General features: G+C 70.5%; 196 protein-coding genes, 9 tRNA genes and 8 pseudogenes (1 of these 213 running past the window's edge). 84 read left to right on the top strand and 129 right to left on the bottom strand.

Features of this window, described 5'->3' with window-relative positions:
- The 4 genes from JW613_RS05535 to JW613_RS05520 all read right to left on the bottom strand — a co-directional run.
- On the bottom strand, positions 1-298 hold the beginning of the coding sequence (locus JW613_RS05535) for a hypothetical protein (RefSeq protein WP_209209545.1). The gene continues 620 nt to the left of window position 1, outside the view; the window shows 298 of its 918 coding nt (coding positions 1-298); its start codon is at positions 296-298; its stop codon lies off the left edge, out of view.
- Positions 295-2,574 (bottom strand): hypothetical protein, encoded by a 2,280-nt coding sequence (locus JW613_RS05530; RefSeq protein ID WP_209209544.1) that lies wholly within the window; start codon positions 2,572-2,574, stop codon positions 295-297. Before JW613_RS05530 ends, JW613_RS05535 begins: the two co-directional genes overlap by 4 nt.
- Positions 2,574-3,536: a hypothetical protein gene (locus tag JW613_RS05525; RefSeq protein ID WP_209209543.1), complete on the bottom strand. Its 963-nt coding sequence runs from the start codon at positions 3,534-3,536 to the stop codon at positions 2,574-2,576. The genes JW613_RS05530 and JW613_RS05525 overlap by 1 nt, the downstream gene beginning before the upstream one ends.
- 157 nt (positions 3,537-3,693) lie before the next feature.
- Positions 3,694-4,347, bottom strand: coding sequence for a Crp/Fnr family transcriptional regulator (locus JW613_RS05520; RefSeq protein ID WP_209209542.1), 654 nt, complete (start codon positions 4,345-4,347; stop codon positions 3,694-3,696).
- Between the two features lie 906 nt (positions 4,348-5,253).
- Here JW613_RS05520 and JW613_RS05515 point away from each other — a divergent pair.
- The gene (locus JW613_RS05515; RefSeq protein ID WP_245225031.1) at positions 5,254-7,488 is read left to right on the top strand and encodes an McrB family protein; all 2,235 of its coding nucleotides are present in this window, start codon (positions 5,254-5,256) and stop codon (positions 7,486-7,488) included.
- Positions 7,489-7,501: 13 nt separating this feature from the next.
- Entirely contained in the window at positions 7,502-8,764 is a 1,263-nt protein-coding gene (locus JW613_RS05510; RefSeq protein ID WP_245225121.1) for a 5-methylcytosine restriction system specificity protein McrC, read from the top strand.
- An 851-nt stretch (positions 8,765-9,615) separates the two neighbouring features.
- Here JW613_RS05510 and JW613_RS05505 read toward each other — a convergent pair.
- Complete coding sequence (locus tag JW613_RS05505; protein ID WP_209209539.1) at positions 9,616-10,032, bottom strand: Fur family transcriptional regulator; 417 nt, start codon at positions 10,030-10,032, stop codon at positions 9,616-9,618.
- A 273-nt stretch (positions 10,033-10,305) separates the two neighbouring features.
- Between JW613_RS05505 and katG the strand changes: the two genes are divergently transcribed.
- From katG to JW613_RS05460, 9 genes are all read left to right on the top strand, one after another.
- Entirely contained in the window at positions 10,306-12,534 is a 2,229-nt protein-coding gene (gene katG / locus JW613_RS05500) for a catalase/peroxidase HPI (RefSeq protein WP_209209538.1), read from the top strand.
- A gap of 367 nt (positions 12,535-12,901) precedes the next feature.
- Entirely contained in the window at positions 12,902-13,831 is a 930-nt protein-coding gene (locus tag JW613_RS05495) for a D-alanyl-D-alanine carboxypeptidase family protein (RefSeq protein WP_209209537.1), read from the top strand.
- A 198-nt stretch (positions 13,832-14,029) separates the two neighbouring features.
- Positions 14,030-14,686, top strand: coding sequence for a class I SAM-dependent methyltransferase (locus JW613_RS05490; RefSeq protein WP_209209536.1), 657 nt, complete (start codon positions 14,030-14,032; stop codon positions 14,684-14,686).
- A 233-nt stretch (positions 14,687-14,919) separates the two neighbouring features.
- Positions 14,920-15,633 carry a response regulator gene (locus tag JW613_RS05485; RefSeq protein WP_307865797.1) on the top strand — a complete coding sequence of 238 codons (714 nt, stop codon included), beginning with the start codon at positions 14,920-14,922 and terminating at the stop codon, positions 15,631-15,633.
- Positions 15,634-15,698: 65 nt separating this feature from the next.
- Positions 15,699-16,787 carry a sensor histidine kinase gene (locus tag JW613_RS05480; RefSeq protein WP_307865796.1) on the top strand — a complete coding sequence of 363 codons (1,089 nt, stop codon included), beginning with the start codon at positions 15,699-15,701 and terminating at the stop codon, positions 16,785-16,787.
- 75 nt (positions 16,788-16,862) lie between these two features.
- A complete protein-coding gene (locus JW613_RS05475) occupies positions 16,863-17,465 on the top strand; it encodes a MarR family winged helix-turn-helix transcriptional regulator (RefSeq protein WP_307865795.1) in 603 nt (200 codons plus the stop codon).
- A complete protein-coding gene (locus tag JW613_RS05470) occupies positions 17,462-18,247 on the top strand; it encodes a class I SAM-dependent methyltransferase (protein ID WP_209209534.1) in 786 nt (261 codons plus the stop codon). The genes JW613_RS05475 and JW613_RS05470 overlap by 4 nt, the downstream gene beginning before the upstream one ends.
- A 178-nt stretch (positions 18,248-18,425) precedes the next feature.
- On the top strand, positions 18,426-19,298 hold the full coding sequence (locus JW613_RS05465; protein WP_209209533.1) for a phosphatase PAP2 family protein: 873 nt from the start codon (positions 18,426-18,428) through the stop codon (positions 19,296-19,298).
- 84 nt (positions 19,299-19,382) lie between these two features.
- Positions 19,383-21,014, top strand: coding sequence for a bifunctional phosphatase PAP2/diacylglycerol kinase family protein (locus JW613_RS05460; RefSeq protein ID WP_209209532.1), 1,632 nt, complete (start codon positions 19,383-19,385; stop codon positions 21,012-21,014).
- Positions 21,015-21,033: 19 nt separating this feature from the next.
- Here the strand turns inward: JW613_RS05460 and JW613_RS05455 are convergent, their stop codons facing one another.
- From JW613_RS05455 to JW613_RS05430, 6 genes are all read right to left on the bottom strand, one after another.
- Positions 21,034-21,777, bottom strand: coding sequence for a glycosyltransferase family A protein (locus tag JW613_RS05455; protein ID WP_209209531.1), 744 nt, complete (start codon positions 21,775-21,777; stop codon positions 21,034-21,036).
- A gap of 119 nt (positions 21,778-21,896) precedes the next feature.
- The gene (locus tag JW613_RS05450; protein WP_209209530.1) at positions 21,897-22,787 is read right to left on the bottom strand and encodes an alpha/beta fold hydrolase; all 891 of its coding nucleotides are present in this window, start codon (positions 22,785-22,787) and stop codon (positions 21,897-21,899) included.
- Positions 22,788-22,871: 84 nt separating this feature from the next.
- Positions 22,872-23,222: a hypothetical protein gene (locus JW613_RS05445; RefSeq protein WP_209209529.1), complete on the bottom strand. Its 351-nt coding sequence runs from the start codon at positions 23,220-23,222 to the stop codon at positions 22,872-22,874.
- A gap of 152 nt (positions 23,223-23,374) precedes the next feature.
- Entirely contained in the window at positions 23,375-26,074 is a 2,700-nt protein-coding gene (locus tag JW613_RS05440) for a SpoIIE family protein phosphatase (RefSeq protein WP_245225029.1), read from the bottom strand.
- A gap of 178 nt (positions 26,075-26,252) precedes the next feature.
- On the bottom strand, positions 26,253-26,786 hold the full coding sequence (locus JW613_RS05435) for a hypothetical protein (RefSeq protein WP_209209527.1): 534 nt from the start codon (positions 26,784-26,786) through the stop codon (positions 26,253-26,255).
- Between the two features lie 341 nt (positions 26,787-27,127).
- A complete protein-coding gene (locus JW613_RS05430; protein WP_209209526.1) occupies positions 27,128-27,721 on the bottom strand; it encodes a hemerythrin domain-containing protein in 594 nt (197 codons plus the stop codon).
- Between the two features lie 333 nt (positions 27,722-28,054).
- Here JW613_RS05430 and JW613_RS05425 point away from each other — a divergent pair, with 333 nt between their 5' ends.
- The 3 genes from JW613_RS05425 (at position 28,055) to JW613_RS05415 (ending at position 31,278) form a co-directional block, all read left to right on the top strand.
- Positions 28,055-29,371 carry an FUSC family protein gene (locus tag JW613_RS05425; protein WP_307865794.1) on the top strand — a complete coding sequence of 439 codons (1,317 nt, stop codon included), beginning with the start codon at positions 28,055-28,057 and terminating at the stop codon, positions 29,369-29,371.
- A 286-nt stretch (positions 29,372-29,657) separates the two neighbouring features.
- Positions 29,658-30,305, top strand: a complete 648-nt coding sequence (locus tag JW613_RS05420) for a DUF4232 domain-containing protein (RefSeq protein WP_209209525.1) — start codon at positions 29,658-29,660, stop codon at positions 30,303-30,305.
- Positions 30,306-30,453: 148 nt separating this feature from the next.
- On the top strand, positions 30,454-31,278 hold the full coding sequence (locus JW613_RS05415) for a hypothetical protein (protein ID WP_245225028.1): 825 nt from the start codon (positions 30,454-30,456) through the stop codon (positions 31,276-31,278).
- A gap of 272 nt (positions 31,279-31,550) precedes the next feature.
- On the opposite strand, the gene JW613_RS05410 is transcribed toward JW613_RS05415, so the two are convergent.
- From JW613_RS05410 to JW613_RS05400, 3 genes are read right to left on the bottom strand one after another with little or no spacing between them, the layout of a single operon-like run.
- Positions 31,551-32,459, bottom strand: a complete 909-nt coding sequence (locus JW613_RS05410; protein ID WP_209209524.1) for an alpha/beta hydrolase family protein — start codon at positions 32,457-32,459, stop codon at positions 31,551-31,553.
- Position 32,460: 1 nt separating this feature from the next.
- On the bottom strand, positions 32,461-33,192 hold the full coding sequence (locus JW613_RS05405) for an SDR family NAD(P)-dependent oxidoreductase (protein ID WP_209209523.1): 732 nt from the start codon (positions 33,190-33,192) through the stop codon (positions 32,461-32,463).
- A gap of 16 nt (positions 33,193-33,208) precedes the next feature.
- Positions 33,209-33,625 carry an ester cyclase gene (locus tag JW613_RS05400; RefSeq protein ID WP_209209522.1) on the bottom strand — a complete coding sequence of 139 codons (417 nt, stop codon included), beginning with the start codon at positions 33,623-33,625 and terminating at the stop codon, positions 33,209-33,211.
- A 71-nt stretch (positions 33,626-33,696) separates the two neighbouring features.
- On the opposite strand from JW613_RS05400, the gene JW613_RS05395 reads away from it, so the two are divergent.
- Entirely contained in the window at positions 33,697-34,566 is an 870-nt protein-coding gene (locus tag JW613_RS05395; RefSeq protein ID WP_209209521.1) for a LysR family transcriptional regulator, read from the top strand.
- A gap of 606 nt (positions 34,567-35,172) precedes the next feature.
- On the opposite strand, the gene JW613_RS05390 is transcribed toward JW613_RS05395, so the two are convergent.
- Together JW613_RS05390 and JW613_RS05385 are read right to left on the bottom strand one after the other, a co-directional pair.
- Entirely contained in the window at positions 35,173-35,424 is a 252-nt protein-coding gene (locus JW613_RS05390) for a hypothetical protein (protein WP_209209520.1), read from the bottom strand.
- A gap of 3 nt (positions 35,425-35,427) precedes the next feature.
- Entirely contained in the window at positions 35,428-36,450 is a 1,023-nt protein-coding gene (locus JW613_RS05385) for a hypothetical protein (RefSeq protein WP_209209519.1), read from the bottom strand.
- A 602-nt stretch (positions 36,451-37,052) separates the two neighbouring features.
- On the opposite strand from JW613_RS05385, the gene JW613_RS05380 reads away from it, so the two are divergent.
- Entirely contained in the window at positions 37,053-38,033 is a 981-nt protein-coding gene (locus JW613_RS05380; protein ID WP_209209518.1) for a hypothetical protein, read from the top strand.
- A 128-nt stretch (positions 38,034-38,161) separates the two neighbouring features.
- Here JW613_RS05380 and JW613_RS05375 read toward each other — a convergent pair whose 3' ends face one another.
- The 3 genes from JW613_RS05375 to JW613_RS05365 all read right to left on the bottom strand — a co-directional run bounded on the left by JW613_RS05375 (position 38,162) and on the right by JW613_RS05365 (position 44,074).
- Positions 38,162-41,533, bottom strand: coding sequence for an NACHT domain-containing protein (locus JW613_RS05375; RefSeq protein WP_209209517.1), 3,372 nt, complete (start codon positions 41,531-41,533; stop codon positions 38,162-38,164).
- Between the two features lie 1,072 nt (positions 41,534-42,605).
- Positions 42,606-43,460: a hypothetical protein gene (locus JW613_RS05370; RefSeq protein ID WP_209209516.1), complete on the bottom strand. Its 855-nt coding sequence runs from the start codon at positions 43,458-43,460 to the stop codon at positions 42,606-42,608.
- Positions 43,461-43,630: 170 nt separating this feature from the next.
- Positions 43,631-44,074: a hypothetical protein gene (locus JW613_RS05365; RefSeq protein WP_209209515.1), complete on the bottom strand. Its 444-nt coding sequence runs from the start codon at positions 44,072-44,074 to the stop codon at positions 43,631-43,633.
- A gap of 699 nt (positions 44,075-44,773) precedes the next feature.
- On the opposite strand from JW613_RS05365, the gene JW613_RS35600 reads away from it, so the two are divergent.
- Positions 44,774-45,622, top strand: coding sequence for a DUF4231 domain-containing protein (locus JW613_RS35600; protein ID WP_245225027.1), 849 nt, complete (start codon positions 44,774-44,776; stop codon positions 45,620-45,622).
- A gap of 79 nt (positions 45,623-45,701) precedes the next feature.
- On the opposite strand, the gene JW613_RS05355 is transcribed toward JW613_RS35600, so the two are convergent.
- The 3 genes from JW613_RS05355 to JW613_RS05345 all read right to left on the bottom strand — a co-directional run bounded on the left by JW613_RS05355 (position 45,702) and on the right by JW613_RS05345 (position 48,223).
- Positions 45,702-46,268: a class IV adenylate cyclase gene (locus tag JW613_RS05355; protein ID WP_209209514.1), complete on the bottom strand. Its 567-nt coding sequence runs from the start codon at positions 46,266-46,268 to the stop codon at positions 45,702-45,704.
- Between the two features lie 26 nt (positions 46,269-46,294).
- A complete protein-coding gene (locus tag JW613_RS05350) occupies positions 46,295-47,341 on the bottom strand; it encodes a radical SAM protein (protein WP_307865793.1) in 1,047 nt (348 codons plus the stop codon).
- A 381-nt stretch (positions 47,342-47,722) separates the two neighbouring features.
- Positions 47,723-48,223: an ATP-binding protein gene (locus tag JW613_RS05345; protein ID WP_245225026.1), complete on the bottom strand. Its 501-nt coding sequence runs from the start codon at positions 48,221-48,223 to the stop codon at positions 47,723-47,725.
- A 151-nt stretch (positions 48,224-48,374) separates the two neighbouring features.
- On the opposite strand from JW613_RS05345, the gene JW613_RS05340 reads away from it, so the two are divergent.
- Positions 48,375-49,694, top strand: coding sequence for an NsdA family TPR-like regulatory protein (locus JW613_RS05340; protein ID WP_209209512.1), 1,320 nt, complete (start codon positions 48,375-48,377; stop codon positions 49,692-49,694).
- Here JW613_RS05340 and JW613_RS05335 read toward each other — a convergent pair.
- From JW613_RS05335 to JW613_RS05310, 6 genes and pseudogenes are all read right to left on the bottom strand, one after another.
- On the bottom strand, positions 49,691-50,233 hold the full coding sequence (locus JW613_RS05335; RefSeq protein ID WP_209209511.1) for an NUDIX hydrolase: 543 nt from the start codon (positions 50,231-50,233) through the stop codon (positions 49,691-49,693). The two genes, JW613_RS05340 and JW613_RS05335, sit on opposite strands and share 4 nt — an antisense overlap.
- A 139-nt stretch (positions 50,234-50,372) precedes the next feature.
- The gene (locus JW613_RS05330; protein ID WP_209209510.1) at positions 50,373-52,070 is read right to left on the bottom strand and encodes a relaxase/mobilization nuclease domain-containing protein; all 1,698 of its coding nucleotides are present in this window, start codon (positions 52,068-52,070) and stop codon (positions 50,373-50,375) included.
- A complete protein-coding gene (gene mobC, locus JW613_RS05325) occupies positions 52,067-52,609 on the bottom strand; it encodes a plasmid mobilization relaxosome protein MobC (RefSeq protein ID WP_307865792.1) in 543 nt (180 codons plus the stop codon). The genes JW613_RS05330 and mobC overlap by 4 nt, the downstream gene beginning before the upstream one ends.
- A gap of 230 nt (positions 52,610-52,839) precedes the next feature.
- Complete coding sequence (locus JW613_RS05320) at positions 52,840-53,658, bottom strand: DUF2637 domain-containing protein (RefSeq protein ID WP_209209508.1); 819 nt, start codon at positions 53,656-53,658, stop codon at positions 52,840-52,842.
- A 261-nt stretch (positions 53,659-53,919) separates the two neighbouring features.
- A pseudogene (locus JW613_RS05315) lies at positions 53,920-55,025 on the bottom strand (DUF3631 domain-containing protein).
- Positions 55,026-55,480: 455 nt separating this feature from the next.
- On the bottom strand, positions 55,481-55,711 hold the full coding sequence (locus JW613_RS05310) for a hypothetical protein (protein ID WP_245225023.1): 231 nt from the start codon (positions 55,709-55,711) through the stop codon (positions 55,481-55,483).
- Positions 55,712-55,807: 96 nt separating this feature from the next.
- Between JW613_RS05310 and JW613_RS05305 the strand changes: the two genes are divergently transcribed.
- Positions 55,808-56,494 carry a transcriptional regulator gene (locus JW613_RS05305; protein ID WP_209209507.1) on the top strand — a complete coding sequence of 229 codons (687 nt, stop codon included), beginning with the start codon at positions 55,808-55,810 and terminating at the stop codon, positions 56,492-56,494.
- On the top strand, positions 56,491-58,020 hold the full coding sequence (locus JW613_RS05300; RefSeq protein WP_209209506.1) for a site-specific integrase: 1,530 nt from the start codon (positions 56,491-56,493) through the stop codon (positions 58,018-58,020). The genes JW613_RS05305 and JW613_RS05300 overlap by 4 nt, the downstream gene beginning before the upstream one ends.
- Before the next feature lie 543 nt (positions 58,021-58,563).
- On the opposite strand, the gene JW613_RS05295 is transcribed toward JW613_RS05300, so the two are convergent.
- Genes JW613_RS05295 through JW613_RS05285 form a run of 4 tightly spaced genes read right to left on the bottom strand, consistent with a single transcriptional unit; the run spans position 58,564 to position 61,966 of the window.
- Positions 58,564-59,223 (bottom strand): hypothetical protein, encoded by a 660-nt coding sequence (locus tag JW613_RS05295; RefSeq protein ID WP_209209505.1) that lies wholly within the window; start codon positions 59,221-59,223, stop codon positions 58,564-58,566.
- 57 nt (positions 59,224-59,280) lie between these two features.
- A complete protein-coding gene (locus JW613_RS35595; protein ID WP_245225022.1) occupies positions 59,281-59,538 on the bottom strand; it encodes a nucleoside phosphorylase-I family protein in 258 nt (85 codons plus the stop codon).
- Complete coding sequence (locus JW613_RS05290; protein ID WP_245225021.1) at positions 59,535-60,197, bottom strand: phosphorylase family protein; 663 nt, start codon at positions 60,195-60,197, stop codon at positions 59,535-59,537. The genes JW613_RS35595 and JW613_RS05290 overlap by 4 nt, the downstream gene beginning before the upstream one ends.
- On the bottom strand, positions 60,194-61,966 hold the full coding sequence (locus tag JW613_RS05285) for an AbeC-like domain-containing protein (protein ID WP_245225020.1): 1,773 nt from the start codon (positions 61,964-61,966) through the stop codon (positions 60,194-60,196). Before JW613_RS05285 ends, JW613_RS05290 begins: the two co-directional genes overlap by 4 nt.
- Before the next feature lie 85 nt (positions 61,967-62,051).
- On the opposite strand from JW613_RS05285, the gene JW613_RS05280 reads away from it, so the two are divergent.
- The 3 genes and pseudogenes from JW613_RS05280 to JW613_RS05275 all read left to right on the top strand — a co-directional run bounded on the left by JW613_RS05280 (position 62,052) and on the right by JW613_RS05275 (position 63,807).
- Positions 62,052-62,774 carry an NUDIX hydrolase gene (locus JW613_RS05280; protein ID WP_209209504.1) on the top strand — a complete coding sequence of 241 codons (723 nt, stop codon included), beginning with the start codon at positions 62,052-62,054 and terminating at the stop codon, positions 62,772-62,774.
- 218 nt (positions 62,775-62,992) lie between these two features.
- Positions 62,993-63,190, top strand: a pseudogene (locus JW613_RS35590) (site-specific integrase); the annotation flags it as partial.
- A 113-nt stretch (positions 63,191-63,303) separates the two neighbouring features.
- Positions 63,304-63,807: a hypothetical protein gene (locus tag JW613_RS05275; protein WP_245225019.1), complete on the top strand. Its 504-nt coding sequence runs from the start codon at positions 63,304-63,306 to the stop codon at positions 63,805-63,807.
- A gap of 170 nt (positions 63,808-63,977) precedes the next feature.
- Here JW613_RS05275 and JW613_RS05270 read toward each other — a convergent pair.
- The 4 genes from JW613_RS05270 to JW613_RS05255 all read right to left on the bottom strand — a co-directional run bounded on the left by JW613_RS05270 (position 63,978) and on the right by JW613_RS05255 (position 67,802).
- A tRNA-Lys gene (locus JW613_RS05270) sits at positions 63,978-64,050 on the bottom strand.
- A 112-nt stretch (positions 64,051-64,162) separates the two neighbouring features.
- Positions 64,163-66,286 (bottom strand): DEAD/DEAH box helicase, encoded by a 2,124-nt coding sequence (locus JW613_RS05265; RefSeq protein ID WP_209209503.1) that lies wholly within the window; start codon positions 66,284-66,286, stop codon positions 64,163-64,165.
- A 255-nt stretch (positions 66,287-66,541) separates the two neighbouring features.
- Positions 66,542-67,210, bottom strand: coding sequence for a hypothetical protein (locus JW613_RS05260; RefSeq protein WP_209209502.1), 669 nt, complete (start codon positions 67,208-67,210; stop codon positions 66,542-66,544).
- A 226-nt stretch (positions 67,211-67,436) separates the two neighbouring features.
- The gene (locus JW613_RS05255) at positions 67,437-67,802 is read right to left on the bottom strand and encodes a metallopeptidase family protein (RefSeq protein ID WP_099886667.1); all 366 of its coding nucleotides are present in this window, start codon (positions 67,800-67,802) and stop codon (positions 67,437-67,439) included.
- A 115-nt stretch (positions 67,803-67,917) separates the two neighbouring features.
- Here JW613_RS05255 and JW613_RS05250 point away from each other — a divergent pair, with 115 nt between their 5' ends.
- Together JW613_RS05250 and JW613_RS05245 are read left to right on the top strand one after the other, a co-directional pair.
- On the top strand, positions 67,918-69,498 hold the full coding sequence (locus JW613_RS05250) for a metallophosphoesterase family protein (protein WP_209209501.1): 1,581 nt from the start codon (positions 67,918-67,920) through the stop codon (positions 69,496-69,498).
- 189 nt (positions 69,499-69,687) lie between these two features.
- A tRNA-Glu gene (locus tag JW613_RS05245) sits at positions 69,688-69,760 on the top strand.
- A 234-nt stretch (positions 69,761-69,994) separates the two neighbouring features.
- On the opposite strand, the gene JW613_RS05240 is transcribed toward JW613_RS05245, so the two are convergent.
- The 3 genes from JW613_RS05240 to JW613_RS05230 form a co-directional block, all read right to left on the bottom strand.
- Positions 69,995-70,456 (bottom strand): nuclear transport factor 2 family protein, encoded by a 462-nt coding sequence (locus JW613_RS05240; protein ID WP_209209500.1) that lies wholly within the window; start codon positions 70,454-70,456, stop codon positions 69,995-69,997.
- 2 nt (positions 70,457-70,458) lie between these two features.
- Positions 70,459-72,081, bottom strand: a complete 1,623-nt coding sequence (locus JW613_RS05235) for an FAD-dependent monooxygenase (RefSeq protein ID WP_209209499.1) — start codon at positions 72,079-72,081, stop codon at positions 70,459-70,461.
- Positions 72,082-72,703: 622 nt separating this feature from the next.
- Complete coding sequence (locus JW613_RS05230; RefSeq protein ID WP_209209498.1) at positions 72,704-73,429, bottom strand: TetR/AcrR family transcriptional regulator; 726 nt, start codon at positions 73,427-73,429, stop codon at positions 72,704-72,706.
- 256 nt (positions 73,430-73,685) lie between these two features.
- Here JW613_RS05230 and JW613_RS05225 point away from each other — a divergent pair, with 256 nt between their 5' ends.
- The 5 genes from JW613_RS05225 to JW613_RS05205 all read left to right on the top strand — a co-directional run bounded on the left by JW613_RS05225 (position 73,686) and on the right by JW613_RS05205 (position 77,917).
- Entirely contained in the window at positions 73,686-74,300 is a 615-nt protein-coding gene (locus JW613_RS05225) for a DUF2867 domain-containing protein (protein ID WP_209209497.1), read from the top strand.
- A 134-nt stretch (positions 74,301-74,434) separates the two neighbouring features.
- Positions 74,435-74,509 (top strand) — tRNA-Asp (locus JW613_RS05220).
- A 65-nt stretch (positions 74,510-74,574) separates the two neighbouring features.
- A tRNA-Phe gene (locus tag JW613_RS05215) sits at positions 74,575-74,648 on the top strand.
- A gap of 330 nt (positions 74,649-74,978) precedes the next feature.
- Entirely contained in the window at positions 74,979-76,178 is a 1,200-nt protein-coding gene (locus JW613_RS05210; protein WP_209209496.1) for an AAA family ATPase, read from the top strand.
- A 65-nt stretch (positions 76,179-76,243) separates the two neighbouring features.
- Complete coding sequence (locus tag JW613_RS05205) at positions 76,244-77,917, top strand: VWA domain-containing protein (protein WP_209209495.1); 1,674 nt, start codon at positions 76,244-76,246, stop codon at positions 77,915-77,917.
- A gap of 51 nt (positions 77,918-77,968) precedes the next feature.
- Here JW613_RS05205 and JW613_RS05200 read toward each other — a convergent pair whose 3' ends face one another.
- From JW613_RS05200 to JW613_RS05175, 6 genes are all read right to left on the bottom strand, one after another.
- The gene (locus tag JW613_RS05200) at positions 77,969-79,102 is read right to left on the bottom strand and encodes an ABC transporter permease (RefSeq protein WP_209209494.1); all 1,134 of its coding nucleotides are present in this window, start codon (positions 79,100-79,102) and stop codon (positions 77,969-77,971) included.
- A 35-nt stretch (positions 79,103-79,137) separates the two neighbouring features.
- On the bottom strand, positions 79,138-80,007 hold the full coding sequence (locus tag JW613_RS05195) for a cytochrome c biogenesis CcdA family protein (protein ID WP_209209493.1): 870 nt from the start codon (positions 80,005-80,007) through the stop codon (positions 79,138-79,140).
- Between the two features lie 7 nt (positions 80,008-80,014).
- Positions 80,015-80,890 (bottom strand): DsbA family protein, encoded by an 876-nt coding sequence (locus JW613_RS05190; protein WP_209209492.1) that lies wholly within the window; start codon positions 80,888-80,890, stop codon positions 80,015-80,017.
- Positions 80,891-80,964: 74 nt separating this feature from the next.
- A complete protein-coding gene (locus JW613_RS05185) occupies positions 80,965-81,399 on the bottom strand; it encodes a hypothetical protein (RefSeq protein WP_209209491.1) in 435 nt (144 codons plus the stop codon).
- Between the two features lie 36 nt (positions 81,400-81,435).
- Positions 81,436-83,595, bottom strand: coding sequence for a tetratricopeptide repeat protein (locus tag JW613_RS05180; RefSeq protein ID WP_209209490.1), 2,160 nt, complete (start codon positions 83,593-83,595; stop codon positions 81,436-81,438).
- Between the two features lie 67 nt (positions 83,596-83,662).
- Positions 83,663-84,319, bottom strand: coding sequence for a SanA/YdcF family protein (locus tag JW613_RS05175; RefSeq protein WP_307865791.1), 657 nt, complete (start codon positions 84,317-84,319; stop codon positions 83,663-83,665).
- Positions 84,320-84,434: 115 nt separating this feature from the next.
- Between JW613_RS05175 and hrpA the strand changes: the two genes are divergently transcribed.
- The 3 genes from hrpA to JW613_RS05160 all read left to right on the top strand — a co-directional run bounded on the left by hrpA (position 84,435) and on the right by JW613_RS05160 (position 89,049).
- Positions 84,435-88,499, top strand: a complete 4,065-nt coding sequence (gene hrpA / locus JW613_RS05170) for an ATP-dependent RNA helicase HrpA (protein ID WP_209209489.1) — start codon at positions 84,435-84,437, stop codon at positions 88,497-88,499.
- An 89-nt stretch (positions 88,500-88,588) separates the two neighbouring features.
- Positions 88,589-88,663: transfer RNA gene (locus JW613_RS05165), tRNA-Asp, on the top strand.
- A gap of 230 nt (positions 88,664-88,893) precedes the next feature.
- A complete protein-coding gene (locus JW613_RS05160) occupies positions 88,894-89,049 on the top strand; it encodes a DUF6274 family protein (protein ID WP_209209488.1) in 156 nt (51 codons plus the stop codon).
- A 492-nt stretch (positions 89,050-89,541) separates the two neighbouring features.
- Here JW613_RS05160 and bldC read toward each other — a convergent pair whose 3' ends face one another.
- Positions 89,542-89,748, bottom strand: coding sequence for a developmental transcriptional regulator BldC (gene bldC, locus JW613_RS05155; protein ID WP_003949541.1), 207 nt, complete (start codon positions 89,746-89,748; stop codon positions 89,542-89,544).
- A 510-nt stretch (positions 89,749-90,258) separates the two neighbouring features.
- Complete coding sequence (locus JW613_RS05150; RefSeq protein WP_209209487.1) at positions 90,259-91,134, bottom strand: DUF8083 family protein; 876 nt, start codon at positions 91,132-91,134, stop codon at positions 90,259-90,261.
- A gap of 200 nt (positions 91,135-91,334) precedes the next feature.
- On the opposite strand from JW613_RS05150, the gene JW613_RS05145 reads away from it, so the two are divergent.
- Together JW613_RS05145 and JW613_RS05140 are read left to right on the top strand one after the other, a co-directional pair.
- Positions 91,335-92,459, top strand: a complete 1,125-nt coding sequence (locus tag JW613_RS05145; RefSeq protein ID WP_209209486.1) for a Leu/Phe/Val dehydrogenase — start codon at positions 91,335-91,337, stop codon at positions 92,457-92,459.
- 282 nt (positions 92,460-92,741) lie between these two features.
- Positions 92,742-93,002: a DUF3073 domain-containing protein gene (locus JW613_RS05140; protein ID WP_099883119.1), complete on the top strand. Its 261-nt coding sequence runs from the start codon at positions 92,742-92,744 to the stop codon at positions 93,000-93,002.
- A gap of 264 nt (positions 93,003-93,266) precedes the next feature.
- On the opposite strand, the gene purM is transcribed toward JW613_RS05140, so the two are convergent.
- The 6 genes from purM to purS form a co-directional block, all read right to left on the bottom strand.
- Entirely contained in the window at positions 93,267-94,337 is a 1,071-nt protein-coding gene (purM, locus tag JW613_RS05135) for a phosphoribosylformylglycinamidine cyclo-ligase (protein WP_099883117.1), read from the bottom strand.
- Positions 94,338-94,495: 158 nt separating this feature from the next.
- Positions 94,496-96,046 (bottom strand): amidophosphoribosyltransferase, encoded by a 1,551-nt coding sequence (gene purF / locus JW613_RS05130; protein WP_209209485.1) that lies wholly within the window; start codon positions 96,044-96,046, stop codon positions 94,496-94,498.
- 54 nt (positions 96,047-96,100) lie between these two features.
- Positions 96,101-96,931, bottom strand: coding sequence for a maleylpyruvate isomerase family mycothiol-dependent enzyme (locus JW613_RS05125; RefSeq protein WP_209209484.1), 831 nt, complete (start codon positions 96,929-96,931; stop codon positions 96,101-96,103).
- Positions 96,932-97,017: 86 nt separating this feature from the next.
- The gene (gene purL / locus JW613_RS05120) at positions 97,018-99,306 is read right to left on the bottom strand and encodes a phosphoribosylformylglycinamidine synthase subunit PurL (RefSeq protein WP_209209483.1); all 2,289 of its coding nucleotides are present in this window, start codon (positions 99,304-99,306) and stop codon (positions 97,018-97,020) included.
- Positions 99,303-99,986: a phosphoribosylformylglycinamidine synthase subunit PurQ gene (gene purQ / locus JW613_RS05115; RefSeq protein ID WP_209209482.1), complete on the bottom strand. Its 684-nt coding sequence runs from the start codon at positions 99,984-99,986 to the stop codon at positions 99,303-99,305. Before purQ ends, purL begins: the two co-directional genes overlap by 4 nt.
- Entirely contained in the window at positions 99,983-100,291 is a 309-nt protein-coding gene (purS, locus tag JW613_RS05110) for a phosphoribosylformylglycinamidine synthase subunit PurS (protein WP_099883107.1), read from the bottom strand. Before purS ends, purQ begins: the two co-directional genes overlap by 4 nt.
- Positions 100,292-100,647: 356 nt before the next feature.
- Between purS and JW613_RS05105 the strand changes: the two genes are divergently transcribed.
- The 3 genes from JW613_RS05105 to JW613_RS05095 all read left to right on the top strand — a co-directional run bounded on the left by JW613_RS05105 (position 100,648) and on the right by JW613_RS05095 (position 101,611).
- The gene (locus JW613_RS05105; protein ID WP_209209481.1) at positions 100,648-100,965 is read left to right on the top strand and encodes a histone-like nucleoid-structuring protein Lsr2; all 318 of its coding nucleotides are present in this window, start codon (positions 100,648-100,650) and stop codon (positions 100,963-100,965) included.
- Positions 100,966-101,387: 422 nt separating this feature from the next.
- Positions 101,388-101,459: transfer RNA gene (locus JW613_RS05100), tRNA-Gly, on the top strand.
- A 79-nt stretch (positions 101,460-101,538) separates the two neighbouring features.
- A tRNA-Gly gene (locus JW613_RS05095) sits at positions 101,539-101,611 on the top strand.
- A gap of 327 nt (positions 101,612-101,938) precedes the next feature.
- Here JW613_RS05095 and JW613_RS05090 read toward each other — a convergent pair.
- Positions 101,939-102,643: a hypothetical protein gene (locus JW613_RS05090; protein ID WP_209209480.1), complete on the bottom strand. Its 705-nt coding sequence runs from the start codon at positions 102,641-102,643 to the stop codon at positions 101,939-101,941.
- Between the two features lie 362 nt (positions 102,644-103,005).
- Positions 103,006-104,196, bottom strand: coding sequence for a helix-turn-helix domain-containing protein (locus JW613_RS05085; protein ID WP_209209479.1), 1,191 nt, complete (start codon positions 104,194-104,196; stop codon positions 103,006-103,008).
- A 649-nt stretch (positions 104,197-104,845) separates the two neighbouring features.
- On the opposite strand from JW613_RS05085, the gene JW613_RS37095 reads away from it, so the two are divergent.
- From JW613_RS37095 to JW613_RS05055, 6 genes are all read left to right on the top strand, one after another.
- Entirely contained in the window at positions 104,846-104,980 is a 135-nt protein-coding gene (locus JW613_RS37095; RefSeq protein WP_504739753.1) for a hypothetical protein, read from the top strand.
- Between the two features lie 150 nt (positions 104,981-105,130).
- Complete coding sequence (locus JW613_RS05075; protein ID WP_209209478.1) at positions 105,131-106,111, top strand: ABC transporter ATP-binding protein; 981 nt, start codon at positions 105,131-105,133, stop codon at positions 106,109-106,111.
- Positions 106,108-106,929 carry an ABC transporter permease gene (locus JW613_RS05070; protein ID WP_209209477.1) on the top strand — a complete coding sequence of 274 codons (822 nt, stop codon included), beginning with the start codon at positions 106,108-106,110 and terminating at the stop codon, positions 106,927-106,929. Before JW613_RS05075 ends, JW613_RS05070 begins: the two co-directional genes overlap by 4 nt.
- Positions 106,930-107,049: 120 nt before the next feature.
- Positions 107,050-108,435 (top strand): sensor histidine kinase, encoded by a 1,386-nt coding sequence (locus JW613_RS05065; RefSeq protein WP_209209476.1) that lies wholly within the window; start codon positions 107,050-107,052, stop codon positions 108,433-108,435.
- A complete protein-coding gene (locus tag JW613_RS05060) occupies positions 108,428-109,066 on the top strand; it encodes a response regulator transcription factor (protein ID WP_209209475.1) in 639 nt (212 codons plus the stop codon). Before JW613_RS05065 ends, JW613_RS05060 begins: the two co-directional genes overlap by 8 nt.
- 90 nt (positions 109,067-109,156) lie before the next feature.
- Positions 109,157-109,229 (top strand) — tRNA-Gly (locus JW613_RS05055).
- Between the two features lie 118 nt (positions 109,230-109,347).
- Here JW613_RS05055 and JW613_RS05050 read toward each other — a convergent pair.
- From JW613_RS05050 to purD, 4 genes are all read right to left on the bottom strand, one after another.
- Positions 109,348-110,280, bottom strand: a complete 933-nt coding sequence (locus JW613_RS05050) for a phosphoribosylaminoimidazolesuccinocarboxamide synthase (RefSeq protein ID WP_209209474.1) — start codon at positions 110,278-110,280, stop codon at positions 109,348-109,350.
- Positions 110,281-110,468: 188 nt separating this feature from the next.
- Positions 110,469-112,100: a N,N-dimethylformamidase beta subunit family domain-containing protein gene (locus JW613_RS05045; RefSeq protein WP_245225018.1), complete on the bottom strand. Its 1,632-nt coding sequence runs from the start codon at positions 112,098-112,100 to the stop codon at positions 110,469-110,471.
- A 131-nt stretch (positions 112,101-112,231) separates the two neighbouring features.
- A complete protein-coding gene (locus JW613_RS05040; RefSeq protein ID WP_307865790.1) occupies positions 112,232-114,244 on the bottom strand; it encodes a hypothetical protein in 2,013 nt (670 codons plus the stop codon).
- Between the two features lie 347 nt (positions 114,245-114,591).
- Positions 114,592-115,866 carry a phosphoribosylamine--glycine ligase gene (purD, locus tag JW613_RS05035; protein ID WP_209209473.1) on the bottom strand — a complete coding sequence of 425 codons (1,275 nt, stop codon included), beginning with the start codon at positions 115,864-115,866 and terminating at the stop codon, positions 114,592-114,594.
- 202 nt (positions 115,867-116,068) lie between these two features.
- On the opposite strand from purD, the gene JW613_RS05030 reads away from it, so the two are divergent.
- Positions 116,069-116,764 (top strand): SLATT domain-containing protein, encoded by a 696-nt coding sequence (locus tag JW613_RS05030; RefSeq protein WP_209209472.1) that lies wholly within the window; start codon positions 116,069-116,071, stop codon positions 116,762-116,764.
- 76 nt (positions 116,765-116,840) lie between these two features.
- On the opposite strand, the gene JW613_RS05025 is transcribed toward JW613_RS05030, so the two are convergent.
- The 5 genes from JW613_RS05025 to JW613_RS05005 form a co-directional block, all read right to left on the bottom strand.
- Positions 116,841-117,500: a putative DNA-mimic protein gene (locus JW613_RS05025; RefSeq protein WP_099883079.1), complete on the bottom strand. Its 660-nt coding sequence runs from the start codon at positions 117,498-117,500 to the stop codon at positions 116,841-116,843.
- Between the two features lie 84 nt (positions 117,501-117,584).
- A complete protein-coding gene (locus JW613_RS05020; protein WP_209209471.1) occupies positions 117,585-118,514 on the bottom strand; it encodes an alpha/beta fold hydrolase in 930 nt (309 codons plus the stop codon).
- On the bottom strand, positions 118,511-119,341 hold the full coding sequence (locus tag JW613_RS05015) for a GntR family transcriptional regulator (protein WP_209209470.1): 831 nt from the start codon (positions 119,339-119,341) through the stop codon (positions 118,511-118,513). Before JW613_RS05015 ends, JW613_RS05020 begins: the two co-directional genes overlap by 4 nt.
- Positions 119,338-120,780 carry an aspartate aminotransferase family protein gene (locus tag JW613_RS05010; protein ID WP_209209663.1) on the bottom strand — a complete coding sequence of 481 codons (1,443 nt, stop codon included), beginning with the start codon at positions 120,778-120,780 and terminating at the stop codon, positions 119,338-119,340. The genes JW613_RS05015 and JW613_RS05010 overlap by 4 nt, the downstream gene beginning before the upstream one ends.
- A gap of 224 nt (positions 120,781-121,004) precedes the next feature.
- Complete coding sequence (locus tag JW613_RS05005) at positions 121,005-121,634, bottom strand: LysE family translocator (protein ID WP_209209469.1); 630 nt, start codon at positions 121,632-121,634, stop codon at positions 121,005-121,007.
- 111 nt (positions 121,635-121,745) lie between these two features.
- Here JW613_RS05005 and JW613_RS05000 point away from each other — a divergent pair, with 111 nt between their 5' ends.
- From JW613_RS05000 to JW613_RS04990, 3 genes are all read left to right on the top strand, one after another.
- A complete protein-coding gene (locus JW613_RS05000) occupies positions 121,746-122,198 on the top strand; it encodes an Lrp/AsnC family transcriptional regulator (RefSeq protein ID WP_099883068.1) in 453 nt (150 codons plus the stop codon).
- A gap of 96 nt (positions 122,199-122,294) precedes the next feature.
- Positions 122,295-122,879: a DJ-1/PfpI family protein gene (locus JW613_RS04995; protein WP_209209468.1), complete on the top strand. Its 585-nt coding sequence runs from the start codon at positions 122,295-122,297 to the stop codon at positions 122,877-122,879.
- Positions 122,876-123,385 carry a MarR family winged helix-turn-helix transcriptional regulator gene (locus tag JW613_RS04990; protein ID WP_209209467.1) on the top strand — a complete coding sequence of 170 codons (510 nt, stop codon included), beginning with the start codon at positions 122,876-122,878 and terminating at the stop codon, positions 123,383-123,385. The genes JW613_RS04995 and JW613_RS04990 overlap by 4 nt, the downstream gene beginning before the upstream one ends.
- A 108-nt stretch (positions 123,386-123,493) precedes the next feature.
- Here the strand turns inward: JW613_RS04990 and JW613_RS04985 are convergent, their stop codons facing one another.
- The gene (locus tag JW613_RS04985) at positions 123,494-125,158 is read right to left on the bottom strand and encodes an ABC transporter permease (protein WP_209209466.1); all 1,665 of its coding nucleotides are present in this window, start codon (positions 125,156-125,158) and stop codon (positions 123,494-123,496) included.
- A complete protein-coding gene (locus tag JW613_RS04980) occupies positions 125,155-126,258 on the bottom strand; it encodes an ABC transporter ATP-binding protein (RefSeq protein WP_209209465.1) in 1,104 nt (367 codons plus the stop codon). Before JW613_RS04980 ends, JW613_RS04985 begins: the two co-directional genes overlap by 4 nt.
- Before the next feature lie 93 nt (positions 126,259-126,351).
- Between JW613_RS04980 and JW613_RS04975 the strand changes: the two genes are divergently transcribed.
- Positions 126,352-126,828 (top strand): GbsR/MarR family transcriptional regulator, encoded by a 477-nt coding sequence (locus JW613_RS04975; protein ID WP_307865789.1) that lies wholly within the window; start codon positions 126,352-126,354, stop codon positions 126,826-126,828.
- Positions 126,829-126,919: 91 nt separating this feature from the next.
- Here the strand turns inward: JW613_RS04975 and JW613_RS04970 are convergent, their stop codons facing one another.
- Positions 126,920-127,915 (bottom strand): diacylglycerol kinase catalytic domain-containing protein, encoded by a 996-nt coding sequence (locus tag JW613_RS04970; RefSeq protein WP_372447901.1) that lies wholly within the window; start codon positions 127,913-127,915, stop codon positions 126,920-126,922.
- Between the two features lie 274 nt (positions 127,916-128,189).
- On the opposite strand from JW613_RS04970, the gene JW613_RS04965 reads away from it, so the two are divergent.
- On the top strand, positions 128,190-129,473 hold the full coding sequence (locus tag JW613_RS04965; protein WP_209209464.1) for an adenylosuccinate synthase: 1,284 nt from the start codon (positions 128,190-128,192) through the stop codon (positions 129,471-129,473).
- Positions 129,474-129,579: 106 nt separating this feature from the next.
- A complete protein-coding gene (locus JW613_RS04960; protein ID WP_209209463.1) occupies positions 129,580-130,164 on the top strand; it encodes a Uma2 family endonuclease in 585 nt (194 codons plus the stop codon).
- On the opposite strand, the gene JW613_RS04955 is transcribed toward JW613_RS04960, so the two are convergent.
- Positions 130,152-130,715 (bottom strand): HXXEE domain-containing protein, encoded by a 564-nt coding sequence (locus tag JW613_RS04955; protein ID WP_209209462.1) that lies wholly within the window; start codon positions 130,713-130,715, stop codon positions 130,152-130,154. The genes JW613_RS04960 and JW613_RS04955 overlap by 13 nt on opposite strands.
- Positions 130,716-130,927: 212 nt before the next feature.
- Between JW613_RS04955 and JW613_RS04950 the strand changes: the two genes are divergently transcribed.
- Entirely contained in the window at positions 130,928-131,185 is a 258-nt protein-coding gene (locus tag JW613_RS04950; RefSeq protein ID WP_209209461.1) for a hypothetical protein, read from the top strand.
- Between the two features lie 80 nt (positions 131,186-131,265).
- Here JW613_RS04950 and JW613_RS04945 read toward each other — a convergent pair whose 3' ends face one another.
- The 5 genes from JW613_RS04945 to yczE form a co-directional block, all read right to left on the bottom strand.
- On the bottom strand, positions 131,266-131,979 hold the full coding sequence (locus tag JW613_RS04945; protein ID WP_209209460.1) for an alpha/beta hydrolase family protein: 714 nt from the start codon (positions 131,977-131,979) through the stop codon (positions 131,266-131,268).
- Positions 131,976-133,280 carry a kynureninase gene (kynU, locus tag JW613_RS04940; RefSeq protein ID WP_209209459.1) on the bottom strand — a complete coding sequence of 435 codons (1,305 nt, stop codon included), beginning with the start codon at positions 133,278-133,280 and terminating at the stop codon, positions 131,976-131,978. The genes JW613_RS04945 and kynU overlap by 4 nt, the downstream gene beginning before the upstream one ends.
- On the bottom strand, positions 133,273-134,094 hold the full coding sequence (locus tag JW613_RS04935; protein WP_209209458.1) for a tryptophan 2,3-dioxygenase family protein: 822 nt from the start codon (positions 134,092-134,094) through the stop codon (positions 133,273-133,275). Before JW613_RS04935 ends, kynU begins: the two co-directional genes overlap by 8 nt.
- A gap of 239 nt (positions 134,095-134,333) precedes the next feature.
- Entirely contained in the window at positions 134,334-134,747 is a 414-nt protein-coding gene (locus JW613_RS04930; protein WP_209209457.1) for a DUF3151 domain-containing protein, read from the bottom strand.
- 49 nt (positions 134,748-134,796) lie between these two features.
- A complete protein-coding gene (gene yczE, locus JW613_RS04925; protein WP_209209660.1) occupies positions 134,797-135,432 on the bottom strand; it encodes a membrane protein YczE in 636 nt (211 codons plus the stop codon).
- Positions 135,433-135,723: 291 nt separating this feature from the next.
- On the opposite strand from yczE, the gene JW613_RS35585 reads away from it, so the two are divergent.
- From JW613_RS35585 to JW613_RS04910, 4 genes are read left to right on the top strand one after another with little or no spacing between them, the layout of a single operon-like run.
- Positions 135,724-136,365 carry a DUF6875 domain-containing protein gene (locus tag JW613_RS35585; protein ID WP_245225017.1) on the top strand — a complete coding sequence of 214 codons (642 nt, stop codon included), beginning with the start codon at positions 135,724-135,726 and terminating at the stop codon, positions 136,363-136,365.
- Positions 136,362-137,333, top strand: coding sequence for a tryptophan 2,3-dioxygenase (locus JW613_RS35580; RefSeq protein WP_307865788.1), 972 nt, complete (start codon positions 136,362-136,364; stop codon positions 137,331-137,333). The genes JW613_RS35585 and JW613_RS35580 overlap by 4 nt, the downstream gene beginning before the upstream one ends.
- A gap of 44 nt (positions 137,334-137,377) precedes the next feature.
- Entirely contained in the window at positions 137,378-138,706 is a 1,329-nt protein-coding gene (locus JW613_RS04915; protein ID WP_209209455.1) for a kynureninase, read from the top strand.
- Positions 138,703-139,500, top strand: coding sequence for an SDR family NAD(P)-dependent oxidoreductase (locus JW613_RS04910; RefSeq protein ID WP_209209454.1), 798 nt, complete (start codon positions 138,703-138,705; stop codon positions 139,498-139,500). The genes JW613_RS04915 and JW613_RS04910 overlap by 4 nt, the downstream gene beginning before the upstream one ends.
- 32 nt (positions 139,501-139,532) lie before the next feature.
- Here JW613_RS04910 and kilB read toward each other — a convergent pair whose 3' ends face one another.
- The 7 genes from kilB to JW613_RS04875 all read right to left on the bottom strand — a co-directional run bounded on the left by kilB (position 139,533) and on the right by JW613_RS04875 (position 146,208).
- Positions 139,533-140,000 carry a plasmid transfer protein KilB gene (gene kilB, locus JW613_RS04905; protein ID WP_209209453.1) on the bottom strand — a complete coding sequence of 156 codons (468 nt, stop codon included), beginning with the start codon at positions 139,998-140,000 and terminating at the stop codon, positions 139,533-139,535.
- Between the two features lie 80 nt (positions 140,001-140,080).
- Entirely contained in the window at positions 140,081-141,112 is a 1,032-nt protein-coding gene (gene fbaA, locus JW613_RS04900) for a class II fructose-bisphosphate aldolase (RefSeq protein ID WP_209209452.1), read from the bottom strand.
- A gap of 249 nt (positions 141,113-141,361) precedes the next feature.
- Positions 141,362-141,904 carry an orotate phosphoribosyltransferase gene (locus tag JW613_RS04895; protein ID WP_099883034.1) on the bottom strand — a complete coding sequence of 181 codons (543 nt, stop codon included), beginning with the start codon at positions 141,902-141,904 and terminating at the stop codon, positions 141,362-141,364.
- Between the two features lie 44 nt (positions 141,905-141,948).
- Entirely contained in the window at positions 141,949-142,773 is an 825-nt protein-coding gene (locus JW613_RS04890; RefSeq protein ID WP_099883032.1) for an aldose epimerase family protein, read from the bottom strand.
- 131 nt (positions 142,774-142,904) lie between these two features.
- Positions 142,905-143,894, bottom strand: coding sequence for an SRPBCC family protein (locus JW613_RS04885; RefSeq protein WP_209209451.1), 990 nt, complete (start codon positions 143,892-143,894; stop codon positions 142,905-142,907).
- A gap of 92 nt (positions 143,895-143,986) precedes the next feature.
- A complete protein-coding gene (locus JW613_RS04880) occupies positions 143,987-145,483 on the bottom strand; it encodes a polyamine aminopropyltransferase (protein WP_209209450.1) in 1,497 nt (498 codons plus the stop codon).
- Between the two features lie 146 nt (positions 145,484-145,629).
- Positions 145,630-146,208 (bottom strand): DUF2617 family protein, encoded by a 579-nt coding sequence (locus tag JW613_RS04875; RefSeq protein WP_099883026.1) that lies wholly within the window; start codon positions 146,206-146,208, stop codon positions 145,630-145,632.
- Between the two features lie 642 nt (positions 146,209-146,850).
- Here JW613_RS04875 and JW613_RS04870 point away from each other — a divergent pair.
- Entirely contained in the window at positions 146,851-148,095 is a 1,245-nt protein-coding gene (locus JW613_RS04870) for a pyridoxal phosphate-dependent aminotransferase (protein WP_245225016.1), read from the top strand.
- A 241-nt stretch (positions 148,096-148,336) separates the two neighbouring features.
- On the opposite strand, the gene JW613_RS04865 is transcribed toward JW613_RS04870, so the two are convergent.
- On the bottom strand, positions 148,337-148,867 hold the full coding sequence (locus JW613_RS04865; protein ID WP_099883022.1) for a YbjN domain-containing protein: 531 nt from the start codon (positions 148,865-148,867) through the stop codon (positions 148,337-148,339).
- 113 nt (positions 148,868-148,980) lie between these two features.
- Complete coding sequence (clpB, locus tag JW613_RS04860; protein WP_209209449.1) at positions 148,981-151,620, bottom strand: ATP-dependent chaperone ClpB; 2,640 nt, start codon at positions 151,618-151,620, stop codon at positions 148,981-148,983.
- A 227-nt stretch (positions 151,621-151,847) separates the two neighbouring features.
- Here clpB and JW613_RS04855 point away from each other — a divergent pair, with 227 nt between their 5' ends.
- On the top strand, positions 151,848-152,756 hold the full coding sequence (locus tag JW613_RS04855; protein ID WP_209209448.1) for a D-alanyl-D-alanine carboxypeptidase family protein: 909 nt from the start codon (positions 151,848-151,850) through the stop codon (positions 152,754-152,756).
- A gap of 100 nt (positions 152,757-152,856) precedes the next feature.
- On the opposite strand, the gene JW613_RS04850 is transcribed toward JW613_RS04855, so the two are convergent.
- The 4 genes from JW613_RS04850 to dnaK are packed head-to-tail and all read right to left on the bottom strand — an operon-like array spanning position 152,857 to position 157,164.
- A complete protein-coding gene (locus JW613_RS04850; RefSeq protein ID WP_099883019.1) occupies positions 152,857-153,327 on the bottom strand; it encodes a heat shock protein transcriptional repressor HspR in 471 nt (156 codons plus the stop codon).
- Position 153,328: 1 nt separating this feature from the next.
- Entirely contained in the window at positions 153,329-154,519 is a 1,191-nt protein-coding gene (dnaJ, locus tag JW613_RS04845) for a molecular chaperone DnaJ (RefSeq protein WP_209209447.1), read from the bottom strand.
- A gap of 27 nt (positions 154,520-154,546) precedes the next feature.
- Complete coding sequence (gene grpE, locus JW613_RS04840) at positions 154,547-155,290, bottom strand: nucleotide exchange factor GrpE (protein WP_099883017.1); 744 nt, start codon at positions 155,288-155,290, stop codon at positions 154,547-154,549.
- The gene (gene dnaK / locus JW613_RS04835) at positions 155,287-157,164 is read right to left on the bottom strand and encodes a molecular chaperone DnaK (RefSeq protein ID WP_209209446.1); all 1,878 of its coding nucleotides are present in this window, start codon (positions 157,162-157,164) and stop codon (positions 155,287-155,289) included. The genes grpE and dnaK overlap by 4 nt, the downstream gene beginning before the upstream one ends.
- 271 nt (positions 157,165-157,435) lie before the next feature.
- Here dnaK and JW613_RS04830 point away from each other — a divergent pair, with 271 nt between their 5' ends.
- From JW613_RS04830 to JW613_RS04820, 3 genes are all read left to right on the top strand, one after another.
- Positions 157,436-159,805, top strand: coding sequence for a (Fe-S)-binding protein (locus JW613_RS04830; RefSeq protein WP_209209445.1), 2,370 nt, complete (start codon positions 157,436-157,438; stop codon positions 159,803-159,805).
- Positions 159,806-160,557: 752 nt separating this feature from the next.
- Positions 160,558-160,962, top strand: coding sequence for an ATP-binding protein (locus JW613_RS04825; protein ID WP_099883014.1), 405 nt, complete (start codon positions 160,558-160,560; stop codon positions 160,960-160,962).
- Positions 160,963-161,121: 159 nt separating this feature from the next.
- Positions 161,122-162,108 (top strand): Yip1 family protein, encoded by a 987-nt coding sequence (locus JW613_RS04820; RefSeq protein WP_209209444.1) that lies wholly within the window; start codon positions 161,122-161,124, stop codon positions 162,106-162,108.
- Positions 162,109-162,217: 109 nt separating this feature from the next.
- Here the strand turns inward: JW613_RS04820 and JW613_RS04815 are convergent, their stop codons facing one another.
- The 3 genes from JW613_RS04815 to dcd all read right to left on the bottom strand — a co-directional run bounded on the left by JW613_RS04815 (position 162,218) and on the right by dcd (position 165,163).
- Positions 162,218-163,783 carry a ricin-type beta-trefoil lectin domain protein gene (locus tag JW613_RS04815; RefSeq protein WP_245225097.1) on the bottom strand — a complete coding sequence of 522 codons (1,566 nt, stop codon included), beginning with the start codon at positions 163,781-163,783 and terminating at the stop codon, positions 162,218-162,220.
- 216 nt (positions 163,784-163,999) lie between these two features.
- The gene (locus JW613_RS04810; RefSeq protein ID WP_209209657.1) at positions 164,000-164,497 is read right to left on the bottom strand and encodes a phosphoribosyltransferase; all 498 of its coding nucleotides are present in this window, start codon (positions 164,495-164,497) and stop codon (positions 164,000-164,002) included.
- Positions 164,498-164,587: 90 nt separating this feature from the next.
- Positions 164,588-165,163, bottom strand: a complete 576-nt coding sequence (gene dcd, locus JW613_RS04805; protein WP_099883011.1) for a dCTP deaminase — start codon at positions 165,161-165,163, stop codon at positions 164,588-164,590.
- A gap of 506 nt (positions 165,164-165,669) precedes the next feature.
- On the opposite strand from dcd, the gene JW613_RS04800 reads away from it, so the two are divergent.
- Positions 165,670-165,743: transfer RNA gene (locus tag JW613_RS04800), tRNA-Gly, on the top strand.
- Positions 165,744-165,794: 51 nt separating this feature from the next.
- Here the strand turns inward: JW613_RS04800 and JW613_RS04795 are convergent.
- From JW613_RS04795 to JW613_RS04750, 10 genes and pseudogenes are all read right to left on the bottom strand, one after another.
- A pseudogene (locus JW613_RS04795) lies at positions 165,795-166,987 on the bottom strand (tyrosine-type recombinase/integrase).
- On the bottom strand, positions 166,987-167,199 hold the full coding sequence (locus JW613_RS04790; protein WP_209209443.1) for an excisionase family DNA-binding protein: 213 nt from the start codon (positions 167,197-167,199) through the stop codon (positions 166,987-166,989). The pseudogene JW613_RS04795 and the gene JW613_RS04790 overlap by 1 nt, the downstream one beginning before the upstream one ends.
- Entirely contained in the window at positions 167,196-168,506 is a 1,311-nt protein-coding gene (locus tag JW613_RS04785) for a replication initiator (protein ID WP_209209656.1), read from the bottom strand. Before JW613_RS04785 ends, JW613_RS04790 begins: the two co-directional genes overlap by 4 nt.
- A 157-nt stretch (positions 168,507-168,663) precedes the next feature.
- Entirely contained in the window at positions 168,664-168,954 is a 291-nt protein-coding gene (locus JW613_RS04780; RefSeq protein WP_209209442.1) for a hypothetical protein, read from the bottom strand.
- A gap of 14 nt (positions 168,955-168,968) precedes the next feature.
- Positions 168,969-169,163: a hypothetical protein gene (locus JW613_RS04775; protein ID WP_209209441.1), complete on the bottom strand. Its 195-nt coding sequence runs from the start codon at positions 169,161-169,163 to the stop codon at positions 168,969-168,971.
- 13 nt (positions 169,164-169,176) lie between these two features.
- Complete coding sequence (locus JW613_RS04770) at positions 169,177-169,368, bottom strand: mobile element transfer protein (RefSeq protein ID WP_069990545.1); 192 nt, start codon at positions 169,366-169,368, stop codon at positions 169,177-169,179.
- Between the two features lie 19 nt (positions 169,369-169,387).
- Positions 169,388-169,996, bottom strand: a pseudogene (locus tag JW613_RS04765) (DUF2637 domain-containing protein).
- Between the two features lie 88 nt (positions 169,997-170,084).
- Positions 170,085-171,411: pseudogene (locus JW613_RS04760) on the bottom strand (FtsK/SpoIIIE domain-containing protein).
- 2 nt (positions 171,412-171,413) lie between these two features.
- On the bottom strand, positions 171,414-171,764 hold the full coding sequence (locus JW613_RS04755) for an SCO3933 family regulatory protein (protein WP_209209440.1): 351 nt from the start codon (positions 171,762-171,764) through the stop codon (positions 171,414-171,416).
- Between the two features lie 201 nt (positions 171,765-171,965).
- The gene (locus JW613_RS04750; protein WP_209209439.1) at positions 171,966-172,754 is read right to left on the bottom strand and encodes a GntR family transcriptional regulator; all 789 of its coding nucleotides are present in this window, start codon (positions 172,752-172,754) and stop codon (positions 171,966-171,968) included.
- Positions 172,755-172,868: 114 nt separating this feature from the next.
- Between JW613_RS04750 and JW613_RS04745 the strand changes: the two genes are divergently transcribed.
- Genes JW613_RS04745 through JW613_RS04735 form a run of 3 tightly spaced genes read left to right on the top strand, consistent with a single transcriptional unit; the run spans position 172,869 to position 174,112 of the window.
- Positions 172,869-173,276, top strand: a complete 408-nt coding sequence (locus JW613_RS04745; RefSeq protein WP_209209655.1) for an NUDIX hydrolase — start codon at positions 172,869-172,871, stop codon at positions 173,274-173,276.
- A 45-nt stretch (positions 173,277-173,321) separates the two neighbouring features.
- Positions 173,322-173,795 carry an ATP-binding protein gene (locus JW613_RS04740; RefSeq protein WP_209209438.1) on the top strand — a complete coding sequence of 158 codons (474 nt, stop codon included), beginning with the start codon at positions 173,322-173,324 and terminating at the stop codon, positions 173,793-173,795.
- A complete protein-coding gene (locus JW613_RS04735; RefSeq protein WP_209209437.1) occupies positions 173,792-174,112 on the top strand; it encodes a hypothetical protein in 321 nt (106 codons plus the stop codon). Before JW613_RS04740 ends, JW613_RS04735 begins: the two co-directional genes overlap by 4 nt.
- A 601-nt stretch (positions 174,113-174,713) precedes the next feature.
- Here JW613_RS04735 and JW613_RS04730 read toward each other — a convergent pair.
- Positions 174,714-175,085 (bottom strand): hypothetical protein, encoded by a 372-nt coding sequence (locus JW613_RS04730; protein WP_209209436.1) that lies wholly within the window; start codon positions 175,083-175,085, stop codon positions 174,714-174,716.
- A gap of 217 nt (positions 175,086-175,302) precedes the next feature.
- Positions 175,303-175,695 (bottom strand): hypothetical protein, encoded by a 393-nt coding sequence (locus tag JW613_RS04725; protein WP_209209435.1) that lies wholly within the window; start codon positions 175,693-175,695, stop codon positions 175,303-175,305.
- Positions 175,696-176,073: 378 nt separating this feature from the next.
- On the opposite strand from JW613_RS04725, the gene JW613_RS04720 reads away from it, so the two are divergent.
- Entirely contained in the window at positions 176,074-177,456 is a 1,383-nt protein-coding gene (locus JW613_RS04720; RefSeq protein WP_245225014.1) for a CBS domain-containing anti-phage protein, read from the top strand.
- Between the two features lie 279 nt (positions 177,457-177,735).
- On the opposite strand, the pseudogene JW613_RS35575 reads toward JW613_RS04720, so the two are convergent.
- A pseudogene (locus JW613_RS35575) lies at positions 177,736-177,997 on the bottom strand (GntR family transcriptional regulator); the annotation flags it as partial.
- Positions 177,998-178,129: 132 nt separating this feature from the next.
- On the opposite strand from JW613_RS35575, the gene JW613_RS04715 reads away from it, so the two are divergent.
- Positions 178,130-179,719, top strand: a complete 1,590-nt coding sequence (locus JW613_RS04715) for an endonuclease NucS domain-containing protein (protein ID WP_209209433.1) — start codon at positions 178,130-178,132, stop codon at positions 179,717-179,719.
- Between the two features lie 681 nt (positions 179,720-180,400).
- On the opposite strand, the gene JW613_RS04710 is transcribed toward JW613_RS04715, so the two are convergent.
- On the bottom strand, positions 180,401-181,240 hold the full coding sequence (locus JW613_RS04710) for an NAD(P)H-binding protein (RefSeq protein ID WP_245225013.1): 840 nt from the start codon (positions 181,238-181,240) through the stop codon (positions 180,401-180,403).
- Positions 181,241-181,321: 81 nt separating this feature from the next.
- Here JW613_RS04710 and JW613_RS04705 point away from each other — a divergent pair, with 81 nt between their 5' ends.
- Both JW613_RS04705 and JW613_RS04700 read left to right on the top strand, forming a co-directional pair.
- Positions 181,322-182,257, top strand: coding sequence for an AraC family transcriptional regulator (locus JW613_RS04705; RefSeq protein WP_209209432.1), 936 nt, complete (start codon positions 181,322-181,324; stop codon positions 182,255-182,257).
- Between the two features lie 218 nt (positions 182,258-182,475).
- Positions 182,476-182,736 carry a hypothetical protein gene (locus JW613_RS04700; RefSeq protein WP_209209431.1) on the top strand — a complete coding sequence of 87 codons (261 nt, stop codon included), beginning with the start codon at positions 182,476-182,478 and terminating at the stop codon, positions 182,734-182,736.
- Positions 182,737-183,062: 326 nt separating this feature from the next.
- On the opposite strand, the gene JW613_RS04695 is transcribed toward JW613_RS04700, so the two are convergent.
- Entirely contained in the window at positions 183,063-184,283 is a 1,221-nt protein-coding gene (locus JW613_RS04695) for an FAD-dependent monooxygenase (protein ID WP_209209430.1), read from the bottom strand.
- Positions 184,280-185,677: an MFS transporter gene (locus JW613_RS04690; protein ID WP_209209429.1), complete on the bottom strand. Its 1,398-nt coding sequence runs from the start codon at positions 185,675-185,677 to the stop codon at positions 184,280-184,282. The genes JW613_RS04695 and JW613_RS04690 overlap by 4 nt, the downstream gene beginning before the upstream one ends.
- 323 nt (positions 185,678-186,000) lie before the next feature.
- On the opposite strand from JW613_RS04690, the gene JW613_RS04685 reads away from it, so the two are divergent.
- Complete coding sequence (locus JW613_RS04685) at positions 186,001-186,633, top strand: TetR/AcrR family transcriptional regulator (protein WP_209209428.1); 633 nt, start codon at positions 186,001-186,003, stop codon at positions 186,631-186,633.
- 111 nt (positions 186,634-186,744) lie between these two features.
- Here JW613_RS04685 and JW613_RS04680 read toward each other — a convergent pair whose 3' ends face one another.
- Positions 186,745-187,584 (bottom strand): hypothetical protein, encoded by an 840-nt coding sequence (locus JW613_RS04680; protein WP_209209427.1) that lies wholly within the window; start codon positions 187,582-187,584, stop codon positions 186,745-186,747.
- 361 nt (positions 187,585-187,945) lie between these two features.
- Here JW613_RS04680 and JW613_RS04675 point away from each other — a divergent pair, with 361 nt between their 5' ends.
- Both JW613_RS04675 and JW613_RS04670 read left to right on the top strand, forming a co-directional pair.
- Positions 187,946-188,749, top strand: a complete 804-nt coding sequence (locus JW613_RS04675; protein WP_209209426.1) for a hypothetical protein — start codon at positions 187,946-187,948, stop codon at positions 188,747-188,749.
- Positions 188,750-188,892: 143 nt separating this feature from the next.
- Positions 188,893-189,774 carry a DUF72 domain-containing protein gene (locus tag JW613_RS04670; RefSeq protein WP_209209425.1) on the top strand — a complete coding sequence of 294 codons (882 nt, stop codon included), beginning with the start codon at positions 188,893-188,895 and terminating at the stop codon, positions 189,772-189,774.
- A 104-nt stretch (positions 189,775-189,878) separates the two neighbouring features.
- Here JW613_RS04670 and JW613_RS04665 read toward each other — a convergent pair whose 3' ends face one another.
- Both JW613_RS04665 and JW613_RS04660 read right to left on the bottom strand, forming a co-directional pair.
- Positions 189,879-190,979 (bottom strand): hypothetical protein, encoded by a 1,101-nt coding sequence (locus tag JW613_RS04665; RefSeq protein WP_209209424.1) that lies wholly within the window; start codon positions 190,977-190,979, stop codon positions 189,879-189,881.
- A 152-nt stretch (positions 190,980-191,131) separates the two neighbouring features.
- Positions 191,132-191,923 (bottom strand): Fpg/Nei family DNA glycosylase, encoded by a 792-nt coding sequence (locus JW613_RS04660; protein ID WP_209209423.1) that lies wholly within the window; start codon positions 191,921-191,923, stop codon positions 191,132-191,134.
- Between the two features lie 198 nt (positions 191,924-192,121).
- Between JW613_RS04660 and JW613_RS04655 the strand changes: the two genes are divergently transcribed.
- From JW613_RS04655 to JW613_RS04635, 5 genes are all read left to right on the top strand, one after another.
- Positions 192,122-193,309: an NAD(P)-binding protein gene (locus JW613_RS04655; protein ID WP_209209422.1), complete on the top strand. Its 1,188-nt coding sequence runs from the start codon at positions 192,122-192,124 to the stop codon at positions 193,307-193,309.
- A gap of 276 nt (positions 193,310-193,585) precedes the next feature.
- Positions 193,586-194,170 (top strand): WXG100 family type VII secretion target, encoded by a 585-nt coding sequence (locus JW613_RS04650; protein WP_209209421.1) that lies wholly within the window; start codon positions 193,586-193,588, stop codon positions 194,168-194,170.
- Between the two features lie 13 nt (positions 194,171-194,183).
- Positions 194,184-196,589, top strand: a complete 2,406-nt coding sequence (locus tag JW613_RS04645; protein ID WP_209209420.1) for a hypothetical protein — start codon at positions 194,184-194,186, stop codon at positions 196,587-196,589.
- Positions 196,590-196,596: 7 nt separating this feature from the next.
- A complete protein-coding gene (locus JW613_RS04640; protein WP_209209419.1) occupies positions 196,597-197,220 on the top strand; it encodes a hypothetical protein in 624 nt (207 codons plus the stop codon).
- A gap of 70 nt (positions 197,221-197,290) precedes the next feature.
- Positions 197,291-197,881 carry a hypothetical protein gene (locus JW613_RS04635; protein ID WP_209209418.1) on the top strand — a complete coding sequence of 197 codons (591 nt, stop codon included), beginning with the start codon at positions 197,291-197,293 and terminating at the stop codon, positions 197,879-197,881.
- Between the two features lie 72 nt (positions 197,882-197,953).
- Here JW613_RS04635 and JW613_RS04630 read toward each other — a convergent pair whose 3' ends face one another.
- From JW613_RS04630 to JW613_RS04605, 6 genes are all read right to left on the bottom strand, one after another.
- A complete protein-coding gene (locus JW613_RS04630; RefSeq protein WP_209209417.1) occupies positions 197,954-200,053 on the bottom strand; it encodes a xanthine dehydrogenase family protein molybdopterin-binding subunit in 2,100 nt (699 codons plus the stop codon).
- Between the two features lie 55 nt (positions 200,054-200,108).
- Positions 200,109-201,116, bottom strand: a complete 1,008-nt coding sequence (locus JW613_RS04625) for an FAD binding domain-containing protein (protein ID WP_209209416.1) — start codon at positions 201,114-201,116, stop codon at positions 200,109-200,111.
- Positions 201,113-201,709 carry a (2Fe-2S)-binding protein gene (locus tag JW613_RS04620; protein WP_209209415.1) on the bottom strand — a complete coding sequence of 199 codons (597 nt, stop codon included), beginning with the start codon at positions 201,707-201,709 and terminating at the stop codon, positions 201,113-201,115. Before JW613_RS04620 ends, JW613_RS04625 begins: the two co-directional genes overlap by 4 nt.
- Before the next feature lie 84 nt (positions 201,710-201,793).
- The gene (locus JW613_RS04615) at positions 201,794-202,303 is read right to left on the bottom strand and encodes a mycothiol transferase (protein ID WP_209209414.1); all 510 of its coding nucleotides are present in this window, start codon (positions 202,301-202,303) and stop codon (positions 201,794-201,796) included.
- A gap of 118 nt (positions 202,304-202,421) precedes the next feature.
- Positions 202,422-202,589 (bottom strand): DUF5670 family protein, encoded by a 168-nt coding sequence (locus tag JW613_RS04610; protein ID WP_099882964.1) that lies wholly within the window; start codon positions 202,587-202,589, stop codon positions 202,422-202,424.
- 111 nt (positions 202,590-202,700) lie between these two features.
- A complete protein-coding gene (locus tag JW613_RS04605; RefSeq protein ID WP_245225012.1) occupies positions 202,701-203,156 on the bottom strand; it encodes a DNA-processing protein DprA in 456 nt (151 codons plus the stop codon).
- Between the two features lie 193 nt (positions 203,157-203,349).
- Between JW613_RS04605 and JW613_RS04600 the strand changes: the two genes are divergently transcribed.
- Complete coding sequence (locus JW613_RS04600; RefSeq protein ID WP_209209413.1) at positions 203,350-204,606, top strand: helix-turn-helix domain-containing protein; 1,257 nt, start codon at positions 203,350-203,352, stop codon at positions 204,604-204,606.
- 135 nt (positions 204,607-204,741) lie between these two features.
- Positions 204,742-205,146 (top strand): hypothetical protein, encoded by a 405-nt coding sequence (locus JW613_RS04595; protein WP_209209412.1) that lies wholly within the window; start codon positions 204,742-204,744, stop codon positions 205,144-205,146.
- Positions 205,147-205,349: 203 nt separating this feature from the next.
- Here the strand turns inward: JW613_RS04595 and JW613_RS04590 are convergent, their stop codons facing one another.
- Entirely contained in the window at positions 205,350-205,898 is a 549-nt protein-coding gene (locus JW613_RS04590; RefSeq protein WP_209209411.1) for a potassium channel family protein, read from the bottom strand.
- A gap of 109 nt (positions 205,899-206,007) precedes the next feature.
- Entirely contained in the window at positions 206,008-206,787 is a 780-nt protein-coding gene (locus tag JW613_RS04585; protein WP_245225011.1) for a FadR/GntR family transcriptional regulator, read from the bottom strand.
- A 229-nt stretch (positions 206,788-207,016) separates the two neighbouring features.
- Between JW613_RS04585 and JW613_RS04580 the strand changes: the two genes are divergently transcribed.
- Complete coding sequence (locus JW613_RS04580) at positions 207,017-207,529, top strand: gluconokinase (RefSeq protein WP_245225090.1); 513 nt, start codon at positions 207,017-207,019, stop codon at positions 207,527-207,529.
- Positions 207,530-207,568: 39 nt separating this feature from the next.
- The gene (locus JW613_RS04575) at positions 207,569-208,972 is read left to right on the top strand and encodes a GntT/GntP/DsdX family permease (RefSeq protein ID WP_209209410.1); all 1,404 of its coding nucleotides are present in this window, start codon (positions 207,569-207,571) and stop codon (positions 208,970-208,972) included.
- A gap of 41 nt (positions 208,973-209,013) precedes the next feature.
- Here the strand turns inward: JW613_RS04575 and JW613_RS04570 are convergent, their stop codons facing one another.
- From JW613_RS04570 to JW613_RS04530, 10 genes and pseudogenes are all read right to left on the bottom strand, one after another.
- Positions 209,014-209,658 carry a response regulator transcription factor gene (locus JW613_RS04570; protein WP_209209409.1) on the bottom strand — a complete coding sequence of 215 codons (645 nt, stop codon included), beginning with the start codon at positions 209,656-209,658 and terminating at the stop codon, positions 209,014-209,016.
- 29 nt (positions 209,659-209,687) lie between these two features.
- Positions 209,688-211,010 carry a sensor histidine kinase gene (locus JW613_RS04565; protein ID WP_209209408.1) on the bottom strand — a complete coding sequence of 441 codons (1,323 nt, stop codon included), beginning with the start codon at positions 211,008-211,010 and terminating at the stop codon, positions 209,688-209,690.
- The gene (locus JW613_RS04560; RefSeq protein WP_372447909.1) at positions 211,007-211,828 is read right to left on the bottom strand and encodes an FtsX-like permease family protein; all 822 of its coding nucleotides are present in this window, start codon (positions 211,826-211,828) and stop codon (positions 211,007-211,009) included. Before JW613_RS04560 ends, JW613_RS04565 begins: the two co-directional genes overlap by 4 nt.
- Positions 211,829-211,846: 18 nt before the next feature.
- Positions 211,847-212,179 (bottom strand): annotated as a pseudogene (locus JW613_RS36720) (FtsX-like permease family protein); the annotation flags it as partial.
- A 185-nt stretch (positions 212,180-212,364) separates the two neighbouring features.
- Positions 212,365-213,229 (bottom strand): annotated as a pseudogene (locus JW613_RS04555) (ABC transporter ATP-binding protein).
- Between the two features lie 141 nt (positions 213,230-213,370).
- Positions 213,371-214,513, bottom strand: a complete 1,143-nt coding sequence (locus tag JW613_RS04550; protein ID WP_209209406.1) for a magnesium and cobalt transport protein CorA — start codon at positions 214,511-214,513, stop codon at positions 213,371-213,373.
- Between the two features lie 145 nt (positions 214,514-214,658).
- Positions 214,659-215,648 carry a zinc-binding dehydrogenase gene (locus JW613_RS04545; protein ID WP_209209651.1) on the bottom strand — a complete coding sequence of 330 codons (990 nt, stop codon included), beginning with the start codon at positions 215,646-215,648 and terminating at the stop codon, positions 214,659-214,661.
- 153 nt (positions 215,649-215,801) lie between these two features.
- Complete coding sequence (locus JW613_RS04540; protein ID WP_099882952.1) at positions 215,802-217,142, bottom strand: NAD(P)/FAD-dependent oxidoreductase; 1,341 nt, start codon at positions 217,140-217,142, stop codon at positions 215,802-215,804.
- Positions 217,143-217,335: 193 nt separating this feature from the next.
- Positions 217,336-219,426 (bottom strand): PhoX family protein, encoded by a 2,091-nt coding sequence (locus JW613_RS04535; RefSeq protein ID WP_209209405.1) that lies wholly within the window; start codon positions 219,424-219,426, stop codon positions 217,336-217,338.
- Between the two features lie 1,016 nt (positions 219,427-220,442).
- Positions 220,443-220,715 carry a hypothetical protein gene (locus tag JW613_RS04530; protein ID WP_209209404.1) on the bottom strand — a complete coding sequence of 91 codons (273 nt, stop codon included), beginning with the start codon at positions 220,713-220,715 and terminating at the stop codon, positions 220,443-220,445.
- 396 nt (positions 220,716-221,111) lie between these two features.
- Here JW613_RS04530 and metG point away from each other — a divergent pair, with 396 nt between their 5' ends.
- Positions 221,112-222,722, top strand: coding sequence for a methionine--tRNA ligase (gene metG / locus JW613_RS04525; protein WP_209209403.1), 1,611 nt, complete (start codon positions 221,112-221,114; stop codon positions 222,720-222,722).
- Between the two features lie 56 nt (positions 222,723-222,778).
- On the opposite strand, the gene JW613_RS04520 is transcribed toward metG, so the two are convergent.
- Positions 222,779-223,366 carry a Uma2 family endonuclease gene (locus JW613_RS04520; RefSeq protein WP_209209402.1) on the bottom strand — a complete coding sequence of 196 codons (588 nt, stop codon included), beginning with the start codon at positions 223,364-223,366 and terminating at the stop codon, positions 222,779-222,781.
- 127 nt (positions 223,367-223,493) lie between these two features.
- Positions 223,494-225,272, bottom strand: coding sequence for an aspartate--tRNA ligase (gene aspS / locus JW613_RS04515; protein WP_209209650.1), 1,779 nt, complete (start codon positions 225,270-225,272; stop codon positions 223,494-223,496).
- Between the two features lie 119 nt (positions 225,273-225,391).
- Between aspS and JW613_RS04510 the strand changes: the two genes are divergently transcribed.
- The gene (locus JW613_RS04510) at positions 225,392-227,899 is read left to right on the top strand and encodes an ATP-binding SpoIIE family protein phosphatase (protein ID WP_209209401.1); all 2,508 of its coding nucleotides are present in this window, start codon (positions 225,392-225,394) and stop codon (positions 227,897-227,899) included.
- A gap of 236 nt (positions 227,900-228,135) precedes the next feature.
- Here JW613_RS04510 and JW613_RS04505 read toward each other — a convergent pair whose 3' ends face one another.
- Entirely contained in the window at positions 228,136-228,708 is a 573-nt protein-coding gene (locus JW613_RS04505; RefSeq protein WP_099882940.1) for an SseB family protein, read from the bottom strand.
- A gap of 118 nt (positions 228,709-228,826) precedes the next feature.
- On the opposite strand from JW613_RS04505, the gene JW613_RS04500 reads away from it, so the two are divergent.
- A complete protein-coding gene (locus tag JW613_RS04500) occupies positions 228,827-230,653 on the top strand; it encodes an acyl-CoA dehydrogenase (protein ID WP_209209400.1) in 1,827 nt (608 codons plus the stop codon).
- The last annotated feature ends 33 nt before the right edge of the window (positions 230,654-230,686 follow it).

The following is a 230,686-nucleotide window of genomic DNA, read 5'->3' as shown; positions in this document are numbered from 1 at the left end:
GGGGAATGCGGAGGGCGCGGTCGTTCCTGTGGTAGGCGATGTCCACGTGGAAGGCGGCTTGGTAGGCGTGACGCAGCCGGGAAGACCCAGGACCCGCTTCCACGGCGTCGGTCGGGATACCGGTATTCGGGCCCCGTTCCTGGCGTGGCGCCCCTGCCCACAGCACTTGATACGTCCCCTCGACGTCCTCGAGTACGAGCGCCCTGTCGTGCTGAGCAGACCACCGATAGCGGAGGATTTCGCGCCACGGAGCGCGCGGTGACTGTGTGAAGAGGAGGGGCATGGTGTCATCGGTCATCGCGTGGGGCTCCTCTGGTCGCTCGTAGACCTGCCGGTGCCGCTGCTCGTGTGCGTTGGTTGGCCGTTACGCCAGGCGGTCAGGGCCTGGCGTGCGATGTCCTTGCCCGCTGTGCTGTCGTTCTCGTCCCTGTCGATGCTGACGAAGAGTCGCAGTACGCCGTGTTGCATCCCGTACGACAGCGCGAACAGCAGGGCCTCCAGTGCGTCGCGGCTCTGCTCGTCCCAATCGGCCACCTGCCGCCAGGAGAGGATCGCCCGACGGGTGCGGTCGAAGTGCTCCTCCTCGTTGAGCGCCTGGTGAACCAGCCCGACAATGTGCTCGGCCGCATCCGTCCCGGCGTGCAACTGGCCGGCGCACCAGGGGATGTCCTGGAGCAGATACGTGAACGACGTCAGCGCCACCTCGCTTCGCCTGCCGTCCTCATCCGCCCACTCGGACAGCCGCCGAATTACTGCCGACTGCTGACCCGAGGTGAACAGGGCACGTAGCGCTGATGAGACTGCGCTTGTCACCGGGTGGCCTTCAGTGTCGTCCTGTCCATACATCAAGCGTCCGAGCAGTGTCAGGGCGTGGTCCGGCCTGGACACCCCGTACGCGGTGGCGCAGGTGTACGCCACCGTCGCGCGCAGCTTCCATCCTTTCGTCAGACTCCAGCGCGTCAGTCGGTAACGGATCTCACCGGCCAGCACCGGGTCCTGTGCCGCAATGGCCATCGCGGCTGCGGCCACTTGCCGTGTCCCGCGTTCCGGCGACCGCGCGAGGGCGCTGATGTGCGACAGTGCCCGCCTGCCGCCGCCCCAGCGGGCCGCCATCCCCATCACCTCACCAATGGGGCGGATAAGTTCGTTCTCGGGTCGCGCCTTTTCCAGCCAGTCGGTCATCAGCCCGGAAACCTGGCCATACTCCCGCCACACGTGTCGTAAGACCGCCTGGGAACGGCCGTGACGAATGAAACGAACGGGCTCAACGGAGTAGCCGTACCCCGACGCCGAGCGGACTTCGCGCGGCATCTGGCGAGCGCCGATGCCACGCAGCAGATCATCCATGGAGTCCCCGAAGACGAACCGTGGGTTGCTCCGAGACTCCTCTTCCTCGCGCGTCCCGGGAAGCTTGGCGTCGAGGCGCTGATCCGCCAGTTCCAGCAGCCGGTCGGCCTCCTCTTGAACGATGCGGTAGTCGAGCCCTTCAAAGACGCAGGACGCGAGGAGGAAGGCGAGAGCAGGTGGCTGATCCCTGAGCCGGTCGATCAGCTCTGGAACCTCCTGCTCCGCCAGGAAGCTCATACGTTCGAGGATCGTGACGAAGTCCGACTCTTCCAGCACGACTTCGTCGACAAGCTCAGCGACATGGGCGGGGGACAGATCCTGGCCAAGGAGTTCGCCGACCTGCTCTCGTCCCAGCGCGGTGAGGATACGGTCCCGCTGTTCTGCGTCCGGAACCCTGGCCTCGAACCGAGCCGCGAATACCTCGCGCGTCGACGGCGGTACGCAGGTGACGACGTGTCGGGGCAGTTCGCGCCTGAGCTCCCGTACGAGCCCCGGTGCGTCCGGAAGAACGATCACCATGCGGGCCTTCGCCTTCCGGAGGCGGCCGATGAGCTGGTTGACCAGCCAGCCCTTGAGGAGCTGCTGGGGCTGGGAGAGCCCATCGACCAGGTAGCCGCGTACCTCGTCGCCGTCAGGGCGCCATTCTGCGAAATCCACTGTGGCGTCGACGCCGCGCAGGATCATGCTGTCGCTGTGCCGGTGCAAGAGGTTGAGAGCCGCCGTACGACGCCCGGTCCCGGCCGTGCCCGTGAGAAGGAGCAGGCGCGAGTCGAGAGCCCGGAGGGCGTCGGAGAACCAGGACGGCTCCGCGAATCCGTCGCCCGCCGTCAGGATTTCCTCCGCGAAGAGGGGGCCATCGTGCGAGGGGCTGCGCCACCCGGCAGCAGGACCGTCTCCTTGGTTGTTCACATGCTGGCCACCTTCGACAGAGCCTAGGTTGAACAGCCCGCCCGGAGCGTACATGAAGGCCCGAGGCGGCTTTTTTCCGCTGCCATGCATACTCCGCATGTATGCGGCGAACTCCTCGTCGAGGTCACCATCCGCATCGGTGTCCGGATCCTCGGCCGTACGGCCGTACACGTCTCGCCCCGCCTGCTCGTCCTCGGCATCCTGAAGGTGATCGGCGTTCTGGGAGCCCTGCGACTCTTCCGCGCTATGCCGCCTCGGTGCCGCCGCCTCCAGTTCGGCGTTCGCACCGCCGTCCGGGGCCTCCTGTGACGCGCTCATCAACGATCCTCCCGGGAACGTCCGGTGCCGGCGTTCTTGTCGCCATGGACGGTGTCACCCTGGTTTCCGTGCACGGTCCCGGCCTTGTTTCCACCGACCTGGTCGCCACCGAAGAACCGGCCGCCACCCTCCACGTTGGTCACGGTCTGCCCGCCCTCGACCGTGCCGCTGTTGACGATGCCCCGGTCTGCCCTGAAGCGTTGGTGCGTGGCCCGATCTGCGGACCCGGACCACTCGTCGCGGTTGTCTTCGGGATCCTGGGAGGCCTGGGCCACCCCCTCGCCAAGAATCCGGGAGTCGTACAGGGTCCCCGAGGGGGCGGGCACGTACAACCACGCGCGTTGCTCGAACCGCTTTCCCTCCACGGTCGCGGGGACTTCGATGAAGTGGTCGGGGTGCCGCCCTGTGTAGCCGCTGGCCACGGCGTCCTGGTAGCAGCGGTCGGAGAGGATGGCGGCCACCTGCGTGATGTTCTCGCTCTGTGCCGAGAGAACGGCCTTGACCGGCACCGAGTCCAGCAGCCGGTGCGTGTCGTTGCGCGCTGTCCCGTTGCCGTCGAATTCGGCGCCGGAGTCGGGGAGCGGGCCGATGTGCAGGCTGGCCCTGAGGCGGATTCGGACGGTTCCCATCGAGTTGACGTTGAACTCTGAAAGCAGCTCCTGGAGCGCCTTCAGCCACGGGTGGATGATGTACGGCATGGAGGCAGGCTCGAACCCGAAGACGTAGCCGTCCCCCGTCGAATCGGGGAACCTCCTGTCATCCCAGACCTCGGACAGGTCCGCACGAGCGAAGGAACTCTTGAGGAGCTGGGGGATGACGCGACTGATCTCACCGTGCTGGATCGCCGGGTAGCCGGTGAAGTCCTTCGCATCGACCGCGAGGATTCCCCGATACGGCGGGAGGCTGCGGCTGTGCGTGTAGGGGCGTACGGCCGCAGAGGGCTCGTGTGTGGGCTCGGGCATGGACGGACCTCGTTCTCCCTGCTGGTTTCTCGCCCGGACTGGTGTACGTACGACCTCGGTGGCCGAACGTGCTGGGGGCCTTCTGATCCGAGGTTCCAGGGAACCGGCGTCTCGGTCCGCACACTCAGTGCAGTGAGAGCGTGGCGTAAGTCACGTGTCAGGGTTTCCGGGAAGCGTCCGCTAGCGCCACTCGCCGGAGAGCGGGTAGGTCGTCGATGACAATGCGCTTCCTGCTGACCTGGACATACTCCGACAGGCCAGTGAGTACCGACGACACTGTGTTACGGGAGACCCGAAGGTGTTGAGCCAAGTCGTCGCGCGTCAGAGCCAGCTCCAGTGAACAAGCCCCACATGGCACCGTCTCGCCCGCGATATCGGCCAGTCTCACCAGAGTCGCAGCCAGCCTTCCCACCAAGTCGCCTCCGGCGCGCGCTTGATCGGACTCACGCAGGCGACTGAGCGCGTATTTCACGAGGAGTGGAAATAGCTTGGATTCCGTCGCAAATCGCAGGAAAGCAGGCTTATCCACCACCCCGACGTCACACTGCGACATCGCCTCGACGCTGGCAGAGCGCACTCCATCGTCCAGAACCGCGACTTCTCCCAATAGTTCACCGGGCCCGCGAAACGCCAGCAGGGTCAGATTCCCGTCAGGCTCGTGACGCATGACCTTGGCGACTCCGCTGAGCATCGCGAGGACGTGAGTCCCGGGTTCGCCCTGGCGCAGGAGCAGGGCGCCGGCCCGGTGGCGTCGGCGGGTGGACCGGGTCAGCAGATCCGCCCATGCCTCATCCCCGATGAAGTCGCGCATTGTGTGGCCTGCTGGGTCTGACGCCCTTGGGGAAGGGTCAGCCATGGACCGACAGTAGGGGAAGAAGGTGGGCCTGTCTGGAGGACAAGACCTGCCATATGGCACTTTCCTCCACTTCTGTACTGACACAGGTAGTTCCCAACGCCGCCCCGTGAGAAGCGATCCGCCTGAAGGATCAAACGCCAAGAGATCACCTCAAAGGTGCCGCCAGATCGCAGGTGTTGACGTCTCCGCCTACCGATGGCGTGGCGACGGGTCGGAGTCGCTGATCAGGTGCTCCTGCTGGCGAACTGCGTCAGCCGTTCTGGAGGACGGGTCTGGCCCGACGATGAGTGTCGTCAACACCTGGGGACGCCCACGTACCGCGGCACCTCGACCTTCGTCATCGGACGATCGCCGACGGAGGGTGTCTGTCGGGGTTGCCCATCGACCGGCCTGGAGCGTGGGAAATCGTAGAGCAGGCGGAGGGCGACGCGTTCAGCAGTCGACGGGCTGAACTCCCGGTTGGCTTCGCCCCCTGCAGCGAAGTGGACCGCAACTCCAGCTCTCCTCTCTACTGCGGGGCAGAAACACCTCTGCTCGCCCCCTTCCAGAGCCTCGGACAAACAGTTGGGAAGCGGCCTGCCCATGTCCGTCGCGAACAGACAGCCGGCCACCGCTCGTGACCGTCGCCGTACGGGCTCAGCGGCCCGGTGAGCGGCAAGCCACGACGTCCTCAGCCCGATCCCAGCCAGGCATAGGGCGGGAGTACTCGCGGTACCTGGTGTGGGCGAACCCGCCGCCCGGTGGGACTTGGTCGGACTGGCGCTCCCAGAGTGCACCCGAAGCCGCTCCCCGTATCCGTCACGTGTACGGAAACGAGCCGACACGGAACCGGCGGGGGACGCGATGCGTAAGAATGTCCGTATGACTGAGGGTGGGGAATTCCACGATGGCCTCACGAAGCGGACCGCACGCTTCGACCGTGAGGAAGCTGGGGCGTTGGCCGACAAGGCCGAGGAGGAACGGCACCAGGTATTGGAGGACTTCCCGCTGGAAAGGTGGGACGAACTGCCGCTCACTCGATATGCACTGGGACCTGACGTTAGTGCCCTTCCGGGGCGCTCCTTCTGCCGCCTGATGGAGTACGGAACGGACACCTTCGGCAGCATCCGGGGCGGCAGCGCGGCGAAGCACATCATTTTCCAGCACCGAGAGGGTAGCTGGAGGATCGTACCGGCATCCCTGCGCGACATGGAACCGCACGAGGCATGGCTCCAAGTTCGCGGCGACTTCGTGACGGCCTTTGCCGCGGCGTCCAAGGGCGCGTACGACCACATTGACGAACTGGAATCGCTGTCTTACGGACAAGCGCTGACCACCAAGGCGCTGGCGGTCTACTTCCCCGACGAGTTCCTCCCGATCTTCTCCTCCTCTCACCTCCGCTACTTCACCTCCCTGCTGGGCGGCAGGCCACACCAGTACTCCTCGGGTGTGCGTGCCTGGCGGGCCAACCGGGAGCTCCTCGGCCTCGTACGAAGGACGCCCGCGTTCGAGGGGTGGCGTCCGCACGAGGTGATGCAGTATCTGTACGCATTCCATGATCCGCGGCCGAGTGACCGGGTGGTCTGGAAGATCGCACCCGGGGAACGTGCTGCCCTGTGGGACGACTGCCTCGAGAACCGTCGCATCCGTGTCGGGTGGGACGAGGTGGGCAGCCTCGTCGAGTTCGAGAGCGACCGGGAGCTGAAGGACGCTCTGGACAAGTATTTTCCCTACAGCACCGGCGGGAACCTACGGCTCGCCCGGCAACTGCTTGCCTTCCGCGACCTGGAACCCGGCGACCTCCTCGTCGCCAACCGGGGCAAGTCGGAAGTACTGGCGGTCGGCACCGTCATGGGCGGGTACTCCTTCGACTCCGAACTGGAGAGTCACCGGCACACCGTAGGCGTGGAGTGGGACACCTCCTTCGCCCAGCTCTTCGGCTCGCCGCGGCACGCCTGGCAGCAAACTCTCGTCAAGGTCCCCGCCACCCTTATGCGGGAGATCAGACTCGGCCGCCGAACCCTCGCACCGCCCCCCTTTGCGCCCGGACCTTCGGCGAAGGCCAAGACCGCATTCCTCCCCAGCTACTCCGACGCCACGGTTTCCGACGCCGACCTTCCCGAAGCTGTGCGTACAGTACGGGAACTCCTCAATCACAAGGGCCAAGTCGTGCTCCAAGGCCCGCCCGGCACCGGGAAGACGAGACTGGCACTCAGCGTCGCGCTCACCATGGCCGGGCGAGGCGACCTGGTCGAGGCAGCCCCAGAGCCCCGCGCGGCAGCGCTCGCCGAGCTGTCCTCGGTGCCCGAGGGAGCCAAGGCCGCCCGTCTGACCACGGTGACCTTCCACCCGTCCTACGGATACGAGGACTTCGTCGAAGGCTTCAAGCCCGACACCGCGGCCAGTGGGGCCGGGCTCCATCTGAAGCTGACGGACGGGCTGTTCTTGCGGGTATGTGAGGAGGCCAGACAGGCACCCGATACGACCTTCTTGATCATCGTGGACGAGATCAACCGCGGTGATCTGCCTCGCATCCTAGGGGAGATGATCACTCTTCTTGAGCTCGACAAGCGCGGCTCCGTCTCCGTCACTCTGCCCACAAGCGGGCGGCAGCGGACCGTCCCACCGAACGTCCGCCTCATCGGCACCATGAACTCCGCGGATCGCAGCGTGGGTCATATGGACGCCGCGATCCGGCGTCGGTTCGCTTTCGTCGACGTGCCGCCGGACCTGGATGCCCTGGACGGTGAAGTCGAAGGACTGGGCCTGGCAGAGTTTCTGGAGGGCCTGAATACCAGGCTCGAGGCGAGGTTCGGGCCGGACCATCTGATCGGGCAGGCCTTCCTCCTTTCCGGCGACCGCCCGCTCGTCACGGCAGAACAGCTGTCGCATGCTTTCCACCACGAGATCGTGCCGTCCGTCACCGCCTTCTGCCTGGGTCGTCCAGAGCTGCTGCAGAGTGTGCTCGGCACGTTGGTGGACGACGGGACCGGCAGGGTGATTCAGACCAACCCACAGGACCTGCCCAGCATCCTGGCCAAAGAATTCGTCTCCGCTGAGGCCGCAGGGAAGGAGGCCGCAGGCGACAGCACAGCGTACGCCTGGGGCGGGGAGTAGCCAGGTGACATCCATGCACGATCGGCCTGAAGTGGTGCTGACCGGCTTCACCTCCAAAACCGTCCCGCACTCCAGGCTGTCCGAAGAAGACCTGAAGAAGCTTCGGGAGCTCAAAGCGGTCTCCATCTCCGGGAACCGCCACGGCTATGCCCTCAAAGCGGGCGATACCTCCGGAGTGATCCAACTTTCCCGTGTGCGCCTGGTGCTGCAGCCCAAGCTCCCCGTCGAGGGAAGGCGACTCATCCACTGGCTCTGCTATGCCAACCGCCAACCCGAGCCGAACGAAACCCTGCGGAACTGGCCCATCGGCCGAGACGGGTACGCGGGATTGGTGCCGGCCGCGCTGCTGAACGAATGCCGCCAGTTGCTGGAGCAGGGGCTGCGCAGGGACTACGTACTCCGCCGGAGCGTTGACACCACGCTGCGGGGCCGGCTCGACGTGGAGGCGCAGGCGACTCGCTGCTACGGCGCGGTCAACCGGCTTCATCTGCAGACATTTGAATACGAGGACGGCAGCTGGGAGAACCTGGTGTGTGGAGCCGCCCTCACGGTCGCCTCACAGCGATCCACCGACCCTCGCCAGACTCAGATGCTGCTCGAAACCGCCGCACGATTCCCCACGCTCCGCCAGCCGATGGAGGCGCTGTCCCTGCTGGCAAGGGCGCAGTACACACAGCTCAACCTGCACTACCGCCCGGCGCACGCCTGGGCCCGGATGGTGCTCGGAGGTGGTGGAGTCACCGACTTGCTGAACCCCTACGGCAACGGCGCAAAGAGTCTCCTGCTCAGACTCGACAGACTCTGGGAGAACGTCGTCCAACGGATGGCAGTCGACGCGGCGACCGAGCTGGGCGGCAGGGCCGCGCGCATGGAAGAAGGCAAAATCGTCACCTCCGGAGGGATCGGGGACCGTAAGCCGCCCTTCCGTCCCGATGTGCTGATGGCTTTTCCGCCGTTGGCCGAGGGCACGGGCCAGTCACGCTTCCTCGCCGTGGACGCGAAGTACAAGGGATACGCGGAGAAGAACGTCGACTCCACCGACCGGCACCAGCTCCTCACCTACATCGTGGGATACACCGACCCGGACCATCCGGTAGCTCTGGTGGTGTACCCGTCGCCCCAAGGCGCCGTCCATCGCAACCTGCGCATCGAGGGCCCTCGTGGGCTGATGGGGATCATCAAAGTGCTGGGACTCGACACCCGCCTGGCACCGAAAGACGCCGCCGAACCATTGCGCAGGTCCATGGCTGCCTTCGCCTCCGCCAACTCGCTGTAGCTCATCGCCCCCTCAGCAGCGGTGGCCTGGTCCTCTCCGCCGCAGGTCATTTGTCTCGAATAAGGGCCCCCGGCCCCACCTGGGGACGGATGTAGCACCCGGAAGGCTGGCGTCCTCATCACCCTGCGTGAATCCGTCGCCGAAACGGGGTGGCGGAAGCGGCTCATCGGCAGGGCCTGGGCACCGCGTTCGGTCTACTTGCGGTTGAGCAGGCCCAGGGTCGAGCCCGAGACGAGGAGCAGTGTGCTGCCGTCTGTGGCCGGAGCTGCCCGGTGTCCGGCCGTCAGTGCTCGTGTTCCGGTGGTGGCACGCGGACGGGTCGGCGGCGCACGTGCAGGACATCCGAGAGCCAGGCGGTCACCGGGTCGCCCTGGTCGATGCCGAGGAAGGCGGCCTCGAACCATCTGCGGGCCGACGGGCGCCTGTGGTGTCCACGCGGAGGCCCGGCGGCTCGACGTCCGGCGCGTGAAGGGTGAGCCGTCCGTCGGGACTGATGACGGGCGGACCAACATCAGTCGGGGTCCTGGCGCTCGGTCCGGAACCCCACCGCCGCGCTGCGGCTGCCGGCGTTTCGCGCCGGGCAGAACCTGCGCGCCAAGCGGCTCATCCTCGTCGTCGGGCCGATCACCCGTGTGACACGCCTTGGTGCCCCATCGGCGACATCCCGCCGCCGTGTCGCCCGCGGTGCGGGGCGGCCAGCACGGCGCCCGACCGCTCCCGGCCGCCGGCAGCCGTCTCCGGTCGGTCACGGACGTCGGCCGGCCTCCCGGCCTGAGGTCACAGCCAAGGGTCACAGCTGCGGGGACGGGCGAATGGGGACCGGGGCCCGGAGGCCGGGCGCCGGGGCGGGGTCAGGTGGTGGTGCAGTCGGGGCACAGTCCCCGGTAGGTCACCTCGACGCCGGAGACGGTGAAACCGAACCGTTCGGAGTCGGGCAGGTCGGCCAGCGGATCACCGGTGGGGTGCACGTCGCGGATGGTGCCGCAGCGCGAGCACAGCAGATGGTGGTGGGGCCGGTGAGCATTCGGGTCGTAGCGCTTGGCCCGGTCGTCGGTGGCCACCTCCAGCACTTCGCCGAGCGAGACGAGCTCACCGAGAGCGTTGTAGACGGTGGCGCGGGAGATCTCCGGCAGCCGGGCGGTGGCGCGGGTGTACACCTCGTCCGCGGTGAGGTGGACGTGCTCGCCGTCGAGCACCTCGGCGACGACCCGGCGCTGGGCGGTCATCCGCCAGCCACGTCCGCGCAGCCGTTCCAGCAGGTCACTCATGACCACCAGCCTAACCATCGTCTGCCGAGGGAAATCCTTACGGGTCTGGCTTCCGTATTGACTTGGAATTGGTCCATCGTAGGATCGGCTCCAGCGACAGCCAAGGGGCAGGACACAGCAGGAAAACACGTGACGGTTCAGCAGTTGGCCCGCTCACAACCGCATCCGCGACCCGGTCGAGAAGGCGGCGGTCTTCACGGGAGCCTGTGCCCCGGCTGTTCCACCACCGGCATTTCCCGAGCACCGTGATCCGCCCAGTCCGGAAGGATTCCCATGACTGAGAACCACGACGCGATCGTCACAGACGAGAAGCCGGAGGAGACGGGCGGCTGCCCCGTCGCGCACGGTCGCGCCCTGCACCCCACCCAGGGTGGTGGAAACCGCCAGTGGTGGCCCGAGCGGCTCAACTTGAAGATCCTCGCCAAGAACCCCGCCGTGGCCAACCCCCTCGGTGAGGACTTCGACTACGCCGAGGCCTTCAAGTCCCTCGACCTCCAGGCCGTGAAGCGGGACATCGCGGAGGTGCTGACCACCTCGCAGGACTGGTGGCCCGCCGACTTCGGCCACTACGGCCCGCTCATGATCCGGATGGCGTGGCACAGCGCGGGCACCTACCGGATCAGCGACGGCCGCGGTGGCGCCGGTGCCGGGCAGCAGCGGTTCGCCCCCCTCAACAGCTGGCCGGACAACGGCAACCTGGACAAGGCCCGCCGGCTGCTGTGGCCGGTGAAGAAGAAGTACGGGCAGAGCCTCTCCTGGGCCGACCTGCTGATCCTCACGGGCAACGTCGCCCTGGAGTCGATGGGGCTGAAGACCTTCGGCTTCGGTGGTGGCCGCGAGGACGTCTGGGAGCCGGAGGAGGACGTCTACTGGGGTCCCGAGACCACCTGGCTCGACGACCAGCGCTACACCGGCGACCGCGAGCTGGAAAACCCCCTCGGCGCCGTCCAGATGGGCCTCATCTACGTCAACCCGGAGGGCCCGAACGGGAACCCGGACCCGCTCGCCGCGGCCCGCGACATCCGCGAGACGTTCCGCCGGATGGCGATGAACGACGAGGAGACGGTCGCCCTGATAGCCGGCGGCCACACCTTCGGCAAGACCCATGGCGCCGGCCCGGCCGACCATGTGGGCAACGACCCCGAGGCGGCCTCGATGGAGGAGCAGGGCCTCGGCTGGAAGAACAGCTTCGGCACCGGCAAGGGCCCGCACGCCATCACCTCCGGTCTGGAGGTCACCTGGACCGCCACGCCGACCCGGTGGAGCGACGGGTTCTTCAAGAACCTCTTCGAGTACGAGTACGAACTCACCCAGAGCCCGGCCGGCGCCCACCAGTGGGTGGCCAAGGACGCCCCGGAGATCGTCCCGGACGCGCACGACCCGTCGAAGAAGCACCGCCCGCAGATGCTCACCACGGACCTGGCGCTGCGCTTCGACCCGGTCTACGAGCCGATCTCCCGCCGCTTCTACGAGAACCCCGAGGAGTTCGCGGACGCGTTCGCCCGGGCCTGGTACAAGCTCACCCACCGCGACATGGGCCCCAAGTCGCTGTACCTGGGCCCGGAGGTACCCGAAGAGACCCTGCTGTGGCAGGACCCGCTGCCCGAGGCCGAGGGCGAGACCGTCGACGCCTCGGACATCGCCGCCCTCAAGGCCAAGCTCCTCGACTCGGGGCTGTCCGTCTCGCAGCTGGTCACCACCGCATGGGCGTCGGCCTCGACCTACCGCGGCAGCGACAAGCGCGGCGGCGCCAACGGTGCCCGCATCCGCCTGGAGCCGCAGCGGGGCTGGGAGGTCAACAACCCCGACGAGCTGGCGACGGTGCTGCGCACCCTGGAGGGCGTCCAGCAGGAGTTCAACTCCGGGGCCGGTGCCAAGAAGGTCTCCCTTGCCGACCTGATCGTGCTCGGCGGCTGCGCGGCGGTGGAGAAGGCGGCCAAGGACGCCGGCGTCGACATCGAGGTGCCGTTCACCCCGGGCCGGGTCGACGCGACGGAGGAGCACACCGACGCGGAGTCGTTCGCCGCGCTGGAGCCGAACGCCGACGGGTTCCGCAACTACCTCGGCAAGGAGGCCCGCCTGCCGGGCGAGTACCTGCTGCTGGACAAGGCGAACCTGCTCACGCTGAGCGCGCCCGAGACGACGGTTCTCGTCGGTGGCCTGCGCGTGCTGGGTGCCAACCACGACGGGTCGAAGCTCGGTGTCTTCACCGACACCCCGGGCAGGCTGACCAACGACTTCTTCGTCAACCTGCTCGACATGGGTACGGCGTGGAAGGCGACCTCCGAGGACCAGAACACGTTCGAGGGCCGGGACGCCGCCACCGGTGAGGTCAAGTGGACGGGCAGCCGTGCCGACCTCGTCTTCGGCTCCAACTCCGAGCTGCGTGCGCTCGCGGAGGTCTACGCCTGCGACGACGCCAAGGAGAAGTTCGTGACCGACTTCGTCGCGGCGTGGGACAAGGTGATGAACCTCGACCGGTTCGACCTCGTCCAGTCGTGAGCAGGTGATCGCGTGCGCCTGAGCCGGACGACCGCCCCGGGCAGCTGAGCCCGTACGCCGCCTCGGGCACCTGTCCGCTCAACACCGCAATAGCGGACCGACCGTGGGCCCCGACCGTTCGCCGGTCGGGGCCCACGGCGTTGTGCGCCCGCGCCGTGGGCGGATCCGCGCCGGTTCGAGCCCCGAAGCCCCTTGAACCATTCGCTCCCCGGAGCCGTGAACTTTTCGACCGGACCAGCCATCAAACACCGGTGTCCAACCCGATCACCAGGGCTGGTTACGCACACACGCCACGACCCGGGGCGCTTCCGGTGCGCCCGCAGCACCGCAGTTCCCCCCACGATGCGCAGATGCGGAGCGCTTCTCCATGACTGCAAAACTTCTGACCGTACGCAAGACCGTTGCCGCCGTCGCCGTCGGTGGCACGCTGCTCGTCGGCACCCCGCTGGTCGCCAAGGCCGTCACCTCCGGAGACCCGGCGCCCACGGTCACCGCCAAGGGCGCCACGCTGGTGGACGCCGGGAGCGGCGACTCGCTCTACGGCAAGGACGCCGACAAGCCCCGCCCGATGGCGAGCACCGCGAAGATCATGGCCGCCACCGTGGTGCTGGACACCGAGAACCTCGATCTGGACCGCAAGGTGACCGTCCGCCAGCAGTACCGCGACTACGTCACCGAGCACCACGCCAGCACCGCGGACCTGCAGACCGGCGACCGGGTCACCGTCCGCCAGCTGCTCTACGCTTCCCTGCTGCCCTCCGGCGCGGACGCCGCGTACGCCCTGGCGGACACCTTCGGTACCGGCGCCACCAGAGCCCAGCGCGTCAAGTCGTTCGTCGGCAAGATGAACGCCACGGCCCGCCGACTGCACCTGGACAAGACGACGTTCGGCACGTTCGACGGCACTCACGACGACTCCAGCACGCCCGTCGAGCTGGCGAAGCTGACCCGGCACGCCCTGCACAACGACACCTTCCGGAAGGTCGTGGGGACCGAGAAGTACAAGGGCGACGCCCCGGCTGCCAACGGCCGCACCCGCACCTACACCTGGACCAACACCAATCAGCTGCTCGGCGCGTACGACGGTGCCATCGGCATCAAGACGGGCACCACCGACGAGGCGGGCAAGTGCCTGGTCTTCGCGGCGACCCGCGACGGCAAGACCCTGGTGGGCACCGTGCTGAACAGCAAGGACCGCTACCAGGACGCCGCGAAGCTGCTCGACCACGGCTTCGGCTCCGACAGCGCGAAGAACCTCAAGATCCGCGAGCTGCCGACAGGCGCCCAGCAGGACTGACGCGAGGACCGACGCCCGGGGCCGACGCCCAGGGCCGACGCCACCGGGCTGCCATGGTGAGTGCTCCTCCCTCACTCTTCCGGTGCGCCGTCCGCCGGGTCCCTTGCCCGGATCCCGTCCCGGTGCTCGACTACGTAGCCGCGGGACGGCCGGAAGGGGCGCCGCGGCCCGCGTACCCGACGCACGCGAGGAGTGCCCGTGAACACGGACGCCACGCCGCCCACCCGGCGGGACCTGCAGCATCCGGGCTTCGCCCGCCAGTACCTGAGGATCGCCGCCGAGATGGACCGGCGCGGCGGCAGCGCTCACCGGCGGCAGCTGCTGGACGGGCTGAGCGGGCGGGTACTGGAGGTCGGCGCGGGCCAGGGGCGCAACTTCCGGTACTACCCTTCGGCGGTCACCGAACTCGTCGCCCTCGAACCGGAGGACACCCTGCGCGCCGCCGCCGGGCAGGCGGCCACCGCGGCGCCCGTGCCGGTCACGGTCGTCGCGGGGCAGGCCGGTGCGCTGCCCGCGGGGGATGGGACGCTCGACGGTGTGGTCTTCTCCCTCGTGCTGTGCAGCGTTCCCGACCCGGGCGCCGCGCTGGCGGAGGCGGCGCGGGTGCTGCGCCCGGGCGGGCAGTTGCGCTACTACGAGCACGTACGGTCACGCCGTCGGCTGGGCGGTCTGGTGCAGGACGCCATCACACCGCTGTGGGCCCGGGTGGGCGGCGGATGCCACCCCAATCGCGACACCGAGGCCGCCATCCGGTCCGCCGGTTTCACCCTGGACCGGGCCGACCGCTTCCCGTTCGCGCCCTGCGCGTTCACACCGCGCCTCGCCCATGTGATCGGCGTCGCGACCAAGGCGTGAAGGCCGCGTGGTGGCGACCGGCGTGAGCACCGCGTCGTGTCCAAGGCGTGAGCGCCGGGAGCGGATCCCCCGCCGGGCCACAGCCCACCCCGCCGACCGGCGGGGTGGCGGACACACCGATCTCCTCTGCAGGTCGCACCGGCCGCCCGCCGCCCTGCCGTAGCCTCTCCGAAGGGCGGGGAGGAGTTGGTCCGGGGAGGGAGCAGCAGGCACAGGACGCAAGGAGCGCGACGGTGATCCGGGTCGTGGTCGTGGACGACGAGGAGCTGGTGCGCTCCGGGCTGCGGCTGATCCTGGGCACGGCGCCGGACATCGAGGTGGTCGCCGACTGCGGCGGCGCCGCCGCGGTCGACACGGTGCGGGCCCACCGTCCGGACGTGCTGCTCCTGGACATCCGGATGCCGGACGTGGACGGGCTGACCGTACTGCGCGAGCTGGAGGCCCTGCCCGAGGCGCCGCGGACCGCCATGCTGACGACGTTCGACGCGGAGGAGTATCTGGGCGCCGCGCTGCACGCGGGCGCGGCGGGCTTCCTCCTCAAGGACACCGCGCCCGAACAGCTGGTGCATGCCGTGCGGGTGCTGGCGGACGGCGGGCGGGTGCTCGCCCCCGGGGTGACGCCCGCCGTGATCGGCGGCTATCTGGGCGGCAGGCCCGACGCGGACGCCAGGCACCGGGTGGCCGCCCTCACCGACCGCGAGCGGCAAGTGCTGGCCCTGGTCGGCGAAGGGCTGTCCAACAGCGGGATCGCGCGGCGGCTGCACCTCGCGCACGGCACCGTCAAGGACCACGTGAGCGCGCTGCTGGCCAAGCTGGGCGGCGTCAACCGGGTGCAGGCGGCGGTCCTCGCCGACCGGGCCGGACTGGTGGGACGGCTCTCGGGCCACTCACCGGACAGCTCTCCCGACGGCTCTCCCGACGGCTCTCCCGGCGGCACGGCGCCGTGAAGCCCCCCAACGGTCGGGCGCCCGCTCGAAGCCGGATACACGGCCTCGTCCCCCTCCTCCTTCCGGTGGCGCTCGGTCTCGCCGACGCGTTCCTGGTCAACGGCGCCCGCCCCGGCCTGGAGCTCGGGGTGTCCCTGGCGGCCGCCCTCGCCCTGCTGGTCCGGCGCCGGTGGCCGGTGGCCGTGCTCGTGGTGACGCTGCTGGGGATCTACGTCGGCTACATCTGGTTCGCTCCGCTGATCGCCCTCTACACGGTCGCCTCCCGACGCGCCGGCACCGGCTGGGCGGTGGCCGGTGCCGTGGCGCTGGCCACCGCGCACTACGTCCCCTACCCCCTCGACGGCTTCGCCCCGTCCTTCGGCCGCCAGGACGTCCTCGACGTGCTCGACTCGTGCGCCCAGGGCGCGGCGCCGGCCGTGTTCGGGCGCTGGACCCGTACCCGGCGGCAGCTGCACGAACGGGTCCAGGAGCTCACCGCGACCCGGCACCGGGAGGCGGAGCTGCTGGCCGAACGCGCCGTGACCGTCGAACGGGCCCGGCTGGCGAGGGAGATGCACGACGTGGTCGCACACCAGGTGAGCCTGATCAGCGTGCAGGCGGGTGCCCTGCGCGCGACCTGCCGCGACGACGGGTCCCGGGATCTGGCCGAGACCGTGCGCGAGCTCGCCGTCAAGACACTGACGGAGCTGCGGCACATGGTCGGCGCCCTGCGCTCCGGCAGCGGTACGGGAACCGGGACGGCCCCGCAGCCCAGGCTGGTCGACCTGCCCGTGCTGACGCGGGAGAGCGGGCTGGACGTCACATTGGACCTCGACCCGGAGCTGGAGTCGCCCGCCGCCCTGCCGGAGGCCGTCGAACGTGCCGCGTACCGCACGGTCCAGGAGGCGCTGACGAACGTGCGCAAGCACGCGCCCGGTGCCGTCGTCCGGGTCGCGGTGCGGCTGGGCGGTGCCGGTGGCGCGGGCCGGCAGCTCGCCGTGGAGGTGCGCAACGGTCCTCCCGCTGCCGCGCCGGAGCCGCAGGAGTACCCGGAGGGCGGTCACGGGCTGCTCGGTCTGCGGGAGCGTGCGCTGCTGCTCGGCGGCGCCTGCCACGCGGGGCCGACCGAGGACGACGGCTTCCTGCTGAGCGCCTCCTTCCCCACCGCCTGCTGAGACGGGCGCGGAGACCGGCGCGGAGACCGAAGCTATTTGCTTGTACAAGCAACTAGCTTCCCCTATGCTCCCGGTGTGACGAACACGGCAGGGCACGAGGAAGAGCCGCCGCCGCGCCCGGCGGACGACGACGAGGACGACCGCTGGTGCATGGCCGTACGGCTGCTGGGTCGGGTCGAACGCGAGCTGGACGAGACCCTCTCGCGCGGCCACGGACTCCCGCTGTCCGAGTACCGGGCGCTGTGCGCACTGGGCCGCGCCGACACCGAAGCCGACGCCGAATCCGAAGCCGAAGACCGGGGCGGGGTCGGGGTCGAGAAGGCGGAGGCGACGGCCCTGCGCATGGGGGAGCTGGCCGACCGGATCGGGCTCAAGGACAGCAGCGTGACGCGACTCGTCGCCCGGCTGGAGGGGCGCGGCCTGGCGGAACGGGCCGCCGCGCCCGGTGACGGGCGGGCCGTCGCCGCCCGGATCACCCTGCTGGGGCGCCAGTGGTACGCCGAGATCACCCCGACCTACCGGGCCGCCCTGGGCCGCGCGCTGGAGTCGTCGCTGTCCAACGTCTACCTCGCCGATCTGGCCGCCTGGGTGCGCACCGGAGAGTCGGCGGTGGCGGGCGCCCACCCCGCACAGCCCCCGTCCACAGCCGGACCCACAGAAGGAGACGACCGACCATGACCTCCGCAGCCGCGCACGAGGCCCGGTACCAGGCGCACTACGCCTCCCTCCTCGCCCCGCACTACACCTGGATGCTCGGTGGCGATCCGGAGGCCGCCGTGACGGCCCAGCTCGAACTGCTGCGCGGGCTGGGCCTGCCACGGAAGCAGCCGGGCGCGGGCTCCTTCGCGATGGACCTCGGCGCCGGGCCGGGCCCCGGCGCGGTCGCCCTGGCACGGCTCGGCTTCACCGACGTCGCAGCCGTCGACACCAGCGAAGAACTGCTCGACGAGCTCGTACGGCACGCCGGGAGGACCGGAGCGGCGCAGGCCGTACGTCCGGTGCACGACGACATCCGCGCCCACCTCGCCACCGTCCCCTCCCGATCCGCCGAGGCCGTGCTGTGTCTGGGCGACACCCTCCCGCATCTCCCCCACCGCGCCGACGTCCTGGCGCTGCTGGTCGAGATCTGCGATGTGCTCGCCGAGGGCGGCAGTTTCGTCGCCACCTACCGCGAGCAGCGGCACGTGGCGCGGGGCACGGACCGCTTCCTACCGGTACGCAGCACGGCGGACCGGATCCTCACCTGCTTCCTGGAGTACGTGGACGAGGACACCGTGCTCGTCCACGATCTGCTGCACACCCGTGACGGCGACGGCTGGCGCCTGGAGACCAGCGCGTACCCCAAGCTCCGTCTGACGGCCGAATGGCTGGACGAGCAGTGCGCCGCGATCGGCCTGCGGGTCCGGCACCACGAGATCGGCCCGCGCGGCATGCACGTGCTGCACGCTGTCAAACCCTGAGGGCGGCCGCCTGCCGGAGCACCCCGGCTGCTCCCCGTACGCCGGAGCGCCTGCGAGCGCCACCCGCTCGGCGGCGTCCCGCGCGCTCACCCGGTCGCCCCCGGCTCTACTTGAGCCCTGGAGGCCCACAGGTACCGGAGGGCCTTCGATCTCGCGCAGTCGCACAAGGAGCCGACCGATGAGCGGGGAGTTCCCTCTGGACCCGGCCGAATCCGCCGAATCCGCCGAGACCCCGGGGCCCTCCCACGTGCCACTGACCGACGACGCGCCCGACGCCCTCGCCCCGCGAGGGCTCCACAGGCGGTCGGCGCCGGGACCGGCACCGGTGCCGGTCCCGGTGCCGGTGCCCCCGAGGAGCGGGACGCGGCCGCGCGGCGGACCCGGCGCGCGGGTCGAGCGCTCCCGGCGGGCCCGGATGCTGCCGCTGGGGGTGGCGCTGTCGGCCGGCCTGCTGCTGTTCGCCGCCACCTCGTACGCGGTGCTCGGGGCGGGCGCGGACGTGGTGGACCGGCCGGTGCTGAGCGCGGTCGTCCGGCACCGGCAGGCCGTGCTGGACGGGCCGGTCACGTTCCTCACCCACGCCTCGGAGATTCCGCTGCTCGTCCTCGCGGTGCTGCTGGCGCTGTGGCTGTCCTGGCGGGACAGGTCCTGGCAGCCGCCGCTGCTGATCGGCGGCGCCTCCGCGCTGGCCGTCACGGCGGCGACCGTCGCCAAGGAGATCACGGACCGCACCCGGCCGCCCGCGAGGCTGTGGGAGATCTCCGAGAACGGCTACTGCTTCCCCTCCCGGCACGCGGTGACAGCCACGGCGGTGCTGCTCGTCCTGGCCTACGTCCTCGCCGCCCGGGCCGCCTCCCGCGTGGCGCGGATCGCCCTGTGGAGCGGCGCCGCGGTGCTCAGCCTGCTGGCCGGGGGCAGCCGGGTGTATCTCGGCGTGCACTGGCCCACCGACGTGATCGGCGGGCTGACGCTGGGCACGGTGGTCACCCTGCTGGTCATCTTGGTGCACAAGCTGTGGGAAGCACCCCGCCCCGGCCACCCCTCGCGGTGAGTACGGTGTGTCCCGCGCGCCACCGGGCACTCCGCCTGTGACGTTCCAAGAACGCGACGGATGCGAGGGAAGCGAGGGGCACCGATGGAGACCCACCGGGCAGGGAGCGGGAGTCCGCGCGCCGGTGCCGAGGGCGTACGCGCCGCCGTCAGCAGGACGCTCGGTGCCTGGGACCGCGCCCTGTTCCGCAGCGTCGCCCAGCGCCACTGGCCGCGCGGCGAGCGGGTGCTCCCCCGGCTGAGCCGTTCCGCCGATCACAGCAAGCTGTGGCTGGGCACGGCGGCGGCCATCGTGCTCTCCGGGGTCGGCGGGCCCCGTGCCCGGCGCGGCGCGCTGCGCGGACTGGCCTCGGTCGCGGTGGCCTCGACGGTGGTCAACACCGTCGGCAAGGGCGCGTTCGGCCGCACCCGCCCGGTGCTGGACGAGGTACCGGTGATACGCCGTCTCAAGCGGCTGCCGGTCAGCACCTCCTTCCCCTCCGGGCACTCGGCGTCGGCTGCCGCCTTCGCCACCGCGGTGACGCTGGAGTCACGCGGCTGGGGCGTGGCGGTCCTGCCCGTGGCCGCCTCGGTGGCGTTCTCCCGCGTCTACACCGGCGTCCACTACCCGAGCGATGTACTGGTGGGCGCCGCGCTCGGCACCGCGGCCGCCTTCGGGGTACGCGCGGTGCTGGACACCCGGCGCCCGGTGCCCCCGGCCCAGCCCCTGGTCGAGGCGCCGGCGCTGCCCGCCGGGCGCGGTCTGTCGGTGGTGGTCAACCCGGGCTCGGGCTCGGCGGCGTCCGCCCGCGAGATCAGCGAGGCGCTGCCCGCGGCCCGCGTCGTCCACTGGGACCCGGACGCCGGATCGCTGACCGATCTGCTCGGTGACGAGGCGCGGCGCGCGGCCCAGGAGGGCGGGGCGCTGGGGGTCTACGGCGGTGACGGCACGGTCGGCGCGGCGGCGCGTGCCGCGCTGGCGCACGGGGTGCCGCTCGCGGTGCTGCCCGGCGGCACCCACAACCACCTCGCCCTCGATCTGGGCATCAGCCGCTGCGCCGACCTGTCCGACGCGGTCGCCGCCGGACACGCCATCGCGGTGGACGTGGCCCGCTTCGCCCCGCCGCGCGGGCGGGGCCGCCAGGCGGCGGCGGAGCCGGCGACGGAGCCGCAGCCGGAGTCCGCGAAGGGCGCTTCGCCCGAACCGGGCTACTTCGTGAACACCTTCAGTCTGGGCGCGTACGGCGATCTGGTCGAGGTACGGGACCGCTGGCGCAACCGGATCGGTCCGTGGGCGGCCGGACTGGTCGCCGCGGTCCATGTGCTGCGCCACTCGCGCCCCTTCGAGGTGCGGGTGAACGGGCGGCTGCGGTCGCTGTGGCTGCTGTTCGTCGGCAACTGCTCGTACCACACGGTCGGGGGCGGGCCCGGCGGGGCGCGGCGCTTCAACCTCTCCGACGGCATGCTGGACATCCACCTCGTCCGGGCCGGCCGTTGGGCCCGCACCCGGCTGGTCGCCTCGGCCCTCGCCGGCGTACTGCACCGCTCCCCCGTGCACGCCGCCGCGCGCGGACGCCGACTGCAGCTCGCCGGGATACCGGAAGGCACCCTGTGCTCCTACGACGGCGAGACGGCACCCTCGGCGCCGACCCTGCTCATCGACAAACCCGCCACCCCGCTGACCGTCTACCGGCCCCTCCCCGGCTGGCTGAACGGAGCGGCGCTGCCGGAGGGTTGAGGGCGGCGCCGCCCACCGCTCACCCGCTCCAGGGCGGCAACGCCAACAACCCGGCCACCCGGCTGCGGACGCCGCGCACCTGGAGTCCCTCCACCGAGGAGCTACGGTTCCGCTCCGAGCGCTGGTCCGCGTGCCGGCGGTAGCGGAGAGTGGCCTGGGGGAGCAGTACGCCCGGGGTCGCGGCGGAGGCGGCCATCAACAGCGCGGTGTCCTCCATTCCTTCGGCCGCCTGCCAGCCACCGAGCAGGGTCACCAGCTCGCGGACGTACATGGCGCCCGCGGGGTGCACGGGAACGCGGTACGCCTCCTCGGTGGTGGTCCAGTGCGCGGCGAGCGTGCCGCGTTCGAGCATGCCCGGTGACAACGGGAGCGGGACCGTGCGCAGTCGGCCGTCCGGCAGCAGGTCCCTGGCCTGGCCCAGGGCGAACCCGGTGCCGGGGTGCTCGGCGAGAGCGGCGACGAGCAGACTGAGGGATTCTGGCTCCAACTCGTCGTCGGCGTCGGCGGTCTGGACGTAGCGGCCCCGCCCCCGGTGGAGGGCGAGGTTGCGGACGATCGCGGGGCCGAGGGGAGCTCCCCCGTGTGCGCCGACGCGCACCCGGGGGTCCAGCGCGGCCCCGCAACCGCTCAGCACCTCGGTGACCTCGTCCGCGTCACCGTCGATCTCGACCCACCAGGTCCAGCGGGGGTGTGTCTGCTCCCGGAGGGACTTCCACAGGTTGGGGAGGAAGGAGGCGTACGCGGCGTGCACAGCGGTGACCACATCGACATCAACCCTGTCCGCTCGCGGCGTCCGGTTCCGTATCGGGCCATCGCCGTGCATATGCCATACGATACGGGAACAGATGTACGGCAGGTGTACGAGGAAGGTCGTACAGGACCTCAGTCGGCGGCCAGCACCTCACGCAGGGTCGTGGCGAAGGCCTCCGGTTCGCCCTGCTGGCCGAACTCGCCGCCGAGGAAGCCGCCGTGGTGGCTGGGGAAGACGGTCAGCGGGATGCCGAGGCGGTCGGCGATCCGGGTCGCCGCGCGGGCCGCGAACTGCCCCTCGGACTCCTTGCCGGCCGCGACGACGAGGCGGGTGGGGGCGGCGCGGAGGGCGTCGAAGTCGGGCCGGTAGCCGGTGCAGCCGCGGATGTTCTGCCCCAGCAGCGGGTCGTCACGGTTGCCGTCGTCCTCGGTCGGCAGCCCGAAGGCGGCCGGGTCGGGCGCCTGCTGCTCGGCCCAGTCGGCCGAGAACGGGCCCGTTGCGCTGGTCAGCGCGATGAACTTGGCCATCGCCGGCCCCATTCCGCTGCGCCGGTAGGTCTCGTGGATGTCCTCGCAGGCCGCCAGGGCGTGTTCCCGGTCCGGCAACACCTGTGCGGTCGGCGGCTCATGGGCGATGAGCGTGCGCACCAGTTCGGGGCGGCCGGCCACCAGGGCGAGCCCGTTCACCGCGCCGCCGCTGCTGGCGAACATCTCCACGGCACCGGCGCCGAGATCCTCGATCACCCGCCGCAGATCGTCGGCGTGCTCCTCCGGCACGGTCTCCTCGGCCCCGTCGGTACGGACGCTGCGGCCGACACCGCGCGGGTCGTAGGTGACCACCGTGCGGTCGGTGAAGTACGACCGGAGGGAGCCGAACCCCTCGGCCGCCATCGGTGAGCCGACCAGCATCAGCACGGGCCGGTGTGCCGCGCCGGCGCCCTGACCGCCCTTCAGTTCACCGTGGATGTCGTACCGCAGCGTGGCACCGGGAACCTCCAGGGTGCGGGTCTCCAGCTCGGACATGGCCCCTCCTTCTGTCGAAAGATTGCTCGACAGCACAGACCGGCCGGCCCGCGAGAATTCATCGCCGTACCGCTCGCGGCTTCGCTAGCACGCCGTCCAAGGCACCCGGCAGACATGCGGACCGTTCCCCTCCGGGCACAGACCGCGGATGATGCCTTTGCGCACCGCCCGCCACACCCGCAGCGAACACCTCACCCGCACCGCGACCTCCAGCGGCCGCCGCCTGCCCGCGTCCTGGCCCGGATGCTCGATCTTCCACTGCTCCCGCAGATCGCCGTACAGATACTCGGCCGTGCAGCCGTCGTCGAGTCGGTCGCGCTCCCGCAGCGGGCCGACCACCGTCACACGCCGGGCGGCCAGCTCCCGCCGGATGACGTCCCGGACGAACTCCAAGCCCTCTTCGTCGGCGAAGACGCCGAATCGCAACCATCGCACGCAGTCACGCTACCCGCCCGGCCCGATCCGCCCCGAACGGCGGCCCGACCCCGACCGGTGCTTTCCCCTCCGGTCGGGCCGTCGTGCCGTGCGACGGGACATGCGCCGTGCCGTGCGAGGGGACCATGCGGGGCGGAAGACCTCAGGTGTGCTCACGACTGACGTTCGGAGTGCTCCGGCGGCTCAGGCGGCTCGGACGGCTGCGGCGGCTCAGGGGTCGCGGGGATGGCCTGTTCCGCCCAGATGATCTTCCCGGCCGGGGTGTACCGCGTTCCCCACCGTTCGGCCAGCTGGGCGACGAGGAAGATGCCGCGCCCGCCCTCGTCCGTCTCGGCCGCGTACCGCATATGGGGCGAGGTGCTGCTGGCGTCCGAGACTTCGCAGAAGAGGCTGTGGTTGCGGATCAGCCGGACCCGGATGGGTGGCCTGCCGTAGCGGACGGCGTTGGTGGCCAGTTCGCTGAGCAGCAGCTCGGTGGTGAACGCCGTCTCCTCCAGCTCCCATTCCACGAGTTGCTCGGTGGCCGCGGCACGCACCCGCCCCACCGCCGTCGGATCGGGTTCGAGGTCCCACTGGGCGACCTGGTCGGCGCCGAACAGCCGGGTGCGGGCCACCAGCAGAGCGACATCGTCGGACGGATGCGCGGGCAGCACCGTCCTGAGAACCTCCGTGCAGGTCTGCTCCGGTGTCGGGCCACTGCCGGCGAGCGCCTGGCGCAGCAGGTCGAGGCCCGCCTCGACGTCCCGTCGGCGGTCCTCGACGAGGCCGTTGGTGTAGAGGACCAGACGGCTCCCCTCGGGAAGCTGCCGCTCGACCGCTTCGAAGCGCATACCTCCCACCCCGAGCGGCGGGCCGGGCGGCAGCTCCAGGAACTCCACCTCCCCGTCCGGGGTGGCCAGCGCGGGCGGCAGATGCCCGGCGCGGGCCAGCGTGCAGCAGCCGCCGACCGGATCGTAGATCGCGTACAGACAGGTGGCCCCGGCCACGGGGGTCCGGTCGGGTGCCGTCTCCTCCTGATCGATACGGGCGACCAACTCGTCCACCCGGGCCAGGAGTTCGTCGGGCGGCAGATCCAGGTCGGAGAGGGTGTGGATGGCCGCCCGCAGGCGGCCCATGGTGGCCGTGGCCTGGAGGCCGTGGCCCACGACGTCCCCCACCACCAACGCGACGCGGAACCCGGTCAGCGGAAGCACGTCGAACCAGTCCCCGCCCACCAGGGCCTTGGCGGGCAGATACCGGTGCGCCACCTCCAGGGCGCTGTGGGTGACCTGGGCGCCGGGCAGCAGATTCTCCTGGAGCGCCATCACGGTGGCGTGCTCCCGGGTGTAGCGGCGGGCGTTGTCCACGCCGAGAGCCGCACGGGCGACGACTTCCTGGGCGAGGAAGAGGTCCTCCTCCCCGAACGGTTCGGAACCGCTGCCGCGCCAGAAGTTGACCATCCCCATCAGCACTCCCCTGGCCCGCAGCGGGACGAGGATCAGGGAGTGGATGCCGTATTCGACGACCCGCCGCGCCTGCTCCTGGTCCACCGCCATCCACGAGCGGGAGGCGGTGCGCAGATCCGCCATCAGCACGCTCCCCTCGCCGCCGAGCACCCCGGCCTGCGGTGTGGTCGGCGGCAGGGTGAGCTCGGCGCCCGCCGGAAAGAGCGGGTGATCGTCGCGGACGCCGTGGATCGCGGCCCGGCGCACCGGCACCAGGCCGTGCACCAGGGCCGGCTCCTCGCCCCGCAGCACGGGCTCCGCCAGATCGACGCTGGCGAAGTCGGCGAGCCGCGGCACCACGACCCGGACCAGCTCCTCCGCCGTCCGGGTCACGTCCAAGGTGGTGGCGATGTCGGCGGCGGCGTCGTAGAGCAGTTCCAGGCGCCTGCGCGCGGACTCGGCCCTGCCGGTCAGTACGTGCAGCTCGGTGGAGTCGCGCAGCGTCACCACGGTGCCGCCCGGGACGCCGTACTCGTCGGTGCGGCGCTGGTTAACGGCGAGCAGCCGGTCACCGACCGTGATCATCTCGTCCGTGGCCTCCCGCCCCGACAACAGCAGTGCCGCGCTGCCCCGGGGCAGGTCCACCTGGTCCACCCGGGCGCCCTCGGCGTCCGGCGGCAGCTCCAGCAGGCGGCGGGCCTCGTCGTTGACCAGCGTCAGCCGCCGGTCGCCGTCCACGAGCAGGATGCCTTCGCGTGCCGCGTGCAGCACCGCGTCGTGGTGCTGGTACTGGCGGGCGATCTCGGCCGGATCCAGCCCCAGCGTCTGGCGACGTACCCGGCGCGCCAACAGGGCCGAAGCGGTGGTGCCGATGGCCAGCGCCAGCACCGCCAGCCCCACCAGAACCGGGATCTGGCGTGAGGCCTCCGTGCTGACCTGACGGAGCAGGACACCCACCGAGACGAGCCCCACCACCCGGCCGTCGTCCTCGATCGGTGCCACGGCGCGCACGGATTCGCCCAGCGTGCCGCGGTAGGTCTCGGTGAACGCCCTGCCGCGCTGAGCCTGCTCGATGTTCCCGACGAAGTGCTGCCCGATCCGGTCGGGGTTCGGGTGCGTGTAGCGGATGCCCTTCGGGCTCATGAACACCACGAAACTGCTTCCGGTGTCCTTCTGGATCCTCCGCGCCACGGGTTGCAGCAGACGGGAGGGATCGGAGGACTGGACGGCGCTGACCACACCGGGCGCCCGGGCGAGCGTCCGGCTGATCGCGAGCATCCTGTCGCGGCTCTCGGCGTTGGCCGCCCGCAACGAGAAGCCGATGCTCACCGCGGCGCCGATCCCGACGACGAGCACCACGACCCCCACCTGGAGCAGCAGCATCTGCCCTGCCAGACGCCAGCCACCCCGTGCAAGGACAGGTCTCATGTCGTCACACTCTCGCTCGCCCGCACGCCACCTTAGGGTGTATACCGCTTCATTACGGGGCAAAACTGGCGCAGACACGCACGGACGTCCCCTTCTGCGTCCTCCTGCCGAGCCAGGACCGGTGTCCGGGTTCGGGTACCGGTGGGGCCGGCCGTGACTGACGTCCGGCCGGCCGTGCCTAACGTCCGTAGGTCTCGCGGCGCGGCGGTGGTCCGACATCCGCGTGCCGCCCCGGCCGCATCGCCGCGTGCAGCAGGCCAGGAGCGGGATCGGAGCGGGTGGCGAGCGCGTCGGCCACGGCGCCCGTGGCGAGCGCGTAGACGGCCTTGTGCAGGAGGTCCACCGCCAGTTCCGAGCGCGGCCAGGACGGAGGCGGGGCACCGACGCCCGTGGCGTTCTCCAGGATCTGGTCGTTGGTCAGCCGCACCACGGCGAACTGCGCCGACGACCACGGCCCGCGCAGCCCGGCGTGGGCCATCACCGACCGCAGCACGCCCAGCAGCGCGCCCTGGCCGAGGTGCATGGCCCAGTTCACCGCCACCGGCTGCCGCCCCGGCCGCTCCGGCATCCCCGTCAACCGCTCCAGCGTCCGGGCCGGGACGTGGGAGTCGGGCCGACCGGTCAGCCGTTGCTCCACCTTCTCGCCCAGCGTCATGACCGCGACCCCGGCCGTCCCGGCGAGAAGTCCCTGCCACAGTGCGCGCTTCATCATGCCGTCACGGGTACCCCGCGGCCGGCGTCCACCGACGGATCCGCTGCGCCCGGCACACGCTCGGCAGCCCTCTCTCATCCGGATGCACCGCACACCCCTTGCGGGCAGCAGCCGCGAACACCGGGAGCACCGAGAACACGGACGGCGAGCACCGGGAGCACCGAGCGCACTGGAACAAAAGGCGGCACCGGCGGCTGTCGGACCAACCTGCCGGTGCCTGCGCGAAGGACGTCACTTCGCGCCTCCCGGTGCGTTGCCGCGTACTCCGGGAGGCAAACAGCCCACGGCCGAATGTAACCTCCCGGATGCGGAAACGTTGCGCGCCGGTGCCCGCCCGGCCGTCACCTGCCCGTGGAGGAACCCGTGGAGGAGACCGCGTCGCGGGCGCGGTCCAGCACGGAGGCGAAGGGGCCCACCGTCCACTGCAGAGCCGGGGAGCCGGCCGCTGTCGGGTGGGGCCGGGTGGGCGCGGCCTTCTCCACCGCCAGAATGCGCTTGCCCAGCTTGGTGCGGCCCTCCTCGCTGAGCCGGGTGCGCAGCGCGGGGAACTCCTCCTGCTCCTCGTGCTCGGCGTGGTCGCTGACGGACTGCTCGAAGTCGGCCAGCAGGCGGGTGAACCTCTCGCTGCCGACTTCCAGCTTGTCCAACTCGGCCAGCACCTTGTTGGCTTCCTTCTCCTCCTCGTTGCGGGCCTCGGCCTCCTGCTCGCCTGCGGTCTTCTTCGCCGCGGGGCGCACGATCATCTCCTCGGCCGTCTCATGGACCGCCAGCAGCGCCCGCAGCTCCCGGAAGCGTTCCTCCCGCTGTTCGGCGGGCCCGCCGCGCACCGCCGCGAACAGGTCGCGGATCCTGGCGTGCTGCTCCAGCAGTACACCGACCACGTCCTCGGACGGCAGCTTCTCGGCCTCGGCACGCTCCTGTTCCGCACTACTCACTGAAACCTCCGGGAAAGATCGGGAGCCAGTCGGCTTCGCCTCGACCCGCCACCTGTCGGCGAGCCGCTGACCGGCCGGCCCAGGTGACCGGCCCGGCTGACCGGCCCGTGGGGACGGCGGGTCGAGAGCCGCTTGCGGAAGGCGGGTTTCCCGCTCGCCCGGGGCTCAACCCGCACCGCCTGAAACGTCACCCTCGGCGTTCGTCCGAGGGCGGGGTGTCCGACCCCGGCTCCCCGCGCCGGGGCTCCTCGGGAGGGAATGAGCCGCTGTTTCGAGGGGTAACCGGCGCGCCGGGCCGAAGGAGGTCTCCGATGCCGAGCGGACAGTTGAGCGGTGGGAGGGCGAACGGTGCGGGTGGTGGGCGAGCGGGACACGGACGCTGCGCGGGGCGGACCGAAGGGACCGCAGGGCGACGGACCGAAGGGACCGCAGGGCGACGGACCGAAGGGACCACATGGCGGATGGGCGCGGTTGGCGCGGTGGGCGGCCCGCGCGAAGAGGCCGGGCGGGCCGGAGCGTCACGCGCTGGAACAGGTCGGCAAGGGCACGGTGGCGGCCACGGTCTCCTGGTGGATCGCCCACGACCTCGTCGGGGCCCAGACGCCGGCTTTCGCACCCTTCTCGGCCGTACTGATCCTTCAGCTGACGGTCTATCAGTCCCTGTGGCAGGCGCTGCGGTACATGGCCGCGGTCTGTGCGGGGGTGGCGGTGCAGTCGGCGCTGGGTTTCCTGGCCGGACCCGACCTGATGACCTTCCTCCTGGTCGCGCTGGTCTCCTTGGGCCTGTCCCGTTGGAACCGGCTCGGCTCGCAGGGCACCCAGGCGGCCACCGCGGCCTTCTTCGCCTTCTCCACCTACTCCGCCTCGACCAGTGACCCGCAACGGATCCAGCAGCTTTCCCTGATCATCGCGATGGTCGGCATCGGCTGCGGTGTGGGCCTCCTGGTCAACGTCCTCGTCTTCCCGCCGATACGTCGCCGCAGCGCCGAGGCGGGTATTCACCGCCTCGCCGCCTCGCTGTGCGATCTGCTGGCCGACATGCACCCGGCGCTGCGGAACGCGGAACTCGACGAACAGCGCACCAGCGGGTGGCGGCAGCGCGCCGCCGACCTGGGCGAGACCGCCGGCCGGAGTCAGGCCGCTTTGCGCACAGCGCAGGACAGCAGGCGCTACAACCCCCGCCTCCTGCTGTCCCGCCGCCTGCACCACCAGCACTTCATGGCCTACAGCGAGATCCTCAATGCCCTGGAGCGGGTGACCTACCAGGTCGCCTCGACCACCCGCAGTCTCCATCACTGGCCGGAGGACGAAGCAGGCGACGAATGCCGCGACTTCCTGAAGAACTTCGCCGAGCTGCTGGAAGCCCTCGCGGCGATCATCGACCACTTCGGCGGGATCGACGAGAAGCAGCTCCCGCACCAGGCCAGGGAGCTGTGTGAGGCCGCCGAAGCCGCCCAGCACAGGCGCGTTCAGCTGATCGAACGCACCCGGAACACGTCGCTTCCCCTGAGCGACCCCTCCCGGCCGTACGGGATCCTTCTGGCCGAGGCCACCCGGCTGATGGACGAAGCCCAGTACTCCTGCGACACCGTGCAGCACGCCGCGCAACAGAGCCAGACCCCCCACGCCTGCCCCGCGAGCTGTCCGTGACCTCCGCACCGTGCGGGACAGACGCCGCCGTGCGGACCTCCGGTTGAAGAGGGCACGCCACCCACTCCCGGGCCGAAGGCCTGGTACGGGGGGCGAGGCGCGCCGCCGGGCACGCGCGGCCGTACGCCCGACGGCGACGGCGACGACGCAGACGCCTCAGCCTCTTGTAACAGGGACGTAAGAGGGGCGGTCGGGCGTGAACATTTCCAGGTCCGGGTGGATCGAAGTGATCAGTAACGCCACTCGTGCCGAGCAGCACATGGCACCGACCGCGAAGGAAGAAACGATGCGCGCCCAGAAGCTCACCCTCGCCGCCCTGGCCCTCGCCGCGGGTCTCTCGCTCACCGCCTGCCAGGGGGGCGAGGACTCCGCCGCCAACGCGAACAACTCCGGCACCAGCTCCTCCTCCTCGTCCTCCTCCTCGTCCGGGACCTCCGGTGGCGGCAGCACCTCCGACAAGGACGCCGCCTCCGCCAATGACGACTCGAACGCCACGGAATCCGCCCCGGGCAGCGGCAACGGGCAGATCACCACCGGCCACTGCAAGACGGCGAACCTCGACTTCAGCTCCTCGCACGGTATGGGCGAGGGCGACCTCGTCGTCAGCCTCAAGAACACCGGCGGCGACGCCTGCACGCTCAAGGGCTTCCCCGGCGTCGACCTCCGCTCCCAGGACGCCGCCAAGCCCCTCAGCGCGAAGCGCAGCAACCTCGCCGCTCCGGCCGTCGCCCTCCAGTCCGGCGAGACGACCCGCTTCACGCTCCACTACCCGCCGAACAACACCGGCGGCACCGGGGCGTACGTCAGCAGCATGGTCGTCACCCCGCCCAACGAGACCCACTCCAAGAACCTGTCGGTCAGCATCAGCCTCCCGGTCCAGGTGGGTGCGGACCAGAAGGTCACGGTGGACCCCGTCGGCACCGGCAAGCAGTAGGAGCCGAGGCGGGAAGGCACGCCACGCCGTCCCCGTCGCGGCTGCGTGCTTGCCGGGACACGGCAACCGCTGTCCCGCCCAGGCTGCCGTCCGACCTCGTTGCGTGCCGGTTTCCGGCTGACGGAAGCTGAGGCGGAGGAGGCAGGCGATGACTACAGGGGTGGGGGCCACGATGCACAGCAAGGGCGAGCCGCCGAGCGAGGGCCGTACCGGTCGTCGCCGGTCGCCGGGCCGGTCCCGGTTCGCGGGCGTGCTGCTGATCCTGCTGTCCCTGGTATCGGCAGCGGGCTGCTACTTGGCGTTCAGCTGGTGGCTGCCCTCCGACAGCGAGCGCTACCAGGACTACCGCGCGGCCGAGTCGTGCTCCTCCCGGGCGATGCAGCGGGGGCAGACGGACTGTCTGAGCACCTGGCGCCTGACCGTGGAGAAGACGGTGAACAAGTCCGCCGGGCGAAGCTCCTCCTACGAAGCGACCCTCAAGGACCAGGACGGCTCCTGGCGGGGAACCGTCTCCTTCGGCGACCCCGGCCCGCTCCTGGCCCGGCTCGAACCCGGCGACCGGGTCGCGGCCACCGCCTGGCGCCGCGACATCGTGGCGCTCAGCAAGGACGGTGTACGGCAGAACACCTCGGAGGCGCCCCGTGACGAGCTCCAGATGAACGCCGCCGTCGGCGTGTTCGCCGGGCTCTTCGCGGCCCAGCTCTTCGCCTTCGGTACGGCGCGAGTGGTCAGGCCCGGTGCCCCTGAGCCCTTCACCTGGAGGCCGTACGGCACCTGGTTGCTCATCACCATCAGCGTGACCTGTTTCGGAGTCGGTCTGCCTGCGGTGTGGAGCGGCATCCCGTGGTGGACCGTGCCCGCCATCGCCGTACCCGTGGTGGTGTGCGCGGCAGGACTGTTGCTCCTCCCCCTGCGCCGCAGCGCCACCACTCGGCTCCGTACCCGCGAGGTTCCCCCGCAGCACGCCTACTGACGACGCGTCCGCGACGGGGCAGCGGCAACCCCGGCGTGACAACCGGGTTCCGGGCCCGGCCGTCCCTACCTCGTAAGGGGCTCCACCCCGAGGAGGGCTGCGGTTTTGCGTCGAACGGCACCGGCCCCACCGCACCCACGACGAGCAGAACGCCGCCATCGCCGCCTTCGTACGCTGCCGGAACGGCCGCGCCGAGCCGAAGGTCCGCTTCGCGCCCGGGTCACCGATCCGGCAGTGGACCGGATACCCGGCCGAGTCCGCATGACAAATCACTAGCCCATGTGGCCGGCAAGCCACTCCAGAATGCGGTCCGGGTCTTTCTGGAAGTGCAGGTATCCGTCCCAGCGGCGCGTGGTGCCGTGGATCCAGAACAGCTCCTTCGGCACGTCCGAGGGGATGGCGTCGAACATGGACTGGACATCGGCCGGCCGCGTCATGAGGTCGTCGTGGACCTGGTAGAGGAGCGTCGGCACCCGGACACTGCCGGCCGCGCCGGTCTCGACCGGGGACATCTCGTCGAGGCCGAAGCCGGTGCGGAGTCTGATCAGCCGGTCCAGCTCCTCCATCCGCTCGGCCGGGATGCGGCGCCGCTCGAGCGTTCGCTCCAGAACCGCGCGCGGCGACAGCGGCTGGCACGCGACCAGGCAGCAGACGTCCGTGAACTCCTGCGGGGCCCGCTGCATCGCGAACAGCGTGGCATCGGCGCCCAGGCAGCGGCTGAACAGCGCGATCCGCGACCCGCGCAGGTCAGGACGCGACCTCGCATACCGCAGGGACCCGACGACGTCGCGCGACTCGAATCTGCCGCTGGTGGTCACGCCACCGTTGGCGGCGCCGCTGAGGCCGAAGTTGCGCAGGTCGTAGGCGAGGACGTGGTAGCCGGCGGCGTGCAGGAGCGCGATGTCCGGTACCAGGTCGACCTCGATGTCGTTGCCGGTCTCGCCGTTGACCGACCGCCAGGGCTCCAGATGGGACGGCAGCCCCGAACGGCTGAAGAACCGTGGATGGTTGACGATCACGATCCGGTCGGAGCCGGGGGTCGGCACGAACCAGCCTTCAAGGGGGGTCCCGTCCTCGGAGGGGAACGTGACGTCCTCGCAGTCCAGCCCGTGCTCGGCGGGGGAGTGCAGCACGGGTGAGCGTGGCGAGGTGCTGAAACGGTCGGCGATGGCTTCGAGCACGTCAGGCTCCCGTACGTGTCATGCCGCCGTCGACGTGCAGGATCTGGCCGGTGATGAAGTCGGCGTCGTCGGAGACCAGGAAGCCCAGGGCGTTGCCGAGGTCCGCCGCGACCGACTGGCGCTTGAGGGTCTGCAGGGCCGTCACACGGGCGAACACCTCGTCGGTTGTCGGGCCGCCCGGCCGGGCCCGGCCCAGGAAGCCCTGGGTGGCCACCAGGCCGGGTGCTATCGCGTTGACCGTGATGCCGCTGCCGCCGAGTTCGTTGGCGAGCGCCCGGGTCAGCACGTGCACGGTGCCCTTGCTGGTCATGTACGCGAGGTCGCGGTTCTGGCTCAGGGTGATGCCCGAGCCGGTATTGACGATGCGCCCCCACCCCGCGGCCCGCATCCCCGGCGCGAACGCCCGGGCGAAGAGCAGGATCGACTCGACGTTGACCGCCTGCACCTTGCGCCACAGCTCGATCGACATGTGCTCAAGGTCGGTGAAGGGGAAGATGCCGGCGTTGTTGACGAGGATGTCGCAGCGCCCGTACCGGTCGAGGACCGTGCGGGTCACGGCGTCGACCTGCGACGGCTCACTGATATCGCACACCAGTCCCAGCTTGTCGCCACCGCCCGTCAGCTCGCTCACGGCGTCCACCGGGTCGTCGATGTCGACGGCGACCACGTGCGCGCCGTCCGCGGCGAGCCGCCGGCAGTATGCGTACCCGATGCCCCGGGCCGCCCCAGTCACCACCGCCGTCCTTCCGTCAAGCACCACGGGTGAACTCCAGCCCGATCTGGGTGGCGAGCGAGAAGTAGTCCTCCAGGTGCCAGGTCCGCACGATGCAGCCGTCGACCACCTGGTGGAAGTCGGCCGCCCGGAACTCGACCTCGCGGCCCGTGCCCTCGACGCCGAGCAGCTCACCGGTGTGCTTCCCCCGGCTGACCGCCCGCACCGCGACCATGTCCCGGTTCACGACGACGTGCTCGATCTCGACGGTCAGGTCACCGAACACACCACGAAGGTGCGCAATGCTCGCCTTCCATCCCTCAGGGCCGCCCCCGGTACGCAGGGGCGGGACGGCCTCCCAGCCGGGGGCGAGGGCCTCGTCGACCAGCGCGCTGTCACCGGTGGAGAGTGCCTCGTAGAAGCGCCGGACCGCGATTTCCTTGTCGTTTGCCATGGATCTCACGGTAGGGAGGCGGACTCTCGGCCATCAAAGACCTGTTTTGGAACACGTCATAGCATTCAGGCATGACGGATCTCGACCTTCGGCTGGTGCGCTACTTCACCACCGTCGCGTCGCATCTGCACTACGGCCGAGCCGCGGCCGAGTTGCACATCGCGCAGCCGTCGCTGAGCCGGCAGATCAGCCAGCTCGAGGCCCAGGTGGGGGCGCGGCTTTTCGACCGGACGCGACAAGGCACGCGGCTCACCGAAGCGGGAGAGGCATTCCTCCCCCACGCACGCGACTTGTTGCACTCGGCACAGCAGGCCACGGCCGCCGCCCGGGCCGTCGCGCGGCCTACCCGGATCACCGTCGGCTACACCGCGGGCCTGATCGTCACCCCGGTGGTGCGGAACCTGCGGCACGAACACCCCGACGCCGATGTACGCACGCTGCACCTGAAGTGGAACGAGCCGCGCCAGGCCCTGCTCGACCGGCGGGTCGACGCGGCGATCACCCGGCTGCCGCTGCAGACCGACGGCCTGGACGTGACGGTCCTCTACGACGAGCCGAAGTTGCTGCTCGTACCGGTGGGGCACCGGCTGGCGGGCAAGGAGTCGGTCACGCTCGACGACATCGAGGGCGAGCCGATCCCCCGCTTCCCGGATCCGGAATGGGACGCGTACTGGCGCATCGACCCGCGGCCGGGAGGCCGCCCCGCACCCGACGGACCCCCGGTCGAGACCATCGAGGACAAGCTCGAACACGTCGCCGCCGGGCAGGCCGTGGCCGTCATCCCGGCCGCCCTGCACACCGGCGGCACCCGACCCGATCTCACCACCATCCCGCTGCACGGCGTCGAACCGAGCCACATCGTCGTGGCAACCCGGGCCGCGGACAGCAGCCGACTGGTGGCCGCGTTCCGCATGTCGGCCGTGACCGCCTTGAGCGGTTGATCACCTCAGAGGCTTGTCGATCCGCTGCAGCTTGCGGCCTTCCTCCATACTCGCCGGCCGGACGAGCACACTCGCTCGACGTCCCTGCGTCCCCCGTCACCGGGAGCCAGGCAGCCGCGCTGCCCCAGCATAAAGAGAAACCCCAGGTCAGATGCTCTCTGACCTGGGGTCCAGCGGTAGGCCGTGTGGGACTCGAACCCACAACCAATGGATTAAAAGTCTCGGAAGGGTCGTACCAGGTGGTGCCAATCGGTGCTCGGCAATGCCATTTCCCCAGGTCAGCAAGGAGGCGCCAGTCCACACCGTCCATGCTGTGCCGGGCCATCCAGAACGGTCCGCTCACGCATCGCTCACGCATCTGAGCGCCCTGACCGGCGGGTCCGACGGCCAGCGCCGACACCCGGTCACGTAGCAATTGAACTCAGGACCTCTTCGTTCCGAACGAAGTTCGGTCACCGATCCCACCTGCCCGTATGCAGTTTCCCAGGTCAGGCCCTCGGCCTCGGTTGAGTTTACGTGGCCTCGCGGGGCCTCGGGGAGTGGATCGGCTCCCAGTTGGCTCCCAACCTGGTGCGACGAATGCGCTTTTCCTCCTGGACGTGAACCTCAGTCGACTGAGCGGCGACCGCTGCATTGTGCCTTGTCGGCAGGGCGAGTCGTTTCACGGTTCTTGTCGTGCTTCCCGCTCTTTCGGCGGCGCTCGTTCATCTGCCAGCGCTTACGTCGGTGTTCGAGGACGGACTTCCACAGTTCCAGACGATGGCGAGACTCCTTCGGGAACGTGAGGCGGAGAAGCCCCATGAGGATGGCCGCCGTCAGCAAGGGAGCAGGTAGCAGGTGGTCGGTAAGGAACCGCATGTATCAGCTCCTCCCCTCGCGCAGGACGAGCGAGGCGGTGCCCAGCGCCACCGTGTATGTGTCCCCGTGGCGGGTGAATCCGGCGCATTTCACCCCGGCCTCCCGGTGGGTCAGTGCAAGAGCAAGGTCGCGGGATTCGGGATAGCCGGTCCATTGGAATGTCCAGGAGTCCCCGGCGCCCCAGAGCCGATGTACGGCACCATGCCGTATCACCTCCGGTTCCATTTTGCGTTCGGTTTCGGGGCGCTCAAGGGGGTCCCAGGACAAGCTGGTCGCCCAGTGACCGCGTCGGTCCACCAGGTTGTAGCGGGCAACGAGGCCGGCCAACAGGGTGCTGGCGTCCGCCGAGATCGGTGGGATCTCGGCGAGGGCGCGGCGCTCTGGTCCGGTAAGGCTGTGATCTACCGTGAGGTACCGGCGCAAGGGCGTGTGGCTTCGCTTCTCGCCGAGCGGGCATCCGGCCGGGTCACCGGTGATCGTCAGCAGCGCATTGGTGGGGAGATGGCGCAGGCGGAGGGAGGTCCGCTCGTGGCAGGTATAACTGACCTCGTGCCGTAGTCCAGGAACCCCGCGTGAGCCAGCCTCATCTCCTTCAGTGTCCAGTAGCCGGGTAGCCACGTTCTCCGGGGCACGCACCGCCACCATCACTAAATGGTCCCGACGAGGAGACATCACAGGGTCGTACGAGGCGACCACCGAATAGTTCCACCGCGCCGTCGGCCCCGTGTGCACGTTGCCGTTGAACAGTGCGAGCGCGAGCAGGGCCCGGAAGGTGCGATGGTCGTCTGAACAGTCGTCCAGGCCCAGACCTTGGGTGTCGCCGCTGATCGCGGACCCGGCGGCGGTCTCGTTCTCTCCGGTGTATGCGACTCGGAGCGGCATCCGGTCCGCAGGTGCCATGGTGTGGACAGGAAGTGCGCCCAACTCGCGTGCGGCGCTCAATCGTGCCTGCCGAAACGGGGTGGCGCCCCCGGATTCTCGCTGGATGCGGCGAGCGAGGTTGACGATATCCCTGGCGAGGGTCATGTCCGGCTCCCAGTGGGCGCGCCTCAGTGCTCCCGCTCACTGCGCCCCATCAGGAGGAACGACAGCCGTAGATCACGCGCGCCCGACGGCACTTTGCGCCCTCAACCCTGGGCCATCGCGGGAGAAACCCAGGTCCGACGTAACGGCGAGCGTGTTCGCCTGGTCAGAAGCATAGCGTCTCGAGGACGTGGGCGACATCAGGCGCTGGACATCGACTGCTCTGTCGTCGGCGGCTGTCCGTGTGTGCACTCGCGCGCCGTCCATCGTCACGATAGACGCCTCGCACAACACTCCTGGCCGCAGGGGGAGTTCCAGCGATCCACTCGATTGAGTGAAGCCTTGCGGGTGGAGGCGGTGCGGCGGGCACAGCAGTTTCTGCTACTGCAGTTCCCGGCGCCGACGAAGCCGCCGCCCAGGTGGCCTGACCACTACACCGATGGTGTCCGCCGAAGCGGAAGAAGCTCAGGACATGCCCTTGCTCAGAATGGCCACTCCTGAATATCCCTGCGCCGACGGCCTGAGCTCACCGTCACCAAGATGCGAGCGCCCGCTAGCGTGACTGCTCACCGTCCCCAGCCCACCAGCCTGCCCGACTGGAAACCATGTCCGAACAAACCGCAACCGTGATAGCCGCAGGCATAACCGCCGTCACCACCCTCTTCGGCCTGCCCGCCGTCTTCATACAAGCCCGAGCCGCCAGCAAGGCCGCCCGGGTCGCACGCGAGGCCGCCCAGGCCACCCGCGAAGCAGGACGTGTCCAAGCGGAAGCCGTCTACAAGGCCGCCCTCGACGGCGCGCGCACAAACGCCCAGGGAACCGCCGAGCAGTGGCGCCGCGAACAGCGTCGTGACATCTGGACCGAGTTCCTGCACAACGCCGACCACGTGGAAGACATCTGCACGGGCCGAATACACACCAGCTCGTCGGCGAGCACCACGGAAAGCATGAGCGACGCATGGCGGGCTCTTCAACGCTCACTGGTGAAGCTTGAACTTGTAAGCCCCGGGCACATCGGCATCCTCGCCCAAGATGTGGTGAGGGCGCTCTCCGGTCTCGTAGATGACCATTACTTCACCACGGAGGTGGAGCCGGTATTCGAGCAGCTCAACGCCATGTGGGCAGAGGAGCACCCCCGCATCTACTTTGGCCCTGGAGAGGACTGGCCGACCTGCCCTCCGGATCACCGAGCCTGCGCAGTTCTCGCCGCGCTTAGGCACGTCCAGCGGATTGGCTCTACCGCCCGCGCTGCCGGGATAGCTCAGCCACTTATAGAAGCCGAGGAGGCGATTCAGTCTGGAGCGGTTTGCCCCTATCCTCCCGAGGAGGGTGAGTCGCTAGACGAGCGCTCAGCGCTGCTCCGCGAGCTCTACGGCGCTTACGGCGACCTGGGTTACGCGCTCGACGGCGTGCCCGGCCTGCCCGAACTGGACGATCGCCTCCTTATGACCCGTGTACACCTGTACCGGGGAGAGTTCCATCTTCAGCACGAGAGCCGGATCAACAGCTTTGGCGCGGCTCGCTCAGCGCTCCTGCTCGCAGCTCAGGAGGAGATCGTCGGCGCCGCGAACTGCCGCGGCACATAGCCCCCTGCTTGCTCAGCCTCGACCCCCGAGTTACCGGAAGGCTGTCCCTGGAAGCTCGGATGACCGCCAACTCACTCGAAGGTCCTGTTAGATCACAACAACCGCGTGAACCTCAGGGCAACCACTCCTCACGGCTGGTCAGGAAAGCGCGGTTTCGGTCGAGCATGTTTGCAACCGCAGGTTCTGGCGTCGGCGGAGACGGTAGTCCCGCAGCCCAGGCAGGTCCACTGCTGCGCTGCCGTTGCAAGGGCCTGCTCAAGTTGGGGCAGGTCGCGCGGTGCGATGTCGGATAGGCGGTGAGCCGCCTGTGCCCGGACGAGGAGGTCCGGGTCGGTGAGCAGGGGCAGTGCGTCGCGGTGGCGACCACCGTCAGCGTGGGCGGCTGCACGAGCGCTGGCTGCTCCGGCTCGGATGGCGCCGTCATCGCCGGGTAGGGCGACATCTGGCCAGTGATGGGTAAGAAATCTGGCTGCCTGCATACGGGTCCGCGCGTTGAGGGCGGGTAGTCGTGGTGTCAGGTGTTCGGCGAGGCGGCTGTCGGGGGATGGGGAGTCGCCTGCCAGAGCCAGCGTCAGCGTGACGAGCCAGGCATTGCCGTGCTGCAGGACGTCGAGGAGTAGATCGTCGTCGACCGTGACGCTGGCGGGCTGTCCCGCGAAGGTGCGGGTGCTGGGCAGGTAGAGCAGTCCCCAGTCAGCTCTACCTGGGTTCTCCTTTTTGAGACTGCGCAGTTGGGCGCTGATTAGGGCTCCGTTATAGCCGCAGGCTTTGAGGGCGATACGGAGGATGCTCCGGGTCAGGTCCGGCTGCTGGCGTGCCGCTGCTGGAGGAGTCATCGCGGCGAAGTCCCCGATGCCGAGGTCGTCGACGAAGGTCGCTGCCTCTTCCAGGTGCCATGCCTGCCCAGGAGTGAGCGCAACGGCCGAGTCGTCGAGTTCCGTCATTAGTTCGAAAAGCGCTGAGATGTCTTTGAAGGACCTCGCCAGCCGGGCCAGAACCTCTGATCCGCTGGACTCACGGATGCTCTTAAGGGTGGCGGCGTGGCCCAATCGTGGCAGCTCCGTCTCAAGCCACTCCAGAGTGTTCAGGGAAATGTGGGAGGTGACATTCGCCAGAGCGGAGGCCAGCTCCGGCTTTCGTGGCAGAAGGTGGATAACGGCGGCACGTACGAGAGCGTCACTACCATGGAAGTAGGCAGGGTCTTCTATTTCCTCAGTGCTGACGCTTACGAGCGCTTCGAGAGCGCCCTGAACCACGTCGAGTTCCCTGTCCGTCAGATCTCTGCCCCGTCGGAGGGCCTGCTGGTGCACGCGCAATGCGACCACGACAGCTTCCAGACGGTGACTCATTGCGGCTGCGGCGCGTATCAGCTGGTCCGCCTGTGCCATGTCGAGATTCTCGCTCGCGAGGAGGACGATGAGCTCGGCGCGGGGGGAGCGCTTCGCATCGAGGTCGATGACGTGGGGCGGGGCCGGCGGATAGCGGTCTGGGACGGTCGCCAGGCGATCCAGCTGGGCTTGACGGTAGGCATGCAGGAGCGCCTCATCGAAGCCGACCCCGTCCTGAACGGCGGCGTGGACCAGCTCCAGGAGTTGGCCGCCGGAGTCGATGGCACGGGCGATAAGGGCACCCGCGGCATCGGGCGAAAGGCTGGCAGCGAGCCGTGCGGACTCTGGACGTCGGGTGGCTGCTTCGTTCATCCACGCTGTGAGGGCAGACGGGTCCCTTATCGCCCAGCGGGCCTCGCCGATTTCAGCGAACAGGCGGGTACGGGCCGTGAGAGTGCCGTGAGGCGCATCGGAAATGAATACACCCGCAGTGGCGTCCCAGTACTCCAGGATGTGACGTGCGGCTGCGGCGGCCGTGCCAGCGGGCTTGCCCCAATGGTGCTGCAGACGGGTATTGACCGCGCTGTGTGCCTGATGCCATGAGGTACTGCCATGCACAGCCACCAAGCGGGCGATGTCGTCGAAGCAATCGACGAGGATGTCGGCCGTCAGTGCGGGGGCAGTGTCTGGTACGGCAGGCACGGCGCGACGCATCTCCCACAGACGAACGCTGCTGTCGATCACTTCTTCGAGGAGGGCAGCTCTTCCCGAGGGAGCTGAGTGCGCCGACCGCTGAGTGGTGAGCAGCACCATCAAGGTGGCTAGCAAAGGCACGCGCCACAGGTCGGGCTCGGCGGAACGGGAGTGCGCGATGCGCGCCCTGTGTTCTGCTTTCCACTCGTCCTTGTTTGCTTCACCCCCAAGCTGCTCGGCCACAGCCTCCAAGAGCTGGTCAAGGGTGTCAGACAGCTTCCAAGGAGTCTGCAACTCGTAGACTGGCAGATGCAGCAGGGCTGCTGACTTGATGCAGGAATGCCGGGAGGTGACCAACACGTCGATTTCCGCAGGCAACCGGCTGAGAAGGTCGGCCACCGCCTCGACTACTGCATCCCGGCGCTCAAGAGTCTCATCGAGCGCGTCGAGCACGAGTAGAGCATTGCCCCGCGCGATGTATGCCAGTAGCGCCTCGGTCAGCAGCGGCTGCGTATCCCCCACAGCAGCCCGGACGAGGTCGTCGGCTTCGATCCGGTAGGGGCCGACAGCTGACAGCCGGGGCATCAAGTCGCGTAGGCGCAGCCACACCGGGATCGGTGCACGGTCGTTTGCTGCCCAACGCGCAGCGATGGCTCGGGAGGCTATGGTCTTGCCTGTTCCAGGGCTGCCCACCACGAAGAGGCGTCCCTGGCGGCGAACTGCGTCGACCAATTGGTCGCGTCCGTGTTTCTGGCCCGGCGGGGACGCGTGCAGGTCCTTCGCCATGCCTGGCACCGTCATCGAGGTCAGGCCCAACCCGAGATCAGCGAGGGGAATTGTGTCCTGTTTGCGTGACCACTCCTCGCGGTAACGGCGGACGACCCTCTCGAGTGCCTCTAGCCGGGCCGCTGCGGTGCCTGAGACGTCGGCGATGAGGGGAAGATGCCCTCTGGTGAGCCAGCTGCGCCAGATGGCCAGGTCCGATGTAGTGCGCTGCTCGGCCTGCGTATGCGCGGCCTCGCGCAGAGCAATAAAGGCGGCCCGCCCATGTCCCGCCGCTACGACGGCCGCGTTCAGACATGCGCTCCCTAGCGCCTCGTCCGGGCCGTTGTCGCGGGCGTCCAAGGCACGGATCGCGGCCGCGTGCAGCAGCCGCTCCCTGGCCCGACCGTCCAGACCGTGGCCGACAGCCAGTTTGCATACCCGGTCGATGTGTTTGGTCGCCGAAGCAGTTAGGGAGGCGCCTCTGCGGCGGACTGCCAAGGCGTCAGCTAGGTCCAAAAAGACTTTGGTGGGCTGGGCGACGACGAAGAGCAGCTCGTCACCCGGTCGGCATTCGCCAGAGGTGACAGAACGGCACCACTGGTCAACGGTGTCCTCGAATGCCTTGTTGCGCGCTGTCAGTTTGGCTTGTATGAAGGCGCGAGTGCCGTCATAGAGATCTACGACGACGTCATCAACGTGCAAGTCAGCTTCCATGCGGAGTAAGGCTGGAGGCGCGTCTGAGTGCAACCAGGGCACTTGCTCCCCCAGCAACCCGTAGGTAGCGATCAATGCCGCTACGCCGGCGCGGTGGTTGGCTCCCGCCTCATTGCTCGCCCCGCCAACTGCGCCCTGTCTCGCTGTCTGCATCAGCCTCTTCCTTCACGGAACCGAACCCGTCCACGCGGAAGTATCGATAAGACATCGGACTGGTCCTCCAATGAGACTATGCCAGCGCAAGGTCGCTGGCTGGCAGAGGAGTGCCGGGCCATCGCCGCCTGCACACCACTTCCGCAAGCTGTCGTCCCTGTGGGCAGACGACGCCTACCCGGGCCACCTGGTCGATTGGGGGCCCGCCGAAAGCCCGATGGTTCAGTTTCTCTTTTGTGTCCACAAGAGCCCCTACTGCCTTGAACCTGTTCGACCGTTGATCAACTGCCACCGCAGCAACCCGCTCGCGGCTCTCCAGCACTGTCCGTATCGACGGCATCCGTCACCGTGGTGTCGTCCGCAGACGCGGAAGGATGCCCCTGCCTCGACAACGCCGACACCACACCTGACTGGGAACCCGTGCATCAGGTTCGGAAGGACACCTGCTTCTGAAGCTGAGGCGGCAACTGCAACTGCAAACACCAACTACGTAGGCTTCACCGCCTAAGCGATGGGGCCCACGTTCAGCCTGGTGAGAGCTGGGCGGAGGATACGAGATTCGAACTCGTGAGGGGCTGCCCTCGACATGCTTTCCAAATGTTCGTCTGGAGTCCGTCGATGGACGGAGGCGTCCTGGCCTGCGGTGCGGTGGCGGGAGTTTCGGGCGGCGCTGGATGGTAGTGAATGAGACTAAAACTGAGACCAAGGAGAGTGGGCTGCCCGTGATCAGCTATGGCGCGAGACGGTGTGAGGTCGGCTTCAACACTGCGCTTTCGAGCGGGGTCCAGCCAGAAGCATCCCAGGGACCGCCCCGTGCGATGGAGGTGGTCGCACGCACCGTTCGTGGCTGTCGTGACTTCAGTTGCTTGCCCCCGAACCTTGCGCGGGAGGGGCCCTCTGAACACCCCTAGCTCCCTGGCTACTGCCGACCCTTAATCGGATCCGGTCTCGTCGGCAGCTCTGTTTCGGGGGTCAGGTAGCCGATCCCGGCATCCACGATCCACTCGGCGGCCGTGGGGTCGAGTTTCCACGGGCCTTCCAGCAGGGTGGTATGCAGCATGTCGCGGTCCTGCACGGAGGGCGGCTCGGCTCCCAGTTTCTCCCTCCGCTCTCCGTTGGGCCCCCAATGCGGGTCGGTCGCATCGTCAAGGACGCGAATGAAGCGTTCGACGCGGTCGGGCCATGTGGGATGGGCCCACCACTGGGAGCAGGCGAGGGCACCGTGGCAGGCGGTGCGCAGCAGGCCAAACCTGACGCTGGTGGTGTCCATCTGTCCGGTAAAGCCGCTGAGGGCCCGACCCGCGTGGTCCTCGTACTCTTCGAAGGCTTCCTTGGAACGGGCCAATTCTCCGAGGCTCATTCCGGTGGGGAGCTTTCGCTCAGCATTCGTCAGCCAACGGAAGAGACGACCGGCCAGGACGTCGACGCTTTCCGCATGGGCACCCACCAGTGAGCCGCTGTCTGCCGAAGTGATCCCGCACTCGATGCACCAACCCATCAGCCGTCGACGTATGGCATCAGTTGTGTAGCTGTTGACACGCATCATGTCGCCGTCCGACAGTCGGCCTTCGGCGTGCCAGTCTTCAACGCAGCTGTTCCGCCAAGCACCGTTGGCGATGCCGATCGACACAAGGTCCAGCAACGTAGCAAGATCGCTGGGGTCCACGCCGGCCTTGCTGCGCAAGGTCTCCTCCATGACCTCGTCAGTCATCATGGCCTGCGCTTCTTGAAGCATGCGCTGCACTTCAGGGGACATACCGTCGTCGGTGGTCATGTCGGGCAGCCTCTCGCCAGTTATCGGATATGTGTAGTTGAGGGTAAGGGGGAGCAGTGACAGCGACCGACCGGCGACGGTACCCTGCGTGACTAGTTCGGCTGCGGGCGCTCCTAGAAGATCTGGTCAGGCTGGCAAAGCCTCCATCGCGTTCCCAACCCGCGTTGGCATCAGCGGTTACGACGGCGAGATGCCTTGGCTTGCTTCTGCCGTTTGCGCCGCGCTTCCGTCATTCGTCGCTCGGCCTTGATCCTTGCGGTCTCCTCCGGCGTGCGCATCGCGCGGAGAAACGCCGCCTCTACCGCTGTCTCATCGTCCAGTAGCCATGAAGGACACGTGCCTGTCAGAGCGGCCGTGTCGTCGATCACGGCTTCCTCCAATGCGCCCAGCAGGTCCTCCCCCCGTTCGTATTCAAGTAGTTCGAGGGGGTGGCCGTACACGCAGCCGGGACCGACTGCCGTCTCCCGGAACTCGCAAGAGTCGTAAGCGGCGACGCCTCCCTTGTGCCCCCGGGCTTCGCCACGCGGTATCTCTTCGCCGTAGGTGTTGGTGCCTTGTCCGCGGCGGGCTTCGGGACCTCCGAGAAAAGGGCAGACCATCGCGCTGTAGATCATGCACGCACGGTGGCCAGGGCCCTCCTCGGTTGGCGCCTTGTTGAGGAACTTGTGGCCGACCCCGTGTGAGAGCACTTCCGCCAACATCTCGGTTTCTTCGGTATCCACAACCCGCCACACCGGGCCAGGAGGTATCTCCAGACCACAGACGGTGCATCTGCGTTGCGTCACACAAAGGTACACACGCCTCGCGCTCAACGAGGCGAATTGAGGTCTGCCTCCTTCCCATGGAGTGATCGCCGGGATGGGGTAGCCGCGCGGGTCATGAGGCCGAGCAGCAATGGCAGGAGGGACAGGCAGGTCGGAAGGGTGCATATGGCCGACGGTAGTTGGCCGACACTGTGCGTGCTGGCGATTGGGGAGACAGGCCATAGTGGGTCATCCAGGTGCTGTAGTCGACGCTTGATGCCCGGCAGGCACCGTGTGCCGGATCGAGCACAAGCTCGGCGTAAGGCGACCAAGAACGCGTAGTCCAGCACGGGCCCTTGGTGTCCCTTCGGACCTACAGGTTTGCGATGCCCCAGTCGCACGCCGCAGTACGAGCGCGCGACCGGAAAACCGCCGGTGCCCCTTGCCGTCGACCACGCCGAGGGGAGCAAGAGCAGCCGCAACAATTGAGGCAAGTGTCGGCCCCGCTGTACGTGCTTGGTGTAAGGCTTTCAACGAGCCTTGGCCCGGTGACTGTGGAGGATCTGTTCGATGGTTCGCAGCTCGGACGACGATGCCCCTAGCCGCTTGGAGGGATCGACCCGCCGCCTGCTGTTCGACACGCGCAATGAGACTCGGTTGACTGAGGCGCGACTTGCGCGTCGGCTTGTGATCAATCGAACGCGGAGCATCGCGCTGGCGATCGCAGTGGTGGACCTTCTGGCGGGTGCTGTCTGGGTGACCCTGGCTCCAGACTCGGCGACAAGTGTCGCGATCCCCGGCGCTGTGCTTTTTGCGTGCGTAGCTGTGAGTGTGATCGTTAACGATCGTGGCCTTGAGGGTAGAGCTGCGCTGGAAATGAAGACGGAAGAACTACGCGAGTCGCTGCGTAGGCTCAACGCGCACGAACGCCCGTCATTAACGGAGAGGCGTCGCCTCTACCGCGAAGATGTCGCTGGGATCGTTGAGCAATATCAGGCTGACAGTCGGAAGTATCGACGGGTGCACAACAGCTTGCAGTCACTCATCATGATCGGATCTGTTGGAACAACAACGATTGCTGCGTTTGATATCGGCAAGCAATTGACCTGGCAAAGCGTTTCCCTCACTGCCATCAGCTCCGCTATCGCACTCGCAGCAGCTTTTGCTGGGTACTACAAATATCGAGAGCGTAGCTATTTTCTTCAGCGGACTGCGGACGACATTGAAAAGGAAGCTACTGCGGTCACTCTCGGAATTGGCCCCTATGGAGACCTCGAACATGACCAAGAGCAGGAAGCCCTGAAGTTGTTCACGCAGCGCGTTGAGGATCTCCGCAACGAACAGCGTCGTCGGCAGCAGCAGTTGGATCAGCCAGCAGAGCAGGCGCCCCCAACTGCTCCTCCGCAGTCGGCGCCCTGACCTCGTCCGCTTCGTCGCTGGGGCGTGCAGAGGTCAGGGCCCCTTGAAGGAGCGGCGTACGCGCGACCAAGTCGGCGGCTTACGAACCGGTCACTGTGCGCTCCTCGAAGAGAAGGGTCGGCTGAGCGAGGATGTCCCGGCCCAGTTCGCTCTTGTAGATGAGGTCGATGCTGCCGTAGCGGGCTTGTTCGTAGTCGAAGCCGAGCTCGGCGACGGCTTTGCGGACGGCGTCTTCGGAGGGGCCTTCGATCTCGATGAAGGTGGGCAGGTCGGGCCAGGTGTCGAGGTCATACTTGATGTCGCCGAGCTGCCACTCCTCGCGGTAGTTCTGCTGGTACCGGACTTGGCGGAGGCCGGTGGCCTTGAGGAGTTCGGCGGTCTTGTCGAGGTCGTCGACCTCGATCTCGATCTCGGTGGTGCCGTTGATGGTGGTGGCGTCGCTGACCTGCTTGAGGGTGAGGGTGGTCTTGCCGCCCTCGTCGCGGAGGCGGAGCCACTGTTCGCCCTGGACGGCGTCGTTCTCGAAGATCAGCCGGGTGAACATGGTCTTGTCGAAGACGAGCTGGGCGCCGGCGGTGCGGAGCTGGTCGCGGACGGCGTCGGTGTCGATATTGAGGAACTTGGCCTCATATTCGTTCTGGGGCATCGCTGGGGGGCTCCTGGGAGTGGTGTTTACGCGGTCAGGTTGTGGAAGTCGGTCTCGCGCAGGTGGGCGACCTCGGCGCATGCCTTGCCCACGACGAACTCTTCCACGGGGAGGCAGAGGTCCATGCGCTGTATGCACACTCCGACGTGAAATTCGCCTGTTGTGTCGCGGTAGAGGCGTACGCCGTAGTAGCCCTCTTCGCAGTCTGTGGGGTTGTTGAAGCGGCAGTCGGTGCAGGCGTCCGGCAACCGTAGTGGGCGGATGTGCTTGACGATCAGCTCTCGGCCACTCGGCAGGCGGTAGGCCATGCGAAAGCCGGAGGTGCCGGCGATCAGACGTACCTCTTCCAGGTCGGCTTTGAGGTCGGTCAGCAGGAGGTCGATGGCCTGGAGCGACTCTTTGCCGTCGGCGAGGGAGGAGAGCACGCGTACGGAGAGGCTGTCGGAGTACTTGTTGAGCAGGCGGTGGACGCGGGGAACGTGGCTGCGGTTCGGCAGGACTACGTTGGCGCGTGTGCCGATGCTGACTTCCATGGCGAGTCGGATCGACTCGTTGAGGGCGTCGATCTTGCGTTGTGCGAGGGCGGGCTTGCGGTAGCGGCTGTGTTGGACCTGGGCGAGCTCTTCTGGGGTGGTGCCGAAGATGGAGAAGTTGACGTGGTCCAGGCCCGCGCGGGCGCAGTCGGCCAGGACGCGGTGGCCGTTCTCTCCGTTGGAGGTGACGCTCACCTCGTAGCCGCATTCTTTCGCCGTGGCGATGAGCTGCGGCAGCCGCGGGTGGAGGGTCGGCTCGCCTCCTGTCAGGTGGACTTCGTTGAAGTCGAGGGCCTCGCGTAGCTGGGTCAGTGCGTGGCGGAAGGCTTCGTCGGGGAAGACGGGCGCGCTCAGGAAGCGGGAGCCGTTGGTGGCCGCGTAGATGGAGACGCGGCCCGACGGTCCGTCGGGGATGAAGGCTCCGATCTGGTGGGTGCGGTTGTCCGCGCTCACGGGGGTGCCCTCGTTGTGGCAGAAGGTGCAGGTCATGCCGCACGAGTCGATGACCTTGACGCGGAGCGACCGGTCGGTGGTCACCACGACCGGGACTGTGCTGTCGACGTCGGTTAAGGCGGGGTGCGGGATCACGAGGAGACCTTTCTTGTAGGTCGGGCTGCCTTTCGCGGAAGTTGTCGGCGCTGCGCAGGCGGCCTGCGAACGCGGGGAAGGGGCTGGTGAGTGGGGTGGTAGCGCTGTTGAGTCCCGCCCGGCCGCCGAGCTCGACTCAAAGACGGCCGGGCGGGTGGGGGATCCGTCCCGGGTGGGCACGGGGAACCGTCCCGCCGGGCGCGGGCGAACACACCCGGGACGGACCGGTTCAGGGGGAGGGCGCCGTGGCGACTGCGAGGCCGACCACGAGGCCGCAGGAAGCGCTGATGCCGATGATGAAGATGAGGCCGGCGTAGCGGCCGATGACGCGCATCACGACACCCGCCCTTCGCCGGCTTCGGCGCCCCGGCCGGTGGCATGGAGGGATGCCGACGACGCCGTACGGCTTTGCTGCTTCGCCATGTGCACCGTTGCCCACACCGTCTTGCCGAGAGGGCGGTGCGGCCGTTGTCCGGTGCGCAGGGCCACGGCCCTCACGAGCTGGAGACCGCGACCACTCTCGTCGTCGGCGCCAGCCTCCAGCGCTTGGGGCGGGCGTGGGCTGCTGTCGGAAACCACGATGAGGCAGATGTCGTCCGCCGAGACCACTCCGACCTCGAATAGGTGGCCGGGGAGGTGGCCGTGCACCACGGCGTTCGTCGCCAGTTCGCTCGCCACCAGGACGGCGGTGTCGATGCCGCTGGAGGCGTATCCCCATTCGCGGAGTACTCGCTCCACCTGGGTGCGGACAAGCGAGACGCACCTGGCAGTCGAGGCAAACTGCATGTGCCATGTCTGGCTGGTTCGTTGGTTGTGCGTGGCCATCGCGTGCATCGCGTCCCCTCGTCGCGGGTAGCTGGGGGACTACTGCACCGCGGGACCCCATCACGGGATCAGGCCACAGTGATTACCCAACGTGGGTAATATCTGTGGCGGCTGACCACCCGCCCAGTACGCCGCTGCCGAGACGGCCGGGGGAGCGCACGTGTCCGCACCGCAGCCCTATCCGGGACTTCCGCCCGAGTTAGTGGCGAGCCCTGAGTTCCAACGTGTCTGTCGGGAACGCGACTTCTCCCAGGTCTTCCAGTTCGCCAAGAAGAAGGCGGGGGTCTATCCCTCGCGGATCGCCGCGCTGTGCGGGATGACGCCCAGCCGGGTCGGGGAGATCATGTCCGGGCGCAGAAGCCTGGCCCACATCGACGTGATCGAGCGCGTCGCGGACGGCTTGCGCATCCCGGGAGCCATGCTCGGACTGGCACACCGGCCCTGGGAAATCCCCGCCGGACCGGCCGTGGCCGAGCAGGCACCTGGACGCGCGCTCACGCCTCCCGCAGAAGGCGGTGCGACGCAAGAATCCACGGAACCGAGTGGCATAGACGACCTGCTCACGCTCGCCGACGGCAAGGTCACCAGGTCCACGCTCGTCGCCCTCCAGTCCTCGGTCGAGGACTACTGGCGCAGAGACGACGAACACGGAGGCGCCTCACTACGACCGGCAGTCGTCGGGCACCTGCGCTACGTCTCGCAGTTGATGAGGGGCGCTGACGGGGCCCTGCGTCGCGATCTGCAGTCGCTGGCCGCCGAGCTGGCCCGGCTGGCGGGTTGGGCGTACTTCGACGCCCGCCAGTACAGCACCGCCCGCACCCACTTCACGCAGGCGCTGCGCCTCTCGCGCGGCCAGGACGACTACCTGTTCATGGCCAACGTGCTGTCGTGCATGAGCCTCCAGGCAACCTACGACGGCAACCCCACCGACGCCGTCGCCCTGGCCTGCAAAGCCCAGGACTCCGCCCGCGCGGCAGGCGACCAGCCACTGGTGATGTCGATGCTCCACATGCGGGAGGCGTTCGCGCAGGCCGCACTGCGCGACTCGATGGCATGCCGCCAAGCCATCGACCGCTCCCGCGACGCCTACGAACTCGCCCGGGGCCGCGAAGCCGAAGCCCCGACGTGGGTTCGCTACTTCGATGAGAGCAAGCTGATCGTCGACACCGGTATCGCTCTCGCGCGCCTCGGAGAATCAGCACGAGCCGAACCCCTCATCGCCGAAGGGCTGCGCCGGGAGTCCGGCGCGCAACAGCGCGGCCGGGCCTTCCACGCCTTCTGGCTGGCCACCGCCCAGCTCCAGCAGGGCAACCTGGACGCCGCGTGCGAGAGCGCTGGCATGGCGCTCGACTTGACCGCGTCCCTCGACTCACCCCGGGTGGCCGGGCATGTGCGGGAGTTCCACCGGCGCCTGGCTCCGTACGCGCGGGAGGCGCCGGTGATCACGTTCGAGCAGAAGATGCGCGACATTCTGGGCTAGCCGATGACGCCGGTCGCCTCGTCCAGGAGCAGGTACAGCAGCCCGACGAGGCTGCCGCTGCTGACGACCTCGCGGCGGTCGATCATGCCGCGGATCTCCGAGATCGGTACCCACTCGATGCGGTCGGTCTCATTCAGCTCGGTCGGAGGACCGGCGTAGGTGGCGCCGTCGGCACGGAAGACGTAGTGCTCGGAGTCGGTGATCCCGTTCGCGGGCTGCGCGTACACCAACGGTTTCATGCCGTCGACCCGCCAGCCGGTCTCCTCTTCCACCTCGCGGGCGGCAGCCTGCTCCGGGGTCTCGTCCGCCTCGATCAGTCCCATGGGCAGTTCCCAGCCCCAGGTGTCCGTGATGAAGCGGTGGCGCCACAGCATCAGCACCCGCTTCTGCTCGTCCACCACGGCCGCCACCGCCAGGTGCCGCATCTTGACCACGTGGTGTTCCCAGCGTCGGCCGTCGGGCTGCTGGACGTCCACGAGCCACAGGTTGACCCACGGGTTGCTGTAAATCTGGCGCTCACCATGCACTGTCCACCGCATGAGTCGATGTCCCTTCTCGCCTGCGTCACTCCAGCATGTCACTGCGACGAGAAGCCGTCTGCCCAGCCCGCGACTTCGCGACAGCCTCCGTAGATCTGGCCGAAAGACACCGCCCTCCAGCCTCTCCGCACGCTGGCCGCTATCGATGTCGCCGGCGGGCAGGTGCCGTGGCAGGGAGAGTGGTCGAAGGTGTTGTCTCCGAGCGTGTGACACGACGTGGAGCCGCTGTGCTGCGGGCTTGGGCGGCTCGTGCGCGGGGGCTGGGTGCGGGGCGTTGGCTCATGCGGTGGATGCGCCAGACCAGGACCTTGGCGGGGGAGTGCGCGTCGTCCAGGGTGCGTTCGTCGGCGGCTTGCTGGAGGAGGCGGGATGGGTCGTGGCCGGCGGTCTGCGCGTCGGTGAGCGCGGTGATTAGAGCCTCCCAGGCGGGGCTGTTGATGATCCGGTCCGTGTGCTGGGGGAGGGTCTGTCGTACGAGGTCCGAGTGGCGGGCTGCTGTGGCGTGCGGAGGCTTGCGTTCGGCGAGCGCGGTCAGGGGCGCTGTTGCGGCTTGCTCATAGACGTCACGGAGAGGTACTGCGGCTTGTCGTGCGGCGATGGCCTGCTGTTGGTGGTGGCGTTTTTCGTGCCAGCGGGCGGCGGCGATGACGGCGAGGAGCGCTGCGTCCAGCAGTATCGCGAGCGCGGCCCCGTCCTTGGGTGTGGGCTGGCGCAGGATTGCGCGCATGGCGCTGCGCAGGGCGCGGGTCTTGTCGTGGTCGGGGCGGATACGGGAGCAGGTGGCGCGCTCGAACGTGGTTGCCGACTGGTGCAGGCCGGAACGGAGATCCTTGGGTGCGACCAGGGTGAGGGCGTCGAGCGTTTCACCGAGGGCGGCCAGGTGGGCCTGAGAGGCGGCGTTGTCGCCTTGGTCGAGGCGGTGGGGGATACGTTCGGCTGCGGCGGTGGCCTGGTGCCAGGGGTTGGCCTGGCGGTGGGGTGCGGGGGTGTCGGTGGTGGTCAGGCGTTCGTGAATCTTGGGGTAGGACAGGTCCGGTGCGAGCCTGGAGCCGGAGAACCACACCGGCTCACCGGCTCCGTTGGTGTCCGAGGCGAGGGCGACCTTGTAGCCGCGGATGTCGCCGGAGGGGAAGTGCTGCACCTCCACCAGCACATCGTCGTTGGCATCGAGTAGGGAGACGAATTCCTCGGGGCTGGAGGCGGCGGCCACAGCGGTACGGACGGTGGTGCGCAGCTGCTCGCGTGCGGTCTGCTGCCGTCCGGTGCGGCGGGCCTTCTCCTGCTCGGCGCGGGTGGGCCGCTTGGCGGCGGTGCGGTCGCCGCGCACGATGCGGTGGAGCCCGTAATCCTTCTCGACGGCCTCCAGTTCGCGGTCGGCCGTGAGGAAGTCGTTCCAGTGTTTCTCGTTGCGCAGGTCGCCCCGCACGGTGGTGGCGGCGATGTGGATGTGATCACCGGCGTGACGCACCGCGACCCAGCGGCAGCCGTCCGGATCACCTTCGGGTGCGATGCCGGTCGCGTGGACGACGCGGCGGGCGATGGCGGCCCATTCCTCGTCGCTGAGGGGCCGGTCTTCGGGGGCGGCGCGCAGCGAGCAGTGCCACACGTGCTGTTTGGTGTCGCGGCCCTGCTGCCGGGCCTGGTTCACCCGCAGGTCGAGAGCCTGGGTGAGCTGCTGCTTGGCGGCGCGTGCGTCGGGGTCTCGTCCGGGGTCGGGGGCGAAGCCGTCCCAGGAGGCGACCAGGTGGGGGTCGATGTGCTCGTTGGCCCGTCCTGGGCCGTAGAGGTAGGTGATCAGGTGGCGGGTGCTGCGGCCGGAGGTGATCTTCGCGATCAACGGTCGGTCACCCGCCCGGTCAGATGTCCGGTGGCCGCGCGGTGGGCGGCGGCATCGATGCCGGCCACCGCTTCGCGGACCGTCTCCAGGGTGCGGTGTGCTTGGTCGAGGGCTGCGCTGTCCCCAGGGTGTGGATCGCCGCCGGAGTTGAGGCGGCGGGCGATCTGGTTGAGGTTGTTGCCGAGCCTGGCCACCTGGGCTCGCAGGGCGTTGAGTTCGTCGATGTAGTCGTCGAGCTGGGTGCGCTGGCCGGGCAGGGTGAGGTCGCCGTGGATGTGGGCCATGACGACGGCACCGACGTAGTGGGCGGCGGCCACATTCAGAGAGTCCGCCAAGCGGAGGATGTCGGCCTTCTCGTCGACGCTCCAACGGACATCGACACGTTGGCAGCGCTGTACGGGCTCGCGCTTGCGGCGGCGGGCGACGCGGTGCAGAGCGGCTTCGTCGGCGGCACGCGGCAACGCGACAGGGGCAGCGTCATCGGCATCGGCGGGCGCTTCCCGCTCGGGCACCCCCTGGTGCCCGAGTACCTCCGCCACCCCCGGGGCGGAGGCTTCCCCCTGGGGCCGGTCCTTGGACGGTCCAAGGGCATACCTTGCTGCGCTGCCGGTGGCTGAGGCGGTGGTCATCCCTGGGTGTTCGGTGGCGGGTTGGGGTTCGGGGTGGTGCATGGAGTGGTCTCCGGCCGGTTGTCAGGGTGCGGTGCGGGGGGTCGGTGAAGGTGGCGGATGTGGCGGTCGGCGTTCCGCCACCTGGCCTTGCGCGGGGGTCAGGCGTCTGCGTAGGCGTGTTCGGGCTCGTGGCGGTCGGCTTCGTCCTGGAGGGCACGGGTGGCCTCAGTGAGGCGGTCCCTGCCGATGGAATGGCCCGCCGCCCGGATCGCCGCCTCGACGTTGCGGCGGGAGACCCAGCCGCCACGTCCGCGCGGTGCCATGCGTCCGATGGCCAGGATTTCCTCCATCGACGCGGTCGCAGGTCGGCCTTGTGACCTGGCCTTCGCGGTCGGTCGTGGCGTCACCGGGTCGGTTGGGCCGTCTGCCGCCGCAGTGTCTGCGGCCTGCGCTGCTGGCGTTGGTGAGTCCGGAGCTGAGCGGGCGGGCTGGTGTCCCGTGGTGCCGGTGTGGCGGTCGAATGTGGCGGCGGCTTCATCCGCGCCGGTGTGGCGGTTGTGGCGGTGGACGAGGAGGTAGAGATGGACGGCTCCGGCCAGGGCGAGCGGTGGGATGGCCGAGAGGACGCCGACCGTTGCGTTGTCCAGGTGCAGGCCGGGCCCGTGTGGGGTGGGCTGGTTGAGGCGGACGGCGTGGAGGGCGTTGGCCCAGATGCTGGTCGCGGTGGCCAGCCCGACCAGCGCCCACACATACAGCCGGGCGGGCAGGGCGGCGGCGCGCAGGATGAGCAGGGCGCCGATGCCGATGGCGATGAACCCATCGATCACCAGCGGGAAGGCATAGGTGAGCGGTCCGCGGATGTGGACGGCGGCGGCCATCTGGCGCAAGGCGTCGTAGGAGAGGGCGAAGCCGATGGCGCCGAGCAGGCCGATGCCGGCACGGATCGCGGCAGTGCCCGGGATGGCGGCGAGGGTCATACGGGTGGTACTCCCTGATCGTGGCCGAAGGAGCTGGGCGTCCCTCGGCGCGAGGATGCATACCTGCTCCCGCTCCCCGGCAGCTGAGCGGGGCAGTGGCGCTGGGCAGCGGCGATAGTGACCAACGGCATGGGCACTCGTCTCACCCGTCGCACACCTGGTCAGAGCAGGTACGGATACGGGGCAAGGTACGGGTGGACCCGTTGCGGCCGCGGCACTCGTTGCGCGGCTGACCTGCGATGCGACGGGTGAGACGAGTCGTTACCGCATCGGGTCCGAAACTGGCGGACTACTCGCTTCCCCTTCGGAGGCCGGCTCCTCGGGGCAGTAGCGGTCCCAGGCATCGGCGAAGCGGGCGCGGGCGAAGCCCTTGGCCTGGCGCCCGTTGTCGAAACGGTGGTTGGCGGACTTGATGCCGAAGTCCTTCAGCAGCAGTCCGAGGTAGCGCGGGGTCAGGCCGCTGGGGGCCGTACTCCGCCCAGGGCGCTTCGACGTCGTTGATCAGGACCTGCAGCAGGTCCTGGGTGCGCAGCACATCGGGGTCTCCGAAGTGGGCAAACGCGCGTCGGATGTCCTGAAGCAGCCGGGTCTTCAGGTTCGACTCGTCGTCTTGTCCCTCCTCCGCGGCACACATCGCCACACACGCCGCTCGGGCCCGTTCCGGCCACGCACCGCGCGAGTTCCGCGACGAGCACCAGCGGCTCCCAGGTGTCCGCTGCTCGGTCCGCGACCGGCATCACCGGCACCAGGTTCGCTGCCGCATCCAGCTGTGGGTGCAGCCATGCCGACAGTCGGTCGCGTACGGCGTGCAGGGCGGGGATGTCGCGGCGGGAGCGGAACTGCTCAACCCGCTCGCCGTCCTTTCGGCGCTGCATCCGGATCACAACCGCCCGGTCCATGACGGTGTCGGGCAGATCCCCGATTCCGGCGAGTGCCGCCATGGCGAAGGTCGGGAACGACTGCGGTTTGTGTTCGGGGCCGGAGATCCGCAGGGCGGGCCGGTTGCGCTGATGCCCCGCGTTCAGCAGGCCGCGCAGTTCCTCATTCTTCTCCGCCGCCTTGATGCTGCCGAAGATGGTGTCGGCCTCGTCCACCAGCAGGGTGGGTGGATCGTCGCCGATGGCGCGGAAGACCACCGCAGGACTGATGTTCACCGTGATCAGCGGTTTGTGCACGGTCTCCGTGATCACATCCAGCAGGCGGGACTTGCCGCACCGCTTCGCGGGGCCGACCACAGCAAGACGCGGAGCGTGTTGCAGCGCGGGCTGCAGGTGGCTGGCCGCCACCCAGAGCGTGGCTGCGGTCAGCGCCTCGCTGCTGGGAAGGATCACATACCGAGCGATCGCCGCACGCAGCTCATCCAGCAGCGCAGCGCCCTCGCTCGCCTCCGGATTCGCCGTCGTCGCTTGTACATCGGCCTGCTCCGGATAGCCGAGGGCAACGGAGCCGCCCCCTCCTGGATCAGCGTTCGCAGCCTCGTCCGCGCCCTCGCGCGCCTTGGCGGAGCCAGCGGCCCGGCCGGGCACCGCGACCGGTGGCCAGACGGCTTTGCGGGATGCGGAATCAGGGTCCGGCGTGGCATGTTGCACGCAGCAGCTCCTCTTCTGGCGGTTGCGGGCTTGCGCGCCCTTGCCACCGGGTTGGTCACTTCAAGGCGTCCAGGGGAGTTGAGGGGCTCCCGGCGTTGCGCCGCCGGGGGCCCAACTTCGTCTGCGGGGTCTGCGCCGCAGCGAGGGACCAGGGACAGTACGTCCACGGTGGACAGCAGTCCAGCCGTTCTGTGTCAGCTCAACGCAAACGCGTCGGCTATACGGGCCTGCCTTCACGCCGCCAGACCAAGCAGGTTCAGTAGGTCTGCGGTCACGACCCGGTAGGTGTTGCCCAGACGCAGCACCCGGCACGGGTACTCGCCGCGCTTGGCCAGCTCGTACCCCTTGCTGCGCCCCAGCCCCAGCGCCCGGTTACCTGTCTCCAGGTCAACGGCAGCAGGTAGGGCCAGCAGCTCGTCCCGGCTCATGCCCTTGACGCGGCCGTTGGCCTCGATCTCATCCATGCAGCAGCTCCCTTGCTTCTGAGCCGTCGGCGAACGAGGGGAACCACGTCCGCCTCCAGGCGTGAGAACAACCCTGACGAGAGCTACTGTGTCGCGATGACACAACGCGATTTCGAGGATGGAAGCAGCAACGAGGACGACGTCCCGGAGTGGGCCGACCACGTACAAGCCACCGTGGCGCGCGAGGTCAGGCGCCGAAGGAGGGAGCTTCGCATGAGCGCCCAGGACCTGGCCGACAAATGCGAAGAGATCGGCTACCCGATACCCCGCAACGTCATCGCCAACATGGAGTCCGGCCGCCGCGCCGTTCTCCCACTGGTCGAGGTCCTGGTCCTAGCTGAAGCGCTGAACACCTACCCGATCTGCCTGCTCTACCCGGTCGGCTACGTCGAAGAGGTGCAGCGACTGCCCTTCCAGTATCCGGAACCCACGTGGGACGCCATGCATTGGTTTACAGGCCAGGGCCCTCGGAGCTTCAGGGCCGAGGACGAAATGCTCCAACGCTTCCGCGCCCACGCAAGCGATCAGCGCGCCGCGTTGGCCGCCTTGGAGGGAGAGAAGCGCGAACGCTGGAACGCCGAGACCGCGACCGAACCGGCCGAGCGTGAAGACGCTCTGCAAGCCAGGAGTGACTACGCCGAGAGAGCCGTCCTGGCCAAGTACCGGCTACGCACAGCGCGTGCGTTCATCCGCGAGGACGGCGGCACTCCCCCGCCCCTACCGCCCGAACTCGCCGACGTCGACCCACCGGATACCGAACCCGAGGAGGGAAACAGCGCTTGAAGGGCTCCACCCACCGCCGCTGCTACTGCCGCGACCCCAAGACCGGCAAGCCGCTTGGGAAGAAGTGCCCCAAGCTGTCGAACCGGAAGCACGGCTCGTACTCCGTACGCCAGGAGCTGCCGCCCCGTCCGGACGGCACCCGCCGGTCGTTCAGCCGCGCCGGCTACGAGAGCCTCAAGGACGCCCAGAAGGACCTGGACCACATCCGTGGGCTCCTTGCCCTGGCCGCACCGGACGAACCCGAAGAGCTGGACCGCATCGGCGCGTTCCTGGAACGGGTCGCGGACGAGAAGGCGCCGCTCCCCGATATCGAGACGACCCGCCACCGGCTCCGGTTCGGCTTGGACCTGACGGGTCGGCTCACGGTCGCTGAGTGGCTCGATGAGTGGCTGGCAGCCAAGAGGACCCGCCACACGACGAACAACGGGTATGCCTCGCACATACGCGTCCATCTCAAGCCGCGCATCGGCCACATACGCCTGGACCGCCTCAACGTCGGCCATCTGGTGGAGATGTTCGACGCCATCGCGGACGCCAACGAGGTCATCGCCGCTGAGAACGAAGCCCGGCGCGAGCAGGTGGCCCGCTGCAAGCCGACGAAGCCGGGCCGTCCCGCCCGAGCCGAGCGGGACCGCATCGCACGAGAACGCGCCAAGCTCGCCGAGATGCCCCCGTTCCGCAGGCAGACGGGCCCAGCCAGCCGCCAGGCCATCCGCCGAACGCTGCGGGCCTCGCTGAACGCCGCGATCGCCCGGCAGCTCATCACCTTCAATCCAGCGGCGCACGTGGAATTGCAGTCGGGCAAACGCCCCAAGCCGCTGCTATGGACCCCCGAACGGGTCGAGCGTTGGCGCGCCACCGGGGAGAAGCCCTCCCCCGTCATGGTCTGGACGCCGGAGCAGTTCGGCACCTTCCTCGACGCGGCCGAAGGTGACCGGCTCTACGCCCTCTTCCACCTGTGCGGCACGCGCGGCCTGCGGCGCGGCGAAGGTGTCGGCCAGGAATGGGAGTACGTCGATCTGGACGCGCGAACCATCACACCGGCCAGGGCCATCACGGTCGACGGGTGGGACCCGTACGAGGACGACCCCAAGACCGGCGGCAGTGCGGCGACGATCGCGCTCGACAGCGTCAACGTCGCCGTCCTCCGCGCACACCGAGCACGGCAGCAGGCCGAGCGCGAAGCTGCGGGCCCCGTGTGGCAGGAGACCGGCAAGGTCTTCACCAACGAGGACGGCTCCAGCCTTCACCCCGAAACAGCGTCGGAGGCGTTCCGCCGCATCCTCGCGAGCACCGACCTTCCCCCGATCACCTTTCGTGATCTCCGCCACGTGGCAGCCACGCTCGTCCATGCGGGCGGCGGCGACCTCCACACGATCAAGGAGACGCTGCGCCACTCCACCATCCTGCTCGCCTCAGATACGTACACGAGCCTGCTCCCAGAGGTCGATCGCAGCGCTGCCGAGGCAGGCGTACGCCTGATCCCCCGTGCGCGGCCGACGGGCGAGGCACACGGCGACGCATAGCGCCAATTCCTGACGTCCGGCCGCTAGCTCTTCCGGCGAATCTCCCGGCCTGTTCGCCGTCGTGATGGCACATCCACTCACGCATCGCCCACGCACAGCACCCCGAAACGACGAAGCGCCCGGACCGATCACCACGGTCCGGGCGCTTCCTTGCAGGTCAGCGGGGTGCACCCGCCTCCCTCTCGGTAGGCCGCGCGGGACTCGAACCCACAACCAATGGATTAAAGTCCTGGTCAGAGCATGCCGGGCAGTACCGGGTCTCCGCGAGGTCCTTCCGACGAGGTCAGGAGTCATGCGGAAGGTGATCACTGCCGCGTCGTCCGGAGGGTTCGCGGCACGTCCGCCCACGCATCGAGGATCTCTGAGCTGCGGCCCAGCAATACGGTGATTGGAGCGTGCTGGTGGCGTGGTGGGGCAGCACCCTCGAAGGTGAGGTATGAATCGGCCATCAGTCAGCCGCCCCACTCGTGCTCGCCGCACTGCTGACAGCGGCCACCCCGGCGCGGACACTCGCAAACCGGGTCCAGCCCGGTGAGCGAGGACTTACGCCGCGGAGGCGACCGGCGAACTGCCCGTCCAGGCCGCTTCGAACAGCTGCAGCGCGACGGCGTACAGAAGTCCCGGTGCTCGTGCGTACAGGCAGGGAGAGTTCCTGCCGTGCTCGGAGCTGCTGTAGAAGGTGAGGTAGGCGACCCGGTCCGTTGCGATCACTCGGCAGGTGTGTGGCAGATCGAAACCACGAAGTTCGAAGTTGCGCTGAGTTCGTGCAGCCCGGGAGATATAGCTGATGTTCGACTCGATCTGGCTTCTGAGGAGAGCGGGAGTGAAACCCGCGTCGAACCTTCCTACGTCGCGCGAGCGCCGCTCCAGCCATGAGCCGGTCCCGGTGTGCGGGTCGGGGAGGAGGACCTGCACGGAATCCATTGGCAGCACACCCGACCACACCGGGGAGAACGCCTCACGTGTGAGCACATTCCCACGCCCTGCCAGCACCTTGATCCAGCGGGCCCGGCTCAAGTCCCGCGCCAAGTCCGGCTCGGCGGCGGACTGGAGACGGTACACACGGCCGAGGCCGGTGCCCGTGCACCGGGAGCCGAGGGCGACAAGCCACCACAGTGGCCGCGAGCCGCGCAGCAGGCCGAGAACGAGAACGATCACACTGGCAGCTAAAGAGCTGAGAACCCCGAACAGAAAAGCAGTCATCCGAAATCTTCCCTGCTTGCGTAGTTTCCTGGCCCCGCAGATTCGATCGGCACGGATTCAGCACAGGTATTGCAGGAGCTGGCCCAGAACGTGCGCCGCGTTACGCGCCGCGAGTTCGTGGTATCCGTGGCCCTTGTGCTCGTCGGCGTTGTCGGACACGCCACGGACGACCACCCACCCCGGGTTGTGCTCGCCGTGGACGGAGTTCTCCTGCCAGTACTGACTCAGCCCGCCGGCCTCCATGTCCACCGCCAGCACCTTCTCGTGGTAGGTGCTGAGATAGCTGCGGATGTCGCTCTCCCGGTCGGCGATCACGGCCTCGCCCGATCCGATGACTCCGGGATAGACCTCGTACTCTTCGACGCATGCGAAAGCGCCTGACCGTTGATCCGCGCTGGGGTTCCGCGGTCGGCGAAATAGGCGTTCACGCCATGGACGACCGGCGCTGGAGCCTGGCGATGTTCCCCGCGACGCCGGACGTCTCCCCCGGGATTGAGCTTGCGATTCTCGTAATAGACGATGTCGGTCGCGACGATGACGTTGCCGATACAGGCATGCCCTTTGTGGATTCCTCCGCCGACACCGACCAAGGCCCACAGTCGCGGGCTGTAATGGCGGCGCAGATTCTCGAAGGCGGCCATCGCCGACCGCTGTCCCTGGCTCTGGCTCTGGGTGGCCACGACTCGGATGTCGGCGTCCGGCGTAGCACAGCGCCCCTGGTAGAAGAAGAGGCCATCGGGCACCCTGTGGCGTTCCAGCTTCAGCTCGTCCACCACAGCCCGGAGTTCCTCGCTGAGGATCGCGACCACTCCGATGTCCCAGGGGGCGGGGGCGGCTTCCCCGCCGCTCTCGGCCGGACGGGTGCCGGGCCCGTGCGAAGGGGCGCCCGCGGCAACTTGGGCGTGCTCCCCGATGGCGTTGTTGGTGAAGACGTTGTTGTTGCCACGGCTGACGATGCCGCGATTGACGCTCATGAATCCCCTCCGCTGCTCTGGGCGTTCGCACCGGACGGCGCGCCCGCCGGGCTCCCGGCTTGAGCTCCGCTGCCTACCGCGTTGTTCGTGAAGGTGTTGTTGTCACCGATGTTGACGATGCCACTGTTGATGATCTTGAGTGCTCGGTCGTTGAACTCTGAGATTTCCACGTCTCTGGAGCGCAGGAAGTCGCTGGCCGCCCGGAGCAGGCGCCACTCGATCGTCTTCATTTGACCAAGGATGTAGCTCTTCTCCAGCTGGATCTTGGGCCATGCCTGCGACATCTCCTCCCGGATGCTGACCCGGGTTCCGATCAGCACGTTGCGAATCCGCGTCCTCGTCAGGTCACGAGGGAGCAGCGCGGCTTTTCCCAGGGTGTAGACGTAGCGGATGATCCGCCACAGCCGCGGAATCTCCGTCGGCAGCGTGGCGAGTTCCCGGAATGCGGCCCATACGACGGCTGGGGCTCCGTGCTGCCCGAACTCGGTGATGCGCTGGAAGGACCTGGGTGTGTGGGCAAGCACGCACGCTGCCGTTGAGATGCTCAGAGTGCGTCCCTGCACGTTGACGTGCAGGAGCACAGTGGCGACGAACTCCCCGCCGCCAGTGGGCGTGGTGACCTCAAGGAAGTGGTGCTGTCTGGCTCCAGGCGTGTCGATGATTTCCCGCATGTCGCGCTCGCCGATCCACCGGGGCAGAAGAGCACGATGAGCCGCGACATCGGTTTCCGCCACGTAGACACGGTCGCGCGCCTGCGCGGGAAGTCGGACGTCCAGGTTGTCCGATGCCAACTGTCCGACCGCCTCCCGCAGATGATCGACCAGCTCATGCGCCTGGAAGGGAGGCGCCGGGTGCTCTCGCTCGTGCAAGGGCGCCTCGTCGTCGCCAGGGCGCAGCAGTTGGATGCTCATCGGAGGGTTCCACTGATAGACCAACTCCCCGGCCCCGACGAACGGTGACTGGTCGCCGAAGAGCGTGAACATGGTGAGGTCGTCCTCGTCGTCCTCGTCCTCGGTATGGCGGGGGCGGCGGTACACGACACAGACGTGCTGCTGCTGTGCGTCCGCAGCCCGTTGCCGACGGGACAGCTTCCGCGGCCTGAGGCTGCCCGCCCGCAGGATGCGGTTCAGCATCACCTGACGGAGAGCCCCGACGAGAAGACACACGACCACGATCACCCCGAGCAACAGCAGGCCCACGGCGCCATCGGCCGGGTGCAGCGCCGCGACGACCAGGGCGGTGGAAGCCACCGCAAGCGCGGCCCAGCCGATGCGCTTGAGCTTGCGCCTCCTCTCCGGATCGCTCTCGGTGAAGATCAGCGCGAGTAGGCCCCGCCACCCCCTCTGTCTCCGTCCCCGCTGCCCTCGTTGCTGCCCTGGAACACGGCGCCTGGTCCTCCGCTCGAATCGTCGATCCGGATCCGTGCCGCAGAGCAATCTCGCGAGATGCGCCAGCCACAAGAGGGCGACACCGCAGGTGACCACGGTGGCAGCGGGTGCGGCGCCCGCGAGAGCCGGGCCGACCACCGCCCCCACGACGGTCACGCGGAGCAGTGCGCTCAGCGCCGCGGCACGCCAGGCGTGGTGCATGACCGGAACAATGTCGAACCCGTACGAGGGGGCGACGCGGCGATGAGGAGCGGTGCACACCTCGTCGACCACGAGGTCACGGAACCGCTCGTCCACGTAGACGCCGGCGCATAAGTGACGGGTGGCCGTGGTGGGTTCGCCGGGCGTTTCCTTGGCTGGCGACGCGTGGGAAGTGATCAAGCCCGTCCCCCCGTCCGGTTATGGTTGTAATGACCTTAAGTACTCCACCCCGTTTTAGTCAATATGACCTTTAAGGAGTTCCCCTGTGGATGACTGGCTCATCGACTCCACGGAGGTGGAAGCGTCTTGGGTGACGGCGGATCTGGCCATCTTCACTGTCAGGGGCGGCCGACTGATGGTCCTCCTGGTCGAGCGCGGCGTGGAGCCCTACCTGGGCCATCCCGCGCTGCCGGGCGGGTATGTGCAGAAGGCCGAGACGTTGCGCGAGGGGGCGCTGCGTGAGCTCTGGGAGGAGGCGGGTATCGACGGGAGCCGCCTGCATCTGGAACAGCTGGGCGCTTACGGCGATCCCCGGCGCGACCCCAGGGGCCGCGTCGTCACGATCGCCTACCTCGCGCTGGGGCCGGACCTCCCCGCTCCCGTGGGCGGCACCGATGCCAGGCATGCCTACTGGTTCCCGGTGTCAGAACTGGCCGACGACCCACACGCCCTGGCGTTCGACCATATGGACATCCTCACGGACGCGCTGGAGCAAATCCGCAGAAAGCTGGAGTACACCGCCGTTGCCACGGCTTTCTGCGGCGAGTCCTTCACATTGAGCGAACTCCGCACGGTGTACGAGGTCGTCTGGGGGGAGCACCTCGATCCGAGCAACTTCCGCCGCAAAGTGCTCAACACGGCGGGATTCGTCCAGCCGACGGGAGACCAGCGGCTCCCCGCGACCGGGCGCCCGGCCGCTCTCTACCGTCGAGGAAACGCCTGGCTACTCAGCCCGCCCCTGCTGCGGGCCGCCGGGAAGGCGAAGTAGGGGCAGCGCATGCAGGCCCAGCAGGGACCAGACCTGCTCAAAGAGGGCATCGGCGTGAGCGGCGGTCACGTAGGCGCCGCAAATGCCTCCGGCCAGGGCGTGCAGGCGGCGTGCTGGGGGCAAGACGGGTTGTGTTCATGCACGCCTTCCGGAAGGTGTCGCGGGCCCGCCCAGCCGGGGTTTGACTGTGCCCTGCGCACGCTGAGCAGAACCGCGGAAGTGCGCTCGTCCATGCGGGCGGCGGCGGCCTCCACACGATCAAGGAGACGCTGCGCCATTCCACCATCGTGCTGGCCTCGGATACGTACACCAGCCTTCTCCCGGAGGTCGATCGCAGCGCCGCCGAGGCGGGCGTGCGATTGATCCCCCGATCCCGTCGTGGCAAGAGCGGCAGCAACGAACGAGGGGAGCCGTGATCTCAAAGACCCACAACCTGGTCCCAGCCGTACAGAGATTGCAATCAACGTGCGCTGTGGCCTGTCTTGTCGAATTCCCTCCGCGCAGGCACTCGGAGTGCCACGCTCGCTCCATGGGACGAAACAGCCAACGCCGACGAAGCACCCGCACAGGGCGTAAGAGCGTTCCTGAGCCGGATGTGTCCGAGATTTCCCGTGCCCGCACAGCCAAGCGCTTACGGGCCGACATCGCCACCTGGCTGGAGAACCCCTCAAAGGGCCCCGGAGGCTCCTTCATCGAGGGAGACCATCCGTCTGCCCCGACAGCCGTCTTCGCCGTCCTGATGGGCTGGCTAGTCGCAGCCCGCGAGGCGATCACCGAAGAGCAGGCATGCGAGGCCGTCGACTGGGTCCATGACTCCCTCGGGATCGCGCACGACGATCTCATGTACGCAGCAGGTCTCATCGGACACCCGGATGCTTCGCCTGACGTGACCCTCAACGAGGCCGTGGAGCACTACGGCGACAACGACGGGCTAACCTTCGTTCTCTACATGCTGCTGCTGAGCGGCGGCTTGGTTGCCACCGTCGGAGGCGGAGACCCTGACTGGCTTCGCCAGTTCGACCTCACGGCATAGCCGCTGGCTCTCCAGCCCCCTGCGCATGCGCGTTCGTGCCACCCATTCAGGGACCGTCCGCTCACGCATCGCTCACGCCCACCACCCCGAAACGCCGAAGCGCCCGGACCGATCACCTCGGTCCGGGCGCTCCCTTGCAGGTCAGAGGGCTGGGCCCTCCTCCCTCCCGGTAGGCCGTGTGGGACTCGAACCCACAACCAATGGATTAAAAGTCCACTGCTCTGCCAATTGAGCTAACGGCCCGCACGGAGCAGCATAGCCCGGGGGTCGGGCGGGCCTCGAAGGCATTCCGGGTTGAATGCCTTCGAGGCTGCTGTCGAGTACGTGTGCGGAGGGCCGTGGCCCTCAGCGGTCGTCAGCCGTTGCGCTTCCAGCGGGGCTTGTCCGCGCGGCGGTCCGGGGTGCGGGCGCCGTTGCGGCCGGGGGCGGGGGAGCCGGAGCGGTGCTCGCCGACGCGGCCGTGCGGGCGGCGGTCGTCGCGGCGGTCGCGGTGGTAGGGGCGCTCGCCGCCACGGAAGCCCTCGCGGCGGAAGCCGCGGTCGCCGCCTTCGCGGCGGTCGTCACGGCGGACGTCGTCGCGGCGGTAGCCCGCGCCGGAGCCGCCGCGGCCACTGTCCTTGCCGCCGTCCCGGCGGTCCCGGTCGCGGTCACGGCCGTACGAGCGGTCGTCACGGTCGCGGTCACGGCCGTACGGGCGGTCGTCGCGGTCGCGGTCGCGGCGGAAGCCGCCCCGGTCGCCGCCGCGGTCTCCGCCCCGGTCGTACGGGCGCCGGTCGCCGCGGTCGCGACGGTCGGAGGACGAGCGTCCGCCGCGGTCGCCGCGGTCACGGTCCTGGCGCTCGCGGTCGGCGCGCTCCCGGCGCTCGGCCTCGGCCTTCGCCTCGCGGCGGGCCTCGGCGCGGGCCTCCTCGGCGGCCTGGGCCGCCTCCGCCTCGGCGGCGGCTGCGACAGCTGCGTCCGGGTCCTCGCCACGCTCCCGCGCGGCACGCGCGGTCAGCAGGGTGGCTTCTTCGCGCAGTTCGGCGGCGCGCCGCTGGAGCCGCTCCAGCTGGCGGCTGAGCTGCTTGGCCTCGCGCTCGGCCTGGCGGGCCGAGTTGGCGGCGGACTCCGCCTGCACCTCGGTCAGCGAGCGGGCGCCTGTGATACGTGCCACGTCCTCGTCGAAGACGTCGCCGCGGCCGATGATGTGCCGCGAGGCGTCGACGCCCGCGTCCTCCATCAGCCGGAAGATCTGCCGCCGCTGGTGGGGCAGTGCCAGCGAGACGACCGTCCCGGACTCGCCCGCGCGCGCCGTACGGCCGGAGCGGTGCAGGTAGTCCTTGTGGTCGCCGGCCGGGTCGACGTTCAGCACCAGGTCGATGCCGTCGACGTGGATGCCCCGGGCCGCGACGTCGGTGGCGACCAGGACGTTGACCTTGCCGTCCTTGAAGTCGGCCAGCGTGCGGGTGCGCGCGCCCTGGGTCATACCGCCGTGCAGCGCGTCGGCGCGGACGCCGGACTCGCGCAGCTGTTCGGCGACGCGGTCGGCGCCCAGCTGGGTACGGACGAAGATGATGGTGCGGCCCTTGCGGGCGGCGATTGCGGTGGTGACCGGCGCCTTGTCGCGCGGCTTCACGACCAGCACGTGGTGCGTCATGGTCGTCACAGCGCCCTGGGCCGCGTCCACCTCGTGGGAGACCGGGTCGACGAGGTAGCGGCGCACCAGCGAGTCGATCTCCTTCTCCATCGTGGCGGAGAAGAGCATCCGCTGGCCGCCCTCGGGGACCAGGTCGAGGATCTCGGTGACCTCGGGCAGGAAGCCCAGGTCGGACATCTGGTCGGCCTCGTCGAGGATGGCCGTCTCGACGTCCTCCAGGGAGCAGGAGCCGCGGTTGATCAGGTCGCGCAGCCGGCCCGGGGTGGCGACGAGGACGTCGACACCGCGTTCGAGCGCGGAGATCTGATTGGCCATCGACGTACCGCCGCACACGACCTTCAGCTTGAGGCCGAGCGTGTCGCCGTAAGGCTGCAGCGCGTCGGAGACCTGCATCGCCAACTCGCGGGTCGGGGTGAGGATGACGCCGCGCGGGCGCTTGCGCTGGGTGCGGCCACCGCTGAGGCGGGCGAGCAGCGGCAGGCCGAAGGAGAGGGTCTTGCCGGAGCCGGTACGGCCACGGCCGAGCACGTCCTTGCCGGCCAGCGCGTCGGGGATGGTGGCGGCCTGGATGGGGAACGGCGCGGTCACGCCGTTCTGGGCGAGCTTGCGTACGACGGAGTCCGGCAGCCCGAGGGCGCCGAACGTGATCTTCGTCTCGGCGGTCTCAGCCGTCTCGGCCGCATCTTCCATCTCGACGGCCTCGGCGGTTTCGGCCGCCGCGGCAGCCGCTTCCGTCATCTCGGGGGCCGTTCCAGTGGTTTCGGGGGCCGCTTCTGCGACCGTCTCAGCGGTCGGCTCGGGGAAGTCCTCGGGGCGTACGGCGGCAGGGGTGGTGACAGACATGCGAGTTGCGACAACCTTCCGGAGTCATTCGGCACGCGCCCATAACTCCGTGAAATTCGCAAAGAACCGCCTCGATGCGGTCAGCCACGGCCGGAGAGAACGCGCCACACGGCGCGCTGTACTGACGGCGCCGGGCAAATGGGATCAAACGATCTACCAGCATACGCGGCTCGGGGAGCAACGCGCAAACGGGGTCCGGAGCGGCCCCCGGCCCCGGGAACGCCCCCGGCCCCGGGCACGGGAACGTCCGTGCCCTCAGGCCGTGCTGGGCTGGGTGCGGTGGTCGAGGGTGTCCTCTCCCCCGGTCGCCGACCGGGAGACACCGCCGGGCGAGGCGGTGGTCCGGGTGGGCGAGGGTTCGGGGTCCGGCTTGGTCGGGGTGGGACTGGGCGAGCCGGTCGGCGCGCCCGAGCCGCCCCCGGAACCGCCCGAGCCACCGCTGCCTCCGGAGCCGCCCGAACCGCCCCCGTCCCCGCTCGGACGGGGCCTGGGCCGGTGCCGGTCGCTGTCCGAAGACGAGCCGGACGAGTCGGCCCCCGAGGACGCGTCCCGGCCTGCCGTGCCGTCGGCGTCGGAGCGGTCCCGGTCCCCGGACCGCTCGTCGTCGTGCGCACCGCGCTTCCCGCGCTTGCCCTTGCCGTCCCTGTCGCGCTCCCGGCCCTCGCGCCCGTCGGTACCGCCGTGGTCCTCGCCGGTGTGGCCCTTGCGGTACGCGGTGCCGTCCAGCCCGCCCTCGGGCTCGGTGGCCCCGCCGTCGTCGTCGGCCCTGCTTCCCACGGGGGCAGCGCCCTCACCGGCGTCGCCGGTGCCCTGCACCGTCATACAGCCGCTGAGGGTGGAGACCGCCGCGAGTATCAGGGCGCCGGCGGTCGTCGTCCGGGCGACGACGGTGGCGGTGGGCGCGGCGGTACGGGAGCGGCGCACGGCGGGACCTCCTGCGCGGGACTGCGGGCGAGTGCCATGCCCAACTCCCCATCACCCCAACAGGTCACGCCGCACGGCGCCCACGGCGCGCGGCACCGCGTGCGCTCTCCCGCACAGGCGCCCCGCCGAGGGCGCCGCCCGCACCCGCTCGGCCCCCACCCGCTCGGCCCCGCACCCGAGCGGCTCCGCGGCCTCCACTCACCCGCACCCGAGCGGGTGCAAGCGCTCACCCGTACCCGAGTGCGTGCAACCTGTCGTCGTCGATCCCGAAGTGGTGGGCGATCTCGTGCACGACCGTGATCTCGACCTCCTCCACGACCCCCTCGCGGGCCTCGCCCTCCTCGGCGCTCTCCCGCTCGACCATGCGCAGCGTCGGCCCCCGGTAGATCGTGATGCGGTCCGGCAGGACGCCCGCGTACCACTCGCCGCGCTCGGTCAGCGGCGTCCCCTCGTAGAGCCCGAGCAGCTCGGGGTCGCTCGCCGGGGGCTCGTCCTCCACGAACACCGCGACGTTGTCCATGAGCCTGGTCAGTTCGGGCGGTATCCGGTCGAGGGCCTCGGCGACCAGCTCCTCGAAATCCTCACGCGTCATCTCCAGCACGCGCCCATTGTCGACCAGCATCCGCGCCGAGGCATCATCCCTCCGGCTTCCGCCACCGGCCCGTCCGCGGGCATACAGATGCCGCACAAAGGGCATAGGGGCCCACATGGCCAGCGTTGTCTCCAAGCCGTCGCGTGCAGCGGGGAGCTGGTTCAGACAGTTCGCCGACCGGCTCTCCGCCACCGTCCGCCGCCCCCGTCCCCGCCTTCGCCCCTACCGGCGCGCCGCCGGGCTGGCCGCCGTCACCCTGCTCGGCGCCTGGCTGGGGCTGCTGGTCGTGGGCAACGTCCGGACGCCCGTCGGCCCCGTCGACACGACGATGACGCTGCGCCCCTCCCTCACCGGCGGCACCAAGATCAACGTCTCCCCGCTGGGCGCCCTGGAGCTGCACAGCCACACCGCGCCGCTGCGGCTGGACGTGGACGTCGACCAGCTCGACCAGGAGCGCGCCACGGCGCTCGTGGACCATCCGGAGCGCATCGAGGGCCTGGAGGACGAGATCTCGGGGGACGTCCGGGCCGGCGCGCTCGACCTCGGACTGCGCTCGGCCGTCGCGGTACTGACCGGTTCCTGCGCGCTCGCCCTCGCCGTCTACCGCCGCCCCCGCACCGCGCTCGCCGCCGGGGGTCTCTCCCTCGCCCTGCTGGTGACCTGCGGCGCGACGGCGGCGGCGACCTGGAACCCGAAGTCGGTGCTGGAGCCGCGGTTCTCCGGGCTGCTGGCGAGCGCCCCTTCCGTGGTGGGCAACGCCCGCAGTATCGCCACGGAGTTCGACGTCTACCAGAAGGAGTTGGCGCGCCTGGTCACCAATGTGACCAAGCTGTACGACGCGGCCTCCACCCTCCCCGCGTACCAGCCGGACCCCTCGACGACGCGGGTGCTGCACGTCTCGGACATCCACCTCAACCCGGCCGCCTGGCACATCATCCGGTCGCTGGTCGAGCAGTACAAGATCGACGTGATCATCGACACCGGCGACACCATGGACCACGGCACAGCCCCCGAGAACGGGTTCCTGGAGCCCATCCCGGACCTGGGTGCGCCGTACGTGTGGGTGCGCGGCAACCACGACTCGGAAACCACCCAGCAGGCCCTTCAGGAGCTGGCCGACGAGCGTGGGTCGCAGGTGCACGTGCTGGACAAGGGCGAACCGGTGAACGTGGCCGGGCTGCGGATCTCCGGCTGGGGCGACCCCCAGTTCACCCCGGACCGTTCGGTCGCCCCCGAGGGCGACCCGGCGGAGCGGGCGGAGGGCCGCAAACTGGCCGAAACGCTGCGTGCCCAGCGGGACGCGGGCACCCCGGTGGACATCGCCGTCGGCCACAACCCCGTACTGGCCGAGCAGACGGACGGCCTCGTCCCCCTCGCCCTGGCCGGGCACACCCACAACCGCAGTACGCGGGTGCTGCCGCACCGCACCCGGCTGATGATCGAGGGCTCCACGGGCGGCAGCGGGCTGCGCGCCGTCGAGGGGGAGACGCCCGACAAGGTGCAGGCCTCCGTGCTCTACCTGGACCGGGACAGCGACCGCCTCCAGGCGTGGGACGAGATCAACCTGGGCGGGCTCGGGCTGTCCAAGGCGGAGGTCTCCCGCCACCTTCCGGAGGAGATAAAGCCCGGCTCGTCCCCGTCGCCGTCCCCCTCCTCGTCGAGCCCCACCGGTACGAGCCCGGCGACGGGCCGCTGACCCGCCGGGGGCGCCGGACTCCGGGGGCGCTGACCAACGGGGACCAGTGACCGCAGGGCCGCCGGGGGCCGACGACGCCGAGGGACGGGTGCTGCCCGCGCCCGAATATGTTTTGGCGAACCGTCCGTGCATCCCATATGCTGCCCGAGCCTGCCGAAGCGCTGTTCAGGCGCCCGGCCGGGCCGTTTCGCCCTCATCGTCTAGCGGCCCAGGACGCCGCCCTTTCAAGGCGGTAGCACGGGTTCGAATCCCGTTGGGGGCACTCATTGAAGCCCTCCTGACCTGCGGAAACACAGGTCAGGAGGGCTCTTTTGTCCCGTTTCACGTGATGTCATGTCATCACCAGGGTGCCGGCACGAGCAATCGAGAACCGCTGCGCCCCGGGCATATTCGGCTTCCGGCCCCTCCTCCGATCCCGTGCTGGCGGATCATTTTGCGGCGGGCTCGGGGTATCGCTTCTCCGCGACTGTCCTGCGTCCGCTCCCTTACAGGACCGTCAAGCGGTGTCGCCGTCACTGCCCCGGACCATGGTTCCGAAGCCGATGAGCACGGTCTGGATGCGCCAGCCCTTGTCGGTGCGTGTGTAGGTCATGTCGGCACTCATATAGACCGAGCGGGGATTGTCAGCCATGACAGAGCCGACCCACATCAGCCAGTCCCCGGTGGCGGTGTCACCGTCGACGGTGATGACCGGGTTGAGGAAGGTGTGCATGGAGAGCTGGACGACGGAGGTGGCCTTGGGCAGTACGGCCGCGATCGCGTCCGCGCCGTGGGTCACCTCGCCGTCGAAGCCTTCCCAGCGGGCGTCGGCCGCGAAGATGTCCGGGATCGCTTCGGCGTCGACGGTCTTGCCGTTCCATCCTTTGTTGATCGCGTCGGCGTAGCGGGCGGTCAGGTCACGGATCGCTTCGATGTCTTCGAGGCGGAGGACACGTTCCTCAAGCGTGGTGGCGGTCATGATCAGGACTCCGTTGCTGCTGTCTCGATGGCATGGGTGGGCACAGCGGTAGCGTTCAACGCGACGTTGAGCGCTTGGGCGGGATCGGCCGGGGCGGTGATGGCGCGCCAGGCGATGTATCCGTCGGGCCGGATCAGGGCGGCCCCGGTGGATTCGAGGCCGTAGGCGGTACGGAAGGCGTCGGGCTCCACCGGATTCGCGTCGGTGCCGATGCGTACGAACGTGACGGGGATGCCCGACCGCTCGGCGGCACGGGTCGCGGCGGCGGCCCAGCGCTCGTCCTCGGACAGCAGCACCCAGTCGCGCCGGAACAGATCCAGCGTCGAGCGCTCCTCGCCGTCGACGGTGACCCACAGATGCGGGGCCCGGGTGCCGGGTTGGCCGGACCACTCCTCCGGTCGTCGCGCGGACGGCAGGTCGGCGTCCGCGCCCAGCACCGCGGCCGAGCGGTAGAGCTGGCCGAGTTCGACGGACGCGTCGTCGAGCACCGGCACGTCTGTTCGGGGGGCCGTCAGGTAAGCCTTGTAGTCGGCGCGTGCGAACAGTTGGTCATGGCGCAGGTCCGCCACAGGCCGACGTTCGGCATCGTAGGTGTCCAGAAGCCGGGGCTCAGACCTCCCGGCCAGCACGGCGGCCAGCTTCCAGGCCAGGTTGTGCGCGTCGTCGATTCCGGTGTTGGCGCCGAAACCGCCACGGTTGGGCGGCAATTGGTGGGCGGCATCGCCGACGAGGAACACCCGGCCGGCAAAGAAGCGGTCAGCGATCAGCCCGGCCAGGTCCCAGCGGCCGGTGGTCACCAATTCGATGGGGATGTCGGTACGGCCGACCGCCTGCTGCACCACCCGCCGTTGCTCGTCGGCGTCACGCTCGACGTCGTCACTGAGCATCAGCACCCACCGCCCGTCGGAGTAGGTGGTCAGGAACGCCTTCAAGCCCGGCTGCTCGATCTCGAACTGGACCACACCGTGCCGCAGATACTCGTCCAAGGGCGCACGGAACAGGATGCTGCGCTGCACCGACAGCGGACCCGCCCCGTGACGGGCGATGCCCAACTTCTCACGCATGGCGCTGGTCGCGCCGTCCGCGGCCACCACGTACCGGGCGCGCAGGCGGTACTCGTGGCCGTCGTCGCGGCGACGCAGTGTCGCAGTCACGCCGTCGTCGTCCCGGACGAAGCCGATCAGTTCGGTACCCGGCCGCAGGTCCGCGCCCAGCTCGGCCGACCGGTCACGCAGGAGGGGTTCGAGCCTGTCCTGGGTGATCGCGATCGCGTGCACCGGGGAGTATTCGGCGCCGTAGGCGCCCTCGCCGCCCGGGGTCCACGGGTACTCCTCCAGCCATGTACCGGTCAGGCTCTCCACCCGCGCCCGCCGCGGCGGCTTCATGCCCTGCAGCGACGGCGGCACATCGACCCCCACTTGCCGGAAGTGCTCCACCGTGCGGGTGGTGAAGCCGATCGCACGCGGATGCGGGGAGCTGCCGTGGTGCTTGTCGACCAAGACGACCGGAACGCCGTGCCAGCTCAGGAAGACCGCGGCGGACAGCCCTACGAGGCTGCCGCCGACGATCAACACGGGCACCGCTTCGGTGGCCGTGTCGTCGGCAGCATGGGTGATCTCGTTCATGGCCTGCTCCTTCGTGCGTGGTGAATGGTGCGGCTCTTCATGTCGGTTCGGCCTGCGGCCGTGGCGCGGCGAAAACTCCGCCGACCTGCACCGAGAGCGCGCACCCAGTACGGGACCGACCCGGACCCGGCACCATGACCGCCACCGCGGGCGGCACGATGCCAAAGCGGGTCGGCGCCCGCTCGGCCATGCGTTTCCGCGGACCCCTGCCGGTCTACCGGTCCGCCGTCACTCACAGCGTAACGAACGCGTTCGTCACGAGCAAGGTCGGAACGAACGCGTTCGGGACGGTTCGGGGCGAGCGGGTTCGGCTGCCGCACGGCGCGCCATGATCACTTCGAGGTGCCGACACCCCGGGGCCACCGAAGCTCCGAGGGACCTTTTCGGGGAGCGAGGATGCGCGTGCGCACCGGAGAGACAGCTGCCTGTGCCGGCACCTGTTCAGGGACGGGACAGCACCGTGCGGCCGGCCGGTAAGCGGCCACGTCGGCCACTTTCAGCGAGGCGAATGCATTCGTCACGAACAGGTGCGCGACGGGCCTGGACGGGGCCCGGCGCAGAAGGGGGGCGGGGGCCCGGCGAGCGACGCTCACCGGCGTGGCAGCGGCCGGGCCCGCGGGACTCAGTCGGCCTGGCCGGGCACAGGGGTACCCGTGATGCCGTTGACGAGCACGTCGAAGCTCCAGCGCATCCGGTCCTCGGCCGTGCCGCTGACCAGATGCGGTATGTGCGCGCTGATCGCCGGATGCGTCGTCTCGTCCACAGCGTGCAGCGCGCCGACAGCCACGCTCCAGTCACCCTCGGAGTGGGGGTCGTGCTCACGCGTCGCCTGCTCGGCGGCGGTGGCCGTCGCGTCCTGGAGGAGCTTGTCCACCCCCCAGGCGACCTGCTCGCGGCCGGCACCACTGCGGGAGAGGAGGTCGAGGATGCGCTCCACCAACCGCAGATAGTTCTCACCGCTCGGCCGGGCGACCAGAGCGGACCGGGCGAGCTGCGGGTGCTCGAAGAGCACCAAGGTGTAGGAGGTCATGACGGCTCGGAGCTGGCCGCGCCAGTCCTTGCCACCCTTGCCGCCCTCCCGGCCGGTCAGGTCGACCTCGCCGAGCAGGGCGTCCAGGACGGCCGCGTGCAGCTCGGCCGTGTTGGCAACGTACACATAGAGCGAGGCCGGACCGGTGTCCAGCTCCTGCGCCAAGCGGCGCATCGTGACCTTCTCCAGCCCCTCGGCCCGCATGATCCGCACGGCCGTGTCCACGATTCCGCGCCGGGACAGGGCAGGCTTGGCCGGACGCTCCCGGCGGCTGACCGGCTCTCTTCTCACACCCACGACGCTCATCGTAGCGAACATGTTCGCGCAGGGAGGCGCACGCCTTCGAGGGCGCCCGGCTCACCGGTCGAAATGCCCGCCACGAGCGGGTGGCCCGCGCGACTCAAGAGATGCCGGCCTCATCCGCGGTGCCCGCCTCCGAGCTGGACGACCCGCGAATTCGCGGGTGGCGGGGCTTTTTGACGTCTGAGGCCTTCTTTCATGAAGCCTCTATACGGCACCGTACAGATCGCGCTAGCCTGCTTGCTATACGGAGCCGTATAGACAGGGGCCGATCATGAGACTTCCCCGCACCGAGCACACCCGCCACCCGTGGCGCATCCACGAGATCGCACCCGACTTCCGGGTCGAGGACGTATGGCGGATCCCGACTCCGGGCGGCCCCGACGACTTCGCCCACCTCGTCGACCAGATGGCGAACGGCGCCGACGCGCACCTGTCCACCGCCGTCTCACGCTTCCTGTTCGCGGCCCGCTGGAAGCTCGGCGCACTCCTGGGCTGGGACGACCCCGCATCGGGCCTCGGCACCCGCGTCCCCACCCTGCGCGACCGGCTCCCCGCCGACCTGCGGGAAGCCCCGCGCGGGCCGGACCTCAAGGGGGTGCCCGTCCCGTTCACCTCCGTCTACCAGACGCACGACGAATGGGTGGCCGAGCTGGCCAACCACACGATGCAGGGAGTGATGCACGTCGGCTGGGTCCCGGACAGCAGGGCCCCCGGGGGGTACCGCGGACAGCTGACCGTCCTGGTGAAGCCGAACGGAACCCTCGGCACCCTGTACATGGCAGGCATCAAGCCCTTCCGGTACCTGGGCGTCTACCAGCAGATGCTGCTGACCATCGGCCGCCAGTGGCGGGCCGGCGCCCCCGAACGGAGCACCGGCGCCCGGTGACGGTTCGGGGCAGCCGCCGGGGTCTGTTACTCTTTTCCGGCGACGTCACCCCTGCTGGGGAGCCCCCAAAGGCCCCGGAAAACGGTTGGGAGCACTCGTCGCACTGTGCGAGACTGGAGCTCGCACGAACACTTGGTCCTGTGGAGCAGTTTGGAGTGCTCGCCACCCTGTCAAGGTGGAGGCCGCGGGTTCAAATCCCGTCAGGACCGCTGCCATCAAGTCGCTTCACCTCTTGATGGCCTGCCCGATCAGGGGCTCCGGCCCCGCAGCGCCGGGCTGGGTAGCTCAGTTGGTACGAGCGTCCGCCTGAAAAGCGGAAGGTCGCCGGTTCGACCCCGGCCCCAGCCACCGCAGCCCTGAACTGGGCGAACGGCCCCACCGAAGATCTTCGGCGGGGCCGTTTTCCGTTGTCCTGCCTCGGTCCTGCCTCCCTCTCCCCTTCACCCCGTCGGCGTTCCGTGGACGATCGGGCTGCCAAGGAACCGGAACAGCGGCAATGCGCCCCCGAGCCGCCCGGCCCCTCCCCCCGCGGCTGCCCCGCGGTGCCCGCGCAGCTGCCCGCGGGGGGCATCGTGGTCGGCGGTCGGAACCTCCCGTTCGGGGCCGTCGTAGTTTCTGGGGGGAGGAAGGGCCTCCCTCCCGACAGCCCGACAGGGCGTCACAGGCATGGAGTTGCAGATGGGCGCACAGGACGCGCAGGACACGGCCGAGGCACTGCGGGCGATCACCGGCGAGCTGTCGGACCGCTTCTACGAGCGGGCCGACGTGGTACGGACGCTGGTGGTGACACTGCTGGCCGGGCAGCACTCGCTGATACTCGGTCCGCCCGGCACGGCCAAGTCCGAGATGGCCCGAGAGCTGACCGGCAGGATCGAGGGGGCGGCCTACTGGGAAATCCTCCTGTCGAAGTTCACCGCGCCGACGAGAATGTTCGGCCCCATCGACGTCGCGGCGCTGGCCCGGGGCGAGTACCGCCAGGTCTACGACGGCCGCGCCACCACCGCGCACGTCGCGTTCATCGACGAGATATTCAAGTGCTCCACGGCGGCGCTGAACGAGACGCTGGGCTACCTCAACGAGCGGATCTACCACCCTGAGAGCGGCGGCGAGCCGATCCACTGCCCGCTGATAGGGGCCATCACGGCGAGCAACGAACTGCCCGGCGGAGAGGACTCGGCCGCGATCTACGACCGGCTGCTGGTGCGGATCGAGGTCGGTTATCTGGCGGACCCCTCGAACTTCGCCGCGCTGGTCCGCTCCGCCGTCAGCCGCCCGACGGCACCGACCCGGACCACGGTACAACTGGCCGCTCTGCAGCACGCCGTGACCGAGGCCGTGCCGGCCGTGGAGGTCCCGGACCCGATCGTGGACGCGGTGTGCACGCTGCGGGCCGCCCTGCGCCGCAAGGAACTCATCGCCTCCGACCGCCGCTGGCGGCAGGCGGTGGGCCTGCTCCAGGCGTCCGCGTACCTCGACGGTCGCCCGGCGGTCGCCGAGACCGACCTGTCGATCCTGACGCACGTGCTGTGGGACTCCCCCGCCCAGCGCCCGACCGTCGAGCGCGAGGTGTTGCAACTGGTCAGCCCGGACGCCAAGGAAGCACTCGACCTGGCCGACGTCCTCGACGAGCTGGAGGCCCAGCTCGACGCCATGGCCGGGCAGTCCCGGGAGGCGCTGAGCGAGTGGGTCATCAAGAAGGCGCACAACAAGCTCGCCATGGCGGGGAAGCGGCTGGAGAAGCTGCGCGAGGAGGCGGCGGGCGCGGGCCGCTCCACCGCCGCCATAGACCGGGTCACCGGCCATCAGCGTGCCGTCCGCGCCCGCGTTCTCACCGAGGCCCTCGGCGTGGACGCGAGCATGGTGCAGGCCCAGCTCTGAGCACCGACGAGGACGCGGACGGGGAGACGGGCCAGGAACCGGGAACAGGGGCGAGGGGGCACGGCGTGGGTGGGGCATCGAGAAGGCTCGGCGGATCGGCGGGGCGGGACGGGACGTGGCCGGGCCCGTCGGCCGCCGATCCCGGCCGACGGCACACCGCGGCCGTCGTCACGGACCGGTTCGACCGGATCGCATGGCGCGACACCTACGAGCAGTCGGCCGGGCTGCGCGAGCTGGCCGCGGAGCTGAGCGCGCGCTACGAGTGCACCGCCGACCTGCTGACCGACGCCTTCCTGGCGGCCTACAAGACCGGTCCGCGGCTGCGCGAGCGCGCGGAGATGGCGCCCTCCCGGCTCGTCAACCACCAGGTCATCACCTCGCTGCTGGAGACACAGGAGTTCGCCGAGCTGCGGCGGGAGACGGTCGGTGACCCCTACGCCGCCGCCATGGCCGTGCTCGCCCAGGCCCCCGCGTTGCGCGGGCTGTTGGAGCGCTGCCGGGCCGCCTGGGAACAGGCCGAGCAGGCGAACACGGCCCAGCGGGGTGCCGAAGACGCGGCGAGGGGGGTGGGCGAGGCACTGGGGCAGGCCGCCGACGAGGCAGCGGCAGGGGCCGAGGCAGGGTTCGGGTTCGGTCCCGGGGCCGGCTCCGAGGCGGGCTCCGGCGCTGTGCCGGTCCCGGCCGACGACGCCGTGCAGCAGGCGGTCGTGGCCGCCCGGGCCGCCGAGGCCGCTGCGCGGCAGGCCGCCCAGGCCGCCGCGCAGGCCCTCGCGGCGGCGGCCCCCGGTCTGCGTGCCGGCGCGCGGACCGCGGCGGCACAGGCCGCCGGGTCCGTACGGGAGGAGGCCACGCTGATGCGGGCATGGGGTGTTGCCCCCGGCGAGCTGGAACGGATGCCGTTCGACGCTCGCGCCCGGCTCGCCGAGCGGCTGCGCACCAGCCGTCTGGCCCGGTGGGCCGAGCTGATCGGCCGCTTCCGGCAGATGGCCGGTGGTGAGCGCGCCCGCAAGGTGGAGAACGCCACCGGGGAGCTGGTCGGCGTCACGCTGGGCAACGACCTCTCCCGCGTCATCCCCTCCGAGCTGGCCAACCTGGGTCTGCCCGAGCTGCGGGCGGTGTTCGCCGTGCGGTATGCCGCCGGGGAGCTGATGCTCTACGACAGCCAGGAGGAGCAGGCCACCGGCAAGGGCGCCGTCATCGCGTGTGTGGACACCTCGCACTCCATGTACGAGACAGGTCCCGGCGGGGTCTCCCGGGAGGCGTGGGCCAAGGCGTGTGCCCTGGCGCTGCTGGATCAGGCCCGCCAGGCGGGGCGGGACTTCGTCGGGATCCTGTTCTCCGCCGCCGACAAGCTCCAGGTCTTCCGCTTCCCGGCGGACGAGCCCGCCGACCTGCCCCGGGTCCTCGACTTCGCGGAGAGCTTCCTCGGCGGCGGGACCAGCTACCAGGCGCCGCTGACCGCGGCCGGTGAACTGCTGGAGCAGGAGTTCGACGACACCGCCCGCAGGCGCGGCGACATCGTGATGATCACCGACGACGAGTGCGGCGTCACCGAGGAATGGACGCGCGGCTGGAACGACGCCAAGCACCGCTTGGGCTTCCGGCTGTTCGGCGTGGTCGTCGGCGCCCCGGAGGCCGCCGGAAGCGACTCGGTCCTGGGGGCCTTGTGCGACAACCTCCGTTCCATCGAGGACCTCACCGACGTCCACGCCGCCGCCGACCTCTTCCGGCTGATCTGATCCGGTTCGGGCTGATCCGGCCTCCTGCAGCGAGGGCCCGGCGTGCGGGCCTCAGCCCGCGGCCGCCGCGGCGTGGGAGGGCGACGAGGAGCGGGGGCGGCCGCCCGGGTGGCGGTGGCGCCAGATCCAGAAGACGGCACAGGAGACCAGGGCCCAGGCGGCGAGCACCAGATAGGGCTGGAGGAGCTGGTGGTCGGGGAAGTAGACGGCGGTGTGCTGGGCGTTCACGGAGGCGCCGGGGGGCAGCCAGCGGCCGATCTCGCCCAGCACGGAGGGCAGCAGGGGCCAGGAGACGGCGCCGCCGGACGAGGGGTTGCCCAGCAGCACCATCAGGCCCCAGGTCGGCAGCATGGCCCAGCGGCCGACGAGGGTGTTGAACATGGTGAAGACCATGCCGCTGGTGAACAGCGTCAGCGCGAGGATCATCCAGGAGTGGACGAACGGGAGGTCCAGCGCGCCGAGCCCCCAGTCGACGACGGCGGCGATGACGAAGCCGCCGAGCAGGGCGTAGGCGAGCGTGAAGGCGATGCGCTCGGGCGGGTTGAGGGCCCGCGCGTGGACGCTGAGCTGGATGGCGCCGACGAAGCCGATGATCACGGCGGCGAGCGAGATGTAGAAGATGGCCAGGCCACGCGGGTCGCCCTGGTCCAGGGGCTTGAGGTCGCGCACCTCGACGGGGACGCCGATCTTCTTGCCGACCTTCGGCCCCGCCTCCTCCAGCAGCTCCGCCACCGAGGCTCCGGAGGCGCTGGACACATCCAGCTCGACGCCCTTCGGCCGCTCCACCCGCATGATGGCGAAGACCTGCTGGGCCTCGATGGCGTGTTCGGCCGCCGCCTGTGTGCGGTAGTGCCGCAGCTTCAGCGAGGAGCCGAGCGCCTTCTCCATGCCGGTGACGAACTCGCTGCGGTCCCGCCTGTTCTCGGGCTCGCCGACGACGGCGACGGGCACATGGTGCGGGGTCGGGTTGGCCATCGCATAGGTGTACGACCCGGCGAAGAGACCGGCGCCGGCGGCGAGGATCAGGACCAGGACGGTGGCCGGGAAGAAGGGCGAGTCCTTGAAGTCCTGCCACTTCCGGGCCGGGGTGCGCCGGGGGCCGCCGTGCTTGCCGTGCGGGTGACGGGGCTGATCGGTGCTGGGGTCCTCGGCGCGGTGCTCGGACCACTCGGGTTCCTCGCTCATGCCCCTCACACTAAGCGGGCACAAGATGCTTTCCGTTACTTTTCCGACACTTCGGACACTCTGCCTCCGTCAGGTCCGGGAGTGCTCCGGCGGCGGCTCCGCAGCGCGCGCACTCCCCACACCGCGCCCGCCGCGAGGGCGAGCCCCGCCAGCAGCGCGCCGTCCGGTACCGCGTCGCCCACCCGCCGGGCCCAGGCCTCCGCGGCGAACGCGCCGTCCACATCCGTCAGCCCCGGCAGTCCGGCCGCGCCGTCGAAGGCGAGGAAGAGCGCGCCGAGCAGGACGAAGAACAGTCCGGACAGCAGCGAGGTGGTGTGCAGCCGGAGCCGGCCGCCGAGCCGTAGCTCCCGCCCGCGCAGCCATCGCCGCCGCCCCAGGTCGAACCGCTCCCACAGCAGCGCCAGCACGAACAGCGGTACGGCCATGCCCAGCGCGTAGACCGCCAGCAGCACCCCGCCGTAGACGGGGTTGCCCTGCACGGCGGCGACCGTCAGCACACTGCCGAGGATGGGTCCCGCGCAGAACCCGGCCAGCCCGTAGACCGCGCCCAGCGCGTAGACGGACAGTGCCGTGGTCGGACGGATCCGGCCCGACGCCTCCCGCAGCCGGCGCGAAGCGAAGCCGAGCCCGACGATCTGGGCGAGCCCGAGCGCGACGATCAGCCAGCCGCCCACCGAGACCAGCAGGTCGCGGTGGCCGTAGAACAGCCGCCCGGCGAAGGAGCCGGCGGCGCCCAGCGGGACCAGCGTGGTGGCCAGGCCGAGGTAGAAGATGCCGGTACGGGCCATCAGCCGGCCGGCCGAGTCGATCGAGTACGCGAAGAAGGCGGGCAGCAGCAGGGCGCTGCAGGGGCTGAGCAGGGCGAGGAGGCCGCCGAGGAAGGCGGCCAGGTATCCGATGTCCATCAGACCGTCAGCCCTCGCCGCCGGTCCTGCCGGACTCCGGCGCCTCGGACTTCGGCGCCTCGGACTTCCGTGCCTTCGACTCCGGCGACTTCGGCGACTTCGACTCCGCTGCCGCCGCCGCACGTTCGATCGCGTCGGTGAACACCTTGTCGGGCTGGGCGCCCGCGATCGGCTGCCCGTTGACGAGGAAGGCCGGGGTGGCGGCGGCGCCCAGCCCGTAGGCCTCGGTGCGGTCCTTGTCCAGCAGCTTCCTGGCGGCTTCGCTCGCCCGGTCGCGGTCGAAGCGCTTCAGGTCCTTCACTCCCGCCTGCTCGGCGAGTTCGTGCAGACGGTCGGTGGTGAAGGAGCCCTTCTCGTGGTCCTTGTCGGCGTAGACGGCGTCGTAGAACTGCCAGAAGCGCCCCTGCTGTCCGGCCGCGTACCCGGCGAGCGCGGCGCGCTCCGAGCCCTTGCCGAAGACCGGGAAGTTGCGCCACTCGATGCGCAGCAGGCCCTTCTCGACGTACTTGCGCACCAGCTTCGGCTCGGTGTCCCGCGCGAACTTGCCGCAGAAGGAGCAGCCGAAGTCGGCGTACTCGATCATCACGACAGGCGCGTCCTTGTCGCCGCGCGCGAACGGGTCGTCGGCGGTGCGGCGGGCGAGCTTCAGCAGCGCCGGGTTGCCGGCGGCGGTGTCCTCGGAGCGGTCCTCGATGGTGGCGTCGCCCGAGCCGGCGCCGCTCCCGCCCCCGGCGGAGTCGCCGCCGACGGCGTACTGCGAGAGCCAGCCCGCCAGCAGCGCGGCCACGGCGACGAGGGCGCCGATGACCACGCCCTTGCGGGGGCGGGGGCGGGAGGAAGGCGAGGCGGACGAGGAGGGCGAGGCGGACTTGTTCGACGGCATGCGAACGTCTCCTGTTCTGCGGAGGTGGAAAGCGACAGCCGGACGCCGACGCGAAGTCGCGTCGGCGGGCGCCGCTACACGCGCAGGACGGAGAGTTCGACGGGGGTGGGAGGAGGTATCGGCGCTGGACCGCGCAGGGGCCGTCCGGCGTGCGCCGCATCGATCGCGCTGTGCGACTGCGGCGTCAGACAGACCGGGAGCGCCAGGGGCAGCAGTTGCTGCTGGCCGGAGGCGGGCACGGCCGGAAGCGCACCGCCGCCGTCCTGCGACTTGTGGCAGCGCGAGGGCCCCGAGTCGTCGGCGGCGGACACGGTCGCGGAAGCGGTGGGCTGCACCCCGAAGGCCACGGTGGCCTCAGCGGCCTCAGTGGCCGCGGTAGCCGCAGTGGAAGCGGACGGCGCGGACGACGCCCCCGCGAGGTGCACGGCGGCGCTCAGCGCGAGCAGCACCGCCACGAGGACGGCGGCGGCCCGCCGGGTCCCTCGTACCGCCTGCTCACCTCCGTGCATGCCGCCACCCTAACGGGGCACAGCCACCGGCTCGCTTCACCCCAGCACGCGCCGCAGGGCCTCCGTCACCTGCTGCGCGGTCAGCAGCGGCCCGGCCTCCTCCCCTTCGGGGGTGTACGACTGTTCGAGGTGGTCGCGCGCGGCATCCAGGTCGCCACGCTGCTCGGCGACGCGTGCCAGCAGATGCCGGGCGGTGCGGTGCTGCGGGGAGCGCTCCAGCACCGGGGCGAGCAGGGTCTCGGCCTCCTCGTACGCCTCCGGCGTCGCGACTTCCTCGACCAGCAGCTTCGCCAGCTCCATCGACGGGTCGAAGAGTGTGGTCAGCATGAAGCCGCTGTAGCCGCGCCGCACTATGTGGTGGACGTCCCGTGCGGTACGCATCCACTCCACCGCCTCCGCGGCCCGCCCCTGCCCGTGCAGCGCTCGCGCCAGCCAGTACGCGGCCTCGTGCAGCGGGTCCTTCTTCTCGCGGCCCGTCCACGCGAGCCGCAACAGCCCCTCCGCCTCCTGGTACCGCTTCCACCGCACGAGCTGCATACCGGCGCGCCAGCCGTACCAGACCCTCCCGGCCTTCGCGGCGCGCATCCACCAGCGGACTGCCTCCTCCATGTCGCCGTAGTCGTCACCGACCCGGTTGCCGACCCAGCTCGCGGCGTCGGGCCGACCGAACCGGGCCGCCTTGCGCAGCCACGGTTCCGCCTTGACCGGCTCGTCCAGCCGTACGTACAGCGCGCCCAGTCCTTCGATCGCGTCCAGGTCGCCCTCCTTGGCCGCGGGCAGGTAGAGCGGGACGACTGCCTTCTCGTGGGCGCCGCACTCCTCGTACAGCATGCGGCCGAGCGCGTAGGAGGCGGCCGGGGCGTGCGGGGTGCCGGGGTCGGCGGCGGCTCGCTTGTAGTGCCGTACGGCCTCGGGATAGCGGCACAGCGTCTGCATCAGACGGCCGAGTTCCAGGTCGGCGGCCGGGTCGCCGGCAGCGGCGGCGGCGTGGAGCGCGGGCAGCCGGGACTCCGTCTGGGTGTCGAGCGCCGGGGCGGTGGCCTGCTCGGCCTCGGCGAGCTCGGCGAGGGAGGCGGCGACGGACTCGTCGTCGTGGTCGCCGTCGTGGTCGCCGCCCTCGGTGCCGGCCTCGGCGGCCTCCAGCCAGCGGCGGGCCTCGGCCAGCCGCCACTGGTCGCGGTAGTGGTCGCCGAGCCGCCGCTGCTGGAGGCGGTCGCCGGCCTCGGCCCCGGGCAGCAGCGAGGCCTCGTACTTCTCCAGCTCGCCGTACTGCAGGTGTACGGCGCTGAGGGTGCGGGCCAGCGTCCGGGAGTCCGGGTGCCTGCGCAATCCGTCCTCCAGCACCCGGCACGCGTCCTGGTACCGGTCGAGGTTGTAGTACAGGAGCCCGTGACAGCGGTCGGTGCGCGGGTCGCCGAGCGCCTGCGCCTCCTCGTACGCCTTCTCAGCGTCGGGGAGGAAGGACGGGTAGGAGGTGAACCACTCCGGTTCCTTGTGCAGTTCACCGAAGGGCTCGTACCTCTCGTCACCGTCCTCCAGGAACTCGTCGACCTGCTCGTCGAGGTCTGCCGGGCGCTCCTCGGGCGGCAGCGCGCACAGTGCGGCGAGCTCGGTGATCCGGTCCCGGTAGTGGTCGATCCGGTCGGCCAGCTCGATCAGCCGGTCCTCGATCTGTTCGGCGACGTGGTCGTGGAGCGCCGCCTGCTCCAGCTGCGCCCTGGCCTCGCTGGTACGGCCCTGGCGCAGCATGAGCAGGGCGCCGTTGGTGCGGCACTCGACGCTGCCGAGTCCGGCGCCCTTCGCGTACCACTCGGCGGCGCCCTCCGGGTCGTCCAGCCGCTCCAGCAGCAGTTCGGCGAGCCCGAACGCGCAGTCGCCGTCCCGCTCGGCCGCCGTCCGGTACCAGTGTGCGGCCACCGTGAACTGGCCCCGGTCCTTCGCGGTGACGGCACGCAGCCGTGCGGCCCGCGCGTCGCCGCCCTCGGCCGCCTCCTCCAACCAGCGCACGGCGTCGTCGACGCGCCCTCGGCCGACGAGGTACTCGCCGTAGACCCGCTTGTCCGCCGCGTCCCCCTCCTCGGCGGCGGCGCGGTACGTGCGCTCCTCGGCGGAGCGCTCGAACCCGCCCGCGCCACCGGTGCCGTCGGTGCTGCCCGAGCTTCCCGAGCCGTCGGTGCTGGTCCCCGTTGATGTCATTGCTGGCGTCGCTTTCTCGCGGTTCGAACAACTGGTGGCGGTGGATGTGGTGGCGGCGGTGCTTCCCTCACTCCGCCAGGGCGCGCCGGACGCCGGGCTCGCGGGGGCCGAGGAAGCGCGGGTCGGGGGTGAACGCGGCGTCGTAGGCCGCCTTCACCGCGCCCGGCAGCTCACGCAGCCCGCCCGCGTACCAGGTGGCGTCCCGCGGCTCGCGCACCGGCATGCCGTACGAGTCGATGCCCGCCGCCCGGCACAGCGCGAGCGCGCGGCGCACGTGGTAGTCCTGGCTCACCAGCAGCGCCCGGCGCACCCCGAAGACGCGGGCCGCGCGGGTGCACGAGTCCCAGGTGTCGAAGCCCGCGTAGTCGGCGACGACGCGGGAGGGCGGTACGCCGCGCTCGGTGAGGTAGGCGCGCATGGCGCCGGGCTCGTCGTAGTCGCGTCGGCTGTTGTCGCCCGAGACCAGCACCACCCGGACCTTCCCGGCGCGGTAGAGCCGCGCCGCGGCATCGAGGCGGTGGGCCAGGTAGGGGGAGGGCTCTCCGTTCCACAGGCCCGCGCCGAACACCAGGGCCGTCGGGGCCTCGGGGGCGGAGGCGACGTCCTCGCGGACCCGGCCGTCGGTCGACAGCCGCAACCACGTGGCCGGCAGCAGCGCCAGTACGCAGGCGAGCACCGCGCCCTGCACCCATCGTCTGCGGCGCGCCGTCGCACTGCCTCTCACGCCCTGTCCCCCGTGTCCCCCGCCCGGTTTCGTTGCGTACAGCGACGCGGAAGCCGCGCCCCCGGTTGCAAACCGTTCGCCACCGGCTCCCCGCGGGTGCGATCCTTGGCGTGGTATGTCGACTTCCACCCAGACCCCCGCCCCCTCCCCCCAGGAGCTGACAGAGCGCATCCCGCACCTCATGCTCGGCGACCAGCACCGGCTGGCCCGCCGTCTCGCGGGGGCGCGGAAGATTCGCAAGGGGGAGGCCCGTACGGCTGTCCTCGCGGAGATCTCCGCGGCGATGGACGCCTCCGAGCTGCGCGTGGCCGCCCGCCGCGAGGCGCTTCCGCCGATCACGTACCCCCAGCAGCTGCCCGTCAGCCAGAAGAAGGACGCGATCCTGACGGCCGTCCGCGATCACCAGGTGGTGATCGTCGCGGGCGAGACGGGCTCCGGAAAGACGACGCAGATCCCGAAGATCTGCATGGAGCTGGGCCGCGGCATCCAGGGTGTGATCGGTCACACCCAGCCCCGCCGGATCGCGGCGCGCACGGTCGCCGAGCGGGTGGCGGAGGAGCTGGGCTCCCAGCTGGGCGAGGTGGTCGGCTGGAAGGTGCGCTTCACCGATCAGGTGAAGGACCACACGCTGGTCAAGCTGATGACCGACGGCATCCTGCTGGCGGAGATCCAGCAGGACCGTGAGCTGCGCCAGTACGACACGATCATCATCGACGAGGCGCACGAACGGTCCCTGAACATCGACTTCCTGCTCGGCTATCTCGCGCAGCTGCTGCCCAGGCGCCCCGATCTGAAGGTGATCATCACCTCGGCGACGATCGACCCGGAGCGGTTCTCCCGGCACTTCGGGGACGCGCCGATCGTGGAGGTCAGCGGGCGGACGTATCCGGTGGAGGTCCGCTACCGGCCGCTGGAGGAGAGCGGGGACGACGACGAGAGCGCGGCGTCCGACCGGGACCAGGTCTCCGCCATCTGCGACGCGGTGGACGAGCTGCAGGCCGAGGGGCCGGGCGACGTTCTGGTGTTCCTCTCCGGGGAGCGGGAGATCAGGGACACGGCGGATGCGCTGGAGAAGAAGTTCACCCGCGAGGGCAAAGGGCCACGGGCCGGCGGCCCGGTCGAGGTACTCCCCCTCTACGCGCGGCTGTCCAACGCCGAGCAGCACCGGGTCTTCCAGCCCCACGCGGGCCGCCGCATCGTGCTGGCCACCAATGTGGCGGAGACGTCGCTGACCGTCCCGGGCATCAAATACGTCATCGATCCGGGTACGGCCCGCATCTCGCGCTACAGCCACCGCACCAAGGTGCAGCGGCTGCCGATCGAGCGGATCAGCCAGGCCAGCGCCAACCAGCGCAAGGGCCGCTCGGGTCGAACCTCGGACGGCATCTGCGTCCGGCTGTACTCGGAGGAGGACTTCCTCGCCCGGCCCGAGTTCACCGATCCGGAGATCCTGCGCACGAACCTGGCCTCCGTCATCCTGCAGATGACGGCCGCCGGTCTGGGCGACATCGAGAAGTTCCCGTTCATCGACCCGCCGGACCACCGCAGCATCAAGGCAGGCGTACAGCTGCTGGAGGAGCTCGGCGCGCTGGAGAGCAAGACGCGGAAGCTGACCCAGCTGGGCCGCCGTCTCGCCCAGCTGCCCGTCGACCCGCGGCTGGCGCGGATGGTGCTGGAGGCCGACCGGAACGGCTGTGTGCACGAGGTGATGGTGATCGCGGCCGCGCTCTCCATCCAGGACCCGCGCGAGCGCCCGTCGGACAAGCAGCAGCAGGCCGACCAGCACCACGCCCGCTTCAAGGAGGAGAGCAGCGACTTCCTGGCGTTCCTCAACCTGTGGCGCTACGTACGCGAGCAGCAGCGCGAGTTGTCGTCGTCCGCCTTCCGCCGGATGTGCAAGGCGGAGTTCCTCAACTATCTGCGGATACGCGAGTGGCAGGACATCTACAGCCAGCTGCGCCAGGTCGCCAGGACGATGAAGATCCAGCTGGGTGACCGGCACGGCGACCAGGACGGCCAGGAGGCGGCTCCCGACGCCGTTCACCAGTCGCTGCTGGCCGGGCTGCTGTCGCACGTGGGGCTCAAGGACACCGAGAAGAACGAGTATCTGGGCGCGCGCAGCGCCAAGTTCGCGATCTTCCCGGGCTCGGCGCTGTTCAAGAAGCCGCCGCGCTGGGTGATGTCGGCGGAGCTGGTGGAGACCTCCCGGCTGTGGGCGCGGGTCAACGCGAAGATCGAGCCGGAGTGGATCGAGCCGCTGGCGCAGCACCTGGTCAAGCGGACGTACAGCGAACCGCACTGGGAGCAGAAGCAGGCGGCGGTGGTGGCGTACGAGCGGGTGACGCTCTACGGCGTGCCGATCGTCGCCCAGCGGAAGGTCAACTACGGCCGGATCGATCCGGAGACCTCCCGCGATCTGTTCATCCGGAACGCGCTGGTGGAGGGCGACTGGCGCACCCACCACCAGTTCTTCCGCGACAACCGCAAGCTGCTGGACGAGGTCGAGGAGCTGGAGCACCGCGCCCGGCGCCGCGACATCCTGGTCGACGACGAGACGCTGTACGACTTCTACGACCAGCGGGTGCCCGAACATGTCGTCTCCGGGGCGCATTTCGACTCCTGGTGGAAGAAGAAGCGCCGCGAAGAGCCCGACCTGCTGAACTTCGAGAAGTCGATGCTCATCAGCGACCGGGCCGAGGAGATCTCCGCCACGGACTATCCCGACGTGTGGCGGCAAGGCGGCCTCGCCCTGCCGGTGACCTACCAGTTCGAGCCCGGTACGGACGCGGACGGCGTCACCGTGCACGTCCCGCTCCAGGTGCTCAACCAGGTGACCGCCGAGGGCTTCGACTGGCAGATCCCGGGCCTGCGCGAGGACCTGGTCACCGAGCTGATCCGGTCCCTGCCCAAGGCGATCCGCCGGCACTACGTCCCCGCGCCGAACCACGCCAAGGAGTTTCTGCGCCGTACGCGGCAGCAGCAGTCCCAGGCGCAACCCGAGCCGTTGACGTACACGCTGGCGCGGGAGCTGAAGCGGATGGTCGGAGTCCCGGTGGCGGCCCAGGACTTCGACTGGGCGAAGGTCCCGGACCATCTGAAGATCACCTTCCGGGTGACCGACGAGCGGCGTCGCAAGCTCGCCGAGAGCAAGGACATCGAAGCGCTCCAGCTCCAGCTCAAGTCGCAGACCCGCACGGCGATCTCCAAGGCGTTCGACTCGTCGGCGCGGGCGTCCCGCGACAAGGCCCGCAAAGCGGCCTCGGAGGGCACCTCGTCCCCGGAGACGGCCGGCGGCCCTCCGCCCGCCCTTCAGCGCACGGGGCTGACCAGCTGGACGATCGGCTCACTGCCCCGCACCTTCGAGACCCGGCGTGCCGGCCAGCCGGTGAAGGCCTACCCGGCGCTGGTGGACGAGGGCGACTCGGTGGCCGTACGGCTGTACGACACCGAGGCGGAGCAGCGCGCCGCCATGTGGCGTGGCACCCGGCGTCTCATCCTGCTCAACGTCCCCTCAGACCCCGCGAAGTTCGCCCAGTCGAAGTTGGACAACCAGCAGAAGCTGGCCCTCGCACGGTCGCCGCACGGCAGCGTGCAGGCCCTCTTCGAGGACTGCGTCGCAGCGACGGTCGACCAACTGGTGGCCGCCCGTGGCGGGCCCGTCTGGGAGGAGGAGGCCTTCAGCAAGCTGTTCGACGCCGTACGGGCCGATCTGGTGGACGCCACGCTGCGGACGGTGCGCCAGGTGCGGGAGGTACTGGCCGCCTGGCACTCGTGCGAGGGCCGGCTGCGGGCGACCACCAGCCCGGTGCTGGCCGACTCCGTCGCCGACGTACGGCAGCAGCTCGCAGAGCTCATCAAGCCGGGGTTCGTGACCGAGCACGGGGCCGGGCGGCTGCCGGACCTGATGCGCTACCTCGTCGCCGCGGACCGGCGCCTCCAACAGCTCCCGCACAACGTGGAGCGGGACCGGACGCGGATGGCCAAGGTGCACGAGATGCGGGACGAGTACCTGTGGCTGCTCGAACAGTTCCCGCCCGGGCGGCCGGTGCCGCAGGCCGCCCGGGACATCCGTTGGATGATCGAAGAGCTGCGGGTCAGCTACTTCGCCCACGCGCTGGGCACCGCGTACCCCGTCTCCGACAAACGGATCGTGAAAGCGGTGGACGCCGCCGCGCCCTGAGGCTCCGGCCCGCGCGGTGGGTGAGCGGCCCGTCGCTCAGGGTGAGTTCGCTCCGAGCCCCTGACCTGCTGTAGAGTTCCATCTCGCGAGGTCCTGTGGAGCAGTTTGGAGTGCTCGCCACCCTGTCAAGGTGGAGGCCGCGGGTTCAAATCCCGTCAGGACCGCATCCTCGAAAGGCCCGTGAGTTCCGACTCGCGGGCCTTTCTGCTGTGCCGGCACGGGGTCGCCGGGTCACCCTTCGGCCGGGAGGGGCCGCCCTTCGACTGCGTCGCCATGCCCCCTGCTGCGACCTGCTCCTCCCCGCCGCGACGGATCGGCGGGCCCGTTCGTGGTCCCTCAAGGGTTTGACGCCCCCCGGGTCCCGGGGTAGTCCTGGGCAAGGAGGAGGTGGCGCATGGCGAGGGAGCCCGTCGACGCGGCGCGCAGGGAGGCCAGGGCGCTTCTGCGGGGACACCTCGCCGTCGCGGGGCGCCGGCGCCATGCGACGCGGCACTGCCCGCTGTGTCATCGCCTGCTGCGACTGGCGATGGTGCCCCGGCAGAACAAGTGACGGACAGGGCCCGGCCGTTGGCGCATTACCGTACCGACGCCGATCGCCACAAGATCTCCCTTATGTGACGGGTGTCACGCAATCACCCCGTACCGACGGGGAACTTGAGGGCCCCTCAGAAGGCCTCAATTTAATATGTGCAATTGCACTGCCGGGCCGACCGATCCCACAACCGCGCCCAGAACCGCTCAGGCGCGCTCACCGACCCCGCCGCGCGGCCCCCGCGTACCTCTCGCGCAGCCGTTCACCGGCACCGCGTCGCACGGAGGCGAGGCCGGGCGGACACAAGAGGGCATGAACCCGAAGACGCCGGCCCAACACCGCGCGGGCACAAAAAAGATCGCGCTGGACCCGGCGGAGTCCAGCGCGATCGACGGACAAGCACTGTTGGGGCAGCGACCTGGCCGTGTGGTGCGCAGCAGGCGGATCGATGGGGTGGGGGCCCCGGAAACGCCTCTGTATGGTGCTGTTGTGCCTGCTCAGAGAGTCTGATCAGGCTTCGCTGCGCTGCTGCGGGATACCCGCCAGCAGGGCGCGAACCTCCGCCTCGCGGTAGCGGCGGTGTCCTCCGAGCGTGCGGATGGACGTGAGCTTGCCCGCCTTTGCCCAGCGCGTGACCGTCTTGGGGTCCACACGGAACATCGTGGCAACCTCAGCCGGGGTCAACAGCGGCTCGGCATCAGGGGTGCGAGCGGTCATGAGCGGCCTCCTCGGGAGAACCGAACCATCACGGTTCTTTCCTCTAAATTCTGCACCTTGACCCGCGTTGCCCGATATGGCGGACGCGAGCCGAGTCGGTTATAGGACGAACGGCTTGTCCTCGGCACTACAACTACACCATCTGTCCAGCCACGTCGGCCAAACCGATGGAATTGCCCTCTCAGGTGTTCAACCTCGGCGGAAGCCGATGGACCGTCCCATAGCGGACAGTCATCCCGCTGTAACGATCAGTCACAGCGGGAGGAGGGGTCATCAGACCCACCAAGGAGCGCAATACCGATCTATCCGCCCATAGTTGGACGGAAGGAGCCCCGTGCGGACTCCTTGTCCTATTTTGACACGAGGGGTAGCTCTGAGAGCAAGACCCGTTTAAGTGCAATCCATCACGCTTGAGGCAAACACCCGGTTCGGGACGTAGGTCCCACTCCCGCCCCGCCGATCGGCGGGGGTCGCGTGACAGCCGTCCCCGCCGTGCGACAGGGATGGGGCCTAGCTCGCGTACTGGAGCTGGCGAACCGCCCTCCAGCGCGCTGTCAGCCGCTCGTACGCCGCTCCGGCACGCTCACCGTCGCCCGCGCGGAGGGCCTGGAGGCCCTCCGCCACATCGGCGGCGGAGTGGTCGCCCGCCAGCTGCTCCTCGGGGATGGCGTGAGCCAGCCCGCCGTAGTCCAGCTCGACCAGGGAACGCGGGTGGAATTCCTCCAGCCAGCGGCCCACATCGATCAGTCCCTCGACGAGCGGCCCCTCTTCCAGCTCCTCGCGGAGCACCTTCAGGCCGCGAGCGAGGCGACGCCTCGCCTGGACCATGGGCGTGCGGTAGCGGAAAACGAACTGCTGACCGCTCTCCTGACCCGATTCCGGCTTCGCAAACTCCCTTTCTTCATCCTCGAAGAGAACGAACCAGCGCACGGGCACATGCCACAGCGCCGTGCGGATCCAGGGACGGGCGTCGGGGTTGCGCTCGCGCCACCGCTCGTAGTCGGACGCGGCCTGCCGGCGCACGACGGGCGGCAGCGCGGCGTCCAGCACCGGCTGGGGCAGGGCGATTTCGTTGTCGGCCGCGGCCTGGGTGAGCGCGGTGAGCGCCTGCCAACTGCGCAGCCGGGTGCGCCAGGGACAGACGCACGTCACGCCGTCCACCTCCGTCACGAACGCCTCGGCGCTCTCCCGCACCGGCACCACCACGGGGGGCACCGGCACCAAGTCGGCCAGGGCACGGCGGATTTCGTCCTGCGCGGTGGGGAAGCGCTCCTCCTTCGCATATGCGATCCAGTGCGAGCGCTCCGGCTCGGGGAAGGCCGCCAACGGTTCGTAGACCCGCAGATACGCCGCGTACGGGACGACGACCGACGCTTTCTCAGCCACGCATTGCCTCCAAGCCTCACGCCTCCACGAACCGGTCTCATGAGCGAGCCTGGAAGACAGTTGACTACCCCGATCGTGGGACCGCAACGTGCCCGCGACGCGTAGGTCGTACGCTGCTTGGCGACCGGCCCTCCCGGGCTTCGACTGCCACAAGCGGCGTGTCCGCCGAGGGCTACGACGCAATTCCAGGAGTCACTACCGTGATCGAGGTATCACCTTCTGCAAGCGTTCCCGCCGGCCTCCCCGCCGGGGACCCGGTCGTCAGCACCCTCTTCCGCTCCGAGCAGGGCGGCCACGAGCAGGTCGTGCTCTGCCAGGACCGGCCCAGCGGCCTGAAGGCCGTCATCGCGCTGCACTCCACCGCGCTCGGCCCCGCGCTGGGCGGTACCCGCTTCCACGCGTACACCGGCTCGGCCGACCCGGAGCAGGCCGCGGTGCTCGACGCGCTGAACCTCGCACGCGGGATGTCGTACAAGAACGCGCTGGCCGGGCTCGACCACGGCGGCGGCAAGGCCGTGATCATCGGCGACCCCGAGCAGATCAAGACCGAAGCCCTGCTGCGCGCCTACGGCCGCTTCGTCGCCTCCCTGGGCGGCCGCTACGTGACCGCCTGCGACGTGGGCACCTACGTGCAGGACATGGACGTGGTGGCCCAGGAGTGCCGCTGGACGACGGGTCGCTCGCCGGAGAACGGTGGCGCGGGTGACTCCTCGGTGCTGACCGCCTTCGGTGTCTTCCAGGGCATGCGGGCCGGCGCGCAGCGGCTGTGGGGCGCTCCCACGCTGCGCGGCCGGCTGGTGGGCGTCGCGGGCGTCGGCAAGGTCGGCAAGCACCTGGTCGCGCACCTGCTGGAGGACGGCGCGCGGGTCGTCGTCACGGATGTGCGGGAAGCCTCGGTACGTGCCGTGCTGGACGCGCACCCGGGCGCCCATCTGACGGCCGTGGCCGACACCGAGACGCTGATCAGGACCGAGGGGCTGGATCTGTACGCGCCGTGCGCGCTCGGCGGCGCGCTGAACGACGAGAGCGTCCCGGTGCTCACCGCCAAGGCGGTGTGCGGCGCCGCCAACAACCAGCTGGCGCACCCGGGCGTGGAGAAGGACCTGGCCGAGCGCGGCATCCTGTACGCGCCCGACTACGTGGTGAACGCGGGCGGCGTGATCCAGGTCGCGGACGAGCTCCACGGCTTCGACTTCGCACGTGCGAAAGCAAAGGCGGAGAAGATCTTCGACACCACGGTGGCCATCTTCGAGCGGGCGGAAGCGGACGGCGTGCCTCCGGTGGCCGCCGCCGACCGACTCGCCGAGCAGCGCATGGGCCGATGACCGGCCGGCGCGCCCCGCGCGGGGCCACCGTGACAGTGGTCTCACCACCCCGCGGCGGGTCTCTCAGCTACAGGAAGGTAAAATCGCCACTGACCAGCACGAGAAGGGTCGACGGGCGCGTCGGACGGCGGCCGTGTCGTGCGGGCGACGTACCGTACGGCGGCGGAAGCAGGTACCGTTGAAGCCCTGAGTACCGGTCTCTCGGTCGAGAGGCCGCTCTGAACTATGAACGCGTGTCAAGACTCTGGGGCCGTCGAGCCCCGTCGTTGAGGGGGTCGAGCCATGGGGCGCGGCCGGGCCAAGGCCAAGCAGACGAAGGTCGCCCGCCAGCTGAAGTACAACACTGGCGGGACGGACCTATCGCGCCTGGCCGAGGAGCTGGGCGCATCGACATCGAACGAGTCGCCGAACGGCGAACGCTTCGAGGACGATGAGCAGGACGACCCGTACGCACGGTACGCGGATCTGTACAACGACGAAGGTGAGGACGACGCGGGCGCGCCCGGGTCGTCGGACCCCCAGTCGAAGCGCCGCGGCGCCTGACGTTCGCCCGTACTGACCCGGTCCGGCAACCGCCGGGCCGGGTTCTGGCGCGCGCTGCGGGTCCATGAGGCGCGAGTCCACGGGACGAGCGCGCCGCGCGCCGTGCCGTGCGGCAACCATCCGCAGCCGCGGGGCCGCCGATGTGGCACGTGACGCGTTGCCGCATGCGCGCTCACGGTACCTGCGGGCACGGCGGCCGACAGCGGCCGGTGCCCGGGCGGCGTGCTGCCCGCCCGCAGCCGCGCAAGGTCCGCCGTCAGCAGCTCACCGCGCATAGTCACCCGTGAGCGTGACCGCTTCGCCGCGCTCCCCGCGCTCGGTGATCTCACCGGCCACCCAGGCGTCCACGCCCCGGTCGGCGAGGATCGCCAGCGTGCCGTCCACCGACTCCCGCGGTACGACAGCGACCATGCCGACGCCCATGTTCAGCGTCTTCTCCAGCTCGGCGCGCGCCACCTTGCCCGCTTCGGCGACCACCTCGAACACCGGTCCGGGCCGCCAGGTCGAGCGGTCCACGGTCGCGTGCAGCTCCTCGGGGACGACCCGTGCGAGGTTGCTGGCCAGCCCGCCACCCGTGATGTGCGAGAACGCGTGCACCTCGGTGGTCCGGGCCAGCTCCAGGCAGTCCAGCGAGTAGATCTTCGTCGGCTCCAGCAGCTCCTCGCCCAGGGTGCGGCCGAACTCGGGCACGTGCCGGTCCAGGGCCCAGCCGGCGTGGTCGAAGACCACGTGCCGCACCAGCGAGTACCCGTTCGAGTGAAGCCCGGAGGACGCCATCGCGACCACCGCATCACCCGTACGGATGCGATCGGGGCCGAGAACGGCGTCGGCCTCGACGACACCGGTGCCGGCCCCCGCCACGTCGTACTCGTCCGGGCCCAGCAGCCCCGGGTGCTCCGCCGTCTCCCCGCCCACCAGCGAGCAGCCCGCCAGGACGCAGCCCTCGGCGATGCCCTTGACGATGTGCGCCACCCGCTCGGGGACGACCTTGCCCACGCAGATGTAGTCCGTCATGAACAGCGGCTCGGCGCCGCAGACGACCAGGTCGTCCACCACCATCGCCACCAGGTCGTGGCCGATCGTGTCGTGCACGTCCATGCGCTGCGCGATGGCGACCTTGGTGCCGACCCCGTCGGTGGCCGAGGCCAGCAGGGGGCGGGCGTAACTCTTCAGACGGGAGGCGTCGAAGAGACCCGCGAAGCCGCCGAGGGCACCGATCGACTCCGGGCGCTGGGTCTTGGCGACCCACTCCTTCATGAGCGTCACGGCACGGTCGCCGGCCTCGATGTCGACGCCGGCGGCGGCATAGCTGACGCCTTCGCTGCTGTTGGTCATCGGTACGTCGTCTCTCGTGTCTGCGGGAAGGAGGAGGGCGCCCCGCCCTCCCCTTCCGTGGAGCCGGAGGCGGGGAGGGAGGCGGCGGGAGCCCGGACGGCAGCCAGGCCGAAGAGGCGGCGGCGCCCCCCGCGAGGGCGGGGGCGGGGCGGCAGGCGCTAGGGGCGCTTCAGCGCGTCGGCGGCGCCGACACCGGAGGCCAGCCTGTTGACACCGTCCACGTCGGACTCCACCTCGGTTTCGAGGAGGTGCTTGCCCAGCAGCTCGGGGTCGGGCAGCTCCATCGGGTACTGCCCGTCGAAGCAGGCCCGGCACAGCTGGTCCTTGGGGATCGTCGTCGCCTCGATCATTCCGTCGATGGAGATGTAGGCGAGCGAGTCGGCCCCCAGCGACTTGCCGATCTCGTCGGTCGACAGCCCGTTGGCGATCAGCTCGGCGCGGGTGGCGAAGTCGATACCGAAGAAGCACGGCCACTTGATCGGCGGCGAGGAGATCCGCACATGCACCTCGGCGGCCCCGGCCTCGCGCAGCATCCGCACCAGCGCGCGCTGCGTGTTGCCGCGGACGATCGAGTCGTCCACCACGACCAGCCGCTTGCCCCGGATGACTTCCTTGAGCGGGTTGAGCTTGAGCCGGATACCGAGCTGGCGGATGGTCTGCGAGGGCTGGATGAAGGTCCGGCCCACATAGCTGTTCTTGACCAGGCCCGAGCCGTAGGGGATACCGCTGGCCTCGGCGTAGCCGATCGCGGCGGGGGTGCCGGACTCGGGCGTCGCTATCACCAGGTCGGCCTCGGCGGGGGCCTCGGCGGCCAGCTTGCGGCCCATCTCCACCCGGGAGAGGTACACGTTCCGGCCCGCGATGTCGGTGTCGGGGCGCGCGAGGTAGACGTACTCGAAGACACAGCCCTTCGGCTTTGCTTCGGCGAACCGCTGGCTGCGCAGCCCGTCCTCGTCGATGGCGACGAGTTCGCCCGGCTCGATCTCCCGGATGAAGCTGGCGCCGACGATGTCCAGCGCCGAGGTCTCGCTGGCGACGACCCAGCCGCGCTCCAGCCGGCCGAGGACCAGCGGGCGGACGCCCTGCGGGTCGCGGGCCGCGTAGAGCGTGTCCTCGTCCATGAAGACCATCGAGAACGCGCCCTGGACCTGGGGCAGCACCCTCGGCGCCGCCTCCTCGATGGTCAGCGGCTTGCCGTCCTCGTCGGTCTGGCCCGCGAGCAGGGCCGTGACCAGGTCGGTGTCGTTGGTGGCAGCCACCTGGGTGGCCCGGCCGCCCGGGGCTTCGGCCTGCTTGGCGACCAGCTCCGCGAGCTGCACCGTGTTGACCAGATTGCCGTTGTGGCCCAGGGCGATGGAGCCGTGGGCGGTTGCGCGGAAGGTGGGCTGGGCGTTCTCCCAGACCGAGGCGCCTGTCGTCGAGTAGCGCGCGTGACCCACGGCGATATGGCCGCGCAGGGATCCGAGAGAGGTTTCGTCGAAGACCTGTGAGACCAGGCCCATGTCCTTGAAGACCAGGATCTGGGAACCGTTGCTCACTGCGATGCCCGCGGACTCCTGACCGCGGTGTTGCAGGGCGTACAGGCCGAAATACGTGAGCTTCGCGACCTCTTCCCCCGGCGCCCAGACACCGAAGACGCCACAAGCGTCCTGGGGGCCCTTCTCACCGGGGAGGAGGTCGTGGCTGAGCTTTCCGTCACCACGTGGCACGTCTTCGAGTCTACGGCCAGCAACCGGCTCCGCCGAACCGGGGACCTGTGACCTTCAGCCCAGTACGGGGAGGACCGCCGAGAGATCGGCGCGGCCGCCACTGGCTGTCAGCTGCGGGGTACCCAGGGCTGCGGCCCAGGTCGTACGGCCGGTGGCCAGTCGGATCCAGGTCAGCGGGTCGGCCTCGACCACGTTCGGCGGGGTGCCGCGGGTGTGCCGCGGGCCCTCGACCGCCTGTACGACGGCGAACGGCGGGATGCGCACCTCGACCGAGGCGCCGGGCGCCTCGGCGGCCAGGGCGTCGGCCAGCAGTCGGACGGTGGCGGCCGTCGCCTGCCGGTCCAGCGCCACCCGCAGGCCCGTGGCGCGCGCCAGGTCGTCGCTGTGCACCACCAGCTCGACCAGCCGGGTCACGGTGAAGTCCAGCATCCGCATCGGGCCGAAGTCGTGCGGGATCAGCAGGTCCTCGCGGACGGCCGACTCGATGACCGGCTCCAGATCGGCGACGGCCCGGTCGATACGGGCCGTCGCCTCGGGGGAGGCCGCCGCGTCCTGGCGGGTGTCCGCGTCCAGCTCCTCCGCGAGGGCGGCCGTCGAGACGGCCCAGCGGGACAGGGAGACCTGCGGCGCCCTGCTGGTCACCTCCGTCTCCGGGCGGGCCAGGAAGTGGGGCACCGCGTCGATCTGCCCGGCGATGTGGACGAGCAGATGGTGCACGTCCCATCCGGGCAGCCCGGAGGGGAGGGCGAGCTGCTCGGGCGTGAGGCGGTGCGCGGCGTCGGCCACGGCCTCGACCTGGTTGATGAGCGCGGTGCGGATGCGGGTCGGGTCGTAGGTACGCCGGTCTCTTCCAGAGGGGGTGGTGGCGCGTCGAGCAGGCGGCATACGCGTGAGATTAGCCCGTCCCGCCCGGGAACGAGAGGGAGAAAGCCCCTGCCCGCCCTCTTCCGGGGCGGGCAGGGGCGCGGGCGTCAGCCGAAGAGCCCCGGGAGCGTGGCCTCGTGCTCCCGGCGCAGCTCGTCCAGCGGCAGGGTGAACCGACCCTGGATCTCCAGCGCTTCGCCGTCCACGACGCCGATCCGCGCCGCGGGCATCCCGCGCGCGGCGCACATGTCGGTGAACCGCACCTCCTCGCTGCGCGGAATGGCCACCAGCGCCCGGCCCTGCGACTCCGAGAAGAGGAAGACGAAGGGGTCGAGCCCGTCGGGTACGACGATGCGGGCGCCCTTGCCGCCCTTGAGGCAGGACTCGGCGAGGGCCTGGACGACACCGCCGTCGGAGACGTCGTGCGCCGCGTCGGCCATGCCGTCGCGGGACGCGGAGATGAGGATCTCCGCGAGCAGCCGCTCCCGCTCCAGGTCGACCTGGGGCGGCCGGCCGCCCAGGTGTCCGTGGGCGACCTGGGACCAGGCCGAGCCGCCGAACTCCTCCTTGGTCTCGCCGAGGAGGTAGATCAGCAGGCCCTCGTCACGGAACGCCATCGGGGTGCGCCGGGTGACGTCGTCGATGACGCCGAGCACGCCGACCACCGGGGTCGGGTGGATGGCGGCCTCGCCGGTCTGGTTGTAGAGCGACACGTTGCCGCCGGTGACCGGGGTGCCCAGCTCCTTGCAGGCGTCGGCCAGCCCCCGGCACGCCTCGGCGAACTGCCACATGGCGGCCGGGTCCTCGGGGGAGCCGAAGTTGAGGCAGTCGGTGACGGCCAGGGGGCGTGCGCCGGTGGCGGCGACGTTGCGGTACGACTCCGCGAGCGCCAGCCGCGCTCCCTCGTACGGGTCGAGCTTGGCGTAGCGCCCGTTGCCGTCGGTGGCGACGGCGACGCCCAGCCCCGTCTCGGCGTCGATCCGGATCATGCCGCTGTCCTCGGGCTGCGCGAGGACGGTGTCCCCGAGGACGTAGCGGTCGTACTGGTCGGTGATCCAGGACTTGGCGGCCTGGTTGGGGGAGGAGACCAGCGCGAGAGTCGCCGCCCGCAGCTCCTCGCCGCTCGCGGGGCGGGGCAGCTTCGCCGGGTCGTCCGCCTGGAGCGCGTCCTGCCAGTCGGGGCGCGCGTAGGGGCGCTCGTAGACGGGGCCCTCGTGCGCGACCGTACGGGGGTCGACGTCGACGATCTTCTCGCCGTGCCAGAAGATCTCCAGCCGGTCGCCGTCGGTGACCTCACCGACGACGGTGGCGGTGACCTCCCACTTCTCGCAGATCTCCAGGAAGCGGTCGACCTTCTCCGGCTCGACGACCGCGCACATCCGTTCCTGAGACTCAGACATCAGGATCTCCTCGGGGGAGAGCGAGGAGTCGCGCAGCGGCACGGTGTCCAGCTCGACCTGCATCCCGCCCGAGCCGTTGGAGGCCAGCTCGCTGGTGGCGCAGGACAGACCCGCCGCGCCCAGGTCCTGGATGCCGACGACCAGGTCCGCGTGGAAGGCCTCCAGGGTGCACTCGATGAGCAGCTTCTCCTGGAAGGGGTCACCGACCTGGACGGCGGGGCGCTTGGCGGGCTTCCCCGCTGTGTCCTCGAAGGTCTCGGACGCCAGGATGGAGGCGCCGCCGATACCGTCGCCGCCGGTCCTGGCGCCGTAGAGGATGACCTTGTTGCCAGTGCCCGCGGCCTTGGCCAGGTGGATGTCCTCGTGCTTCATCACACCCACGCACAAGGCGTTGACCAGCGGGTTTCCCTGGTAGCAGGGGTCGAAGACGACCTCGCCGCCGATGTTGGGCAGACCCAGGCAGTTGCCGTAGCCGCCGATGCCGGCGACGACGCCCGGCAGTACCCGCTTGGTGTCGGGGTGGTCGGCCGCGCCGAACCGCAGCGGGTCCATGGCGGCGACGGGGCGGGCGCCCATGGCGATGATGTCGCGGACGATGCCGCCGATGCCGGTGGCGGCGCCCTGGTACGGCTCGACGTACGAGGGGTGGTTGTGCGACTCGACCTTGAAGGTGACCGCGTAGCCCTGGCCGACGTCCACGACGCCGGCCTGCTCACCGATACCGACGAGCATCGCCTCCGCGCCGGGGCCCTCGGTCGGGGCCTTCTCGCCGAACTGCCGCAGATGCACCTTGCTGCTCTTGTAGGAGCAGTGCTCGGACCACATCACCGAGTACATGGCCAGCTCGGCGCCGGTGGGACGGCGGCCGAGGATCTCCCGGACCCGGGCGTACTCGTCCTCCTTGAGGCCGAGCTCCTTCCAGGGCAGTTCGGCCTCAGGGGTCTGTTCGGCGTGCTTGACGGTGTCGAGGGTGTGGCTGTGGCTCTGGGGACTCATGAGGCGACCAGCTTCTTCAGGGCCGAGGTGAAGAATCCGAGCCCGTCGGTCGTCGGCCCGGTCAGGGCCTCCACGGCGTGCTCGGGATGCGGCATGAGGCCGACCACGTTCCCGGCCTCGTTGGTGATTCCGGCGATGTCGCGGCGCGACCCGTTGGGGTTGCCGTCGAGGTAGCGGAAGACGACGCGGCCCTCCCCCTCCAGCTCGTCCAGGGTGCGCTCGTCGGCGACGTAGCCGCCCTCACCGTTCTTGAGCGGGACGACGATCTCCTGGCCGTCGGCGTAGTCCGAGGTCCAGGCGGTCGTGGCGTTCTCCACGCGGAGCCGCTGGTCGCGGCAGACGAAGTGCAGATGGTCGTTGCGGGTCAACGCACCGGGCAGCAGATGGGTTTCACACAGGATCTGGAAACCGTTGCAGATGCCGAGCACCGGCATTCCGGCCTTCGCCTGTTCGACGACCGACTCCATGATGGGCGAGAACCGGGCAATTGCGCCGCACCGCAGATAGTCGCCGTAGGAGAATCCGCCCGGCAGCACGATCGCGTCGACCTGCTGCTTGCGCAGGTCCTTGTCGCGGTGCCAGAGGGCGACGGCTTCTCCACCCGCGATACGGACGGCGCGGCGCGCGTCGCTGTCGTCGAGGGAACCGGGAAAAGTGACGACGCCGATACGGGTGGTCACGCCACTGCTCCCTCGGACGCGGCATCCGTGCCCGCCTCGACGGGACGTTCGTTGCCGTCCGCATCCTGGACGCGGACGGTGAAGTCCTCGATCACGGTGTTGGCCAGAAAGGTCTCGGCGAGTTCGTGTATGCGGGCGAGGGCGTCCCCGTCCACGGGGCCCTCCACTTCGAGTTCGAAGCGCTTGCCCTGGCGGACATCGGAGACACCCTCGAAACCCAGGCGGGGCAGTGCGCGCTGCACCGCCTGTCCCTGGGGGTCGAGGATCTCCGGCTTCAGCATGACGTCGACGACGACGCGAGCCACAGGTACTCCTAGTGCTTAGCGGGGCGCTGCGCTGGCCAGCGTACCCGGCATCAGAATCTACGCGCGTTGATATGTGTACTGTGTTCTGTGCCGATCCTGGTAGGACTTCGCGAAGCACTGGGAAAATCGGCGGGAAAAAAGTAGGGTCCCGATTGCGGCCGGAACCGGAATCAATTCCGCGGGCTGCAATCTTTGTGCATCCTTTGCACTCCGGTGCCGGTGCGGCACATAGTTGAATAAGAACCTGTCTCCTACTCGGGTTCGCCCCGCATACCCGCCGGTCGGCGGGGGGCATTGTGACGACGCCGTAATGCCGGGTGACCCCCTTTCGTGATCCTGAGGAAGGACCGATATCCGTGGCACAGCGCGTAGTAGTCATGCTCTCCGACGACATCGATGGCGGAGAAGCGGCGGAGACGGTCTCCTTCGGCCTCGACGGCAAGACCTATGAGATCGACCTGAACTCCGACAACGCCAAGCGGCTCCGCACCGAGCTGGCACCCTTCGTCGAGGCCGGCCGCAAGCGGGCCAGGTCCGGCAAGACCTACCGCCGGACCTCCATCGACCCGGACCCCCGTGCGGTGCGCGCCTGGGCGGAGTCGAACGGTTTCGACGTGCCCGCCCGGGGGCGCATCCCCAAGAAGGTCTACGAGGCGTTCCGCGCCGCCGGCTGAGCCGAGGCTGCCACCCGCCTGCGACCGTCCCGCTCCCTCCCGCCCCGCGCCTTTCCGGCCTCCGGCCGGTGGACGCCCCCCCCGGTGGCTGCTCGCCGCACGGGACGGGAGGGACGCCGCGAGGAGCGAGAGCGCACGGAACGTGCACACGGGAACGCGGCGCGGGGCAAGCGGCGCCCTCCCCGCGGGACTCGACGCCGGGCGGCGGCATGCCGTTCCTCCCCCGCCGGAGCCTCTGACAGCTGCTCCCCTCCCGCGCCGGATCGCTGCCGCGAGGGGCGGTCCGGCGCCGCTCGGCAGTCCGGCCCCGCAGCCGGAACGACGGGGTCCGGGACTCGACTTGCCAGGGACCCCGGGTGATCGGCTAGAGTCAAGGCACGCCGCGAGGGAGCCACCCGAAAGGGAGGACCTCAAGCAAGCGTGCGGGTGTAGCTCAGTAGTAGAGCGCCCTCTTTCCAAGAGGGAGGCGCAGTGTGCGATTCCTGTCACCCGCTCTCCAGTACCGACCGCCGATCGGAAACGATCAGGTAGAGTATTGGTCGCGCCACTCGGTGAGAGCCGGGTGGAGGCAATGCGGACGTAGCTCAGTTGGTAGAGCGCAACCTTGCCAAGGTTGAGGTCGCGAGTTCGAGCCTCGTCGTCCGCTCACTTCGATGAAACGCCCGGCTGGTCTCCCAGCCGGGCGTTTCTGCGTTGCCCCCTCCCGCACCACCCGGGCGCACGCCTCATCTGGGGGCGCACGAAGCACGCCCGCACCACCTTTCCCAAAATGGGGTCGCACCCTCGGCCCACCCCCACCGGCGTGCCACGAGCGGAGCGAGAAGACGAATCCGCGACCACAGGGCGGCAGCCCCCTAGGCGGAGCCCCCAGACGGCTCCCCCAGGCGGAGCCCCCAAAGCGGAGCCCCCCAGAGCGGACTCCCCAGGCCCCCGTGCGTGGCGGCTTGCCCGAGGCCGGAGGCCTTTGCGGAGGTCAGATGCGGTGCGGCGGGCGCTGCTGTGCCCGCGCGCGGCCTTGCCGCAGCCACCGGCAGAGCGCGTCCACGCCCTCGGGGATCTCGTCCGGATCGGCGGGCAGCCCCGTGCAGATCGGGCAGAGCAACTCCTCCCGGCCGGGCCCGGACCCCCGCTCATAGCTGCGCACCCGGAGGTTCCGGTCGGTGCCGCAGACCGCGCAGCGGTAGGGGGCAGGCGGCAGCACGCCGGTCCGTGCGGCGGCCAGCAACCGCACCGCGGCCTCCAACTGCACCTGCGCGGGGATGATGCCCGACAGCCGACCGGACGGCACATGGAAGTAGTGGTCCGCGAGGGTGGACGACTTGTGCCAGACAGCGGCCTCAGCCGCCGCCCATGCGGCCAGTCGGCTGGCGTCGTGCGTGGCCCGATGCCGCATCTCGGCGCCCCGCGCCCGCCATGCGAGAACGGTGAGGGCCGCGGCCCGCTCGGTGTCCGTCACCTCCACCCAGCCGCGAGGCGTCATGGGAGCGGTGTCCGTACCGGCACCGCTGCGCCCCAGGGTTTCGGCCACCAGGACCAGGAGGTCGCCGGGAACAGCGGGAACAGCGGGATCGCCAGGTGAAGGGGCCCGGCGCAGCGGCCGGACCGCCTCGAACTGCGGTCCGATCTGCCGCGCCGGATCCTCAGCCCTCACGACCGGCCGCTCACGGTTCTCAGCCACGGGGCGCCTCCGATTGCGGGCAGCAACGGGCCCGGATCACCCTGGTCCCGTTCTCCTCAATGGTCGTCAGCCGGATCGGCCTACCGCAGCCACGGCACGTGCCGTACGGGCCCTCGTGGCCTTGGTCGACCGAGCTCACGTGGCGACCCGATCCGTGGGACAGGCGGTCACCAACGTCCTCACGCTTACCTTCGGTCTGCGCCCTCATGGATGCCCTCAGTGGTCTCTGCATCGGGACCTCTCCCGGCGACTTCGACGGTGATCGTCTGATCACTGACCGTAGGACCACTGCGGCACTGCTCACCATGGCACTTTCCGCAACGCCGTCCCCGAAGTGCCAACGCGGTCACGCGAGTTACGGCCTACAGAGGTAGCCGGACGGCATCAGCAAGCCCGCGCATCTCCGGAGTCAGCGTGCGGCGCCGCCGAACGATCCGCCCAAGAATGTCCCGGGCGTAGCGCTGCTGCGGCAACCACTGAGGGGACGCGGCCTGAATCTCTCGCAGTACGTCCACGGCTTCCCCGTACCGGCGAAGCCGTGCGTGGGCATCGGCGACATCGAGAAGGTGCCTGTTGCGATTGTTCGACGTGCGCGGCAGCTCATCGAGCGGTACCTGCTCGGAGGCCGCCAGCACACGATCCGGGCGCCCCGTCACCGCCTCGTGTTCGGCGGCTTTCAGTACCACTGTGGTGGGACCGAAAGTGCGCAGCCAGTCGCCTTCCGGCGAGTGTTCGCGGCCCAAGGCCGCAGCCGCAGCGCTCGCCATACGGAGGGCATCCGCCGCCTGGCCTTGGCGTGCGTCGCGCACCGACGCCGCCGAGACGCGCAGCATCAGCCAGCCCCAGCTCGCCAGTTCGTCCGCCGTCGCCCGAGACAGCCGCGGCTCGGTCTCGTCCGCCCACCGCTCGGCCAGCTCGCGAGCCTCACCCACGCGACCGGTTCGCAGAAGGAGCCAGCACTGGATGGTGGCTGTTGCCGCGCCGTCCAGCCGGTCAGTAGCCTCGGCTTGCGCCCGGTCAAGAGCATGATTCGCCGCCTCGAACTGACGGTTCTGCGTCAACAGCCATCCCGTCAGCTGAAGCAACCGGCCCCGGATCGCACGAGTATGTGGTTCTTCGTCGTCCAGAGCATCGGCATCGCGCAGCAGATGAGGGAGCACTACGGCCAGTTCCGCGAACCGGTCGCCCGCGAACAGCGGCTCTGTGGCCCGCAGGGCTGCGCCCAGCCCCCGCGCAGTGGGTTCGGCGTCCGTCACATCAGACGGCTGCCGCGGTGCGGTGAGCGCCGCACGTACCTGCTCCCAGGGCCCGACAGGCTCCGCGTCGTCCATTCCGTCGTCACGGCGCAACAGCGCGCTGGTCGGCACGCGCAACGCGACGGCCAACGCCCGTGCCGTCTCCAACCGCGTTTCCTGGACTTCCTGCTGCTCCAACTTGCGGATCAAGGAGACGGACACCCCGGACGCGGAAGCCAACCCCCGCTGCGTCAGTCCAGCGCGCTTCCTCGCCTCGCGGAGACGAGTGCCGATGTGCGTGTCGCTGCTCTCCGGCATACGTGTTCTCCGTTCTGACCCTCGACACTCAAAACGGTACGCCTGCGTTGGGAGGGCCGCAGCGGTCTCCGTGCCCGGAGGGCCTTAGGGGGCGACCAGAGCACTATGCGCACGTCGGTCAGGAACGCCTTTGAGGTGCTGCCGCGTTGATGGATGGATCTGACTTGCGCACTCCTGCACACAGACCAGACGGGAGCGTGCTGACCAAGCTGCGAATCCGGCGTCGCGGGGCTGATGACCTGGACGGGATCAACCGCAGCTCCTCGCGGTGTACGCCGAGGTGTACGCGGACCGGTTGGCTGAGGAGTTCCACTCGGTGGCCCGGTTCGATGAGCGGCTGGGTTGGAACGCTGAGGTGCCCGGTTTCGCTGCTGCTGTGGGCTACGGAACATCAGCCGGTGGGCTTAAGCATTCGGGTGTGCGTTGCAGCCGGGCACGAACCGCTGGTCCGGGCTCCCCGGCGAATCGGGCGGCCTGCCCGAGGCGGACGCGATGCTCGTCGCGCCGTTGACGACGACAAGTGCGTGCAAGTGGGCCGCCGGAATCACCGACACTGCCGCGTTGGGAATTCCTGCGGAGGCCGTCCACCTGGGCGTACCGGTCGTAGCCGCACCGTTCTGGTCGACAGCACTGGGGGGCACAGCCCGCCGTGGGCCGCGCCGTGGTGACCCTGCGCGAGCAGGGTGTGCGGGTGGTGTTCGCTCCGGGCGAGCCGCACCGGCCGAAGCAGGGGGACGCAGCGGCGTTCCCGTGGGAGCGGCTGCTCGGAGCGATCCGCCTGTGATTTCGGGTGAGCCGCGTACCGCACGCGCCGTGTGTGCCCAGGAACTTCCCCCGCGCCGTACCGTCCACGGCGCCCCGGGATGACGTTTGTCATCCGTACCCATGACCGCGTGCACTGCCCCCGCGGCCGGTTCGGCGGAAGCCTGGAGGCATGGATGCGATCGAGGTCGAGGGACTGAAACGCCGCTACGCGGGGCCGGTGAGGGCCGGGCGACGTGCCGGGGCGGCCGAGGGCGGGTTCGAGGCGGTGCGTGACATCTCCTTCTCCGTGCGGGAGGGAGAGATCTTCGCGCTGCTCGGCACCAACGGAGCCGGTAAGACCTCCACCGTGGAGGTGTTGGAAGGGCTGGCCCGCCCCAGCGCGGGGACCGTACGGGTGCTGGGGCTCGATCCGTTCGGCGAGCGGGCCCTGGTGCGGCCCCGTACCGGCGTGATGCTGCAGGAAGGGGGCTTTCCCTCCGAGTTGACGGTGGCCGAGACCGCCGCGATGTGGGCGGGCGTCACCAGTGACGCCCGGCCCCCGGGCGAGGCGCTCGAACTCGTCGGGCTGGGCGGGCGGACCGGCGTACGGGTCAAGCAGCTGTCCGGGGGCGAGCGGCGACGGCTGGATCTGGCGCTGGCGCTGATCGGGCGGCCCGAGGTGCTGTTCCTGGACGAGCCGACGACCGGGATGGACCCCGAAGGGCGCCGGGACACCGCCGATCTGGTGCGCGGGCTTCGGGCCGAGGGCACGACTGTGCTGTTGACCACGCACTATCTGGAGGAGGCCGAGCAGCTCGCCGACCGGCTGGCGATCATGCAGGCCGGACGGATCGTGGCGTCCGGCACCCCGGACCAGGTGGTGGCGCAGCGCCCCTCGCGGATCACCTTCCGGCTGCCCGCGGGGGTCGCCCCCGAGCGGCTGCCGCTGAGCGTTCCGGCCGCGGCGGACGGGCGGAGCGTGACGGTCAAGACGCACGAACTGCAGCCGGCGCTGACCGATCTGCTGCTGTGGGCCCGCGAGAACGGCGTCGCGTTGGAGGGCCTGCAGGCGAGGTCGGCCTCGTTGGAGGAGGCGTTCTTGGAGATCGCCCAGGCGGGCAACCGGCCGGGGCACGGGGACGAGCGAGCGGTCATGGAGGTTCCGGCATGAGCGGGACGACGACCACGGCACGGGCCGCGCAGCGGGGGAGCCGGCCCCGTATCAGCAGCCTGTCGGCGCGGCGGGTGCGGGCGCTGGCCCGCGCGGAGCTGACGCTGCTGATACGCAACAGGCCGGCGCTGTTCGTGGCGCTGCTGCTGCCGACCGTACTCACCTTCTCGTTGAAGACCACCGCCGAGCAGGCCGATCTGTCGGGCACCGGGCTCTCGGTGGGTACGGCCGTACTGCCGGGCGCGGTGGGGATGGTGCTGCTGTTCGCCGTCTACAGCAATCTCGTCGGTGTCTATGTGGGGCGCCGCGAGGAGTTGGTGCTCAAACGGCTGCGCACCGGGGAGGCGGCCGACGGGGAGATTCTGGGTGCCGCCGCGCTGCCGTCCGTCACCATAGGTCTCCTCCAGTCGGCGCTGCTGCTGGCCGGCGGGGCGCTGCTGCTGGATGCGGGGGCGCCGGCCCGGCCGGACCTGCTGCTGGCGGGCCTGGTGCTCGGCGTGGTGCTGATGGCGGTGCTGGCCGCCGCGTCGTCGGCCTTCACCCGGACGACGGAGCTGGCGCAGCTCACGCCGATGCCGCTGATGTTGGCGACGTTCGCCGGTTCCGGGGTCTTCGTGCCGCTGGAGATCTACCCGGACCGGATCGCCGAGATCTGCCGCTGGCTCCCGATGACGCCGATCACGGACCTGCTGCGCGGTGCCTGGACGGAGCAGCTAGGTGGCGGGGAGACGCTGCGGTCGCTGGCGGTCGCGCTGGCGTGGACGGCGCTGGGCGCGTACGCGGTCGCCAAGCGGTTCCGGTGGGAGCCCCGCCGCTGACCGGCCGTCCGGGCGGCCGTCTCCGGTGGGAGCCCCGCCGCTGACCGGCCGTCGGGTCGGTCCGGTCGGGGGCCGCATACCGTGTGCCGTAGGTGGGACAGGAACGAGAGGCGGTCGCCGATGATCCGCTGGGGTCGGCACAAGCAGCGGAAGTGGCAGCAGCGCAGCAAGCTGGAGCAGGTCGAGGTCTCGACGCGCTGGATGCTGCTGCTCACGCCGTGGATCTACTTCGTCGGCGGGATGCCGCAGTTCCTGGTCCAGGTGGACGACCAGCAGTCGGCGAAGACGCTGAGCGGCGTCGTCGTCGTGCTGGCCGTCGTCCAGTGCGTGCTGGGGGTGCGCGGTCTGCCGCGCGGGATCGACTTCTATCTGGGGCTCGGCGAGGCCCCGCGCCGCCTGCTGGCCGCCGCCACGGTGACGTTCGCCCTCACCACGGCGGTGGTCACGGTGCTGGTCGCCCGCGACTGGGTGGGGGACGCCGCCGAGCCGGCGATGGCGCTGTTCGCCGGCGTCCCGAGCGTGACGGGGGTGTACGGGCTGGTCGTATCGCGGCGCCGGTCGGCGGCCGTGACGGCCGGCGGCTGCCTCTTCGTCTGCTGCCTCTTCGCGGCGGCGGGCATGGCGTGGCCGTCCCTGCTGGGCACCTTGTTCGTACTGGGCCTGGGCGGGCTGGTCGGGATCTTCTCGCCGCGCTGCTCCGCCTGGTACCTGGCCGTGATGCGGGAGCTCGACGAGGCCAAGGAGGCCCAGTCGCGGCTGGCCGTCGCGGAGGAGCGGCTGCGCTTCAGCCGGGACCTGCACGATGTGATGGGCCGCAATCTGTCGGTGATCGCGCTCAAGAGCGAGCTGGCGACCCAACTGGCCCGGCGGGGTTCGGAGTCGGCTCTCGCGCACATGGAGGAGGTCCAGCGGCTGGCGCGCCAGTCGCAGAGCGAGGTGCGCGCCGTCGTCCGCGGATACCGCGAGACCGGCCTGGAGACCGAACTCGCCGGGGCCCGCGCGGTGCTGCGGGCCGCCGGGGTCGACTGCCGTATCGAGTCCGCCGAGCTCGAACTGTCGCCCGGGGCGCAGTCGGCGCTGGGCTGGGTCGTCAGGGAGGGCGCCACCAACGTGCTGCGGCACGCGGAGGCGAGCCACTGTGCGATCCGCCTCATGGCCGGTGCGGCCGACACCGCCGTGCTGATCATGGAGAACGACGGTCTGCGGCCCGAGCCCACCCCCGGTGGCTCCGGCCTCACCGGTCTGAGCGAGCGGCTGGCGGCCCTGGACGGCGCCCTGACCGCCGAACGGGACGAGGCCGCGCGGCTCTTCCGGCTGCGGGCCGAGGTTCCGCTCTCCCGTGGCCACCGGGCGGTGCCACCGGTGGGGGAACCGGATGCGGGTGTGCTCGCCGACACAGACGCAGACACCGAGACCGACACGGACACAGACACCGACGCCCACGCCCGCGCCCACGCCGACGTCGGTGAGACGGCGGGTTCGGTGAGGGGAGAGGGCCTTGAGTGACCAGGGAACGGGACAGCACCCGGCGGCCATCCGGGTGCTGCTGGCGGACGACGAGCATCTGATCCGGGGCGCGCTGGCCGCCCTGCTGGCGCTGGAGGACGATCTGAGCATCGTCGCCGAGGCGGCCTCCGGGCCCGAGGCGCTGGCCATGGCGCGGGCGCACCGGCCGGACGTGGCCGTACTCGACCTCCAGATGCCGGGCGCCGACGGGGTACGGGTGGCCGTCGCGCTGCGGGACTCCCTGCCCACCTGCCGGACGATGATCGTCACCAGTCACGGCAGGCCCGGCCATCTCAAGCGGGCGCTGGCGGCGGGGGTCCGGGGCTTCGTGCCCAAGACGGCGTCCGCCGAGCAGCTCGCGGAGATCATCCGCACCGTCCACCGGGGCAGCCGCTATGTGGACCCGGAGCTGGCCGCCGACGCCATCAGCGCGGGCGACTCGCCGCTGTCCGCCCGCGAGGCGGAGCTGCTGGAGCTGGCCGCGGACGGGGCGCCGATCGCGGAGATCGCCGAGCAGGCGTCGCTGACCCAGGGCACCGTCCGCAACTACCTCTCGGCCGCCGCCGCCAAGCTGGGGGCCGAGAACCGCCACGCGGCGGCCCGGATGGCCCGCGAGCGCGGCTGGATCTGAGCAGCCCCCGGCACGGTCCCGGACCCGGGTGAGGTCCGGCTATACTGGGCCGCGCACCACGGCGGCCCGCTCGGGTCGGGCGTGGGATGTGCGGACGTAGCTCAGTTGGTAGAGCGCAACCTTGCCAAGGTTGAGGTCGCGAGTTCGAGCCTCGTCGTCCGCTCGGGATGCACAGCACAGCACGACAGCGGCCCCGGTCCTGCGACCGGGGCCGCTGTCGTGCTGTCTGCCGGGTGCCCTGCCGCGCGCTGCTGCGGCTGAAGGCTGTCGGCTGCGCGGCGTCAGCTCCAGGGGACGCCGGTGAGGCGTTCGTACGCCTCGATGTAGCGGGCGCGGGTGGCCTCCACGACCTCGTCGGGAAGCGCGGGCGGCGGCTGCTCGGAGGTGCGGTCCCAGCCCGATTCCGGGGAGACCAGCCAGTCGCGGACGTACTGCTTGTCGAACGAGGGCTGGGAGCGGCCCGGCTGCCACTGGTCGGCGGGCCAGAAACGGGAGGAGTCGGGGGTGAGCACCTCGTCGGCGAGGGTGAGCACCGGCTCGCCGTCGCCCGTGCCGTCACCGGTGCCGGTGTCGTCCCAGCCGAACTCGAACTTGGTGTCCGCCAGGATGATGCCCCGCTCCCGGGCGATGTCGCGGGCGCGGTCGTACGCGGCGAGGGTGGACTGGCGCAGTGCCGCGGCGGTCTCCGGGCCGACCCGGCGGGCGACCTCCTCGTAGGCGACGTTCTCGTCGTGCTCGCCCACGTCCGCCTTGGTGGCGGGGGTGAAGATCGAGCCAGGCAGCTCCGAGCCGTTCTCCAGGCCGTCGGGGAGGGCGAGCCCGCACACCGTCTGGGACTCCTGGTACTCGGCCAGCCCGGACCCGGCGAGATAGCCGCGGGCCACGCACTCGACGGGCACCATGCGCAGGGAGCGGCAGACGGTCGTGCGGCCCTCCCAGTCGGCGGGGGCACCCGCGGGAACGTCCGTGCTGATCACATGGTGAGGCAGCATGTCCGCGAGCTGCTCGAACCACCACAGGGACAGCCGCGTGAGGATGCGGCCCTTGTCCGGGATCTCGGTCGGCAGGACCCAGTCGAACGCGGACAGCCGGTCGCTGGCGACCATCACCAGATCGCCGTCCTGGTTCCGGTAGAGGTCGCGCACCTTGCCCGTGTGCAGGTGCACCAGGCCCGGGACCTGGGCGGGCTCGGGCTTTTCGACGAATCCCGTCACGTTCTTTCCTCCCTGGGGCAGCCGACTTACCTCGGCGGGTGCCCCGATTCTTCCTTGTCAGTTGAGGGAGGTGGTCAGCGGTGCCCACCGTGGGGGCTTCTCACCATGACGATTCACCCACCCGCCCGCAGCGGCCACCACGCGTCAGCGGCCGGACCCGTGCCGACGGCGGCGCTGCCCGCGCGGGCTCAGTCCCGTTTGCAGATGCGGTCCAGCAGATTGCTGGTGGCGCGCTGGATACGGGAGTCGATGTAGCCGGGGCGGTCCAGGGCGGGGGACCAGGCGAAGGTGCCGGAGGAGAAGACCAGGGCGCCGGAGGTGGCGCGGTACAGGGAGGTCTCCTGGTGGCGCAGGGCGCCGCCGCGGTCGCGGTAGGGCGAGTGCGCCAGCAGGATCCGCCAGGTGTGCTCGGGGAGCGCGGTGCGGGGGAAGTAGCGGTCGGCCTCGCCGGCGACGAGGCCGGGCAGTTCGTCGCCCTCGTAGGCGCCGGTGGCCTCCCACAGCCAGTGCTCGGCGTTGCGGACGATCAGCGGATAGGGCTCGGCGACCTGGCCGACGTACTGGATGCCCAGCAGCCCCTGCTCGGGCTCGCCCTGTTCGCGCCAGAGGGCGGGGCGCCCGGGCCCGCGCCGTTTTCGGCAGGTCAGCAACCGGTCGGGGGCGCCGGAGGGCAGCGCGTCGAGTTCGACCTGCCAGTACATGGTGTTGGCGGACAGGAAGACCAGCGCGGTGCCCGCGTCGCGGGCGCGCGCGACCGCCCGGCGCATGGGCACGGACCAGTATTCGTCGTGACCGGGGAAGACCAGTCCCCGGTAGCGCGTGGGGTCGATGTGTCCGGCGTGCAGATCGCGGGTGTCGGCGTAGGCCAGGTCGTAGCCGTACCGCTCGGCCCAGCGGATGAAGTCGTAGGCGTGGCCGACGTGCAGAGGGAGGCCCGAACCCGCGAAGGGGCGGTCGAAGGAGACGGTCATCGCCGCCTCGCTCTCGCCCAGCAGCCGCCCCTGGTCGTCCCAGGCGTGGTAGAGGCTGGCTCCGGTGCGGCCGTCCTCGGGGAAGAGGTTGTAGGCCTGCCAGGTGACGTCGGGGAGGACGAGCAGCAGATCGGCGGGGTCCCGGTCGCGAACGGTGAAGGGGATGTGCGAGCGGTGCCCGTCGGCGGTGGTCATGACGGCGACATAGGCGCCGGTCGACCAGTAGTCGGGGATCTGGAGCCGCCAGGAGAGCCACCAGTGGTGGCAGGAGACGGTGCGCTCGGCGGTGAGCGGCGCGGGCTGCATGATGCCGGACAGCCGCGGGCTGGTGGTGATCTTGGTGGCGCCCGCGCCGCCGTAGTGGCCGATGCGGTAGACGTCGACGCTGAAGGGCTGCGGCGGATTGACGGTGATCCGGAAGTCGATGGACTCGCCGGGCGGGGTGCCGCCCGCCACGGAGGCGAAGCCCTTGATCTGGCAGCGCACGTCGTCCGCGGTGGGCGGGGCGTTGCCGGACAGGCCGCGGCTGCGCGGCCTGGGGACGGTCTGGCCGCCGCCCGCCAGCTCGCGGACCAGTTCGGGCGTGCACGAGGTCTGGCCCGGTGCCTGGTCGACGCAGTCCACGTACCAGGGCACGAGGCGGCCGTTCTCGAAGTAGTTCTCACTCACCCGCAGCCAGGGCAGCGGGCCCTGACCGAAGGGATCGGTCACGGCGTGGGCCAGCGCGCCCGACTCCCATCGCCGGATCGGCTCGTCCCCGCCCACGAGAGGTGCGGGCTGTTCGTTCGCTGCGGGCTGCTCGGTCCGCTCGGCCGCACGTACGGGCTGCCCGGTCCGCTCTGTTCCCATGCTGCTCCCTCCCCGGCACCCTCGCTCCGTTCCACGGTGCTGCCGCTGTGCCGCGGGTGTGACGGCAGACAGCACATCACATTACGCAAGGGTGTGGTCACCCTTCGTCGCTAAATGGCTGGAGATGATCTTCAGACGAGCCGAACGGGCTTCTCCGGTCGCACGCCGACCGATGCCAGCCAGTCCCGCAGCCCGGCCGCCTCGCCGTCCTCGACGAGTGCGAGCACCAGGGCGCCCAGCTCGTTGCTCCGCTCGCCGTCGACGTACAGCGCCGGGCCGTCCAACCAGTCCAGACCCGGTGTGGCTCCCGCGGTGTCGACGGCGGCGCAGCAGACCGCTGCCGTGACGTGGTCGGCCAGCAGCTCCTTGCCGCCGCGCGGCGGCTGGAGCGGCAGCCCCATGGGGGCGAGGGGCGCGAGGTGTGTGTCCCCCGCACCCGGCAGGGACCCCGCGCCGGGGCTCGCACCGATGACACCGGGGGCGCTCGCCGCCTCCGCGCGCGCCACCTCCGCACTGATACGCGCGGCCAACGCATCGACACCGCCCGGCGACGCGAACCGGTCCAGCACCCGGGCCAACGTCGGTCCCGGCAGTTCGTGATCGGTCCCGTCGTCGGGCGCGGATCTGCCGTACCGGGAGGAGAGCGGCCCGTCCCCCTCGGCTGTCCTCGGTGCGGTGCCGACGGTCGTCGCCGGGGCGGGGCGGCCGACGGCCAGCGGGGGTGCCGCGCTCTCGGCGGGCCGGGGGGCGGCGGCCGGCTGCGCCGGACCGGTGGTGTCCAGTGCGGCGAAGAGACGGGCCGCCTCCGCACGCCAGATGCGGTCGACGACCTCCTCCGGATACGCCGACCACTCCACCGGGGTCCACTCCGGCGCCGCCTCGTGCGGTCCGGAAGCCGAGGGCAGCGGTGGGCGCGGCCCCAGGAAGAGGCGGGCGGCGAGCAGCGAGACGGCACCGTCCACGTTGCCCGGCTCCTTGAGCAGGTCGCAGGCGGGGCGCTCGCCGAGCCGCGAGGTGAAGCCCTCGGCGAGCCGGTCGCGGCGGGACAGCTCGGTCAGCGCGCAGACCACCCCCGCGTCCAGCCGGGTGGGCCACAGCCCGAGCCGCCAGGCGGGCAGCGCCACCCGGGTCAGCAGCCGGTCCCACCCGGCGTAGGCGAGGCCGACCTGTTCCTGAGCCGCGGCCCGCAGCCCGTGGTCGACGGCCTGGGCGCGGTCGGCTGCGGCAGCGGCGACGCCCTGCTCCATGGCGGCGGCGTGCGGACCGGCGGCGCGGAGCATCAGCCGGGCGACCGGCCCCACCAGACGGTGCACCACCCGGCGCAGCACGGCCGCGCCACCGCGCGCCGCGCGCCCGAGCGGCCCGGAGGGCGGGCGGGGACCGGAGGGGGCGGCCGTGCCGTGCGGCCCGGACTGCTCGGCAGGTTCCGGCGCTCCGGGCGGCCCCGGGCCCTGGGCCGAGGCGTGGCCGAACGCGTCCGGCCGCTCCATGGGGCGCTCGGCGTTGGCGACCGCCGCGTCCAGACCGCGTACGAAACGACGCGCGGCAGCTATGTCGGGATGTGCCGAGGGGCCGGTGCCCGCGACGACGGGGGCGAGCAGGGCCCGCAGTTCGGCGACGCGCATCCACCACAGGAACGGCGACCCGATGACCAGGACGGGAGCCGTGCCGCGCTGCCCGCCCCCACCCCTGGCCGAGCCCTCGCCCGTGGCGGTGCCGGAGTGCGTACGGTCCTCCAGCCAGCTGTCGCAGTCGGGGGTGAGCGCGATGGCGGACGGGGCCGGGACCTCCAGGCGGTCGGCGAGGTCGCGGACCAGAGCGTGCAGATCGGGGGCCGCGCGCTCGTCGACGGGGACCGTCGGCGAGACGGCCGGGCGGCCCCGGGCGATGACGAGACCGGCGACCGCGGCGCAGGCCAGCGCGACCACGGCGAGCCCGGTGACCGACCAGCGCGCCGTCTCCCAGCCGGGGCCGGGGCCGAACTGCCCCGTCGTACGCCCCACCCACAGGATCACCGCGGCGGCGGCCGGGAGCAGGGCCACGGCGAGCGCCGTGCTGCGCACCCGGAGCACGGCCAGGGCATGGGCGCGCGCGGAGCGCGCCACCGTCCGCCGGCCGAGGACTGGACCACCGGGACCGCTCACGTCTCACCCCCGCACCTTCCAGGCTTGCAGCCGGGCTCTCCGGCTTCCACCCACTGTGTCACCGTGCTCCGACACCGCAACGCGCGCTGCGCCGGACGACGGACGGTCCACCGGCAGTCGGTGGCACCGCGCGCGAGCAGCCCGTACGCCGTCCGCACACCGCTCGGGGCACGCCTGACGGCGGCGCCACCACGCTTGTCCGGAACCATAGTTGGGGCGCTGGCAGGCGTCAGCCGTAAGCGGGCGTCGTCACTCGATGGAATGGCTTTGGGGAGAGCTCTTGCCCGGGCAGGACCGGAGGTATATGGGTCGCGGTCGGCGGAACCGGCTCCGGCACCGCTGCCGGGTCAGCCCTCGGCGGCCTGCGCCGCGGCCCGCCGGGCGATGTCCGTGCGGTGGTGCGAGCCGGCCAGCCGCACCCGGCCGACTGCCGCGTACGCCCGCTCGCGGGCTTCGGCGAGGTCCGCTCCGGTCGCGGTGACCGACAGGACGCGGCCACCCGCGCTGCGCACCGTGCCGTCCTCGTCCGCCCTGGTTCCGGCGTGCAGGACGTACACCTGAGGGCCGTCCTCCTGTTCGATCTCGGCCAGGCCCTCGATGACATCACCCGTACGAGGCCCCGCCGGATAACCGTCGGCCGCGACCACGACGGTGACGGCCGCGCCGTCGCTCCAGCGCAGCGCCGGGAAGTCGGCGAGCGCCCCGGTGGCCGCCGCGTACAGCAGCCCGCCCAGCGGCGAACGCAGCCGCGCGAGGACGGCCTGCGTCTCCGGATCGCCGAACCGGGCGTTGAACTCGATGACCCGCACACCCCGCGAGGTGAGGGCCAATCCCGCGTACAGCAGCCCGGAGAACGGGGTGCCGCGGCGACGCAGCTCCGCCACGGTCGGCTCCAGGACCGTCGTGGTGATCTCGTCCACCAGCTTCGGGTCCGCCCACGGCAGCGGCGAATAGGCGCCCATACCGCCGGTGTTGGGGCCCTCGTCGGCGTCGTACGCGCGCTTGAAGTCCTGTGCGGGCTGCAGGGGAACGACGGTCTCGCCGTCGGTCACCGCGAAGAGGGAGACCTCCGGGCCGTCCAGGAACTCCTCGATCACGACGGCGCCACCACAGGCGCGGGCGTGGGCGCGCGCCTGCTCGATGTCGTCGGTCACCACGACGCCCTTGCCCGCGGCCAGGCCGTCGTCCTTGACCACGTAGGGCGGGCCGAAGGCGTCCAGCGCGGCGTCGGCCTCCTCGGGGGTGGTGCACACATAGCTGCGCGCGGTCGGCACCCCGGCGCCCGCCATGATCTCCTTGGCGAACGCCTTGGAACCCTCCAGCATGGCCGCCTCGGCGGACGGGCCGAAGACGGGGATGCCGCGTTCGCGGACCGCGTCGGCGACGCCCGCCACCAGCGGGGCCTCGGGGCCGATGACGACGAGGTCGGCGCGGACCTCCTCCGAGGCGGCGAGCGCGGCGACCGCGTCACCGTCGAGCGGGTCCACGGCGTGCGGCGTGGCCACCTCGGCGGTCCCGGCGTTGCCGGGCGCACAGTGCACGGCGCCGACCTCGGGATCGAGGGAGAGCGAGCGACAGATTGCGTGTTCGCGGGCACCGCCGCCAATGACCAGAATCCTCACGCCGCCAACCCTAGCGGCCCGTGCGGCGCCGCTTGAGCGGCCCTTACGAGTGATACGGCGGCGCCCTATACCCGATCGTGCGCCACTTCTGGGGGGAAATCGGCGCGGATCGTCGGCGTGGTCCCACTTTTGGCGGTAGGAAGGGAGGCCGCCGGAGCGCCGGGACCACCGGGACCGCCGGACACACGACGAAGGAGCATGGGTGAAGCGGGTCAAGCAGCCGGATCTGCTGGGGCGGGGGTTCCCGTCCGGGGACTGGAACGAGCCCGCCGAGCGCCTCGAAGAGCTGTACCAGTGGGTGGAGCAGGAGGCGATGCGCCTCGTCGAGTGGTATCTGGCGGACCGGGTACGCAAGCGCCGGTGGGCGCGCTGGCTGCGGGGCGGTGTGGTGGCAGGGGCCGCCGTGGGCGCCCTGGTGCCGCTCGCCGACCTGGCGGGCGTCGCCTTAGCGCAGGGGCGCTCCGGCTACATCGGCTATGTCGCGCTGCTGTGCGCCGCCGTCTGCGCCCTCGCGGACCGCTGGCTGGGACTGACGTCCGGATGGATGCGGGACGTCGCCGCCGCGCTGGCCATCCATCGGCGGCTGGAGACGCTGCGGTACGAGTGGGCTGCCGAGAACGTCCGCGAGGTCCTCGGCCCGGCCGAGGGCACGGCCGGTGAGGCGGCCGAACGGGCGCTCGCGGTGCTGCGGCGCTTCTCGGAGGACGTGAACGAGACCGTACGCGCCGAAACGGTCGACTGGATGGTCTCCTTCCGCACCGCGGGCTCCCCCCTCGTGCTGGCCTCGCAGAGCGCGGGCCCCGGCACACGGGGCGCCCCGCTGCGTCGGCTGCCTCCACCGCCCAACGGGTCCGGGGGCTGGGCCACCATGCCCCGCCAGCGGCCACCGGGCGGCTGACCGGTGGTCCCCGCCCTCGCGGGGCGCGCCTCCCCGGCCCGGGGGCCGGTGCGGGAGGCGCGTCCGCGCGAGGCGGTCAGCCGAACACGATCATCGACCCCTGGGCCAGACTGCGGGTGGCCGCCGCGTGCAGGCTCAGCCACACGTGCCGCTCCCTGCCGAAGGGGGTGCCGTCCTCGTAGCCGATGGCGGCGGAGGCCGCGGGCTCGTCCAGTTCGGTGGGGCGCAGCGGCGCGGCCGGTGCCGGCGGCGGGTTGTCCGGGTCGATCCCCAGGTGCGGGCCCACCAGCTGCAGTTCCCGCAGCAGGCCGTGGCTGGAGCCCAAGGGGCCGCCGCCCTCCAGCAGTTCGTCGTCGTACAGCGGGGCCTGGAAGTCCACCGGGATGTAGGCGCCCGCGTGGTCGTAGTGCCACACCAGATGCGACTGCTGCGCCGTCTGCTCGAACATCTCCAGGAGTTGCTCGTAGTCGCTGCCCAACTCCCCCACCGGCGTGACCTCCAGTCCGGAGGCCAGCAGCAGATAGGCGCGGCGCAGATAGTGCAGGGCCTCGTAGTCGAAGCCGGCGACCGGGGCGACGTCGCCGGAGAGGCCCGGCATGTAGCCGAAGACGGGCACCGTGGGCAGGCCGGCCTCGGTGAGTGCCCTGTCGTAGGTGGCGATCTCTTCCGAGAAGGGGTTGTCGGGGCTGTGGCAGAGCACATCGACAAGGGGTACGAGCCAGAGATCACAGGCCAAGGGGCGCTCCAATACCGTGAGGGACCTGCCTGCAGCCCAGCGTAGTGCGGCCTCCTGCGGTCCGTCCCCTGCCGGGCGTGAAGCTCACGCACCCGTTCCGGACCCGGGTGCGTCCCCGGAGCGCTCCGTCAGCGCCCGCAGCACCGCAGAGGCGTGCGTCCACAGCAGTGCGCCACCCGCTCCGGGCACAACCCGCCGTACGGCGCCCGGAACCCGTGCCGCCAGCCCTTCCCCCTGGTCGGGCGAGTGGCCGAAGTCCTGGTCGCCGTACCACAGATCGACCGGCACACCGATCGCCGCCAGGTCGATGCACCAGCGCCCCATGGCCAGCACCGTGTCGCGGGCGTAACCGTCGGGGCCCTGCGCGAACGCCTCCCGCAGCGCACCTCGGTAGGCCGCCGCGAAGTCGGCGCTCTCGTAGACGGCGCGGTCGCAGGGCGGGCTGCCGGCCAGCACCATCTCCCACATCCTCGCGGGGGTGAAGGCCGCGAACTCCGTGTGCGCCACCTCCGGTTCGCGGGTGGCGAGCGCGGTGAGGCGGTACAGGTCGGCGGGGAGTACGTCGGTGAAGGGCGGCTCGGCGAAGCGGGGGTCGGCCACCTCGTCGGCGCCGGAGACCACCGCCAGCGCACGGACCGCCCCGTGGGTCGCACAGGCCAGTGCGAAGGGCGCTCCCTGGGAGTTGCCCACCATCGCGGGCCGGTCCAGTCCGCGCGCCCCGGCGAACGCGGCGACGTCGGCGGCGAAGTCCGCGAACGTGCGGCCGGGCGCGGGCGTGGAGGCGCCGAGTCCCGGGCGGTCGAGGGCGATCAGCCGCACACCGAGCGCGTCGACGACGCCGGCGCCGAAGCCGAGGGAGCAGGTGGTGGCGGCGCCCGGTGAGAACAGGACGGGAACGCCGTCGGCCGGTCCCCACTCCGCCCACCCCAGTTCCCGGCCGTCCGGCAGCGGCGTGCGCCCGGTGCGGGCGGCGGGGGCGACCAGGGGGCGGACGTGATCAGGATGAACGTTCATACGTCCGATTCTGCGGAGCGGGCCGCCGAGTTGTCCGCAGCATTTTTCCGCAGGCCGTCCGTGCCGGCGCCCCTCGGGCCCGTCGCCGGACCGTCGGTGGCGGTGTCCGCGCCCACCTGGGCCAGCGCGTGGTGGTTGTAGGTGGCGATGACCTCGCGGGCCGCCCGCGCGTCCCCCGACTCGACGGCGTCCAGCAGCGCGTTGTGCCCGGACCACAGCCGGCCGCGCAGCGAGGCGTACCCGCGCAGCACCGGGACGGCGAACACCCAGCACTGGACGCGGAGCCGATCGAGGAAGTCGCAGACGTAGGGGTTGCCGAGCAGCCCGCTCAACTCCCGCCAGAATCGCAGGTCGTAGGCGATCAGCACATCGAGGTCCCCGGCGCGCGCCGCGCGTTCGGCGGCGTCGGCGCGGCGGCGTACGGAGGCCAGCACCTCGGGCCGCAGACCGCCGAGCGCCCGGCGGGCGACCGAGGCACCGGCGGCGGTCGCCGAGGTGCCCGCGCCGTCCGCCGGCTCCCCGGCGGGCTCCGGGGGGCCCTCGATCCCCTGGAAGACTCCGTCCACCACCAGCTCCCGCGCCTCGCACATGGCCCGGTAGTCCGCGAAGGTGAACTCGTGCACCCTGAAGCCGCGGTGCTGTTCGACGTCCAGCAGCCCCTGCGCCGCGAGATCGACCAGCGCCTCACGGACGGGCGTCGCGGAGACGCCGTACTGCTCGGCGATCTCCTTGACCGTGAAGTCGCGGCCCGTGGCGAGGCGGCCGGCCAGGATCTCGTCGCGCAGTGCCGTGGCGATCTGCGAGCGCAGGGTGCTGCGTTTGATCACGCCCCCGTGCCCCCTGCGTCCGCCGTCGCGGCCCCGGCACCCGCGGTGGTGTGTGCGTCGGCCGCGGTCAGGGCCTCGTCCAGCACGTCCAGACCCTCCTTGAGCTCGGCCTCGGTGATGTTGCACGGCGGTACGACGTGGGTGCGGTTCATATTGACGAACGGCCACAGGCCGCCGCGCTTGGCCGCAGCGGCGAAGTCGGCCATGGGCGCGTTGTCGGCGCCGGTCGCGTTGTAGGGGACCAGCGGCTCGCGGGTCTCCCGGTCACGCACCAGGTCGAGCGCCCAGAAGGCACCGGTGCCGCGCACCTCGCCGACCGAGGGGTGGCGGCCGGCCAGCTCGTGCAGCGCCGGACCGATGACGGTCTCACCCAGCTGCGCGGCGTGCTCGACGATACCCTCCTCGGCCATGGTGCGGATCGTCGCGACAGCGGCGGCGCAGGCCAGCGGATGGCCGGAGTAGGTGAGGCCACCGGGGTAGGGGCGCCGGTCGAAGGTCTCGGCGATCTTCGCGCCGATCGCGACCCCGCCGAGCGGCACATAGCCGGAGTTGACGCCCTTCGCGAACGTCAGCAGATCGGGTACGACGTCGTAGAGGTCGGCGGCGAACCAGGTGCCGGTGCGGCCGAAGCCCGCCATCACCTCGTCCAGGACGAGGACGATGCCATGCCGGTCGCAGATCTCCCGGACCCCCGCCAGATAGCCGGGCGGCGGCGGCATGATCCCGGCGGTGCCGGGGATGGTCTCCAGGATCACGGCGGCGACGGTCTGCGGCCCCTCGTACACGAGCGTCTGCTCCAGGTGGGCCAGCGCCCGCTCGCACTCCTGCTCCTCTGTCTCGGAGTAGAACGGCGTCCGGTACAGATGCGGCCCGTGGAAGTGGACGACGCCCGCGGTACCGCTGTCGGAGGCCCAGCGGCGCGGATCACCTGTGATGTTGATGGCCTGCTGGGTGCCGCCGTGGTACGAGCGGTAGGCGGAGAGCACCTTGGGCCGGCCGGTGTGCAGGCGGGCCATACGGATGGCGTGCTCGACCGCGTCGGCACCGCCGTTGGTGAAGAAGATCTTGTCGAGGTCGCCCGGGGTCCGCTCGGCGATCAGCCGGGCCGCCTCGGAGCGCGCCTCCACGGCGAAGGCCGGTGCGAAGGTGCACATCTTCGCCGCCTGCTCCTGGATCGCGGCGACGACCTTGGGGTGTGCGTAGCCGATGTTGGTGAAGACGAGGCCGCTGGTGAAGTCGAGGTACCGCTTCCCCTCGTAGTCCCAGAAGTACGCACCCTCGGCGCCCGCCACCGGGAGCGGGTCGATCTGCCCCTGCGCCGACCACGAGTGGAACACATGTGCCCGGTCGGCGTCGTACACCGCCTGACCGGCGGCGGGGTCCGGGACGAAGGTGGCTGTCGAGGCGGCGGACGGATCGGGCGATGAGGGGTGCTGCATTGTCACGGTCGGTACCTCGGTTCACTCGCGTGGTGTCCGCCCGGCCCAGGACGGACGCCTTCCGGGCGGGGAGGCCCCCGGAAGGGTGACAGCCAGCGTAATGTCGCCCTCCACTTCTGCGTGCGGGGAGGGCGTGGAGCGAGGTCAAACGAGAAGCGAAACGGCACGAGAAACGGCAGGAGAAAGGTGCGCGCCGGCCGGTCACCGTCCGCGGGACGGCCGCCTCAGTGCGGCAGCTGCTCCACCAGCAGCACGGCGCCCAACAGGATCATCGCGACCCCGGAGAGCCGGGTGATGACGCGGGCGGCGGTGGGGCGGGCACGCAGGACGGTACGGGCCAGCGAGCCCACACCCAGATAGACGGCGCCCGCGATGCACATGTGCAGCAGCCCCAGCAGCCCGATCTGCACGGCGAGCGGCCAGTGGCCGTGCTGGTCGGCGAACTGGGGCAGCAGCGCCACGTACAGCAGCAGCGCCTTGGGGTTCAGTCCGCTGACCCCGGCGCCCTTGAGCACCCGGGAGCGGGCGCCCGGTCCCGCGGCGGCGCCCTCCTCGGCGCGCGGCGGCCCGGCGTCCTTCGCCCCGGCGAACGTGGTGGCGCCGAGCCAGACGAGATAGCCGGCGCCCAGCATGGTGAGCGCCGTCAGTACGCCGGGCGTCCGGGCGACCACGGCCGCCACCCCCGCCACGACGACGGCCGTGAGCCCCACGTACCCCAGCATCAACCCGCCGACAGCCGGCACCACGGACCGGTCCCGCAACCCCGAGGTGATCGCATACGCCCAGTCCGCGCCCGGGACGAGGACGAGAAGAAAGGAAACGGCGAAAAACGCGGCTATGGAGCTGGCAGCCATCGGGCGGTCCTTCCTCTCTGACGGATACAGAGAGGAAGAATAGGAAGAATTGCCCCGAAGGTGTTCCCCGATCCAGTCGCCTGACGCGCCCCTGGTGGGAGAATCTTCCCCATGGACGACATGGACCGGCAGATTCTTGCGGAGCTCCAGAACGACGGCCGACTGACCGTCACCGAGCTGGCCGCCCGCGTAGGCCTCAGCCTCTCCCCGTGCCACCGCCGACTGCGCGAACTGGAACGCAGCGGCGCCATCCGCGGCTACCGCGCAGTGGTCGACACCGACGCCGTCGGGCTCACCTTCGACGCCCTCGTCTTCGTCACCATGCGCCAGGAGGACCGCACCACCATCTCCGCCTTCGAGCAGGCCCTCACCGAACTCCCCCAGGTCGTCCAGGCCCAGCGGCTCTTCGGCGACCCCGACTACCTGCTCCGCGTCGTCACCGCCGACCTGCCCGCCTTCCAGCGTCTCTACGACGAGAACCTCGCCACCCTGCCGGGCGTCCAGCGGCTGAGCTCGACGCTGGTGATGAAACACGTCGTACACGAACGCCCACTGCCCGCGTGATCCGCGGGTGGCGGCTCGCCCACGCTCCTACTTGACAGCACGCTGTCGAAAAGACAGTATTCTGTCATTCGCCATCGAGCGCCCATGGAGGCCGCCATGACCGTCCATCTCGCCGTGTACGACACCGTCGCCGACTGGGAGTACGGTCACGCCGTCGCCCACCTGCCCGGAGGGGTACGCACCGTCGGCCTCACCGGCGACACCGTCACCACCAAGGGCGGCCTGCGCATCGAGCCCGACATGACACTCGACGGTCTGCGGCCCCTGAGCAGCAGGCTGCTGATCCTGCCCGGCGCCGACAGCTGGACCAGCGGCGCGCTCGCCGACTTCGCGTACACCGCGCGGGAGTTCCTGCACGCGGGTGTGCCCGTCGCGGCCATCTGCGGAGCCGTCTACGGCCTCGCGGACGAGGGGCTGCTCGACGAGCGCGCGCACACCAGCGCCGCCCGGGAGTTCCTCCAGGCGGCCAACGGCTACCGGGGCGGCGACCGCTACCGCGACGCCGACGCGGTCACCGACCGCGATCTGATCACGGCCGGACCGACCGAACCCGTCGCCTTCGCCCGCGAGATCCTCTCCCGGCTGGGCGTCTACGAGCCCCCCGTCGTGGACGCCTTCTACCGGCTCCACCAGCACTCCGACCCGGAGGCCTACGCGATCCTCGCGGCGGCGCAGGCATGACGGGGCCGACGGCTGAGCAGGGCCGCCCGGCCGAGCGGCCCGTCGCGGCCCAGCCGCCGGGCGGGACCGAGCTGCTGAGCGAGACCGCGCTGGCCGTCTTCCGGCTCAACGGCCAGTTCCTGGCGGCGTCCGAGCTGATCGCCCGTCCGGCCGGGCTGACCGCCGCCTGGTGGCAGGTGCTCGGCGCCGTGCTCCGCGAACCGCTCCCCGTCTCCGGGATAGCCCGCGCCATGGGCATCACCCGGCAGAGCGTGCAGCGCGTCGCGGACCTGCTGGTCGAGCGGGGCCTGGCCGCGTACGAACCCAACCCGGCCCACCGCCGCGCCAAACTCCTCACCCCCACCCGGGAGGGCCGCGCCGCCGTCGAGCGCACCGTCCCCGGCCACGCCGATCTGGCCCGCCGCCTGTGCGAAGAGCTCGGCGGCGAGGCCGAGTTCGCCCGGGTGGCGGAGGCGCTGCGACGGCTCTCCGACGCGATGGAGGCCCTTCACCCGGAGAAGCCGTGAGCGGTGAGCGGTGAACGTGAGTGGCGGCCGGGCGCTGCGGTACGCGCCCGGCGGGTGAGCCGCCGGGGCGCCCTGCCCCCGGCGGGGGGCGCCCCGAGCCCGGAGGCGTTACTTCGTCTCCAGGTCCCGCGCGCGGAACCCCGCGAGACCGGCTGCCACCAGGGCGGCGGCCACCAGCGTCAGCAGCACCATCGGGGTCCAGCGCATCTCCTCGGCGGGGAGTTGCGGGACGTGGCCGAAGGGGGAGAAGTTGTTCAGCCAGGCGGGCAGGTCGAGAAGCTTGCCGAGGTAGCCGACGACGAAGCCGTAGACGGGAACCGCCCAGGCGAACGCGGTCGCGCGCGGTGCCCAGCCGAACAGCAGGACGGCGAAGCCGCCGGTCACCCACAGCGCCGGGGCGTAGGCCAGGCCCCCGCCCACCAGCTGGGTGGCCAGTGAGCCGTCGCCCGTGGAGGCGGCCCCCGCCAGGCCGAGGCCGAGCGCGCCGAGCAGCAGCACGAGGGTGCCGCCGACCAGCGCGGCCACCAGGTGGGAGCCGACCCAGCGGGACCGGGACAGGCCGGTGGCCAGCAGGGACTCGACGCGGCCCGCGGTCTCCTCCGAGCGGAGCCGCAGCGCGGCCATCACCACGAAGAGCGAGGCCACGACGACGACCACGAGCATCACCATCGAGGCGAACGACTCCACGAGGCTGCCGCCCGTCTCGGCGAGCGCTTCCCGGATGTCGTCCAGGTCCTTGAGCATGTCGTCGACGTCACCCAGGAGCGAGCCGTACATCGCGCCGAGCAGCAGCAGCGCCGCGCCGAAGCCGACGAACAGCCCGCGGTGCAGCCGGACGGCGAAGCCGAGCGGGTGGCTGAGTGCGGCGGAGGCACCGGGGCTGCCCTGCCGGGGCGGCAGCAGGCCGGCGCCCACGTCGCGCCGGGTGCTGAGCACGTACCCGGCGGCGGCCGTGCCGACGGCCAGGGCGAGGGCGGGCAGCAGCGGCCACCAGCGGTTGTCGGCGAAGGGGTAGGCGCGCTGGATCCAGCCGATCGGGGAGAGCCAGGAGACGGCTTCGGTGCCGACGTCGCCCGCGGCGCGCAGCGCGTAGGCGGCGCCCAGCACGGACAGTGCCAGGCCGGAGGCGGCCCTGGTGTGCGCGGACAGCTGCACGGTCACGGCGGCGACGCCCGCGAGGACGAGGCCGATGACGGTGAGTGCCGCGCCGTAGAGCACGGCGCCGCCCGCGGTGGCGCCGTCGAGTCCGGCGGCGGGCAGCGTCCCGGCCAGCAGCAGGCCGAGCACCACGTTGGCGGTCGCCGCCGTGGCGAGGGCAGCGGTGAGGGTGGCGTGCCGGCCGACGACGCCGGAGCGGACGAGCTCGGCGATGTTGCTCTCCTCGTCGGCGCGGGTGTGCCGCACGACGGTCAGCACGCTCATCAGCCCGGCGAGGATCGCACCGTAGCCCAGCATCAGCAGGCTGAGCATGGAGGCGGGGGTGAAGTGGGAGAGGTAGTGCTCGGGTCCGGTCATGGCGAGCATGGCGGGGCCGCTGAGGGTCTTGACCATGTCGGCGGCCTTGTCCGGGTCGTCCGGCGCCATGTCCGTGGCCTTCTGGACGGTGGAGAGGGTCAGGAAGACAACCGCCAGCACCCAGACGGGCAGCCGCACCCGGTCGCGGCGCAGCGCGAACAGGAAGAGGGTGCCCGTACCGGCGAGCGCGGTACCCGCCGGCCGGCTCTCCTGGTGTACGGCCCCGGTGCGGGGCGTGGCGTCGGTGACGGTGCTCATCGCGATCCGCCCTCCGTGGCCGAGTCGGTGGACTGTCCGGCCTGGTCAGGGAGTTGCGCGGCGGCGGAGCCGCCCTGGGCCGCCGCCGCGGGGTCGGAGGTGCCCGGGGCATTCGGGCCGGGGCCGGACGGGGCGTGCCCGCGCTCGGAGAGCTCGTCGCCGTAGTGCCGCAGCATCAGCTCTTCGAGCGTCGGCGGGTGGCTGACGAGGCTGCGCAGACCGAGTCCGCTCAGCCGGCGTACGGCCGCGTCGAGGTGGGCGCCGTCGACGGCGAAGCGCACCCGGTCGCCCTCGGTCACCAGGTCGTGGACGCCGGGCAGGTCGGCGAGGCCGGCCACCTCGGAGCTCGCGCCGGCCGACGTCCCCGGCAGGTCGATCTCCGCCTCGATGGTCGTACGGGTCAGATGGCGCATCTCGCCGAGCGTCCCGGACTGCACGATCTTGCCGAGCCGGACGATGCTCACCCGGTCGCAGAGCTTCTCGACCTGGGACAGGATGTGGCTGGAGAGCAGGACGGTGCGGCCCTGGGCCTTCGCCTGGACGATGACGTCCTGGAAGACGACCTCCATCAGGGGGTCGAGCCCGGCGGTGGGCTCGTCCAGCAGCAGCAGTTCGGCGTCGGAGGCGAGCGCGGCGATGATGGCCACCTTCTGCCGGTTGCCCTTGGAGTAGCTGCGGCCCTTCTTCGTCGGGTCGAGGTCGAAGCGCTCGATCAGCTCGGCCCGCTTCTTGGGGTCCAGGCCGCCACGCAGCCTGGCGAGCAGGTCGATGGCCTCGCCACCGGTGAGGTTGGGCCACAGCTCGACGTCGCCGGGTACATAGGCGAGCCGGCGGTGCAGGGCGACCGCGTCGTGCCAGGGGTCGGCGCCCAGCAGCCGCGCGGTGCCGGTGTCGGCGCGGAGCAGGCCGAGCAGGATGCGCAGGGTCGTGGACTTCCCCGCTCCGTTCGGGCCGAGGAAGCCGTGCACCTCGCCGGTGGCGACCTCGAGGTCCAGTCCGTCGAGGGCACGGGTCCGGCCGAAGGTCTTGACCAGGCCGGAAACGGAGATCGCCGTGGTGGCGGGCGCCGCGGAGCGGGTCGCTGTGATGGACGCGTTCATGTTTTGGAAGCTACGCTCATTTCACAAATTTGTGAAGTTAAGGAAGCGTTAGGGTCGTTCCCAGGACCGCTGAGCAGGGAGAAGCTGACAGACGTGGCAGAAGACTCCGTGGAGGACTACGAGAAGAGGGTCTCCCCCTTCGTCGAACGGTTCGCCGCCGACCTCACCGAGGCAGGCATGCAGCGCATGGCGTCCCGCGTCTTCGCCTGCCTGCTCGCCTCCGAGGACGGCGCCCTCACCTCCGTCGAGCTGAGCGAACGGCTCCAGGCCAGCGCCGCCGCCATCTCCGGCGCCGTGCGCTACCTCGCACAGGTGGGGATGATCTCCCGGCAGCGCGACCCCGGCTCCCGCCGCGAGCGCTACACGCTGCACCAGGACGTCTGGTACAGCACCCTGCTCAACCGAGACAACGTGCTCAGCCGCTGGCTGGTCACCCTCAACTCCGGCGCCGAGGCCCTCGGCACCGACTCCCCCGGCGGACGCCGGGTGCAGGAGAGCGCCGAGTTCCTCGAATTCATGCAGCACGGGCTGGAGGACATGCTCAAGCGCTGGCAGTCGCGCAAGGGTTGAGCCCTCTCTCGTGCTCCGACGAGGGGGTGCCGCTGGGGGAGCAGTTCCCCGCGCCCCTGACGGGGCGCAGCTCCTGCCCCGCGAAGCTGGGTCAGCCTGCTGGCAGGACCAGCTGCCAGGCGCGGGGGCGCACGGTCCAGGTCCGGGACTCGGCGGGGGCGGCCGAAGCCCCGGCATCGGCGTCGGCGCGGTAGCGGAAGCCCTCCGGCGCCGAGACGGTCACGGTTCTCGCCCGTACCCGCACCGGCGTGCCCGTCAGCGGCTGGACGGACACCTCGGCGAGCCCGTCGGCGCCGGTCGTCCGCACCGTCACATCCGTCACCGGCCGGTCCGGACCGGCCACCACCGCGCCGTCCGCCTCCACCCGCAGCCGCTGCACCGTGTGCCGGTGCGGCGTACGGGGTGCGGGGGCCGTCGGCGCCGCCCGCCGGTCGTCCGCCGTGCGCTCCCCCGCACGGGGCTTGCGGGACTGCACCGCGCGGGACTGCACCGTGCGCGCCAGCGCCTGATACATCCGCCGCCACGGCGGGGGCGGGGACGCGGGGGTGCCCCCGGGGCGCGGCGGGGCGGCGGGCGGATGCCCTTCGGTGCGCAGGCCGCCCAGGACGACCCCGTCCTCCTCGTCGACCAGCAGGTCCAGCGCTCGCGGGTTGCCGCGCAGCACCGTACGGGCCGCCGAGACCGCGTCCAACGGCAGCCCGAGGCTGCGGGCGAGGGCGACCGAGGGCCCGTTGCCGACCGGCACCACCGACAGCGCCGTCTCCGCCAGGGCGCGCTCCCCGTGCAGATGCTGGACCGCACGCAGCAGGGCGCGGTCGTTGCCGACCAGAACGGGGCGTCTGCCGCCGCGCCGGGCCAGCAGCCGCGGCGTCTGCTCCGGGTCGTCGGGGAGACACAGCTTGAGCCCCGGCGTGCCCGCACGCAGCACGTCACGGGCGATCCGGACGGACTCGGCGTCCGTGAGCCGGGCAACCGGGTCGACGACCACGAGCAGCGGAACCTCCCCCGAGCTGTTCGCGCGGGGGGCGCCCCCGGCGGCCCGGTCCACGCTCGCGGGGGGCCTCGCGGAATCTGGAGCCGACACCACGGTCCTTCCTCATGAATCCGGAGGGATCCGGATGGTTCCGATGCGTACTTCCCTTGCGTACTGAGGTGGTGCTGGTTCGTACGTCCGTCCGGCTCGGGGCACTCCCCTGTTCGTCACCCGGGAGAATTGTTCGGTAATCTCTCGGTGCAAGAGCCCCTGCCGCTGTTGCGCCAGGGGCTTCCTCTATCTGGGGTACCGGCCTGCGGCTCTTGCGAGGGTGCCGAGTGGCGCCACCGCACGTGGGACATGCCCCGCCCGGAAGGGGTGTACGCCTGTGCCCGCACTTGTGCTGCTCGGTGCTCAGTGGGGTGACGAAGGCAAGGGAAAGGCCACCGACCTGCTCGGTGGCTCCGTGGACTATGTGGTGCGCTACCAGGGCGGCAACAACGCCGGCCACACGGTCGTCGTCGGCGACCAGAAATACGCGCTGCATCTCCTCCCGTCCGGGATCCTCTCCCCGGGGTGCACCCCGGTCATCGGCAACGGAGTCGTCGTCGACCCCTCGGTCCTGCTCTCCGAGCTGAGCGGGCTCCAGGAGCGCGGCGTCGACACCTCCAAGCTGCTGGTCAGCGGTAACGCGCACCTGATCACCCCGTATCACGCGACGCTCGACAAGACGACGGAACGGTTCCTGGGCAAGCGCCGCATCGGCACCACCGGGCGCGGCATCGGCCCCAGCTACGCCGACAAGATCAACCGGGTCGGCATCCGCGTCCAGGACCTGTTCGACGAGTCGATCCTGCTGCAGAAGATCGAGGCGGCGCTCGACTTCAAGAACCAGGTGCTGGCCAAGCTCTACAACCGCCGCGCGATCTCCCCGCAGCAGGTCGCCGAGGAGCTGCTGGGCTACGCGGAGCAGATCCGCGGCTACGTCGCCGACACCACGCTGATCCTCAACGACGCGATCGACGAGGGGAAGGTCGTCCTGTTCGAGGGCGGCCAGGGCACGCTGCTGGACGTGGACCACGGCACGTATCCGTTCGTCACCTCCTCCAACCCGACCGCGGGCGGCGCCTGCACCGGCGCCGGTGTCGGCCCGACGAAGATCAGCCGGGTCATCGGCATCCTGAAGGCCTACACCACCCGGGTGGGCGCGGGCCCCTTCCCGACGGAGCTGTTCGACGACGACGGCGAGGCACTGCGCCGCATCGGTGGCGAGTTCGGCGTCACCACGGGCCGCAACCGGCGCTGCGGCTGGTTCGACGCGGTCATCGCCCGCTACGCGACCCGCGTCAACGGCCTCACCGACTTCTTCCTCACCAAGCTGGACGTGCTCACCGGCTGGGAGCAGATCCCCGTCTGCGTCGCCTACGAGATCGAGGGCGAGCGCACCACGGAGCTCCCCTACAACCAGAGCGACTTCCACCACGCCAAGCCGGTCTACGAGTACCTGCCCGGCTGGAGCGAGGACATCACCAAGGCGAAGACCTTCGGCGACCTGCCCAGGAACGCCCAGGCCTACGTCAAGGCCCTGGAGGAGATGTCCGGAGCCCCCATCTCCGCCATCGGCGTCGGCCCCGGCCGCGACGAGACGATCGAGATCAACTCCTTCCTCTGAGCACCCGCACGTCCACCGTTCACCCGTTCGGGCCAATCGGGGAGGGATCCCCCTCCGCCGGTCGGCCCGGCGGGTGAGTCTGGCCTCCACCTGGAGGAGGCACAGCATGACGGCTATGGCCGAGCGCACGTCTCGTATGACGGTCGAGGAGTTCGAACGGCTCGCCTCGACCGCCCCGGAGACCGTCACGTTGGAGTTCGTCGACGGGCGGATCGCGGAGAAAGCAGCGCCGGACGGAGATCGCGGAACAATCACCATGTGGCTGCTGCGGCAGTGCATGCAATCCCGCTCGGAGCTTGATCTCTATCCGTTGCAAGGTCTGAAGGTCGGCGCCTGCCGCAAGGGCAGAGCGCGCCCGGACGGCTCGCTCGTACCCATCGACCACTTCGTGGGCCAGGGCGAGTGGGCCGACCCCGCAGGGGTGCTGATGACCGTCGAGGTCACCTCCTACGACTCCGACACCGACCAGCGGGACCGCCGGGAGAAGCCGGCCGCGTACGCGGCGGCCGGTATCCCCGTCTATCTCCTCATCGACCGCGACCGGTGCGAAGTCGTCGTCCACACCAATCCGAGCCAGGAGGCAGGCCGCTACCGCGATCTGCACACGGCGTCGTTCGGGGAGCAGGTGGACATCCCCGATCCGGTCGGGATCTCGTTGGAGACGGAGCCGCTGAAGCGCTACGTGCGCTGAGGCCCGCGCCCTTCCAGGGCGCGCAGCAGCAGATCGGCGACGCCGTGTGAGACCGCCGTCGCGGCTGCGGCGGCGCCGATGCCGAGCACCACCTCACGTGCGGTCGTCGGGCGGAGTACGCCCGCTGCGCGCAGCCGCTTGCGGGCCCAGGCGGTGAAGGGGATCACCAGCAGCGGGGAGGTCACCGAGCCGGGGGTGTAGCCGCGGGTGGCGGCGGCCTGGGCGAGGTGCAGGAAGCCGTGCAGTCCGAATCCGGTGAGCGCCCCCTGGTAGAAGCCGCCGCGGCCCCCCGTGCGGTAGCCGTCCGCGGCTGCCGCCGCCACGATGACGGCCATGACGCCGACCGCGGTGGCGAACCGGCGGCCGTCCATCGACTCCAGCCGCGTCCACAGCGCCTCCGGTACGCCGGGTATCCGCTCCCGCAGCTCGGGAAGGCGGGTACGGGTCCAGTGGGGCATCATGGCCACTTCCTCCGCGTCGTGCAGCGCCCAGGCCGCGAACAGGCCCAGGGTGACGCCGACTTCCACCGTCTCGGTCCGGTCTGTGTTCATGAGGGAAGTGTGCCGGGGGCGAGCGGGCGGGGAGCAGCCGCCCCGTGGGTGTCTGCCGATTCGGGGGTCCGCGCACCTCGGACGCGTCCGTGCGGGGTATACGACCGGCACATACGGACTAATGATGATCGTTCAGCTGCGAGGTGTGGAAGGGGTCTCGACGCACAGGCAGAACCGCGCGAGACCGCGCACCAGACCCGCAAGGAGCACCTATGCGCATCCGCACCGCGACCGCAGCCGCCGTCCTGGCGTCCGCCGCCGTCCTCGGCTCGGCGGGCACCGCCTTCGCCGGCGACAGCCACTGGTCCTCGTTCGCCCAGGACTTCAGCCGGCACAGCCTGGACGCGCGAGTCAGCAGCAGCGACAACGACACCACCTCGATCAAGAAGTTCGAGACCACCAACGTCTCCGACAACGTCATCACCGACTTCAACACGGGTGCGAGGATCGGCGAGCTCGAACTCGACTGAGCCGTCATGCCCCGGGGCGCTCCGCGCGTCCACACGCTCCCGGCCCCGCCGACAGCGGGGCCGGACGCGTGTACGCCGTACTAGCGAAGGGAGCGGACCAGTACGTCGAAGGCGGGGGTGCGGGGGGTGATGGGGGAGTAGTGGCCCACGCCCGGCATGAGGTGGAGGCGGGCGCCCCAGTTGTTCGCGTAGCGGCGGGAGAGCTCGATGGGCACCTCCTGATCGGCGGTGCCGTGCAGGATCTCCACCGGTGGGCGGGGCAGCAGCCGCATGGGGTCCGCCTCCGACAGCAGGGAGGCGACCTTGTCCTCGCCGCCGAGCAGATCGGCGACCACTCCGCCCTTCAGCCGCATCTGGTGGGCCCGCTCCAGGTCGGCGACCGGAGCCAGCACGACCACGCGCCCGGCGGCCCGCTCCCGCTTGGCCGCCGCCCACAGGGCCAGATGGCCGCCCGCCGAGTGACCGAACAGCACGCTGGGCACCGCGCCCAGGTGGTCGAGGGCCGCGTCGATGTCCTCGACCGTCGCGGGCCAGCCGCCGTCCCCGCCGATCCTGCGGTACTCCACCAGTGCCACCGGTATGCCCTGGCCCGCCAGGGCGGCGGCGAACGGTGACAGGTGGCTGCGGTCCCACTCCTCGCGCCAGAATCCGCCGTGCAGCAGCACCACCCGGCCACCCGCTGCGGCCTCTCCGTACAGGTCGATGACCTGCGAGGGATGCGGCCCGTACCGCTCCTGGCGCTCCGGCGCGGCCGGCTGCAGGTCCAGCAGGGCCTTGTACTCGTCCTGGCTCATCGCGTTCCCCCGGTCACCTGACCAAGGACGCGGGCGGCACGCTCGACGTCCTGGAACGAAGTGTAGAGCGGGGTGAAACCGAAGCGCAGGACTCCGGGACGGCGGAAATCGCCGACGACGCCGCGCGCGCCCAGCTCCCTCATCACCGGCTCCGCCCGCTCCGCCGGGTCGCACAGCAGGGAGATCTGGCTGCCGCGCCGCGCGTGTTCGACCGGGGTCACCGAACGCACCGAGAGCCCCCCGCCCGCCGAGCCGACCACCGAACCGCCTGCCGAGGCGGCCGGCCCGTGGGCGGCGACGCAGCGCAGGAAGAAGTCGGTGAGCGCCAGCGACTTGGCCCGTACGTCCTCGATCCGCACCCCCTCCCAGACGCCGAGCGCCGTCTCCAGCGCGGCCATGGACAGGATGTCCGGGGTGCCCACCCGGCCGCGGACCGCGCCGTTCGCGGGCTCGTAGTCGGGCGCCATCGCGAACGGGTCGGCGTGCGAATTCCAGCCGGGCAGCGGGGAGTCGAACCGCTCCTGGAGTCCGTCGCGTACATAGAGGAAGGCGGGCGCCCCGGGGCCGCCGTTGAGGAACTTGTAGGTGCACCCCACCGCGAAGTCCACGCCGTGCGCGTCCACTCCCACCGGCAGCGCACCGGCGCTGTGGCACAGGTCCCAGACCGCCAGGGCGCCCGCCGCGTGCACGGCGGCCGTCAGGGCGGGCAGGTCGTGGAGGGCGCCGGTGCGGTAGTCGACGTGGTTGAGCAGCACGGCCGCCGTGCGGGGGCCCACCGCGGCGGGCACGTCCTCGGGCGCGAGGGCGCGCAGCGTGCAGCCGGTGAGCCGCGCAGCGGACCCGGCGATGTAGCCGTCGGTGGGGAAGGTGGCCGCGTCGACGAGAAGTTCGTCGCGTACCGGGTCGTCCTGCCTCGCGATCCGCACCGCGCCGACCACTGCCTTGAGGACGTTCACGCTGGTCGAGTCGGAGACGACGACCTGTCCCGGTGCCGCGCCGATGAGCGGCGCCACCAGCGCGCCGACCCGCTCCGGCATGGTCCACCAGCCGGACTCCTCCCAGGACCTGATCTGCAACCGGCCCCACTCCCGGGAGACGACGTCCGCGAGCCGTCCCTCGACGGCCTTGGGCAGCGCACCGAGGGAGTTGCCGTCGAGATAGACGGTGGCCGGGTCGAGCACGAAGTGCTCACGCAGCTGGGCCAGGGGGTCGGCGGCGTCCCGGGCGAGGGCTTCCTCGGCCAGTTCCTCGGCCAGTCCGTCGGCAGGCAACGCTGCGGGGTCCGCGGTGGGGTCAGACATGGCTGCGCGCCGTCCACAGCTCGGGGAAGACCTGCTTGGCGGCCCGCTTCTCCAGCCAGGCGACCCCGGCCGAGCCGCCGGTACCGACCTTGGACCCCATCGCCCTGCGGGTCGCCACGAGGTGGTCGTTGCGCCATCGCCAGACCAGCTCGGCGACCTCGGTCAGCGCCTCGCCGAGCCGGTGTGCCGCGGAGCCCGGGTCGCCCTCGTAGACGCGTACCCATACGGCTTCGACGCCCGGGTCGGGCTCGTATTTGCGGGCGACGTCCCGGCGCAGCACCTCTTCGGGCACGTCCTCCCCCTGCCGGGCGAGGAAGCGCAGCGCCTCGTCGTAGAGGCTCGGTTCGTGGAGCGCCTTCTCCAGTTCGGCGTGCACCCGGGGCGATCCGCGGTGCGGCACCAGCATGGAGGCGGACTTGTCGCCCAGCAGGAACTCCAGCCGCCGGTACATCGCGGACTGGAAGCCGGAACCCTCGCCCAGCGCCGAACGGTAGGCGTTGAACTGGGCCGGGGTCAGATGCGCCAGCGGCTCCCAGGAGGCGTTGAGCGAGATGAGCTCGTAGGTGGACCGCTTCAGGGCCGCCAGCGCGCCCTCGATGTCGTCCTGCCGCAGCCGGGTCGCCGCCGTCTGCCACTCGTGCACGATGACGGTGAACCACAACTCCATGACCTGGGTGGTGACGAGGAACGCCATCTCTCCGGGGTCGTCGGAGAGCGGGTCCTGGAGGTGGGTGAGGACGTCGGCGCGGACGTAGTCCTCGTACGGTGTGGTGCCCGCGAAATCCAGTACCGGGGCATCGGGGTCGTGTGACATCGCTGTCTCCACTCGCTGTGCTTCCGGGTAGCGGTCCGCTCCTTCCAGATAGACATCGGAGCCCCGGTCCCCTCGGGCCCCTGGGGGCCCACCGGCATCATGCGCGCTGTGCGGCGGCGGCGGCAAGGTCACCCCGCCTCGAAGCGGGTGCCCTCACCACCGCCGTACACCCACCGGTCATCGGACGCCGGTCACCGGGCACCGGGCGCCGGGCGCCGGTACCAGTGCCGGCAGCCGGCTCAGCCCAGGGTCGCGGCAGCCGTCGGTGAGCTCTCCTTCAGGAAGGAGGAGCACCGCTCGTACTCATCGTGCTCCCCGATCGCCTGGGCCGCACGCGCGAGGGCGTGCAGGGCGCGCAGGAAGCCACGGTTCGGCTCGTGCTCGAAGGGCACGGGCCCGTGCCCCTTCCAGCCGTTGCGGCGCAGCGCGTCCAGCCCGCGGTGGTAGCCGGTGCGCGCGTAGGCGTACGACTCGACGACGCGGCCCGCCTCGAACGCGTCGTCGGCGAGCTGTGCCCACGCCAGCGACGAGGTGGGGTGCTGTGCGGCGACCTCGGCGGGTGCCGTCCCGGCGGCGAGCAGCTCGCGGGGCCCGGGATCGTCGGGAAGGTGGGTCGGGGGCGGACCCCCGAGCAGGTTTTCGTGAATGGCCATGACTCCCAGTGTGCCTGTACGGACCGACGTCCTGGCGTCTCCCCCGGGGTCAGGGCGCCGCCTGCCCCGGTAGGCCCCGCCCGGCGGCCCCCGCAGGCTCCCGCGGGGCGAACAGCCGCTGGAAGAACTGGATCAGCGGCCCGATGGTCAGCGCGTGGACCACCGTGCCGATACCGACGGCACCGCCCAGCACAAAACCCGTGACCAGGACGGTGACCTCCAGCACCGTCCGCACCAGCCGGGTGGAGCGGCCGGTGACCCGGCACAGCCCCGTCATCAGACCGTCCCGGGGTCCGGGTCCGAAGCGGGCGGCGATGTACAGGCCGGTCGCGGCTCCGTTGAGCACCACGGCGACCAGGAACAGCGGGACCCGGACGAGCAGCGGTTGCGGCGTGGGGGTCAGCGCCAAGGTGGCGTCCATCGACAGGCCGACCAGCAGCACGTTGGAGACGGTGCCCAGGCCGGGTCTCACCCGCAGCGGCACCCACAGCAGCAGCACGGCGGCGGAGGCCAGGACCACGACGGTGCCGATGCTCAGCCCGGTGTGCTCCGCGACGCCCTGGTGGAAGACGTCCCAGGAGTTGAGGCCGAGCCCGGCGCGCAGTTGCAGGGCGACGCTCGCGCCGAAGAGGACCAGCCCCGCGTAGAGCTGGGTGAGCCGGCGCGGGACGTTGCCCTGTGCCAGGCCGAGGGCGTCGCGGAGCCCGGCGGCGCTGCGGAAGGGGCGCGAGGAGGGGTCCACGCCCCCATCGTGGCGTGGCCGCGCCCGGACGAGGCGGGGAACGCCCGGCCCGGCCGGTGGCAACCACGCAAAAGCAGCCATGTCCCAGCGGCCTCTGGTACCGCCTCCCTGCTTTCCCGTCACCTGCGCTCCGCCCCACCAGGCACGCCTGCCCGGAGCAGGCTCCCGGCGTCCCGCACACGATGACGGAGATGAGTCTGCCGTACCCGCCCGGGATGGCGTGATTCTTACCGTATGGACTTATCCAACGGGGACAGTGGCGAGCGCCGCCCGGCACCACGGGAAGCGGCGTGGCACTGGTTCGAGGAGTTTCTGTGCCGGCCGCACGGCCGGCTCGGGCGGGACGGCCAGGTCTGCCCGTTCGTCGGCCCGGCGATGGAGGCGGAGACGCTGCGGGTGGCGGAGTGGGAGGTCGGGCCGGAGCCGGACGTGGCGGATCTGGTGGCGCTGGTGCACCGGATGGTCGACACCTTCCAGCAGATGGAATGGCCGATCCGCAACCGCACACTGCACGCCTTCGTCGTCGTCCTCACCGGCCTGGACGCGGCTGCGCTGCCGCTGCTGGACGAGGCACACCGCAGGGTCAAGCCGGAGCTGGTGCGCCGCTATCTGATGCTCGGTCAGTTCCATCCGGCGTGCGACGAGCGCGCGGCCCGCAACCCGGGCCTGCGGGTCTCGCGGGCGCCGGTACCGCTGTTCGCCCTGCGGCACATGGCCTTCCACGACGTACTGTTCCTGGACGACGACGAGGAGTGGTTCGGCGCCTACCACGCACGGTTCGGCCGCCGGTACGCCTCGGTGACGATGCCCGACCGGCTGTTCGCCGACCGGTACGCACGCGCCTGCGAGAAGTGGCTTGCGGGGTGCGGCGCGTGACGGCTGCGAACCACAGCGGCGACGGCGACACCGGGGGCGACGGCAACTACGGCGGCGGCCACGGCTGCGAGCCGGGCGGCAAGGGCAGCGATGCCGAGCGGGCCCGACTGGCGGCGCTGCGCGACGGCGAGCCCCTGGTGGAGTTCGCGGGCGGCTCGACCCCGTACATCGACTACCAGTCCATCGACGTTCTCCTCTCCCTCCAGCAGCCCCGCTCCGACGCCCCCGCCGAGCTGCCCTTCTACGTCCTGGGTCAGGTCAAGGAGCTGCTGTTCAAGCTCCTGTACGAGGAGCTGGTGCGGGTGCGGTCGCTGCTGGCCGAGGACGAGGTGTGGCAGGCGACCTGGGTGCTGCGCCGCGTGCAGCGGGAGGCCGGGCTGCTGTGTTCGACCTGGGACGTGCTGGGCTCCCTCGCACCCACCGAGTTCAACGCCTTCCGCGACAGCCTGGGGCAGGCCTCGGGCCTCCAGTCGTACATGTACCGGATGGTGGAGTACGTCCTCGGCAACAAGGACCCCCGGCTCGCCCGCCCGCATCTGGGCGTCCCCGGGGTGGCCGAGCAGGTGCGCCGGGCGCTGGAGGAGCCCAGCGTGTACGACGCGGCCCTGGCGCTGCTCGCCCGGCGCGGCGCCCCGCTCCCCGCGACGGCGCTGGAGCGCGACTGGTCGCAGCCCTACGCGCCGAGCGACGCGGCCGAGCGGGCGTGGGCGCAGGTGTACGCCAAGGGCGGCGCCCCGGGCGGGGGCCCCTCCCGGCCGGAGTCCGGAGGGGAGCTGTTCTGGCTCGCCGAGGCGCTGGCGGACGTGGCCGAGGCGATGTGCCGCTGGCGGTCCCTGCATCTGCTCACCGTCGAACGGATCATCGGCACCAAGCCCGGCACGGGCGGCACGCACGGGGTGGCCTGGCTGCGCCGTGTGAGCGAGCACCGGTTCTTCCCCGACCTGTGGGCGGCGCGGGGACGGCTATGAGGGCGCGAGGACATCAGGCGGCGGAGGATTCCAAGGGGGCGCAGATGACGACGACGCAGCCGGAAACACACGGGCACCACAACGGCCACCAGGCCGCATACCAGGACGTGTACCCAAAGGTCCGCCAGGAGGAGGCCGTCGAGCTGAGCACCGTCCGCCAGCTGGACGCGGCGGACCCGCTCGCCGCCTTCCGCACCCGCTTCGCCCCCACACCCGACGGGTTGGTCTTCCTCAACGGGGCCTCCCTCGGCCGCCTCCCCGCGGCCACCGCCGACGCCACCGACGCACTGGTGCGCGGCGAGTGGGGAGACCGGCTGGCCGAGGCCCGCACCCAGTGGCTCGACCTGCCGCAGCGGGTCGGGGACGAGTTGGCCGCCACGGTGCTGGGCGCCAGGCCCGGCGAGGTGGTGGCCTCCGACTGCACCAGCGTCAACCTCTACAAGCTCGGCGCCGCCGCACTCCGTGACCGGCCGGGGGCCGTGGTGCTGGACGACGACAACTTCCCCACCGACCAGTACGTACTGACCGGGCTCGCCGAGGAGTACGGCCGCGAGGCGCGCGTCGTGCGCACCGACCCGGACCGCGGACCGCAGCTCGACCAGCTCCGGCTGGCCGTCGAGGGTGGGGCCGCGCTGGTGTCGCTGTCACTGGTCTCGCACCGCTCGGGCGCACTGGCCGACATGCGCGCCGTCCAGGAGATCGCCCACGCGGCCGGAGCGCTGGTGCTGTGGGATCTCAGCCACGCGGTGGGGGCGCTGCCGCTGCGGCTGACGGCGGACGGCGCGGACCTGGCGGTGGGCTCCACCTACAAGCATCTGTGCGGCGGGCCCGGCGCCCCCGCGCTGCTGTACGTCCGCGAGGAGCTGCACGGCAGGCTCACCCAGCCCGTGCAGGGCTGGTACGGGCACCGCGAACAGCTCGCCATGCGCACCGACTTCTACCCCGACCCCAGCATCCGCCGCTTCCTCACCGGCTCCCCGCCCGTCCTCTCGCTCGCCGCCCTCCGGCCCGCGGTACGGCTGCTGGGCGAGGCGGGCCCGGCGCGGATGCGTGCCAAGAGCACCGCGCTGACCGGTCTGTTCCAACGGCTCGCCGCCGAACTGCTGACTCCGTACGGCTTCCGCCTCGCCGGCCCGTCCGACCCCACCGAGCGCGGCGGCCACCTCACCTACGCGCACGAGCGGGCGCGGGCGCTGGTGCCGCTGATCGCCGAGCGGGCGGGCGTGCTGGTCGACTACGGCGCACACGACCGGATACGCGTCTCGCCCGCGCCGCTGTCCACCCGCTTCGAGGACGTGTACGAGGCGGTGCACCGCATCCACCGCCTGCTGAGGGAGGCGGCGGGGGACGAGCCGAGGAAGGAGCGCGCATGACCGCCGAGGAGAGCCGGACCGGCCGCCGCAGGAGAGTGCTGGTCACCGGGGCCTCACGGCCCACCGGCATCGGCGCCGCCATCGCGGCCGTGCACGCCGAACGCGGGGACGCGGTGGCCGTGCACTGCCGTGCCGACACCGCCGCGGGCGAGTCCGTCGTCGCGGGCCTGGCCGGAGACGGCCACGCACTCGTCGTCGGGGACGTGGGCGACCCGGAGCAGATCCCACGCCTCTTCGACGACGCGGTGGCCACACTCGGCGGCGTCGACGTCCTGGTCAACAACGCGGCCGTGCACATCGAGCACCCCGTCGCGACCACTCCCTGGGAGGAGTGGGAGCGGCTGTGGCGCCGCACCCTGGAGGTGAACCTGCTGGGCGCCGCCCATCTGTCCTGGTGCTTCGCACACCATCTGCTGCGGCGTCCGGAGGGGTCGCGAGGCGGCCGGCTGGTGATGGTCGGCTCCCGGGGCGGCTACCGCGGCGAGCCCGACGTACCCGCGTACGGCGCGAGCAAGGCGGGCATGCACGCGCTGGCCCAGTCGCTGGCCGTGGCGCTCGGCCCGCACCGGATCGCCGTCGCCGCCATCGCGCCCGGCTTCACCCGTACGGATCTCACCCAGCCCCTGCTGGACAGCCCCGAGGGCAAGCGCATCGTCGCCGACCACCCCATCGGCAGGATCGCGGAGCCCCGCGACGTGGCCGAGGCCGTCGCCTGGTTCACCGCCGACTCGCCGGGTTCCGAGTGGGCGACCGGCGCCGTGCTCGACCTGAACGGAGCGTCCTATCTGCACTGAGCGGGGCGCCCCCGCCCGGCAAGCGGAGAGCGTCACCGCACCAGCCGGGAGGCCACCGAGACAAACGCCTCGATGGCCTCCCGAGCCCCCCGCGCCCGGCTGAGGTACTCAGAGTGCTCCCCCGCCTCGGAGATCTCCATCGTCTGCTGGTAGGCGAGCTCGGCCGCGCGGGCGACGCTCTGGTCGTGGGTGAGCAGCTTGACCCGGTAGAGCGCCTGCCGGGTGACCGTGCGCAGCCGGTGCGCCTCGTCGCGTGCCTCCTTGTACGACTCCCCGCCCGCGTCCTCCGTCTTGCGGTACCAGCGGGTGGCCTGGCCGTGGCGGTAGTCCTCCACTGCCGCCGCGAACGCGGTGTAGGTGGCTATCCACTCCTGGCGCAGCGCCTCGGCGCGGGTGAACTCCTCGTTGCGCCGGGAGGCGAGGCGCTGGAAGACATGGGTGATCACCGATCCCAGCAGCGTGCCACCGACCGCGACGACACTTGTCCAGATGGCTTCCATGGCGGCAGTCGAACACAGGAAGCCCCCGGCGCGCCGGGGGCTTCCTGTGGATCGTGTTCTGGCTGTTGCCTCAGGCGCTGCTACTTCAGGCGGGTGCCCGTCGAGCGGAGGTTGGCGCAGGCGACCTGGACCCGGTCGGCCATGCCCTTCTCGGCGGCCTTGCCCCAGCTGCGCGGGTCGTAGACCTTCTTGTTGCCGACCTCGCCGTCGACCTTCAGCACACCGTCGTAGTTGCTGAACATGTGCGCGGCGACCGGGCGGGTGAAGGCGTACTGGGTGTCGGTGTCGAGGTTCATCTTCACCACGCCGTTCTGCAGCGCGGTGGCGATCTCCTCCTCCGTGGAGCCGGAGCCGCCGTGGAAGACGAAGTCGAACGGCCGGCTGCCCGCGGGCTTGTCGAACTTCTCCGCGACGCCCTCCTGGAGGTCCTTGAGCAGCTCGGGCCGCAGCACCACGTTGCCCGGCTTGTAGACACCGTGCACATTGCCGAAGGAGGCGGCGAGCAGGTAGCGGCCCTTGTCGCCGAGGCCGAGCGCCTCGGCGGTGCGGACGGCGTCCTCGACGGTGGTGTACAGCTCGTCGTTGATCTCGTGGGTGACGCCGTCCTCCTCGCCACCGGTCGGGGTGATCTCGACCTCAAGGATGATCTTCGCGGCGGCGGCCTCGGCCAGCAGCTCCTGGCCGATCTCCAGGTTGTCCTTGAGGGTCTCGGCGGAGCCGTCCCACATGTGGGACTGGAAGAGCGGGTTCTCACCGCGCTGCACCCGCTCGCGGGAGACCGCCAGCAGCGGGCGGACGTAGCCGTCGAGCTTGTCCTTCGGGCAGTGGTCGGTGTGCAGGGCGACGTTGACGGGGTACTTCTTCGCGACGATGTGTGCGAACTCCGCGAGCGCCACGGCGCCGCTGACCATGTCCTTGCTGTACTGCCCGCCCAGGAACTCGGCCCCGCCCGTGGAGATCTGAACGATGCCGTCGCTCTCCGCCTCGGCGAAGCCGCGGAGCGCGGCGTGCAGCGTCTGCGTCGAGGTGACGTTGATGGCGGGGTAGGCGAACTTGCCCTCCTTCGCCCTGTCGAGCATCTCGTTGTAGATCTCGGGGGTTGCGATGGGCATCAGACCGCTCCTTGGGGTGTGCGTGGTGAATCCGGCTTCGGCTCAACGGAACGACGTCATCGTCGTGCCCATCTTCCCAGACGGGGCCGGATGCTCCGGACGCGAGTATTCACAAGTTCACTAAGTGACAGGTGTGCCATAAGCGCCACATGTACTGGATGTGGCACACGCGCTGAATGTGACACGCGTGGCCAGGTGCAGGTGGTTTCACGTGAAACGACGAGCGCGGGCACGGGGACCACTGGGGGCTCACCCCAGTTCGAGGTCGTCCAAATCGAACGCGTATACGTACGGCACCCCGGCGCGTTCCATCGCGGGAGCCGCGCCGCGCTCCACGATCGTCGCCACCGCGACCACCTCGGCACCCGCCTGGCGGGCCGCCTCCACAGCGGTGAGCGGCGAGTTCCCCGTCGTCGAGGTGTCCTCGACGATCAGCACCCGGCGCCCCGCGACATCCGGGCCCTCGATCCGGCGCTGCAGCCCGTGCGCCTTGCCCGCCTTGCGGACGACGAACGCGTCGAGGTGCCGACCGCGGGCCGCGGCGGCGTGCAGCATCGACGACGCGACCGGGTCGGCCCCCAGGGTGAGGCCGCCCACCGCGTCGTAGTCCAGATGCGCCGTCGCGTCCAGCATCACCTGGCCCGCGAGCGGCGCCGACTCACCGTCCAGGGTGATCCGGCGAAGGTCGATGTAGAAGTCGGCCTCCGCTCCGGAGGAGAGCGTGACGCGGCCGTGCACCACGGCCTTGTCCTTGATCTGTCGCAGCAGCGCGGCGCGCACGTCGTCATTCATGAGGCCTCAGCCTATGCGTCCCGCGACCGTCTCCCGGCAGCCGCCTAGAGCCGCTGCCAGCTCCAGGTCGTCGTCAGCTCCAGCGGGTCGATGGGAGTCACCTGGCGCGGGTGGGAGTTGAGCCCGTTCGGGGGGCCGGACTGCGGCTCCACACAGACGGCCTCCTCCGGCTCGTCGTAGACCACGACGTACTCGGCCCGCGAGGTCATCCGCAGCGACAGCTCGGACGGCCAGGTCAGGGTGACGTCCACACCGCCCGGCATCCCGAAGCAGTCGTCCCAGGGGCCGGGCCGCGGCTCGATGCGGGTACCGGTGGGGATGTGGTCGGCGCCCCGCTCCTCCTGCCACTCGGGGGAGAAGTCGATCCGCACGTCCTCACCGCCCTGGCCGAGGTTGCGCAGGAACCACGGGTGCCAGCCGGCCTGCGCCGGGAAGGAGACGTCGAAGGTCTCGACGGCGAGCTTCAGGGTCAGCGAACCGCCGTCCTCGGCGAGCTCGACGACCTGGGTGACGCGGCCCTCCCAGGGCCAGGGGTCGGTCAGTTCATAGGTGAACGACGCCTTCGTTCCGGTGGCACCGGGCGCCTGGCGCCACACCGCGTCCCGCACGGTGCCGTGGATGGCGTGCGGCCTGTTGTTGAGCGGCAGTTGGAACATCTCACCGCCGTTGCGGAAACGTCCCTGTGCGGTGCGGCCGCACCACGGCGCCATCACGAACGACCCGTACTTCGGTCCCTGGCGCAGGAGTTCGGTGCCGCCCACCCGGAGGGAGGCGAGTCGGCACCCACGCTGGGGTTCGACCGTCACCTCTGTCCCCTGGGCGCCGAGCACGACGGACGTGGCTTCTGCGGAGGTGGGCAGATCAGTCATACAGCGACCATAACGGCGGGGTCCGCGACGCCGCCGCAAGACCCGCTGTCGGCGGTACCGCGCCACCGGTTGCGGGCGGCAGCCGAGGGCGGCACCGGTTGGCGGGGTCGCCATCTGTGGCGGACTCGCCGTCAGTGGCGGCGGCGCAGCGCCCGGCCGAGCACGACGGCGCCGGCGACCACAACGGCTGCGGCGGGCGCCGCCCAGCGCAGGGTGGCGGTCGCCGAAGCCTGCTCGGGAGCGGGGACGGGCGCGTAACGGCCGCGCGGTGGAGCGTGGTCCACCTCCTCCGCGCTGCGCCCGATCATCGTGCGCCGGGCATGGGCGGCCTCCGCGCCGAGCCCGCCCGCGTCACCGGGCGCGCCCGCGGCGACGTAGCTCTCGTCCGCCGCTTCCACCCCGTCCGCCGCGTCCGCCGCATCCGCCGCCTGGGCGGCGTCGAGTTCGGACTCGTCGTCGCGGCCCAGCGAGGAGGGCGGCACCTCCGTCTCGAACAGCGGGGTGCGGTCCGGCTCGGGCTCCGGCTCCGGGATACCGGGGATGGCCCGCTCGTTGTCGCCGGGCGCACCGATGCCGCCGGCCACCGGACCTTCGCCCGCTTCGCCCCCACCGCCGTCGGCCGCCTCCGCCTCCGGGCTGCCCGCGGGCGGCTCGTCGCGGATGCTGTCGCCGAGCGCCGCGGCGAACCGGTCGAGCAGGCGCACCCCCGCGGAGGTCGCGGTCTTCTCGTCCAACGCCGCGAGCCTGCCGGTGCCGGTGACCGTGCCCACACACACCAGTGCGGTGCCCTCGCCGTCGTCCGCGGAGCGGGGCTCGATGGTGAGCGCGAGCTCGACGGTGCCCTCCCCGCGGGCCTCGTTGCCGCTGCCGGCCACCTCCAGCCGCTCCAGCGCGTCGGGCGCCGCGGTGGCGCCGGTGCCGCCGCGCGGGGTGAGGGTGAGTGTGCCCCGGTAGGTGATGGTCGAGCCGCCGATACGTACTTTCAGGCGGCCCGGCAGCTGTTCGGTCGCCTCTTCCGGCGCCAGCTGGAACCCGGGCACGCAGCGGGCCACGCGGGCGCTGTCGGCCAGGGCGGCCCGCACAGAGCCGACGGATAGCGGTACGTACACCTCGTGCTCCATGGGTCGGAGCCTATTACTCCGCAGTCCGCCACACCTATATGACTGCGCCGCCTCTTTGCCGCCGGTCGCTCCGCGCGTGCTCGCGAGCAGGGTCAGTGGGTGTAGCGGGGGTGCATCAGGGTGGAGGGGGGCAGCCGGGGGTGCTTCCGGGCGGGGCAGGTGGGCGGCGCCGGGTGCGCGTGCCGGGCGAGCAGATGGTCCCGGTCACCGGCGGAGGGGCACGGCTCCAGTCCCACGGCGCGCAACGTGGCGTGCACCGTCCAGAAGTTGTGGCCGTACCCGGCGCCGGGCGCGCCCGCCCGCAGCGCGAACCGTCCCTCGTCGGCGAGGGTCCGCGCGGCGAGCCCGTAGAACTCCTGCGAGTACAGCTTCAGCTCGGCGGAGGCACTCGGCGGGGGCAGCGCGGAGACGATCACATCGAACCGGGCCGCGTCCGTCCGCACCCGGTCCCGCAGCCAGTCGAAGGCGTCCGCGTGGACGAAGCGGACCCGCGGATCGTCCAGCGCGCCGCCGTTCAGCGCGCGCAGGCCCGGGTCGTGCCGTGCCAGCCGTACGACACCGGGATCCGGTTCCACCACGGTGACCTGCCGGACACCGCGGGAGCGCAGCACCTCCCGCAGGGCGAGCCCGTCACCCCCGCCGATGATCAGCACACGGGCGTTCGGGCCGCCGGCCATGGCGGGGCGGACGAAGGCCCGGTGTCCGTCGCGTGCGTGCCGGCCCCGCAGCGCCAGCCTGCCGTCCCGGTAGAACCGCAGTTCGCCGGCGGCGGCCCACTCGCTGCGGGCCGCGCCGCCGGTGAGCACGAGTTCCTGGCGCGGGGTGTCGACAGCGACCCGCACCTCGCCGCCGTAGACGGCCTCCCGTGCGGCTTGCTCGAACGGGCCGACGAACGCCGTCCCCGCGAGCAGCAGGGCCAGTACGCAGCTGTTGGCCGCCAGCAGCCGCCGACGGTCCCGGGCTGTCAAGTCGTGCCGGAAGAGCCACTGCACGACCAGGCCGCCGGCCAGCACATTGACCACCCCGGTGAGCAGTCCGCCGGTCAACTCCCCGGCGAGCGGCAGCAGGAGGAAGGGGAAGGTGAGCCCGCCGACGAGCGCCCCCACGTAGTCGGCGGCGAACAGGTCGGCGAGGGCGCCGCCCGCGTCCTGTCGGCGGATCCGCTGGATGAGCGTCATCAGCAGCGGCATCTCGGCGCCGATCAGCACCCCGACGGCGAAGGAGGTGACGACCAGCGCCACCCGGGCCCCGCCCAGCCAGGCGAAGGAGGCGTACAGCGCTATCGCCGAGCCACCGCCGACCAGTGCGAGCAGCGCCTCGACATAGCCGAAGCCCGCGGCGGCGTGACAGCGCAATCGCTTGGCCAGCAGCGAGCCGACGCCCATCGCGAAGACCATGACGGAGAGCACCACGGACGCCTGGGTGACGGAGTCGCCGACCAGGCAGGAGGCCACGGCGACGAGTTCGAGCTCGTAGACGAGGCCGCAGGCGGCGCACACGAACACCGAGGCGAGGACGAAGCCGCGCCCGAACCCTGCGGGGACGGGCAGGCGCGCGCTGTCCACATAAGGCTGGGGACGGTCGATCATGAATGCACGCTACGTCACATACCGGACATGTCAGGTCACCCACACGGGGCTATTCCGCGCCGCCGGACTCTCAACGTCCGTGCTTTCTACCGGAGTTGAGCACTCCGCGTACGCGTACCCCTTGCCCCACCGCACGGGACGGCCCTTCAGGCCATGGCCGGGCCGCAGACCGGCACCGTGACCGGCCCGCCCGGCCCCGGGACACCCCCCAACCCCTCCCGCACTCTGGTGGCCACCCGGGTACGCGTCGAGACCAGGCAGCCCTCCTGCGGATAGGAGTGCCAGGTCCGCCAGCGGATCTGCCCCTCGTGCCGCTGGACGAGCAGCGCGGTGAAGGCGCTCGGCGCGCCCGGGAAGGTACCGGCGAAACCGTTGGGATGGTCCGCGACCAGCGCGAGCAACTCCTGCGCGCGGCCCGCGAACGAGCCGGGTGACAGCCTCTCGACCCGCGCCGCGAACTCGTACTCCCACTCTCCGAAACGCTTGGAGACGCCCAGCGGGAGCGGGGTGCTGCGGCCCGGCAGGCAGGCGACGGTCTCGGAGCAGCTGCCGTACTCCTCGCCGAGCAGCACCTGGTGCGAGGCGCCGAGCAGCCGCAGCTGCACGCGGGTGTCCTCCAGTTCGACGTCCATGCAGGCGAGTGCCGGCAGCGGCGCCCGGCCCAGGTCCCAGGCGAGGTCGTGCGCGCGGGTGTCGGTGTAGGCGGTCTTCAAGGTGGTGAGCATGGGTCGGCTCCGCAAACACGCAGGGAGGGTGGGCCGCCCCACCCCTCGAGCTCCCGAGCCTCCGGGCCGGGGCCGGGAGCGCTCGGGGACGACAGTTCACGATTCACCGAATCACGGAACGCGCTGCGTCCCCAGCGCTTTTACCCAGGTTCTGCGGATTTCCATCCCATAGGTATGGAAGAGGTCAAGTGTTCCCTTCCCGGCGCGGGCGCGGTCGCACACCCGACCGTGCGCACCGCGCACACCCCTCAACCGCCGCCACCACCACCCCCGCCACAGCCGCCGCCCCCGCCGCCGCCTCCGCCGCAGGAAGAGCCGGCACCACAGCCGCCACCGCTCCCCCCGGCGCAGGACGAGCCACCGCTGCCACCACCGGCCCACCAGGAGCCGCCCCCACGGCGGGGACGGGTGGACCGGCTGGGCCCCGCCGACTTGGCGAGAGCGGCGATGAACGCGAACACCGCCACCACGCCGATGAACACCAGAACTTGGGACATCTCGTTCCCCCTCGAGATCCTGGGACAGCAATGCGGCTGTCGTACAGCTGTGTTGCCGTCCGCGGCTGTAGGCGGCTCCTGCCCGGTCCCGTGGGGGCACAAAGCCGGGTTGAGGAAGATAAGAGCTTGCCGGAGGATGACGGCCATGACTGCTGGCCAAGCTGCTGTCCCGGGGACGCCGGGAGCCCGGGGTGCCTCCGGGACGGAGACCGGGCAAGGGCGTCCGCTGCTCAACCGCCGCCTCGCCGAGTTCGGCACCACGATCTTCGCCGAGATGTCCGCGCTCGCCGCCCGGACCGGCGCCATCAATCTGGGGCAGGGCTTCCCCGACACGGACGGCCCGGAGGAGATCCGGGAGGCCGCGGTGCGCGCCCTGCGGGACGGGCGCGGCAACCAGTACCCGCCGGGTCCGGGCATCCCCGAGCTGCGGGAGGCCGTGGCCGAGCACCAACTGCGCTTCTACGGCCTGCGGTACGACCCGGACACCGAGGTGCTGGTCACCGCCGGTGCCACCGAGGCCATCGCCGCCTCGCTGCTGGCCCTGGTCGAGCCCGGGGACGAGGTGATCGCGCTGGAGCCGTACTACGACTCGTACGCCGCCTCCGTCGCGATGGCGGGCGGCACCCGCGTGCCCGTCACCCTGCGCCCCCGCGACGGCGCCTACCACCTCGACCTGGACGAACTGCGCGACGCGGTCACCGACCGCACCCGGCTCATCCTCCTCAACACCCCGCACAACCCCACCGGCACCGTGCTGCGCCACGACGAGCTGGCCGCCGTCGCCGAACTGTGCGTGGAGCGCGATCTGCTCGCCGTCACCGACGAGGTCTACGAGCACCTGGTCTTCGACGGCGCGCACCACCCGCTGGCCGGCTTCCCCGGCATGCGCGAGCGCACGGTGAGCATCTCGTCGAGCGGCAAGACGTTCTCGCTGACGGGATGGAAGGTCGGCTGGGTCACCGGCACCCCAGCGCTGGTGACCGCGGTCCGCTCGGCCAAGCAGTATCTGACCTACGTCTCCGCCGGGCCCTTCCAGTACGCCGTCGCCGAGGCACTGGCGCTGCCCGACAGCTACTACACCGCGCTCCGGGAGGGCCTGCGCACCCGGCGGGACCTGCTGGCCGGCGGGCTGCGGGAGGCCGGTTTCAAGGTCTTCGACCCGGCGGGCACCTACTTCATCACCACCGACATCCGCCCGCTGGGCGCCGACGACGGCGTCGCCTTCTGCCTGGCCCTCCCCGAACGGGCCGGCGTCGTGGCCGTGCCCACCCAGGTCTTCTACGACCACGCAGCGGAAGGGGCACCGTACGTGCGCTTCGCGTTCTGCAAACAGGAGAGCGTGCTGGCCGACGCGGTGCGGCGGCTGCGCGGTGCGGCGGGCACCGGCTGACCCGCCGCCCCGCAGCGCTCGCGAGCTCCCCCGAGACCGCCCGCGACCCCCGTGCGCGGGACCCGCTCGTCCCCCGTGCTTCCCCCGGCCGCGGGTCCCGCGCTCTGCTGAGGAGTCTCCCGGCACGGGACGCTGCGCGGTACCTGACGGGTGTCAGGGGGCGCGCGGGCGGCTGCGGACAGCGCGAGGGGCCGGGCGCACCGGAAAGTGCGCCCGGCCCCTCGGGCGGGGTGCCGACGGCCTAGGCGCTGTCGCCGTCACCCTCGGAGGAGTCGATGTCCTTCTCCAGGCCGAACTGCTCCACCAGCCACTTGTCGAACTCGATGGAGGCCCGCACCCAGCTGACCGTGGACGAGACGAAGTGCTCCAGCGAGACACCCGTGCCGACGAGCATCTGCGCCTCGCCGATCAGACGGACACTGCCGTCGTCGTGGGTGTGGCTGTAGACCTTGGGCCACAGGGTGCGACGGTTCCAGTCGTCGATGGCCTCGAGGAGCTTGGGCTTGTCCTCGATGGTGTGCGGACGGTCGTAGAACGTACGGACCGAGAAGACCTGCTGCTCCGCCTCACCCCGGAACATGAAGTAGGTGCGGAACTCCTCCCACGGCGCCGCGAGGTCTCCCTCGTCGTCGACGACGTACTTCAGCTCCATCTGGTCCAGGAGCTGCTTGACGAGGTCCTGGTCGGGGATGATCGGTCCGGTGGGACCGGACTCCTCCGGCTCCTCGGGCTGGCCCCCGAAGTTCGGGATCGAGGACGGGTCGATGCTCACGTGGGTGTTCCCTTCATACGGCTCCGGCCATCCTCCCGCACCAGCCCCCCGCAATGACAACCCTGCGCCTCGCGAGTACCGGAGGGGCGCGTTTCGGCCCCTCCGGTGGCGGATCAGTCCGCCGCGGGCGCGCCCTGCGCCGAGCCCACCATCAGACCGTCCCAGCCCTCGACCCGGTCCACCCGAACGGTGTCACCGTCGCGGACCTCGCCGGCGAGGATCTCCCGCGCGAGCTGGTCGCCGATGGCGGTCTGCACCAGCCGGCGCAGCGGTCGCGCCCCGTAGGCCGGGTCGTTGCCCTCGACCGCCAGCCAGTCCAGCGCCTCGGGTGTGACATCCAGCTCCAGCCGCCGTTCGGCGAGCCGCGCCTGGAGCGCGTCCACCTGGAGCCGGGCGATCCGCCGCAGCTCGTCCCCGGCCAGCGCGGAGAAGACGACCAGGTCGTCCAGCCGGTTGAGGAACTCGGGGCGGAAGGCTGCCCGCACCGCGGCGAGCACCTGCTCGCGCTTCTCCTCCTCCTTCTCCAAGGGGTCCATCAGGAACTGGCTGCCCAGGTTGGAGGTGAGGATGAGGATGGTGTTGCGGAAGTCGACTGTGCGGCCCTGGCCGTCGGTGAGCCGGCCGTCGTCGAGGACCTGCAGCAGCACATCGAAGACCTCGTGGTGCGCCTTCTCCACCTCGTCCAGCAGGACGACGCTGTACGGGCGCCGCCGTACGGCCTCGGTGAGCTGGCCGCCCTCCTCGTAACCGACGTAGCCGGGCGGTGCGCCGACGAGTCGGGCCACGCTGTGCTTCTCGCCGTACTCGCTCATGTCGATGCGGACCATGGCCCGCTCGTCGTCGAACAGGAAGTCGGCCAGCGCCTTGGCCAGCTCCGTCTTACCGACACCGGTGGGGCCCAGGAACATGAAGGAGCCGGTGGGGCGGTCGGGATCGGCGATACCGGCCCGGCTGCGCCGCACCGCGTCGGAGACCGCCCGCACCGCCTCGGTCTGACCGATCAGCCGCTTACCGAGCTCCTCCTCCATCCGCAGCAGCTTCTGCGTCTCGCCCTCCAGCAGCCGGCCCGCCGGGATGCCGGTCCAGGAGGCGACGACATCGGCGATGTCGTCCGAGCCGACCTCCTCCTTGACCATCTTGTCGGCCTTGCCCGGCTGCCCCGCGGCAGCCTCCTTCTTGGCCTCTTCCTCCTCCTCGGTGGCGGCCGCGAGCTCCCGCTCGACGGCCGGGATCTCGCCGTACAGAAGCTTGGAGGCGGTGTCGAAGTCGCCGTCGCGCTGGGCGCGCTCCGCCTGGCCGCGCAGCTCGTCCAGCTTCTCCTTCAGCTCACCGACCCGGTTGAGGCCCTGCTTCTCCTTCTCCCAGCGTGCGGTCAGACCACGCAGCTCCTCCTCCTTGTCGGCCAGCTCGCGGCGCAGCCGCTCCAGCCGCTCCACGGAGGCCGGGTCGGTCTCCTTGTCCAGCGCCAGCTCCTCCATCCGGAGCCGGTCGACCGAGCGCTGCAGCTCGTCGATCTCGACCGGGGAGGAGTCGATCTCCATACGGAGCCGGGAGGCCGCCTCGTCCACCAGGTCGATGGCCTTGTCGGGCAGGAAGCGGGAGGTGATGTAGCGGTCCGAGAGCGCCGCGGCGGCCACCAGCGCGCTGTCGGAGATCTGCACCTTGTGGTGCGCCTCGTAGCGCCCCTTGAGCCCGCGCAGGATCGCGATGGAGTCCTCCACGGTGGGCTCGGCGACCAGCACCTGCTGGAAGCGGCGCTCCAGTGCCGCGTCCTTCTCGATCCGCTCGCGGTACTCGTCCAGCGTCGTGGCGCCGACCATCCGCAGCTCACCGCGGGCCAGCATCGGCTTGAGCATGTTGCCCGCGTCCATGGCGGAGTCGCCGCCCGCCCCGGCGCCGACGACGGTGTGCAGCTCGTCGATGAAGGTGATGATCTGCCCGTCGCTCTCCTTGATCTCGGAGAGCACCGTCTTGAGCCGTTCCTCGAACTCGCCGCGGTACTTGGCGCCCGCCACCATGGCGCCCAGATCGAGGGCGACCAGCCGCTTGTTGCGCAGCGACTCGGGCACATCGCCCTTCACCACACGCTGCGCCAGTCCCTCGACGACGGCCGTCTTGCCCACACCGGGCTCGCCGATGAGAACGGGGTTGTTCTTCGTACGACGGGAGAGCACCTGCACCACACGGCGGATCTCCTGGTCCCGGCCGATGACCGGGTCCAGCTTGCCGTCCCGGGCCGCGGCGGTCAGATCGGTGCCGAACTTCTCCAGGGCCTTGTAGGTGCCCTCCGGGTCCGGGTCGGTGATGCGCCTGCTGCCGCGCTGCGCGTTGAAGGCGTCCAGCAGCTTCTTCTCGTCGGCGCCCTGCTGCTTGAGCAGCTCACCGCTGGCTCCGCCCTTGGCGGCCAGCGCGATCAGCAGATGCTCGGTGGACACGAAGCTGTCGCCGAGGTCCTTGGCACGCTGTGCGGCGTCCGCGATGACGGCGAGCAGATCGCGGTCGGCCTGCGGCCGGCTGACGGTCTGGCCCTGCACCGTGGGAAGCGCCGCGAGCTGCCGCTCGGCGCCCGAGCGCAGCGCCGCCTGGTCGGCCTCGACGGCGGCGATCAGGTCCTGGATGTTCTCGTTGTCCTCGCCCGTGAGCAGGGCGAGGAGCAGATGGGCGGGGGTGATGTCGGGGTGGCCGTCGCTCACCGCGCGGTCGTTGGCCGCGCTGATGGCGTCCCGGCTCTTGTTGGTCAGCTCCGCGTCCACTTCTCCTGCGCTCCTCCTCCTGTGCTGTCTGCAGGCGCCCCGGGCACCTGGGTGCCCCAGCGGTGCCCGCGCCCCGGAAATGGCGCTTGCTACCTACAGCATGCAACAAGTTGAGTCTATTCCGCTCAACCCAAAAACGTCTACGATCCTTCTTAGTTCCCGGCCGCTTCCGGCCCCGGGTACCCGCCCAACGAGCCGCACCGCAGCGGCATTTGGAGCTGACAGAAGTGAAAATTGGCATTGCTGGCACCCACCGTGTCGCCACGGTGATGCTCACCTCCGGCGCCGTACTGACGACGGGCGCGCTGGCCGCCCCGGCCGCCACGGCGTCGCCGGCCACCGTCGCCGCCGCGAAGAAGCCGTCCATCACCGCCAAGGGCGGCTATGTGATGAACAGCGGCACAGGCAGGAGCCTCTACACCAAGGCCGCCGACACCCGGCGTTCCACCGGCTCCACCACCAAGATCATGACGGCCCGGGTGGTGCTGGCGCACAAGAACCTCAACCTCTCCCGCAAGGTCACCATCCGGAAGGCCTACAGCGACTACATCGTCCGCAACACCGCCTCCTCGGCACGACTGATCGTCGGCGACAAGGTCACCGTCCGCCAGCTGCTCTACGGTCTGATGCTGCCGTCGGGCTGCGACGCCGCCTACGCGCTCGCCGACACCTTCGGCAAGGGCAGCACCCGCAAGGCACGGGTGAAGTCCTTCATCGGCAAGATGAACTCCACCGCAAAGAGCCTCGGGCTGAAGAACACCCACTTCGACTCGTTCGACGGCATCGGCAAGGGCCGCAACTACTCCACCCCGCGCGACCTGACGAAGCTCACCCGCGACGCGATGCGCAATTCCACCTTCCGCTCGATCGTGAAGACCCGCTCCACCAAGCAGAAGACGGTCACCAAGAGCGGCGGCTACCGGTACATGAACTGGCGGAACACCAATCCGCTGCTGGGCAGCTACTCGGGCGCACTCGGCGTCAAGACCGGCTCGGGTCCCGAGGCCAAGTACTGCCTGGTGTTCGCCGCCAAGCGCGGCGGCAAAACGGTGATCGGCACCGTTTTGGCCTCATCCTCCGCGGCCAAACGCACGACCGACGCCAAGAAGCTTCTCTCTTACGGCTTCAATAAGTAAGCCTGTTGTGGGCAGCTGTTCCGCAGGGCGTGGGGGCACCTCGGGCGGACCGAGTGCCCGCAAGCGGGTGAAAGCTGCCCACAACCGGGGTTCCGGGGGGTTACTCCCTCGGTTTGGGGCGCCAGACGACCAGGGCGCTGGAGGAGCGCACATCCTCGTACGGCACCAGATCGCGCCGATACGAGGCATGCACCTGCGCCTCGCGCTGCTGCATCGCCGCCGCGGCGCCCTCGACCGCGGCGGACAGCTCGGCAACCCGCTGCTGCAGCGCCGCGACCTGGTTCTCCAGTTCGATGATGCGCTTGATCCCGGCGAGGTTGATGCCCTCGTCCTGGCTGAGCCGCTGCACCTCGCGCAACTGCTCGATGTCCCGCGCCGAGTAGCGGCGGCCCCGCCCGGGTGTGCGGTCGGGCGAGACCAGGCCCAGCCGGTCGTACTGCCGCAGGGTCTGCGGGTGCAGCCCCGAGAGCTGGGCGGCGACCGAGATGACGTAGACAGGAGATTCGTCCGTCAGCTCGTACGCCGCGGAGCGCCCAGCCGCGAATCGTCTGCGTCCGTCCCGGCCGTCCACCTCAGTCTCCCTTCGCTGCCTTGAACAACGCGGCCCGCGGATCCTCACCCGCCGTCGCGTCCCGGTAGGACTCCAGGGAGTCCTTCGCCTTGTCGTCCAAATTCTTGGGCACCGCGACCTCCACTGTCACCAGTAGGTCGCCACGGGTTCCGTCCTTGCGGACAGCCCCCTTGCCCCGGGCCCGCATGGTGCGCCCGGACGGCGTACCCGCCGGGACCTTGAGGGTGACGGGTGGACCGCCGAGCGTGGGGACCTTCACTTCACCACCGAGTGCGGCCTCGGGGAAGGTGACCGGCACGGTGACCGTGAGATTGTCACCCTTGCGCCCGAAGACCGGGTGCTTGTCGACGTGCACGACCACGTACAGATCACCGTTGGGTCCGCCCCGCTCGCCCGGGGCGCCCTTGCCGCGCAGCCGGATGCGCTGCCCGTCGGTGACGCCCGCGGGGATGCGGACCTGCATCGTGCGCGAACTGGTCGCCCGTCCGGAGCCCTTGCAGACCTCGCACGGGTCCTGTGCGATCAGACCGCGCCCCTTGCAGTCCACGCACGGGTCGGTCAGCGAGAAGCCGCCACCGGTGCCGCGCGAGACCTGCCCGGTGCCCACGCAGGTGGGGCACACCCGCGGGGTGCCGTTCTTGTCCCCCGTACCGGCGCACTCCTTGCACGCGGCGCTGGAGGACATCCGCAGCGGGACCGTGGCCCCGTCGACCGCCTCGGTGAAGCTGAGCGTCACCTCGGACTCGATGTCCTGACCGCGCCTGGGCTGGGTACGGGTCCCGGCGCCGCCGCGGTTGAACAGGCCGCCGAAGACGTCGCCCAGCCCGCCGCCGAAGCCGCCGGGCGAGCCGGCACCGCCGCCCTGGCCGCCGCCGAACAGGTCGCCCAGGTCGAAGTTGAACGTTCCGGCACCACCGGGCCCGCCCGGTCCGCCGCCGGGCCGGAAGCCTCCGTTGCCGAAGAGGGTGCGCGCCTCGTCGTACTCCTTGCGCCGCTTGGGGTCGCCGAGCACGTCGTACGCCTCGGAGGCGTCCTTGAAGCGCTCCTCGGCCTTGGGGTCACCGGCGTTGGCGTCGGGGTGGTTCTCCCGGGCCAGCTTGCGGTACGCCTTCTTGATCTCGGCTTCGGTTGCGTCCTTGGGGACGCCGAGGACCTTGTAGTAGTCCTTCTCGATGAAGTCCTTGGTACTCATCCTCGACGTCCCTCCTCCCGTACGCGGTCAGCCCTCGTCCGGGCCACCGTTCTCCTCTTCAGCCGCCGACGCCTCGGCACCGGCCTCACCCTTGCCGCCCGTACCGCCTGCGGCACCGGGCTGCGGCTCGGCGACCCCGACCCGTGCGGGACGGATGGTCCGCTCGCCGATTCGGTACCCGGGCTGGAGGATCTGCACGCACGTCGTCTCCGTGACATCCGGAGAGTAGGAGTGCATCAGCGCCTCGTGGACCGTCGGGTCGAAGGGCTCGCCCTCCTTGCCGAACTGCATCAGCCCCATCTTGGCCGCGACCATCTCCAGCGACTCGGCGACCGACTTGAAGCCGCCCACCAGCTCGCCGTGGTCCCGGGCCCGGCCGATGTCGTCCAGCACCGGCAGCAGCTCGGTGAGCAGGTTCGCGACGGCGATCTCCTTGACCGCCGCACGGTCCCGCTCGACCCGGCGGCGGTAGTTCTGGAACTCCGCCTGGAGCCGCTGCAGATCCTGGGTGCGCTCGTTGAGCGCCGTCCGCACGGCCTCCAGCTCGCCGCCCTGTCCGCCTTCGGCGGCCTCGCCCTGCTCCGGGCCGGCGCCTTCCGCTTCCTGCGTCTCCTGGGTGCTCACTTCGGCCTCACTGCGCTGCGCTTCCCCGGCCGGCGCCCCGGGCGCCGCCTCCTGCTCGGAGGCGGCGGCCCGGTCGGCATCGGTCAGCTCACCGGCGTCGGCGGGAACGTCAGGCTCCTTGCCGAAGCCCGCGGTCTCCTCCGTCACGCCGCACCGTCCTTCGGCTTCTGGTCCTCGTCGACGATCTCGGCGTCCACGACGTCGTCGTCGCCGGCGGCACCGCCCTCGGGCTTGCCCGCGCCCGCGCCTGCCGCGCCGGCACCGGCCTCGGCGCCGCCCTGGGCCTGCTGGGCCTCGGCGTAGAGGGCCTGGCCCAGCTTCTGGCTGGTGGCCGCGACCTTCTCGGAGGCCTCGCGGATCGCCGCGGTGTCGTCGCCCTTGAGCTTCTCCTTCAGGTCCTCGAGGGAGGTCTCGACCTCCGACTTGGTGTCGGCCGGGACCTTCTCCTCGTTGTCCTTGAGGAACTTCTCCGTGGTGTAGACCAGCTGCTCGGCCTGGTTCCGCGTCTCGGCGGCCTCACGGCGCTTGTGGTCCTCCTCGGCGTACTGCTCCGCCTCGCGCATCATGCGCTCGATGTCTTCCTTCGGAAGGCTGGAGCCGCCGGTGACCTGCATCTTCTGTTCCTTGCCTGTGCCCAGGTCCTTGGCGGAGACATGCATGATTCCGTTGGCGTCGATGTCGAAGGTGACCTCGATCTGCGGCACGTTGCGCGGCGCCGGGGGCAGACCCGTCAGCTCGAACATGCCGAGCTTCTTGTTGTACGCCGCGATCTCCCGCTCACCCTGGAAGACCTGGATCTGCACGGAGGGCTGGTTGTCCTCGGCCGTGGTGAAGGTCTCCGAGCGCTTGGTCGGGATCGTGGTGTTGCGCTCGATCAGCTTGGTCATGATGCCGCCCTTGGTCTCGATACCCAGGGACAGCGGAGTGACGTCCAGCAGCAGGACGTCCTTGACCTCACCCTTGAGCACACCCGCCTGCAGCGACGCACCGATGGCCACGACCTCGTCCGGGTTCACACCCTTGTTGGCGTCCTTGCCGCCGGTCAGCTCCTTGACCAGCTCGGCGACGGCCGGCATCCGGGTGGAGCCACCGACGAGCACCACGTGGTCGATCTCGGACAGCTGGATGCCCGCGTCCTTGATCACGTTGTGGAACGGCGTCTTGCAGCGCTCCAGCAGGTCCTGGGTGAGCTGCTGGAACTGCGCGCGGGTCAGCTTCTCGTCGAGGTGCAGCGGGCCCTCGGCGGAGGCGGTGATGTACGGCAGGTTGATCGTCGTCTCGGTGGACGAGGACAGCTCGATCTTCGCCTTCTCGGCCGCCTCGCGGAGGCGCTGGAGAGCCATCTTGTCCTTGGCCAGGTCCACGCCGTGGCCGGACTGGAACTGCTTGACCAGGTAGTCGACGATCCGCTGGTCCCAGTCGTCACCACCGAGGTGGTTGTCGCCGTTGGTCGCCTTGACCTCGACGACACCGTCGCCGATCTCCAGCAGCGAGACGTCGAAGGTACCGCCACCGAGGTCGAAGACCAGGATGGTCTGGTCCTCCTTCTCCAGCCCGTAGGCGAGGGCGGCGGCGGTCGGCTCGTTGACGATCCGCAGCACGTTCAGGCCCGCGATCTCGCCGGCCTCCTTGGTGGCCTGCCGCTCGGCGTCGTTGAAGTAGGCCGGCACGGTGATGACCGCGTCGGCGACCTTCTCGCCCAGGTACGACTCGGCGTCCCGCTTCAGCTTCTGCAGCACGAACGCGCTGATCTGCTGCGGGTTGAATTCCTTGTCGTCGATACCGATCTTCCAGTCGGTACCCATGTGCCGCTTGACCGACCGGATGGTCCGGTCGACGTTGGTGACCGCCTGGCGCTTGGCCACCTCGCCGACGAGGACTTCGCCGTTCTTCGCGAAGGCCACGACGGACGGCGTGGTCCTGGCGCCCTCGGCGTTGGTGATGACGGTGGGCTCACCGCCTTCGAGAACACTGACGACGGAGTTCGTCGTACCCAGGTCGATGCCGACCGCACGAGCCATTTCGGGTTCCTCCAGCTTGGTCTTGAGTGAAGCTGACTCAAGAGTGCACGACCGGGGAAATTGCGTCAAGAAGACTGAGTCAGGGGGACTCAAGGTGTGTGATTACAGTACGCGCATGGACGCCTGCGGCCGGACAGGGAGCCCTCTGCGGCGGGGGCGACGCAAATCACCGGGGCGCGCGGTACAGCCGACCGCGACAAGTGGGTAGTCTCGTACGGACTGGATAAGTTACTGCTTAGTAAACGCCGCCTCCGTGCTCCGAGGAGCCGCTATGCAACTCGCCGCGATCGTCGTCACGCTGCTGCTCACCGCGGTCGGCGTTGCGCTGTTCGCCCGCGCCATCGCGCAGATCTACCGCTTCGTCAAACTGGGACAGCCACTCCCGGCCGGCACGCGGAAGGACAGCCCGAAGCAGCGAACGGCCACCCTGGTCAAGGAGTTCCTCGGGCATACGAAGATGAACAAGTGGGGCGTCGTCGGCGTCGCCCACTGGTTCGTGGCGATCGGCTTCCTCACCCTGCCCCCGACGATCGTCAACGCCTACGGCCAGCTCTTCCAGGCCGACTGGACGCTGCCGGTCATCGGCGGCTGGCTGCCGTACGAGATGTACATCGAGTTCATCGGCCTCGCCACCACCGTCGGCATCGCCGTCCTCATGGTGATCCGGCTGCTGAGCCTGCCCTCCCGCGCGGGACGCAAGTCCCGCTTCGCCGGCTCCAAGGCATGGCAGGGCTACTTCGTCGAATACATCATCTTCGTCATCGGCCTCGCCATCCTGATGCTGCGCGGCCTCGAAGGCGCGCTCCACCACGTGGACAGCTACGACCCGGCCTACTTCGTCTCGTATCCGCTGGTCGCGGCATACAACGGGCTGGACGTCAGCACGCTGCAGAACCTCGTCTACTTCTGGGCGCTGATCAAGCTGGGCACCACCATGATCTGGATGATCACGGTCGGCCTGAACACCAACATGGGCGTGGCCTGGCACCGCTTCCTGGCCTTCTTCAACATCTGGTTCAAGCGGGACGCCAAGGGCGGCGCCGCGCTGGGCGAGCTCCAGCCGATGATGTCCGGCGGCAAGGTCATCGACTTCGAGACGGCCCTCGACGACGCCGACGGTGAGGACGCGGAGGAGGTCCGCTTCGGCGCCTCCCAGGTCGAGGACTTCTCCTGGAAGGGCATCCTCGACTTCTCCACCTGCACCGAGTGCGGTCGCTGCCAGTCGCAGTGCCCCGCCTGGAATACCGGCAAGCCGCTGTCGCCGAAGCTGCTGATCATGTCGCTGCGCGACCACGCCCACGCCAAGGCGCCCTATCTGCTGGCCGGCGGCGGCAAGACCATGGAGGGCGAGGAGAAGGCCACCGAGGAGCAGCTGAAGGACGTTCCGCGCAGCGCGCTGGACGAGGCCGAGCGCCCGCTGGTCGGCACCGCCGAGGACGGGCCGAACGGGCTGGGCGGCGTCATCGACCCGGACGTGCTGTGGTCCTGCACCACCTGCGGCGCCTGTGTGGAGCAGTGCCCCGTCGACATCGAGCACGTCGACCACATCGTCGACATGCGCCGCTACCAGGTCATGATCGAGAGCGCGTTCCCCTCCGAGGCCGGGACGATGCTCAAGAACCTGGAGAAGAAGGGCAACCCCTGGGGCCTGGCCAAGAAGCAGCGGCTGGAGTGGACCAAGGAGCTGCAGAAGGAGACCGGCTTCGAGGTGCCCATCGTCGGCAAGACGATCGAGGACCTCACCGAGGTCGAGTACCTGTACTGGGTCGGCTGCGCGGGCGCCCTGGAGGACCGCGCCAAGAAGACCACCAAGGCCTTCGCGGAGCTGCTGCACATCGCGGGCGTCAACTTCGCCATCATGGGCGGCGACGAGAAGTGCACCGGCGACTCGGCCCGCCGACTGGGCAACGAGTTCCTCTTCCAGCAGCTGGGCGAGGAGAACGTCGGCACGCTCAACGCGGCGTTCGGCGAGGACGACGACGATGACGCCACGAAGAAGCCGAAGTCCGCGAAGAAGATCGTCGCGACCTGCCCGCACTGCTTCAACACGCTCGCCAACGAGTACCCGCAGCTGGGCGGCCACTACGAGGTCATCCACCACACCCAGCTGCTGCAGCACCTCATCGACGAGGGCAAGCTGGTGCCGGTCACCCCGGTCGAGGGGCTGATCACCTACCACGACCCGTGCTACCTGGGCCGCCACAACAAGGTCTACACGCCGCCGCGCGAGATCATCGGCCGGGTGCCCGGACTGCGGAACGAGGAGATGCACCGGCACAAGGAGCGCGGCTTCTGCTGCGGCGCCGGCGGCGCCCGCATGTGGATGGAGGAGCGCATCGGCAAGCGGATCAACAACGAGCGCGTCGACGAGGCGCTGTCGCTCAACCCGGACATCGTCTCGACGGCCTGCCCGTTCTGCCTCGTCATGCTGACCGACTCGGTCAACGGCAAGAAGGCCGCTGCCGAAGGTGACTCCGCCACCGGCACCAAGCCGAAGGAGAACCTGCAGGTCGTGGACGTGGCCCAGCTGCTGCTGGACTCCGTGAAGACGCCCGGCGAGCCGCCGGCCTCGGACGGCGAGACGGAAAAGGACCCGGAACCGGAACCCGACCCGGAACCGGAACCACAGCCCGCGAAGTAGCCGACCGGCTTCCGCTCCGGCCCTCCGGTCCGCCCGTCCCGGCCGGGGGCGGGCCGGCCAGGGGGCGGCCGGGAAGGGTGCGCGGCCTGCCCCGTGGGGTGGGCCCGGCGCCGGACGGGACCCGGCCAGAGGGACGGCCCTGGCCCCACCCGGAGCCGGAGCCCGTGAAGTAGCCCCGGGCCCCCGGTCCGGCCCCGCCCCGTGGGGCGCAACCGGCCATGCCCCGGACGGGTGGCCACGGCCCGTGTGGCGAACCCGGCCCTGACCCCGCCCGGAGCCACGGCCCACGAATCAGCCACGGCCCCCCGGGCCCGGCCGGAGGGGCGGGCCCGGCGCGCGCTTCCCGGCCGTGGTCCGGAAGGGTGGTTTCGATCTGCCCGGTCCTGCCCGGTCCGGGCTTCCGGATGGCTTGATCCGAGTGCTTTCCAGCTTTCACGATGGCCGGTCCCGTGTGCGCGGGGCCGGCCATTGCGCGTTTTCCGGCAAGTCGTGGTCAAATGCGATCAGTTAAAGCACCACACGAGCCAAACCGTGGTCGCGGTATACCCATTGCAGCGTGCCGGGCCTAGCCTCCTAACCGCGCTCACGCACGCGGAGCGGAGCGGCTGGAAAGGCGAGGAGGAGCACCAGGTGGCGGACCGTGAGGCCCCGGGTCCTACGGCCCAGGACGGACCGGCCGAAAGCGACCGGCCCCCGGGCCCCGAGCCGAGTGCGGCCACCCGGAACCGGCCCACCGTCCGGGAGGGCGTCCCATGCTGACCCCCGAGCTGCTGTGCCGCCTCCGCTTCACCCTCCGCGACCTGCCCAGACTGCGCGCCGAGGTCGAGGCGCGGGCCGCCTCGGCCGGGTTGAACGAGCCGCGCAGGGGCGAGTTCGTCGTCGCGGTCGACGCCGTGGCCACCAACGCCGTCGAGCACGCGGGCGGCGGCGGCCAGCTGGTGCTGCGGCATCTCGGTGACGAGCTGGAGTGCCAGGTCGCCGACTCCGGCCCCGGCTTCACCGAGGACGTCATCCCCGAACTGCTGCCCGGCCTGGACGGTGCGACCAGCGGGCGCGGCCTGTGGCTGGCCAAGCTGGTGACCGACCGGCTCACCGTCGCCGACGCGGCCGGCCAGGGCTCCGTCGTCACCTTCGCCGTCCGCCTCCGGGGGGAGTGAGCCCTCCTCCTCGGTGAGGTCCGGGCAGTGCCGTCTCCACCCGAGGTGGGGGCCGCGCCATCGGTTTCCCCTAGGGGATGTCACAGGTCAGCAGCGATGTCCGGCCATCTCAGCCGGCTGTGGCGCGCCGGGGCCGCGGAACACGGTACGTTCGATCGCGTGGCTGGTTTCAGGAGCGGACGCGGCCGGGACTCCCGGGGCGCGCAGCAGCATGGGCAGTACCCTCAGCACCCGTCGGGTCCGCCGTACCCGCAGCCGGGCCCCGGAGCGGGCCCCGGCCCGTGGCAGGGCGGCGGTCCCGTGCAGGGCGGCGGTCCGGGGCACGGCGAACCGGAGTACTTCGGTGACCCGCAGCCGCGCTACGGGGCACCGCAGGGACCGGCACCGCACGGCGGGCAGCCCGGCGCCCCGCAGGGCTGGCACGGGCAGGACCCGTACGCCAACAACCCGGGCCACACCCAGTCGTTCAGCATCCACGATCCGTACGGCCCCGAGGGCGGTCCCGGTCCGTACGGGCCCGACGGCGGGCCCGGCCCGCAGGACGGCTACGGGTACACCGACGGCGCCATGTACCACGCGGGCGACGCGCCCGCGCCGCCGTCCGGTCCACGGCTGCACTGGAAGCAGCTGCTGAGCGGCGTCGTCCTGCGGCCGAACGCCACGTTCTGGCAGATGCGGGACTACGCGGTGTGGGGCCCCGCGCTGATCGTCGCGTTCATCTACGGGCTGCTCGCGGTCTTCGGCCTCGACCAGGCCCGCGAGGACGTCCTCAACACGACGCTCTCGCAGGCCGTCCCGTACGTACTGATCACCGGCGTCGCCGTGGTGATCGCCGGGCTGATCATGGGCGCCGTCACCCACACCCTGGCCCGCCAGTTCGGCGGCAACGGCTCCTGGCAGCCCACGGTCGGGCTCGCCATGTTGATCATGTCCCTGACGGACGCGCCGCGGTTGCTGTTCGCCCTCTTCCTGGGCGGGACCGCGCCTCTGGTGCAGATCATCGGGTGGGCGACCTGGGTGCTCGCCGGCGTCCTGTTCACCTCGATGGTCAGCCGCTCCCACGATCTGCCCTGGCAGAAGGCGCTGGGCGCCTCCGCCATCCAACTGCTGGCCCTGCTCTTCCTGATCAAACTGGGCACGCTGTAGGCGACCGGCTCGCCGGGTCACCGGCTCAACCGGTGGGCCGAGTCACCGGCTCAACCGGTCGGCCGGGTGACCGGGGCGGCCCAGGGCCGCCCCGGCGCAATCCGACTCCTCAGCCGGCGAACCGCTGCGCCGCCGACCCGTCGCACGCGGCCAGCTTCGCCCGTGCCTCGGCGCCGGGCAGCGTCACGCACAACCCCGTGTCCGAGGCCGGCCGAATGGTCGACCCGTCGCGTACGAACTGCTGCGCCGCGGCCCCGGAGCAGTTGCCGAGCTCCAGCCCGGCACCGTCCTTGACGCCGCCCTCACTCTGTACGCACCTGTCGTGCGTCTGCCCCGCGTAGAGGGCCTTGCCCTCCGCGTCGTACCACCACTGCTGGTTGCGCTTGTCCGCCCCGCAGGCCCAGCCCCGCACATCGGTACCGACGGCGCTGGCGGCGCCGTCCGCGTCCAGGCAGCTGCCGGTGCCCGCGTTGCGCAGCGGCTTGAAGACGTCGTCCCAGGCGAGCTGGTAGAGCTTCGGCTGACCGGCACCGACGGGGTCCGCACAGGAGGCTTCCCGTACGCCCTGCTGCCCGGCCTGGTACATCTTGGTGAAGCACGTGGCGAACGCGCCGTGGCCTCGTTCGTTCGGGTGGAAGGACTGCCGTACGGAGTTGGAGTCGGGCGGGAACGGATTGCTGAGGTCCACATACAGCCCGCGCGCCCAGGGGTTCTCCATGCACACCTCGTGCCCGTGGAAGAGGCGGGATGCGTCCAGATAGCTGACGCCGGTACGCGCTGCGGCCTGCCGGATGCCCTTCTCGAACTTCGACACCGCCGTGTTGCGGCCCCACGCGGCGTCACTGGTGTAACCGACACAGCCACCGATGAGCTTGCCGGGGAACTTGGGGTTGTCCTTGATGTCGGGGCCGATGGGGCTGGGGTAGGCCATCAGGACGAGCTGGTAGTCGCCGTCGGCGTAACCGGCGTCCCGCATCACCGTCCTGAGGTCGCCCACGGTGCGCTCCACCTTGGGCACGAGCCCGTCGATACGGGCCTGCCAGCCGGGGTCGTACTTCGGCTCGCACGGTCCCTGGAACGTCAGATAGCGGGTGACGCAGTCGGTCATCACCGGCCCGAACTGCAGATCGTCGTTGGCCCCGACGACGAGCATGATCTGCTTCAACCGCGTGTTGCGCGCCTTGATGGCGAGGCTGTCGCTCTGCACGAGTTCGTCGGCGTACTGCTTGGTGCCGCCGATCCGGATGTTCTCGGTGCTCGCGCCGGAGCAGGCGACGTTGTACGTCACATCCGCGGCCACACCCGTACGGTGGACAGCCGCATCGGGCGACCTGTGGCACCAGTTGTCCGGCCCGTCGGTGCCCGGCTCGTACGTGCCGACGCCCTCGCCGGAGATCTCGCTGTCACCGAGCGAGATGAGACTCGTCTTGCGGTCCGCCATGGGCCGCACATCGGGGCTGCCGTAGAGCTTGCGGGCCTCCTCGGCCCGGATCTTCTCCAGCTCCGGCGACAGCGGCGTACTCACACTGCCGCCCGCCCTCGCCCCGGCCCCGGCCTTCGTCCCGGCCCCGCTCCCGGGCACGGCCGCCGCCGCACCCGCACCCCCACACACCATGAGCAGAGCTGCCGCGAGCGCTGTCGCGGATCTCGTACGCGCCGTACGCGTACGCGCCATACGCGCCATCAGGTGGTCTCCCTACGGCCGGCAACGGTTGTTACCAGCGGTACCTACCCGCAGGTACCGGAGAAGGGAACCACCCGTGCGGGGATCGGGCGGCGAACGCCGCCCGGCGCTCAAACCTCGACACCCCAGCCACGTCACCGCGTTGACGCTCCCGGCCCCGCTCGCGGACCGGGCCCGTACCGCTCCGGGACCACCCGGAGACCACTCTCAGGCGTCGAGAACCTGACCCTCACGGCGGACAACAGGCGGCTCGACGGACCAAGGAAAGTTGATCCACCGGTCGGTCCGCTTCCAGACGTAGTCGCACTTCACCAGCGAGTGCGACTTCTCGTAGACCACCGCACTACGCGCCTCGGCCACATGCTCGGCGCAGAAGTCCTGCACCAGTTTCAGCGTCTTACCGGTGTCGGCGACATCGTCGGCGATGAGCACCTTCTTACGGCTCAGGTCGACGACATTGGGCACGGGAGGCAGCATCACCGGCATGGCGAGGGTCTCCCCCACGCCGGTGTAGAACTCCACATTCATCACATGCAGGTTCTTCACGTCGAGCGCGTAACCGAGCCCACCCGCCACGAAGAGGCCGCCCCGGGCGATCGAGAGGATGATGTCCGGCTCGTATCCGTCGTCGGCCACCCGCTGCGCCAGCTCCCGGATGGCCTGCCCGAAGAGGCTGTACGTCAGATTCTCGCGCTCGTCACTCACGTCACTCACCGGCAGCCCTCTTCGCTCTCTCTCATCTTTCTCTCCCGCCGCCCTCTCGTCCTCTCTCGCGCCGCTCAGCGGCTCCGCGGCTCAGACGTGGGTGCGGTGGAAGTTCTGGTACGAACGGGACGGCGTGGGCCCGCGCTGGTTCTGGTAGCGGGAGCCGTACTGCGCCGACCCGTACGGAAACTCCGCGGGGGACGTCAGCCGGAACATGCACAGCTGGCCGATCTTCATACCGGGCCACAGCTTCATGGGCAGCGTCGCGACGTTCGACAGTTCGAGAGTCACATGTCCGGAGAACCCCGGGTCGATGAAGCCGGCAGTCGAATGCGTCAGCAACCCCAGCCGCCCCAGCGAGCTCTTCCCCTCCAGCCGCGAGGCCACATCCTCCGGCAGCGAGACAACCTCGTACGTGGACGCCAGCACGAACTCCCCGGGGTGCAGGATGAACGGATCGTCGCCCTCGGCCTCGATCAGCCGCGTCAGATCCGCCTGCTCCACGGCGGGGTCGATGTGCGGGTACCGGTGGTTCTCGAACACCCGGAAATACCGGTCCAGCCGTACATCAATACTGGAAGGCTGCACCATGGCCGGATCGTAGGGATCGATCCGCACCCGACCGGCATCGATCTCGGCCCGGATGTCCTTGTCTGAGAGAAGCACGGGCCGAGACTACGCGCACGAAGCGGGGCCGGCCCAATCGGACCGGCCCCGCGACGATGAGGACTCCACGAAGGGACGCCCGGCGGATACGCCCGCTCACTCCCCGTCGATCAACCCTTCCGCTGCCGCCCCACGGGCACCGCCTGCCGCAGCCTGCCGCACCGGGGACAGCGCAACAGCCGCCCGGGCCCGATCCGGGAGGATCCGAGCTGCTGCATCGGGAACGTCGAGGTGCTGAACACGTGCCCCTCGGCACACCGGACGACGGTGGTTTCCATCGCTTCCCTCTCCCCAGTCACGTGGATGCGTGGACGACAAAAGCCACGTTAGGGGATGAGTCAGACGCCCCGACGCCCGGCACTCCGCCCCCACCGTACGCCCCCCAACTCGCTTGCCCGCCACCCCCGAACGCCCCCGGAAACAGCAAAAAGACCCAGGCCATATGCGGCCAGGGTCTCCCATGAGGTAGAGTGTCCGACGACGAGCCACCCCACCCTCGGCTCCTCGCGGGCGTAGTTTAATGGTAGAACATGAGCTTCCCAAGCTCAGAGCGCGGGTTCGATTCCCGTCGCCCGCTCCAATGTGAACCCCCAGGCCAGCGGCCCGGGGGTTGTTTGTTGTCTGGACCAGTTCAGGCACCTTGCACCAGATGCGCACCAGAAGGCGGCTCGCCGTCGTAGGTGCCGTCGTTGGCGTCTTTGCTGGTGGCCTTCTGCCGCTCGGCACGCACCAGCTTGTCCAGCCCGGCGGCGACCTCGGTCTGACGGTCGTCGTCGGAGTGCTGATAGATCAGCGCGGCCCGCTCGGACGACTGGCCGGCTCGGACCATCGTGTCCTTGAGGGTGGCCCCGGAACGAGTGGACAGGGTGTGCCCGGTGTGACGAAGGTCGTAGAACCGGAAGTCGTCCGGGAGCCCGGCCTTCTTCCGCGCCTTACGCCACTTCCGCCCGAAGGTGGAACGGCGGAACGCACCACCCCGCTCCCCCACGAACAGAAGCCCGTCTGGCTCCTTCTCGGCGAACCAGGCGAGATGCCGTTCGAGGTCCTTCTTCATGAAGCCGGGGAAGACGAGGAACCGCTTCCCGGCCTCTGACTTGGTCTCGCCGGGCGCACGGTGGCCGGTGCACAGCTCAGGCTCAGCGGTCCGAATCCAGACGCCGACCCGATCGAGGTCCACATCCGGACGGCGCAGTGCGGCCTGTTCCTCCGGCCGCGCCGGACCGTACGCGGCGATGTAGACCATGAGGCGCCAGCGCGGCCCCATGGCGTCCGCAATGGCGTCCACCTGGGCGACGGTGGCGACGCGCCGTTCGGCTGCCCTCTCCTTCCCCGCTCCCTTGATGCGGCACGGTTGCGGCGGATCAGTTCGTCATCGACGGCCGTCTCCATGATGGCCTTCAGCAGCCGGTAGGACTTGGCCACCGTGGTCTTGGCGCCGGTCGTCTTGAGCCGTTCCGTTCGCCAGGCGCGGACGCGGGGCGGGGTGATCTCGTCCAGGTCGTACGCCTCGAAGGTCGGGAGGAGGTGCAGGCGGAGCAGCCGCCGGTACAGCTCCTCAGTGGTGGGCGCGAGGTCCCTTTGGTCGAGCCATTCGAGGGCGTACTCCTCGAAGTTCACCGCCCCGGCGTCCGGGTCGCGCCAGTCGCCCCGAGTCAGGTCCGCTTCGATCTGCGAGAGCCAGATTTCCGCCTCCTTCTTCGTCGCGAAGGTCTGCGGTGCCCTGTGCTCCTGCCCGGACTGGTCCAGGTAGCTCGCGGTCCAGCGCCCCGACCGGTACTGACGGACGGCACCGAAGCGGCGACGAGAACCCTTCTTGTTCCCCATCAGGCAGCCTTCCGGTAGCGAGAACGTCGGGGACGGAGCGGCTGGACTGTGTGCGCTTCGATGTACGCGGCCAGCGCGCTCTCCGGGATGCGGACGTGACGGCCGACCTTGACGAAGGTGATGCGGCGTTCCGCGATGAGACGGCGCGGGAAGCGCGGTGTGGTGCCGAGGACTTCAGCGACCTGATCGACGCTGAGGTACCGGTCCGTCATCGGGCGTCGTCTCCTTCCAGAGTGTGGGTGTTGGAGGTGTCCGCGAGGGAGGCGGACAGCCATTGCTCGGTTGGGGTGAGGCCAGTTCCGGCGTAGATCCAGTGGGCGAGGACGAGCGTCGTCGTCTCGTCTGCGTCGTCCACAGGGTGTGGGTTGTCTCCGCGTGCGATGGCCGCTTGGAGGCGTTGCCACTCCGCGCGGGCGGTGCGGAGGGCGCCGAGGGTGGTGGAGTAGCGGCGGGTTTTGGTGGAGAAGTGGCCCCGGAAGCCGAGCATGTGTGCCCAGGCGCGTAGGCGGAGGTGTGCAAGGTGTTTGCGGGCGCCGAGGGCCCAGGCGGTGCGGATGAGGCGTTCGGCGTGCGGGGGCAGGTTGAGGGTTGCCAGCTCGGCGATGAAGCGCAGGCGGCGGTCCAGAGTGCCCGTCGCTGTCTCCGCGCCCTTGGTGGCGTACTTGGCGATGTAGGCAGCAACGGCGCGGTCAGTCAGGGTCTGGCCGCCGTCGAGGGCGGGGCCGTGGATGGTGCGGATGTCGAGCTGGCGGCCGAAGGCGAACGTGTGCGTGTGGCCGTCGAGGCTCGGACCGGGCACGACCGCCCGGGAGGCGGCGGCGCGGATGGCGTCGGTCAGCAGCTCGACGGACGCCCAGTGCGGGGGGCGGGACTCGCCACCGGCCGGGCCGTCGAGGCGGATGACGGCATGGAAGTGCACCACTCCGCGCTTCTGGTACTCCGCGACCTTCGCGAAGGACACCCGGGCACGCTCCGGCAGCTCCCGTTGGGTCAGGCCCGCGCGGCGTGCGATCTCGCGTCGGAGGTGGATCGTGAAGCGGCGCCAGAGCATGCCCGCGTGGGCGTTCCAGAGCACCGCGGATTCGTAGTCGTACCGTTCCGGGTCCAGCGGCGTACCCAGTGCCGAATCATCGGCGGCGTGGCGGCGTCCGCAGCGGCAGGGGCGGGTGCCGGGCCGGTTGTGGACCGGGCCGAAGCTCGGCGCCGTGAAGGTCGCGAAGACACGCGGATGCATCGTGACCTCTTCCGGAGTGCCTTTGCCGCCGCGCAGACCAGCGGTAATGAGGTGGAAGGTGTCGCGGCGGTATGTCTCGGCGCAGGCCGGGCAGCGAGTGTTACGGCGGTTGCCGCAGCGGACCAGGAGGTCACCGGCGGGCAGGTCGTTGGAGTTGAGGCGGCGCAGGGCGGGGCCGATTTCGCCGGTGGTGGTGTCTACTCGGTGTTGGGTGCGGTGGCCGGTCAGGCGGATGGGGTGGGTGCAGCCGCCCAGGCCGGAGAGCTGGCGGAGGATACCGGGCAGGGTGCCGGTTGCGGCGAGGTTTGCCAGCTCTGCGAGCGGGGCGGGGGTGGTGCGCGCGATGATGGTGCTTCTCCTTCTCTGACTTACGAGTGCGGGAAGGGGCCGGGCTGCCGGGGCGGTGGATGCTTGGCGGTATCGAGGCCGCCCCGGTGGCCACTCAGCGGTGGTGAACGCCGCCGCTGCGGGAGCCGAGGAGCGAGCGCAGGACCAGCGCGGCCACGGCAACGGAAACGGCTGTCACGGCGACAGCGGCCAAGAGCGCGACGACGACCACACCACCGACAACCACGGCCGCAACGGCCCCCGAGCTGACCGAGGGCAGCGAGCGCTGCGGCGGCGTGGTGACAGGTGCGGAGTGCTGGCAGTCGCAAGCAGGAACGTGCGCGTGCTGGGCAGTCGTCGGCAGGTTCGGGGTGGGTGTCTGGGGGAGCTGGGGGCGCAGGAACATCGATTGCTTTCCTTTCAGTCGTCGTTGCCGTTGACGGTCTCGACTCCGGTGCGGGTGCCGTTGTCGATGGCGGGGGCGAGGAAGGTGTCGGCGAGGTAGAAGCCGAACAGGGCGATCACGACGACGAGCCAGACGCGGACGCCGAGGAACTTCACGGCGCCCCACACCAGCAGGCCCAGAACGACGACCAGGGGCAGGTTCAAGGTCACGGGAAGCTCTCCTTCAGCGGACGGGGCAGCGGTGGGTGCGTGCGGCCAGCTCGGCGGCGGCGCGCGAGTCGTAGTCAGCGGAGAAGCCGCAGCGCGGGGCGGTACAGGCGGCGGTGTGTTTCTCCCGGCCACGGCCGTCGTTGGCGGTGCCGACCTGCACGGGGCCGATGCGGATCACGGAGCGGAAGCGGCGATTGAGCGGCATGGCGGGTTCTCCTGTTCGGTCAGGTGAGCTGGGCTGCGATCTGGTCGGCGAGGGGTTCAGGGACGCCGAGGCGAGCGCGGAGCGTGGCGGTGTCGATGGGGGTGCCGGTGCGCGACTGGTGGGCGTCGGCGATCTTGCGGGCGTGCTGGATGAGGGCAGCCGGTACCGGGGTGCGCGGCTCCGCGGGCGTCGTCTAGGCAGCAGAAGGCGATGACTCGACAGCGGGTTCGGCCTCGGGTTCGTCAGCTGTCTTCCGCGCCGGTGTCTCGTTGCTGTGGGCGAGGAGCGTTCCGCCGAGGAAGGCCAGCGCAGGCCAACCGGCGACGAGGATGCGCAGCCAGTCGGGAACGTCGCCCAGGTCGAGGAGTCCGGCCGTGGCGACGTTGGCGCCCAGGGAGGCGGCGAGGGCGACGAGGAACCAGCACCAGCCCGCAGCGCGGTCCCGCCCGGAGCGCAGCCGACGCCAGGCAGCGACCAACAGCAGATCGACCGAGACCGGGTAGGCCCACGCCTTCCAGCCGTCCTGTCCAGCGGCCGAGGCCAGGTCGTGCAGGTGGGCGAAGGACAGCGCGGCAGCGATGACGGCCTCCACGAGCACGGCGTCTACGCGGGAGAGTCGGGCGCGCATGGGTGGCACCTCCTTTCTGTTTTCGGCATGGGAGGGGTAGGGAGTTGGCGCGAGACGGACGCGCCGGCCGAATCGGAGAGCGGTGAGGTCAGGCGGTAGCGGTGGGCCGGAACGGCTTGAGCGCGGGCAGTTCGGGCACCAGGTGCGCGGTGCGCTCACAGCGAGCGGCAGCGTCGGCCAGGGAGAGATACGGGGTGCGGATGCGGAACCAGCCGCCGGAGGTGTCGCCGACGACGGCCAGCCCGGGGCGTTCGGGGGCGATTGTGCAGGCGGCGCCGACTGCTTCGGTGGCGATATCGCCGAGAGCCATCTTGGCCGAGGGTTCGTCGTTCACGCGGTGGCATACGCGGCCGGAGAGCTGGGCTCGCAACATCGTTGCGCCCTTGCCCAGTTCGGCCCCGAAGCGTTGCCCGCACACCTCCAGGTAGATCCCGGCGGCGCGGCCGAGCTGGGCGAGCCGGATGAGCTGGGTGACCATCTCGTCCCGACGTTCCTCATCCTTCCTGCTGGCGACGAGAAACAGTTCCGCGACCTCGTCGACGAACAGCACGATCGACACCGGCCGTTCGCTCTCGGGCAGGCCCCACACGTCCGAGGTGATCTCCTCGTTGGGCGTAGACGGGGCGATCCCCTGGCGAGCCCGGATGAGGTCGTATCGGTCCTCCATCTCCCGGACGAGGACGGGCAACAGTTCGGCAGCCTCAGCCGGTTCGGTCGCCAACGCGGACAGCCGAGGAGCGAAGGGCGCCAGCTCGACCCCCCGCTTGCAGTCGATACCGGCCAACGCGACCGGCATTCCGGCAAGGCCGGTGATCAGGTGCCGCAGGTACATCGACTTTCCCGACAGCGTGGCGCCGAGCACCAGTTCATGCGGAATGGCGCGGTAGTCGCGGACGAAGGCGGTTGCGTCCTCCCGCAGCGCCACCGGCACCCGCAGGAACCCACCGCCCGCCTTACGCGGCATCCGTGCGCGTCGCAGGACGTCGAAGCCGACCAGCCGCAACTCGACCACACCGGGCATGACCGGCTCGACATAGACGCCATGAACGCCCCAGGCATGCCGCAGCCGCTCAGCAGAGGCAGCTATGTCGGCCGGCTCCTGCCCCGGCGCGAGCCGCAGACGTATCCGCAGGCCGGTCGAGGTCGGCCGCAGCAGGCCCCGACGAGGAGGCACCGGCCGCACCTCACGACGAGTCGCAGCCCGCACAGCCAACGCCCGCAGACGGGAAGGCGGCACCGTCAGCCCGCACGAATCCATGACCGACCCGTACGAGCCCACCAGGCGTGCAGCCGAAGCAGGCATGCCCACCGTCGACCAGTAGGCGGCCGGGTGCCGGGCCCGGAGGTAGGCGGCACCGGCACCCAGACCGGCCGCGGGACCGCCCTACCTCCATCAGCGTCATCAGCTCGGACACGGTCAGGCCCCCACACCCGCCGGAACGGCACCCGGGGCGACGGCGGCGGCGCGGTAGGCGATGCCGTGCCGCTGCTGCCCGTTGAACACCGAGTCCCACGGCCGAGCCACCAGACCCGGCAGGGAGACCGGGGAACCGAGGGCGAGCCCGTCCGTCACGCCGCTCTCGGGAACGGTCACGTGGATCAGCGAGGACTCACCTTCATCGATGTAGACGACGCCGACCTTCATCAGCGTCTCGCCGCTCACTGCGTCCTTGGCGACTTCCCCGGTCTGCCGGTCCCGGACCTTGGGCGCGGGCGCCTCGGTCAGAAGGATGGTTGCGGAAGTGGTCTCAACTCGAATGGTGCGCAAGGTCGTTTCTCCTTGTCCGTACGCCGGAGCAATGAGAGCTAGTCGTCTAGACAAGGTCACGGATGGTTCGCCCCGGATGTGCTTGTTGGGATGCGGATACTCTGCCACACGTCTTGCCCACTCGTCTATATGAGTATGCCTCTCGGTGTGTACGAGTCCGCGAGAAACGACCCAGCGCCGTCATCACGGGCCCGACATGCCCTAGTTGGCGGGGAGTTGGTAGGCGAGGACGTAGGCGTCGGCGGCCATGACGGTGTCGCAGACCTCGACCGCGCGGCCCTCGGTGTCGTAGGCGGTGCGGATCAGGCTGATCACGGGGACGCCGGAGGAGAGGCGGAGCATCTTGACCTCGGCCGGGGAAGGCATCCGGGCGCGGACTTCTTCGTCGAAGTGGTCCAGGCGGTGCCCCAGCTCTGCCAGCCGGGCGTAGATGCCGCCGGGTCCGGGGTTGGGTTCGGCGATCTGCGTACCGCGCGCCAGGTCCAGGGGCAGGTACGAGACGGCGAACTCGACGGGCCGTCCGTCGAGGAGATAGCGGCGCCGCCGGGCGAGGACCTTGCGGGGCGAGCCGAGGCGCGCGGAGATGTCCGGTGCCGGCTTCTCCTCCCGTACCTCCAGGCTGTCGACCTCGGGCTTGCTTCCCGCGGCTTCCGCTTCGACGGTGAAGGCCGACTTGCCCTGATCGCGATGCCGCCGTGCGAACCGGTCCGAGGCAAGACGCCTAACCGGGGGCCGTGGTCGCACGAAGACGCCTTTACCGTGCTCGGAGGAGACCAGCCCCTCACTCTGGAGGATCGAGAGTGCGTTGCGCACGGTCATCCGGGAGACCCCGAAGTGCTCGACCAGCTCCGCTTCGGACGGCAGCTTGGCGCCCTCCTTGAAGCGCCCCTTGTCGATGGCTTCCCGGATCTGGTCGGCGATCTGCCGGAAGACGGCGCGATCACTGGTCGGGTCGAGCGCCCCGAGAACACCGGAGGACAGTGCAGCCATAACGGGTACTCCTTTGAATATCTAGACGAGCTACTGAGTTCTGTTGCTACGGTGGAGAAGCCTAGCCATCTGAGGGGACCGAGGAACGTGAGCACGGTAGAGCGCCCCCACTCCGTGAGCGTCGCAGGGGTCATCGTTGACGACGCGGGCCGAGCGCTGCTCATCCAGCGCCGCGACAACGGCCAGTGGGAGCCACCCGGCGGCGTCCTGGAACCCGGGGAGACCATCCCCGACGCGCTCCAGCGCGAGGTCCTCGAAGAGACCGGCATGAAGATCGCCCTCCCGGCGACCCTCACGGGCATCTACAAGAACATGACCGGCCTGATCGTCTCCATGGTCTTCCGCTGCGAAGCAGTAGACGGCTCCCCGACCACCGGGGAGGAGACCTACGCCCTTCGCTGGGCCACCCGCGAAGAGGTCACCCAGCTCGCCGACGAGGCATACGCGGTCCGCGTCCTGGATGCACTCGACGGGGCATCCCCGCCGGCCATCCGGGCGCACGACGGCGTGCGACTCATCTAGAACACTTCCACTACCCATAGCGGCCACCAGCATGGAGGAACTTGTATGCACGAGTATATGAGTGACTGGCGGATCTGGGAACTCACCTGCCCAGGACTCCCCGAAGAGGTCGGCCGGGCCCGCCGCTGGACCCGTGACGTCCTGCGCGACAGCCCCCACGCCGACGACGCCGCACTGATCGTGAGCGAGCTGGGCTCCAACGCGCTGATGCACTCGGCGAGCGGCAGCCCCAACGGGAGCTTCCACGTCACCCTGCACCGTTCACTCGGCACCGTCCTCCTGGCGGTCACGGACACCGGCGGCAGTACGACAAAGCCTCACGTCGAGACACCGGACGAGGACGACACCCACGGCCGGGGCCTCAGCCTCGTGACAGCACTGGCCAGCCGCGTACGCGTCAGCGGAGACGACTACGGCCGGACAGTCACCGTCGAGATGGCCGACGAGGCGAACGAATCGACCCGACTCGCACCGCCAGGCGGACACACGGCACTGCCGGCACGGAGGCCGACGCCATGACTGCCCAGCCGCTTCCCACAACGTGGGTCTACTACTGCGAGTGCTACGTCAACGAACGCCGACTCGGCACCTACGGCGCCCACAGCCCCCGCGAAGCCCTGCGCTGGGTCCGCATCAGCCTCATGATGATCGCCATGACGCTGGACGAAGAGCCCTACCGAGAGGCCCGTGCCTGGCTCGACCACGGCCAGCCAGCAGCAGCCTGCGAACTCGAACAGGGCAAGCGCCACACGCTCACCCTCAAACAGCGCACCACAGCAGCGACTTGGACAGTCAGCCCGATAGCCTGCCCGCCAGCTCGCCAGGCGCGTGCGTAACAACTTTCTCTACGACTTCAAGGCGGCCCGCTGACGCGGGCCGCGCGCGCTGGCGGCCCGTGGCCGCCGCCCGCTCCTGTCTCCGCCCCGCTCGCGACGCCCCCGGCCCACTCAGCGCGCAGCCTGGAACAGTGACCCGCTTCCCCTGTAAGAGCTACAGATCGCGTCGGCGCGCACGACTCGTGCGACCAGCGGTCACGCGCCAGTACCAGCGTGACCATGTGCGCCACGCCGGAAAGGCTCGTGGCGCGGCGCCCCGGTCTCGTCGCGGTCTGCTGGCCGGTCCCGCCATCGTCAGTTGGTCGGCCGAGGCTGCGCGAAGGCGTCTGCGGGTCAAAGACCAGAAGCCTGGAAACGTGGCTAATGACGGTGGGTGGTTGGGGGCACACATACAGGTGATCGGGAAACTTTCCCACCGTCGTGGCTAACTTTCCCACCTTGAGGTATCAGTGGCACTCGAAGAGCAAGGCTCGGGCACTGCGGGCAGGCGAGGAGCCAACTCGATCCGCCGGAGAACGTATGGGCCCCGCTCTCTGGTGCCAAGGCGGCTCGAGTACAGAGACGCTGCACGACCTGGCCTCGAAACACATCCATCAGAGATCTAGATCGCGTTCCCGCGCTCATCTCTTTGCCTACGCATCCCATCGAGGTTTAGGCCCACGAGCCCGAAGAACACAAAGAACCCAGCTGCGACGGCCAGCCACCATGCACCCCTGACCGCGTAAAGCCAGAACAGCCCTCCACCCGCGATCAGGAAGAGAATCGCAAGGAAAATGCCGTACGGATCACGTCTTTCAGAATCCTCAACCTGAATAACGTGACGAATGGTTTCGTCGATATGGGCGCGCAAATCGTCGCGAATTTCACTGTCCGCTGGTAAGAGGGCCAAGAGTTCAAGGTCAGCCTTAGCTCGATCCCGACCTTGCGCCCGGTTGTACCGGCGTTGCAGCAGAATGCCGCCCAGTCCAGCCATACCGACTACGAGTGTGGCGATCGCACTCCAGTCCACGGCATACCCCCTCGTGCCCGATCGCCCGGGAATCAGCGGGGACTCCCGGACTGTCGAGGCAATGTTGCTACGCAAACGGCTCCCAGCCAGTCTGCCTGATCAGGAGCCGCTTCCGCTGCAAACTGCGCTGAGACGGTGGGCTTGATCCCAGATGATGTAGCCACCCCAACGATGCTCAAGATCATTTAAAGATGAAGTCCGCACACGCAACGATCGCCGACAGCACCCCCACCGCGACACCCAGGGATGCGCTCATCTGCTGCCTATCCTGCATGAGCGCAGTGCGAGGGCCCTGCGACTCCCCCTCCGCTCCACGGAGCGCCTTCAACCCCTGCCACTTGTGCTCTCGGATCCAGCACCCCCGCAGGAGTCCCTGGGCATTGTTCCGGCATCGTCCCTGTCGCCCCAGGGCAATGCATCTGAGCGGAGCAGCCAATAAGAAGTAGAAGACCGACACGACGGCGACCAGGATGAGTACCTGCGGCCCAATCACGTCCGCAGCCCAGGCCAGGATCCCGAGCACGAGGATCACCACGCCCCATTGCTTCTTTAAGAATGCACCGAGTCCTCCCATGCCTCGGACTGTAAGACTCTCCGGACCAACGCGACAGAGCACACCGTGACATCCACAGCTGACATCGACGACGGCGAACGCCAGCCGCATCGAGCGTCTGTTGGAGCTCAAGCGGGCGCCGCGGCCGCCAGAGGCAGAGGCCCTACCGAACTCGAAGGCGGTTGAGCGCCAGCCCGCTTGCTGTAGGCCAATGCAGAGAACACCCGTTCCGCCTCGTGGCCAGCGCCTGGACTGCACCACGCGGCCCCGGCTGTCATCGTTCATCAGGGACGCCTGTCGGCACATGCTCCGAACTCATCAGCGGCACATGCGCGATGATGGGTCACGGACAGTACACAAGGGTGCACCTAGAGGTTCAGCTAGGGCGAGGTGGGGCAGATGGGTCGGGAGTCGTATCTACTGGAAGGACGCCGAGTGACAGTCGGCGACCTGCTGGAAGCTGGCTACCTCAAGCTGGGAGCCAAGCTGAAGTTCGAACGCCCTCGCATGGGCGAGAAGCACCACGCGGAAGTGGCGACGAACGGGAAGGTGCGACTGTCCGACGGCCAGCTCTTTCGGTCGCCATCGCGCGCTGCAATCGCAGCTGTTGGGGGAGGATCATTCGATGGCTGGCACGCCTGGACGCTCGATGACGGCAGAACTCTAGATCAACTACGCCAGCAGCTACTCGACGAAGCCGCCAAGCAAGCCGCGGAGACGCCGAGTGAAGCAGAGGTTGGGAACGAGCTGTTCACTCCAGCCGGGCGACATGCACAGCTCAAGCGCGCCCGTGAGCTGGCGGACGCAGGAATGCCTCAGACTCTTACCGTTCGCGAGTTCGTCGGATGGTGGGGCGCACTTCGGCGCGGATACCTGATCACCAAACAGATCGAAGCGGAGCTTGCCAACCACAGCCTCACCACCCTTCCAAGCTTCGAGAAAGTCCACTTCGACTCAACGGTGCAGCTCATCACCACCGCCCCAAGCGAGGAGGGCGGCGCCGGCGAGGACGCATCGCCGAGCCAGCTCACTGCCGAGAATCCTGCTCTCGATGATGAAGACGAGCCGGAGACAGGGCTGACAGTGGGCAACCTTCCGTCTGCGCTCTCCGAAGTCGTCAGCGTCCCACCTGACGCAACATACGAGCAGGCCATCACACTGATGGTCATAAACGACTATTCGCAACTTCCTGTTATCAGCGGCAGGAATCTCCGGGGCGCAGTCTCCTGGAAGTCCATCGCTCGCGCTCGGCATGCCAAGCCTGATGCAGGCTTCTCTGACGCGATCGTTCCCGCACATGAAGTCCCCTACGGCCACGATCTCATCGACATCCTGCCAGCCCTGGCAGAATTCGAATTCGTTCTCGTGAGGGATCAGACACAGAAGATCGCAGGTATCGTCACAGCCAGCGACGTAGCGGCGGCGTACGGCTCGCTCGCTAGCCCATTCTTCCTGATCGGCGAACTGGACCAACGTCTTCGCCGGATCATCATGCGAAAATTCGAGCTAACCGAAGTGCAAGACCAATGCGACCGACAAGGCCAGCGCGGTATCAGTTCATTTGATGATCTGTCGATCGGTGATTACCAGCGCGTTCTGGAAAACCCCACCCTGTGGGAGAAACTCGGCTGGCCGCTCGACCGCACGGTCTTTGGCAAGCGCCTCGGCGAGATTCGTGTCATCAGGAACGACTTGATGCACTTCAATCCAGATCCTCTCCCGGATGACACCATCCAGAAGATTCGCAATATGATCAACTTGTTGCGTGAGTATGGAGCGTGACGGAGTCGCAGGGTCGATGCCACCAACCACCCCCGCCAGTAGTTCGCAATGATGTCGTCAAGTCCGCGTGTCATACGCGTGCCAGAACGGGCGGTCAGCCCCGGTCAACTACGGCAACATGGAGGCCAACCGTGAAGACCCGCCGACCTGAAGCACGCAGGCCAGAAGCCCAACTCAGCACCACCGCCCCGTGATTCCCAAGCTCAGAGCGCGGGTTCGATTCCCGTCGCCCGCTCCAGCGCAGAGCCTCAGGCCAACGGCCCGGAGCTTGCCTGTTCTCTCGAGCACGTAGCGGCGCCGACGGGCGAGCACCTTGCGGGCGGAGCCAGGCCGGGCGGAGATGGCGGGCGTCGAGCGTTCTTCCCGTACTTCTAGGCTGTCGACTTCGGGAAGACTCCCCGCAGCTGCCACCTCCATCGTGAAGGCCGACTTGCCCTGCTCACAGTGACGCCGGGCAAAACGATCGGAAGCCAGCCGTCTTCACTGGCGGTCGCGGACGGACTAAGACACTGCGGCCGTGCTCATGCACGGTGAGTCCCTCGCTCGTCGTGGACGCTGCGGCATCGTCATTCTGGGTAGAGCCATTGGTTCGGTGACGGCGCAGCGCCAGAGGAGCGAGCAGGGTTCCTGCCGCCTGGGCCTATGTCAGCCGGCATCGCTACTGTCTTCCCTCATGACCGCGCTACTCGAACGTGAGCTCCGGGACCTCTTGGCGGAGCAATTGGACGTTCTCGAACCAGGGCTGACCCTCGTCCGATGCGAGTTTGCGCTGAGCGACCCGCGGCTCCGTACGAGGGGCTGGATCGACATCCTTGCTCGAGACCGACACGGCCTGTGGGTGATCATCGAGTTGAAGCGTGCTGCGTCCACATCGCGTGAGGCGTTGCACGAGGTCGCGAAGTACGCAGAGCTGCTCCAGCGCGACAAGCAGCTCGCGCCTGACCGCATCCGCGCCCTCATCGTGTCGACCGACTGGCGCGAACTACTCGTGCCGGTGAGCAACATGGCCCGTGACTGGAACCATGACCTTCGCGGTTACGAACTCCAGGTGTATGACAATCGGACGCTCAGCGCTGAGCGCGTCGCGCTGCTTCCACCGTCGCCTGAGCAGTACATCACGCCGGTGCATGGCATCTACCTCTACGCGAGCCCTCAAGACCGAGACCGAGGATGGAAGCACATACGGCAGATCGCTTCCGAGATCGGCGCGCCTAACCTCCTCGCTGCCGACTTCGAACGCGTCCCCGCCAAGGACAGCGTCATCGCGCACTACGGTCTGTACCTGGGTATCGGCACCGTGGAGTGGGGGAGCGCGTTGTCGGACTCCCCGGATGTAGACGGGTACGGTTCGGAGCACCCGGCCGAGTACGAGGCGCTGAGCGCAATCAACGCGCGCGTTCGCTGCGTCGAAGTCAACTCGGCTTATCCGGGGGTGCTGGGCACTCTTCTAGGCAATCCCAATTGGGAGATCACTGGGTACCGGGGCACTGGAGCGTTTGCCCCGGACAACGGGGCGTACGAGGAACGCGACTGGCTGCAGATGCTGCTTGGTCATGATCACGGGGATGGGCACTTCAAATACATCGGCTCCGCCAATCCCCGGATCACCAGCCGGTGGCGCTCTTTTGTAGGCCAGGCCATGACCAGCCTCGGTGGCAACCCCGAGTGGGAGATGCTCGTCCGGGCGTGGCTGGAGCGAGTTGCCGAGCAACCAGGCGACATCGACGTCGTCTTGTGGATTTACAACCCCTGCGACCTGATTCAGACCGTCATCTACGGATGGCCGGATGACCTCGCCCAGTGGGAACCACGAATCAAAGCCGTCGCCCGCTTCCCCGACGGCAGCCGCTCCGTCGCCCAGGGAAAGCTGTGTGCGAACAGCACCGGGGGTGCACCCGGCTTCCACCACTACGTCCACGAGGTGTACCGCGATCCGGTGAGCTGGATGACAACTCGATACGGCGGTACCACCTGGATCAGCGATCTGGATCTGGTTCGCCGCCTGGGGCTGCGCTACATGATGCTTGAGATCATCAGCGACCACCCTGGGCCGCCAGCGCCAGAAGACGAACGCGGACTCTGGCTGGTCGAGGACGGGCAGGCGGCCCGCTACTCGTCCAATGACCCAGAGTTCTCCATGGCCTGGCAGCTCAACACCCACGGCGGGAAGCTCGTGACCCTTCGAGAGTTCCTGGCGACTTATCGCTACGAAGTCAACACGCTCCGCATGGAGTACCTCAACGGCATAGACGTGAGGCGCTGACTTCGCGGGATCACGCGGTCCAAGTGCTCACTTCGTGTGCCTGGGTCACCTCCGCGGCGTGGTCGCGGCAAAGGTGCAACCCCCTGCTCGAGGTGCTTCGGGACGAAGAGGTCGATGTCCCCTACAGAAAAGCGAATCGCGGGGCTGCCTGGAGTACTCGACCGGCAACGATAGCTTCATACGGAAGGCCACAGGTTTTCGGCGGGGAGCGGTGGCTTCATGGGGAACGGTGTGGCACAGCCGTCGTGTCCGTCACACGACTACCGCACCAGATGGGCACCAGAAGGGGCGGTAAACCGCGGTCAACACGGGCCACCAGCGGAAGGCTCTAAGCCGGGTAGGCAGTCCATCCATGCAGGTCAGAACGTAAACTAACCCAATACGTACGGTGATTCCCAAGCTCAGAGCGCGGGTTCGATTCCCGTCGCCCGCTCCACGACGAAGACCCAGGTCAGCGACCTGGGTCTTGTTTGTGTCTGGGCCAGTTCAGGCACCTTGCACCAGAAGGCCCCCCCGTCGCTCTTCTCGGCGGCTCCCTCGCCTTCGTCGACCCCGAACACGGCATCGCCTTCAGCTACGCGATGAACCACATCGTCGGCGGCCCCGAGGACGTCCGTGCAACTCACTGGTCGGCGCAGTGGGCGAGTCGCCGGCATATCCCTGTTGCCCCGTCGGCGCGGCCTATTCGGGGTTCCAGGCTCCTGTGGCAGCGGTTTCTCGTGCGTAGTCGGTGAAGTCCCGCGGCTCGCGGCCCAGGGCTTGCTGCACGCCGTCGGCGAGGTGGGACCTACGGCCGTCGAAGACCTCCACCATGAGGTCTGCCAGTTGGGCGGCGAATGAGGCGGGCGTGCCGTGGTCGATCAGGGTGGCGATGAACCGCTCGGTGGTGACGGGCATGTAGTCGATCTTGCGGCTGGTCTCGTTTGCGATCTCCTCGACCGCGTCGGCGAAGGTCATCAGCCGCGGACCGGTCACGTCGTAGGTGCGGCTGGTGTGACCGGGCTCCGTCAGAGCCGCGACTGCGACGTCGGCGATGTCCTCGGCGTCGGTGAAGGGCTCCGTCACGCCTCCGACCGGCAGTGCCACCGAGCCTGCTCGGATCGCTCCGGCGACCACGTCCTCGCTGAAGTTCTGTGCGATGAAGCCCGTGCGGATGACGGTCCAATCGGTACCGGACTGCTGCACGGCCTGCTCACAGCGCATGGCTTCCTCCGCGCCGCGATCTGCCAGCAGTACGAGGTGCTGCACGCCGTTGCGGGCCGCCAAGGAGGAGAACGAACGGACTGCGGCGGCGGCACCCGGGAATGCCGCGTCCGGGATGTAGGCCACGTAGACGGATCGGACTCCGCGCAGGGCGGGCGCCCAGGTGGTCTGGTCCCGCCAATCGAAGGGTGGTTCACCCTTCCGGGAGCCGATTCTCACCGGCAGCCCCCGCGCCCGGAGTCGGGACACGATCCGGCGCCCGGTCTTGCCGGTTCCGGCAAGGACCAGGGTGAGTTGGTCTTCCATCGGCTTCTTCATGCTGCCAGTCAACGACTTGGTGCGTGGGTGGGCCATCGTTGAAAAACGCGTCTTCGTGCTCGTGCGTCTACGCTGCTGTCCATGGACCCGCTGGCGAGCCTCCTTGACGGTCTGAGAGCCAGGGGAGCCTTCGTGCAGCGGTCCATCCTCGATCCGCCGTGGTCGGTTCGGGTCCAGGACGAGGCGCTGGTGTGTGTCGTGACGGTCGTGCGGGGTGCGGCATGGGCGATTCCGCACCGGGGTGAGGCGGTACGGCTCGGCCGCGGCGATGTTGCGGTGATGAGAGGGCCGGATCCCTATACGTTCGCCGATCATCCCGAGTCACCGGTCCAGGTCGTCATCCACCCCGGCACACGGCGCACCACCCCCGGCGGGGCAGCATTGCGCGAGGACATGGAACTGGGGCCGCGGACCTGGGGCACCAGCCCGGGCGGCTCGACGACCCTGGTGATCGGCAAGTACCAAAGGCCCGACGAGGTCGGCTGGGGGCTGCTTCGGGTTCTGCCCCCGCTGTTGGTTCTCAACGCTGCCGACTGGCACTCGTCCTCACTGGGGGATGTGCTCGCCCACGAGGTCGCCAGGCAGGGCCCCGGACAGGACGCGGTGCTGGACCGGCTGGTGGATCTGCTTCTCGCCGATGTTCTGCGGACATGGTTCGCGCGTCCGGGCGAGGATCCACCAGTCTGGTACCGGGCCCACAGCGACCCGGTGATCGGCCCCGCTCTTGCGCTTCTGCACTCCGACCCGGCCCGGCCGTGGACTGTCGGTGCTCTGGCGGCCAAGGTCGGGGTCTCCCGGGCGGCGCTCGCCCGCCGGTTCATCGACCTGGTGGGTGAGCCACCGATGAAGCATCTCACCAGTTGGCGCATGAGCACTGCGGCTCGCCTCCTCCGGGAGCCGGGAAACACCCTTGAGAGTGTGGCCAGGCAGGTGGGCTATGGGAGCGCGTCCGCATTCAGCACGGCGTTCAAACGCGTGCACGGCATCAGCCCGCAGCAGTACCGTACCGGGGACTGACCAGCACTGATGAAGCTGAAAGCCATGGATGGGTGAGCATCCGGTTCGCCGTTTCCTCCCGCAGGCTGTGCTCGCGCACCCTGCGGGACGAACCTTGTCGACCTGGGAAGCCGCTGTCCTTCCGGTTGTGATCGCTCAGTTTCCGCAGGTCAGGTGGGAGGTCGGCTCTCCAGGCGAAGGGGTGGCACGTCGTGTCGTTTCTTCGGTGGAGGTACTGGTTGCCGTCGGTGAAGGGGTTGATCGAGGAGCGGGAGCTGGTCGCCCGGGAGCGGGTGGAATCGCTGCGGGATGAGGTGGACCGGCTCGTGGCCGCGTTGTGGGAGGTTGAGGCCACGCAGGGCCGCCTGGTGATCGCCAAGGAGACTGTGAGCCAGGTGCTGTCGGAGTCGGGCCGGCCTGCTGTCGCCGGCCTGCTGTCGTACAGGCCCCCGAGCCTGCCGGGCCGGCCGGGCCGAAGTCGGCCGGGGGCCGTGCGGTGACGGTGCCCGGCTCGGTGGTTCCTGTGCGGCATTCGAGCAGCAGCTGACCTCCTCGACACAACAACCGTTTCTCGTTCACGACGTGACGCCCCTTGGGGCCGCACACCGGAACGGCCAGTGACCAGCGATGAACCGGGGGCTCCACGACAGTCCCCTGTCACTCAGCGAACCCGACCGGCCAGCTCAGCCTCCCAACTACCCCCGTCTGCCCCGTGCTTCCCAACCCCGGAGCGCCGGTTCGATTTCGTTGGCCCGTTTCGACACGAACAACCCCCGGGTCGGTGGCCCGGGGGGTGTTGTTGGTCGGGCGGCTCGCCGCCCGGGGCTCATGTCGTGGGGGTGGGGTCGGGGAGGGTGAGGGCTGAGTGGGCCGGTCGTGGCTGGGCGGGGGGCATGGCGCTGAGGTTGCGCAGCATGTCGTTGCGCTGCCGCAGGGCCCGGGCGGTGGTGGGGAAGAGTGTGGCGTCGCCCTTGCCGACCTGGTCCTGGTTCGCGGTCACGAATTCCCGGGTGTCGTGTTCGTAGGCGGCGAAGCCCGCGGCGTGGTCGCGGTCGGCAAGGGAAGCGGCGAGCATGTACGCGCCGACGAGCGCGAGGCTGGAGCCCTGTCCGGTGAGGAACGAGGGCGCGTACGCGGCGTCGCCCACCAGCGCGACCTTGCCGCTGGACCAGCGGGGCATGCGGATCTGGCTGACGCCGTCGAAGAACACGTCGTCCGTGTCGCGCAGGGCGGCGAGGATGCCGGGGACCTCCCATCCCGCGTCGGAGAAGACCGCGGCGACCAGGTCCCGTTGGGCTTGTGGGTCCCGGAACACGTGGAACGGTGGTTGCGGGTGGGCGAAGTTGAGGAAGGCGTGCACTTCGTCGCTGTCTCCCACCGCGTAGAGTGCAGCGGCTTTGCCCGGGGCGTTCCACATCACGGTCTCGTGGGAGAGCCCGAAGGTGTTGGGCATGGTGAACACGGCGAAGCAGTAGCCGAGATACCGGTGGAACTGCTCTTCGGGGCCGAACAGGATCTCCCGGGTACGTGAGTGCACCCCGTCCGCACCGACCACCATGTCGAACGTGCGTCTGCTGCCCCCGCGGAAGGTGACGTCGACCCCGTGGCCGGACTGGTCGAGGCTGTCGATGGAGTCGTCGAACAAGAACTCCACGTCGTCACGGACCGCCGCGTGGAGGGCGTCGGTCAGATCGCCGCGCCGCACCTCCAGGTCCTGTCCCGCGACGCCGCCGGTGACGGTGTGCGGGCTGATCGAGGCGACCTGGCTGCCGTCCTCGTGGAGGAAGGTCAGCCGGCGCAGGTCGACGTGTGCGTCCCGCAGCCGCGGGAGGATCCCCATCCTCCGTACGACCTCGAGTGCGGTGCCGCGCACATCGATGGGGTAACCACCGCGGCGCAGGGTGCTCGCCTTCTCGACGACCGTGACCGCGAATCCGTGACGGTTCAGCCAGAACGCGAGGGCGGGCCCCGCGATGCTGGCCCCGGATATCAGGGCCGTGCGCCTCCGAGTGGTGCGGATGTCCCTCGTCCGGTCGGTACGGGTCATTGCTTGGCTCCTTTGCTCATGGTCCGGGCGACCAGCAGGGACAGCGCCGCGACGACGCCGGCGATGAGGAAGCCCGTGACGAAGGCCGATTCGGCCGGGACGTCCGATCCGGAAGGGGTTCCTGAGGTGAGGAGCACGCCACCGAGCATCCCGCCGACGGCGGAGCCCAACACGCGAGTCACCAGGATCAGGCTGGTGGCGATGCCGGTGTCACCTTCATCGACGGAAGAGGCGATGCTGGTGACCATGGCGGTGACGCACAGTCCGTTGGCAAGCGCGATCAGCGCCTTGCCGACGACGATGTGCCAGACCTCGGTGTGTGCGACTGACAGGGCGAGCAGAGCGGTGGCCATGATGACGACCGCGGCAGTGACCACGGCACGCGGGCCGAAGCGCCGCTCCCCGAGCCCACCGGCCGGCCCGGCCAGCGTCGCGACCACTGCGCCGGGCAGGAGGATGAAGCCGATCTCGGTGGCGCCGGCCCCGAAACCGTAGCCCTCGCCGGACACGTCGAGCAGCTGCGGTACGAGAAAGACCCCCATCGCGGTGCCGAGGCATATCACGAACGTCAGCACGCACGACTTCCAGATCACGGGCCGTGCCAACATGCGCAGATCGATCATCGGCGCGGTCGCACGACGCTCGACGGCTACCCATCCGGTCACGAAGGCGGCCAGCACCACGATGAGGGCGCCGAGCACGAGCGGGTGCGAGCCGGCCTCGGGCGCCATCGCGAACACGAGCATGAGCGTGACCAGTACCCCGCTCAGCAGGAGCATGCCCGGCCAGTCGATCCGGGCGTCGTCCGACCGGACCGGCGGGTCGGCCGGCATCAGCCTGTTCACCAGCAGGGTGAACCCGATGATCGCGAACGTCGGCAGTGCGAACATCCAGTGTCGGGAGAGCGCTTCCGCCACGGGCCCGGCCGACAGCAGTCCCACCATCGAGCCCCCCACGAACATCCCGCTGACCAGCCCGATGGCCACCTTCGACTCTCCCGCGGGAAGGTGTTTGCGCACCACGATGAACGACAGGGGCAGGGCGCCGATCATCGCGCCCTGTAATACCTGGCCGAGCAGCAGCACGGGCAGGTTGGGCGCCAGCGCCGACACCAGGCCACCGGCCGAGACCACCGCCATCAGCCTGATCAGGACTCGTTTTCCGCCGTAGCGGTCGCCCAGCTTGCCGGCGAGCGGTGTGACGAGCGCGCCGGTGATGGCGAGCACGATGTTGAGGAGCGCCCCTGCGGACGGACTTATGTCCAGTTCGCGTTGCAGGAGCGGAAGGGTCGGCGCCACCACCGACTCCAGGGCTCCAGTGGAGATCGCCAGCATGCCGAGAGCCCAGACAGCAGCTCTCCTCATGTGGACCGGGGGAGCCAGGGTCGTGGTCATGGACGTCCTTTCCGTCGGTGCCGGGCGAGCGGAGGTCGGCCGTATGCGCAGCGCTGCCGCCTTGTCGGCCCCCCGCGCGGACACGGCGGACACGGCAGGTACCGCAGGCACGGCGACGCAGTGGGCCCGGCGGCCACTCACGTGGGGCGTGGTGTGCGGGGTGCTGTGCGGACGGGTCCACGGCCGCCCGGCGTGCTGAGCCCGGGGAGGCAGCACCCGAGTGGCGCATGCACGGCTCCGCCGGGCGCAGCGGGTGTACGAGTACGCCCCGCCGTGGCGATACTACACTACACCGTGCAGTGTAGAACGGCTACGATGTGCCCATGCCGACCACGAAGACACTGCGCGAGGGCTCCGCGCGGAAGCGGGCCGCCATCCTCTCGGCGGCCCGGGAACTGTTCCTCGCCGACGGCTTCGACCGGTCCAGCGTCGACGCGGTCGCCGCCCGTGCCGAGGTGTCCAAGCGGACGGTCTACGACTACTTCGGCGACAAGCAGACGCTGCTGCAAGCAGTCGTCGACGCCGTCGGCCAGTCGATGATCACCACGATCCGGCGCACCCTCGACGACACCCTCACCGGCATCACCGAGGACGCCGAACTTGAGGACGCCCTGGTCACGTTCTCGATGCGGATCGCGACCGACATGCTCGGCTCGGCGGAGTACGCGACGCTGCAACGACTGGTCCGGGCGGAATCCCGCCACCTGCCGCACCGCGGCTACAACTCCATGGCCGACACCCCCGACGAGGCGCTTGCCGAGCAGTTCGCCGCCTTCGCCGCAGCCGGGCTGCTCGACGTCCCCGACCCCCGGCTCGCGGCCGACCAGTTCATCGCGCTGACCTTCGGCGTCGCGCTGGACAAGCTCGGTTCCGCGAACGCCGCGGAGGACGCCCGCGTCCGGCCACTCGTCGTCGAGGGCGTGCGGACCTTTCTCCGGGCGTACCGAACCAGGTAGGGCAGGTAGCCGCACCGGGCCGGGCGGCAAGTGACATGGGCGGTCGGCCCGACGGCGCGCCTGCTGCGGGATCTGCGGGGCCTGCGGCTGTTCGGGGCCTGCGGGTTCTCCTCAGGGGGATTCGCCGTCCCGGGCGCCTTCCCTGGCGCCGTCCCCGGTTCCTCTTGCCGCGTAGATCTGCCAGTGCTCGGTGAGGAGTTGCTCTCTCTCCTCCCGAACGGTACGCAACTCTTGTTCCACGGCGGACAATTCGTTCTTGCGTCGATCGAAGTAGTTCACGAACCTCCGCACGTCGCGGTAGTGCGCGAACGCGACGACGGAGGTGACGACGATACCGAGAACAGCGACGTAGCAGCAGGCTTCGATCAGCTTCGCCAGCTTCTCGTACTGCGGATCTCCAGGCAGCGAAAGCCAGTCGACAATTGCCACCTCGCAGCCGGCGATCAGGAAGGCGAACACGAACCAGAAAGCAGAACAGAGCTTGAGGCGCCAGTGCCGAAGGCTCCTGAGCCACTGGGAAAAGAGGCCTCGCGTCAGAAGCGAGTCCAGGTCCACGTCAAGCGCCGCCTGCCACTGTGCGTGCACAGCTTCGTCACTCGTGGGAGGGCCTGCTCGGCGTAAGCGTTCAATGTGCTCCCTGCCGAGAGAGATCCTCCTGCGTGAGTCTTCGATCAGCGTCTGTCGCACCTGGGCTTCGGCCTCGGCGCTCCGTGCGTACAGAGTGCGGATCTCCACAACCGCGACTACGAGGATCGCGGCAAGAAGCGCCGAAGTGGCAGCAGCGAAATCGTCCGACATCTCACGTTCGCCCGGGATCCTGCTGTCGATTTCCCTCCAGAGCCACTCGGAGAAGTGATCAGCGATCTGTTGCTCCCAGTTGAACAGGAAGACAACAGTGATGCAGCACAACAGTGCTGCCACCGCACCCAGCCGCCACACCGGAAACACCACGCTCCGCTCTCATCGAGTACAGGCCTCAGCCCGGGAGTGAAGATGCCCAGTGAGCGGGACGAGAACCCTGGGGCGGGAGAGCCCGGGTCGGTGGCGGCCGAGGCTGATCGTCATCGGCGCGGAGCGTGCGGAGCGTGAGCGTCGCTTGGCTGTCAGCGACTGCTCACCGCCTGGCCGGGTTCGCGGAAGCACAGGTTGGAATCCGGTTCGTGGTGGTCTGTGGCAGAAGCCGTATGCAGATGGTTCCTGCGTACAACCCTGGTGACCTCCAGGTACAACCCTGGGCCGGTCACGGTGGTCTTGCTTGCGTGAACTCTGTGCCGCACCCGGGCGCAGGGCGTTGAGTACAGGGAGATGCACAGTGCGAGTCGCTGCCATACGTCGTACCGTTCTGACCGCTTCCGCGGTCTCTTTCGCTCTTTTGGTCACCGCCTGCGGTGGCGGCGAGGAGGGCGGTGAGGACAAGAAGGCGACGGGCGGCGGCAAGTCCGAGAAGCCGGCGGCGAAGGCACTCACCGCCGCCGAGTTGGAGAAGCTCGTGGTCACCAAGGGTGACGTCAAGGGCCATGAGATCACCAAGCCGGGGAAGGACGACGTGTTCGCGCCCGACGCCGTCTCCGTCCAAAAGGCCGAGTGCAAGCCCGTCGCCCAGGTGCTGTCGGCGCTGCCTGCGGCCAAGCCGACGGCGAGCGCCCAGCGGCTGGTCGTCCACAAGGGCGATGCGGCCAAGAAGGACATGCCTTCCACGGAAGAGCTCGGGGAGATGACGGAGGAGGAGGCCAAGCAGGCGACGATCGACTCGCTCGACATCACCAAGACGCAGACCTCCCTGTGGTCCTACGACGCCGACGGCGCACAGCAGACCCTCGCGACGCTGCGCGAGGCGGGCAAGAAGTGCGCCGGGGGCTTCGCCATGACGCTCGACGGGGACAAGCAGCAGGTCACCAAGGTCACCGAGGAGAAGCTCTCCGTCGGGGACGAGGCCGTCGCCTGGACGGTCGGGACGAAGCAGGACGGAACGTCCGCCGACACCAAGGTCGTCGTCTTCCGGAAGGGCACCACGCTCGCCGGGTTCTCGTCCTTCAACATCGCCGCCGTCACCCGGGGTGAGGCCTACAAGCAGCCGACCGCCGTGATCGACGCGCAGGAGGCCAAGCTCGGCTGACCTGGCCGCCGCCGTACAGCTGCGGCAGCTAGGCCTCTTGGTGGGCGCCTCTTGGTGGACACCTCTTGGTCGCTGCCCCGGCGGGGCCCGCGCCGGTGACGGTCCGTCGGTCTGGTCGCGGGCGGGGCGGGTAACCGGGCTTCATGGGCGACATCCTCGTGGGCACGTGCGCGTGGACCGACCCGGCGCTGGTCCGCAGCGGTTGGTATCCGGTCGGGCGGCGGGATGCCGAGGGGCGGTTGCGGCACTATGCCGAGCGGTTTCCGGTCGTGGAGGTCGACGCCTCGTACTACGCGTTGCCCGGGGAGCGGAACAGCCGGCTGTGGGCGGAGCGGACGCCGGACGGGTTCGTGTTCGATGTGAAGGCGTTCTCGCTGCTCACCGGGCACCCCACCCGACGTGCGGTGATGCCGGACGGGCTGCCGGCCGATGCTCGGGACGCGGGGGTGCTGGACGAGGTATGGGCGCGGTTCACCGCCGGGATCGCGCCGTTGCGGGAGGCCGGGCGGTTGGGAAGTGTGCTGTTCCAGTTCCCGCCGTGGTTCCGGCCCGGGGCACGGGCCGAGGCGTTCCTGGCGGAGACCGCGCGGCGGACGGCGGGGTGGCCCGTGGCCGTGGAGTTCCGGCACCCCGCGTGGTGGCAGGAGGGGCAGGCCGAAGCCACGGCGGAGTTGCTGGCGCGGTACGACATGACCGCCGTCGCCGTCGACATGGTGCGGACGCTGCCGTCCTCGGTTCCGCCCGTCACCTACGTCACCGCGCCCCGGCTGTCCGTCGTACGGTTCCACGGCCGCAGCACCGCCTGGGGGACCGGGAGCAAGGAGGACCGGTTCCGGTACGTGTACGGCGACGGCGAACTCGCGGAGTGGCTGCCCCGGTTGCACGCTCTCGCCGAGCGGGTGGAGCAGTTGCATGTGCTGTTCAACAACTGCTGCGGTGACGCGGCGGTACGGGCTGCCGAGTCCATGAAGCGGCTGCTCGGTGACCCGGTCGCCCCGCGCTCCTGCGTGCGGGATACGGCCTGACGCCCATGTGCGCTCTCGGGCCGGGCCTGGCCCGTACCCGGTCGGGGACGGTGCTCCCGTTGGCGTCGCGCCGGTGCCCCCCGGCGGCGCTCGTCCGAACGGTGTCACGCGGGGCGGGTGAGGGGTTTCGGGGGGCGGGTCGAGGTGCTGCCGCCCGCGGCGCCGGAGCCGCCGGCGGAGGCCAGCACATTCTTGGCCTGGGTGTCGACGAGTCTGGTGAAGATCTGCTGGGAGTAGCCGAAGATGATGGCCCAGGAGATGATCTGCGCCGAGGAGTCGAGTGCGGTCAGTCCGGGCACGAATCCTCCGCGCATCAGCAGCAGGCCGAGTACCGCGGTCAGTGCGCCCATGGGGAGCTTGAGCAGGGCGAGGGCGAAAGGCACGTTGTACGGTTCGGCAGTTCCGCCGATACGCCTGATGGTGGCGGCCGCAGCGATTCCGGCAGCCACCAGGCCGACGAATTCGACGACCACATAGTCCGCCGGAGCGGTTGTTGCCGCGAGGCTTACATCGAGGTCTTTCGACGCCGCGTCCGGGTCCGATCGCACCGGGCAGACGACGTGGTACGCGTCTGCGCCGGAAACCCGGTCGGGCGAGAAGCACAGCGGTACGGTGTCGCTGAAGAACCACCCCAGGAGGGCGACGGCCGCCGCTCCGATCGCGAGGCATCCCGCCACCCAGCGCACGATGGTGACGAAACTGCGTACGCGGAGGGCCTTTTGAATGCGTACCTGCCGCGCCACGCTGACGGCGTCCAGCAGCGACTCGCGGGCGGACGCGGTGATGGCCTCGGGTGCTCTGGAGATTCTCTCCACCGCGATGCGGCGAGGGTCCTCGGCGTCCAGGGCCTCCCGCACCGAGGCCACCACGCCCGGCAGCATCGGTACGATCTCTTTCGGGTCGGAAAGACGCAGCAGGAGATTGTGCGCGGTGTCGACGTGGATCTGGCCCACCGCGATGTGCGAGGCGGATCTTTTTCTCCGATGCGCATGGGACAGTACGCTGCGGGCGCTGCTCAGCTCGCCCTTCGCCTTTTCCAGCAGGTCCTTCCGGTCCTCGCCGTGTGTACGGCACCGGTCTTCCAGGAGTGCTTGCAGTTCATTTGTGCGGGCAAGAAGTACCTGGCGCAGTTCCCATGGACCATGCTCTGTTTCCGAGATCGTATCGGCGTTCTCTTCCGGCCCGGGATCGCTGTCGTTTCTCATGGCGTCGATTCTTACGGCCATTCGGGGTCCGACACCTTTCGACACCCAGGAAATGGGGCGAGGACGGGGGCGGGGGCGGCTCCCCGCCACTCACTCACGGGGTCGGTTCGCTTCCGGGGCGCTGATTCCATCGGGCACGCCGCACCGGACTCCTACGATTCCGGCTCGGGTTGGCAGCGCGGGCACCACACGGTGGTGCGGCCGGCGATGCGGGACGAGCACAGCCGGGTGTCGCAGCGCGGGCACGGCGCTCCGCCCGGGGCGTCCCGGTGGCCGGTCAGCCAGTTGTCGCGCGGCGGGACGTACCCGGCGCGTACGGAGGTGCGCAGTACGCGGCGCATGGTCCGGTGCAAGGTGGCCCGCTCGTCGTCGGTGAGGGAGCCGGTGGCGCGGGAGGGATGCAGCCGGGACTGCCACAGGATCTCGTCGGCCAGCAGGTTGCCGAGCCCGGCCAGCAGCGACTGGTCGGTGAGGGCGGCCTTGAGGCGGCCGCGGCGGGAGGTGAGGGCGGCGTCGAAGTCGGCGCGGGAGACGGTCAGCGCGTCGGGGCCCTGGTCGTCGAGGCGCCGGGCGGCCTCGGGGTCGTCGGCGAGCCAGAGGCCCTTGAGTTTGCGCTGGTCACGGTAGCGGAGCTGGCGGCCACCGCCGAGGGTGAACAGCACCCGGTCGTGGCGGTGCGGCTCGTCGTCGGCGGCTGCGCACACCAGACGTCCGGTCATGCCGAAGTGCAGCAGGAGGGTGGGCCCGCCGGTGTGGGCCAGGAGCCACTTGCCGTGCCGTTCCGGTTCGGTGAACTTCCGGCCCTCCAGGTCACGGCTGAGCCGCCGCGCGCCGATGCCGTGCAGGACGCCCGCGTCGCGCACCTCGACCCGCTGGATGGTCCGGCCCTGCGCACAGTCGGCGAGGACCCGGCGGAAGCCTTCTACGTCGGGGAGTTCGGGCATGTTCGCCGCACCTCCTCCCCCTGAGCGTAGGGGCGGTCGGCAGCGGCCGCATGCGGGCGAGGGCCGCACCGGTGACGGCGGCAGCGACAGCGACACCGGCGGCGTCGCGCCTCGCCACCGGCGATGTCACATCGCGCGGTCCGCCATCCGTCCTGGACACAACGAGAGAGCGCGAGACAGCGAGCAGAAGGAGGCACCATGGCGCACGCCACTCACCTCACCGTCGTCGGCGGCGGCTTCGGCGGGCTGACCGCCGCGCTGGCCGCGGCGGAGGCCGGCGCGCAGGTCACGCTGTACGAGGCGCGCGGCACGCTCGGCGGGCGGGCGCGCACGGCCAAGGGGCCGTACCGCACCAACGAGGGGCCGCACGCGCTCTACAACGGCGGCCCGCACTGGCGCTGGCTCAAGGCGCGCGGGCTGTTGCCCCCGATGGCCCGGGTACCGGTCAGGGAGGGGCTGCGGGTGCGCTACCACCAGCAGGGTGCCCTGCGCCGCACTCCGCCGGCCGGGTTGCTGCGGCTGCGGCGCAGGCGCGGTGCCCCGGTCGGGGTGCCCTATCTGGAGTGGGCGGCCGAGCAGGTGGGGGAGGAGACGGCGCGGGCGGCGGCGTACTTCGCGGCGGTCGCCACCTTTCACCACGCGCCGGGCGAGCTGTCGGCCGCGTTCACCCACGAGCGGATGCGGCGGGCCTCGAAGTTGCCGCCCGAGGCGCACTATCCGCGCGGCGGCTGGGCAGGCTTGGTGGAGCGGATGGCCGGGCGGGCACGTGAGCTGGGCGTACGCCTCGAACTGGGAGCGCGGGTGGATGCCTCCGCGCTGGGGGAGGCGGCCCGGCGCGGCCCTGTCGTGGTGGCCACCTCGCTGGCGGCGGCCCGTGGGCTGCTGGACGACCCCGGGCTGACCTGGCCGAGCGGGCGCACGGCGCTGCTGGACCTGGCTCTGGAAGCCCGTGCGGGGGACGCCTTCGTCGTCTCGGACCTGGAAGCGCCGGGGTGGGTCGAACGGTTCACGGCGTCCGACGCCTCGCTGGCACCGGCCGGGCAGTCGCTGGTCCAGGCCCAGTTCCCGCTGGCCCCGCACGAGCCCCGGGAAGCCGGGCTCGCTCGCGGGGAGCACCTGCTCGACCTGGGCTTTCCGGGGTGGCGGGAGCGGGTCGTACGGCGTACGGAGGCGACGGCGGACGGCCGGACGGGCGCGGTGGACGTTCCGGGCACCAGCTGGCGCGACCGTCCCGCCGTGGACCAGGGGGAGGGCCGCTATCTGGTCGGCGACCAGGTGGCGGCGCCGGGCGTGCTGAGCGAGGTCTCGTTCGCCGGCGCGATCGAGGCGGTGCGGCTGGCGCTGGGAGAGCCCCGCTCCACCCGCGCCGAGACGCGGATCCGGTGATGGTCCGGTGGCCCGGTGGGCCGTCCGCCCCCTCCGGCGCGGCACTCACGGCACCCACGGCACTCGCAGCGCCCCCGGCACCCACGGCACTTGCACCGTCCCCGCACCCTTCTCAACACTGTTCACAGCACGGGCACATGACTTCCCGTATCCGTCCGGCCACATGGTGTCACTGCCCAACGTGTCGCTTTTCGCCGCTTCTTGGAAGACTTACGTCAGCTTCTCTTGTAAGTTCCTTGGAGGGTCGGCGATGTTCACCGACGAAAGCGGGGATTCGTGTCATTCGAGCAAGAATGGGCAGGGTTGGTCGCCGGGGCACAGAACCAGCAGTCCGCAAGGATGCAGTTGAACGGCGCCGGCGACAAGGGCGACGGCAAGTGGCTCCAGGTGACGCCACATGTGCTCGACGAGGCCGCCAAAAAAGTGGAGAAGGTCAGCACCGCCTTCCAAAAGGTGGACGACACTGCCATGCGGGAGATGGAACAGGTTCCCGGGTCGATGAAGGGCTTCTCCTGCGACGAGGCCTTCAAGACGTTCCAGGAGATGTGGCGCGGCCAGATGAAGCATCTGCGCAAGCAGTACGAGAACACGGCCACGGGGCTCCGCAACGTCACCGCGAAGACGCTGGAGGGGGACGTCTGGACGAAGGAGCAGGTGGAGAAGATCGCCAAGGAGCGGGAGCGGAAGGAGAATCCGCTCAAGTACCTCCTGGACCCGGACCGGAAGCCGCTGCTGTCCGACACGCCGCAATACCCGTTCTTCCAGGACCAGTACCCCCTGCTGAAGCCACCGCAGTCGGACCAGCCGGTGTACGGCCCTCCGCTGCCGACCACGCCTCCGTCGGCCGGCCCGAAGCCCTAGGGGGAGCTGAGCCATGACCAAGACTCTCGACTACCTGACGGTGCGCCATGTCAATCTCACCGCCTTGCGTGCGGCGGTGAAGGCGTGGGACAAGCTCCCCAAGGATTTCGAAGAGGTCCACACCTCCTTCGACCGCACGGTCACCAAGCCGCTGAGCACCGAGCGGAGCGGCTGGCACGGTGAGTCCCACAAGGCGGCGGTCAAGCACTTCAACGCCGTCCAGAAGCAGGTGGTGGAGGCCGCCGGCCAGGCCGAGTGGCTCGGCAAGGAGATGTCCCGGTGCCTCAAGATCATCGAGGACGCCAAGAAGGCGCTGAAGGACGTCGAGGACGTCGTGTACGAGAAACCGACGGCCGGCGCGAAGAACTATCTGAAGCTGAACACGAAGGACGGCGTCGTCTACGTCGACCCGCCCAAGGACGAGAGCCCGGGGATCACCAAGGCCTACCGCGAGACGCTCGCGGACCTCAACCATAAGATCCTCAAGGCCCTGCGCGAGGCGGCCGAGGCCGACGAGGACCTGAAGAAGGCACTGAACTTCGACCCGTACGGCAAGGGCTTCAACTCCGACACCCCGCAGCTGCAGGCCAAGAAGGACGTCGACGCCCTCTACAAGCTGGCGGGCGACAAGGACTTCAAGCGGGACCCGAAGCTGCTGTCCAAGGTCAACGGCATCCTCGCCAAGAACGACGGCAACACCTACTTCGCCGAGGAGTTCGCCACCCGCAAGGGTGCGAAGGGCGTCCTGGAACTCTGGTACAAGGCGGCGCAGCCGGACTACGAGGACGCCATGCCGCCGGACCCGAAGGATCGTCCGAAGGGGGTGGACAAGCAGCTGGCTGCCCTCCAGGACAACCTCGGCAACACCCTGGCCCTGGCCAGCCACTCCGACTCCCCGGCCATGACGAAGTGGAAGCAGGACGTCATCGACCTGGGTTACCAGCGGATGGGCGACCAGCCTCCCAACGCGGCCATGGGCACCTATCGGGCGGCCCCGCCCTACGGCTTCCAGGTGATGAGCAACCTGATGCGCACGGGCAAGTGGGACACCGGCTTCCTCAACGACTACGGCGCCGAGTTGAAGAAGGTCGACGAGAAGCCGTTCATGACGCCGGGCCCCTACTCCCACGAGGAGAAGGCCGTCCCCGAGCGCAAGTGGCTGAGCTACGGGCTCAACCCCCCGAACTACCTCAACTTCGGCGCCGAGTACGACCAGGGCCAGGACCCGTTCACCGGGTACATGGAGGCCCTCGGGCACAACGCGGAGGCCTCGACCGACTTCTTCTCGGACAAGGAGAACTTCGACTACGTCCTACGCGACCGCAAGTGGTTCCCGGACGGGGAGAGCCCCGATTCCGGACCGCACAAGGACTGGCAGGGCGGGCACGTGGCAAGGGGGCACGCTCTGGCCGCCGCGACGACGGGGCACGCCTGGGACGCCCCGCTGCCGCTCAACCCTTCCCATACCCAGGCGCAGGCGGACATCATGTCCGAGTTCATCAAGGGAGTCGCGACCAACAACGACCAGGACAAGCACATCGAGTTCGCGGACGGGATGAGTCAGGGCATGGGGCGTGCCGCGTCCGAGTACATGCCCGACATCTACCGCGGATTGCGGGACGGCGGCGGGGAAGGCCTGGAGGGGCCCAAGTGGGACGAGGGGGCCAAGGCGGCGCTCGCCGCCGAGGCCAAGCTGTACCCGATCTCCGGGGCCGTGGCCGACATGGACCACCGCGAGGCCACCCATCTCCTCTTCCGGCTCGGGCAGGACCCGGAGGCGTACGGGAACCTCATGCAGGCGCAGAAGGCTTACGCCGCCGAGGTCCTCGACCACGAGTTCAACCCGAATGTGCCCGCGGACGAGAAGTACTCACCGCCCTCGAAGGCGGAGGCGACAGCACAGGAGGTCCTCGGCACGTCGGGTGAGATCACCGGCACCATGGCGATGGCGCGGCAGGAGGCCCTGGTCGGCCCGGCTGTCATCAAGGACGCCGAGTTCGAGAAGGACTCGCTCAGCGCGCGATTGTGGGGCAACAGCACTTTCGGCGCGGGTGTGACCGCCGCCACCGCCTACGCGAAATGGTTCCCCAACCCGGTGGTCGGCGCCACCATCGGAGCACTGACCGCAGGTTACGAGGGAGCGGCGGCCAACGACATCGACAAGATGATCACGAGTACCGAAGGCATCAAGCAGGCCGAGGTCGCCAGCGCTGTCTACGACGCTGAGCGGGACAGGAACGTCAACGCGGACACCGCCATGCTGAACAAGATCAAGGAGCGGTACGGTCTCGAAGACATAGCTGTCAACGCCCTGAGCCAGACGGGCACCAAGGACGGCTTCGGCTATGCCAACGACAGCGTCAGCAGAACTGCGAGCTACCTCGACTCCATGGACCAGGTGCCGTCCCTCCCCAACTGATCGATTGATGGCTGCGATGCCCGAACGCCCCACCCGCCGAATCCGCTACGCCCTCCTCACCGTCCTCGCCGTCGCCCTGGTCGCGGCGGGGGCGGTGGCCGGGGCGCTCACCCAGCACGAGGATCCGAAGGCGCCGAAGAAGTTCTCCGAGGTGTCCGGGGATACCTGCCACACGGTGCTGCTCGGCCTGTCCGACTCGGTGCTGGACCGGGTGGTGCCCACCTCCCACTATGTGAGCGGCTGGCAGAAGGTGACCCGGAAGAAGGACCAGTACAGCTCGCTGTGCGGCATCGACGCCGACGGGAAGCGAGCGTTGCGGGTCAGCGTGCAGCAGCAGAACGTGGCCGCTCCCCTCCGCGACGCCGACCGCACCGGCCGGGAGAAGGCGGAGAAGGTCCCCGGCTTCGAGGAGAGCTGGTCGACGCGGGACGGCGCCGCCGCCGCCGTCCCCTGCACCAAGAAGAAGGACAAGGACGAGAACACCGAACTGCAGGTCGTCGTGGAGTCCTTCGCCGAGAAGGGCGAGGACGTCCGCAAGGACCTGGTGCGGATCCTCAAGGCGTCGGTCAAGACCAACCACAGCCTGGCCTGCTACTCCGCCCCCATGGAGGACGGCTCGGCCTACGACTGAGGGCCCGGCCTCCGACACTCGGAAGGCCGGCACCGGGCCGACAGTCGCAGAGAATATGGAACGCGCACACATGAACCGCCCGCTTCGTATCACCCTGCTCGCCGTCCTCGCCGTGGCCCTGGTCGCGGCGGGGGCGCTGGGTGGCGCGCTCTCCCAACGGGAGGACCGCGAGGACGCCGAGAAGTTCTCCGAGATCACGGGGGGCACCACCTGCTGGGCCTCCGAAGCGGTGGTGGACCGAGTTGTTCCCGCGTCCCACCACACGGATCGCTGGAAGCGGCTGACCAGGGAAGAGCTCAGGTACAACACCCAGTGCGGCGTCACCGTGGACGGCAAGCAGGTACTGCGGGTCTCCGTCGAACAGCACAACTCGGCGCACAAGCTCGACCGGGTCGGCACGGGCCCGGGCCACGGCCGGACCAGGAGCATCCCCGGTTACAAGCAGAGCTGGTCCTCCCAGGACGCCGCCGCCGTCGTCGTGCCCTGCACCAAGAACACGGGCGACGACAACGCCACCAACCTGTACGTCAAGGCCCAGGCCTGGCGGAAGGAGTACGGGAAGTTGCGCCAGGACATGGTGCGGATCGTCGAGCAGGCGGTCAAGGCCCATCGGGCCGCGGCCTGCAACGGTGCCCCGGCCGCCCCGGACGACCACGACTGACCGGAGCCCGGGCTTCGGAGGCCGGACTCCCCGGCCGGGGTGCGAACGCCCCCGGCCCGTCGGCCGGCCCGCTCAGCGGGGCACCACCAGGTCCGGGGTGAGGGGGAGTTGGCGGTGGCGGCGGCCGGTGGCGTGGTGGACGGCGTTGGCGATGGCCGCCGGGGTGCCGACGATGCCGATCTCGCCGATGCCCTTGCCGCCGACCGGGTTGAGGTGCGGGTCGTGCTCCTCGATCCAGTGCGCGTCGATGTCGGGGACGTCGGCGTGCGTGGGGACGTGGTAGCCGGCCAGGTCCTTCTCGACGAAACCGCCGAGCCGCGTGTCCAGCGAGCTGTGCTCGGTCAGCGCCATGCCCAGGCCCATCGTCATCCCGCCGATGAACTGGGAGCGTGCCGTGCGGGCGTTGAGGATGCGGCCCGCGGCGAAGACACCGAGCAGACGGCGCACCCGTACCTCGCCGGTGAACGCGTCCGCCGAGACCTCCGCGAAGACGGCCCCGAAGGCGTGCCGCGCGTACTCCTCCTGCGCCTGTACATCGGTGGTGGTGTCCACGGTGACGATGCTGCCGCCCGACTCCCGCAGCTCGCGGCACGCCTTGTGGACGGCCCAGCCCCAGGAGGCGGTGCCCGAGGAGCCGCCGGCCAGCGGCGCGGTGGGCAGATCGCTGCTGCCGACATCGATACGGACGGCGTCCAGCGGGACGCCGAGCTGGTCGGCGGCGATCTGGGCGAGGACGGTACGCGCCCCGGTGCCGATGTCGGTGGCGTTGACCCGTACGTGGTAGGCGGGGCCGGAGCCGTCGGCCCTCAGCGCCTGGACGGACGCCGTGGACGGGGCGACCAGTACCGGGTAGGTGGAGGCGGCCACCCCGGTGCCCAGCAGCAGATCGCCGTCCCGCCGGGTGCCGGGGCGCGGGTCGCGGCGCTCCCAGCCGAAGCGGCGAGCTCCTTCGCGCAGGCAGTCGGCGAGATGGTGGCTGCTGAACGGCTTGCCGCTGTCGGGCTCCCGCTCGGGGATGTTGCGCAGCCTCAGCTCGATCGGGTCGAGGTCGAGCGCGGTGGCCACCTCGTCCATGGCGCATTCGAGCGCGTACATGCCGGACGCGTCGCCGGGCGCGCGCATCCAGGACGGGGTGGGGACGTCCAGGGCCACGACCCGGTGGCCGGTGCGGATCCCGTCGGCGCCGTACATCACCCGGGACGGCACGGCGGCCTGCTCCACGAACTCCTTGACGGTGGAGGTGTGGGTGGTCACCTCGTGGCCGAGCGCGGCCAGCGTGCCGTCGTCGCGGGCGCCGATGCGCAGCCGCTGGATGGTGGGGGCGCGGTGGCCGACCACCGAGGGCAGCTCCCGGCGGGGCAGCATCACCTTGACGGGGCGTGAGGTGTGCTTGGCGCCCATCGCGGCGAGCACCACCGGAGGACGCGGGGTGCCCTTGGAGCCGAAGCCGCCGCCGACGTGCTCGGCGACGACGGTGATCTGCTTCGGGTCGAGACCGAACATGGTGGCCAGCGTCTCGCTCACCGGGGTGGCGCCCTGGCTGGAGTCGTAGGCGATCAGATGCCCGCCCTCCCACACGGCGGTGGCGGCGTGCGGCTCCATCGGGTGGTTGTGCAGCGGGCTGAGGGTGTAGGTGAGGTCGAGACGGTGCGGGGCCGCGGCGTACTCCGCGTCGAAGTCCCCGGTCTCCCGGTCACCGGGGTAGCCGCCGTTGGCCTGCTCCGGGTGGTAGAGCCCGGGGTGGTCGTCGGTGAGGCGGACGTCGTGCGGCTCCTCGTCGTAGCTGACGCGAACGGCCTGCGCCATCTCGCGCGCCGTCTGCAGCGTCTCGCCGACGGCCAGCGCCACGTACCAGCCGCGGTGCGGTACCCGTGGGGTCTGCAGCAGGTGCAGCGTGGGGTCGTCGGGTTCGCCGAGCCGGGGCGCGTTCTCGTGGGTGAGGACGGCGAGCGCGCCGGGCAGCGCCATGGCGTCGGCGGCGTCGACGCCGGTGACGCTGCCGTGCGGCACGGCGGCGGCCACCGGCCAGCCGTACGCGCAGTCGGGCGGGGTGTGTTCGGCGGCGTAGCGCGCCGTGCCGGTGACCTTGGCGCGGCCCTCGCGGCGCAGGGCGGGCGAGCCCAGGACGCGCTCGGTGGTGCGGTCGGTACGGGTGGTGTCGTCTACGGCCATCGTCCTCGCTCCTCTTCCCTTGTCTCGTCCCTGCGCTGTCTCGCCCCTGCGCTGGTCAGCTCCCGGCGGGGCGGTCCGGGGTCTCGGCAAGGGTGGTCAGCAGGTGGACGGCCACGTTGCGGGCCAACGGCACCTTGAAGGCGTTGTCGGACAGCGGCCGGGCCACGGCCAGCTCGGCGTCGGCGGCGCGGGCGAACGTCTCGGCGTCGGCACGGGAACCGATCAGCATCTCCTCGGCGGTACGGGCCCGCCACGGCCGGTGGGCGACGCCGCCGAACGCGAGCGCGGCGTGCCGTACGGTCCCGTCGCCGTCCAGCGCGAGGACGGCGGCGGCCGAGGCGAGCGCGAAGGCGTAGGAGGCGCGGTCGCGCGCCTTGCGGTAGGCGGCGCGTGCGCCGGGAGGCGGCGGTGGGAGGGTGACGTGCGAGATCAGCTCACCGGGCCGGAGCACCGTGTCCCGCTCCGGGGAGTCGCCGGGCAGCCGGTGGAAGTCGGCGGCGGGCACCGTCCGGTCCCCCTCCGGGCCCAGCAGCTCGACCTCGGCGTCGTAGGCGGCCAGCGCGACCGCCATGTCGGAGGGGTGGGTGGCCACGCAGTGCTCGGAGTGGCCCAGCACCGCCATGTCCCGGTTGACGCCTTCCCGGGCCGAACACCCCGCACCAGGCTCCCGCTTGTTGCAGGGAGCCGTCAGGTCCTGGAAGTAGGGGCAGCGGGTGCGCTGGAGGAGGTTGCCGCCGGTGGTGGCCAGATTCCGCAGCTGCCCGGAGGCACCGGACAGCAGGGCCTGGGCCAGTGCCGGGTAGTCGCGGCAGACGGCGGTGTGCGCCGCCAGGTCGCTGTTGCGGACGTTGGCGCCGACGCGCAGTCCGCCCTCGGGGGTGGGCTCGATGTCGTTCAGCGGCAGTTTGGAGACGTCGATGAGGTGCGCGGGCGTCTCGACGCCCAGCTTCATCAGGTCCACCAGATTGGTGCCGCCCGCCAGGAAGCGGGCGTGGGGCTGTGCCGCGAACGCGGAGACGGCCTGCTCGGGGCTGGTGGCGCGCTCGAAGGTGAAGGGTTTCACGCGGTCACCTCCTCGGTACGGCGCGAGGCGTGGTCCGTGCCGCCGCCGACGTGCTCGCGCACGTCCTCGATGGCCTCCACGATGTGCGGGTAGGCGCCGCAGCGGCACAGGTTGCCGCTCATCCGCTCGCGGATCTCGTCGCGGTCCAGCTCAGCCGGCGCCCCGGTGGCCCGCTGCAGCTCCTCCCTGCGGGTCGCGTGCGAGGGATGGCCCTCGGCGGCCTCGCAGAGCATGCCGACGCCCGAGACGATCTGGCCCGGGGTGCAGTAACCGCACTGGAAGGCGTCCCGCTCGTGGAACGCCTGCTGCAGCGGGTGCGGGCGCTCCTCGTCACCGAGCCCCTCGACGGTGGTCAGGTGCGCGCCGTCGTGGGCCACCGCCAGCAGCAGACAGCTGTTGGCGCGGCGCCCCTCCAGCAGCACCGTGCAGGCGCCGCACTGGCCGTGGTCGCAGCCCTTCTTGCTGCCGGTGAGATCGAGCTGTTCGCGCAGTACGTCCAGGAGGGTGGCGCGGTGGTCGACGGTGACGGTGTGCGCCGTGTCGTTGACGTGCAGGGTGAGGGTTGAGCTGGTGGCGGTGCGCTGGGGGATCACGGGGCGCGCCTCTCTTCGGCTCGGGACTTGTCTGCTCGGGACTTGTCTGCTCGGACCTGTGGGCTCGGGACCTGTCGGCTCGGTTCAGCGGCGTTCCAGCACGCCGCGCAGGAAGGCCGCCTGACCGGCGTGCTGCATGGTGTCGCCGAGGACGCTGACGAGACGTACCCCGAGCGAGACCGGCGGATCCCATGCGTCGTCGACGATGCGGTCGAGCGACCGGGCAGTGAGGGTGCCCAGATAGTTGAGGGTCTGCTCGTGCACCGCGTCGTGGTACTCCAGCAGCGGCTTCGGCGAGTCCACCCGGACGGCGGCCACGTCCTCGGGCGCGTGGCCGAAACCGGTGTCGTCGGAGGGCAGCGGCAGCCCGAAGCGCTCCTCGAACTTCTGTGCGTGCCAGATCTGCTCCGCACCGGCCGCGTCGGCGAGATGATCGTCCTGCACCCGGGTGAGATGCCAGATCAGCCAGCTCACACTGTTGGCCGCCGGGTCGATCTGCTCGTTGAGGTGCTTCTTCTTGATGCCCCGCAAGGCGGAGTGGACCTCGCCGTTCACGCGGGTGAAGGCGTCCGTGAGGAGGGCGGTTGTGTCCATGTTTGCGACCTTACGACCCCTTGGGTACGTCGGACATGTTTCGCCCCGCCCCTTCCTCCGAACTCGCCCGGAGGAAGGGGCGGGGACCACGTTCGCCTACCAGCGGTGCCGGCGACCGCTACCAGCGGTACCAGCGACCGCGCCGCCCGCCGACCGACGGCCGCACCAGAAAACCGAGCAGCCACAGCACGAGCACGATCACCGCGATCCACCACAGCGCCTTCAGCGCGAACCCCGCGCCGAACAGGATCAGCGCAAGCAGCAGAACGAGTAGCAACGGACCCATGTCTCTTCACCTCCACCGCCCGAGTGCCCCCACCGCCCGGCTCCAATCCGCCGGCCGGAGGCGGTCGCCCGGCGCGGGGCCGCCTCCCGCGCGGGGCCGCCCCCCACGGCCTCAGGTCGGCACGATCAGCCGGGCCTTCCCCTGCTGCGACGCGTAGTCGAGGGTCTGCCAGGTGCCGGACTGGGTGCTGGTGCCGACCGGGAAGCCGATCACCAGGCCGGAGCGGTCCACCATCCACCGGTTGCGGGCCAGATACGCGGCGTCGTCCAGCGGGTCCGCACCCAGCTCGACAATCTCCGCGAGGCGGTCCCAGGCACGGTTGACGGCGTGTCTGGCCTCCGGCGGCTGCTGATCCAGCGTGCCCGGCACGGCGACGGTCAGCCACGCGTCGGTCTCGTCGGCCAGCCACCTCAGCGCGAGGCTGTCGATACCCCGGGCGCCGCCGAGATAGAAGTGCGCGTCGCCCGCGAACGGCGCCAGATACGCGGCGAACAGCTGTGCATAGTGCGCGGGGTCGTGGTGTCCCGCCGTACGGCTACCGGTGATGGTGACGGTGCGCATCCTCATTGCCCCTGTCCCTGACTCAGCCGACTCAGTGGCTCGGACGGCCATCCCCGTGGCGATCGCTCGCAAGGCCGCTTCGCATCTTCGCACGGGGGTCCGACAGCACCCGCGGCGTCGGGCGTCCGCCGCAACGGGAGCCCCCTGGCGGCGGCCGGTGCCGGTAGCGTGGAGGTGTCCACGTGTGGGGGTGTGCGCGATGCACGAAGGGTTCGAGACCAGCATCGGTGACCGGCTCGGACGGCTCCGAACGCGACGGGGACTGACGCAGGAACAGCTGGCGGAACTGGCCGAGGTCTGCGTCGACACCGTGCGCAAACTGGAGCAGAACCGGCGTCAGACGGCGCGCATGGCGACGCTCAACCAGTTGGCGCGGGCTCTGGACGTCGACCTGTCGGTGCTGGTGGGTTCGCCCGTCACGTTCGAGGCACGGCCGGACGGCAGCGCCCCCTCGGTGCTCGCGCTCCGGCGGGCGGTGTCGCCGGTCGATGACCTGCTCGACTGCGCGGGCGGCGACACGGACGGCGAGCCGGACCGTCAGGACCCGGAGGAACCCCCGACCGTCGGCGCCCTGCGCGCCTCGCTGCGTGCGACCGAAGGAACGCGCCGCGCGGGCCGGATGAGCGAAGTGGGCTCCGTACTGCCCCAGTTGATCCGCGACGCGCGCGCCGCCGTACGCGCCTACGAGAGCAGCGACCGGGACCGCACCACCGCGTACGCGGTGCTCGCCGAGGCGTACCAGGTCGCGGCGACGACGCTGACGGCGCTGGGCAACCCGGACGCCGCGTTCACCGCGATGGAGCGCGCCACCGACGCCGCCCGCCGCGCGGGTGACCCACAGCTGGAGGCGATCGGCGCGGCGACCCTAGCCTGGGTCTTCACCAAACAGGGGCGGCTGGAGGACGCCGAGCGGGTGGCCCTCGCCCAGGCCGACCGCATCGAGCCGACCTTCCGCTCCCGGCCGATCGACCTGTCCCTGTGGGGCATCCTGCTGCTGCGCGCGGCAACAGCCCTCGTACGGCAGGGCGAACGCCACTACGACCGGGTGGACGAGCTGCTGCGCATGGCGTCGGCCGCAGCCGCCGGGATCGGGAGGGACCGGCTCGACTACGCGACCCCCTTCGGGCCCACCAACACCGCCGTGGCCAAGGTCAACTTCCAGGTGGAGATGGACCGCTGCGCACCGGCCCTCACCACCGCCCGCACCGTTCCCGACCTCGCCTCCCTCCCACCCACCTGGCGCGCCCGCTTCCATGTGGACCGCGCCCTCGCCCATGCCCGGCTCGACCAGGACGAGGCCGCCACACACGCCCTGCTCACGGCCGAGCGCGACGCCCCGGAATGGATGCGCTACCACGGCACCGCCCGCCGCCTGGTGGCAGACCTCCACACCCGCGAACGCCGCCGCACCTCCCCGCTGACGGAACTCGCCGACCGGCTGCACATCGAGCGGTAGGGCGCCACGTCCTACCTGCCCGCCGAAGTGGCACCCGGCGTCACTGGGCGCACACGCCGCGCGACCGTACGGTCATCGCTCGTACGGCGGCACCGCCCGCACGGCGCCGCACTCCGACGGACACGGAAGGCGACCATGACGCGCGCCCCGCACGACAGCAGCAGCCACCCGGAACCGGCCACCGCCTGGTCCCCGCCCACCCACGCGCCGTTCGCCCTCATGCCCGCCGGGGTGTGGTGGGACGCCGTACGGGTGCCGTACGCGCCGGGGTGGAGCGTGGTGCGGCGGCTGGGTGAGGCGTGCGGCGGCGTCATCGGCGATCCGTACCGCTCGTGGCTGTACTGGCTGGTCCCTCCCGGGAGTGAGGGGTTTCCGGCGCGGGACGGCGCGGTGCGGCTGTCGGTGGCGTGCTGGCTGCCGGTTCCGGCGCGGGAGCGCACCGGGCCGCCGGGGCCGTACTGGGCGGTACCGTACGAGCGGCTGACGGATGCGCACCGGCTCCGGGCAGCCCTCTCGCACCGGCACGGAGCGGCCCGGTGAGCGGCGGCGGCGTCGTCGGGGCCGGGTACTGCCTGCCGTGCGCCCGGTGGTGCCCGGAGACCGTGGTGGTGGCGCTCGTCCATGTGAACTCGGGGCCCGGCCGGACCGTGGCGGCGTGCCTGCCGCACGCGCGGGAGTACGCGGCGTACCCGCTGGCCCCTCAGTGGTTGCGGGACGACCTGGCGGAGGTGGACCGCCATCACTCAGCCGCGCCGCGGACCCCTGCCGCGTGGTGGGCGGCTGGCGGCGGTGCGGCGGAGCTTGCCGGTCAGGGATGTCGCGGCGGCGGTGAGGAAGACCAGCGTGTAGAGGATCTGGAGCACGATGACCAGCCGCGCTGACTGGCCGCGCGGCACGATGTCGCTGTAGCTGAGGGTGGCCAGGGTCAGCAGCGTGAAGTAGAGGGCGTCCAGGCGGGTGCGCAGCCCGCGGAACTCGCCCGGATCGTGCGAGATCACGAAGTACGCCGAGGAGAACACCAGCACCGTCAGGCACATGAGGGACACCAGTGCGACAACCGTGCCGGGCCGGTCGAACATCGCGTCCCGCATGTGCTTGAGCAGCAGTGCGGCGATGGCGGCGAGCACCACCGTGAACACCGTCCAGCTCAGCGCGGGCCGCTCGGGGCCCAGCACGCGCGCGGGCAGCAGGAAGTACGCCGCGAACAGCACCGCCACGGCGGGGCCCAGCAGCGGCCAGGCCCATGCCGACGGCTTCCTGCGCGGCCCGGCCGGCCCATCGCTCTGTGCCATGAGCCCATCGTCGCCACCGGCAGCCGGCTACGCGCCCCGGCGGGGCCCGGAAGCGTCAGCGTGCGAACGCCTCAGCGACGGTTCGCGGCCGGGGCGGCGAGACGAACAGCTAGGGGGCCAGTACGTCGAGCTCCGCCATGGCGTCCTCCGTGATGGTCCGCATTATGCGCTCGGCGCGGGCGCCGTCGCGCTCGCGGACGGCCTCGGCCACCTGGACGTGCAGGGTGACGGCCTCCTGGCGGGGGTCGCTGAACATGACGTCGTGCTGGGTGCGGCCGGTGAGAACGGCGGCGACGACATCGCCGAGGCGGGCGAACATCTCGTTACGGGAGGCGCGCAGCACGGCGCGGTGGAAGTCGATGTCGTGCACCAGATAGTTCTCGAGCTGCCCGCCGCGCGAGGTGACGACCATGCCCAGCGCGTGCTCGGTCAGCGCCGCGCACTCCTCGGGGGTGGCCTGCTCGGCGGCGAGCCGGGCCGCGACCGGTTCGACGGCCGAGCGCAGCACCGTGAGGGAGCGCAGCTGGCGGCCCCGGTCGGCGCCGGCCAGCCGCCAGGTGATGACCTGCGGGTCGTAGACGTTCCACTGCTCGGCGGGCAGCACGGTGACCCCGACCCGGCGCCGCGACTCCACCAGGTGCATGGACTCCAGCACCCGTACCGCCTCCCGCGCCACCGTGCGGGACACCTCGTAGCGGGCGGCCAGCTCTTCGGTGAGCAGAACGGTGCCCGGCGGGTACTCGCCCGCCGTGATCGCGGGACCGAGCGAGGCGAGCAGCCGGCCGTGCAGTCCGCGCTCGCGGGTCGCGCCCGCCCCCCGGCCCTGCTCCGAGCCATCCGGGCGCTGCGGGCGGTCCTCCCGGCCGGCGCCGTCGTTCTGGCTGGTCATGCGTCTCCCGAGTCCTTTTCGCCCCTCCCCGTGTGCTCGGCGAGCACCTGGGACGCTCAGCCTACGTGCTCCTCGTCACGCATATTAAGTATGACTACATGGTTTCCAACTATTGAATACGTGTGACCTATGAGGTTGAGTGTCCTCCGCGCCGAAGTCGATGAGGACGGTGAGAACGGTGCGGAATGAGCGCAGTGCAACGACCGGCCGGGAAGCGGTCGTGGTCGTCATGGGAGTGGCGGGCACCGGCAAGACCACCGTGGGGCGGCTGCTCGCCGATACGCTCGGGGTGCCCTACGCCGAGGCCGACGCCTTCCACCCGCCGGCCAACGTGGCCAAGATGTCCGCGGGTACCCCGCTCGACGACACCGACCGGGCGCCCTGGCTGGACGCGATCGGCGCCTGGGCCCACAGCCGCGAGGGGCACGGCGGAGTCGTCAGCTGCTCGGCACTCAAGCGCTCCTACCGCGACCGGCTGCGGGCCGCCGCACCCGGCGTCGTCTTCGTGCACCTGGCCGGCGACCGGGCGCTCATCGGCCGTCGGATGGCCGAGCGCGCGGGCCACTTCATGCCGGTCGCGCTGCTCGACTCGCAGTTCGCGACCCTCGAACCGCTGGCACCGGACGAGCCCGGCGTCGTCGTGGAGGTCGCCCCCGGCCCCCAGGTGGTCGCCGAGCGCGCCCTGGGCGGGCTGAAATCCCTCTCCCCCACACATACCGTCCAGTCGGTCAGTAATCACTGACCTCTCCCCCTGCCCATCCACCGCGAAGAAGGAAGAGCCGTGCGCCATCTCAGTGCCGAGATGCTGGCCGCGGGGTCGCAGCAACCGGACCCCATCACGTCCGCCGGCAACGCCCAGTTGGGGATCGCCGCCCTCGTCGGCATCGCCGTCATCGTCGTTCTCATCACCCGGTTCAAGCTGCATGCCTTCCTGGCGCTGACCGTCGGCACCCTCGCGCTGGGTGCCGTGGCGGCGGCCCCGCTCGACAAGGCCATCGAGAGCTTCACCACCGGCCTGGGGGACACCGTCGCCGGCGTCGGTGTCCTCATCGCGCTGGGCGCCATACTCGGCAAGCTGCTCGCCGACTCCGGCGGTGCCGACCAGATCGTGGACACGATCCTGGCCAGGGCGAGCAGGCGCAGCATCCCCTGGGCGATGGCGCTGATCGCGGGCATCGTCGGGCTGCCGATGTTCTTCGAGGTCGGGCTGGTACTGCTGATCCCGGTGGTCCTGCTGGTGGCCAAGCGGGGCAACTACTCGGTGATGCGCGTGGGCATTCCCGCGCTGGCCGGGCTCTCCGTGATGCACGGGCTGGTCCCCCCGCACCCCGGCCCGCTCGTCGCCATCGACGCGATGAACGCCAACCTGGGCGTGACGCTCGCCCTCGGCCTGGTCGTCGGCGTCCCCACGCTGATCGTGGCCGGACCGCTGTTCGGCAAGGTGGCCGCGCGCTGGGTCGACACCACGCCCCCGGCAGGCGTCGTACCCGAGCGCGCCACCAGCGAGCTGGACCAGCGGCCCGCGTTCGGCGCCACACTGGCGACGGTGCTGCTGCCCGTCGTGCTGATGCTCGCCAAGGCGCTCACCGACATCGTCATCGACGACCCCGAGGACACCGTGCAGCGGGTCATGGACGTCGTCGGTGACCCGATGATCGCGCTGCTGGTGGCGGTGCTGGTCGCGCTGTTCACCCTCGGTCGGGCCGCGGGCTTCACCAAGGACAGGATGTCCTCCACCGTGGCCGCCTCGTTCGGGCCGATCGCGGGCATCCTGCTGATCGTCGGCGCGGGCGGCGGCTTCAAGCAGACGCTGGTCGACGTCGGCATCGGCCAGATGATCCTCGACCTGTCCAAGGACTGGTCGATCCCGGCGCTGCTGCTCGGCTGGATCATCGCCGTCTGCATCCGGCTCGCGACCGGTTCCGCGACGGTGGCCACGGTCTCCGCGGCCGGACTCGTCGGCCCCCTCACCACCGACATGTCCACCACCGGGACCGCGCTGGTCGTCCTCGCGGTCGGAGCCGGGTCGCTCTTCTTCAGCCACGTCAACGACGCCGGATTCTGGCTGGTGAAGGAGTACTTCGGGATGAACGTCGGCCAGACGATCAAGTCCTGGTCGGTGATGGAGACGCTCATCTCCGTCGTCGCGCTGTTGCTGTTGCTGCTGCTGTCGCTGTTCTTGTAGCGCCACCGCGGGAGCAGACAGCGGTCAGGAGGGCGGCACCGTCACGGCGGGTCGCCCTCCTGGCCTTCCAGATAACGCAGGACCGCCTGGACCCGGCGGTGGGTGGCGGTGGTGCGGGGGATCTCCAGCTTGTCGAAGAGCGTGGCGGTGTGCTTCTCGACAGCCCGCTGCGAGATCTCCATCCGCGCGGCGATGGCCGCGTTGGTCAGCCCCGCGGCCATATGGGCGAGCGTCTCGTGCTCGCGCGGGGTCAGGGCCGCCAGGGTGGGGCGGGCCCGCAGCAGCCGGGAGATGACATCCGGATCCAGCGCGGTGCCCCCGCCCACCACCCGGTGCAGCGCCTCCACGAACTCGTCGACGTCCAGGACGCGGTCCTTGAGCAGATAACCGATCCCGGCCGGGCCGTCCGCCAGGAGAGTGTGCGCATAGCTGGTCTCGATGTACTGGGAGAACAGCAGGATGCCCAGCCCCGGGTGGCGGCGGCGCAGTTCGGCGGCGGCGCGCAGCCCCTCGTCGCGGTGCGTGGGCGGCATCCGGATGTCGGCCACCACGGCGTCCGGCCGGGTACGGTCCACCGCCGCCAGCAGCGCCTGGGGGTCACCGACCGCCGCCGCCACCTGGAGGCCCCGGTCGGTGAGCAGCCCGACCAGCCCCTCCCGTACGACGGCGGCGTCCTCCGCGATCACCACTTTGAGTGTCGGTACCGGCCGGCTCGTCACGTGCTGGTCTCCCCCCGGGGCGCGAACGGCAGGCGGACCGTCGCTGTGGTCGGTCCGCCGGGCGGACTGTCGAGGGACAGTGTGCCGTCCACGGTCCGCGCCCGTTCGCTCAGTCCGCGCAGCCCGGACGAGCCGCCGGGCGCGGCCGGCGCGGGTGCCGCCCCGCCCCGCCCGTCGTCCTCGACGACCAGCACCAGTACGCGGTTACGGGCCTCCCCCTCGATCCGGACGTCGAGGGTGACGTGGTCGGCCCCGGCGTGCCGTGCCGCGTTGGTCAGCAGCTCCGCCGCGCAGAAGTAGGCGAGGGTCTCCACCTCCTCGGGCGGACGCGGCCCCGCCGCCAGCGCGGAGCGCACCTCCACCCGCAGCGACGGGGACTCCATGTCGGAGCGGAGGGAGGCCAGGGCGGGCGCCAGGCCCTTGTCCAGGACCGGCGGGTGGATACCGCGTACGAGGTCGCGCAGCTCGCCCAGCGCGGTGCGGGCCGTACCGAGGGACTGCTCCACCAGCTCCCGGGCCTTCGCGGTGTCCGCCGGGGACGGCTCGGGTGCGCGCAGCGCCTCCTTGGCGCGGGTCAGCGCCATGGCGAGGGCGATGAGCCGGGCCTGCGCTCCGTCGTGCAGATCGCGTTCGATACGGCGCAGCGTGGCGGCGGAGTCCCGTACGGCCAGGGCCCGGGTCTCCTCCAGGTCCTGCACCCGGCCGGTCAGATCGCGGGGCGGCGGGGCCAGGAGGGTGCGGGCCAGCAACCGGACGAGAGCCACCAGCCGGCGCCCGGCCCAACCGGCCGCCGCCAGCAGCACGAGCCCGGCGGCGGCCACCGCCAGTGCGCGGGGCCAGGAGTCGAGCGGGACGGTGCCGGTGAGTTCGAGGCCGCGGTGCCCGTTCTGCCGTACCGCGCCGAACCACACCGGGTACGACAGCAGCACCAGCCCGTACAGCCGGACGGGCACCTGAACGGCGAGGAGGAGCACGCCGAGCGGCGCGTCGAGCACGGCGTACGCCGCGCACCGCCAGGCCGCGGCGTCGGTCGCCGCCCGCAACGGGGCCGGCCCGGGCGGCGCCGGTACGTCCTCGCCGAGCAGCCCGCGCAGCAGCGCCCGGTGGACGGCGGTCAACCCGCGCACAGCCGTCAGGACGAGCGAGAGCACCGGCGCACCCGCCCGGGTCACGCACAGCACCCCGCCGAGGGCCAGCAGCGCCAGCGCGGGGACGCCCAGCAGCGCCGGGACGACGCCGAGCACCGCGTACGCCACGGCGCGGCGGGCCGTCCGCGACGCGGGGAGGCCCAGGAGGTCGAGGGTCGCTGTCACCGTCACGAGGCAGTCATCTCACGGTCGCGGGCGACGGAGGCGGCAGGGGGACCCGACGCTCGCCGCAGGTGCCCGGGGAGCGGGGCCAGCGTCGCGGCCAGGGCCAGGGCGAGGACTCCCGCCGCGGTACCCAGCCAGGTGGTCGGCGGCAACGAGGAGAGCGGGGCTCCGGCGGCGTCGCCCAGCGGCAGCGTCACCGCGAGGGCAACGGCGGCGCCGCAGCCGAAGCCCGCGCAGGTGACCGTCGCCGCCTCCACCACCAGCATCCGCACCACCTGCCCCGTACCGGCGCCGACCGCGCGCAACAGGGCGACCTCGCGGCGGCGTTCGGCGCTCAGCAGCACCATCGTGTTGGCGGCGGCGAACGCGGCGAAGGCGGCGTAGAGGACCGTGGCGAACAGATCGACCCAGGAGGGCTCGGCGACGGACGCCAGCGCCGCCAGCTTCACCAGCGTGAACGCCACCACCAGCGCGACCGGGGTGACGGCGGAGGACAGCCGCCGGGACTCCGCGCGGGCCTGCGCGAAGGCCAGTTCGGCAGCCGCACCGCCGCCCAGCGCGCGCGGCGCCGTCACCAGCCGTACGGGGACGGCCAGCAGCCGGGCGGCCGTCCGCCCGATCGCGGGCCCCGCGAAGCCGACCCCGACCAGATGGGCGAGCAGCACCAACGGCAGGTGCTCCCCCACCTCCTCGCGCGGCCCCGCGGCCGTGATCGCGGTCAGGGCGGCGCCCCCGCACAGCGCCAACACCGCGCCGACCCCGCGTACCACCCCGGTGACCGTGATCCCGCGCCCGGCACCCGCCGAGTCGCCCAGCGCGTCCATCGGGCGGGCCCGCGCGGCACGGTGCGCGGCCAGCAGACCACCGAGCTGCGAAGTGACGACCAGGACGCCCGCCGCCGCGAGCGCGGGCGGCCACCCGACGGTGAGCGGCACCCCGTGCGGCAGCAGCCCGTGCGCGGCCATCCCGTTCCGCCACCCGTACGCCAGCACCCGGCCGAGCCCGTATCCGACCGGCAGCGCGGGCAGCGCGACCCACAGCGCCTCGATGGCGACCGTGCGCCGGATCTGCCACGGCAGCGCACCCACCGCCCGCAGCACGGCGTTCTCCCGCGCCCGAGCGGCCACGGTGAGCGCCATGACCTGTGCGATGACGAAGATCGACAGATAGACGGTCACAACGGTGAACCCCGCGCCCATGGTGCTCACCGTCTCCCGCATCTCCCCCCTCGGGATGTGGGAGGCCGTCCGGAGCATGGCGACCGACGCCGTGACGACGGTCGCGGAGAGCACGAACACCGAGAACACTCCGGTGAAGGCGCCGGGCCGCGCCCGCACGGAGGCCCGAGCGAGTCCGGTGGTCATCCGGCCGCCCCCGCCCGCCCGGCCCCCGACGCCACGGGCGCCACGGACGTTCCGGATGTCCCGGACGCCCCGGACGTCCCGGGCCGGGTGAAGGCCCGCATCCGCCGGGCGATGTGCGCGGCGGCATCGGACCGGGCCCGCACCGCCTCCCCCGCCGCGCCCGGATACTCGTCGACCAGCAGGCCGTCCGCCAGGAACAGCACCCGGTCGGCGTGGGCCGCCGCCGTCGGATCGTGGGTGACCATCAACACCGTGGCACCGAGCCCGTCCACCGACTCGCGGAGGAGGGCCAGCACCTCCTCCGCGGTGATCGAGCGCCCCGGTCGGTTCGTCGGCGCACACCACCTCCGGCTCGGTCACCAGCGCCCGGGCGAGCGCCACCCGCTGCTGCTGGCCGCCGGAGAGCTCGGCGGGCCGGTGGTGGGCGCGATCCGCGAGCCCGACCCGGGCCAGCGCCTCCCCGGCCCGGGCGCGGGCCCGGCGGGTGCCGCCGCCAGCCAGCCGCAGCGGCAGCCCCACGTTCTGCTCCGCCGTCAGGGCCGGGAGCAGATTGAAGGACTGGAAGACGAAGCCGACCCGCTCCCGGCGCAACCGCGTCAGGGCGCGGCGGCCCATCCGGGTCAGCTCCTGGCCACCGAGCCGCACGCTGCCCCCGGTGGGCCGGTCGAGTCCCACGGCGCACTGCAGCAAGGTGCTCTTGCCCGAACCGGAGGGGCCCATCACCGCCGTGAAGCTCCCCCGTGGCAGCTCCACGTCGACGCCGCGCAGCGCCTGCACGGCGCCCCTACGCCGTCCGTGACGCCGGGTGACCCCCGCCATGACCAGCGCGGCCCCGCGCCGTTCGCTCTCCGCATTCACCATGCCGCCGACGCTACAAACCTGCAGGTCAGCGGCGCGATGGAGCAGGCACCCGAACTGGCGGTTCGGATTTACCGAACCCCGCACGGGGGCTGCGCCCTGTCAGCCTGCAGACGACGGGCAGGGGCAGTCCCTCCCCAGCGCTCACAACCAACCGTTCCGGCGGAACGCGCGGTACATGGCCACGCAGGTGACGGCGATCACGACGAGGGTCAGCGGATAGCCGAGCGGCCAGTGCAGCTCGGGCATGTGGTCGAAGTTCATACCGTAGATGCCGCACACCATCGTCGGGACCGCGACGATGGCGACCCAGGCGCTGATCTTGCGCATGCCCTCGTTCTGGGCGGTGGAGACCTGCGCCAGATGCGCCTGCAGGATCGAGTCGAGGAGCGCCTCGAAGGAGGCGATCTGCTCGACGACCCGGGCCAGATGGTCGGCGACGTCCCGGAAATACTTGCGTATCTCGGCGTCGATGAGGCGGTTGGGGCGGTCGGACAGCAGCTCCAGCGGCCGCGCCAACGGCAAGGTGGCACGCTTCAGTTCGAGCAGCTCGCGCTTGAGCTGGTAGACCCTGCTGGTGCCGGAGCCGCCGCCCGCGGCGCTCCCGCCGAACGGGGCCGCGGAGGCGAAGACATCGCTCTCCAGTTCGTCGATGTCGTTCTGCACCTCGTCCGCGACCAGCAGGTAGTCGTCCACGACCCGGTCGGCGACCGCGTGCAGCACGGCTGCCGGACCCTGCGCCAGCCGCTCCGGCCGGGCCTCCAACTCCTCCCGCAGCGGGCCAAGTGAGCCGTGCCGGCCGTGCCGCACGGTGATCACGAAGTCGGCCCCGGTGAAGACGATGATCTCGCCGGTGTCCACCACCTCGCTGGTGGTGGACACCTTCTCGCGCTCCACATAGCTGACCGTCTTGAAGACGGCGAACATCATGTCGCCGCCGAACCACTCGGCCTTCGGCCGCTGATGCGGCTCCAGGGCGTTCTCCACGGCGAGCGGGTGCAGCCCGAACAGTTCGGTGATGCCCTCGAACTCGGCCTCCGTCGGCTCGTGCAGCCCGATCCAGACGAAGCCGCCCTCCTCGCCGCGCCCGCCCTTGCGGACACAGGCCAGCGCCTCCTCGACACCGCACTCCGCCATCAGCCGGGTGCCCTCGCGGTCGTAGGCGACGCAGCTCACCACGGAGGTGCCCAGCGGGGAGCGCGCCGGATGCGACAGGTCCACCACGGGGCGCGGCACACGTGGCCGCACCACCCTGCGCAGGCTGCGCACCACCGGCACCGTGGGCATGGGGGCTCCTCACGCTCCTCGTCGTTCCAACGTCTCCCCCAACTGTGCCCGGATTCCCCCACCGAATGCGCGCCCCCACGCGGCCACCGGACCGCATTCCGCACCGCATTCCGGACGGCCTCGGTCCCTCGCCCCATAACGGGAGCTACGGGATCAGGACCACCTTCCCCGTGGTTTCGCGCTGTTCCAGTGCGCGGTGGGCCCGGGCGGCTTCGGCGAGGGGGAAGGGGTGGGTGGTGTGGGTGAAGGTCCCGGCGGCGGTACGGGCGAGGGCTTCGGCACGGTGGGCGGCGTTGTGCTCGGGGTGGGCGAGCAGGGCCCCGAGGGCGTCGACATGGGTGCGGCCGTGGGCCGTAAGCTCGTCGGGGGAGGGCGTGAACTCGGTGCCGGAGATGGCGCCGTACGTCACCAGGCGACCGCCCTCGCCGAGCAGACCGTAGGCGGTGCGGGCCTTCTCGCCGCCCACCCCGTCCAGTACGGCGGTGAGGGTGCGTCCGCCGCCGGGGCCGGCCAGCCAGTCGGCGACCGTGCGCCCCCAGTCGGGGAGGTTGTAGTCGACGGCCAGGTCGGCGCCCGACTCGCGGACGGCCGCCGTCTTCGCGGGGCCCCCGGCGGCGCCGATCACCACGGCGCCCAGCGCGTGGGCGTGCTGGACCAGCAGCCGTCCGATGCCGCCCGCCGCCGAGTTGACCAGCACCACGTCCTGCGGCCCGAGCTGTGCGTGGGCGAGGACACCGACCGTGGTCGTGCCCGTCACCACCGCCGCGACGGCCACCTCGTGGGTGAGGCCGGCGGGGCGCTCCAGCACCTCCGCGACGTCGGCGACGGCCAGTTCCGCGTAGCCGCCGGGGGTGCCGCTCGCGGTGACCACCTCGCGGCCCAGCCAGTCGGGGTCGACGTCGGGCCCCACCGCGTCCACGGTGCCGGAGACCTCGCCGCCGAACACAGTCGGCAGCTCGGGCAGCGGCGGTACGAGGCCCTCGGTCACCCCGGCCCGCAGGACGGTCTCGATGGCGTGCACTCCGGCGGCGCGGACGGCGATCCGCAGCTGCCCCGGGCCGGGTTCGGGGTCGGGCAGCGTCTCATGGCGAAGGTTCTCGGCGGGGCCGAACGCGTGCAGGACGACGGCGTGCATGGTGGTGCCTTCCGGCTCGGGGCTCTCGCTGGCTGCGAGGCCCCCACCCTCCGACTTGAAGTTCACTTCAAGTCAAGGCTCAGCGGCGACCCCGCGAGAACGCGCGGACGATCTCCCGGATGACGGCACCGACCACGGCGCGGAAGAACCACCTCATGGCGTCAGCTCGCGTGCCCGCTCCTGGGTGAGGTAGGCGTCCGTGGCCTCCATGTCCTGGAGGGTGGCGGGGCGGCGGGAGAGGAAGCCGGTGCGCAGGAAGTCGTCACCGGTCAGCGCGTTGAGGTTCCAGTTCGCCACGGTGCGGGCCTTCGCGGTGAAGGTGGGCAGCGCCATCAGGTGGTAGCCGCGCGCGATGACCTGCGCCGGGAACCCGGAGAACTCGTATCCGAGCGGGCGGGCCACCGCGTCCGTACCGCCGAGATCCACGACCAGCCCCAGGTCCTTGTGCCGGTACGGCGTCATGGGCTCGCCGCGCAGCGAGGCGATCAGATTGCGGGCCATGTGCTTGCCCTGCCGGCCGGCGTGCTGCGCGGTGGGCGGGCACACGGCGCCGCCGACCTTCGTCAGATCGGGTACGGCCGCCGCGTCGCCCAGCGCGTACACGCCCGGGTGCCCCGGCACCGTGAAGTCGGCGTTGACCGCCAGCCGCCCCTTGATCGTCTCCGCGTCGAGAGTGCCGATCAGCGGGCTGGCTGCGACGCCCGCCGTCCAGATCAGGGTGCGGGAGGGCAGCACCCGGTTGTCGGTCAGGGTGATCCGCCGCTCCTCGGCCTTGGCGACGGAGACGCCCAGCGACACATCGGTCCCGCGCTCGCGCAGGATCTGCTGCGCGCGCCGCCCCAGCTTCTCCCCGAGCTCGGGCATCAGCTTCGGTGCGATGTCCAGCAGATGCCACTTGATCAGGTCGGGGTCGAGCCGCGGATAGCGCTTGGCGGCGGAGTTGGTGAGCCGCTGCAGGCAGGCGACCGTCTCGGTGCCCGCGTAGCCGCCGCCGACCACGACGAACTGCAGCCGCTCCCTGCGCTCCTGCTCGTTGGTGCTGGCCGCCGCCAGATCGAGCTGGGCGATCACATGGTCGCGTACGTAGGCGGCCTCGGCGAGCGTCTTCATCCCGCGGGCCTGCTCGTTGAGACCGGGGATGTCGAAGCTGCGGGTGACACTGCCGGGGGTGAGGATCAGCCGGTCGTAGGGCTGGTTGACGGTCTCCCCGCTGATGAGCCGGACGATGCACATACGATCGTGCGGGTCGATCCCGATGACCATGCCGGGGACGATGGAGGTCCTGCGCACCAGCCGGCGCAGCGGCGGCGCGACCGACTGCGGGGTGAGCACCCCGGCCGCGACCTGGGGGAGCAGCGGAAGGTACAGCTCGTAGCTGGCCGGGGTGACGAGAGCGATCTCCGCCTCTTCGGGCCGCAGACCGCGCTCCAGCCCGCGTGCGCACTCGACTCCGGCGAAGCCGCCGCCGACGATCAGAATTCTGGTTCGCTCCATGGCTGCACCTGCACCCGCGAGGTTGGCGTGGTTGGCGTGATGGTGGGCGTTCCGCCTGATACCCGATACGGCACTTTCGTAGCCCCTTGTCCCTCTGGTCACCCTCGCACGGGCGACCGGGGCCCGCCACCGCACGGCGCGGGCCCCGCCGGTCACCGCCGACGGGGCCCGCGCCCACGCTTGCTGCCGGTCCTCACCGTCCGACGTCGGAGCCGTCCTTCGGCCAGACGGCCACCACCGCGGGGCGGACGTACGAGCCCGGACCGTCCGGCCAGCTGGAGGCGGGCTGCTCCACCGAGGCACCGTCCACCTCACCCGGGTGCTGGACGGCGACCAGCACCCGCCGGTCCTGCACCAGCGGACCGCATGTCTCGGCACCCGTCGGGACGGTCAGGAACTGCCGGACCTCGCCGCGCCGCGAACCGGCCGTGGCCACGCCGAAGAGTCCGTCGTGCGAGCCCAGCTTGTTGCCGTCCGTGGACAGCCACAGATTGCCGAAGTCGTCGAACGTCACGTTGTCCGGGCAGGAGATCGGGCTGACCTGGTCCTTGGGGAAACCGCCGAAGTAGGTGCCCGGGTCCTCCGGGTCGCCGCAGACCAGGAAGAGCCGCCAGGAGAAGGACCGCGCCCTGGGGTCGTTGCCCCGCTCGGCGAACTCCAGCACCTGTCCGTGCTTGTTGCCGTGCCGCGGGTTGGCCTCGTCCGCCCCCGGCTTGCCCTCCTTGCCCCGGTCGGTGTTGTTGGTCAGCGCCACATAGACCCGGCCCGTGCGCGGGCTGGGCTCGATGTCCTCGGGGCGGTCCATCTTGGTGGCGCCCGCCTTGTCGGCGGCCATCCGGGTGAAGACGTACACCTCCTCGGCCGTCATGCCCTCCACGTACGACCGGTCGCCGCTGGCCAGCGGGATCCACCGGCCGGTGCCGTCGAACTCGCCGTCCTCGGGCAGCGTGCCGGTGCCGTCGATCTCCTCGGCCGGGCTTTCCCCGGTCAGCTTGGCGACATAGAGGGTGCCCTCGTCCAGCAGGGACAGGTTGTGGCGCCGGTCGGCCGCGCTGTGGCCGCGGCGCATCGTCTTCTTGGAGACGAACTTGTAGAAGTAGTCGAAGCGCTCATCGTCGCCCATGTAGACGACCGCGTGCCCGTCCCGGGACAGCCGCGGCTGGGCCGCCTCGTGCTTGAAGCGCCCCAGCGCGGTGTGCTTGCGGGGCGTGGAGTCGGGGTCGTACGGGTCCAGCTCGACCACCCAGCCGAAGCGGTGCACCTCGTTCGGCTCCTCGGTCAGGTCGAACCGCTCGTCGAACTCCTCCCAGCGCCGCTCGCTGGCGCCGCCGGTGACGCCGTAGCGCTTGAGGGTGGCGGCCCGCTCCGGGTCGGTCACCTTCTCCGCGTTGGCGAAGTACTGGTTGAAGTTCTCCTCGCCGGAGAGCACCGTGCCCCAGGGCGTGGTGCCGCCGGAACAGTTGTTGAGGGTGCCCAGCACCCGGCGCCCGCGCGGGTCGGCCTTGGTGCGCAGCAGCGGGCTGCCCGCCGCCGGGCCCGTGAGCTCGAACGGCGTGGTGGCGGTCACCCGGCGGTTGAGCGGGTGGCGGGGCACGGCGCGCAGTGCGCCCGTACGGCGCTCACCGGAGACGGCGACGACGGACAGGCCGTGCGCGGCCCAGGCGATCTCGACCTGCTCACGGGTGGGCTTCTCCGGGTCGTACCCGGCGAACATCAGCACCTCGTCGGTGTACTCGTGGTTGGCCACCAGCAGCTGGTCGGCGCCGTGGCCGCGGTGCCGCGAGGAGAGCGGCAGCAGGGTGAGGAAGTCGTTGTTGTAGCCGAACTGCCCCGCCTGCGCCTTGGCGCTCTGCCGCTCGGGGTCGAAGTCCGGCGCCCCGCGCAGAATCGGTTCGCCCCAGCGGATGACGATGTTCTGCTCGTAGCCCTTCGGCACCGTCACCTTGTCCGCGGTGTTGGGCGCGACCGGCTCGAACCGCAGCCCCTTGGCCGCCCGGCCGTGCGGCCTGCCCGGCTTGGGACCCTTGCCCGCCGGGACGGCTGCGGAGGCGGACTCGGCACCCGGACCGGCCAGCCCGGTACCCGCGGCGGCGGCGACGCCGACAACGGCACCCGCGCGCAGCACCGACCGGCGCGAGAGGGCCCGGGCGATGACGTCACCGGCGTACTCGTTCGAGCTGGTGTTGGGCACCTCGTGGAAGCAGGCGTCGCCGCAGCGGTAGCGGCAGGTCATCGCTGATCTTCCCGTGGGGTGCGAAGTGAGCAGCGGCAGCGGCTTTCGCATCGTCGTTCCTCCGGTCTGTGCGCGGTCTGCGCGGTGGGCGGTGCGCGGTCTGCGCTTGTACGCCGTACGCCGCCGTGACGCTATGGGGACGGATACGCGGGAGAACGACCTCAGCATGAATCCCGGGTGAACACGTCCCCCACCGACACCCGCCCCCACCAGGCCACCGGGCACCGCACCACCGGTGGGGGGCCGGACCTCCGGGGGCCGGTGGAATCGGGGCCCCGAGCCGTCAGGCCGCCGAGCGGCCGAGCCGCGAGCCCACCAGAACAGCCCGGGCACCGAAGCCGACGGGGCCCAGGCCACTGGGCCACCGAGCCGCGAGCCCGCCAGGCCACCGGGCCACGGGCCCACCGGGCCGACAGTCCACCGGGCCGCGAGGCCGCTAGACCACCGAGTCACCAGAGCGCAAGGCCACCGGCCACGGGAGCAACCGGGCCGCCGGAGCCGACGGGCTCCCAAGCCACGGGTCACCGGAGCCGCGAGGCCGCCTGAACAACCAGGCGACCAAGCCGCGAGGCCAGCGGTTGGCCACCAGAGCCACCGAGCCACGAGGCGATCGGGGCGATCGAGCCCCGAGGCCGCCAAGTCACCAGAGCCGCCGGGCCACCAGGCCGCTGAGGACCACTGGACCCCCGAGGCACCGGGCCACCGGGCCGCCTGGCCGCCAGGCCGCTGGGGAAACCGGGACAGCGGGCAGCAAGCCGCCAGGCCAACGAGCCGCCAGAGCCACCGGGCCGCCAGGCCGCCAGGCCGCCGAGCCGCCAGGGGCACCGGGCCGCCAGGGGCACCGGAGCAACCGAGCCACCGCAGGCCCCGAGCCGCAAGGCCGCAAGGCCGCTGCGGCGATCGAGCAGCGAGGCCGCCAAGCCACCGGGGCACCGGGCCACCAAGCCCCCGGGCCACCGACCGCAGAGCCGCCAGGCCGCCGAACCGGCAGGGCCACCAGGCCACCCGAACCGGCAGAGCCGTGGGGCCCGAGTGGGGAGGGGGCGCCCGGTAGCGGCGGGGGGGGGTTACCAGGTGGCGGGGTCGGGTTCGTCGTCGGCCTCGTGGGGTTGCTCCCCCTCGTCGTCCCACACCATCCGCATGGTCTCCGCGTGGGCGATCGTCTCGCCGATCCACTCGGGGGCGAGCGAGGTCTTCGCATAGTCGCGGGCGCACGGCAGACACGCGTACGCGCTGCCGCCTGGCCCGGAGCCCGTCTCGATGATCGCGATCAGGGCCCGGTGCCGCACCGGCAGATCGCAGCGGCAACACGTGCCCGGGTTGGGCCCCTCGGACTGCACGCTGCCACCTCCTTCGCCATCACTGTCGTCGCTCGACCGCCACATTGCACACGACGCGCCGACGCATCACCGTGCGTCGTCCCCTCGGCGGGGCGGCATCTGCCGCGGCCGACGCCCCCGTCAAGGGGCCAACGCTCCGCCCACGCCGCATCGTGCCCGCATCGAGCCCGTGATTGAGCGATCGTCGCCGTCTTCGTGCACGCATGTAGCCGTTCGATGACCGTTGTTCTTCTCCCGCGACGGCCCCCGTCAGGGGTGACCCGCGGCTCGTCTCCTTGACGCAGCGTGGCCGAGGGCTGCGGAAACGCCGGGCGGGCGGCCGGAGGGAGACAGGCGGGAAGCGGGGCTGGGAGCGGGGCGGGAAAAGGGCCGGCACCCGGCCGATAGGATTCGGGTATGGCGGCCACTGGATCAGAGCAGACGGGGCACGGGGCGTACTACGTCTCGACGCCCATTTACTACGTGAACGACGCTCCCCACCTGGGCCACGCCTATACGACCGTCGCAGGCGACGTGCTCACCCGCTGGCACCGCCAGCGCGGCGAGAAGGTGTGGTACCTCACCGGCACGGACGAGCACGGTCAGAAGATCATGCGCACGGCGGAGGCCAACGGGGTCAGTCCGCGCGAATGGTGCGACAAACTCGTCGAGGAGTCGTGGAAACCCCTCTGGGAACATCTGCGGATCGCGAATGACGACTTCATCCGCACCACGGAGAAGCGGCACACCGACCGCGTCCAGGAGTTCGTACAGGATCTGTACGACCGCGGGGAGATCTACCAGGGCGGCTACGAGGGCCCGTACTGCGTGCCCTGCGAGGAGTACAAGACCTACGGCGAACTCCTCGACGGGGAAGGGGAGTACGCGGGACAGAAGCTGTGTCCCATCCACAAGAAGCCCGTGGAGATGCTCCAGGAGGAGAACTACTTCTTCAAGCTCTCCGCCTACGGCGAGAAGCTGCTGGAGCACTACGAGGCGCACCCGGAGTTCATCCAGCCCGAGTCGGCGCGCAACGAGGTCATGCAGTTCGTCCGCCAGGGCCTGGAGGACCTGTCGATCTCCCGCTCCACCTTCGACTGGGGCGTCAAGATCCCCTGGGACGACAAGCACGTCATCTATGTGTGGATCGACGCCCTGCTCAACTACGCGACGGCCGTCGGCTACGGCTCCGACCAACGGAAGTTCGACGAGACCTTCCCCGCCGACGTCCATCTTGTCGGTAAGGACATCCTCCGCTTCCACGCGGTGATCTGGCCCGCGATGCTGATGGCCAACGGGCTGCCGCTGCCCAAGCGGGTCGTCGCCAACGGCTGGCTGATGGTCGGCGGCGAGAAGATGTCCAAGTCGAACCTGACGGGCATCTCGCCGCACGAGCTGACGGACCACTTCGGTGTGGACGCCTACCGCTGGTACTTCCTGCGCGCCATCGCCTTCGGCCAGGACGGCTCCTTCTCGTGGGAGGACTTCTCGGCCCGCTACACCAGCGAGCTCGCCAACGACTACGGCAACCTGGCCTCCCGGGTGGCCGCCATGGTCGGCAAGTACTTCGACGGCGCGCTGCCGGAGGCCACCGCACACGGCGAGGCCGAGCAGACAGTCGCCGACGGGCTGGCCAAGGCCGTCCGCGAGGCGGACGAGAGGATCGGCGAGCAGCTCGACTTCGCGGGCGGCATCGCCGCGATCTTCGACTTCATCAAGCAGGTCAACGGCTATCTCACCGAGCAGGCGCCGTGGAAGGTCGCCAAGGACACCTCCGCGGAGGCTCAGGAGCGGCTGGCCACCATCCTCTACACCGCGGCCGACTCACTGCGCGCCTGCGCGGTGCTGCTCAACGCGGTGATGCCCGACTCCAGCGCCAAGCTGTGGGAGACCCTGGGCGCCGAACCGGCGCTGGGCCCGCTCGCGGAGCAGCGCATCGCCGAGGCCGGCACCTGGGGCAAGCTCCCCGCCGGTACGACGGTCACCAAGGGCGCCGCGCTCTTCCCGCGGCTGGAGGAGACGAAATAGGGCGCCCCGCCCGGTCGTGCTTCGAGCCCCGCCCCGAGGGCGGGGCTCACGCGTTGTCATGCGGGCCGGGCGCCGTCCCCGTACAACGGGAGGCACGAGGTGTCCACGGGCCGGGTGAACGGCGCCGGGAGCGGCAGCTCCTCCCCGTACTTGCCGTGCAGAACTCCTTGGTAGACGCCGTCCCGTGGACGCGTGTACAGCGCCCAGTCACCACCCCGCGGATCAACGACCAGCAGCGTGCGCACGCCCGCTGTCGCGTACCAGCCGTTCTTGGCGGTGACGTCCTTCGCCTTCTCCGACTTGGAGATCACCTCGACGGCCAGCTCGACATCGCCCGGGTCGACAAGCCATTCGTCGTCCTCGTCCCACTCCGTGGGCAGGACGACCAGATCCGGGGTGCAGTAGTCGTCCGGGTCGTCGGGGAGGGCGATGGACGAGACCTCGTACAGATCGAGTCCGCCCGACAGCTGCGGCGCCAGCTGATGACGCAACCGCCTGATCGTTCCCGCGTGCTTGCCACGCGGGGTCGGGGACATCACGAGCTTCCCTCCCAGGATCTCCACGCGCAGTCCGGTCGCCCTCTCGATCTCCTCCGCGACCTCGCGCAGGTTGCCGGGACGGGGGCTCAGTGCGGGCACCGTCATGATCGTTCACCTCCACTCGGCGGCCGGGCAGGCTGCGTATGCCTTCACAGTATCGGGCATGCCACAGGCCCGGGTCCTGCACGAAGGACCCGGGCCTGTGGCGTTGCCAAAAAGCGCGCGCCGCGCCCTACTGCGCCGGCTTCACCTGCGGGGGCTTGCGCACCGAGAGGTGGAGCTCCCGCAGGCGGGCCTCGTCGACCTCGCTGGGGGCGCCCATCATCAGGTCGAGGGCGTTGTTGTTGAGGGGGAAGGCGATGGTCTCGCGGATGTTGGGCTCGTCCGCGAGCAGCATCACGATGCGGTCGATGCCGGGGGCGATACCGCCGTGCGGCGGGGCGCCGAAGCGGAAGGCGCGCAGCATGCCGCCGAACTCCCGCTCGACGTCCTCCTGGGAGTAGCCCGCGATCCCGAAGGCCTCGAACATGATCTCCGGCTCGTGGTTACGGATCGCGCCGGAGGACAGCTCGACGCCGTTGCAGACGATGTCGTACTGCCAGGCGAGGATGTCCAGCGGGTCCTTGGTGCGCAGCGCCTCCAGGCCGCCCTGCGGCATGGAGAACGGGTTGTGGGAGAACTCGATCTTGCCGGTCTCCTCGTCCTTCTCGAACATCGGGAAGTCCACGATCCAGCAGAACCGGAAGACGTTCTCCTCGAAGTGCCCGGCGCGCTTGGCGGCCTCGACCCGGACAGCGCCCATGATCTTGGAGACCTCGTCGAACTCGCCCGCGCCGAAGAAGACCGCGTGACCGGGGGTCAGGCCCAGCGCGTCGGTGAGCGCCTTGACGTTGTCGTCCGTGAGGAACTTGGCGATGGGGCCGGAGAGCGATCCGTCCTCGGCGACCCGCACCCAGGCCAGGCCCTTGGCACCCTGTTCGACGGCGAAGTCGCCCAGCGAGTCGAAGAACTTGCGCGGCTGCTCCGCGGTGCCCGGCACCGGCAGGGCGCGTACGTGCTTGTCGGCGAACGCCTTGAAGCCGGAGCCGGCGAAGATGTCCGAGACGTCCGTCAGCTCCAGCCGCGCGCGCAGGTCCGGCTTGTCCGAGCCGTACTTGACCATGGCCTCGCGGAAGGGGATGCGCGGGAACGGCGAGGTGACCTCGCGGCCCTCGCCCAGTTCCTGGAACAGCTCGGTCATCACCGTCTCGATGACGCCGAAGACGTCCTCCTGCTCGACGAAGCTCATCTCCATGTCGAGCTGGTAGAACTCGCCCGGCGAGCGGTCCGCGCGGGCGTCCTCGTCGCGGAAGCAGGGCGCGATCTGGAAGTAGCGGTCGAACCCGGCGATCATCAGCAGCTGCTTGAACTGCTGCGGCGCCTGCGGCAGCGCGTAGAACTTGCCGGCGTGCAGCCGGGAGGGGACCAGGAAGTCGCGGGCGCCCTCGGGCGAGGTGGCCGACAGGATCGGGGTCGCCAGCTCGTTGAAGCCCTGGGCCACCATCTTCTCGCGGATGGCGGCGATGACCTTGCTGCGCAGCATCACATTGCGGTGCATGCGCTCGCGGCGCAGGTCGAGGAAGCGGTACTCCAGGCGCCGCTCCTCGTTGACGCCGTCCTCGGCGTTGATGGTGAAGGGGATCTGCTCGGCGCCGCCCAGCACCTCGACCTGGGAGACCTCCACCTCGATCTCGCCGGTGGGCAGTTCGGGGTTGACGTTCTCCTCGCCGCGGGCGGTGACCCTGCCGTCCACCCGCAGGACGGTCTCCTTGGCCAGCGAGCTGAGCTTCTCGTTGATCTCGCTCGACTCGTCGCGGACGACGAGCTGGACGATGCCGTAGTGGTCGCGCAGATCGATGAAGAGGATGCCGCCCAGGTTCCGGCGATTGTGCAGCCAGCCGCTCAGCCGGACGTCAGTGCCGACGTCCGTGGCGCGAAGCTCGCCGCAGGTGTGGGACCGGTACCGATGCATCATTCATCCAAGTCGTTCGGCTCAGGGGTCACAGTGGAGTACCCCTCAGACTACCGCCCTGGGCCACCCTCCTTCGCCCCCGTTTCCGCAACCCCACGAACTGCGCATAAAGTGGTGCAATGCGCACCGATGACGCCCTGGCGGTCCTGGGCGCCGGGCTGTGGACCTGGGACAACGCCACAGGTCTGGTGACGCTCGATGCCCGCGCGGCCCGCCTCCTCGGGGTCGCCGACGAGGCCGCCGAGCCCGCGGATGATGCGCGTACGGACGCCCACATCACCCTGTCCGGCAGCGCGGTCCGCTCCCATCTGCACGCCGTCGACTACGTCGGCTTCCAGGGCATCGTCACCCTGGCCCTCGCGGAGGACTCCCCGGCCGAGGCGCTGCTGCGGGTGGTGGACGCCCAGGGGCAGGTGGAGCGGACCGTGCGGGTGGTCGTACGCCCGGTCCCGGCCACCCCCGGCGCCCCTCGGGCCGCCGCGCGGGGCGAGGGGGCGCCCGAGTACACCGCCGCCCTCACCGGCCTGCTCTACGAGGTGCCCGAGCCGGAGAGCGCCACCCGTCCGGACGACCAGCGGCGGCCGGCTCCCCCGGCGCACGGGCGCGGTGGCCCGGCCACGCGCGGGGCCGGAGCCCGACCGCCGACCGCCACCGGGGCCCCGGCGACCCCGGGTACCTCCCGCGGCCCGGCGGTCGAGTGGGACTGGCGGCGCAACCGGGAGGCGTTCCTGCTGGACACCGGGCGCGCACTGGCCGAGGCGTACACCACGGCCGACGTGCTGCGGGTGGCCTCGTCGCTGGCCATGCCCGGCTTCTCCCCCGAGGCGCTCGCCGTCTTCGTCGTCAGCGGCGACCAGCTCACCGTCTACGGCGCCTCGCCCGGCGCCCCGCCCCGCCCCGGTCACCCGTATGTACCCGGCGGTGGCTACGGTCCGCGGGGCAGCGGCTCCCGGCTGCATCTGACGGACGACGATCCGGCCGCCGAGGCGGTACGCACGGGCCGCGCCCGCTATCTGCACAGCCCCGACGAGTACGCGGAGCGCTTCCCGGCCGCGCGCCCCGCAGAGACCCAGCCGGGCCACGCCGCCTGGGCCTTTCTGCCGCTGACCGTCGCGGGGCGCACCATCGGCGCGTGGATGGCGGCCTTCGCCCGGCCCGTCTCCTTCACCCCCGACGAGCGGGCCGTGCTGACGACGGTGGCGCGGATGCTGGCGCAGTCGCTCTCCCGGGCCATGCTGAACGAGTCGGAGCGCGAGCTGTCGGCCCGGCTGCAGCGGGTGATGCGGCCCGCGCACAGCCCGGCCGTCCCCGGCATGGACCTGGCGGCCCGGTATGTGCCCACCGGGGGCGGACTGCAGATCGGCGGCGACTGGTACGACGTCATCCCGCTGCCCTCCGGGCGTACCGCGCTGGTCATCGGCGACGTCCAGGGCCACGACGTACGGGCGGCGGGCATCATGGGCCAGCTGCGGGTGGCGGTACGCGCCTACGCCGCCGAGGGGCACCACCCGGACGCGGTGCTCTCCCGCGCCTCCCGCTTCCTGCACGGGATGAGCGCGGGCGAGCGCGTCAACGCGCCGCCGGCCACCGCGCCGGCGGAGGCGACGCCGGACTCTCCAGGGCCGGTCGGCACCACCGCGGAGGAGGAGGCCGAGTACGCCGAGCCGCGCTTCGCCACCTGTCTTTACGTGGAGGTGGATCCCGAGACCGGTGTCCTGGACGTGGCCCGCGCCGGCCACCTCGACCCCGCGGTGCAGCTGCCGGACGGCCCGCTGCTGGTCCGCTCCACGGCGGGGGGCCTCCCGCTGGGGATCGACCCCGATACGGAGTACCCCGTCACCCGGTTGGTGCTGGAGCCGGGGGAGCGGCTGCTGATGTGCACCGACGGGCTGATCGAGACGGGCGGGCACGACCTGGAGACGGGGTGGGCGCGGCTGAGCGCGGTGGTCGAGGAGATGACCGACAGTGCCGGGCCCAGGGTCGGCGGGGGCCCGGCGCTGGAGCAGGTCGCCGACGCGCTCGTCCGGGCCGTGCAGGGCGGCTGCGACGGCGCGGCCCGGAGCACCACGGGCCCGGGGCCGCTGACCGACCGGCGCGAGGACGACATCGCACTGCTGCTGCTCTCCCGCAGCCCCACCGGGGTGGGTCCACCGGCGGCCGGCGCGCCTGTCACCACCCGGCGCACGGTGCTGACCGTCGCCCAGGCCCAGCCGGACCGGATCGCCGTCGCCCGCCACCAGTTGCACGACCTGCTGCACGACTGGGCCGATCCGGACCAGGTGGACGGCGCGGTGCTGATGCTCTCCGAGATGCTGACGAACGTGCTGGTGCACACGGACGGGGACGCGGTGCTCGTCGCGGAGATCACCCTCCCGCGGGAGGGCGGGGTGCGCACACTGCGGGTCAATGTCTCCGACTCCAGCGACGAGCTGCCGCACCGCCGTACTCCGGGCGAACTCGCCTCCTCGGGGCGCGGCTTGATGCTGCTGGGCATGCTCGCCGACCACTGGGGCGTGGACCCGCGGGGCGAGGGCAAGTGCATCTGGTTCGAGATCCACGAACAGGACCCCACAACCGCCCCCACGATGGAGCCCTCCCTCGCCCAGTGGGAACCCCTCGACACCTGACCGCGTACCCCGCGAGGGGGGCTGCGCTTGCCCACCCTGCGCCCCTGGCGCAGACTGCCCAAGCTTGCGGGGCAGCAATTCAGGGGCGCGGGGAACTGCTCCCCCAGCCTCCGGCCGGGAGGTGCCCCCACAGCCACAAAGCACCTGCAGCCTGCAAGCAACAGGCGGGGGCAGTCCCTGCTCAGAACCCCTCACGGGGCCGGGCCCGCGATGAAAGCGGCGCACCCAGCGGAGCGTCAGCCGTACATCCGCCGCATCGCGAAGTCGACCATCTCCTCGACCGCCTTGGCGTCGAAGACCACCCGGTGCTCACCTTCCATGTCGAGCACGAAGCCGTACCCCGACGGCAGCAGGTCGAGGACCTCGGCGCCGGTGATGACGAAGTACTTCGACTCCTTGCCCGCGTAGGCGCGCAGCTCCTTGAGCGTGCTGAACATCGGGATGACGGGCTGCTGGGTGTTGTGCAGGGCGAGGAAGCCGGGGGTGTCGCCGCGCGGGCAGTACACCTTGGAGGTGGAGAAGATGCCCTGGAAGTCCTCGGCGCTCATCGAGCCCGTGGTGAACGCGCGGATCGCCTCCTGGAGGGAGGGCGGGGAAGGCTCGGGGTAGAGCGGCTGCTGCGGGCCCGGCTGGCCGTACTGCGGCGCCCCCTGCTGCGCTCCGTACGGCGGAGGCGGTGCCTGGTGACCTTGCTGACCGGGGTGCGAAGCATGCCCGGCGTGCTGGTAGCCGTGCGCGCCGTGCCCCTGTCCGGGCTGCGGCCCATGGCCCTGTCCGGGAGGGGCACCGGTCTGGTCGTAACCGTACATAGCTAAGAAGAGTAACGAGTCACAGAAGGGTGGCGAGGGGTTGCTTCTTATTACCGGCGGGTAGCATCATCTATGGGACTACCGACAAGTACGAGCGAGCCACTACGGAGCCGTCGCCATGGGGCATTACAAGTCGAATCTCCGCGACATCGAGTTCAACCTCTTCGAGGTGCTCGGGCGCGACACGGTGTACGGCACCGGACCGTTCGCGGAGATGGACGTCGAGACCGCCAAGAACGTGCTGTCCGAGATCGCGCGGCTGGCCGAGAACGAGCTGGCCGCCTCCTTCGAGGACGGTGACCGCAACCCGCCGGTCTTCGACCCGGACACCAACACCGCGCCGGTGCCCGCCGCCTTCAAGAAGAGCTACCAGGCCTACATGGACGCCGAGTGGTGGCGCCTGGGCATCCCGGAGGAGATCGGCGGCACGACCGCGCCGCGCTCGCTGCTGTGGGGCTTCGCCGAGACGATCCTGGGCTCCAACCCGGCCGTGTGGATGTACGCCTCCGGCCCGGCCTTCGCCGGCGTCCTGCACGAGGAGGGCACCGAGGAGCAGCGCAAGATCGCGCAGCTGATGGCCGAGAAGCAGTGGGGCTCCACCATGGTGCTCACCGAGCCGGACGCCGGCTCGGACGTGGGCGCCGGACGCACCAAGGCCACCCAGCAGGCCGACGGCACCTGGCACATCGAGGGCGTGAAGCGCTTCATCACCTCCGGTGAGCACGACATGTCCGAGAACATCGTGCACTTCGTCCTCGCCCGCCCCGAGGGCCACGGCCCCGGCACCAAGGGGCTGTCGCTGTTCATCGTCCCCAAGTACGACTTCGACTGGGAGACCGGCGAGCTGGGCGAGCGCAACGGCGTCTACGCCACCAACGTCGAGCACAAGATGGGCCTGAAGGTCTCCAACACCTGCGAGATGACCTTCGGTGCCAACCAGCCCGCCAAGGGCTGGCTGCTGGGCGAGAAGCACGACGGCATCCGGCAGATGTTCAAGATCATCGAGTTCGCCCGGATGATGGTCGGCACCAAGGCCATCGCCACCCTGTCCACCGGCTACCTCAACGCGCTGGAGTACGCCAAGGAGCGGGTGCAGGGCGCCGACCTGGCGCAGTTCACCGACAAGACCGCGCCGCGCGTCACCATCACCCACCACCCGGACGTACGCCGCGCCCTGCTGACGCAGAAGGCGTACGCCGAGGGCATGCGCTCCCTCGTGCTGTACACCGCCGCGGTGCAGGACGAGATCCTGCTCAAGGAGCACAACGGCGAGGACGCGGACGCCGCGCGCCGCCTCAACGACCTGCTGCTGCCGATCGTGAAGGGCTACGGCTCCGAGAAGTCCTACGAGCAGCTGGCGCAGTCCCTGCAGACCCTGGGCGGCTCCGGCTATCTGCAGGAGTACCCGATCGAGCAGTACATCCGGGACGCCAAGATCGACACCCTCTACGAGGGCACCACCGCCATCCAGGGCCAGGACTTCTTCTTCCGCAAGGTCGTCCGCGACCAGGGCCAGGCGCTCACCGCGCTCTCCGAGGAGATCAAGAAGTTCCTCGCCGAGGCCCAGGGCGGCGAGGAGCTGGCCGGCTCCCGCGACCACCTCGCCAAGGCCGCCGTCGAGCTGGAGGCCATCGTCGGCACCATGCTCACCGACCTGGCCGCCACCGAGAAGGACGTCAACTCCATCTACAAGGTGGGCCTCAACACCACCCGCTTCCTGATGGCCGCGGGCGATGTCGTCATCGGCTACCTGCTGCTGCGCGGCGCCGCCGTGGCCGCCGAGAAGCTGGCGGGCGCCTCCGCCAAGGACGTCCCCTTCTACCAGGGCAAGATCGCCGCGGCGAAGTTCTTCGCCGCGAACGTGCTGCCGCAGGTCGCCGTCCAGCGCGAGCTGGCCGACGCGGTGGACCTCTCGGTCATGGAACTCGACGAGAACGCGTTCTAGATCCACGCGGCAAGCACAGCAGTGCCCCGCGCC

It is taken from the genome of Streptomyces smyrnaeus (genome assembly GCF_017676345.1).
GTDB lineage: Bacteria > Actinomycetota > Actinomycetes > Streptomycetales > Streptomycetaceae > Streptomyces > Streptomyces smyrnaeus.
Note: the sequence above shows the minus strand (reverse complement) of the source record. Positions and strands in the feature narration are given on the sequence as shown.

Coding starts and splice junctions, on each gene's coding strand:
- JW613_RS05530 (WP_209209544.1), bottom strand. CDS start 2,574: ATGAGCGCGTCACAGGAGGCCCCGGACGGCGGTGCGAACGCCGAACTG.
- JW613_RS05525 (WP_209209543.1), bottom strand. CDS start 3,536: ATGCCCGAGCCCACACACGAGCCCTCTGCGGCCGTACGCCCCTACACG.
- JW613_RS05520 (WP_209209542.1), bottom strand. CDS start 4,347: ATGCGCGACTTCATCGGGGATGAGGCATGGGCGGATCTGCTGACCCGG.
- JW613_RS05515 (WP_245225031.1), top strand. CDS start 5,254: ATGACTGAGGGTGGGGAATTCCACGATGGCCTCACGAAGCGGACCGCA.
- JW613_RS05510 (WP_245225121.1), top strand. CDS start 7,502: ATGCACGATCGGCCTGAAGTGGTGCTGACCGGCTTCACCTCCAAAACC.
- JW613_RS05505 (WP_209209539.1), bottom strand. CDS start 10,032: ATGAGTGACCTGCTGGAACGGCTGCGCGGACGTGGCTGGCGGATGACC.
- katG (WP_209209538.1), top strand. CDS start 10,306: ATGACTGAGAACCACGACGCGATCGTCACAGACGAGAAGCCGGAGGAG.
- JW613_RS05495 (WP_209209537.1), top strand. CDS start 12,902: ATGACTGCAAAACTTCTGACCGTACGCAAGACCGTTGCCGCCGTCGCC.
- JW613_RS05470 (WP_209209534.1), top strand. CDS start 17,462: ATGACCTCCGCAGCCGCGCACGAGGCCCGGTACCAGGCGCACTACGCC.
- JW613_RS05465 (WP_209209533.1), top strand. CDS start 18,426: ATGAGCGGGGAGTTCCCTCTGGACCCGGCCGAATCCGCCGAATCCGCC.
- JW613_RS05460 (WP_209209532.1), top strand. CDS start 19,383: ATGGAGACCCACCGGGCAGGGAGCGGGAGTCCGCGCGCCGGTGCCGAG.
- JW613_RS05450 (WP_209209530.1), bottom strand. CDS start 22,787: ATGTCCGAGCTGGAGACCCGCACCCTGGAGGTTCCCGGTGCCACGCTG.
- JW613_RS05440 (WP_245225029.1), bottom strand. CDS start 26,074: ATGAGACCTGTCCTTGCACGGGGTGGCTGGCGTCTGGCAGGGCAGATG.
- JW613_RS05435 (WP_209209527.1), bottom strand. CDS start 26,786: ATGATGAAGCGCGCACTGTGGCAGGGACTTCTCGCCGGGACGGCCGGG.
- JW613_RS05420 (WP_209209525.1), top strand. CDS start 29,658: ATGCGCGCCCAGAAGCTCACCCTCGCCGCCCTGGCCCTCGCCGCGGGT.
- JW613_RS05415 (WP_245225028.1), top strand. CDS start 30,454: ATGACTACAGGGGTGGGGGCCACGATGCACAGCAAGGGCGAGCCGCCG.
- JW613_RS05400 (WP_209209522.1), bottom strand. CDS start 33,625: ATGGCAAACGACAAGGAAATCGCGGTCCGGCGCTTCTACGAGGCACTC.
- JW613_RS05395 (WP_209209521.1), top strand. CDS start 33,697: ATGACGGATCTCGACCTTCGGCTGGTGCGCTACTTCACCACCGTCGCG.
- JW613_RS05390 (WP_209209520.1), bottom strand. CDS start 35,424: ATGCGGTTCCTTACCGACCACCTGCTACCTGCTCCCTTGCTGACGGCG.
- JW613_RS05385 (WP_209209519.1), bottom strand. CDS start 36,450: ATGACCCTCGCCAGGGATATCGTCAACCTCGCTCGCCGCATCCAGCGA.
- JW613_RS05380 (WP_209209518.1), top strand. CDS start 37,053: ATGTCCGAACAAACCGCAACCGTGATAGCCGCAGGCATAACCGCCGTC.
- JW613_RS05375 (WP_209209517.1), bottom strand. CDS start 41,533: ATGGAAGCTGACTTGCACGTTGATGACGTCGTCGTAGATCTCTATGAC.
- JW613_RS05370 (WP_209209516.1), bottom strand. CDS start 43,460: ATGACCACCGACGACGGTATGTCCCCTGAAGTGCAGCGCATGCTTCAA.
- JW613_RS05365 (WP_209209515.1), bottom strand. CDS start 44,074: ATGATCTACAGCGCGATGGTCTGCCCTTTTCTCGGAGGTCCCGAAGCC.
- JW613_RS35600 (WP_245225027.1), top strand. CDS start 44,774: ATGGTTCGCAGCTCGGACGACGATGCCCCTAGCCGCTTGGAGGGATCG.
- JW613_RS05355 (WP_209209514.1), bottom strand. CDS start 46,268: ATGCCCCAGAACGAATATGAGGCCAAGTTCCTCAATATCGACACCGAC.
- JW613_RS05345 (WP_245225026.1), bottom strand. CDS start 48,223: ATGCACGCGATGGCCACGCACAACCAACGAACCAGCCAGACATGGCAC.
- JW613_RS05335 (WP_209209511.1), bottom strand. CDS start 50,233: ATGCGGTGGACAGTGCATGGTGAGCGCCAGATTTACAGCAACCCGTGG.
- JW613_RS05320 (WP_209209508.1), bottom strand. CDS start 53,658: ATGACCCTCGCCGCCATCCCGGGCACTGCCGCGATCCGTGCCGGCATC.
- JW613_RS05310 (WP_245225023.1), bottom strand. CDS start 55,711: ATGGATGAGATCGAGGCCAACGGCCGCGTCAAGGGCATGAGCCGGGAC.
- JW613_RS05305 (WP_209209507.1), top strand. CDS start 55,808: ATGACACAACGCGATTTCGAGGATGGAAGCAGCAACGAGGACGACGTC.
- JW613_RS05295 (WP_209209505.1), bottom strand. CDS start 59,223: ATGACTGCTTTTCTGTTCGGGGTTCTCAGCTCTTTAGCTGCCAGTGTG.
- JW613_RS05290 (WP_245225021.1), bottom strand. CDS start 60,197: ATGAGCGTCAATCGCGGCATCGTCAGCCGTGGCAACAACAACGTCTTC.
- JW613_RS05275 (WP_245225019.1), top strand. CDS start 63,304: ATGGGACGAAACAGCCAACGCCGACGAAGCACCCGCACAGGGCGTAAG.
- JW613_RS05265 (WP_209209503.1), bottom strand. CDS start 66,286: ATGTCTGTCACCACCCCTGCCGCCGTACGCCCCGAGGACTTCCCCGAG.
- JW613_RS05255 (WP_099886667.1), bottom strand. CDS start 67,802: ATGACGCGTGAGGATTTCGAGGAGCTGGTCGCCGAGGCCCTCGACCGG.
- JW613_RS05250 (WP_209209501.1), top strand. CDS start 67,918: ATGGCCAGCGTTGTCTCCAAGCCGTCGCGTGCAGCGGGGAGCTGGTTC.
- JW613_RS05240 (WP_209209500.1), bottom strand. CDS start 70,456: ATGACCGCCACCACGCTTGAGGAACGTGTCCTCCGCCTCGAAGACATC.
- JW613_RS05235 (WP_209209499.1), bottom strand. CDS start 72,081: ATGAACGAGATCACCCATGCTGCCGACGACACGGCCACCGAAGCGGTG.
- JW613_RS05230 (WP_209209498.1), bottom strand. CDS start 73,429: ATGTTCGCTACGATGAGCGTCGTGGGTGTGAGAAGAGAGCCGGTCAGC.
- JW613_RS05225 (WP_209209497.1), top strand. CDS start 73,686: ATGAGACTTCCCCGCACCGAGCACACCCGCCACCCGTGGCGCATCCAC.
- JW613_RS05210 (WP_209209496.1), top strand. CDS start 74,979: ATGGGCGCACAGGACGCGCAGGACACGGCCGAGGCACTGCGGGCGATC.
- JW613_RS05200 (WP_209209494.1), bottom strand. CDS start 79,102: ATGAGCGAGGAACCCGAGTGGTCCGAGCACCGCGCCGAGGACCCCAGC.
- JW613_RS05195 (WP_209209493.1), bottom strand. CDS start 80,007: ATGGACATCGGATACCTGGCCGCCTTCCTCGGCGGCCTCCTCGCCCTG.
- JW613_RS05190 (WP_209209492.1), bottom strand. CDS start 80,890: ATGCCGTCGAACAAGTCCGCCTCGCCCTCCTCGTCCGCCTCGCCTTCC.
- JW613_RS05185 (WP_209209491.1), bottom strand. CDS start 81,399: ATGCACGGAGGTGAGCAGGCGGTACGAGGGACCCGGCGGGCCGCCGCC.
- JW613_RS05180 (WP_209209490.1), bottom strand. CDS start 83,595: ATGACATCAACGGGGACCAGCACCGACGGCTCGGGAAGCTCGGGCAGC.
- hrpA (WP_209209489.1), top strand. CDS start 84,435: ATGTCGACTTCCACCCAGACCCCCGCCCCCTCCCCCCAGGAGCTGACA.
- JW613_RS05160 (WP_209209488.1), top strand. CDS start 88,894: ATGGCGAGGGAGCCCGTCGACGCGGCGCGCAGGGAGGCCAGGGCGCTT.
- bldC (WP_003949541.1), bottom strand. CDS start 89,748: ATGACCGCTCGCACCCCTGATGCCGAGCCGCTGTTGACCCCGGCTGAG.
- JW613_RS05140 (WP_099883119.1), top strand. CDS start 92,742: ATGGGGCGCGGCCGGGCCAAGGCCAAGCAGACGAAGGTCGCCCGCCAG.
- purM (WP_099883117.1), bottom strand. CDS start 94,337: ATGACCAACAGCAGCGAAGGCGTCAGCTATGCCGCCGCCGGCGTCGAC.
- JW613_RS05125 (WP_209209484.1), bottom strand. CDS start 96,931: ATGCCGCCTGCTCGACGCGCCACCACCCCCTCTGGAAGAGACCGGCGT.
- purL (WP_209209483.1), bottom strand. CDS start 99,306: ATGAGTCCCCAGAGCCACAGCCACACCCTCGACACCGTCAAGCACGCC.
- JW613_RS05085 (WP_209209479.1), bottom strand. CDS start 104,196: ATGCCGGAGAGCAGCGACACGCACATCGGCACTCGTCTCCGCGAGGCG.
- JW613_RS05075 (WP_209209478.1), top strand. CDS start 105,131: ATGGATGCGATCGAGGTCGAGGGACTGAAACGCCGCTACGCGGGGCCG.
- JW613_RS05070 (WP_209209477.1), top strand. CDS start 106,108: ATGAGCGGGACGACGACCACGGCACGGGCCGCGCAGCGGGGGAGCCGG.
- JW613_RS05065 (WP_209209476.1), top strand. CDS start 107,050: ATGATCCGCTGGGGTCGGCACAAGCAGCGGAAGTGGCAGCAGCGCAGC.
- JW613_RS05045 (WP_245225018.1), bottom strand. CDS start 112,100: ATGGGAACAGAGCGGACCGGGCAGCCCGTACGTGCGGCCGAGCGGACC.
- JW613_RS05020 (WP_209209471.1), bottom strand. CDS start 118,514: ATGAACGTTCATCCTGATCACGTCCGCCCCCTGGTCGCCCCCGCCGCC.
- JW613_RS05010 (WP_209209663.1), bottom strand. CDS start 120,780: ATGCAGCACCCCTCATCGCCCGATCCGTCCGCCGCCTCGACAGCCACC.
- JW613_RS05005 (WP_209209469.1), bottom strand. CDS start 121,634: ATGGCTGCCAGCTCCATAGCCGCGTTTTTCGCCGTTTCCTTTCTTCTC.
- JW613_RS05000 (WP_099883068.1), top strand. CDS start 121,746: ATGGACGACATGGACCGGCAGATTCTTGCGGAGCTCCAGAACGACGGC.
- JW613_RS04995 (WP_209209468.1), top strand. CDS start 122,295: ATGACCGTCCATCTCGCCGTGTACGACACCGTCGCCGACTGGGAGTAC.
- JW613_RS04990 (WP_209209467.1), top strand. CDS start 122,876: ATGACGGGGCCGACGGCTGAGCAGGGCCGCCCGGCCGAGCGGCCCGTC.
- JW613_RS04985 (WP_209209466.1), bottom strand. CDS start 125,158: ATGAGCACCGTCACCGACGCCACGCCCCGCACCGGGGCCGTACACCAG.
- JW613_RS04980 (WP_209209465.1), bottom strand. CDS start 126,258: ATGAACGCGTCCATCACAGCGACCCGCTCCGCGGCGCCCGCCACCACG.
- JW613_RS04960 (WP_209209463.1), top strand. CDS start 129,580: ATGACGGCTATGGCCGAGCGCACGTCTCGTATGACGGTCGAGGAGTTC.
- JW613_RS04955 (WP_209209462.1), bottom strand. CDS start 130,715: ATGAACACAGACCGGACCGAGACGGTGGAAGTCGGCGTCACCCTGGGC.
- JW613_RS04950 (WP_209209461.1), top strand. CDS start 130,928: ATGCGCATCCGCACCGCGACCGCAGCCGCCGTCCTGGCGTCCGCCGCC.
- JW613_RS04945 (WP_209209460.1), bottom strand. CDS start 131,979: ATGAGCCAGGACGAGTACAAGGCCCTGCTGGACCTGCAGCCGGCCGCG.
- kynU (WP_209209459.1), bottom strand. CDS start 133,280: ATGTCTGACCCCACCGCGGACCCCGCAGCGTTGCCTGCCGACGGACTG.
- JW613_RS04935 (WP_209209458.1), bottom strand. CDS start 134,094: ATGTCACACGACCCCGATGCCCCGGTACTGGATTTCGCGGGCACCACA.
- JW613_RS04930 (WP_209209457.1), bottom strand. CDS start 134,747: ATGGCCATTCACGAAAACCTGCTCGGGGGTCCGCCCCCGACCCACCTT.
- JW613_RS35585 (WP_245225017.1), top strand. CDS start 135,724: ATGGACTTATCCAACGGGGACAGTGGCGAGCGCCGCCCGGCACCACGG.
- JW613_RS04915 (WP_209209455.1), top strand. CDS start 137,378: ATGACGACGACGCAGCCGGAAACACACGGGCACCACAACGGCCACCAG.
- JW613_RS04910 (WP_209209454.1), top strand. CDS start 138,703: ATGACCGCCGAGGAGAGCCGGACCGGCCGCCGCAGGAGAGTGCTGGTC.
- kilB (WP_209209453.1), bottom strand. CDS start 140,000: ATGGAAGCCATCTGGACAAGTGTCGTCGCGGTCGGTGGCACGCTGCTG.
- fbaA (WP_209209452.1), bottom strand. CDS start 141,112: ATGCCCATCGCAACCCCCGAGATCTACAACGAGATGCTCGACAGGGCG.
- JW613_RS04895 (WP_099883034.1), bottom strand. CDS start 141,904: ATGAATGACGACGTGCGCGCCGCGCTGCTGCGACAGATCAAGGACAAG.
- JW613_RS04890 (WP_099883032.1), bottom strand. CDS start 142,773: ATGACTGATCTGCCCACCTCCGCAGAAGCCACGTCCGTCGTGCTCGGC.
- JW613_RS04885 (WP_209209451.1), bottom strand. CDS start 143,894: ATGGAGCACGAGGTGTACGTACCGCTATCCGTCGGCTCTGTGCGGGCC.
- JW613_RS04880 (WP_209209450.1), bottom strand. CDS start 145,483: ATGATCGACCGTCCCCAGCCTTATGTGGACAGCGCGCGCCTGCCCGTC.
- JW613_RS04875 (WP_099883026.1), bottom strand. CDS start 146,208: ATGCTCACCACCTTGAAGACCGCCTACACCGACACCCGCGCGCACGAC.
- JW613_RS04870 (WP_245225016.1), top strand. CDS start 146,851: ATGACTGCTGGCCAAGCTGCTGTCCCGGGGACGCCGGGAGCCCGGGGT.
- dnaJ (WP_209209447.1), bottom strand. CDS start 154,519: ATGAGTACCAAGGACTTCATCGAGAAGGACTACTACAAGGTCCTCGGC.
- dnaK (WP_209209446.1), bottom strand. CDS start 157,164: ATGGCTCGTGCGGTCGGCATCGACCTGGGTACGACGAACTCCGTCGTC.
- JW613_RS04830 (WP_209209445.1), top strand. CDS start 157,436: ATGCAACTCGCCGCGATCGTCGTCACGCTGCTGCTCACCGCGGTCGGC.
- JW613_RS04825 (WP_099883014.1), top strand. CDS start 160,558: ATGCTGACCCCCGAGCTGCTGTGCCGCCTCCGCTTCACCCTCCGCGAC.
- JW613_RS04815 (WP_245225097.1), bottom strand. CDS start 163,783: ATGGCGCGTACGCGTACGGCGCGTACGAGATCCGCGACAGCGCTCGCG.
- JW613_RS04790 (WP_209209443.1), bottom strand. CDS start 167,199: ATGACGGACCGGTACCTCAGCGTCGATCAGGTCGCTGAAGTCCTCGGC.
- JW613_RS04780 (WP_209209442.1), bottom strand. CDS start 168,954: ATGTTCCTGCGCCCCCAGCTCCCCCAGACACCCACCCCGAACCTGCCG.
- JW613_RS04770 (WP_069990545.1), bottom strand. CDS start 169,368: ATGCCGCTCAATCGCCGCTTCCGCTCCGTGATCCGCATCGGCCCCGTG.
- JW613_RS04750 (WP_209209439.1), bottom strand. CDS start 172,754: ATGGCTGCACTGTCCTCCGGTGTTCTCGGGGCGCTCGACCCGACCAGT.
- JW613_RS04740 (WP_209209438.1), top strand. CDS start 173,322: ATGCACGAGTATATGAGTGACTGGCGGATCTGGGAACTCACCTGCCCA.
- JW613_RS04735 (WP_209209437.1), top strand. CDS start 173,792: ATGACTGCCCAGCCGCTTCCCACAACGTGGGTCTACTACTGCGAGTGC.
- JW613_RS04730 (WP_209209436.1), bottom strand. CDS start 175,085: ATGGCTGGACTGGGCGGCATTCTGCTGCAACGCCGGTACAACCGGGCG.
- JW613_RS04725 (WP_209209435.1), bottom strand. CDS start 175,695: ATGGGAGGACTCGGTGCATTCTTAAAGAAGCAATGGGGCGTGGTGATC.
- JW613_RS04720 (WP_245225014.1), top strand. CDS start 176,074: ATGGGTCGGGAGTCGTATCTACTGGAAGGACGCCGAGTGACAGTCGGC.
- JW613_RS04715 (WP_209209433.1), top strand. CDS start 178,130: ATGACCGCGCTACTCGAACGTGAGCTCCGGGACCTCTTGGCGGAGCAA.
- JW613_RS04710 (WP_245225013.1), bottom strand. CDS start 181,240: ATGAAGAAGCCGATGGAAGACCAACTCACCCTGGTCCTTGCCGGAACC.
- JW613_RS04705 (WP_209209432.1), top strand. CDS start 181,322: ATGGACCCGCTGGCGAGCCTCCTTGACGGTCTGAGAGCCAGGGGAGCC.
- JW613_RS04695 (WP_209209430.1), bottom strand. CDS start 184,283: ATGACCCGTACCGACCGGACGAGGGACATCCGCACCACTCGGAGGCGC.
- JW613_RS04690 (WP_209209429.1), bottom strand. CDS start 185,677: ATGACCACGACCCTGGCTCCCCCGGTCCACATGAGGAGAGCTGCTGTC.
- JW613_RS04685 (WP_209209428.1), top strand. CDS start 186,001: ATGCCGACCACGAAGACACTGCGCGAGGGCTCCGCGCGGAAGCGGGCC.
- JW613_RS04670 (WP_209209425.1), top strand. CDS start 188,893: ATGGGCGACATCCTCGTGGGCACGTGCGCGTGGACCGACCCGGCGCTG.
- JW613_RS04665 (WP_209209424.1), bottom strand. CDS start 190,979: ATGAGAAACGACAGCGATCCCGGGCCGGAAGAGAACGCCGATACGATC.
- JW613_RS04660 (WP_209209423.1), bottom strand. CDS start 191,923: ATGCCCGAACTCCCCGACGTAGAAGGCTTCCGCCGGGTCCTCGCCGAC.
- JW613_RS04655 (WP_209209422.1), top strand. CDS start 192,122: ATGGCGCACGCCACTCACCTCACCGTCGTCGGCGGCGGCTTCGGCGGG.
- JW613_RS04645 (WP_209209420.1), top strand. CDS start 194,184: ATGACCAAGACTCTCGACTACCTGACGGTGCGCCATGTCAATCTCACC.
- JW613_RS04640 (WP_209209419.1), top strand. CDS start 196,597: ATGGCTGCGATGCCCGAACGCCCCACCCGCCGAATCCGCTACGCCCTC.
- JW613_RS04635 (WP_209209418.1), top strand. CDS start 197,291: ATGAACCGCCCGCTTCGTATCACCCTGCTCGCCGTCCTCGCCGTGGCC.
- JW613_RS04630 (WP_209209417.1), bottom strand. CDS start 200,053: ATGGCCGTAGACGACACCACCCGTACCGACCGCACCACCGAGCGCGTC.
- JW613_RS04615 (WP_209209414.1), bottom strand. CDS start 202,303: ATGGACACAACCGCCCTCCTCACGGACGCCTTCACCCGCGTGAACGGC.
- JW613_RS04610 (WP_099882964.1), bottom strand. CDS start 202,589: ATGGGTCCGTTGCTACTCGTTCTGCTGCTTGCGCTGATCCTGTTCGGC.
- JW613_RS04605 (WP_245225012.1), bottom strand. CDS start 203,156: ATGAGGATGCGCACCGTCACCATCACCGGTAGCCGTACGGCGGGACAC.
- JW613_RS04600 (WP_209209413.1), top strand. CDS start 203,350: ATGCACGAAGGGTTCGAGACCAGCATCGGTGACCGGCTCGGACGGCTC.
- JW613_RS04595 (WP_209209412.1), top strand. CDS start 204,742: ATGACGCGCGCCCCGCACGACAGCAGCAGCCACCCGGAACCGGCCACC.
- JW613_RS04590 (WP_209209411.1), bottom strand. CDS start 205,898: ATGGCACAGAGCGATGGGCCGGCCGGGCCGCGCAGGAAGCCGTCGGCA.
- JW613_RS04585 (WP_245225011.1), bottom strand. CDS start 206,787: ATGACCAGCCAGAACGACGGCGCCGGCCGGGAGGACCGCCCGCAGCGC.
- JW613_RS04580 (WP_245225090.1), top strand. CDS start 207,017: ATGGGAGTGGCGGGCACCGGCAAGACCACCGTGGGGCGGCTGCTCGCC.
- JW613_RS04560 (WP_372447909.1), bottom strand. CDS start 211,828: ATGGACGCGCTGGGCGACTCGGCGGGTGCCGGGCGCGGGATCACGGTC.
- JW613_RS04550 (WP_209209406.1), bottom strand. CDS start 214,513: ATGCCCACGGTGCCGGTGGTGCGCAGCCTGCGCAGGGTGGTGCGGCCA.
- JW613_RS04545 (WP_209209651.1), bottom strand. CDS start 215,648: ATGCACGCCGTCGTCCTGCACGCGTTCGGCCCCGCCGAGAACCTTCGC.
- JW613_RS04540 (WP_099882952.1), bottom strand. CDS start 217,142: ATGGAGCGAACCAGAATTCTGATCGTCGGCGGCGGCTTCGCCGGAGTC.
- JW613_RS04535 (WP_209209405.1), bottom strand. CDS start 219,426: ATGCGAAAGCCGCTGCCGCTGCTCACTTCGCACCCCACGGGAAGATCA.
- metG (WP_209209403.1), top strand. CDS start 221,112: ATGGCGGCCACTGGATCAGAGCAGACGGGGCACGGGGCGTACTACGTC.
- JW613_RS04520 (WP_209209402.1), bottom strand. CDS start 223,366: ATGACGGTGCCCGCACTGAGCCCCCGTCCCGGCAACCTGCGCGAGGTC.
- aspS (WP_209209650.1), bottom strand. CDS start 225,272: ATGCATCGGTACCGGTCCCACACCTGCGGCGAGCTTCGCGCCACGGAC.
- JW613_RS04510 (WP_209209401.1), top strand. CDS start 225,392: ATGCGCACCGATGACGCCCTGGCGGTCCTGGGCGCCGGGCTGTGGACC.
- JW613_RS04505 (WP_099882940.1), bottom strand. CDS start 228,708: ATGTACGGTTACGACCAGACCGGTGCCCCTCCCGGACAGGGCCATGGG.
- JW613_RS04500 (WP_209209400.1), top strand. CDS start 228,827: ATGGGGCATTACAAGTCGAATCTCCGCGACATCGAGTTCAACCTCTTC.